The sequence below is a fragment of the Enterovibrio sp. QJM3NY_24 genome, assembly GCF_057786035.1.
In genome coordinates, this window is the sequence record NZ_CM173520.1 from 57,672 (window position 1) to 288,357 (window position 230,686).

Genomic DNA, 230,686 nt, shown 5'->3' on the forward strand with positions numbered 1-230,686 from the left:
GTAAAAGAAACTGAAGGCGCACAGTGTTGCGCAGGATTTAAAATGGCGCTTAGAGCAGCGCATGCATGTCTAAGATAATTGACGCTGATAAAAGCCCTTGTTAGTATTTTAATGAAAAATATAAAACACAGAAAATACGTTGCTAGTGTGGCCGTTTATAGACTCGGGTGGTAATAGAATGAGCTTTATTATAAAAGAAACACAATATTTAACAGACTCAATAATATTGGAAATCATGAGTCGATTAGAGTCCGAATCAGAAAGTGCCATTGCAGCGAAAGACATTCTACCCTCAATGTCACTACGTGGTGATCTTGGAATGGATTCCATGCAGGCTGTGTCATTGACACTCGACTTAGAAGATTCGCTTTCAATCTCTATCGATGATGAAGACTTAATTAAGCTTGACACTGTTGGCGATCTTTTAAACATCATTGAATCCAAGTTAAGTGAAAAAAATGGATAATCGTAGACGTGTTGTGGTGACCGGTGTTGGTGTCGTTTCATCAATAGGCAATGATTTTGACACGTTAACGGAATCTTTGAAGCTTGGTCGTAGTGGCATTCGCGCAATGGAATCTTGGTCTGAGTATGGATTAACGAGTCGCGTTGCTGGTTTGGTGCATTTAGATGAGTCCAAAATACAGTCTGCGAACATCCCTTTGAAACTCCGAAGAGCAATGCCCACCTCTACGCTGTATTGCAGCGTTGCTGCCAGTGATGCTATTTCAGCCTCTCGTTTAACGCCAGAAGAACTCGCAGACCCGCGAACAGCTTGTCTTGTTGGCAGCGGTGTGGCTGATGTGAGTGTGATACACAGAGAAGGGGCAAGGTACTACGATGGTCAGGTTCGTAGAACTGAACCCTACACTGTCCTCAAATCCATGAGCAGCACGGCGAGTGCAATACTCACTAAACTCTTTGGTATTACTGGGCGAAGCTACTCAATATCGTCTGCTTGCGCTACCGGAGCACACAATATTGGGCATTCGTACGAACTCATACGTGATGGGGTGATAGATAGAGCAATAACCGGCGGTTGTGAGGAAGTGAACGAGCTGATTGTTGCTTCTTTTCAAGCCTTGAGAATGGCGCTGTCTACTGGCTTTAATGACACGCCAGAAGGCGCATCTCGCCCTTATGATCGTGATAGAGATGGCTTTGTGATCAGTGGTGGGGCGGGGGCGCTTGTATTGGAGTCGCTCGATTCCGCCTTAGCGCGTAACGCGCCCATTTATGCTGAAATCGTGGGCTATGCAGCGAATTCAGACCCGTATGATTTAGTGCTACCTCAAGCTGATGGCGGGACATTTGTCGACTGTATTGCCAGTTCATTAGAAGACGCGGGAATGTTCTCTGCCGATATTGACGCTATTAATACGCATGGCACAGGAACAGTGGCTGGTGACGTGGCCGAGGTTAATGGTTTACGTAGAGCATTTGGAGGCAATGTTCCGAGGTTCTCGTCTACGAAGTCTATGACGGGGCATGCGATTGGCGCAGTAGGGGCCATTGAGTTAATTGCCTGCATTGCGATGCTGAAAGAAGGTTTTATCGCGCCCTCCATCAATATTGATAATATCGACCCTTTGTTTGCTGATATGCCCATCGTGCGCGAAGCCACACAGGCGGATCTGAAAACAGTCCTGTCTTTAAATTTTGGCTTTGGTGGCACGAATGCGGCCACTATCCTGCGAAAAATGGACTGACATTGCTGTGTCAGTGAGTAGGGTATATGAATAGAAACATCATTGATGGGCTGAGGGATACGCAAGGCGTGCTGGGTAAAGCGGCTATTCGCTCGATTTTACCCTATGGCGATGCATTCTTATTTGTGGATTCAGTCAGTGATTTGACCGAGTCTAACGTCGTCGCGCAATACAACATACCTGAGTCCTCTGAGTTGATTAACGCGCATTTCAAACACGTTAGCATGATGCCGGGCGTTTTGATGGGGGAAGCATTAGCGCAAGCCGGTATTGTTTTACTGCATTACCGAAGTGAGTTTGAAGAAGAGACGGATGTCATTGCGAGTACCGTGAATCAAATGCGGTTTAAGTCGCCAGCGCTACCTGGGGATACCCTAGAAGCGCATGTCAGCATAAAAGCAATCAACCGTTTAGGTGCAAGGTTAACCGGCAAGTCCTATGTAAATGGGCGCGAAGTGCTGTCTGCCACGTTTGATCTTACGTTTATAAAACGGAAAAATCTTATTGAACATATTTCTCAACATGTCACGTGTTGAGAGTATGTTGCATCAAATGTCTCCTATCTGATCGCTAATTTATTTAAGCAAACGTGAATATAAAAACGTTTAAATTATACGATTAAATGATCCGAAAATATGAATGGTGATTTAAGTGTTGTTTAGATTGGCAACGGTGGATGATTTTTTAAATATAGAATCATCGAATTTAAAGTGTTCGACGTATAAGAATCTTGCTTATCCTCTTGGTTGTTCAATGTCAGAGCTTGATGCTGCGTTGGGTGATGGTGATTTTGTTGTTTTTAATGAAAAAAAGACCAAGGTTGGCTTCGTTAGAATAAAAGCCATGTTCGAAGGCATTGCCTATCTTGATATCCACTTGTTACATGATTTTGCTGATGAACATATCCAGGCCGTGATGAGTTGGCTAGCTGAACAATACCATCTCGGTAAGTATTACGTTCAGTTACTCCCCAATGAGCAGCGAGAAATAGATTGCTTAACACGTCTAGGTTTCACTGAAGAAGCGCGACTAAGAAACCAGATTTTTGTTGAGGGCGCGTATTACGATTTATTAATGATGGGGAGTGAGGATAAACGTGTTTGATAGTGTTCGTGGAATCTATTGCGCTTTGCGCCGTCCAAATATCGAAGATATAGATACAATAGCTCGCTGGTTGGATGATCCTTACCTTAATTCGACGGTCTTTGATAGCTCTACCTATGTCAATGGTGCTAAAGAGCAAGCCATGGCGTGGCTTGAACAGAACGCGACTGTCTATGGTGCAGAAAGCCTTTTAGGATTGGTGTGTTCTGTCAAAAGCGGTAAACCAATAGGGATGGTCTGGTTCAATAACATTGACTGGAAAAGCCGTACTGCCGATCTTCGCTACTTAGTCGGCGAAGAGGCGTACCGTACCAGCGTCTTTGGGCCTGAGATAGCACTGTTAAGTCTTCAAATGGCATTTCAAGTCATGAATTTACATAAAATCTATGGCTATGTTTTATCCGGAAATGAGGATTCAATTCGTCTTGCGGAGTTTGGTGGAATAAAAGAAGGGGTACTTAAAAATTACGTTCCTGTCGGTGATGGATGGAACGACTACCATCTTTATGCCATGTTTTCAGATGACTTCCGAGATTTCTTACAAAAACACAAAGAGGGTGTTTTACGCCGTCACTTTAAAAAAGGAATTTTCCAAGAGTGAGTTTGCTCGCTCTACTGTTTATTGCAGTTATCGTTTTGTCATTTCTTTATCCGCGACTCATTGGGGATCGTCTTGCTTTCTTATTAATGCTGCCCGTGATCGCTTATACGCTCTATTTCTATATAGATTGGCAGGTTATACCTCTATTTGAAATGAGCGTGCTTGTTGTAGGTGGCATATGTGCTGGGGTCGCCTTGCTGTTCGCCGGATTGCCAATAAGTTCACCTGAGCCAAGAACATTTGTTATTAACTGTTTTCAAGGGTTTAAGCTTCTTAAGAAGAATCGAGACTATCTCTTATTTCAAGTAGGGATCACGTGTTACGAAGAGCTCATATGGCGAGTGTTTTTAATTAATACATTATTATTGGTGCTTTCACCATGGGTTGCAATCTGTTTCTCTTCGTTACTATTTTGGGTCGTTCACGAGGAAAACAGACCGTTAGGATGGCATTCGCTAGAGTTCTTTCTCTTCGCGGTATTGCTTGGCGTTGCTTACGCTGTGACTGATTCATTGCTATTTGTTTGGATTATCCATTTAACCAGAAATGTCCTTGTCCTGTCAGCGACATATTATGAAGAGCAGCAAGCGAAAGCCATGCCTTCATGAATCCCTGAGCGCATCCACTGGCTTCATTTGTGCCGCTCTCCGAGCGGGTAAATACCCCGCCACCAACCCAACCAATATCGACACGCAAAGCGCAATACTTACGCCTAGCACGCCGGGAAACAAGGGAAAGCCGGTAAAAAAATTCAATACAACACCGATGAGCATCCCAACGGCTAAACCCGCTACCCCCCCAATCAGACAAATGAGTACCGACTCGACGATAAACTGAATCATTATGTGGCTTCGATGTGCACCAATTGCCGCTCGAATACCAATTTCTCGTGTTCGCTCCGCGACAGCAGTACTCATGATACCGGCAACACCGATGGCTCCTACAATTAAAGCACTAGAGGCGGCAATAATGCCGACAATCGTCACGCCGCCAAGAATATTGTCAGTGGTTCTGATGTAAGACGCGAGGGTTCCGCTTTCATATTCAAACACGCCTTGATAACGTCTCGATAGAACACCTTTTAGCTGGGAAGCCGCCGCTTCAGCCGACTCAACCGTTGAGGCTTCAGCTTGAATGTAGTTCACGTCGTTGTTGCCATTAAGTGCCTGTACCAAAGGGTAACTGACCAAAATTCGATTGTTCACATCGCCTCCAGCAGAACCAATGCTAGCGAGTAAATCCCGACTTTTAGCGCGCAGAACACCAATAACTTGATATTCACGGCCTGATATTCGCAGTGCACGACCTAAGGGGTTAGCGATGCCCGGGAACAGGTCAGACGCAACGGTTTCGCCAATCATTGCAACAGGCCGACGATTTCGGATTTCTATTTCTCTAAGGCCTCTTCCTATACGTAACTGGTCATTGTTGATGGTTAAATAATCCCGATTAACACCACTCACTTGTGCGTTGCTGTATCGATTACCAGTTTGAACGATAGGGGCTTGTCCCCGAGGGGTAACGATAGGGCTGATGAGGCTGACAGAAGGGCAGCAATCTCCTTGAACGGCAATCAAATCATTGTTATTGATGCCCGTCCCTGTTCGTGTTCGTTTGTGTGGATCTTTGTTGCTTTGCGCGCGATATACCCAAACAGACTTGAGACCAAATGTTTCTAGTTCCTGCATGACGAATGCTTTCCCGCCCGTACTGACGGTATCCACTGTCATCACTGCGGCTATACCCACAGCAATGCCAATCATACTGAGCATTGATCTGCCCCAGTTTGCCAGCATCGCAAGTCGTGCTTCAATAAACAGATCAGGCAGAATTCGCCATCCTTTCATATCACTATCCTACCGTCTCGCATGTGTACGACTCTGTCAGCCGTTTTGGCTAAATGTGCATCGTGAGTAACCATGACAATGGTATGGCCCTCAGCATGAAGCGCCTTAAACAAATCCATAATCTGCTGCCCGGTATGGCTGTCTAAAGCACCTGTTGGCTCATCCGCAATAAGCAACTTAGGCTTGTTAACTAACGCTCGCGCAATAGCAACACGTTGTTGCTGGCCGCCTGAAAGTTGGTTGGGTAAATGCGTTGCGCGATCTGCTAGGCCTACGCGTTCAAGCGCGGCAAAAGCAAGCGCTTGACGCTGTGAGGGCGGGGTACCTTGATACACCAACGGAAGCATGACATTCGCTAACGCATCGCGGCGTGATAGCAAATTGAATGATTGAAAGATGGTTCCAATCAATGAAGAACGAAGCGTAGCAAGTCCATCAGAATTAGCGGTATGAACAGCCGTGCCGTCTAAATGGTAGGTGCCTGTATCAGCGTTGTCTAAGCAGCCAATAATGTTGAGTAGGGTGCTCTTTCCTGAACCAGAGGCACCCATTATCGTCACAAACTCCCCGCGTTCTATCTTCAGATCAACACCCCGAATGATGGGTAAGGGGGTGTCTCCGCGGAAATAGGATTTATGCAAGGATTCAATGTTGATCATGGTTTTCTATAAACCTTGCTGTGCGCCCATTCTCAAGGTATCCGCTATCAAACAACGCAACCCTTTGCCCTTCTTGAACCCCACTGAGTATTTCGACGTGTGTGTCGGTTTCTAATCCTGATTCAACAGATTGTAGGTGGATGGCACCTTGTTCAATCAGTGCAACCTCAAAAACGCCAGGTTCGCGTTCGCGCAGCGCGCTGTAAGGCAGGCTGAGGGTGTTTCCACGTTCTTCTATTACGATTTCAATATCGAGCTGTTGTCCCAATAGCAGTTTTGGGGCATCTGTGCCCAACCCCATGCGCACGGGAAACGTATTTAAGTATCGTTCTGTTGTGCGTTCGATAGCGGGACCAATCCAATGAATCTGTGTTTGCCAACCTTGGTTGGGAAAAGCATCAGATTTCACATTAACGACTTGGCCAACGTGAATCCTGCCACTGTCAACGGCATCTAAATTCGCCTCAATTTCCCATCCTTTAATGGCGACGAGTTGGAAAAGTTGTGTTCCTGCTTCAACCCATTGCCCTGATTCAGTCCATTTATCAATGATAACGGCATCAAAGGGCGCATCTAGCTTTTGCCAGTCTTGCTCAATAGCACTCATTTGGGCATCTGCTTGGGCAATAGCAACGGCTGCTTGCGCCGTTTCCATTTCAAATCTGACCTGATCTAGCGCTTCGACAGAGACGAGATTTCTATCAGATAGCTCTGATACTCGGTTGTAGCGTTGCTGCTGCTCCTTCAAACGAACAATTTCTTGCTGAACAACAGCGTTGGCGCGTTTGAGTCGAGTCATGGATGCACGGTTATCCATGGAGGCCAGCGTGTCATCTTTCTTTACCCGATCACCACGAGCAACATAGACCTGCTCGACGCGGCCATTTACTAACGCAGTCAAAGAAACGGTACGGTCATTAATAACCTCACCAGTCACTCGAATGATGTAGGCCATATCATTACGTTGCACTTGCACCCCCGATAGGTTCAGCGGTGGCTTGTCATAGAAAAAGTAGCCCGCAGTAGCAGCGAAAACCAGAACAACGATAGCGAACATGCGCTTAAAATAGCCTTTCATTGATCGTTTACCAGGCTGCTTAAGTTTCATAAGAGATGCATTCAATTATCTATCCCTAATAATTAACAAATCATGACGAGGTGGCTTATTCGATGTTTCCATATCAAAGAGAGCAGTTATTTATTTTTCGTAGATAAGTCAAACTGTCATCCAATTAAGCTTCTTTGGTGGCAGTTTCTGTGACTCGAGTAGAGTTACGTAAACTATCATTTTCAAGGTAAACGACGCGATCGACTGCATCAAATAGGCGATCATCATGGCTTACAATCACAACAATTTTTGACTGTTTTTGTGACCTAATAATATCGATGAGCAACTTTACAGCTTCACTGTCTAAGTTGTTCGTAGGCTCGTCCATGAGCAGAATAGGTGTATCCCGCAATATGGCTCGTGCCAGGCCTAATTTTTGAATTTGGCCTCCCGATAATTCTGAATGCGCATCTTTAATGACATGATCAATACCTTTATCTAGTCGATCAATCCACTTATCTAGACCGACTAGAGACAGAGCTGTCTGAATTTTGTCTTGATCAATATCCTGGCCGAAAGTAACGTTATTTCGAATGGAGTCTGAAATAATGTGGATTCGTTGTGGGACCACCGCAATACACTGAGACCGATTTGATAAGCCGTTTAGGTCAATGGTATCTAGTTTTATTTGCCCATATTGAGGTTTCAGCTCTCCACTCAGGATGGTGAGTAGCGTCGACTTGCCAGCACCGTTACCACCATTAACCAAATGCGCTCGACCTCTATCGAAAACCAAGTCTAGGCGAGTGAATAAGGGGTAGTCATGATGATAGGAAAAACTCATGCCTTCTAAACTCATTGATTCAAATACGGTGAAATGTTCTATTTTTGGGTCAGAATTATCAGCTAAACCTTGTTTAGGTGGTACCTGAGATAAATCGCATAATTCTTTTACGCGCATTAACGCTGTCAATTCATTAGGGAGGCTTGAAACAAACTCAATAATTCTAATAAGAGAGGGCACCATCAAGTTTAGCGTTGCTGTGTAGGTGATTATTAAGCCTATAGTGAGTTGCTCCTCAATGACCATGGCACCGCCAAGATACCAAATGATGACCATAGCTAGCATGGGAATCCCCATAATAATCATGCTAACTTTTGTGTCATAGAGTTGCCGGATATAACGTTTACTTTCCAATCGCTCAACGGCTTTTCGACAATGAGTAAGGAAAAAATTTTCAGCATCGTATATCTTTATTTCGGCATCAGCTTCAATGGTTTCTTGTATGACAGTGAGCTTTTTTGCGGAGGCATCAGTTTCATCTTTAGAAGAGGACCACAATACACTGTCGAACCTCATGTAAACAATGACAGCAGCAGGCAGTAGGACAAGAAGTATTGAACTTAATTGCCAGTTCAAGAAAAAAACGATCACCAGCAATACGATAGATAAGACGATGTGATGAATTGCGTCTGATAACCCATAGGGCATAATGACTTCAAACTGGTCGATATCTCTTGTAACTCGAGACAACAAATCGCCGTTACTAATTTTGAGTCGATGATTATAATTCATGCCCAGTATGCTTTTAATGACATTCTGGTTAAAGTCAATCATGATCTCTTTCCGCACCTTTAGGCGAAACCATGCGTTAACATAATTTAGTATTAGGAAGCAGCTATAGAGAATAGCAAGTAAAAAAACGGCCTTTAGAAGTAAATTAGAATCTTCACCAGGTAGAACCTGATCGATGATATAACCAGATAGGTAGGGGAGTGGGGCTTGAAATGCTGTTAACAATAAAGCCATTAGTAAAAAAGAAAACGATTGATGTTTTCTTTTTGCATAGATGAGATTATACAAATAAGAAATTCGGGTCACAGTCTGATCCGGACGTTGAGGAAAACCCGCTTTTATTGTAAAAAGTATATAGACTTAATTTTCAAATATCAGAGCTTAACGATAAAGAGGGGATGTTAAGTCATCCCCAAACTTCATGGTTAAAACACCAAAATTAAAATTTTCTATAAGGTATTTTAAATATAAGCCTATAAATAAACCAACAAATATAATCTATTGGCGTGATTTATGGTGTCCCACAGCAAGGGCCTGGCTTATTAGGCTCCTTTTTCTTCGTGGCAAGTACAGGTCCTTTTTTCGCAACAAAGTTTATTTTTTTCATTATCTTTTCCTTCTATGAATAAAGCCAATGATTGACGTGGTTAATGTGTACTGCTTATTGAATAAGCAAGTGCCATTCTATTGTTGTGGTAGTGTTTTTAAAAGTCAACCATTAACGAATATCAGGGCGAGGTATGAAAATATAATTGTTAAAATGATGAAGGTGTCTTTTGTTTAAGACCTGGAAATATTATTTTTTTTCATTATTTTCTAATTGGTTGGTTATTAATTTCTAATTGAACTCTGGTTGGTTTCTAATTGGTTTCTCATTTATTTTTATGATGTTCGGCTTATTTTTTAAGTTTGAATATTGGTTGTTCAACATGTCTGTTCTCACCCTGCCCTTGGAAGGTAAGTCTCCTTTGTTCTTGCGTTTTAGGGCAAAGTTATTAAGTCTAACTTTTCTATGAGTGGATGATGTTGTCAGCGCGCTCAGGATAAAGCGCACGATTAATGGCTTTGGAGGGGGGCGCAGTCGGGTGACGGATGAGTGTCTATTTTTTCGCTTTGAATTGACTGTTTTATCTGGGGATTGCGCTTCACGTGGTAAAATTGATTCTTATCTGCCGAACCAGTGAGATGTCGCGCAGATTTTTTCTGGGATTCAGTGCCTTTAAGGGGTCAGCATGAATGTAGACAAAGCGAAAAAACGAATCGCTAAACAGGTCAAAAAAGGCTTCAAGGGTTACCCCCAAATTTCGATACAGTACTTTGGGGAGCGTGCAGATTGCGCTTCTGAAGTTGCCGTGCAGTTCACGCTCGATGAGGGCTCAGAGGTTCAAGAAGAGCGCTTTGCGAGTAAAACCGATGCCAGAGAAAATGAAGTGATTCAATCGGCACTGGTGAAGATCATTGAGCGCGCCAACGCCAGCACTGTTGTCGAAGTAGAGGGTGTTTCATCGCTCTAGTCAGGAAACCTCAGCGAATACGTAGAAAACAGATAGGATTTGAAATGGAAAAAATTCAAATAAACGGCAGAAACATGTCGTATTTAGATGTGGGTGAAGGCCCAGTGGTAGTGTTCGGGCATAGCTATTTGTGGGACAGCGCCATGTGGCAGCCTCAAATTGAAGCGTTAAGTAAACAGTATCGCTGTATTGTGCCGGAGCTATGGGCGCACGGGCAATCTGATGCTGCACCGGACTTAACCACGTCACTGTTGGATTACGCTGATGATGTGCTTTGTCTAATGGATCAGTTAGGCATTGAGCAGTTTGCATTGGTGGGCCTGTCTGTTGGCGGTATGTGGGGAACCGAGTTGGTATTGAAAGCCCCAACTCGCGTTAATGCATTGGTGCTGATGGATACTTTTGTCGGCTACGAGCCAGAAGTCGCTAAGGCTAAATACGTGGCCATGTTTGACACCATTGAACAATTGGAAATGGTTCCGCCGCCAATGGTCGATGCTATCACGCCGTTATTTTTTGCTAGCAATGCCGAACAAGACATCCCTGAGCTTGTTGCTGAATTCAAAAAGAGGTTGTCAGCGCTTTCCGGTGAAAAAGCGAAAGCGATTGTTCACGTTGGTCGCATGGTGTTTGATCGCCGTGATACCTTTGATGATATTGAAAAGCTCACGCTGCCAACACTGGTGATGGTGGGTGCGGAAGACAAGCCTCGTCCGCCACTTGAATCTATGCTGTTGCATGATGCGATAGACGGTAGCGAGTTCATCTTAATCCCCAAAGCAGGGCACATCAGTTGCCTTGAACAGCCTGAAATTGTGAATGAAGCGTTGACACGTTTCCTTGCGAAGAATTTCGCTTAAGTTGTTAATTCGAGCTGACTGGCTTTCGCGTCTTTCAAGCGGCGATAAATGAATGCCCGTGGATTAAAAAAAGCACTGTGTGATGATTAATCAAACAGTGCTTTTTTGTGTATTTACGATTAACGCAGATTAATACTTAAACCGTCGAATCATGGTATTCAGGTTTTCCGCTTGCCCGCTTACGCCGTCCATATTGTCGTTAATTCGGGTTAAGATACGCGCGCTCTGCTGAATGCTATCGCCCACACCTTCTACGCCGTCAGATGCATCTCTGACCCTGTCAAATTGTGCTTTGATGGATATATTCACACGGTCGAAATTTGCGCATACTTCGTTGCTGGACTCGGTGATTTTATTGAGTAAATCACCGGACAGGTTCACTTGCTCTGCGCCCAGTACGATGCGTTCATCAGATTCGATAATTAGCGCTGAGATCTCTTTTGCCGCTTCTGCGCTGCGTTGTGCAAGATTACGAACTTCACCCGCGACGACGGAGAACCCTCGGCCTTGTTCGCCCGCTCTTGCGGCTTCCACGCTGGCATTGAGTGCCAACAAGTTGGTTTGGAAAGCAATGCCTTCAATGGTACTGATGATCTGCTGCATTTTGCGGCTGGAATCGATAATCGACACCATCGCGCTTTCGATTTGCTTTACCAACACTTCACTTTCTTGGGCATGCTCCAGCGCTTTTTGTGAAACCGAGACCGACACATTGGCGTGATCTAAAGCTTCATCAATGTTGCTGCGCATGGCGCGCATCAAAGTGGAAACGTCTTTCAAGCTTTTCACTTGGGTGTCAATTTGTTGGTTTAACCCAGAGACTTCTGCGGACGTTTCTTCCGATGTATTAGACACTGTTGAAGCGGTGCTCTGAATCTCTTTAAGCATGACAGCCAAGCTAGCCATTGTTTGATTGATACCCTGTTTCAGGGTTTTGTAATCGCCTTGAGCGTCGAGAGTGAAATTGTCGGTCAGGTTACCTTGTGCCAACTGCTCCAGTACTTGTCGTGTATGCGTCAATATGTGCTCGATATTCTCCGCAGACTGGTTCACTGAGGTCGCTAATTGGCGCAAATCACCAGACACATTCTTGGTGTCACATCGAGCGGAAAAATCACCGTTCGACACCTGGTTCATCACTGACACAATATTGGCAATCACGGTGCCTGTTGATGTCGAGGCACCGTTTACCGCCATTTTCATTTCATTCATCTTGCCCTGTGCGTTCAACGACACCGTTTGCCCGAAGCGTCCTTCGCTCATTGATGCCATCACATCACAGATATTGATGATGATCCCTTCAGTGTTTGCTATCGATTGGTTGATAGATTCTTTCAACGACGCCAGATCGCCCGCAGCAGGGGCAGTAATACGCGGGTTATAGTCACCCACTTCAAGTGCCGCCATCACGGTTTTAGTGTCAGCGATAAAGGCAGCGGTGGTCGCCGCAGAGCTGTTGACCTGATTTTTCAGCGTCGCTAATTGCCCTTGGGCGTCTTTCACCACGCGATTACTGAAGTCACCTTGCTCAATTTGGGACATAACGTTCCCAATGTCTTCGACGGTCGCTTCTAGTTCCCCCGCGAACTCATTGATGCTGCGCTTTAACACCAACAAATCACCCGTCATTTCGGTGTTCACTCGTTGGGTAAAGTCGCCTTGAGAAAGGCCATTCATGGTGGTGGAAATCGTTCCAACTGCGTCGTTGAGCGATGCCAGCATGGTATTAAGTGCTTCGGCAGCTTGACCCGCTTCATCTTTGCTGTGCACTTTGGCTCGGTTTGAAAAATTCCAATTTTGTCGCAATGCGAGAATGAAAGCTGACAATTCCTGAATCGGACGTGAAATGCGAAGACCAAACGTTTTCGCGGTGAACAACACCAGTGACACCATAATCACCACAACCAACAAGTAGATAATCTGCAGGGTGAAAACGGCTGCCAAGGCTTCGCTGGACTCTTGCTCCACTACCACAAGCCACTCAACATCAGGGCTAACGTTCACCTTTTGATATACCGTCAGAGTGGATTCACCGTTGTAGTTGTCACCGTGTAAAGCCGCAGGTGGTTCGGAGGTGGTGCTTGCCATTGCAGTGTCAACCGCTTCGGTATTAACGACAATGTTATCTTTAAACGACGATAGAACGGTAAGTTCTTCGTTATGAAATGTGTCTGATCGTAATCGTTTGTCTGGACCAATTACGAAGGATTCGCCCGTTTCTCCTAAGCCATAATCTTTGCCCATGACGGCGGATATTTGATCAATAGGCAATTGAACAATCAGTGCGGAAACGGCCTCTCCGTTTGTATAAATAGGCGTGGCGATAAAACTGGTTGGAGCGTCATAAGACGGACGGTATTGCTGGTAGTCGACAAAGTGGGTTTTCACCGATTGCCCCGCTGCGAGTTGCTCACGCAAGCCAGAAAAGGCATGACCTAATCCGGACTCTGCGAACGGGCCGTCAATCAGGTTCGTGGCAAAGTCGACTTCTTTGTGAGCGGAATACACAACGTTGCCAGATTCTAAATCGACTAAGAAGATGTCGTAGAAACCAAAATTTTCAACGTAATTTTGGAAATCTGCATGGAAACGACGATGAGTAAAATCATACTCTTGGTTGCCTGCTTGTGTCAGGGCTTGTTTCTGTCCAAGAGGGTTAGGGTTGTTAGTGATGTAAGCATGTTGAAGTGCGTATGCTTGTGGGCCAATGGCTTCAAATAGCGCGTCAGCATCCAAGGAAACACCGTTAATTTCTTGGAACTTGGTGTTGAATTTTTCTTGGTAATAGCGCTGAATATCAGGCAGTTGGCTCTGTTTAAACGGCGGGTGATTGTTAAATGCGTTATTAAACGCCGGGGCTGCGGAAGCCGTCATTGGGTTATCGGCGATGCTTAGAAGAACACTATTGCTGTTTTTGAAATAGCTTTCTAACGCATCTCCCTTTAAGTGGGCGATGGCTTGGAGTGAGTCACTTTTTTGCGTCTCCATGGATGACCATGAGCTATACAGACCAATGCCCGCCGTGAAAATGGTAGGAACTAGACCAATGAGGCAAAGAATCACCGTTAGTTTCTTTACCAGAGCAAAATCCTCAAACTTTCGCATCCCCGTATCAAACACAGTGCCATCCCGTTAATGAATTGAGTGTTTCGATGTTAAGAGTGTAGAAAGGAATCACGTGACTGTGTAGTCAGTTGGTCAGGGTAGGTGGATGAATTTTAAGTAACATATAGATATGGGGATTAGGTGTGACAAGGTTCACTCGCGGTGTGTTACTTTTATAAACACTAAACAAGTATCTTTATATTGCTTGGGTATAGGAAGCTTTGCGAAAAATACGCGGTTATAAACGGGCAATACTGGTACGTCGAAAGTCAATTTGTCCTCATAGTGAGTGACACATAGCAGATGATAAAGCGATAAGGGGGGAGGTTGGCGTTGGACGAAAATATCTCACAAAACGAAGAAAATGATGCGGTGCTGAATAAGCCTCTCTCGTTTGTCGTTGTGATGGTCGGTGTTGCATTTGCAGTGCTGAATCTTCAATTGGTGTTCGGTGATGGGCAAAGCAGCCGTTGGCTAATTGTGGTTTACAGCTTATTGGCATTTATCGCCATTTTTGTTGTGATGTTCTGGGTGTTTGATTCTAAGAATACGGTTGTTAATGACCAGTATGTCGCTAAAGGTAAAACCAAAATCTGTTGGCGTGAGGTCACGGCTTTTAAAGCGAACGATTTTTCAATTGTTATTACGGCGGGTGACAAAAAAGCAGTGATCAATTACTACGCATATTCCAATCCAGAGGGTTTGATGGCGCGCATCAATCATCTGTTGAACAAGCGAGGATGACGTTGCTCGGGTGCAAAACGCGACAGGAATAAAAAGACCACGCAGGAAATTCTAGCGTGGTCTTTTTTTGGCATGAAGCGCTTCAGGCTGAGCTAGCCCAACCAATAAATCCCGAGCAATACCCACGCCGCAATCGATAATGTTTCGATCACCACCATTAAGATGGGCTCGTAGCCGATGGTAAAAAGCTTCTTCACAGAGGTTTTAATGCCTAGTGCCGCAACGGCTGCGACAAGGCACCACGATGATAGCCCAGACAACGCGCTGGTTACTTGCACTGGCAGAATGTGCGCGCTGTTGATGGCGACACAAACACAAAAACCAACCACAAAAAGTGGCAGTAGAGGAATATCCGCTTTTTCACCGTCTTTATCGCGTTGATTTCGAAAATAGAGAGAAATCACCAGAATCACAGGGACAAGCAAAGCAACCCTCAGTAGTTTGGTGATGGTGGCAAATTCACCCGCTTGAGGGGAAATGGAGTATCCCGCGCCGACGACCTGCGCGACATCATGAATAGTGCCGCCAATAAAGATCCCGGCAAGCCTGTCATCAAAACCGAGTATGTTGACAAAAATGGGGTAGATCACCATGGCAATCGTGCTGAATGCCGTCACGGCTATCACGGTAAATAGTGTATTGCGCTCACTGTATTGATGCTTAGGTAAAACGGCTGAAATGGCGAGTGCCGCTGACGCGCCACAGATGGCGACCGAGCCTCCAGTTAGCACACCAAATTGAACACGGCGTCCGAGCAATTTGGCAACAAGCATCCCGATGGTGATGGTCAGTGCGATACCGCATGCGACCCACGCTAGCATTTCCCAACCTAACATCATCATTTCATCGATCGTAATGCGAAGCCCAAGTAATGCCACGCCAAATCGCAGCACTTTCTTAGCCGCAAACTCAACGCCGGGCTGGCATTTCGAATCGTTGGCCAAAAAGTGGAAAGCGATGCCCAATAAGAGGGCGAAGAGCATTTGCGGTGCACCATAGTGAGCAGAGAGAAAAGTGGCTGCAGCAGCAACGGTGACAGAAAGTAATAAGCCGGGTGCGAGTGTTCGAGAATGTTGGCTAAGCGTCGGCCAATCGGGGATCATTTTTTTTGTTTTAGGCAGCATGAAAAACATCCATATTATTGATTTAACGTTTTTATTTTTTGGCTTTTTGACTCATGCCTTCGCTCGATGTGGGCAGCTTAGGTTAAACACAAATCGTCACGGTGAAACCGTCAACGCGGGTATTTTTGTGTGTCGGCTGGAGCAAATCTTTTGTTCGCAGGCCGTTATAAATTCGAGTTAGTACGTTTGAGCAAATACCGTACCGCTTATTGATGGTTATCTGTGCGTTCAGTTCTTTAAGGGAAAGGTATACGGGTATTCTCATATCCTGAGCAGAGAAAAAAGACGCTGAGTTTCCTCAGCGTCTTTTTATCGTGCGTGATTACGCACTGCGGTAGAGCTTAGTCAGTACGAATTCGCGGTGACCGAGAGATTCCGCTGCTGTGTAACGACCATTCGCAGTACGAAGTGTCATGTCGATCAACGCGTCACCCGCTGAGTCCATGTTCAATTCGCGAGCAAGAATACCCGATACATCAACATCGATGTGCTCGCCCATGGTACGCACGGTACGTGGGTTTGCAGTGATTTTGATAACCGGAATAATTGGGTTACCAATCACGTTACCTTGTCCTGTTGGGAACAAGTGAACAGCAAAACCCGCTGCGGCTTGCAAGGTCACACACTCTGCGGCTGCAGAAGAGGTGTCCATGAAGTACAAACCTGGACCCGCTGCTGGGCGTTCAGCGGGTGTCAATACATCAACAAATTGCGTGTGTTTACCGATTTTTTGATAGTTACCAAACGCTTTCTCTTCGATGGTGGTCAAGCCGCCCAAGATATTACCTTTGGTTGGTTGGCTGTCAGACAAATCAGACGTTTTGTTTGGTTCGATAACCTCATCCATGTATGCCTGCCATGTGTTGAGGAACTTTTCACCGATTTCAGGCGAAACAGCACGCTTAGCACAGATTTCTTCTGCGCCTGTAAGCTCTGAAGTTTCACCAAAGCACAATGTTGCACCTTGTGCCGACAGCTTGTCACACAGGTTGCCCACGGTTGGGTTGGCCGCAAGGCCAGATGTGGTATCAGACTCACCACACTTCATGGAAATCCAAAGCTCGCTCACATCGCACTCTTCACGAGTGATTTCGCTTGCGGCTTGAACATACTCTTTAGCAACACGAGAAGCTGAAGCAATGGTGTTGATGTCGCCGTTTTGCTCGATAGCAAAGCCTTGAACTGGCTTACCAGAAGCCGCAATACCTTCAACAACACGTGCTGTCCATTCAGGCTCGATACCGATAACAACCACAGCAGCCACGTTCGGGTTACAACCCGTACCAATCAACGTACGGAAGTGAAGTTCTAAATCTTCACCAAATTGAAGGCGCCCGTACGGGTGAGGGATCGCCATCGTGCCTTTAATGTTGTTGGCAACGGCTTCACATGCGGCATTCGACAAATCGTCCAATGGCAAAATGATGACATGGTTACGTACACCGACACGGCCATTCTCGCGGCGATAGCCCATAAATTTATAGTTGCTCATGGCTTACCACCTCTTCGTTTTAACGTTTTGAACGTGAACATGTCCGCCTTTCGCGATGTTCGCAATTGCTTTGCCGATGTCGTTGTCATATTTCAAGATAGTGTCGCCATCTTGAATATCATTGAGCGCAACTTTGTGGCCAAGCGGGATAGCATCTAGTGCCAGTATTTCGATGGTTGCATCCGTGTCCATTACCCATCCAACAAGCGTTTGGCCAGCTTCTAAGCCCTCAACCACAATCACGCCAACTGAGTCGGTCGAATCGTGGACGAGAAAATCTGGTTTTTGCATTTTCATCTCCTTTTGAATAAACGTTTTTCTTTTCTTGGGTTACTTTTCGGGCCGCAGCACAACTTTGGCAGCGGCTATACGTCCGTTAAGTAAGTCGTCAAAAGCGTCCGCACCTTCGCTGAGCGGGCGTTCTTGAATCCAGTTCAGCGCGCCTAACGCGCCGTTATGCATGGCTTCCACTGTCGCGTGGAAATCTTGCATGGTGTAGGTGTAGCTTCCGGTGAAGATCACTTCTTGTAGCGTAAACTTACGTACATCGAGGCCTTCAATGCTGTCTTGTAACCCCACATGAACAATCACGCCGCCGGGTTCTACCGCGTCAGATGAGCCCGTGCGCGTGTGCTTGTTACCCACACAATCCACCACTAAATCAATGGCGTTACTGGCAACAAGTGGGTTAGTTAGTGGGTCAAACACGGTGCATATACCCGCACTTTTTACAGTTTCACGTCGTAATTCGTTGGTTTCCGCAAGGAAGATTTGACGACAACCTTGCGCATGAAGTGATAAGGCTGCGGCTAAACCGACGGCACCGCCGCCATAAACCAGCGCCTTGCTTTCAACCAATGGGCGAGTGACTAAATTCGCACCTTTGGTCACGGCATGCCAGCCTGTTGCGATGGGTTCTGCCAGTGACGCCGTTGTCATGGACATGCCTTCTGGGACAGGCACAAGATTGCGTTTTGGAATCGCGACGTATTCAGCGAACGCGCCTTGTCGTGGCGCCATGGAAATAATTTCACGAGCGCCACATTGGTTTTCAAATCCGGTGCGGCACGCGCTGCAATGTCCGCAACTCACTAAGGGATTGATGACCACGGCTTGGCCGTCGAGATCTCGATTTCCCGCGTTGTCAGCACCACATACAATGCCTGCGCCTTCGTGACCCAAAATCAATGGGGCAGGGCGGCGTGAATCATGACCGAGGTAAGCATGAAGATCTGAACCACAGATGCCGACGGCGTCGATGCGCACCATGACTTCACCATCTCGAAGCACGGGCATTTCTGCATCTTCGATATAGGTGAGTTCTTTCTCTCCGGTGTAAACCAGTGCTTTCATCGTTGAGTCCTTTTGGTCAAGCCAATGCTGTTTATGACTGTGTTGCTAGGGTTTTGCTTACTTGGCGGTATACCCGCCATCAAGCGAAATCATTTGCCCCGTGATGTAATCAGACGCGCGAGACGCCAAAAATACCGTTAATCCATCGAAATCTTGCAGCTCACCGTTTCGTCCGACTGCAGTCATGGCCGCATGGTGCGAGGCGAGTGAATCATCGCTAAACACCCTTTGAGTTAAGGGCGTTTCGAAAAAGCCCGGTGCAATGGCGTTGGTGGTGATCCCTTCTTGAGACCAAGCTTCTGCCATCGCGCGAGTGAGCTGTGCGACACCGCCTTTTGATGCGCCATACGGGATCGAATTGGCAAAGGCGCGGTAGGATTGCAACGATCCGATGTTGATGACTTTCCCGTGTCTTTTTTTTCGCATGCCTGACAAGCAGGCTTTGGCGAGAAAAAAGGGCACTGACAGATTGAGATTGAGTGTCGTGTCCCAAGTGTCGATTGAAATGTCATCCGCAGGCTGGCGCAGATTCACGCCTGCCGCGTTCACCAAAATGTCTGGCGAACCAAAGTGTGCCGATGCGCGTTGTACAAATTCATCGAGCAATTCGCGCTTGGTTAGGTCCACGGTTTCAATGGCAGAATCACCGCCTTCTCCGGCAATCAAGGCGGCGGTTTGCGCCAAGGTTTCTGGGTGACGGCCAGCCAGCACCACGTTGGCGCCAGCGCGTGATAAGGCATATGCCATGCGTTGCCCTATTCCAGAGCCTGCGCCTGTGACCAAAGCTACCTGACCACTTAGGTCGAATAAGTGCTGCATGGCGTTATTTGTCATCATCCCGTCCCGTCCGTTAAGGCTTCAGATCAAACTGTTCATCTGGGAAGTACTTCGCCAGACGCGCATCACCGGTTTTCGCGTGGGCTTCCATGCCTTCAAGGCGAGAAATACGCGCGGTTACCTGTGCGACATCTTTGCAAGCTTCAATCGATGAGCGTTGATAGGTGACGACCTTGATAAACTTGCCCACACTCAGACCACCTGTGTACTTGGCTGCGCCTTTGGTTGGCAGAATGTGGTTAGGGCCAGACGTTTTGTCACCAAACGCGACATTGGTTTCTTCACCAAGGAAGAGTGAACCGTAGTTACGAAGGTTTTGAAGCCACCAATCCAAATCGGCGGCATGAACTTCCAAGTGCTCAGAGGCATATTCATCACTGACTTTGACGGCTTCTTCGCGGGTGTCATAAATAATCACTTCGCCATAATCACGCCATGCGACTTCAGCGGCCTTGCTGTTCAGTTCAGGCAGCTCCGCAATAAGCTCTGGCATACGTTTCATGACAGTTTCTGCGAGCGCTTCTGAATCAGTGAGAAGCCATGCAGGCGTATTCGGCCCATGCTCTGCTTGACCCAACAGGTCGACCGCAACCAACTCTGGATCCGCATCTTTATCAGCAATAACCATCACTTCAGAAGGGCCAGCGAACATGTCGATACCGACTCGGCCATAAAGCTGACGTTTTGCTTCGGCAACAAATTGGTTACCCGGACCAACAAGAATGTCAGCGGGGTGACCGGTGAATTGACCAAAGGCCATGGCTGCGATGCCTTGTACGCCACCAAGGTTCAAAATGGTGTCAGCGCCACACAGTTTTAAGGTGTACAAAATCGCGGGGTGCATACCGCCTTCCCGACCAGGTGGTGAACACGCAATCACATGATCAACACCCGCTACTTTAGCGGTCGTCACGGACATGATGGCAGAAGCAATATGGGAGTAACGTCCACCTGGTACATAACAGCCAGCCGCTTGCATTGGGATCAATCGCTGACCTGCAAACAAACCCGGTGATAGCTCTGTTTCAAATTCGTTCATGCTAGCAAGCTGTGCTTTTGCAAAGTCACGAACACGCTCGTAGGCAAAGTGGATATCTTTTTTAAGCTGCTCAGGTACTTTTTCTGCTGCTGCATCGATCTCCGCTTGAGAGACAACGATGTCACCGTGCCAGTTATCAAATTTTTTGGTGTAAGCGATGCAGGTTTCTTCCCCACCTTGTTCAATGTCTTTCAACATGCCTGAGACAATTGCGCGAACATCGTCTTCTCCGGTTGACGCATTTTTCTCGGCTTTTTTTAGATACTTAACAGCCATGTTGATAAATTCTCCGTTAAATTTTGGGCGCAACTCTCCTGACCGGCTTTTTTTGGAAAAAGCCGGAAAGGCATTGGGTTTTAGAGTGAGTCCAGTGTTATGAGCTATTCCGAAGCGTTGAGTTAATCAAGTGCCCAGAGTGAAAGTTCAGGAATAAATGCCAGCATCAATACGACTGCCAACATAGAGATAACGTAAGGCCCCGATCGTGCTGCGATCTTCAATACCGAGGTTCCCGTCAATCCAGATACAACAAAGAGGTTCAGACCAAGTGGTGGTGTGATGAAACCAACACCCAGTGATGTCACCATCATGATGCAGAACTGGACGTCTTCCATGCCAATTTCGCGTGCCAACGGCAGCAGAATTGGGGACAGAATAAGAATGTTCGGCGTTGTTTCCATGAAGCAACCCGCCAAAATCAGTATGCCAATCATGATGAGCGTCAGCAGTACATGGCTGTCTGTCAGAGAGGTCATACTTTCAACAAATGCCTGCGGTACGTTTAGCGCAGCCAGTGTTTGTGCCAGAGGAAGGCTCAGTGCAATGATAGGCAAAATAACGCCATTCACTTTTGCAGAGCTTTCAAGCATTTTTGGAAAATCGCTAACCTTCAAGGTGCCTTGGAACAAACCAATGATAATGGTAGTGACAACCGCAATCGCCGCTGCTTCTGTTGGCGTGAATATGCCTGAGTAGATGCCGCCCAAAATAACAAACGGAACCATTAGGGCGTATCGCGCATCAATGATGACGGCAATCCAGCGCTTGAACGAAAAGCCTTGGCGTGCGTTTTCATATCCGTGTATGCGGTTCATAACAACGTTGGTTAGCATGATAGCCGCCATGACCATGAGCCCTGGCACTGCAGCCGCAAGGAACAAGGTAGATGCAGATATACCCAATACTAAACCGATAATGATGTAAGCAATGGACGGCGGAATGAGAATGCCGGTACAGGCACCTGCTGCCACCAATGCACACGCATAGGGCTTCGGATAGCCTTCTTTCACTAGGCGATCAATCGTCATTCGACCTACGGCAGCGGCACCTGCAGCATCAGAACCAGAGATACAAGCAAAGAAGCCACAGCCCAGTACCGTTGCGCTACCAAAGCCTGCTCGTGCGCCACCTACACTCGCTTCCGCGACATCGAGCAGTTTGTTAGAAAGGCCGGTACGTACCAACACGTCACCTGTCAGGATGAAAAGAGGAACGGCGATCAGTGCGAAAGCATCAATGCCGTCGAACAGGGATTCACCAAACAGTGATAAAGGCAAAACATCCGTAATATAGAGCAGGGCGATTGAGCCGAGTCCCAGTGATACCCATACAGGAACGGCGAGTGCAATCAGTACGAGCATACCGATCACTGGGCCATAAAACTCCCAGCCGAGGTCGACAAAGGTTTCTGTTTGATAGTAATTCAACATGTCATTCTCCTAATCAAACAACTTGTTGCCTTCAAACACAGGCGTGCCGTGTATGAGGCTGCGTGTATCTCGAATGATCGATTGAACGAGTCGGAACAACATCAAGGAGAACCCTAGTGGCACTGCTGCCATAAACCACGCTTGGCTAATGCCTAGTCCATGTGTGACTGAACCAAACTTAAGTGATACTTCAATAGGGTGAAGCGACCAGTAGAAGGCAAATAGCGCAACCACCATGGTTAATAAATCACCGAACAAATACATCACGGCTTTACCACGCTGTGGTAAGTAGTGGATCAAGACATCAATACGAATGTGAGCACGTTCTTTCACTGCGGCAGATGCACCTATCCATGCAAGATAGATAAAGGCATATCGAGCGACTTCTTCCCCCCAAATAGAGGAATAACTGAAGACAAACCGGCGGATGACTTCCATTGCGATCGTCATGACGATCGTGCTGTAGAAAAACAGCAGTAGCCAACGTTCCCCATTTTCATCTATGTTTTTTAGTAGAGATTTCATGGTTTTAGTCCAACGTGCGTTGTGGTGATAGAGCGAGTAGCCTCTTGAGGGGTATTCACCCAAGAGGCCAAGTTACTCAGCAGTTACACGTCGTGAACATAGAAACGGCTGTTACCGTTTGCTGCATCAAGTAGTTTGTTGAAGGTGGCTTTCGAGCCTGCAAGTTGCAGTTTGAAATCATCCCACTCTGGGCGCTGATGACCAGCTTTGTCGATCCATTGGCGCATCTCATCAGGGTCAGGTGCGTAGAATTCAACACCTGCGTCGCCAAGTTCTGCCATGGCATAAGCACGGGCCGCTGGGACTTTTGCAAGGTTTTGAATTGACGTCACTTCACTCGCAAATTCAATGCCTTCTTGAATATCTTTCGGCAAGCTATTGAACCATTCAAGGTTACAAGAGAACACTTGCGAATCTGGCACCGCGCGGTTGAACGTCACTGATGAAAGCACGTCTTTAAAGCCAAATACATTCAACGCTTCTACCGATGGGTCCAGTGCATCTGCAACGCCTTGCTTGATGGCAGACGGTGTTTCACCCCATGCCACTGGTGTTGGGTTTGCACCCAGCAGGCGATACATTTGTTGAAGGATTTTTGAACCCGGTACGCGGAATTTCACGCCTTCAAGTTGATCGGGTGTTTTGATGGGGCCTTCTAGACCTTTTCTCAGTGCAACAACGCGTGGGTCGATAACCACATACCAAAGCGGTTTAAAGCCTTTGGCTTCAACACGCGGGTGAATTTCTTCTTCCCAAGCTTTTGACGTGACAAGGTTGATGAATTTTTGGTTTTCACCACACCAGTAAGGAATATTGATTAAATCTACAGCAGGCGCAAAAGGTGCAAAATTGGAAAGGGAATGTTGCGCTGCTTGAATGGTACCGGCCTGCACTTTTTGAGCCAATGCACCACCCGCACCCAGTTGACCACCCGGTGCCAACTTCACGTAAACCTGACCTCGGGTCATGTTTTGGATGTTTTCTTTAAAATCGAGTTGCATGATCGGATAGCTGCGCGATGCGCCGATGATGTAGGCTGTCGCGATGGTCATGGTGTACTTGGCACGTTTTTGACGTTCTCTTTCTTCGTTGACCGCGGCTTGGGCGGAGGTTGAGGTTAACAACGCTCCCGATGCACCAGCAACCACAGCGGCGGTAAAGCCGACTTTTTTCGCTACTTCTAGGAAACGGCGACGCTCTGCACTTTGTGGGGAGTCATCCTTTTGGCGAACAGACATAAATCTACTTCCTTTCTGCGTTTTAATTAATTTGCCGAGCCGCTGTTTGCTTCTTTCTCGGCAGACAGCATTGCGACAACGAAGGTCAGGGATGTAAGGAGGAGGAGAAGAAACTCTCCCACATCATCGACACGAACAATGGGTGTGTTCCCTAAAGAAATTTGAGCCTTGGTGGCAAGAACGTTAAGCAAGTACAGCGAGAAGAACACTAGAGGTAAGATGTAGCGTTTCTTGATGTGAAATACAGAGCTCATGGTTCAACCTCTCAAGAGTCAGTTGGCGGCAGACGCCGTTTTATTATCTGTTTTGTATGTATAGCACTTAGCGTGTTGTGAATATATTGTTAAATGTAAGCGCTTACATTGTGAAGAGTAGTGGGCGAGTGGAACTACTGTCAAGTTTTTGACGGCAAGAAATTTATGCGAAGCTATAATCAGTTAAATTGTGGCTTTATAATCTCAATAACGAGTCAAAGAACTAACGAGTTATGGTGAAAGAGATACAGCCTTTGCGTAAGCGCTTACAAAAACGACCTTCTGATGCTCCCACTGCGGAAAATGTTGCCATTGCAGCGGGGGTCTCTACGGCGACTGTGTCACGCTATTTGGCGAATCCAGCATCTGTCAGCGAGAAGCGGGGGATACTGATTCGTTCTGCGATTGAATCCCTCGGTTATATTCCTCATGGTGCTGCTCAAGCGCTCGCATCACAGCATTCAAAAACCATGGGTGTGATTGTTCCCACATTAGATAACGCAATTTTTGCCGAGGGGATTCACGCGTTTCAACGACGCTTGCAGGAGAAAGGATATACATTATTTATCGCCAGTTCGGATTACTCAGTTGATGAAGAATTAGCGCAAGCGGAAAGGTTGATCACGCGAGGCGTTGATGGGCTAATGCTGGTGGGGGCGGAGCACCATCCGCAGTTATTTGAGATCCTAGATAAAAAGCAACTGCCTTATCTGTATACATGGTCGTTTAAGCCACAATTGGATCATCCTTGCATTGGCTTTGATAATTACCGTGCATCGGCGCGATTAACCGAGTTTTTGTTGCAACTTGGGCACACTGAATTTGCCGCGATTCCGGGCATTACGCGTTTGAATGACAGAACCAAAGACCGCCTTGCAGGATGCTTAGATACCCTGAAGAAAGCCGATATTTTCTTAGCCAAAAATCGCATTATTGAATGTAAGTATGATTTAGCGGAAAGCCGTCAGGCACTGCGGAAGCTACTGGAAAATTCACCGCGTCCCACCGCCATTGTTTGCGGTAACGATATTATCGCGATGGGGGCGTTATTAGAGTGCCAAACCTTGGGTGTACGTGTACCAGAAGATGTTTCCATTGTAGGGTTTGATGACGTAGCAATGGCGTCGCACATTCATCCTGCACTCACCACCATGCAAGTTCCCTCAAAGACAATGGGCGAGAAAGCGGCAGATTTTTTGTTGGCCAAACTGAGTAATGAGCCCGTTACAGACAAATTGGAGCTGGAAGCAAAGTTGGTGGTAAGAGAAACCACCGCCGCCGTAAAATGAGGTAGAGCCTAGCGGTCTATCAGTTAGCATTAATCAAAATAAAAAGGGCGGTATCAAACCGCCCTTAGTTGTTTTTACGTTGTGCTTTCAACACTTGGTCACATTACCAAACCCACTGTGTTTGCTCGTTGGTGATCCGCATTTGAATAGGTGTTGTACCGTCGTAGAAGAACACTTCGGCCAACATGTAGTATTGCGAATCGGCGAGCAGGTAATCCACATCACCGAATCCACTCTCTAAGGTTTTTGCGGTGATTCGGCTATTATAATCGGCAGAATATGAGCCATCTGGGTTCTCTACAAAGCCGCCATATATCGACACATAGGCTTGGCTTATCGAGTAGCTACTAATATCGACTTCTAGGCTTTGCGAAACAACGGGGTCGAAGCTGAAGCCATTCGGCACCACCATTTCTGACATCTGCGTAGCATCACTTGTTACCGTCGGCGGGATATCCACCACCTCGGGGTTTGCTCCAGTCAGAATTGCAGGTGTCGGAATACCGGAGCCGTTAGAGGTCGGGGCGTCAGAGCTTGACGTTGTTGTACTCGGGTCGCTGCTACTTCCCGTAGCAGAATCCGTAATGGTAGGGTTTCCGCTTGTTGATGCTGAGCCCCCATCACCTCCACCGCCCCCACAAGCTGTTAATAGTAAGACAAGTGAAACGGTTACAATCGAATAGATATTCATGATTATTCCTCCGGCTCGAAAACAGTGCCTAGCGTGGCTTTTTCGTCCATATACCAGTTGGTATTGTTAACACCCGACGTTTCAGCGTAACCCGCAAACTCAGGGTAGGCCGCAATCAGGTCAACGTGCTCTTGAGGCCATTTCCATGCGTCGTTGATTAGCAGCGCCCAAGGTAGGTTTGCTGACGTTTTGAAGTAACGGTTTTCCGCTGGGTTACCCGCATCAGACCACCATCCATACCAGTAGGCATCGAATTTCTCTGTAGGTGCTTGATCGGCTAAATGTATTTCTAGCCCGCGACCGGGGTTGTACCACAAACCATCGCGGACATACGGGCCAGGGGTAGCGAATATGAACGGGTCATAAGGCATGTCCATCAGACCGTAGGTATTGACGCCATCATGAGGGTAGATATCGATTTCGAACTCAAACGAGATCGCTTCTTGGCAATATTGTGCCGTTCTGTAGTAGTTACATTCTACTGGCACTTTTTGTTTGAGATCGTCCGTGATAATGAAGATGGCTTCTGTGGCATCCGACTCCATTCCATTGCTTTCTTGTACCACACCGTTGTGTTTCATGGTGGTTTTCGCATTGTCTATATCAACACGGTTTAGACCAGGAAGTCGCATGGCGAAACCGTTGTGGTAGCCCGCGCCGTAGGCAGCGAGGTATCCGCTGATGAGGATCCGTGTCGCTTGATTGTTTTCGTCCAGTGTTTCTGTGATGCGGAAACGTATCACCACATCATTCATGTCGTAATCGCCTTCTTTTGGCCAGTTGTCTTCAAAAGCCAATGTGGCGTAACCACGCTCGTTCGGGTAGTGCACTAATGTCGTGCCCGATTTCATTACGGTGACAGGGTGATCTTCTACCTCACCGGTGGTTGCACCGCCGAAATAATCGAGACCGGCTTGCTCGGAGAAACGGAAGCGACTGAAGGTGGAACCGACTGCTGCATCTGAGGGGACGGCAATACTCAGTGTATTAGTGCCAGCATTGAGAACGGAATCGCTGACAATTTGCTCTCCGGCGTCTTCAAAGTCTCCATCTTGGTTCCAATCGAGCCAAGCTGACAGATAACCCGTGGTTGAGGCTTGTACGGAGATGATCGCAGTGTTACCCGCTTCGATTGCGGTAACAAAACCCACACCATCCTCATCTTCTGAGCCTGCTTTATTGTCATCCAATGGGGAAATTAGACCATCTCCTTCGCTATCCGGAGCAACTAAGCCTAAGTAATACCCAGTACCAATTTCATGTCGAGGACCGTTTGAGGCCAGAAGGGTTTTGTAGCTGTCAGGCGCATCACCGAAATCAATGGTGGAGTCTTCATCAATCACCGGTGCATCTTCACAGCGCGCCCCATCGTTTAAACCTGACTTGGGACCGTCTGCAAATTTCACAGCGGTCACACTGCCGGAATCAATTTTTTCTTGTGTCGAGAGGTCTATGCGAAAGATATCGCCGTCTTGGTTTCTGGATATGTAATAGTAGCCATTAACATCGAAGTAGCCCGCCCCAAAGGTGCCAGTCACACCGATAGAGCCAATGTATTTGGTTGAGCCGTCATTTGTATCAATTTCATACAATTTACCGTTGCTATTGTTCACAGCGTAAAGTTCGTCGTTCCCAGGGTGGAAAGCAAAATCTGTGATACCTAAGGGTGCAGATGTTGAGATCGTTTCAGCCGTTAATGTTGCGTTAGGGTCGCTGTCTAACGGTGTTAAATCAACTCTGTAGAACCCCACGCCTGGTGCGTATGCATAATAGAAACGCTCATACACGTCGCCAATATAGAAATGATAATTGGAAGGTAGACCGCTCACTTCAATCACTTCTGTCTGAAAATCCTTATCGAGGCGAACCATTTTTTTTCGTTGTTTTTCGAAGCCATAGATGTATTTTTGTTCGAATCCGTCTCCATCTCCCATCCCATTATCAAAGCCGACTGCATTAATCCCTTTGTTACTCAGACCGACATTATTAGTGATTAATGTCGTTGAACCGGTCACGAGATTAACGCTGTAAATCTGAACAGGACTTGATTGAAATAAATAGGCTTTGCTGGGGCATGTTTCAAAGGGCGCTGCAATCACAAATGGCGAAACAGTTGTCAATAGAGCTGCTGTCAAAAGGCGAGACATGGAGATCTCCTTGAATTGGTGTCTGCCAGAGTTCTTTCAAGGAATGTGCCAGTTTTAATTGCTTGATTTTTATCAAGATATATTAAAATGAAATTTTTATGGATATTGAAATAGTCAGAATGACAATCAAAAAAAATGGACGGCGAGTATTTTTGTCAAAATGAGAAAATAAGCACATTTCGTGCGGTAAATAGCTCACCAGCATTAAGAATATCATCGTGATTTGATGGGGGCGTCGTTGATTGAGAAGCAATAAAACAGGGCAAGGTATATAACAGTGAGCGCTGCGCTTATTCTCATCAATCTGATTCAAACAAAACAGATTCTGTTTCTTAACGAGATATGATTTTCATCAGCAAGCCCCGCTATTTCAAACTACATTGAGAAGTATGTCTCGTATTTGATTCACCCTTGGGTGCGTTTGAATAAAAGGGTAAACATGAAAATTATTTTTGCAGATGACATGGCTGACATGCGAGAGAGCATCATTCAATCGCTCGAAGCTGTTGAAGGCGAATTCGGCCCTTTTGAAATTCTTGGGCAAGCGAAAGATGGACAAGAACTTATTGCTTTGGTCGAGCGGCATCCAGATGTTGATCTGGTTTTAACAGACTTGAGAATGCCAAACATGGATGGGTTGTCCGCATTGGTTTATCTCAAAGCCAATATCAAAGTGAAAAATATATTTGTTATATCAAGTGAAAATATTGTTTCAATTGGCCAGGCAGAAAAACGCAAAATCGAGGCTGATTTCAACGAGAAAATGGGCTTGCTCGACAAGATAGCGCACCGAGTGATTGATAACGAAGTCGTGGAAGGAAAAATAAACTCGATTTTGACAGGGTGCGAAAAACTGCGTCTTGACCCCATTAAAGTGGCTGAATACTACGGTGCATCGGGGTACATGAGAAAGCCGATTTCCAGACGAAAAATAGCCAGCTTATTTGAGGGAATGCTAAATCCCCAAGGTTTTGTGAATATCGGACTTGTCTAGGCTTATGTCCAAAATAACATGAAGTGCTTATGTTTTAGCAGACAATACAACCGTTGTGTAGGCGATTAAAGAACGGATGATTTGAGGTGCAATCAATGGGTAAGGTATTGGATCAGCAGACGTCATGTTTATCACAATATGCTGGCGGCGCATCGTCAGATCACAACGCTTCAACACGATTAGCCCAAAAGAATCTTGTGTTTTCACTTGCAGATGAACAATACGGCATTCCTTTGTCCTCAGTAAAAGAAGTGATTGGCTTGGTAAAAGTCACGCCTATTCCTCATGTGCCTCCCTATTTTAAAGGTCTTATTAATCTTCGTGGCCGCATCATCTCGGTGATAGATTTGAGGTCGAAGTTAGGGCTTGAAGAGAAAGCTTACGAGCCGAAAAAAACTTCCATCATTATCAGTGATGTCAACGCGTTAACCATAGGTAGCATTGTTGATGATGTGAATGAAGTGGTTGGATTTGACGAAGCGCAAATTGAGCGTGATTTGGATATCTCACACAGTATTGGTCGTGATTACATTACTGGCGTCGCCAAAGCAAAAGGGAACCTAGTGCTGCTGCTTGATATACATAAAGTACTGGACCCTGATGACCTAGAGGTCATCGGCCATCATGTTTCGTTCTCCTCCCAACAAAATAACAACGAGGGATAAACTATGTTAGAGCGTCTCTCTCTTCGCGCAAAAATCATGTTAGGTAACGCCGTTAGCCTTCTGTTTTTGGTTTTCTTGGGTGTACTGAGTTTGAGTAGCATCAAAGAGCTTAAGGAGACAGATGACTGGGTGGATCATACGCATCGTGTTATTCATCAGGCTCTTCAGATTGAAAATGCAGCTATTGATATGGAAACGGGCATGCGAGGTTACTTGCTTGCCGGTGATGAATCATTTCTTGCGCCTTACCGTGCCGGGAAGTCACGTTTCACCACACTGATCAGTGACCTTAAAGTCACTGTCAGTGATAACCCTCCACAAGTTCTTGCACTTGAAAAAGCAGAGACAACCATAGCGGATTGGCAGCGCTCAGTAACAGAAAGTGCGATTGCGCTTCGGCGTGAGATTGGCTCCACTCAAAGCATGAATGGTTTGTCGGCGGAAGTGAGCAAGGACAAAGGGAGAGCTTACCTTGATCGTTTTGGATCGCTGATCAACACATTCAAAGCTGAAGAGAGCGCTTTGCTTTCTCAGATTGACGTTGCAGTTGGGGACGTCGAGGACATTAACGGCACCAGAGAAGCATTGTCGTCGATGAAAGCCAACTTACAGGTGATGGAACAAGCCTCTCTCCTAGAAACGACGGTGTTGACGATGGCATCTGGCGTACGAGGTTACTTACTGACGGGTAATGACGCCTATCTTACGTCATATATGGCAGGCCGAAACAGCATTGATTTTCTGCTCAATGATCTGAAAGTGAGCGTCAACGATAATCCTAAACAGATGCGGACGTTGAACGACATTGCCTCCGTGATTTCAGAATGGCAAACACAAGTATCTGATAGGAATATCGAACTGCGTCGTGAAATTGGAGAAGGAAAAACGATGAACGATATCTCAAACTTGGTTGCTCAAGGGAGAGGTAAAGTGTTCTTTGATGAATTCCGACGTCAAATTGGCGCCTTCATTGATCGTGAAGAGCAGCTATTAAGTGAACGTCAGGCGACACTTGAAGAGGCGCTAGTGGCGACGAACAATTCACTGATGTTTGGTGTCATTGCCGCAATACTCATCACTATCCCGATTGCCATATGGCTTAGCCGTTCCATCATGCGTCCTTTCCAATCTATTTTTCGCGGATTGCAGTCATTCAGTTCGAAAGAGTTATCAGATCTGAACATGGCATTCAACAGTGTGGTGAAAAAAATGGCGGACAGTGCTGGGCGTTTGGCCACAGTGGCCAGCAGTATCGATAACGTGTCACAGAACTTGTCTCAAATCTCAAATCGTCAAGCAAGTTCAGTCGAAGAAACATCCGCAAGCACCGAAGAGATCTCGGGTATGGTACGCATCAATGTGCAATACGCTGAAGAGTCAAAAGATCTCTCCAAAGAAGTGGGTGAAAAAATGACGGGCTTGGATGATGCCATGCAGATGATCTCCGAATCCAATCATAAGATCGCCGAACTGGTGAAAATCATCGGTGAAATTGGCGCTAAAACCGCCATTATCGACGATATTGTATTTCAAACGAAGCTTTTGTCGTTCAACGCGTCGGTTGAAGCCGAAAGGGCAGGCGAGCATGGGCGTGGGTTTGCTGTTGTTGCACAAGAAGTCGGCAACCTTGCACAAATGAGTGGTAAAGCCGCCACAGAAATCTCCGCCATTGTGAAACAGAGTATTTGTGAGGCTGAAACGATCGCAAAGGAAAATACCTGTCGCGTTGAAAAAGGCTCTAACATCGTCGCGGAAACAAGGAGACAGTCAAACTTGGTTCTCGAAGGTGCCTCAAAGATTTTTGATGCCTCGAACGAACAGGCTCGAGGCATTCAAGAAATCAGCAATGCGGTTGAGTCGATCAACAAGGCTACGCAGCATGCTGCCTCCATCGCTGATCAAGCGTCCAGCTCCAGCTCCGAGCTTAATAAGCAAGCAGAAGATCTCCACCGAATGGTACTCAATCTGAACAGTTTCCTTCGTGGGCATGAGACAGTGATAAAGGATGAACTAGAGACCACAGTCAATGTGGAATTACGAGATAAGTACGAAGCACAATCGTTGGAGGGCATTCGCCGTCAAATCGACAATGCCGCTCATTCGTTACCTGACGCGCCAAAAGAAGCAGAAGATAGTGATAATCAAACTGCGTGGAATCGGCTTTAGATTGACGGTTAGGGGCGTGTAATATGCATTCCGAAAACCAGGGTCAAACACGGTCTTACTTTATTGAGCCACCGAGTGTTGGCAATACACAAGGGATGACACAAGCCGAGTTTGACTATTTTTCAACGTTGATCTTCCAGCACGCCGGAATAAAGCTGGAAAATGAGAAACGTAGCATGCTTGAAATGCGGCTGTATAAACGTTTGAGCGCGCTTAAATTACATACGTATAGCGATTACATGCGGGTGCTTCAAAAAGACACGAGTGGCGTAGAGCTGGTTGCCTTTACCAATGTCATTACGACAAATAAAACCGCCTTTTTTCGTGAGCAGCGACATTTCAACGTACTCCGTAATGACATTCTCAAGCACCCGCGCTCGGAACAAACATTCATTTGGTCTGCTGCCTGTTCTAGTGGTGAAGAACCTTTTTCACTGGCCATGCAGTGCGAAGCCATCAAAAATGAACGCGCTAACTTCGACTACCGTATTCTTGCTACCGACGTTGATACCCAGCGTCTTGAGGCATGTGGGCTAGGTGAATACCCAAACGAGCAGCGCGAAGACATTCCCGCCCTTTTCCAGCACCAATTCATTGAACGTTCGGCGCGTGATGCGAACACCTTTACCGTGGCTGAGCGGTTAAAGCAAAACATAAAATTTAGGCAGCATAACCTGATCCATTACCCTGAAAAGTTTGGCATTCAATTTCAATACATTTTTCTGCGCAATGTCCTGTTCTATTTCCCACGCAGCACAGGAGAAAAAGTGGTGCGTGCGTTGGTGAGCCAATTGCAGCCCGGCGGACTGTTCTTTGTCGGATTAACAGAATCATTGCAGCACATGGATGTTGGTTTGGAACTGGTTGATGTCTCTGTCTATCGGAAACCCGAGCTAGGGGGGTCTGTCGATGAATGACGTGCAAGTTCACTCGGGTGAATATCAATTTGCTCTCCGCCAATCAATGTGGCTGCAAACTGTTGTTGGTACCTGTGTCATTGTGTGTATTTGGGATGAAGAAAACCAGAGCGGGGGAATGTGTCACTACCGTTTACCTGTCGCGCCAGAGGCTATCACGATGGGAGAGCATGCCAATGATTATGGTACGTGTGCCATTCCCAACTTATTGAAAAAATTTAAACATTCATCGTCAAAACTCGAAAACTTAAGGACTTGGGTGCTCGGTGGTGGGCAGGTGCATGATGGGGCGTTTATGCAATCCCAGCAAATTGGAGAACGCAATGTCCTCGTGGCATTGGACATTCTTGCCCAATATGGATTACCTATTGTTGGCGCGTCAGTAGGGGGGAGTTCTGGTCGGCAAATACGCTTTAACCCAAAGTCCGGTGTGGTCGATTTTCGGTTTTTGGATGACACGCCTCGTGATGCCGAGAGTGCAGAGTCAGCACTTGGGAGTAGGGCACAATGGGTGTATGTCGTCTCTGCTAGCGAAACATTCATCACTTTGATTGAAAAGACGCTTGGCACTGACCCAAGTATTCATCTTCATGTTTTACCCGATTTAGAAAGCGTGAGTCGATACTTCTCCCATCAAGCGCCTCAAGCTTTGATCATTGATGCTCAGATTTTGCCCACAGCCTCGTTAGTATTCACATCATTACCCGCCGTGTTTACGCCTCTCAACTTACCCACCGTGGTTGTAGCGGACGGTGTGACGGCTTTGAATGGAACACACTATCGAACATTGGTAAGCGTGGTGGGAAATCGAATATTAGTATCGACACCGCAATGTCTTGTTAAAGTGCTAGCGTCGGCAATACACCTGAATACATTATCCACGCCGCTTAAAACACAATTGGCGGCGTTGCCTTCAACTCATCCATTAAACAATAGGAAAGGAAAGCCGACAGGGGTGGTGCTTATTGGTTCATCAACCGGAGGCGTTGATGCGCTGGACGTACTTTTAACGCAGTTCCCAGGTGACATGCCACCCATTTGCATTGCGCAACATATCCCCCAAGACTACTCAATGGCATTGGTAGAAAGATTGAACACAAGAACCCCGCTAACGGTCAAAGAGGCCGTCGATGGGGAAGTTTTGACCCAGTCTCATGTGTACTTTGCGCCAGGTAATCATCACATCAAGCTGGTGCAATTGAGTGATGGCAACGTGGTTGTCCGAGCCACGCTCGACCCGCCAATAAACAGCTTTAGACCTTCGGTGGACTACCTGTTTGACTCTGCCACCAAAATCAAAGGTTTGCATATCGTCGCAGCGTTATTAACAGGGATGGGAAGCGATGGCGCGAAAGGACTTCATCACTTGAAGCATCAAGGTGCATTTACCCTAGTACAAGATGAAAAAAGTTGCGTGGTATATGGCATGGGGCGTGTTGCGAAAGAGTTAGGTGCAGTATGTCGAACCGTACCTATTCATGAAATGGCTCAGGCGATTATTGAAGCCTACCAAGGCGCTTTCGCCTCCGAATTGTCTCACGGTAAAACGGACGAACTCACTAAGGAGTTACGTTAATGCCTCAGTCTGATTTGGACACTGTCGTGAATGCATTGCAAAAAGACTTTTCGGATGTTGCCAATATCCTGTCTCTGCCAGTGTCCACGCGTCATGTTAAGCAGGGTTTCTCGGGGTTGAGTGACAAGCTTCTATCCCTGGTCGAAGATGATCCGCGGTTCGATACGACCCAATTCCTTATTCAACAAACGGTTATATTGCTTGAATTCTTAGAGGTGGACTCGACAGAGACCAATGAAGACCTGCTGGTGTTATTGGACTCCATCATTGAAACGGCACGTTCAGAAGCCGCGCCATATTCAAAAGGCGATGACGCGTTTGACGAAGATAATGTGTTTGAAAACGATCATGGGGATGATGTACAGCAAAAAGAAAACATGGCGAATGCGCTTAACGCGTTGGCTATTTTCGCCATAGACACATTTGGTATAGACGTTACCTTGATAGAGGATGCGCCTGTTTTTGATGACGATGTATTGAGTGAGCTTGATTACCTTAGCTCTCTTATTGACTCAAATGCCGAACACACTGAGCCCCACTCAGACCGAATCCTCCATGCAAAGAAGAAGGTAAAGGAAGCCAGAGAGTTAGATGTTCAGAGCAAGTTTGAACCGACGACAAAGGTTAAATCACACCTTCTCGAACATCTAATGAGTTATTCCGAAGAATTAGTGCAGATCAGAAATACCCTCGCGGATTATGCAGAGAAACAAGAGAGCCTCGCGCTGACTGAGTTGTCAAACAAGTTGAAGACAGTGTCGGACGGCATGCTCAATGACCTATTGAAAACACAAATGCGCCCAATAGGAAATTTGCTGAGTAAATATCGCCGTATTGTGCGGGACCTTTCTAAGGAGCTTGGCAAGAAAGTAGATGTAGAGATTGTTGGTGAAAACATAGAGTTAGACAGCAACGTCATCGACGCCATCAATGAGCCTTTGACACATCTGGTTCGAAACGCTCTAGATCATGGATTTGAAACCCATGACATTCGCGCTGCATCTGGGAAATCCATGGTCGGCAGGCTACTCATTCACGCCTATAACGAGGCGGGGAAGGTCGTCATTAACATTTGTGATGATGGTAAAGGCATCGACAGAGAAAAGGTGTTGAGCAAAGCCCTCTCTAACGGATTAATCACCCAAGAAAGCCAGCATCAACTCACGGACAAAGAAATACTAGAGTTGATCTTCCATCCCGGCTTATCAACCTCGGACCAAGTCAATGCGCTCTCGGGTAGAGGGGTGGGCATGGATGCGGTTAAACGAAAAGTCGAAGACATAAAAGGCACCATAGATATTCATTCTGAGAAAGGCTTAGGCACTGAAATTGCGCTTATCTTTCCGTTAACCATGGCGACGTTAAAAGTGGCTTTGTTTGATATTGGCAACGTGACCTATGCCATCCCCTCTTCTGATATTTCGAACATTGTCGGTATCAGCAAAGAAGAAGAAAGTTTGAGTGTCCGGTTCGATAACGGCCATCCTCTTTTGTATCAAAACAACAAAGTTATTCCGCTAATTGAACCCCATGAATATTTGGGGGAATTGACAGAGAAGCATGTCTTTCGTCGCGCATATCAACAAGGCATGCGTCATAGCGTTGTGGTGTTTAACCATCGGGGTCAGCAATGGGGGCTACCCGTCGACCATGTTCGGGCGTTTTTGGACATTGTCATTAAGCCGTTAGATCGCTCAATGAATGGCAACGACGTGTTTGCGGGGGCGGCGGTACTTGGCAGTGGAGACTTGGCTTTAGTGATGAATCTGAAGAAAGTGATTCAATTTGCGCGGAGCTATCACTGATAAGATCACTGTTCCCCTTTCTTTCTTATACTTAACAATAACGTCATCAAAAACAGGTGAGTGGAATGAAACTCTTAGGCAGCTTTTTGTTAGATTTCGAACTCATTTCGGCAAAAGACTTGGCCGATGTCATGGTCGAGCAAATTCGCCAGACGCCAAACAGCTTGGATATCATCTACGAAAAGAAATTGATCACGCCGGAACAATTCCTATCCATTGTCACGCTGCAAAACGACGAACATCTCGACCTACGTTCCGCCTGTATGCGATTGGACATTTGGCGCAATGAATTCTTTGATGCCATCAACGACGAGGTATCAAAGCGGCGCTCAACATTGGGGTGCATACTCGTTGAAAAAGGCTTGGTAGAGCCCCATGTGCTACTGCCGATCCTAAAGCAATATCATGCGTATCGTGCTGAAAATAACAATGACTTTGCTTTGTTCTCTGAAAATACACTGTTAGACCTCAGCGAAAGCGAAGCAGAAGGCAGCGCCGATGAATTGCATTTTGAACCGGATTTTTCACACGTACAGGCCAGCGATCCTTCTGACTATATTGAGCTTTTCTCTGAAGAGAAAGAAATCGAACTCGAGCTGATAATTCTGGCTATTGAGGCATTGGGAAGTGATAAAAACAAAGCGGACCCTGAAGAGTTGTTAAACCAATTTTTCACTGATTACCATTCCCTGAAAGGAACAGCACGAAGCGTTGGCGCACTGCTCACCGAAAACCTTATCCATGAATCTGAAGATCTACTCACCTTTTTCAAACGTTTCCTTCATAAAATTCATCATGCCGATTTTGCTGCGTTAGCTGCGATCAATTTGAAAGTGTTGGATGTTCTCAGCAACTTGAGAAACGAGATGGCGACGTCAGGCTCTGAAGAACACTATTGGCGTACTCCGGAATTAAAAGGTAAATACCTCAAAACGCTGGGGGACATTAAGCGTCTCAATGAGGAATTGGAAAACCGAGGGTATGAAGTGAGCCTGGAAGACGTACAGGATCTTTTCTAGCGCAACGGTGTAGTGGACGAATGTCATCGTGCTATCTCTGCATTAAAGCTTAAAAAATGTATTCGTGGGACAAACAAACTAAGAAATTCAGAATGTTCAGAGTTTCAACGACTTCGTTTCGCGCAGTGTTCGTCGCTCGTTTCTTTGCGGCTAGCTCGCTGCCTTTTTCCCTTCGATAAGGCCTTTCATGATGTCGGTAACTTGTTTGAGTTTTAAGCTCTGATCTTTGTAGCTCATCGAGACTTGAGACGTTTCATTGGCAATGTGATGGTTGTTGTTCACGATACCCGCCATCGACTCCATCGCCGAATTCACCTGTACGATGCCTTTCATTTGCTGATTAAAGGCTTCGCTGAATGAATCAATTTCTTTAGAGAGCCCTTGAATTTGGTCGGAGATGCCGGAAAAGCTGACTTGAGTTTGTTCTGACAGCGCTTTGCTTTCTTTCACGCGAAGCTCTGTTTCTTTCACAATCTCTCCGACCGTGACCATGGAATCTTTCAGTAACTTGTCGATATCTTGCGAGGCTTGGCCTGACGTCAAAGCAAGCTGACCGACTTCTTGGGCGACCACCGCAAAGCCGCGTCCATGCTCGCCAGCGCGTTCGGCTTCAATGGACGCATTTAGTGAAAGAAGCTTGGTTTGGAACACGATGTCATGAATCACCTTGGTGTAATCCGATATTTTTTGAATGATGTCGTTAATTTCTTGAAGGTGCTTATTTGAATTTTCAATCAATACAACAGAGTGCGCCAATTTTTCCATGTTCTTGCTGCCTTCATTGCTAAGCGCAAGCGTGCCTTTTGAGACATCTAAGCAACCGAGAACGTTTTGATTGGTTTGTTTCACCATCTCGGTGATTTCAGAAATCGCCGACACATTGGAATCCAGTGCTGCGCGTTGCTTCTCAACACCATCAGCCAAACTTTCTGCGCCTTTTAGCACAAGTCGCGAGTTATCAAGTGCGTCGTCTGACACTAAGGTTAGATCTTGCGTTATCGCAATCAGCGGCTTAGAAAGGCGCAGCGCAACGATGTAAATGATGACGCAAAGCAGCGCGATGATGGTGAAAAAACAAATCAGAATAACTTGAAGGTTTTCTTGTAACGCCGCCGTCGAATTTTTCTCATTGTAGGTAATGTTCAGGATACCCAATGGCGTGCCGTCTTCCGCCATAATTTGACCTGAATAGTTTTTGACGGCGTGATTGACCGTTTTTTGCTTTGTCTCTGTGTATGGTATGCCACTTACGTCAACAAACTCAATGTGGTCGATATCGTCATCCTGCATTCCCACTCTCACGAAATCTTCCAACGCAGACAAGTCATAATTCAGAATGTAGGATCGGCTCGATTGCTTGAGAAAGCTTGCCAGTGCCTCGACTTTTCCTTTCTGTATTTTGGAAAGCTCATTCGATGTCATTTGATGGAAAAAGAGGGCGGCAATGATCAGGAATATCGTAATGCTGCCAATCAATGGCAATAGAATACGATAGCGCAGTGACAGCCCTGAAAAAATCTTGAACCACATAGTCATAAAATCACTTCATCGTTTGAATGGGTAGGGCTTTACCGTTTTCAATTTTTGTTAGGTAAACGTCGTCTAGACCCTGTCGGTCAGACTTGCCGAAGTTTATTTTCAGCCCGCCAAAGTCCTTATTCTTCATACCTTCCATGGCACTGATAAAGCGCTCTCGCGTTAAGTGCTGGCCCGACTGATCAAGAGCATCAACGATGACCATGGCATTCAAGTAACCTTCCAATTGCGTGTAGTAAGGGCTGTCGACGCCGTAGTTATTCATGTCGGCTTTGAAATCAGAGATAATTTTGAGCTTACTTTGATCGGGGTTTGGCAAAACTTGCGAGATATAGCTTCCATCCCCCGCAGAGCCCAGTTCAGCGATCAGTTTTTTCGTGCCAACAAAAGAGATGTTAGCGAACTTGGGATAAAAGCCTTTGTCATGGGACATCTTGATAAACGCACCACAGGCTTTGTAAGCCCCAATCATAATGACGGCATCAGGCTTCTTAGCCATGATGTTGTTTAGCCCTTTTTCAACGTCGAGTGTATTGCGTTTATATTTGCCCTCAGCGTGTATTTTTAGGCCACGTTGTCGAAGCGCTCTTTGTACGCCCGCTTTACCTGCTGCACCGTAACCATCATCTTGGATAAATACCGCGATCTTTTTATAACCGAGGTCGTTGATGAAATGATCGACCAACTTTTTGGTTTCATTGAAGTAACTGGCTCGAATATTAAAGATGTTTTTGTTGGCTGGATTACGCAAAAATTCTGCACCTGTGAAAGCGCCAACATAAGGAATTTTGGCGCGATTCACTTCTGGGACGACAGCTTTCGAGGTGGGAGTGCCGACAAAGCTAACAAGGGCAAAGACCTTGTCTGTGTAGATGAGTCTTTTGGCGTTCTTTGCGGCACGGTCGGGTTCATAGCCATCGTCGAGTGAAACGACGTTGATCTTGCGACCGTGAATACCGCCTTGCTGGTTAATCTTTTCGAAGTAGGCAAGTGTGCCCGCTTTGACGCCGCTACCTAGCCCAGAAGCCGGCCCAGAAAGGGCATTGCTCATGCCTAACGTGATTGTATTTTCTGATACGCCAATTTCGGCGGCAGCAGTTGTGGAAAACAGCCAAAGAAACACGATAGTGCAATGCAAGCCTTTCATTAGTAACGCCTCAGTTAATAACAGGGTTATCAATGAGTATAGAAAAGAATCCAGATATCTCATTATTGATTCGCACTTAGAAGCCCTAAGTGATTCCTCTTTTAAGAGTTACCCCCTTTGTTGACGTTAACCGCGCGCCATTGTCTTGGTGGTGAACAAAGGCACCAGTGCCATCCCTAAAAAACCGACTGCCAGCGCCCAAAGCTGAGCAAGGTGTCCAGACTGACTTTGTATCGTCGCGCCCATTTGGTTGAGCTGAATGGTGGCTTGAATGGCAGGGGTTGACGGTGACAGTTGTGCCAAGGTGTTTAGCCATTCGGGCAGTGCGCTTGTCGGCCACACGAAACCTGAAGTAAACAGCAGTGGCATGGAACTGAGCAATACAACCAGTGTGATCATTTCAGGGCGTTTTATGACTTTCCCCAACAAGGTTCCACAGCCGATGGTTGCCAGTAAAAATGGCAGCATCACTATCGCGAGTTGTAACGGCTGCGCAAGACGATTCACACCGTTGATGTCGAGACTTGCGCCGAGGTAGTACATGGTCATGACGCTGTATGTCGCCACCAATATGGTGGTCCGAGCGATGAAGCGTCGTCGGCTCGTTTTCGTTGCTCCACAGCCTAATAGGCCTGATGCTATCAGCAATGTTTGCTGCAAAATCAGGATAAATACGCCGGGTACTACGTAATTGCCGTAACCCATTGTTGGGTTGAAAACAGGCACCAGATTGAGTGAAAACGGAGAATTTTGCTTGGACGCTAGCGACAGTGGCACATCGCTCATCATCGCTTTGGTGGTTTTAACCTTTGCGCCCAACGTACTGCCTGCGGCTATCACGCCTTCCGCGATAGTGCCGTAAGTGAGGAAGAATGACGCATCGCCACCGACGGCGACTACCGGACTTTTTCCGAGCAATAAATCACGATAGAAGTATTCAGGCACGCTGATCACGCCTTCAATTTCGGCATTCGCAATATGGATTCCCGCCTGATTTTCGCTGCTGAGTTGTGACACCACTTTTAGCTGTGGTGTGGCATCGAGCATGCGGATAAAGACTCGGCTCTGCTGGCTTTCGTCGTGATCGACCACCGCCACGCGCAGTTCTCTCGGCAATTGGTTGGCGTAAGGCAGTGGGTACAAGAGTGAGTAAATCACAATGCCACCAAATACTGTGAAGACCACAGCAGGGTTTGAGAACAGCTTTTTCAGTTCAACAACAAACGATGTGCGCCAATTCATGATGCGATCTCCTGTTGTGTGCTGCTATTGCCGTTGACGCCGTTGTTTGCGTTTGTCATACGTTTGATTTTTAACACGACTATCGGCCAAATAATCCCAAATGCGGCGAGTGCGCAAAGCGATGGCATGGCTTGTTGTAAGGATGCGCCATAATTGAACTGTCCAATCTGTGCCGTGATGTAATGACTCACGGGCAACAAAGCGCGCCAACATTGGGCAAGAAAGGGCATGTCGCTGGCAGGGAAACTCACTCCCATAAACGCAAATGCAGGGGCGGTGAAACCGGCGACTAAACTCATGGCGCGTGTCGCATTGCGTGTACCAACGTAAAGCAGCATGCCAACGGCAAGGCCCGCCATTACCATCAAACCTTGCGCCGCAAACACGATCTGCCAACTGCCGTTCATTGGCCAACCTAGCAAGAAATGCATGGCGGTGGCGAACCCTATCCCCAATAACCAAAGTGGGATTAATAAGCCAACCACTTTTGCCGCTAACGGTATAGCAATAGAAGAGGAAAAGGCGGTTTCAAGTGTGCGATTTTTGTCGGTTAACGCCATTGATAGCATTCCACAGGCCACAATGGTGATTTGCCAAAGGGCAGGGATAATCGCTGATACTAGAAACTGGGCGTAATTCGTACCGTTATTAAACAAAGGGACAAGTTGGAAACGGATGGGCACCGATTGCGCGGCGGCTTGCACGGCGACAGTTGTGCCGTGTAGCATTTTACCTTTGGTTTCAACAGTAGCGGAAAATGTGCCTTGGCTTTGGCTGATGGCGGCGCTGACTAACTTACCAATCAAAATATATTGGCTGTTATAGAACGCGGTCACATCTGGGCTTTCACCTCGCACTGTGTCTTTTTCAAAGCCTTGCGGAATGATAACCGTGGCAAATGTTTCAGCACTGTTGAGCGCATCGGAGGCTTGTTCCACATCGCTGAAAGCTTGGGTTTCAAGGGTTGGGCTGGCGTTGTAATAGCGAACTAGCCCGCGAGACAGGCTGCTGTTATCCAAATCCACCACGCCGACAGGTAAATCTCGGCCTGTGCCGGATGAGAATATCGCCCACACCAGCACAAATAACGCCAAGGGCAAACCGCACAGCAGTGCAGTCAACCAGCGGTCAGACAGCGTAGAACGCCATTCTTGCCAGAGTAAGGAAAAGAACGAAGGGCTGTTCATCATGATCAGCCTTGCGCGTCGTTTTCAGTCACCAACACACTCATGCCTGCACGAAGGCCATCAATGGCTTTAACAGGGCGTGCTTCGACTTCGAATGTGCGCATGTCATAACCTTGCTGACTGTTGGTTGCTCGCCAAGTGGCGAAATCACCCATCGGCGCAACATGGGTCACTTCAAATGCATAGGCTTGGTCGCTAAGTGAAGGGATCGAAGCGTTAAACACCGCACCCTTTTTGAACTGGTTCAGCTTGTCTTCGCGAATGTTGAATACCGCCCATGCGTCTTGCATGTCGATCACGGTGACCACAGGGAAGCCTTGCGGTGAAAGCTCGCCCGGTTGCAGCAGGATTTGGCTCACTTCACCTTGATACCAACTGTGGATCTTGGTGTCTTTGGCATAGGCTTCGACTTCTGCAACAGCGCCTGCAGCCATGCGGACTTGTTCTTGTGCAGCACGTTTAGTTTCAGAACGTGCGCCTTCTTTTGCCATGTTATACATCTGGCGTGCGGCATTTTCGGTGTATTTCGATGCCTGCCATTGGGTAAAGGCTTCATCGCGTTTTTGTTCGGCGGTGACACCTTCACGGTAAAGTGCGTCAACGCGTTGGAAGGTTTTCTCGGCAAGCTGAGCGCCGGCTCGTGCTTTCTGCCATTGATCACGTGCGGCATTGATTTCTTGTGAGCGTGCGCCGCTTTCGGCTTGCTCTGCCATCGCGCCTGCGGCTTCTTCACCGGCTTTCGCTTGCTCTAGTTTGGCGTCGATTTCTGGACTAAACAGGGTGAATATCAAATCGCCTTTTTCGACTTGCTGGCCTTTGCGGACAAGCACTTCGTCAATGCGTCCCGCTACTTTGGATGACACTGTGTATTGTTGCGCTTCAATTTGACCTTGAAAACGTTCAGGTTGCGGTTGGTACGCCTGATAAAAACTGTATCCCACCCATCCAATCAAAGCAGCGGCTGGTACAGCCATAAATGCGGATTTCAATTTACTCATGATGGATTATCCCTGTTGTGTTGGAAGAGAGTGGGTAAGGGCGGCCGCTTGAAAATCGGGAAAGCGGTTCATTTCCCCGCTAACAGCCAGCAATCGAGAGAGCGACAAGACGTATTGGTAAGACGCTGCAAGTTGTTGTGTTTTGATATTGGCGAGATACAGCTCGGCATCAACCACATCTAGCGAGGTTGAAAGTCCTTGTACAAAGGCTTTTTCACGCAGGCGAAGGTTTTCATCTGCCAGTGAAATACTCGATGACAAGCCTTGGTATTCTTCTAGGGCTTGGTTGGCTTCACGCCATGTTTTTTCTACTAACAGCGAGAGATCTTGCTCTGCCTGAGCACGCAAGTAGTTCACTTGAAGGGCAGTGCTGTGTGCAGCTTTGAGTTTGTCTGAGCGGCCGCCGTTATCAATCAGCGGAATGCTCACGCCTACGCCAACTGCCCAATCTGGTGCCAGTTCTGCGGTGAGCGAGTCGCCTTCATACAGGTTGTAATTACCGTATAAATAAACTTGCGGGTAGTATTTGCCTTTCTCCATATCAACAAGGCCATCCGCCTGATTGCGCTTGGCGTCCAGCACTTTTAAGCCTGGGTAGCCTGCGAGGGTTTTTTGCAAGAAAGGTGACATAGCCGGCGCTTGGGTTTGCGTAAACAAGGCACTGGACGGAGAAACATCGCCTGTGCTTTTCACCAAGGTTCTTAATGCTGCTTGGGCAATTTCCAAATCACGTTCTGCTTTTTTGCGCTCGGTTTTGGCTTTGTCGTACGCAACTTCTGCTTGCAAGCGTTCAACGCGAGCAATCTGACCTTGCGCTTCGAGCTTCTTGGCATGATCGAAATGCTTCGCCAGCCCTTGTTCGACCTCTGCGCGAGTCTGCAAGACTTGTTCTGCCAACACGGTTGCGAAATACACCTTGGCCAAATCTTCAAACTTGGCCTGTTGCTCCATTTGCATCAAATACGTCGCTTCGTCGCGTTGCGCATTGGCAATGTCTTCCGCCGCGAGAATGCGACCGCCAGTGAAAATAGGCCAAATAGCGCGAATCGAGCTGGTGTAAATGTCCCGATCGGCGAGGGTCGTTGTCATCAGGTTATCAAGATTGCTGACCAAGCCACCAATACCTGGTACTGAGCCAGAAATTTGCCCCAGCGCATCCCCGCCGTTCATGTGATGGGCGAGCTGCGACGGTTTGAGTTCTACGTTTTGATCAAGACGCGTGTAGTTGCCACTGAGCGAAACGCTCGGCAGATGGTGAGCGGACGCAGCGTTGCGCATGTGCTCGGCGCGTTGCACGTTTGCGCGTTGTGCGGCAATACCATCGTTTCGTTCTTGAACTGCTTGCCATGCCTGTTCAAAAGACAGGGTCTCCGCATAAGAAAATGTGGAACACAGCATGAGAGTAACGCCGAGTGTTAGTAGACGTGAAAATGGCGTAAACGACGTTTTTCTGATCAACATAAAACTTACCGTTTGGGAAAGAGAAATACAGTTTAGAGTTTATGCTCTAATTTTTCCAGCGGTAACTGTTATTGGAAGGAAGATCAGGCGGATAAGATCGATAAATTGTATTGATTTTGCTTTTCCAACTTGTAGACTTCTCCCTCGCTCATTGTGAGCGACCATTCAAACGCCTCTTTTGGGCGACACAGAGTCACGATCGTCAGGTTACGCTGTGGGGATCTCGTGCTTTCTGCGACATTCTTCGAGCTGGACTCAACGTTGACTTCTTCGCCGACAGTGAGCATTTTCCTTGTCGTTATGCTCTCTGCTTGGGCAACATTGTTAACATGCTTTTCGCGTCTCGGATCCCTTCTATTTAAGTTCGTAAAGGGGACTCGATTTTGGCGCATGTATTTCTAGGGGTAGTCATGCCAACCAATACGTTAAGTGAGCGCACAATACGCTTTCTTATCTTGATGATTTTTCTCGCAGCAGCGATGGAAACTGACATCTATCTTCCGGCGTTTCCAGACATGATGGTGGCATTCGACACCAATGAAACTATGATTCAGCGGGTCTTAAGTTTTAACTTTCTGGGTATCTGTTTAGCGTCACTGATCTATGGGCCTCTTTCAGATGCGATCGGCCGTCGCAGCGTGCTCAACTTCGGTTATGCCTTGTTTATTCTGGGCAGCATTGGCTGTGTGTTTTCCACTGACATCAACGTATTGATTTTTTGGCGCTTCGTTCAAGGCTTCGGCAGTGCAGCATGCATGATTATTGGTGCGGCTATGGTGTTCGATTTATACAAAGCCGAAAAAGCCACAGAGATTGTGTCTGATCTTAACAGTTTGGTCGTGAGTATCATTGCGTTCGCACCAATGTTAGGTGGCTGGATTAACTATCAGTTCGGGTACACCTATAACTTTGTGTTTATTGCTGCGTTGACCATCGTCACTGGCCTGATTTGCTTTATACAATTGCCAGAATCACTGCCTGTAGAAAAACGAAAACCGCTGTCCATTAAGGGCATTGGTAGTGACTACGTGACAGTACTGAAAAACGGCGAGTTCTGGGCAAACACATTGATCACCACCGCCATATTTTCTGGCTACATGGTGTTCATTTCTAATATGCCTCTGATTTTTGTAAATCACCTGGGTATCGACAGTGCAGTGTTTCCTTTTTATCAAGTGAGCTTGTTGGTGGCGTTCGTGATTGCGAGTATCAATAACGGCCGTTTGATCAAATGGTTTGGCGTGAATAGCCTGCGTCGATATGGTTTTCTTACCATTGTATTGATGACGTTGGCCATGTTTGTGTTACCGACAAGTTGGCAGCAGCTTCCGTTGCTCGTTACCTCACTCATGGTGCTTTATTCGTTGGGAGCGGGTGTGTGTATCGGTATTTTCTTTGCTCGCTCAATGGAAGCCGTACCGAATCAAACGGGTGTGAGTGCCTCTTTAGTCACAGCGATTCGTTTAGCATTGGTAGCCTTGGTCATAGACATTAGTGGTGCGATGTTCGATGGCACGATGACGTCTGTTATCAACTTAATCAGTGGGTGCATCTTGCTGAGTGTGTTCATCTATCTTGGTGATAATCTTCGAGCTAGGCGACACAAGAAAACGGCTAGCCTCAAAGTTTGATGGTCTAGCCGTAAGATGTCCAATAGCGAACAGAGCCTGCAGATGATGCAGGCTTTTTTTTGCCGTCGCATTACGGTGAGCATATTTAGGTTGCTTGGGTGTAGTCGTGCAAGGCGAGCGTTAATCTCGGCTTTAACCCATTAATATACGCGGGGCCCATGGCATCCGCGTTATTGTCTTAGGCTTATGATCTGAACGAAGCGATTTCTTCATCGCTGAGATATCGCCACTCTCCTACATCAACATCGAGCGGCACCTCACCAATGCGGTCTCGGTGCAATGTGACTACACGGTTGCCAACCGCGGAAAACATGCGTTTAACTTGGTGAAACTTACCTTCCGTAATCGTCAGTAAGACGTCTTGCGGGCTTAGCACATCGAGTTTGGCTGGCAGAGTGGGTTTGCTCTCTCCTTGTAGCATAATGCCGTGCTTGAATCGCTCAGCTTCGTCACCGCGAATAGGGCGAGAAAGCCCCACACGATACACTTTTTCGCAATGCTGGGTTGGCGTGGTGATATTAAACGACCAATGACCATCATCAGTGATCAACACAAGCCCCGTTGTGTCCGCATCCAATCGCCCTGCGATGTGTAATTCTTCTGTATGCTCGAGGTTAGTGGCGCTGAAAAGCGACGGGTAGGCCTCATCAATATTCGAGCAAATGGTTCCTGCGGGTTTGTGCATCAAGATATAGCGAAATGGGCGAGGAATCAATAAGTGACCCTGTAACTTTACGGAGTTGTTTTCATGTACCTGTGTTGACTCGTAAGTCACGATTTCTTCGTTTACCGTTACCGCACCGTTTTGAATGTGTTGGATGGCATCTGCACGGGTTAACGCAGTGCTTTTACAAACGAATTTATCAAGGCGCATGCAGGGGACATTATTCAATGAAAGGAGACGGGGCATTATCCACCCTCCGCATGAATTAGCAATATGTGTTGGTACGCTCTGGACACAGAATTCGACAATCGGCGTGTTGGTTATTGACGACCGTTATGCATGAATAACACCTCATTCGCTGGCCTTGTTGGTGTTTAATTCTCGGCAAAAGAATTTTTTAATAAAATATCAATGATATTCAATATGATAGGAGGGGATCGTAAGATGGCGGTGACATGTGATTGGAAAGTCGAGCACATCCCATATATCATTTTTGCCTAGATTTTCTGTCAATATTAGTCCTTATATGCCGTTTGAAATTCGTCTCTTCCAACCAAGCGATTTGCCGTCGCTATATAAAATTTGTTTGTTAACTGCCGATAATGGCGAAGATGGCTCCTTGCTCTATCGCGATGACGAATTGGTTGGGCATTTCTTTTCTGCGCCTTACGCGATACTCAACCCAGATATGTGTTTTGTAGCAACCTGTAACGGGGAACCTTGCGGCTATATCGTGAGTACCGCAAATTCAAAAATGTTCTCGGCGCGTTGCGAAGATGAGTGGCTACCAGTTTTGCGCGAGCGTTATCCGCTTGATCAATACAAAGGTCACTCTGCAAGTGATTGGGTGGTGGGTAAGATCCATCAGGGACATGCACCGCGCCCTGAGTTTGATAGATATCCTGCTCATTTTCACATTAACTGTTTGCCAGAAACGCAAGGGTTTGGTTTGGGGAAAAAGTTGATGATGGCGTTGATAGAGCGTCTAACAGCTTCAAAAGTGTCAGGCGTTCATCTTGAGGTATCAACGGTGAATACAGGCGCAATCAAATTCTACGAAAAACTTGGGTTCCAAAAGATTGCGACATTTGAACATTCTTTAGGGTATGGAATGTCGCTGAATCCGTAAACGCTGAATGACATCGCGGGCTTTTAGGCTGCAGAGTATGAAATTCACGAATGTCTGAGAAACAAAAAAGGCCGATTTCTCGGCCTTTTGATTGTGTGTTTTATAAGAGATTTTGCGTTACGCAGGCTTCAATTCGTCTTGGTTTTCTTCTTCTAGACGCTTACGTTCGCGCATTAGATCATCGAAAACTAGACGTGCTTGTTGTGCAGACTCAGACGCTTGTAGCTTATGCTCTTTGGCTGCCATGGCTTCGTCTGTTAAGCGTTGGATTTCGTCCAATTGCTCTTGAGGCGCATCGCCTAGTTCCATGCCCGACTCACCTTTAGAGAGAGCCGTTGCACGGATCTCTTTCTTCAGATTCCAAATAGCATTCAGTTTTTCACGCTCTTCTTCCGCCGCAGCAACGGCTTCGTCTTTCATGCGTTCAAATTGCGCCATTGCCATGCCTTCTTTTGACCAAGGGTCAACGTCTGGGAATTCTTCAATGTTGATAACAGGGTCGATGTAACCTTCTTGGTGAGCAAGGTCGAGCGTTGCCGCTTTTACACCCGAAATCATCAGCATGACCGCGATAACCAACAAGGGTAAACCACCAACGATAGCCGCGGTTTGCAGTGTTGCTAGGCCACCCATGAACATTAGCACTGAAGGCATGAATGACAGGGTAAATGCCCAGAACAAACGGTTCCAACGCATTGGGTCTTCGGTGACGTTGTTCTGAACCACAGAGGCCAGAATGAACGAGATAGAATCAAACGTTGTTGCGGTAAAGATGATACATAGCAGGGTGAATACTGCGATCACCACCGTGCTCATCGGCAGTGTTTCAAGGATCGAGAAAATGGCGCGAGTCGGACCTTCGCTGTTCAATATACTCACAACATCGAGTTGACCAGAAAGCTGCAACGACAGCCCATAGTTACCCAAGATCATGAAGTACAACGCACAGCCGAGTGAGCCGAAGAAGATAGAGCCTGACACCATTTGCTTAATAGTACGGCCACGAGAAATACGCGCAACGAACAAGCCCATACTCGGTGCGAATACTAGCCACCATGCCCAGTAGAAAATGGTCCAATCTTGCGGGAAGTGGGTGTCTTCAAACGTGCCGTAACCGCCAAATGGTTCTGCCCATGTTGCCATGATGAAGAAGTTTGACAGCATGCGACCGATGGAATCTAAGCCAGTCTCTAGCATGAATAGCGTCGGGCCTGCGAACAGCACAAACGCCAGCAGTGCAAGCGCACCCCAGAAGTTGATGTTACTTAGAACCTTGATGCCTTCGTCCATGCCTTTGTAAGACGAGTAGGCAAACAGCGCTGTACACAGCAACAACACACCAATCTGAGAGGTGGTTGTTGAAGGAATGCCAAACAGGTAGCTGATGCCTTCGTTAATCAATGGTGCGGCAAGACCCAGCGTTGTTGCTGCGCCACCAAGTAAACCAAAGATAAACAGAATATCGATGAATTTCCCCGTTTTACCTTGGCTGCGTGCTTCACCGATGACAGGCATCAGTGCTGCAGATACTTTCAATACTGGCTGCTTACGCACATAGAAGAAGTAGGCAATTGGAATGGCAGGGATCAGATAGATTGACCATGCGATTGGGCCCCAGTGGAAAATACCGTAGGTGGCCGCCCATCTAACGGCTTCTTCACTGCCAGCTTCCAGTTGAAATAAGCCGTGTGCTTTAGTTATCTAAAGGACACGGCTATTGCTTGAAACTGTAAATGCTTAACGCGGTCGATAGCGTATTAGAACCACATCGAATTTAAGCGATTTTTTCTGCCTGCATCAGACGGTACTGCACCATGTCTTCAATGGTGAGTACGGGCATATCATGCTTCAGACCAAAAGCAATGATTTCTGGTGTTTTCGCCATGGTGCCATCTTCATTTTGTACTTCACACAGAACGCCTGCTGGCGATAAGCCGGCCATTTGCATCAGATCAATCGTGCCTTCGGTGTGACCACGTCGAGTGAGCACGCCACCGTTGCGGGCGCGAAGCGGGAATACGTGACCAGGACGTGCAAGATCAGACGGTTTTGCATCAGGGTTGGAAGCGGTCTTGATGGTGGTCACGCGATCTGCCGCAGACACACCGGTAGTCACACCGATGTTGGCTTCAATGGAAACAGTAAATGCGGTTTGGTTGGCGCTGTTGTTGTCTTCCACCATGGGTTTGAGTTCGAGTTTGTCTGCTTGTGCTTCTGGCAGGCAAAGACAAACAATGCCGCTGCACTCGCGGATCATCAGCGCCATTTGTTGTTTTGTTATGTGGTCGACCGAATAGATAATGTCACCTTCGTTTTCACGATCTTCATCATCGAGAAGCAGAACGCCTTTGCCTTGACGAAGCGCCTCAAGGGCTGCGTCAACGCGTTCAAACGGGGTGCCAAATTGAGCAAGTAACGAGGTGTGAGTCTGATTCATGGTAACTCCTAGGTTAAATACCAGAATCAGGGCATAGATGAGCAGTGGTCGCCAATAGCCGCCACATACAATCCACCTAAACATGCGCGCGTGTAAGCCGCCGTGTTACGGGTGCATTTTTATCATCCTCTTTCATCCGGACTGTAACCGTCGGCCTTGGCATCTCACCAAGTCTGCTGACCCCGAACTCAGTTCGGGCGCTCGCGGGCTCACCTTTGCTTCGCTTTGCTTTGCTCCGCTTTGCATCGGTATACCGCCGGTGGGGAATTGCGCCCCGCCCTGAGAATAATTGTTGATTGTGATGCTCCAATGATGGAGCCATTGAATACTACTGCGTTTTCAATCAAAAAGGGAAGAGCAGCGCGATTGATTGGGTAATTAATCGGCAATAGTGAAGGTTTTTCTATCGCTAGGTCATGGTTGCTAACCTTTTTGAATCTAAACGTGGTGATCCAAACAGCTTAGACATAAGTATCAATAAGTTAGCATTTACAGTGAGCATCAGTTGATACCATGGAAACCATTTTAAATATTGTGCGTGATTACGGCCTGCTGAGTTACGCCATCCTCTTCTTGTACTGTGGCTTGAAAAGCGGATCTTTGCCGCTGTTTGCTGGTATTGCCGCCCATTTTGGCGCGTTGAACGTCGCATTGGTCGCGACAGTGGTTTTCGCTGGTGGCTATCTAGGTGATGAATTGCGTTTCTACGTGGGCAGAAAATATGGCGTTGCGAAGCTCTCTTCGAACCCGAGATATCGACAATCGGTAATCACCGCCAAGCTGCTGCTTGATCGTTATGGCAAAGCCTATATCTTCCTTTATCGCTATCCCAAAGGCATGCGAACCATAGGGACCTGCCAGTGGCATTAAGTGATATGCGCTGGCCTGTTTTCACGGCATTGAATTTTGCGTCGGCAGTGACGTGGACGTTTGCTCTCGTTGGCACGGGCTATCTGTTTGGCTCAGCACTTGAACACACCGTGGGGGATAACTGGGGGCTATTCAGCGTAGGACTGCTTGCTGCGTTTTCGTTAATGACCTATCTCGCTTGGCGGCGCGTGAGTGCATTGGCGAAAGAAGCGCCAAGGGCTGAATCAACGACGTTAGCCACTCGGCTTTAGACGTAATTAAAACAGGTCACCTGACGCTGTCGTCGCAGAAATCTTGCCAATGCTACTCACGGAATTATTTTCTTCGCCCACGCTTTAAATACTCAATGACAGTGTGGCGAAAGCATGAAGAAACAACCGAAAGCGCTTAGGGCAATTGCCTTGTTGGAAGCATCAAAAGGTGCGCTGGCGATTATCGTGGGTTTGTCCCTTCATGAACTTGGCGGGCGGGAAATACAGTCTCTGTTTGAAGAGTTAGTGCAGCATCTGCATTTGAACCCTGCAAGTGAATATCCCAGTGTGATCCATCATGCGATTGCCAAAATCGACGACAAAAACATCACCATTATTGCACTGGGTTCATTGCTGTATGCCTCAGTGCGGTTCGTCGAAGCGTTCGGATTGTGGCGTGGCTATGCGTGGACAGAATGGTTCGCGCTCGCGAGTGGTGCTATCTATTTGCCGTTTGAGATCTATGGTGTGGTCACACAAGATAGGTTGTTAGATTGGCTAGCTCTGGTGATTAACCTTATCGTGATAGGTTACATGGCATTGTTAATACAGCGGCGGCGTAAAGGCAAAAGTGCCGGGCATTCGTCTTAATCCAAACCTCAGTTTCTAACGACTTTGGTTCGTTTCTGTTTTATTACCCGCTTCATCTTCTTCGCGACCATTTTCTGGCGGCATCTCCGCTTTTTGCTTTGATAAAGCGCGATGCAAAAGTTGGCTATAAAGCGGCTTGCCGCCCACCGCCTGCGCTGTCATGGTCGCGCCGAGCGATGTGATCAGCAGGGGCAAGATCAGCTCGTAATTGTGGGTGAGTTCAATCACCAACAAAATACCGGTAACAGGCGCTCTGACTGTCGCTGCAAACAACGCGCCCATGCCCGCCACCGCGAACATTCCCATCGTGATGTCGAGATCAGGGAACAGCATGATGCACAATGCGCCAAAACAGGTGCCGAACAACGTCCCCAGCGCCAGCATGGGCGCAAACACCCCACCGGGTGCGCCGGATGAAAAACACGCCAGCGTGGTAATGGCTCTCGCAAAAAACAGCATAAGTAACAGCGACAAAGAGAAAGTACCGGAGACAGCATCAGGGATAAGATTCGACCCTTCGCCTGTGAGTTTGGGAAGGAACAGAGCTAACAGGCCAAACACCGCACCCAGTGTTGCGCCAATGCCCACGAAGCGTTTTGTTTCATGGCGATGAAAGCGCTCGAAGCCGTCCATTGACATGATCACAAGACGATTAAACAACACGCCGATAAAACCAAAGACCAAGCCTAACACCAAAAATAGCGCCAGTGACGCGAGTGGCACTTCATCATGGGCAGGAAGGGGGATCATTGCGCCTTGCCCAAGAAAAAATCGGTAAGTAATGGTCGCCATGATGGCGGCAATCATGACTGCTTTGATGGAAATAAGGTTGTATTTAAACTGCGGACGCATTTCCTCAATCACAAACATGATCCCAGCCAACGGCGCATTAAAAGCGGCGGCAAGGCCAGCCGCTGCACCAGCCGCAACCAAGGTATGGCGGCTTTCATCGCTGTCAATTTTGAATATGTCTGTCAGCATTCTGCCGACACTCGCGCCCATTTGTACTGAGGGGCCTTCACGACCAAGCACCAAGCCTGCGCCAATCGCGCCAATGCCGCCAAAAAATTTCACGGGGATCACCCGCCACCAGCGTACAGGGCGAACACCATCCAGCGCACCTTCAATCTCTGGAATCCCAGAGCCTGCCGCTTCAGGTGCCACGCGTATCACGAGATAAAAGCCAAACGCAGACAGTATCGAACTACTCAGCATAATGACAAGAATGGTCGACCATGCCAGATCAGAGCGCCCATCTAGCCAATGCTCACGTTGATTGACCACCCAATCGATAGTGATATCAAAGAAAGTACACAGAAGCCCTGCAAAGATGCCAACAAACACGGAGAGAAATAAAATGGGCAGCGAGCTTTTGTGAGTGGCGAGAAAACGCCGCATGACGCCTGAAGTTGGCTTCCTTTCTGGATTGTTGTCGGTATTGTCACCAGATGGGGTGGTCATACAGCGGCTTTCCCTATGAATTACTAGATACCTAACCAGCATAGAGCAGTTATGTGGCTCACTATTCTTCGGAAATGATACAGCGAGTGATCATTGGCATCAGTCCTCGTGATCATCAATAAGTGAATACACAAGGGCTGACGTCTTTGATAGACAGTGTTCTTATTACGCAGCGAGAATCGCTTTAAGATCTTCTTCAACGGTCGAGATGGAGCGCATGTCGAACGTGTCTTGAATAATCGTAATCAAGTTGTCGGTGAGGAATGCGGGAGCGGTAGGCCCGGTGTAAATGCCTTTCACACCTAGAGCAAACAAAGTCAGTAAAATCACGATGGCTTTTTGTTCAAACCAAGACAAAACGAGGGTTAATGGTAGTTCATTAATGTCGCACTCAAATTCATTGGCAAGCGCAAGTGCAAGCTGAATGGCAGAGTAGGCATCGTTACATTGGCCGACATCAAGAAGACGAGGAATGCCGTTAATGTCACCGAACTGATTCTTGTTGAAACGGTATTTACCGCAAGCCAGTGTCAGAATGATAGAACTTTCAGGCGCTTGAGCGGTGAAGTCGGTGTAGTAGCTGCGCACAGATTTATCACCGTCACAACCACCCACTAAGAAGAAGTGGCTGATGTTGCCTTTCTTCACTTCTTCAATAACGGCAGGGGCAGCAGCCATCAACGCGTTACGACCAAAGCCAATGGTGATCATGTGTTCAATTTCGTTGTGTTTGAAGCCATCAAGTCCCAGAGTACTATCGATCACTTGGCTGAAATCATCACCTTCAATGTGCGCTACACCCGGCCAACCGACAATGCTGCGGGTAAATAGGCGATCTGCATACTGGCCGATATCTGGGTTAAGCAGGCAGTTTGATGTCATCACAATCGCACCAGGGAAGTTGGCGAACTCTTTTTGCTGGTTTTGCCATGCGCTGCCGTAGTTACCCACTAGGTGTGGATATTTGTTGAGTTCCGGATAGCTGTGAGCAGGGAGCATTTCACCATTGGTGTAAACGTTGATGCCTTTACCTTCAGTTTGTTGAAGGATTTTTTCCAGATCGTGTAGGTCGTGGCCTGATACTAGAATGCATTTGCCTTTAATCGGTTTTACATTGACTTGGGTTGGTGCTGGGTGACCAAAGGTGGTGGTTTCACCGGTATCCAACATTTCCATCACTTTGTAGTTCATCAAACCAATTTTCATTGAGCAATCGAGCAGCTCACCCAAGTCTTCAGGATCGGTTCCAAGCCACGCCATAATGTTGTGATAATCACCATACACAGCGTTGTCAGTTTGACCGAGTACCAGGGCATGCTCCATGTACGCTGCCGCACCTTTTAAGCCGTAAAGACACAGCAGACGTAAGCCGATAACGTCTTCATGCACGCTGTCTTTTCCGCGGTTTACCGCGACATGTGGAGCAAGAGCCAATATTGCTTCAGCATTCTTTGGCAGTTCAAAACTGGCGACAGGCGGTAATGCAGGCAGGCTTTTGTCTGCCATTTGGTAAGCTGCACGGGCATGTTGTTCAAGGCGTGCTTTGTATACTGACGCTTGATGCGTCAGTTCAAGAATGCGCTCAGGGTCGAAGTTAACGTTGGTAAGAGTCGAGAAGAAAGCCTTCGGTGCCCATTGGTTGATTTCGTCGTTGACGATGTCGAATTCACTTGCCAGATTCGCCCAGAAAGACACCCCTTGTAATGCGTACACCAACACATCTTGCAAGTCTGACACTTCGGCGGTTTTTCCACACATACCTTTCGCGAATGAACAGCCTTTGACAGTGGGTGTTTGAATTGTCTGCTCACATTGAATACAGAACATAGCGGGTCTCCAGTGGTGATATTGATTTATTTCAATTAATGCACTGTGATTGCATGCTTTGTGCCAACAGTTATCTATTTGATATTAAATAATATTTATTCAATTTCAATATTCATTCGATGTAAAAAAGACAACGCGTTTGTTGTCCTTTTTACATCGAGCGCGGAAATTGGAGAAGAAAACCTTTATCGATGAATGCCGAGCTTTTTCCCCATACGATAGAGGTTGCCCCTGTCCATGTGCAAAAACTCAGCGGCTTTTGACCAAACACCCCCCGTTTTTTCTAGTACATGAGAGATAAGGTCTCGTTGGTAGGCTTCAACCAACTCGCGCATATTTTGGTTTTCGGCGGGGAAATACTGTGATGTCTTTTTGACATCATCACTCGTGACGACCACATCAAAATGGATCAGATTAATCGTGTGGCATTGGTCCTGAATTGCGCGCAATGCTGCGCGCGTCAGCGTATGTTCAAGCTCACGAACATTACCTGGCCAAGGTTGCTCTTCTAGCATGGAGAGCGCTTTTGCGTGAATGTGAAGATTTGGCACATTGAATTGATGCCTGACTTTTTCGAGCAGATGACCCGCGAGCACGGGAATGTCGCCTTCGCGTTTTCTCATCGCCGGTACCGTTATTGGAAACACGTTCAAACGGTGAAATAAATCGGCGCGGAAATTCCCTGCTTCAACTTCGTCTTCAAGCTTGCGATTTGTCGCGGCCACAATGCGAACATTCACCTGCAAGTGCTTGTCACTGCCTACGCGTTGTAACTCACCTTGCTGGATCACTCGCAGTAGTTTTGCTTGTAAAACGAGCGGCAATTCGCCGACTTCGTCTAAAAACAATGTACCACCGTCGGCTAACTCAAATTTACCCGCACGATTGTTAATGGCTCCCGTAAATGCGCCTTTTACATGACCAAACAATTCACTTTCCGCCAGGCCCTCTGGCAGTGCCGCACAGTTAACGTAAATCATCGGTTTGTCGTTGCGATTTGATTGAGCATGAACGCTATGCGCAACCAGTTCTTTGCCTGTACCGGTTTCACCCGTAATAAGAACGGCATAATCTGATTTTGCGACGGTCGCGATATTCGTTCGTAGTTGGTGCATTTGCGGGCTAAAACCGACCATGTCACCTTTTAGTGAACGAGCTTGTCGGATTAGCGTTTCGGTCACGGTTTTTTGTTTGTGATTTTGCGTTTTCAACGCTTCGACTAAACCAATATTTCGCAGTGTGGCAGCAGCAAGTGCGGCGAAGGTTTCAATGGCTACGGGCTCAATGTGGTCAAAAGCACCCACCGTCAGGGAGTCCATCGTGAGTGCACCAACAAGTTGGCCATCGACATACAAGCTACAACCCATACAGTCATGGACATCAATGGTTGTGTTCTCGGTTAGCAAGACGCCATCAAAGGGGTCGGGTAGCTCGCAGTTTGCATCAAAACGTACTGGGTTCAGGCTATTTACAATGGCATCTAATCGAGGATGTGATTTTGGAAAGAAGCGACGCCCCAATACTGCGCTAGACAAGCCTTTTACAGCGACTGGCGTGAGAAAGCCTTCTTTATCAAATATAAATAATGCGCTGGCATCGTAGGGAAAAACCTGTCCCATTCCTTCTATTAACCGTTGGTATTGTTTATCACGATCAAGGTTAGAACTGAGGTTCAAGGCAATATTCAGCAGAACATGATCCATATTCGAAGTCATAATAGAAACCACAAAAAGAAGAGGCGACCGATGGTAACAGTGTGATGTCATTTAAACATCATCAAATGAAAATGATTGATGTCTGATTGATGTCTGATTGACAGCGATCAAGCGGTACTTGTTTTAATACGGAGCAGGTCGGTATGATCGAGTGCTCTCGACTGAGGTAATGACGCTTTAGCCGCGCGAAAAGGATGTAGAAATGAAAATCGAGGATGCTGGTTCAGAGGATATGGCGGCATTGTTTGCTTACTTAAACCGTCAGCTTGAAGAGAATGGAGCAGAAGGTGGGGCGTTGTTTCAGCCATTGTCTCGCGACGAATGTGTTGTGTCTGACGATTTAAAGAAGCGCTTTAGCGATGGTGTCCTGGCCGACAGGGAATCGTCAAACTGGCGTAAGGTTTGGTTGGCGAAAAACAGCAGCGGGAACATAGTCGGTCACATTGATTTACGACACTATGCTGACGAGCATTGTCGTCATCGCGTGTTGTTGGGGATGGGCGTTGATCGCGCTGCTCGTCGTCAGGGGTTAGGTGAATCACTTCTTAAAGCCGCGATCGCTTTCTGCCAGAACGACGAAAAAACCAAATGGCTGGATTTGAATGTGATTGGCTGCAACGAGAAAGCCATCACGCTATACCGTAAGCTCGGATTTGAACAACTGGGCGAGATTTCTGATTACTACCGTATTGATGACCAAAACTACTCGGAGCTGACATTTGCATTGCCAACATCTCATAAGGGCTGACGCACAAAGAAGCCGCCACCCTAATCGTCAGTCAATCAGAAAAAATACAGCGTGGTTAGCGTTAATTCAGTGACAAGTGATGGTCGGAACGAAAATGTCGAGGTTGATGTGAAATGGGGTCGATAAATTCCACCTCTTTTGCTAGCAACTGCAAGGGGGCTAAATAGTTGTCAGCGCTGAAAGGTTGCAATTCAGGGTAGTACTTGTCATTCAAAATCGGCCAGCCAAGCGTTTGCATGTGAACGCGCAGTTGATGGGTTTTACCCGTCACTGGATGCAGTTCAAACAGTGCCTTTTCGTTGGATTGCTTTAGGCATCGAATCACGGAATGGCTGTTGGCTTTTCCCTCTGTCACCTGCATGCGAAAACGCGGTTCAGACTGCTCAATTCGGTTTTTCACTTCCCATTCTTGACCAACAATGTTTTTTCCCTCTCGAAGATTGGCAATCGCTTGGTAGGTTTTGTGTATTTGCCGCGTTTCGAACAAATGATGGTAAAGATGGCTCGTCTCTGGGTTGACTGAAAACATGACTAAGCCCGCTGTCACTCGGTCTAACCGATGTAGCGCTTGCAGTTCCGATATACCGGTACTTTTTCGTAACCGATTCTGCAAACATTCATTCACGTAAATACCGCCGGGTAAAACCGCGAGAAAATGGGGTTTGTAAACCACCACAATGTGCTCATCCTGAAACAGGATCTCTTCTTTGAAGGGAACACGAGGCTCGCTTTCAACTTCTCTGTAGTAGTAGATCCGCTGTTGCGGTTGAAACAGCGATTGCGCGGAAACGCGTGTTCCATCGTGATAGTGAACCTTGCCATCAGCCATGCGCTGTTGCCAGACCTGAGCATCAATGAAGGGAAACTTGATAACGAGGTATTCCAATACGGTAGAAACACCCGGATTCGTCTGCGGTAGGCTCAGTTTTGAAGGATAGTCGGAAATGGTCATCGAATGGTCCAGTTTATGATGGCAACACCAAGGATAAGTGTGGGTTGCATTTTACAGAATAATTGTCTGTATTTTCGTTTTTTATACGTTAAATCTTGTTCTGGCGCATGAAGAATGCCCGCATTTTAAGGTATTAATCATCGCGCATTAAATATTTAGTAAATATGAGGTTTATGCGTGAAATTAACACAATATAAAAAAGCCAGCGTACTGGCGTTGAGTGCGGTTTTAATCGCTGCCTGTGGTGACGATGAAGCAAAGACAGAATCTGTTGATGAACAAAAACTGTCTAGTTTAGTTAAACAAACCAACTATTCGACTAACTTTCCACCGCTATTTAGCGATGTGATATGGGGTTCTACGCTAGATCAGCAAGGAACCGTCCGTTTTGATACCGCTGAGCAAATTCCACTTTATTATGTTTCTAAAGATGGTTCTAATCCGCCAGCCGTCATTTCGAATGCTGTGAATACGATTGAAGCGCGTTTAGGCAACATCTTTAGCGATTTTACGCTCGTGACAGAAGATTTGAGCGTTTACCGAAACAATAGCCTTGCTCACGAAAACGTCGGAAATGGCAGCTTTAACGCAAACGAATTCAAAAACAGCCATGGAATTTTAGGTGGCTTAGTTATTGCTCAGGGCACAGGGTTTTACAGTAAAGGTATTTCCGATAGCCCGCAAAATATGTGTGCGAATGCGTCAATGGCGCCCTACGATGGAAGCATGGCATTACTTATCGATCCTACATCGTATACATACGCTGGTGATACACTCCTTTGGGTAAACATGGGGAATGACCAATGTAGTTGGGATAGCGATATTGTTGTTCATGAAATGGCACACGCGATGGGTATGTACAATCACCTCGATGGTTACTTTGGATCGTGGAGTACTACAGCCATGGATATTCTCGCAACCCTTTATGGAAATCCCGCCGGTACGGCATATTCATCGTTAGTGATTAAACGATAACGCATTTGTTCGCGACGAGTTATCCCTTGCGATTCAGCAAAGGATAACTCCTTATGCACTGTTCTAACATCCTACCTATATTTACCGTCACCCAAACACTTCCTTTAATCTCCTGAACTAAATTCACTCTTGTCACTTTAATGGCTTGATGGCTAAGTTTATGTCCGTTTTTTACACTAAGCCCACATTAGAAATAATGTTTAGTGGTCGAAATAATGTTCGGTCTATAATTCTTTGTGAGCTTACTGTGTAGTGGTCAACTCATTCCGGACAGTAAATTAGGCTGATTTTCAGCTTTCGCAGGTGGAAGACCACCGTTATAACTATGCGGTCTCTTCCAGTTGTAATAGCTCATCAGGTAATGGCTGATATCTTTGGATGCCTCAGCAAAAGATGCATAGCCTGTTGCTGGTATCCATTCAGATTTTAGACTTCTAAATAGCCTTTCCATTGGAGCGTTGTCCCAGCAGTTGCCACGGCGACTCATGCTTTGTGTCATCCGATACCGCCACAGGTGTTGTCGAAACTGGCGACTGCTGTATTGGGAGCCTTGATCCGAATGGAACATCACGCCACTTGGTTTTCCTCGTTGCTCATACGCCATCGACAACGCTTTTGTCACCAATGCCGCATCAGGACTGTCAGACATGGCCCAACCGACAACCCGTCTGCGATACAGATCAATGACAACGGCAAGATAGCACCAACGATGACCCGCCCATATATAGGTAATATCGCCGCACCATACTTGATTTGGGGCGTCGACAGTGAACTGACGATCAAGCTGATTGGGAATATCAGGCCGTTCAACCGTAGCTTGCTTATAGTTATGTGAACCGGGTTGCTTGCTGATGAGTTGTGCCTCTTTCATCAATCGGCGAACCTTGAATCGTCCAATCTTATGTCCGATTTCACACATCATGCCGACCAGAGTGCGACTACCCGCAGAGCTTCTGCTCAGCGTAAACAGTCGGTTGATCTCGCTACGAAGATGCAAACGTTCAGCATCAATATCATGGCGTCGTTGGCAGTGCTCATAGTAAGTCGACGTGGCGATATCGAACACAGTACAGACCAATTCTACCGGTTCTTGCTCTCTCAATTGGTCTATCAGCGCGTACGTTCGAGTTCGTCCGACATCAAGAGAGCAGTAGCCTTTTTTAGAATAGATTTTTCTCGTTCAAGTCGATGGATCCTTGCCTCTAACTCTTGGATTTTCTGCTGCTCTGGCGTTAAGGCTTTGGAAACTGGCGTACTACCGCCGCGCTCTTGTTCAAGTTGTGTGACCCAGCGTCTGAGTCCCGTTTCACCGACGTTTAATGAGCGGCTAGCCTCAGCAATTGAATACCCTTGGTCAAGTACCAAACAGGCTGCTTCTAGTTTAAATTCAGCGGAGAATGAACGACGTTGTCTTGTCATGGAACACCTCTTTCTTTAGTGGTGACTTTACCACCTTAAATGGTGTCCGGGATCATTAAACCACTACACTGTCTTTCTTCATCTTGTTGATATTAATAAGATTGATTCTATCTGTTTATATTTGATCACAGTTATAGCTCTAACATCATTTTGACAACACGTGTATTATTTGTAAGTCTGTTTTTAATTGAACGTTCAATCAAAAAACATTTTTGCTACATTTTTAACCAATCAAGGAGGGTTCGATGCCAAAAGTAGGGATGCCCGCAATTCGCCGCCCACAGCTCGTTGAGGCAACCATGTCTGCCATCGACGATGTCGGTTTGGCTGGGGCAAGTGTCGCCCTGATCAGCCGAAAAGCAGGGGTGTCTGCGGGGATCATTAACCATTACTTTGGTGGCAAACACGGATTGCTGGAAGAAACCATGCGTTCTGTGCTCCGTGAACTCTCTAAGGGTGTTCAACAAAGGTTGAACATGACCGATCCAAACGATGCCAAAGGGCGCATTCTCGCCATTGTTGATGGCAACTTCGACCCCAATCAGGTGAGCAGTAAAGTGACCAAAACGTGGCTGGCATTCTGGTCTCATGCCATGCACGACCCCGCGCTATTTCGGCTCCAACACGTTAACGAAAGACGTCTGCTTTCACATCTTCGCGTTGAACTCAAAAAACTGATGCCCTCGGATCGCGCTGCGTTTGTTGCGCTGGGCATTGCTGCGTTGGTTGACGGCATCTGGCTTCGTGGGGCGCTCAATCCGCAAGGTATCGATTCGCTAGAAGCGGTTGCGACGATTGAAGACTACCTCGAACGCCAACTTCAAGACTTTCCATCCATATCAAAAGGCAATAATTAAATGGATATTAAACCGTTATACATTCACGGAGGCTACGTTGATGCGACCTCCGGCGAAACGTTTCAAACCCTAAATCCAGCAACGGGCGAAAAGCTGGCTGACGTGCAACAAGCGAGTCAGACCGATGTGGATGCAGCAGTCAAATCAGCTTGGGAAGGCTTTCAGGTTTGGTCGGCAATGAGTGGTGCGGAACGTCGTGCTATTTTGAACCGCGCCGTGGCTATTTTGCGTGAACGCAATGATGAGCTGGCAGCACTAGAAGTGCTGGATACCGGTAAGCCAATACAAGAAGCGCAGTACGTTGATGTGGTGACAGGCGCAGACGTGATTGAATATTACGCGGGTCTGGCGGTGTCTATTCAAGGCGAACAGCAAAGTCTTGGTGAAAATCAGTTCTTCTATACGCGCAAAGAGCCTTTGGGCGTATGTGCGGGCATTGGTGCATGGAACTATCCGATTCAAATCGCGATGTGGAAAGCGGGCCCAGCGTTGGCGGCAGGCAATGCCATGGTGTTCAAGCCCTCAGAAGAAACGCCGTTAACCACGCTGAAATTGGCCGAGATTTTCACAGAAGCAGGCATGCCAGATGGCGTATTCAATGTGGTTCAGGGCGATTACCGCGTCGGACAGATGCTCTCTCGCCACAAGGATATCGTTAAGGTCTCGTTTACGGGCGAATGCGGAACGGGCAAGAAAGTCATGGCTGATGCAGCAGGCTCGCTTAAGTCTGTCACGATGGAGCTGGGCGGCAAGTCCCCGTTGATCGTGTTTAACGATGCTGACATTGATAACGCCGTTTCAGGTGCAATGCTTGCGAACTTCTACACCCAAGGTGAAGTGTGCACAAACGGCACTCGCGTGTTTGTGCATGATGATATCTACGACACCTTCCTCGAAAAATTGGCAGCTCGCACAGACAAGCTAATTGTGGGCGACCCAACACATCCTGATACCCAAATCGGCGCGTTGATCTCCAGAGACCATTTAGGAAAAGTGCTTGGCTTTATCGAACAAGGTAAGCAAACCAGCGCACGCTTGCTGTGCGGCGGTTACCAAGTCACCGAGGGTGGGCTGGACAAAGGTAACTTTGTTGCGCCAACCATATTTGCAGACTGTACCGATGACATGCCTCACGTGAAACACGAGATTTTCGGCCCTGTGATGTCAGTGCTGCGTTTCAACGATGAGCAGGAAGTAATTGCTCGTGCTAACGATACGCAGTATGGCCTTGCCGCTGGCGTGTTTACCACCAACTTCTCTCGCGCACACCGTGTGATTGCCAAGCTGCAAGCGGGTATTTGTTGGATCAATAACTGGGGAGCATCTCCGGCTGAAATGCCTGTTGGTGGTTACAAGCAATCAGGTATTGGGCGCGAAAACGGCGTTCAAACGCTGAATCATTACACCCAGACCAAGAGCGTTTACGTCGAGTTGGGTGACGTAGATAGCCCGTACGCGTAATAGGATTTTTTTAGCATCATGGCAATTGAAACAGAATTTGACTACATCATCGTTGGCGCGGGTTCAGCGGGTTGCGTGCTGGCGGATCGCCTGACGGAATCTGGCGAGCACAAAGTATTGATCCTCGAAGCGGGCGGAACAGACCGAAGCATTTTTATTCAGATGCCGACCGCGCTTTCTTACCCAATGAACACCGAAAAATACGCATGGCAGTTTGAATCCCAAGCCGAAAGCGGATTAGACGGTCGCAAATTACATTGTCCTCGCGGCAAGGTGCTGGGCGGCAGTTCATCTATCAATGGCATGGTGTATGTACGTGGCCACGCCAGTGACTTTGACCAGTGGGAAGCCAACGGCGCGCAAGGTTGGAACTATCAATCTTGCTTGCCGTATTTCAAACGCGCTGAAACCTGGATTGGCGGCGAAGATGACTATCGCGGCGGCAATGGCCCTGTCGGTACCTGCAACGGTAACGACATGGCACTGAACCCGCTTTATCGTGCGTTCATTGATGCAGGCGAACAAGCGGGATATCCGGTCACCGAAGATTACAACGGCTATCAGCAAGAAGGCTTTGGCCCAATGCACATGACGGTGGACGGCGGCGTACGTGCGTCTACGTCGAATGCCTATTTACGTCGTGCTTTGAAACGCAGCAACCTCACGTTGATCAAAGGCGTGACGGTGAACAAAATCTTGCTGAAAGAAAAGAAAGCCGTCGGTGTTTCGTACCAAAAAAGCGGCAAACACCATGAAGTGAACGCACGCAAAGACGTGATCAGCGCGGCGGGCTCTATTGGTTCACCGCAGTTGCTTCAGCTCTCCGGTATTGGTCCGAAAGCCGTGCTGGAAAAGGCAGGGGTTGAGGTAAAGCACGATCTGCCTGGCGTGGGGGAGAACCTGCAAGACCATCTAGAGGTTTACTTCCAGTATTTCTGTAAAGAACCCATCACCCTGAACGGCAAGCTGGGTTTGATCAGCAAAGGGTTGATCGGTACGCGCTGGATTTTGTTTAGAGATGGATTGGGCGCAACCAACCACTTTGAGTCATGCGCATTTATTCGTAGCCGTGCTGGCATCAAGTGGCCGAACGTTCAATACCACTTTTTGCCAGCGGCGATCCGTTACGACGGCAAATCAGCGGTGGAAGGGCATGGTTTTCAGGTGCATGTTGGCCCGAACAAACCGGAAAGTCGTGGTTATGTGCGTATCACCAGCGCGTGTCCAGACGACAAACCTGAGATCGTTTTTAACTACATAGGCACAGAGCAAGACAAGCAGGATTGGCGTGATTGTATTCGTCTGACCCGTGAGATCTTGGCACAAGATGCGATTGCGCGTTTTGGCGATGGTGAAATTCAGCCAGGCGAAAACGTGCAAAGTGATGAAGAAATCGATGCATGGGTGAAAGCCAATGTGGAAAGTGCTTACCACCCATCATGCACCTGCAAAATGGGTGCAGAGACTGATCCAATGGCAGTACTCGATGCAGCGCTTCGCGTGCGTGGTATTGAAAATCTGCGTGTGGTGGATTCATCGGTATTCCCAACGATCACCAACGGCAACTTAAACGGGCCAACCATCATGGTGGCAGAGCGTGCCGCAGACATGATCTTGAATAACGGACTCTTGCCTTCCACCGATGTGGCGGTATGGCAAGATCCAAACTGGCAGACCCAGCAGCGTTTGGTTCCGCCAGAAAACGCATCTGAAAGTGAAACGGTTTCGGATGCACATAGGCAATAACAGTCAACCAAGAATAGAAAAACCGATCTTGTGCATCGAGTAGCTAAACCAAACTTGAGAATAAACAAGACAACGAATAAAAAACTGAAGGGCGCGGCTTACTGCAACGCCCGCAGACAAAGAAAGGAAGAGGAAAGCATCATGGATATTAAACAGACTCAACGACTGACAGCACTAAGCCTGACCGTAGCGGCAAGCTTGATTGCTGCACCAGCAATGGCAAACCAGTGTGAGAAAGTGAGTTTTTCAGATGTAGGTTGGACGGATATTACCGCCACCACCGCAGCAACGACGCTTGTACTGCAAGGTATGGGATACGAAACCGACATACAGCTGCTGTCTGTCCCTGTTACCTATACCTCGCTGGCAAATGGCGACATTGATGTGTTCCTGGGCAACTGGATGCCAACCATGGAAGGGGATATTGCCAAGTACCGCGATGCGGGCACGGTTGAAACCATCAACATGAACCTTGAAGGCGCGAAATATACCTTGGCTGTGCCAAAGTACGCCTTTGAAGCGGGCGTAAAAACCTTCGCAGATATCGCCAAGTTTGAAGATAACTTCAAAGGCCGCGTGTACGGCATTGAGCCGGGTAACGATGGCAACCGTTTAATCCAAGACATGATCGATGCGGATGCATTTGGGCTTAAAAGCTTCAATCTGGTTGAATCCAGTGAAGCAGGCATGTTGTCACAAGTGAAGCGCGCGGTTCGTCGCGACCAGTGGATTGTATTTTTAGGCTGGGCACCACACCCAATGAACAGCAACTTTGAATTGGAATACCTAGCTGGCGGTGACGATTTCTTTGGTCCTAACTTTGGCGGCGCGAACGTTTACACCAATGTACGCCAAAACTTCACCACCGAGTGTCCGAACGTTGGCAAGCTGCTGACCAATCAGAAATTCTCGTTGGCGATGGAAAACGACATCATGAACGGCATTCTTAACGACGGCGTGAAGCCTGAAATGGCTGCAAAAGAATGGCTACAAGGTAACCCAGAGGCGCTAACTGCATGGTTAGACGGTGTTAAAACGCTGGAGGGTAAAGATGCACTGCCAGCCGTTAAAGCACATCTCAATATCCAGTAAGGCATTGACTGCTGCCCGTCCGCAGTAAGTGTCGGGAGCAGAGGGTGAGGGCGCATTGATGGCGTCACTCACCCAAACCATGATGGATTTTGGAGTACACATGAACTGGATTACTGACAATAAAATACCCCTCGGCGATTACATGGAAACCGGCGTAGATTGGTTAACAGATAACGCTGCTGGCTTCTTCGATGCGCTTTCCCTGTCACTAGAATGGCTAATCCTATCCCTTGTCGATGTGATGCAATGGATGCCGCCATACGTGCCAATTCTGCTGACCGCCGGACTTGCTTGGCTTTTACACAGAAGCATCCCGCTGGTGGTGTTTGTTTGTGCCGCATTATTGCTGATTTTAAATTTAGGCTACTGGACGGAGATGATTGAAACCTTCGTGCTGGTGCTCACTGCTACCTCGTTGTCGGTATTGATTGGTGTGCCACTCGGCATTCTCGCTGCACATCGCCCGTGGCTGTATACCTTTATGCGTCCGGTTCTCGATTTAATGCAAACCATCCCAACGTTTGTTTACCTTATTCCAACGCTGGTGTTGTTTGGTCTTGGCGTTGTGCCGGGCTTGATCTCCACCATTATCTTCGCCATCGCAGCGCCAATTCGTTTGACGTATCTGGGCATTCGCAGTGTGCCAGAAGAGCTGATTGAAGCGGGCAAAGCCTTTGGTGCGACACCAAATAAACTGCTGTTCAAAGTTGAGCTGCCTGCGGCAATGCCAAACATCATGGCGGGCATTACGCAGTGCATCATGCTGTCGCTTTCCATGGTTGTTATCTCGGCGTTAGTGGGTGCTGATGGTTTGGGTAAACCGGTTATCCGTGCGTTGAATACCGTGAATATTTCTCAAGGCTTTGAAGCGGGTCTTGCCATTGTACTCGTGGCCATCATTTTGGACCGCTTATGCAAAGCGCCTGCATCACAAGGGAAAGAGGGGTAATCATGAAGGCAGTAACCATAGAAAACTTGGACGTTATTTTCGGTCAGTCGATTGATAAAAGCCTGACCTTGTTAGATGACGGAAAAACGCGCCAGCAAATACAAGAAGAAACGGGCGATGTGATTGGCGTGCATAACGCCACACTGAGCGTCGAAGAAGGGGAGATCTGTGTACTGATGGGGCTTTCAGGCTCAGGAAAGTCAAGCTTGCTTCGCGCGGTCAACGGCTTGAACCCTGTCACTCGTGGTTCGCTAAAAGTGCGCAATGGCGATGAGATGGTCGATCTCGCCGGTATTGATGACAATGCGTTGCGCCATTTGCGCTCACACCGTATTTCCATGGTGTTTCAAAAGTTCGCATTGATGCCTTGGCTATCCGTGGTTGACAACGTTGCTTTCGGTTTAGAAATGCAAGGTGTTGGCAAAGACGAACGTCGTCAACGTGCCATGGAAAAGATCGACATGGTTGGCCTAACGGAATGGCATGACAAACTGCCCCATGAGCTGTCGGGAGGCATGCAGCAACGTGTTGGTCTTGCGCGAGCGTTCACCATGGACAGTGACATTCTGTTGATGGATGAGCCCTTCTCGGCACTAGATCCGCTGATTCGAAACCAGTTGCAAGACGAGTTGTTAGAACTTCAACGTAAGCTCAACAAAACGATTTTGTTCGTGAGCCACGATTTGGATGAAGCGCTGAAATTGGGCAATAACATTGCCATTATGGAGTCAGGAAAAATTATCCAACACGGTAAGCCAGAAGACATCGTGTTACGCCCTGAAAATCAGTACGTGGAAGATTTTGTGGCGCACACTAATCCGCTCAACGTATTGCGTGGCCGTTCGTTAATGACCGCCATTGGCGATCTTGAGCGCGAAGGAAACACCTTGGTATTGAACCGACACGAACAAACCGTGTTAGAAACCGATGCAGAAGGCCAAATCACTGGTGCGAAACGTCTAGACGCCAATCTTCCAATTGTTCGATGGCAAGAAGGCGAGAGCATCACCGATCTTGCTGTGGACTCGGTTGTGATTACGTCGGCAGATACTTCTATGCGTCATGCACTGGAAATCCGCTATCACACGGGGCAGTCTGTGTTGCTCAGTGACGAAGAAAAGATCATCGGTGTGTTGTCGGACAATGATTTCTACCATGCGTTGCTTGGGAAGCATTTTTCGACTGCGGCTTAGAAAACGCGAGAAACAGTTTAATTTTAAAGCCAGCTTTGAAGCTGGCTTTTTTTGATGGGCTAGACGGTGTTGATATAGTTAGATTTTTATACCTCGCTGTGTTTCTTTATAATTTAATATTGTAAGTTAGTAATAATAAGACTAATCTAAATAGCTAATAAAAGCATGTCTAATAATAATGCTAAATTCGCACTTTTGATGCACTAATTAACTAGTGCATCGAACTAATTAATGATTAATCTTCAATAGTTGCTCCGCGTATTTCCTACTGTGTCTTACATTTTTCATGCCTTAAATGAAAAGGTATTACCCATGTTTGATATAAAATATTAGGAAATAATAATGAAAGTTATGCAGTTAGGTTTAATGCTAACAGCTGTAGCATTCTCAACCTCATCATTTGAAACACAAGCATCAGGCCTATCCCCAGGTCAGGTACTGAATAAAACCCATCGAGCTAACACCCATAACATTGTTAGAAATTTTGTTGAGACAAGGAAAGGTTATGGATACGTCACCTTCACCGGAGGGAAGGTGATCGGCAACACTAACAATGATTTCACAGTCACAGTTGGTCCTCATAATACAACGCTCGGTTCGGTATTGGGCGGGGTTGATTTGAACTTCAAGCCTGAAGATGCCGAATGTGTGCGCGGCCTACATCTTTCGTTAAGCGTGGGCTCCGATGTTCCGTTTTCACTCAGTCCAACCTGTGATGCGTTGCTTCGCACCGATATCAAACGGACGATTAGCCATACCGTTGCTAGCTTTGACGTGCCTATCCCTGCAGTGCCGATCGATCCTGCTGGTATTTTTCGTCTTGGTGTCAGTGTTGGAGCGGCATTAAAGGTCGGTGCAGATTTTGAGGCTGGTCTTGAAGTGGGCGGTTTCGACAAACCCAACAAGCCGATTAAGATAAATGGTGAGCGTCGACCTGATTTTATCTTTGCAAGCGTGAGACCATTTATTTCTGGTGATGCAACAGCCAAAGGTTATGCCAGTTTAAATCTTCTATTTAAAACTGTTGAAAAAGGCGTGAAAGGTTCGCTCACCTTAATTAATGCAGGCACGAAAGCCTATGCGGAAGCGGGGGTTACTTATAAAAAACAACCGGGTAAAAAACATCAGTACTATACCCGACTTAAATGGGATGCAAATGCACAGGGTGGTAACGGTAAAGTTGGACTTTATTGCGACGTTAAACTGTTTGGTTTTGCGAGAATATTCTATGCAGAAACAGATTTGATTAGCTGGTCGCCAATTTATGAGTTCAATCAAACAATTTACGATCAAACAGCATATTTGTAATTTGTTTTGGAGGTATGTGATGTGCCTCCTGTTATTAAATGGATAAGCAATGAACAGAAAATCACTCCTGCTCTCGCTGTTTGCCTGTGTTGTGGTCGCCACGTCATTTATTATTTTCACACCGGTTCCCAACCCCACAGCGGAAATCAGCACTCACGATGGTGACGCTGTCACTTCTGATGTTTCATCCAGTACAATAGTGAAGGCATCGGCTTCTTACGACTTTACCAATGATCCATTGAGTACGATGACGCCGTCATCCAAATCGCTCGAACTGCGAGCTTACCGCGCAGTCATTCGCTCAAAGCTTACCAGTCGGGGCGTTGTCTTGGCAGACTTCTCCAATGCATTGAGCATTGAGTTCGATACTGCGGGTGTAAAACCACATAAAGGCGTTGCCTATGATGTGAAGTTTGAATCAGAAGACCCAAAAACTGAAATCCCATCGTATCTCGGTTTTACTTTCAATTATCAAGCGGGGGAATTCAGCGATGTATCAATGCTAGGGTTGCCGCCCCAGCACCCACTGAATATCGTGACGGCCTTATTGACACAGTTTTCATACTTTGATGGCATTCATAGCCTGCAGCTTCCAGATGGCACACACACCTACCTTTATGACATTAATGGCAACCAAGTCACGCGTGAGAAAGCCACCGATTCAAGCTCCTCGGCTAGCTACGCAACCCTGTCTGAAAGAGAAACGTGGAATTTGACGTTGGATGCGTCGTCGTTTCCCTCGCAATTACACTCCAGTACTGGGAAGACAGTAGAAATGGAGGGCTCCGAGCTTCAGCTTGAACAGGAAATAACGATGACCCCCATCAAGCCAGATGCTTTGATTCTGGCGAAAGTCAGTTTTGGTGCGGGCGTGAACGCAAAATATAAAGTGGCATTTAACGATACTTCGCCAGCCATAGAAGTGAATGAAGAAAACTTCATGGAGACGCTGGTGGTGTTTGATGCGAATCCAAATTTGGACACAGCCCAAGCATTAGGACTGTTTCTGGTTAACCAAGGTTGGGGGTACGTTCGTGATTTGCTCAGTTCAGACGAGATAACTGACAGCATGCGCTCAAGCTTAATTTTTGCGTTGGAGCGATCCGGTGAACGAGAAGGCGAGTACCTGCTTGCTTCGCTGATAGAAGATGATTCACTTGGTGAAACTGATCGGCTGCGAGCGATTATGTCGATAGTAAAGATGGGCGAGATAAACAGTCAGGTAGCGTTGAGCACATTGCAAAATATGCTCGATCATTCCAACAGCTTGCTGGGACAAACCGCCATGTTGAACATTGGCATTCTTGGAAAGCAAAATCCACGCATGACAAGTGATGTTACCGCGTTTCTAACCCAACGATTGTCTAGTGAAGGGGCGGGCTACAATGAGTTGCTGGCAATCAGTAACCTTGGAAATCCAGAGATGGACAGCCGAGTACTGCCTTACTTAGACAGCCAATATGCAGATGAAAGGCAGGTTGCGGTCAAATTGCTAAGTCGAAATCCTGATATGCAGCCCACCTTGCTCAAGCAAATGCTGAACGATGAGCATCCTAGTGTGGTCAAAGCCATCACTTTGGGTATTGAAACAAACAGCCAAGACCTTCAGCTCACTGAGAGCTATCAAGCACAATTGCGTAGTCGTTTAGATGAACCAGATATTCTCGCTCCCACACGGGATTTGTTGTTCATGTTTCTCGCCAACAATGCACAACCTACAGCGTTGAATAAATCGGCCGCGCGTAAAATGCTGGAAACCCAAGGCGTGTCAGAATCGACGCTTACCTTAGCGCAGCAACTGCTGAAGCAATAAAAACCAAGCGACTGAAAACAAAAAACGCCAACTTTTTGAGTTGGCGTTTTTTTGTGTCTCAGATTGCCGCTTACTTACCGCAGCATTTCTTGTATTTCTTGCCGCTACCGCATGAACAAGCGTCATTACGGTTTGGCGTTTTTTCAAACACTGTGGTTTGTGGCTTGCAAAGCAGTGTTTCGAACTCAGTAATTTCTTCTGGTTGCTCTGCATCTACTGTAATCGTCACAAACAGCTGGTTTTCAAGCGCTTTGGCTTCCAGTTCAGCTTTACGCTCTTCAGTTTGTACCGTCAGCATCAACGGAAGGTCTTCTGAACCCGGTTTTGCTGCACGCTTGGTGTTGTAACCAAAACTTTCGTATTTTGGTTTTTTTTCAATTCTGCCTTTATAGAAAAACTTAGACATGGGATTTTCCGGGTTAGTTGAATGCGGAGTGAGGTTATACAGCAAAACGCACCCGCAATAAATATTAACGAGACATGATCCCGCAATTCATTACTGCTGAAGCCCCAAAGAGGCGAAGATTCAGGTGAAATCGCCGCCTAAAGGGACATAGACGTTACCGAATGTCTACTGGGTAGTGTTTATCGCGAGTCGACGAAAGGCGTCAGTCTTCTTGTCTTCTTCGCTGCAAACACTCAGTAAATCGTCGATGAAATGCTTCAAGGCGCGGTGCTCAATCTGCTTGATCTGCGCTTGCTGGGCTTCCGGTAGCATGTGATACATGCTTGCCGCACCAAAATCACCGAAAATGATATTGGCTTCGTCGTCGAACAAGGTGTTATGGGCGTACAAATCGCCATGACAGACCTGACTGTTATGCATGTGCTGAAAAACGTCTTCCATCTGCGCGACGATTTTTTCGATCTGTGCAATCGACAGCGTAAAACCCTGCGGGAAGGTATCTCGCGTGCATGTTTCGAAGTTTGGTGGCAGGCCAAGGTTCTTAAAGTGTGACGGGATCAAATTCATCACCAGTGCAAGAAAACCGGGCTCGCTGACCTGTGCTAACGACTGCACAAGGCTAGGATGATTGCCGACCTTTAAGCACGCATTAAGCTCGTCCTGTGGGTAACCATCACTGGTGACTTCGCCTTTAAATACTTTCACCGCAATGTCATTGGGAAAATCGCCTTGGCTTGCATTCCATACGGCTTTAGAAATCACGCCTGACGCGCCTTGACCGAGCACTTCTTGTCGCTCAAAACTGGACGATGGGACATGCGGGACAGACTCAACATTCGCATCAGATTGGCAGAACGGATTCCCTGCAAACGCAAACCACGCCAGTTTTGGCAGGCTAAGCAAGTGATCGGGGCATTCACGCAATTGGTTTGCAAAAATACGCAAAAGCTCAAGGTTTTCCAATTCACCCATTGTGTGCGGCAGCGAGGTTAACTGGTTACCGGCCAATGCCAGTTTTTGCATGCGCGGGCGTTGGCCTACGGCATCTGGCAAGGTCTCGAGTTGATTGTCAGTTAAGATCAACCAGCGCAGTTTTGGCGGCAGCGCGTTTTCGGACACATGGCGGATGTGGTTAGCTTTAAAGCCAATCATTTCTAACTCTGGGCATTCCCCCAGCACTTCGGGCAGTGCTTCAAACAGATTGTCTGATGCAAAGATGATTTTCAGCTTGGTCAGTTGCTTGATTTCAGCGGGCAGAGAAGAAAGCTGGTTTCCAGACAAATCGAGAATTTCTAAGCTGTCAGCCAGCGAAAGAATCTCTAACGGAAAAGTGGTGAGGTTGTCGGAAAGGCTTAGGCGTTTAATGCCTGCAAGTTCGCCGGAGGTTAGCTGAGAAAGAGTGTGCAAAATGAGAAATCCATGCTGATCGAAAACAAAACGGAGGGTAGTTTACAAGAAAGCCAATCAAAAAGGGTAATGACTTGTCCCGCTAGCAGCGGGGTGATGGGCGCAATGGCTCGTTAATGCCTTTTCAACAAATCGAACGACAAGCTTCACGTGAGGTTTAACGCAAGAACCGTAGGATATGACCTTTGAAAATCTTATCGAGATAGTCAGTGTTGTCTGGTTTGGTATGGCTACTGGTGAAACCGTATTCGAGCATCTTGGTGCTCAGTTTGTTTTTTCGTCCTCTGCCTGGGTCAACAATAATCACTTCGCAGTTGTCGTTGGCGTGGTTTTGAATGAAATACGCAAGCAAGTCCACATGCTGATCTTCATAGAGCAAATCGCTACCAATGATCAGATCAAATAAACCCAGTTTACTCGTATCATCCGCCCAATCGGCACGTTCATAAGTAATGTGATTGCCGTTATTCAGTTGGGTGTTTCTATCAAGAAAACCTTCGACTTCAGGGTGATGATCTGTCGCGGTAATATCTGCATCTTGCTCGTTGAGTAACAAGCTCGACAACGCAATGCCGCAACCGATTTCGAGAATTCGCTTCCCCTCGGTATCAAAACTCAACATATGGTTGGCGAGAACTAAACTCGATGGCCATACCACGCCAAAAATTGGCCAAGAAGCAGAGGAAATCCCAAGATTTTTGGCGATGTCACAAGGGTCACTAAACTGCTGCTTGTCGCGCAGAGTGCATAGATGGATATCGTTGTTGCCAATCTCGATGGTTTGATAGCGAACACGAAGAGGGGGAGTGATGATCGTCATAGTCTTTCCTGGCCGAGTAACGAGACGAAGCTCTGCCAAATATCGGTCTATAGATGACGAAACAATTGAGTTATCAGGTTAAAGCAAACAGGGGGTTACACAAGGTATTAAAGAGGTTGTCGGTGGTAATGCGAGGCACAGAGACAAAAAGAGCGCCTGAGATCAGGCGCTCTTTGTTGAATGCAGTTTACATTGTCTGCTGGCAAAACATTCGCTGTGTTGAATCAGTGCGTTTTACTTGGGCCGTTGCGAACCAAATCTTTACCAGTCTCAAAAACTTCCTGCGTGACACTGCGAGCAAGGATCAACTGGTGATTGTCGTCTAGAACCGCAACAAATGGGCGGCCATCTGAGTTATTGGTTGCAAGGGCAACGCCCGCAACGCCTTTTAATCCAAACCCGCCGCTTTCAATTGCGATAAGAAAGGTTTCCAACTCTTGAAGGTTGTCGATGATATCAAGTTCGTTATTCATTTGTTCAACACTCATTGTGCGCTTGAAGAATTTAACTGCGCAGATTATTTCACGTCATCACACGATTTGGCAATGTACAGCGCTATCGGCAAGCACTTGACTGCGTCATCAATCGCCTTCGCATGGGTGATATGTCAGAACATTTGTTGATGTTCGCTCGAAAATCTGGGGGCTGATTAATGCATTCATGTGTTGGAAGGCGACAATACCCACATTTATTTTCGAGGAATTAGGATTCATGGAAGAACTGGTTGGCGGTCGCGAAGGTGCTATCTATAAACGTGGGGATATCGTGGTACGCCCGTTGAATGCGTGGTCTTCTACCGTTCATCTCTTACTGAATCACTATCACGCGCAAGGCTTAACGGAATGCCCGACATGCTTAGGCGTAGAAGGTGACACCGAGTTGCTCAGTTACGTGAAAGGTGACGCGTACAATTACCCCTTAACGGGCGCGATTGCCAGTGAAACGGCGCTGATAACGGCGGCGAAATTGTTAAGAAAGCTGCATGATGCTTCAACATCGTTTCTCTCTGAACACCACACCGATTCATTGACATGGATGCTACCCGCGCGACAACCGCAGGAAGTGATTTGCCATGGCGACTATTCGCCTTACAACGTGGCATTGAATGGCAAAACAGTGGTTGGTGTGTTTGATTTTGACACCGTGCATCCCGCCCCGAGAGTCTGGGATATTGCCTATGCCGTGTATTGCTGGACCCGTTCAAGACCGATAAGATCGACGCATTGGGTACGCTGATAGAGCAAAGTGAACGCGCCAAGCAATTTTGCGATGCCTATGACGTGACAAAGCAAGATCGCACCGCGTTGGTGGATACCATGGTGGCGCGTTTAACTACCTTAGTGCGATTTATGCATGATGAAGCCAACGCAGGCAATGAGCAGTTCAAAACCAACATAGAAGATGGGCATCACCTGAGCTATTTGGCAGACATTGATTATTTAAAGCACAACCAAGAAACGATAACGGCGAGGTTGTTGGCGTGAGGGGTCAAGCAGAGGTCTGTGGTGTTTATGCCCCATTTTAATTCAGTATCACTCTTGAGATGCTTTACCAATCCCTATAATCAAATTACTTTTGCTAAATTAAGTGTAGTATAAGCCCTAATCCCGCGATTGAACCCCTTAAGGTTGTTGTTTTGCAACGAGGTCTTGGAATGAGGCTACATGAAATTATGGATGTAGCCGATCAGATCGTAAGTTGCTGATTAATTTCAATTGAATTACGCAAAAAGCCTAGTTAAGTCGTTCTATAACAATCTAAATGTTAGAGTGAATACAGAACATTTAGGGTGGTTATTTCTGAGAAATACTCGGATTTTTATAAAAATGATCAGGAGATTTGAATGAATGAAGGAAAGTTGTTAAAGCAGATGTATTCCTCAGATCCTCATGTAGAAATGCTAATCAAAGATACAGTTAATGCATGGCCATATGGTTACTGTGAATATGTTAAATTATCTCAGTTACAACAACGTGATGATAACTGGTTAATTGAGGTTTCCGCTCAGAATGATGAAGAAAGTACAAAGTGTCTTATTGAAGCATATATGAATTTGTCATGTGGCTTTTCACTAATATGTTGTGATTCTGAAGATATCAAATCATGGATAGGGGACTGTAATATTTTTAGAACTATCAAACTAGGAAGTGTGTCTAATAATGCTGTGAGTGACCTTCAGGGTAGATTGACTGAGCGTATTAATTTTTATGAAAAAAATGGCTTAAGTGTGTGCGGCGTATTATTAACAGTGATGGGTAGAATGATTTCTTTGGAGGATTTTACTCTTTATGCTTCAATTGTTGAAAAGTTAGGAGTGTCATCATGCTTTAACACATGTTTATTTGATGATGACAATAAAAATACTGATTTGTTGGTTCATCTAGCACTAAAGCCTAAATCTCAAGAATACTTAACTAATATAGAGGAGAAATAATTGGATGGATATGATTTTTCAACCATGGGTTGGTGAGCATTACTACACCGATAATCGATTTGGGCAAAGAATACTTATTTTAGGGGAATCACATTATGGTGATGACTCTGAAGCCACCTCTGATTTTACATCTAGAATGGTACAAGATTTGGCTAAAGATCAAAGAAGTTCTTTTTTTACAAAGGTTTCTAAAGTTCTTCTTGGCCTTAATAGCAGCGACTGGCTCGATGATAAAGAACGGGGAGACGTTTGGGGCCATGTTGCTTTCTATAATTTCATACAGGGTTTTGTAAGCACTGAGGCTAGAGTGAGGCCAACCGATGATATGTGGGAGAATTCAAAAGAACCATTTTTAAAGGTTATTAATAACCTAAAGCCACAAATAATATTGGTTTTAGGTAAAGCTCTTGGTGCCAATATACCTGAACTCGGCCCAGAGATTAAAGTTTGTGTAATACAACACCCTTCTACTGGATTCAGTTATGAAAAATGGAATCCGATCTTTGCAGAGGCTCTTGGGAAAACTCTTTAGGCTCTTACATTGCCATAGATTTTTCTTATTCAAACGAACCAAGTTGGAGCCGTTCCGCTAACTTGGTTATGTCCAAAAGCCGTCTAGGTCGATCAGCATAATCCTACGCACCCACTTCCCTAGTAAGCGGCTAATGAACCGGTGAAGTCCTACTCGATGCCACTGAGATCAACATTCCACGGCATCAGATCCGTCATATCATCGGTAAGCGAACGCGTCGGCAACGCTGTAAACAGATGCCGGAAGTAATAATACGGATTGATGTCATTGGCTCGACACGTCATCACCAGACTGTACAGATTGGCACTGGCTTTCGCTCCACCGACTGAGGTTGAGAACATCCAGTTTTTTCGGCCTGTCGTGAATGGTCGGATATCCCGCTCCGTCACATTATTGTCAATGCTGATGTGGCCATCATCAAGGAAGGTCAGCAGCTTGGACCACTGATTTTGGGCGTAGCTTATCGCTTTACCCAATGCACCTTTGGGCAACACATGCTGACTATCTAGCCACGCTTTAAAATCATTCAGAATGGGCAGACTTTCTTGCACTCTAAGCTGTTGGCGGGCTTCAGCAGACAGTCCTTTCGCTCGCTTTTCAATACCGTAAAGTTTGCCGATGAAGGTCAGGGCTTTCTCCGGTTTCCCTGCTTTCGTTGACGGTGACGCTTTTTGCGCGTCGGTAAATTTACGGCGGACATGCGCCATGCAGGCGGCTTGTGTCACGTCTTTCAGTGTGTCGTAAGCACTATAACCATCTGATAGCAGATAGCCGGTGTAATCACCGAGGAACTCACGCACACAGGTGCCCGCTCGACTCGGATGATAGTCGTAAATCACCACTGGATTGGAGGTAAACTCTCCACTGCGATAGACCCACATGTAGGATTTGGATTGTGCTTGTTTGTCTTCCTCTCTGAGCACTTGCACCGTGGTTTCATCCGCGCAGATGAGTATTTCTTGTAAGAGCTGCGCTTTCATCGTGTCGATGATGACCTGCACTTTGCTGCCAAGCTGCACACACCAGTTGGCCAAGGTGGCGCGGCTGATATCGATGCCGGAGCGGTTGAGGATATCAACCTGACGGTAAAGCGGCAGTGCATCTACGTATTTGGCGGTGACCACGGCAGCGAAGGCCTCCGCACTGCCGAGGCTTTTGGGGATCATGCTCGCTGGCTTCGGTGCGGTGATGACCTTGCTGGTCTCTGCCGTCTGCTCGCACTGACGGCAGGCATATTTGGTGCGCTCATGGCGGATCACACTGACTCGCTGTGGCAGGATTTTCAACGTTTCACTGACTTCTTTGCCGCATTCATGCAAGGGCGCATCACAACAGTCGCAATATGGGGCATTGAGGGTGTGGCTTTGCACCTCACGTTCAAGGTCGGCGGGCAACGGTTTTCGACCCGTCTTACCGCGTTCGGTGGAAGGCTTGGGCAACGCATTCTGTTGCTCGGCTTCGTTGAACGTCCCTTTGGCGACTTTTTCGCTTTGGGAGGCGAAGCGCTTGGATTTACTGAGATTGAGTTGCTCAACCAGTAATTGCACTTGGGTTTTCAGGGCAGCGACTTCCTCCTCTTTGGCCTGCAACAAGGCATCTTTGGCAAGAAGCATGGCTTTAAGTTGTTCAATATCATCGGGAAAGTCGGTCATTGGGCATCATTTTACAGCACTGAATGATGCCCAGTGTGACGTCTAAAACGGATCGTTCAAGCGCAATATGACGATCAGTATCAAGCGTCACACTTCTAGCCCACTGAGGGGGCGATGGGCTTTGTTGTTCTCCAGTGATAACCCAGATAGCAGCCAATAAAGCTGGGGCTTGCTGATGGTAATAACGCCAAGAGGATTGGGATGTGGCCACTTGAAGGTTCCTTTTTCCAATCGACGATAGTAAAGCCAAAAACCGTTGGTATCCCAAAAGAGGATTTTGAGTTTATCTCGTCCCCGATTACAGAAGATAAACCAGGCTTCGCTGAACGGATCCATTTCAAGCTGCTCGGCGACAATCAGCTACAGGCCATCGATAGACTTTCGCATGTCGGTGACACCGGAGACCAGAAAGACCTTGCCAGAGGGGGTCATTGCAAGGCATCCACCCAGTGTTTGATCTGAGCGGCACTCAGTGTTGTTGGTAACTCAGCGCGAATACCATTGGCAAAGGTAATGATCACCGACTCAGCTTGCGTATCTTCATGTTCATTGAAAATGATAGGCTGAAGTGTCTGCGTCGCGTCAGGAGAACGCAATCGCTTAGACCAATAGTAGAAGGTTTGATAACTGATGCCGCTGTCTGCACAGAATTGCTTGATGGATAGCGGGCTTTGTTTTTGTTGCTCAACAACTGCTGCCCAATGGGCGCGTTTTTGCTCTTGGTTCATAGTGCCTCCGATAAAAAAGGCACTATGTCAAAGCACGTGTATTATTGGTATGTGGGGTTTATTAACCGCTTACCTTCCCTATGGCATCCTCCTCTTCCGTTCTCATCTCTCACCAAGAACGAAAAAATCCGAGTGCCATTGCACTCGGATTTTTAACATCTGTACTCAACGGATTCACGTTACTGTTTTATGCTTTCCGTTTCAAACTGAATGGCGGCTTGTTCTTCAATGTGGCGGAAGTAGTCACGGTCTTCGGTCAGGATATGCATGATCAACCAATCGGTTAGGAATGTTTTTACTTTTTCGGGCTGGTCAATCAGGCGATTGTCGGTGATTTCATATTGGGTTTCGTAGACGTCAAAAATTTGAGTAATCAGCTTGTGGTGGTGCGCTTTATGACGCAGGATTTTCTCTTCAGGATAACCCACTTCTTCAAGCAGTTTTTCTTCGCGGCGGAAATGCGTTTCTGCATAACGAATTAATTTATTCAGCGTTTCAAAAATCACCTGATCATCATCACCCCGACGAATGTTGTCGTAAAAGCGATTGGCAATATCGAACAGCATCTTGTGCTCGTCATCAATGCTTTTCACGCCTGACTCGAAAATCTTTCCCCAAGCAATAAATTTTGTCGTCATATCATCCCCTTAACCTAATTAAACCAGTGTAAGGCAGTTCAAATTTGAGCGAAACGATAGACCTCACGAATAGTCAGTTTAATTTGTTCGTCAGTAATAAATGAGTCATCAGCAAGGATTTAGCCAATCGCTGTTTCCAACCCATTGATGCGTGACCTTCTATTGATAAGTCATGGTGAGTCACACGCGTATTCATCAAGCAGAGGTGATTTTTAACAGCGGGAATGACATAGGGAAAGAAATCCCAGAGTGATGTGAGCCGCATTCAATACGCCAATTCTACGTTACTGATTATTATGTAACTTAAGTGAAACACTCAAATACTACCGTTGCCCAATCTTAATTTGAGTAGTTGGTAGGAAACAAACATGACTGTACGTCAGCGGCTGCTGATCGCCTTTACCCTCTTTATCGCGTCAACCATTGGGCTTGGCAGTCTGGCTCTTTGGATATCATCACGTTCTGCTGATGCGTATTCGGAATATGTGAACGAGCAATTACCCGAAGTGTGGGCGCTAATGGCGTTTGAGCGCGACCATCGCACCTTACTGACGCTGTCGCAGAAAATTAAAGCGCAGCTTTTGTTCTGGAATGAAGTCACTCCTCAGTTTGACGCGTTCAAAGATAACTACGAGCAGAGTTGGCAGGCGTTGTCTCGGTATCCTTCCCTAAGTGCGTGGCGTGATGAACATGTTGAACAGAAGCAAAATCTGGATGTTTATGTAGAAAAGCTTGGTGATGCGATCGCCAATCAGAGTTTTTACGATGCTGGAAGGCTGGTGGATTTTGATATGTACTCAACCATTGACCCTATCCTTCTGGCGATTAATGAAAAACTCACTGAACGCCAAGCTCACGCGCAATATACTGCGAATGGGCTGATAGGCTTTTTGAATCAGCAGGCTAACGTCATCTATATCGGCGGTGGTGTCGCATTGCTCATGGCGATGGTGCTGATGTTATGGCTTCGGAAAACCGTGATTATTAGACTGAATAACATTTCTACTGCGCTAACGAATATTGATACTGAGTCCGATCTCTCTGTGCGCATCGACGACCATTATCATGATGAAGTCTCGGCAGTTGCGCGTGCCACCAATAATTTACTTGAGAAGTTCAACCAGTTTGTTAATCACATTCAGACTCGCACGGGAGAATTGGATCAACAGTCGGATACGCTAGGGAATCAAAGTCGCAAGGTTTCTGACATCAATGAAGATACACGCTCACAGATCACAGAGGTCGCACATTCATTAACCGTGATGGAAACGGCAACCGCGGAGATTGCCTCTGCTATGAAAGATACTCGGGAATGCATCAGTAAGTTGGCGCATGACAACGGCGAACTTCAAACGCAAATGACGGCGACTGAACAATCCATTGCTTACAGCGTCAGCACGGTGGAAAAAGTGGAGGTGACGATGGCGAGCTTGAAGCAAACCAGTGAGCAAATAGCCAGTGTGATGGATGTCATTGAAAGCATTGCTCAGCAAACTAATCTGCTGGCCCTGAATGCCGCGATTGAAGCGGCGCGAGCAGGAGAGTATGGGCGTGGTTTTGCTGTGGTTGCTGATGAGGTTCGTAGCCTTTCATTGCGTACTTCTGAATCAACCGGCGATATTCGCACTTGGATCAATGATCTGCTTGCTCGAGTGGATGCAGCCACCTCGTTGCTTAATGACTCTAAGCAAGCCAGTGAAGATAACCAAAAAGCCAGCGTTCAGTTGCAACAGTATTTGGGTGAAATGAACCGTACCTTTGATGGGTTAGAGCATCGCAGTACGGAAGTGGAGGTTGCGCTATCTTCGCAGCATAGGGAAATTGAGCAACTCACTGAGCGTCGCCGAGATCTGAAACGAGGCAGCCAATTACTCACGGCAGCCATCAGTACAACCAACGATGTCAGTGGTGAGCTAAGTACCCAATCAACGGCGTTGACTAAGCTGACAGATCAATTCCAAATTTAGCCTGGTAAAGTCTTTGGCTATATCATTAATCCCTAGGATTCGCGTGAAAGAGTCATCAACATCAAGCAAAATTGCACTTAAATTGAATGGGTTCGTGTAGTTCAATTTTGCGATGAGGTAGTGCCACCATGGCGTACAAAAACACAGAAAAAGCAAAAAACGAAGCGGTGGAGTGGGCATTAACCCATGGCATGGCGTTGAAGCAAACCCTGGATTCCGCAAGGCACCCTGCATTTACCTTAACGCCAACGGTCATTGAACAGACGCGTTTTGAACGGCTTAAGTCATCGGTCCATTTGTTGGGTAAATTGGTACATGCCGTATCGCAAGATCATGATTATTTGCATGAAGCCATCGCGCCTATCACGGCAGGCAATGTGTTTTTCAAGACTCTACTCAAAATGGCAGACGATATTCATTGCAGTGACGGGCCTCAATCATGTTTGCCTATGCTGCTGATGCGCAGTGATTTCATGGACGATGCACAGCTTGGTCCAAAACTGGTTGAATTTAATGGCATCGCGGCGGGTATGGGACCGTTCGGTCAGCGCATTCATGAATTGCACTGTTATTTGGCAAAACAATGGCCAGCACCCTATACGGAATGGTCGGGTGATGAAGTCGGACGACCCGTTAGCAATTCCGCGTTGCAAGGTTTGGCGGCAGGTATTGCTGCGGCGACATGGAAGATCAAACAGGAATTTTCAGATGCAGGGACACCAACATTTCTAATGGTGGTGCAAGAGCGCGAAGACAATGTGTATGACCAACACTTGTTGGAACACGCACTGCAAGACAAAGGTATTCGAACGGTGCGCCGTACTTTTCGTGAGTTATATGACGGGTTGTCGACCGGTGAAAACCAGCGTCTTTTGTTAGATGGTATAGGCGCAATAGACACGGTTTATCTGCGCGCGGGTTACCAATTCTCGGATTATGTGGCACACGACATTATTGATCGCGCATGCTGTGAATCACTCACGCAAACTCGCGTTATGATTGAAAAACATCGCGTGGCGGTGAATGCGACGGTGAGTCAGCAGTTGGCGACCAGCAAGCGTATACAAATGCTGCTTTCTTCCCAAAGTGCAGCGTCATTAACGCGTTTTGGTTTGAGCGAATCAGAAGCGAATGAAGTGAAGCATTTGTTGGGCGATATGATCGCGGTGGACGCGCAAAGCGCTGAATGGGTGAAACAACGCCCCTTGGATGAGTGGGTGTTGAAAAATCAGGGAGAAGGCGGGGGTCACTGTGTGTTTGGCGATGACATATATACCAAGCTAAAGGCGTTAGATCCTAATGAATACGAAGCGTGGGCGTTGATGCGCAGGCTGCATCCTCTTCCTCGTTCGCAAGCCGCGTATGTGGTGCGAAAAGGCGAGATTTACGTGATTGACGATTTGATCAGCGAAATTGGGCTGTTCACGGTTCATATTGATGGTGAGCCGGCATTGGAAAACGGCGGCTACGCAGGGTATCTCATTCGCAGCAAGTCATCTCAAGTCTCGGAAGGCGGCGTTCACAGCGGCATGGGCGCGCTGGATTCGTTGGCGTACAAGCGGTATGAGAATACCTAGCAGGCTAATTTTCAATATCCGGTGCTTTGGGGTAGGGGTATTTGACATGGCCGATACGAATCACAAACACCGTGATGGCCATGATCAGAGTTGCAGCGGCAATCGTCATGATTCGCCAATCGTCCATGTTTTTCATATCGAGAATAAGATACCGCGCCAGTGCAACAATACCGATGTAAAGGGGCATACGAACCGGCACTTTGCCGGATTCAAAGAAGCTGTGAACCATCGCCAGCACTTCGAGGTAAATAAAGAGCAGTAATAAATCTCCGACTGATACGGTTCTATTCACGATAACGAGATAGATTTCTTCGCCTATGGCGTAAATCGTCGCGATGACAATCAGTACCAATACAACATTTTCCAGACCATGTATGACTTTGGTTGTCGTCTTATGCTTAGGCATCGCAATCTCAAACTGTCCTTAGTTATAAGATCAGTCTAACGAGATAACTTGAGTGGGGTTTGTATCATTAGCAAGAGCACACTCCCTCTGTGCTGAGAGAGTGTGTAGGTGAAGAACGCGAGATCTTGAATTGTTTAGCGTTGTGCAATCAAATAATTCAATGCACCGCGAATCGCCGCGACTTGCGCATCGTTGCATTCTTGGTCGGTGACTGTTTCGCTGTCTGGGTACACTTCGGTGGTGGTGCTGTACTGGCAATCCGTAAAGCCAGTGCACAGTCCCAATGATTTTACTGGGTAGTTGATCACACCTTCTTGCTCAACAGGTGTACCAATAATCAAGCCCTTGTTGTCAGCTGGCGCAATGTGCGTCACTTTACGCACTTCATCAATGATCGCCGTTTGGAAATCGGTGTTCGGGTTTTCACTGTCTCCCACGGTATAGAATCCATCAGGCACAGTGTCTTCTTCGTAATCTTTGCCATCACGAGCGGCCAGTGCAGGACGAAATTCAGAATCGTCGGTATCCGTGGTTTCATGCAAATCAATGTGCGTGAAGACTTCAACGCCTAAGCGTTTTACCCACGCCATCACATTGGCGGCCTCTTCCGATGGGCTGTTTTCTACGAACGAACGGTTTGGATCAACTGCAATTGGGTTCCAACGGTTGATGGTTTCATAACCCCAAGGGCTGATACACGGTGCAACAACCAGGTTGAAGTGCTCGGTATAAGCCTGCGCCTCGGTATCAAGAAATTGCAACGCGCCATGCACACCGCTGGTTTCGTAACCATGCACGCCACCCGTGATCAGAACTGTTGGCTTGCTTTGGTCAAAATCACGGCTTCGAATACCAAACTGCGGGTAACGCGATTCATCAAAAGACAATGCGCCGTATTGCGTGACGTCGAAGCGGTCTTTCAACGCCTCGATTTTTGTCATCACATCTTCTTTGTAGCTGCGCTTGATGCTGGTGGTTTTGAGCCACTGCGCTTTTTCTTCATCTCCCCAAGGTTGCCCTGGTGTGCCGATAGGGAAATTGATGGATGCTGTCATGATAATTCCTCATTGAGAGATGGTGAGTTGCTTTCTAGGTTAAACGGCTTGTTGACTGACAGGGTCAGAATTCTCTGGAAAGAGAGAGTAGCACACTCTTTTGCGCATTCAATTGCCATCACATGCTGATTGATGACTATTTGGTCATTAATGGAAAGAGGTCATGGTGACATTTATTCCTGCTTATACTTCATGGGGTTAGTGCCTAGCTGATAAATAATTTCTCATCTTTAAGTCATCCTTAAGTGATTCTTAAGACTCACTGATTAGGCTCTCATTATCGCTTACAGCTAGGGAAGAAGCGGAATGGAAAAGAAGCCTATATTTACCACCTTCGAGATAGTGACAGAATCGCATGCATTGAGAGCGGACGTGGAGCACTATATTGCCGAACGTTATCGCATCGCGTTTGATGCCACTATCACTGAGTTCATGCCTTACTTCTTCTGCGCGTTAGATGAAGAAGGGAACATCTTATCGGTGTGCGGCTTTCGCACAGCAAACAACGAACGCTTGTTTCTTGAGCAGTATTTGCATCTTCCGGCTGAACAGCTTATCTCACAGCACTTTGGTGCGCGTGTTGAACGCAGCGCGCTGATTGAATTTGGTCAGCTCGCTTCATTTTCACGCGGGGTGTCGTTACAGCATTTCACCTACCTTTCCCGTTATCTGGTTGAGCAAGGATTTAGCTGGTGTATTTTCACCGCGACGGGGCCACTGCAAGCCATGATGAAACGATTTGGCTTGGCGCCCGTGTCGCTGGTAGATGCCGATTCAGCATGCATTGATAACGCTGAATCTGTGTGGGGGAGCTACTACCAAACACAACCTAAAGTGTCGGCGGGAAGCTTAGTCGCAGGGGCTAAGCAGCTTTCGCAGATTGACCTGAGAGCATCAAACACACATTTGGCTTCAAATACGGCCATGTACAAAACAGGGCTGGGGGTGTCCCATGGTTAATGTGTTAGCGCGCATCCGCCATTTTGCACAGACCACGCCGACCAAAACGGCGTTGGTCGGCCGTGACGCCATTGGTGTGATTGGTAACGTGGATTACTGCACCTTATGGCGCGACATTGAAACCTTGAGTGACACGCTTAAACAATGGAAGACCAAACGTATCGCGTTGCTTGCTGAGAACGGCATTGCCTGGGCGAAGGTTGATCTTGCTGCATTACTGGCACAGGTGACGGTTGTGCCCGTGCCGACGTTTTTCTCTCGTGAACAAGTTGCGCATCTCGTTGCGGAAGCGGATGTGGATTTGTTGGTGGGGGATTGGTCGACACTGGCTATTTCACCCCAAGGTGAACTGGCCGGATTACCCTGCTACTCGCGCCTTGCCGCCAACACATTGAGCAGCGATACGATAGCAAAGATAACGTTCACCTCGGGGTCAACCGGTTCGCCAAAAGGTGTGGCACTGAGCGCACAAACCATTGATGCGGTGACGCAATCTCTGGTTCAAGCCGTCAGCACACAAACTATGCCGTCTCGCCACCTTGTCGCGTTGCCGTTGTCCACACTGCTTGAAAATATCACGGGAATTTACGTGCCATTGTCACTGGGTGTTGAAACGGTGGTGTTAGAAGGATTCGAAGTGGGGCTTCGCGGATCAAGTGGCTTCTCACCGGATATTTTCGGCGCGGCGTTGGCACAATACCAACCAGAGAGCATGGTGGTGACGCCCATGTTGCTGTTGGCTTTGACAGAAATTGCCCCTGTGCAGCCAAGCATGACGCAGCCTTTAACATTCATCGCCGTCGGTGGCGCGAAAGTGCCGGCGTCTTTGCACCACAAAGCGCAACAGCTTGGTCTGCCCGTGTTTGAAGGTTATGGGCTATCTGAATGTGGCTCGGTGGTCAGCCTCAATACGCCATGCGCACACCGCCAAGGCAGCGTGGGGAAACCGCTGTCACATTGCCGAGTCTGTATTGCCGATGACGGTGAAATCGTGGTGCAAGGCGCGGCGATGAATGGCTATATCCATGAAGCGATAGATTGCCAAAACGATGACATTCATACCGGGGATCTTGGCTACCTCGACGAAGAGGGTTACTTGTTTGTTTCAGGCCGCAAAAAGAACGTATTGATCACCGCGTTTGGACGCAATGTCAGCCCTGAATGGATTGAAGCAGAAGCCTTGGCTTACCCACATTTGCGTCAAATGGTGGTGCTTGGCGATGGCTGTGCCGTGTTGTCTGCGGTGGTGGCAAGTCATGACCATGAACAAACGCTTAGCCAAATTGCGCAACTTAATCGCCGCCTACCGGATTATGCCGCCATCGGGCACGTTATTTTCACCCAACCTTTTCAGCATCAGGACAGTTTAATGACCGCGAATGGTCGACCGCGTCGTGATGTGTTTGCACAACAATTCTCTTGTTTTATCCCAAATAACCAATGCGTGAGCGTGGCGGATTTTTCCGTGACCAGTTGCTCCGATATTTCACTGACTTGAATACGTAGGGAAGCTATTGCCATGAACATGAATACTTCAAGCAACACGATGACAGACAACAACACACCGTTTTTTAACACACTGGAGCAGCAAACCTTGGCGGCACGAAATGCCATGTTAAGCGCACCCATTTTTGAGGCGTGTCGAGCGGGCAATGTTGACCTGACTACTTACACCGCGTTTTTGGTGCAAGCCTTTCATCACGTTAAACACACCGTGCCTTTGCTGATGGCCTGTGGCTCGCGATTGCCAGAAAGCGATGAGTGGTTGCGTCAGGCCATTGGTGAGTACATTGAAGAAGAAAAAGGCCACCACGAGTGGATTCTCAACGACTTAAACCAGTGTGGGTTTGATGCCGAATTGGCTCGCTATAACCAGGCAGAAGGTGCGGTTGGTTTACCCATTGAAATGATGGTTGCGTATCTCTACCACCAAATTGACAGACGCAATCCTATGGCCTTTTTTGGCATGGTTTGGGTGCTGGAAGGCACGAGTGTGTCCGTCGGTGGTGACATGGCTGCACTGGTGAAACACGGTTTGGGTTTGCCTGATGCGGCAATGAGCTATTTGACCTCACACAGCACATTGGATGTCGAGCATATCGGCTTTTTTGAAACGCTAATGAACCAAGTGACGAACCCTGACGATCAGGCCGCCATTATTGACGGTGCTAACCGCGTGTTTGCTCTGTATGGCCAAATGCTGTGTGAACTGCCGATTAAGCAACAAAGCCATGCTGCATAGCGTTTAGCCAATAGCGAATTGAAGAAGGGGACAAACATGAAACTGAATGGCAAACGCGTCTTGCTGACAGGCGCAACGGGTGGGATCGGGAAAGAGATCGCGACTGCGCTCGCAAAGCAAGGTTGTGAACTTATCGTGGTGGGCAGAAAAGCGAGCCAACTGGCTGAACTGGTGGCAAGCCTTGACGATTCATCGCGCCACCAATCTTTGATCGCAGACTTGGCGCGAACCGAAGGCCTTGACGCGGTATCGCAGTTTTGTGCCTCGCTTGATGTTGCGGGAAAGCCCGTCGATATCGTGATCAATAACGCGGGCTGTAACACCTTCCTGTATCTGCAAGATCGCGATGCAGCATCCGTAAAGCGAGACGTTGAATTGAACCTGATCGCGCCCATTCTACTGAGCCAAAGTGCGCTTGGTTGGATGGCACAAGACGGCGTGATCCTCAATGTGGGTTCTACGTTCGGGGCGATTGGTTTTCCCGGTTACACCAGTTATTGCGCCGCAAAAGCAGGGTTACAACGCTTTAGTGAAGCACTCAGCCGAGAGCTTAATGGCACGGGTAGGCGCGTTCAGTACTTGGCTCCCAGAGCGACCAATACCTCGTTGAATGATGCGCGTGTTACTGAGATGAACGAAAAGCTAGGAAACAAAACTGACGAAGCGGCATTTGTGGCGGCGCAAGCTGTCGCCATGCTCAAACAAGAGACATCAGTGAAATGGATCGGCTGGCCTGAAAAATTATTCGTCAGGCTCAATCAGTTGTTTCCATCTTTGGTGGGTTCTGCAATCAAAAAGCAGCATCAGACCATCACGGAATACGCGACAAAAACACGCTGCGAATAAGCAAACGGATAATTTTGAGGGAACGACGATGAACACAAGTATCAGCAAAACCATCAACACCATCTTGAAAACAACCACCAAATCATTGTTTGTTATGCTGGCAATGGCTGCGGGTTTTAACGTTGCCGCTGCAAATGCAGATGAAACGCTCAAAACAGTACAAAAACAGTGGGCAAAGTGCCAATACGACACCTTTAATAAAGAGAACAAAATCAGTTGCCTGAATTCTTTGATTGCAATGAATCAAGAAGAGTTGGACAGTGACCCATCACGTGACGATCTCAAAGTCTGGCTTGCCATCAACAAAAGCACGCTAGCCGGTGCGGAAGGCGGACTGGGTGCTTTGTCTTTGGTGAAAGAAGCTAAAGGTCTGCTTGAAGAAGTGATTTCGTCAGACTCACAAGTGCTTGAAGGGTCTGCATACACCAGTTTGGGCTCACTGTATTATCAGGTGCCGGGGTGGCCAATTGGGTTTGGGGATGACGATGAAGCCGAGCTTATGTTGCAAAAAGCCCTCGTAATTAATCCAAACGGTATCGATCCAAATTTCTTTTATGGTGACTTTCTAGCAAACAACGGCGACAAAGCACAAGCCATTGCCTTTTTGAAAAAAGCCCAAAAAGCCGCACCGAGAGAAGGGCGTGAATTGGCAGATCAAGGCCGACAACGTGAAATTGAGCGCAAGCTGAAGGAACTAGAATAACAATGCGAATTCTTTTGATTGAAGACGATCAAATGTTAGGTGAATCCATGGTGGCCTCGTTAAGCCGCCATGGATTCACCGTGGATTGGGTACAAAAAGGCGGCGGCGTAGAATTGCTGCTCAAAACGGAAAGCTTCACCGCGGTGATACTGGATTTAACCCTGCCAGATGTCGATGGCATCGACGTGCTCAAAAGACTGCGACAAGCCAAACACACCATACCTGTGATGATTCTGACAGCGCGAGATGACATAGAAGATCGCGTTGAAGGTCTAGACGGTGGTGCTGACGATTACATGGTGAAACCCTTTGCACTGGAAGAGCTGCTGGCGCGTCTGCGTGTGATGATCCGCCGTATTTCGGGTTATGTGGACACGAATATTGAACTGCACGGCGTGTCGGTGTCTCTGGCCAATAATCGTGTTGAGTTAAACGGCGAAGCGATCAAAGTCACACCCAATGAATTTAAATTACTCACAACACTCATGACCCATGCAGGCCGCGTGATGAGTAAAGACCAATTACAGCAAACCTTGCACGGCTGGGATGAAGGTGCGAGCGAAAATGCCATAGAAGTCCACATTCATAATCTGCGGAAGAAAACGGGCGGTAACTTGATAAAAAACATTCGAGGTGTGGGATACATCATTGAAAAATAAAGCGCCTATTTCGATCAAACGAAACCTGATTTCTAGCGCTGCGGTATTGAGCAGCTTGCTGGTGCTGGGTTCATGGTTTTTCATGTATACCGAAACCCGTCATGAGATAGACGAAGTCTTCGATGCTCACCTTGGTCAATCCGCAAAAACATTGGCGCTAGCCGCGATGAGTTGGGGTGACAGTCCACCGAAAAAACTGGATGAGATCTATGCCGATTGGTTTTCTTCCATCAACAAAACGGCGGTGGATGATGAAACCGCTACGCCGTATGGGCATCCGTACGAAAAAAAGGTGCTGTTCCAATATCTGTCTAACGGCAAGCTCGTTGGCAAAAGCGCCAATGCACCGGCTGTATTTTTAGGCACCTTAAACGAGGCGGGCTATAAAGATGTGACGGTTGAAGGTGAACGTTGGCGTACCTTTCAATTGCCTTTCACGCCGCCTGGTGACACGTCACCGGCATTCACGATCCTCGTCGCTGAAAAGATAGGTATTCGAGAGGAACTGACGGCGGAAGTGGCGCTTTCTATCGGGCTTCCACAAATTCTATTGATCCCCTTCCTTATTGCGTTAATTGTTTTGCTGGTTAATCGGTATTTTCGCCCGATTGAAGAACTACGAAAGCTGATTGCTTCGAAAAGCATTAATAACTTGCAGCGTATACGCGTTGAAAACCCCACGATTGAGCTTGAGCCATTGGTGAAACAGATTAACTTTTTGCTGGCGGAGTTGGAAAATGCGTGGAAGCGCGAAAGACGCTTGATCAGTACGGCGGCCCATGAATTAAAAACACCATTGGCCGTATTAAGGTTAAACGCTGAAAATGCGATTCAAAGTGTTGATGAAAAAGAGCGCAACAAAGATCTGAGCAGCATTTTGGCAGGCATTGATAGAACCGATAGGGTGATTCAACAACTCTTGGTGCTCTCTCGTGTGGAGCAGCAAAAAGACATTGTCCTGCAGCCAATGGATCTTGTGAGCATGCTTCGTGAAGAGATCGCCAACTTAGTGCCTATTTCACTCAAGTATTCACAGACAATTTCTTTGGTTGGAGCCGAAAAAGCGTCGGTTAGCGCGCACCCCGTCATGCTTTCCATTTTGTTTGCCAACTTAATAGACAACGCCATTCGCTATTCAGGGCAAGGTTCCTCGATTTCGGTAGACGTTGAGCTTCTTACTGATTCAAGCCAAGTGGCAGTGACGGTGTCGGATACGGGGATGGCGATGCCCGAAGACGTTCGCCAGCGTATTTTTGATAAGTTCTATCGCGGTCATTCTAACAAAGGGGATGGTGCAGGGCTGGGCATGTCTATTGTGAAAGACATTGCGCAGATCCACAGTGCGAATGTGCAGGTCAAAAGTGCAGGTGAAGGCGAGAGTGGCAATCAGTTTATCGTCGTGTTTAAGAGTGTTTAAGAGTGTTTAGAGGGTAAATGCTGATCGTTAGCGCCAAAAAAAGGGCCTAAATGTCTTTAGGCCCTATCAGCAGTCGTTTTCAATACTTGGAGTATTTAATTACTTGTAGAAAACTTCTACTTTGCCTTTCAGCGTCATCAGAAGCGGTTGACCACGGCGGTCCAACGCTTTTGGTGATGGGAATTTCACCCAACCTTCGCTGATGCAGTATTCTTCAACGTCAAAGCGCTCTTTGCCGTTAAAGACAATACCGATTTCGTGTTCAAAACATTCGGCTACATGATGCGGGCTACGTGGATTGCCTGCAAGGCGATCTGGCAAAGCGGGTAGCGAGTTAGTGTCGTTCATGTTCGTGACCTGTAGTCAAAAAAAGTGCGTCATTGTAGTCAAGATAACGCCCGCGCTCAAGCAGCGAAAACAGTTACGTCGTATTGTCCAAAAATGCAGCTAGCTTGATGCTTAAAATGCTTAAAATGCTTAAAATGCTTAAAATGCTTAAAATGCTTAAAATGCTTAAAATGCTTAAAATGCTTAAAATGCTTAAAATGCTTAAAATGTTTGAAATGGCGGATATTTGGCTGATTACCTTTCACATTACCGCTTACAAGCACTCACATCAAAATGCGCAACTTACGCGTTTCCACTTAAGAATTCTCAGCTAAATACTCTTCTAAGCGATCTGACAGCCATGCTGTGAGTGCACCTGTGTGCCCATCCATCGAAGTGATTTGACCATAAGGTTGTAATTGCATCGCGCTGGAATGGCGCAATACCTGCAATGTTCCGCTTCTTAAGTACTTTCTTAACAGCACTGATGGGACGTTTGACCAACCAGAACCGTCTAAAACAGCATCGCGTAAGTGCTCATAAAAGGGCAGGGCGATGTAGTGCGGCGAGATAGGGTCGAGGGCCTTTAGGCCTTCATCATCGACATACGCGAGCGTCACTTCGGTATAGCGTTCTAGATCTGCCCGCTGAACGCGTTTGAGTTTGGCGAGAGGGTGGTCTTTATGAACCACTGACATCATACGGATCTGCCCGAGTTTTTTAGAGCTGATGCGACCAAAGGCACGAGTTTCCGGCAGCAGACCAAAGGCAACATCGACCATGTTTTCATCGACCATTTCGTATAGCTCTGGCGGTGGTGCGACATATAGCGACACGCTGGAGTCAGGAAATAGCTGGTGGATTTCACGCATGGTGGCACGCCAGAACGCTTCGGGAATGGCGTCGTCTCGACCAATTCGCAGCGCGGATTCAATGCCACTTTCAAATTGACGACACTTGGCACCGATATCATGGACGGCTTGTAGCACCCGTTCGCAATCGTCGTGGATCATGCGGCCTACGTTGGTGAGTGTGACGCTGTTACCAGAGCGGGCCAACAGTTCTACTCCAAGGTTATCTTCTAATGCACTGATGGCTGCACTGACTGTGGTTCGGCTTTTTTCTAGCTCGCGAGCGGCTCCGGCAATGGAACCTGTTTCGACGGCGGTGAGGAACATTTCTATTTGGCTACTTCGCATTTTATGTCCATGTCGGCGCATGTAATCGGCAAATTGATTTTAACTCTAAATAAAAAGAAGAAAACCCCAGCGACCAAAAAGTTGTCGCTCAGTAACTCATTGGTTGCCAAAAATGGCTGTATTGTGGTTATCAAAGCGCTATTGGAAGGCGCTGCAGTCAAATTTTTTGTCACTTGTGGGGATTTATGTCGTGTGAATATGCGAAAGAACGTAACTTACTGAAATTTTCTAGTTTTGCTTGTTTTTGCTTTGCTGCATTGGGTGTTGGGATCGGTCTTTGGGCTGGATCTATGGCGATAGTCTTTGATGGTGCTTACTCTTTGGTCAGCTTGTTTCTGTCATTGATGGCACTTGGCGCAACGGTTTACATTAGCAATGGCACAGCAAAAAACGGAAAATCAGGTCAGTGTGTTTCTGCGCAGAAAGCCGCGGTTATTGAATCATTGGTGGTTTTGATTAAAGGTCTCGCCGTATCAGTGGTCTGTGTGGTGTCGTTTGCATCTGCCTTTGAAGCAATGTTTAACGGCGGCCGTGAAGTAAACGCAGGTTTTGCGCTGATTTTTGGTGTGGTGAATCTTGTTGGTTGTATGTTGTGTTACCAATTCGTCAAGAAAAATGCGGGTAAGCAGCCGTCGACAATTTTGAAAGCTGAAGCCAGTCAGTGGTTGATGGACACTGTTATTAGTGCAGCAGTGTTGGTTGGCTTCATCGTCGCAGCAGGTTTGATGGAAGCGGGTATGAGTGAGTATGCAATTTACGCTGACCCAATCATGGTCATTTTGGCTTCTGTCTATTTTGCTACCGTACCTGTGAAAATGGTGGGTGATTCAACGAAACGTTTGTGGAGCATCTATCAGCAACAAGATAGCGTTTCTGGTCATCGTGTATTGGCTTGAAAGCACCGCAATTAATCGACTGACATTTCAGGAAAGGGACAGCTCGACGAGCTGTCCCTTTTTTTGTCTGATGTATTCACCTGTGCTCTCTCACATCCCCGAGCATTTGCAGTTAAAACGGAAAAATTAGTGCTTATTTGTTGATAGCCGCTCTGCAAGTAGTTCAATCCAATGTTTAACCGGCACATCGCTGCCTGATGATAGGTGAAGTTGGCAGCCAATGTTCGCGGTCACGATAACCTCGGGGCTGTCACCTTGCAGTGCTTCGAGTTTTCGTTTCAACAGCGTTTGACTCAGTTCAGGTTGTAACAACGAATACGCCCCCGCAGACCCGCAACATAAGTGCTCTTCTTGAGTTTTCGTTTGGATCACGCCCAGTTGCGACAGTGTTTTGTATAAATTGTCTTTGCGGTCGATACCGTGTTGTAGTGAACATGGGCAATGCACTGCAGCGCGTTGATCACTTTTCTTGAGTGGTAAACGGCTCAAATCTTCTTGCGCCAAGATGTCGCTTAGATCTTTGGCAATGGCAGCCACCGCATTCGCTTTATCTAGATACGCCGCTTCATCGCTTAATAGCTCTGGGTATTCTTTAATGGAAATCCCACAGCCAGACGCGGAAATGACAATGGCCTCTGCGCCATTTTCAATGTGTGGCCACCATACATTGATATTTCGTTTGGCTTGTTCGATGGCACGTTGGTGTTCCGCAAGATGAAGGTTCATCGCGCCACAACAGGTTTCTTTGTTGATGGTGATAAGCTCAATGCCAAGGTGGCTCAATACGGCTCTTGCCGCGGCCAATGTGTTTGGGGTGAGCGCCTGTTGCACACAGCCTTTAAAACCAATCATGGTTCGGTGCGCTTTTGTTGTTGAAACTGGCTTGGGTAAATGTAATGCGGAGACGCTGGCATAGCGCTTGTGAGTCTGCGCCATGGGTAGCTTTTTCTGCAAGGCCTTGGGTAAAAGAAGTCTAAAGGTTCGAGCAAGTGTCATGCTCATACTAACCAATAGAGAATGTGGGAAAACGCGGGTAAGGATGAATAGATACAGTTTTTCTTTTGCTGTTCTCGGGACTTTCTTTTCAAGTTGCTGTCGGCCGATATCAAGAAGTTGGCCGTATTTTACGCCGGATGGGCAGGTGGTCTCACAGCTTCTGCATGTTAGGCAGCGATCGAGATGCCGCTGTGTGTTTTCGGTGACTTCGCCCCCTTCAAGCATCTGCTTTATCAAATAAATGCGACCGCGTGGTCCGTCTCTTTCATCACTGAGTTCTTGATAGGTAGGACAGGTAGCATTGCAGAACCCGCAGTGTACACAGCGTCGCAGTATGTCTTGGGCTTTTTGTCCTTCTTTTGATTTTAGAAACGTCCTGTCGAGGTTCGTTTTCATCGTGAATTCTCTCCAAGCCAAGAATACATGCGACCTGGATTGAATAGGCTTTGCGGGTCAAAAGCGGCTTTGAGTGCTTGATGCAGTCGTTGATGCGTCGGTGATAACGGATGAAAGCAGGGCTGTTGTCTGTTTTCATTGCTATAGCAAGCAACGTGTCCGCCGTGTGCCTCTGCGAGCGGGACTAATGCATCGAGTGTTGCGTCTGTTTTTACCCAACGAATATTACCCGCCCAATTGATCAAACTGTGTTCATATTGCACCAAATGCGGTGTGGCGGGATTAATCGAAAACCGATAGAGCTTGCCACTGTTGCTAAAAAACGGATGACGAAAATTACGAATTGATCGCCAGAATAGCGATTGATGTTGCTGTGTTTCACCGCCGATTTCTTGCGCGGTGCTTCGCACTGTTTGTTCTGAACCAGCAAGACGAAGATACAAACAGCCTTCCACCCATGCAGCGCCAGAAAGCGGGTAACCTTTGGCGACAAGGCTTCGCATTTTTGTGATGGCTTGCTGAGCATCCATGTGTAATTGCAAGGTTTCTACCTGCTCGGGTTTTGGCATGACGCGAAGACTGACTTCCGTAACAATACCCAATGCACCCATGGCGCCAGCTTGAAGGCGTGACAGATCGTAACCCGCCACATTCTTCATGACCTGACCGCCAAATCGAAGATGTTCGCCAAGGCCGTTGATCAGTTTTACGCCAAGAATGGCATCGCGCAGTGACCCATGAAAAGGGCGAGAAGCGCCATTGATGTTACAGGCGAGTGAGCCGCCTAACGTTGCCTTTCCTTCAAATGCAGGCGGCTCGCCAACCAGCATTTGGTTGTATTCAGCGAGTACAGATTGCAACTCGGCGATGCGGGTGCCGGATCGTGCGGTGATCACCAGTTCAGTCGGGTGATAAGCAATGATGCCATTATGGTTGGTCAATGAAACGGGCTGGCCGACCGCTTCACGACCGATGAAGTGTTTTGTATTGCCACCAATCAGATTGAGAGGCGTGTTGCTGGCTGTTGCATCCAAGACTTGTTCAATGAGGGAGTGGGTGACATGAACCATTGGGGGCGCCTCCCTTTTCTTGCTTAGATTGGCTGCGCTTCATTATCGTGTGTTCTTGGCAATGCTTGGGCGTAGGAATGCCTTTTCCGGGATTTAGCAGGCTGTCAGGGTCAAACGCGGCTTTCACGCGCAGAAACTGAGCGAGTTCGGCATCGTTAAATTGCTCATACATTTGATCGATCTTTTCCATCCCGACACCGTGTTCTCCGGTTATGCATCCTCCGGCTTCGACGCAAATTCGCAAAATCTCTGCACCAAAGGCCTCAGTTTTTTCTAGCTCGCCCGGTACGTTTGCATCAAACAGGATCAAGGGATGAAGATTCCCGTCGCCGGCGTGAAACACGTTCGCGATGCGTAAATCATAGTGTTGGGATAAACGGTGAATTTCGGTTAAAACAGGCGCTAATTGACGGCGCGGAATGGTGCCATCCATGCAGTAATAATCGGGAGAAAGTCTCCCTACAGCGGGAAAGGCGGATTTCCTGCCTTTCCACATAAGTGCACGTTCAGCGTCGCTGTTGGAAACCTTTAATGAAGTCGCGCCGGCTTTGTCTAAGATGGACTGTGTAACAGTCAACTGGTGGTTCACATCGTCAGCATTACCATCAAGCTCACACAGTAAAAGAGCGTGTGCATCTTTCGGATAACCGGCATGAGCAAAATCTTCTGCGGCTTGAATGGCATAGCTGTCCATCATTTCTAAACCAGCAGGAATAATGCCTTGGGAAATGATGTCGTTGACGGCGTTGGCGGCATTCTCGACGTTGTCGAACCCTGCGACGATCACTCGTGCCAGCTCGGGGATGGGTAAGAGTCGGACGGTGATTTCTGTCACCACACCTAACATACCTTCAGAACCTGTCATCAAAGCAAGAAAATCAAACCCTGCAATGTCTGCGCTTTTGTCGCCAACGGACAAACGCGCTCCCTGTGCTGTCACAACAACCAAGGAGATAATGTTGTGTACGGTAAGGCCATATTTGAGGCAGTGCACGCCACCTGCATTTTCTGCGACATTACCGCCAATCGAGCAAGCGATTTGTGAGGAAGGATCGGGCGCGTAGTAAAAACCATAATCGGAAGCAAATTCTGATATCGCCAAGTTACGAACACCGGGTTGGACAACCGCGAGGCCACTTTTTATGTCGATATTAAGGATGCTGTTTAGCCTAGCAAGAGAGAGCACAATGCCGCCTTCGATCGGAAGCGCACCGGCGGAAAGGCCTGTTCCGGCACCGCGCGCCACAACGGTGATCTGGTATTGGCTACAAAGCGCCATGATGGCCATGACTTCTTCCGTTGAAGCCGGAAGCACCACGCAGGTGGGTAGAGAACAATATACAGACAACCCATCACACTCATACGGGTGGAGTGTTTCCTTATCCACAATGATGTGTTCACTGCCGACGATGCGCTCAAGCGCGTCGAAAATTGCTGCTTCCATGCATGTCTCCCGTTGTGTATGTATTCGGATGTTAAAACGTTAGTCGATCCTGTTACCTTGGCGCGGACAATCCCTACACTGCTCGGTAAAAGTGTGGAGCATGTAGCTTATTCACCGCAACGCAATACAGAATTGCTGTCAGCGAACCAACCTATTATGGGTGATAGCGTTGTGTATGATTCCTCGGTATCGTTCAGGCTTAACACGTTAATTCATATTGGATTTCCACGGTGAAGCGCTGTATGGTTTCTGTTCGCTAACGGAGGGATTATGGATAGCCTAAAACTGAAACTGCCACCTTTGCTTCAAGTCATTATTGTGATGTTACTAATGAAAATCATCGCTTCGGCGACTCCCGCCATTAGCTTTTTACTGCCTGTTTCTAAGCCCTTATTTGTATTGCTGGTCGTGTTAGGTGGGGTATTTGCTGTATCCGGTGTTGTTGCATTTCGTCAGCATCAAACCACGGTAAATCCAACGCTGAAAACGGAATCTACTTCATTGGTGCAATCGGGCGTTTATCGTATTACACGTAACCCAATGTATGTGGGTTTCTTGCTTTTGCTCGTGGCGAGTGCTTTCTATTTTGCTAACCCGTACACCTTACTAGGTTGCGTACTGTTCGTGCTTTATATGAACAAGTTTCAGATTGAGCCGGAAGAAGACTATCTGGCAAGCCAATTTCCTGATGAATACCCTGCTTATAAAGAGAAAGTTCGCCGCTGGCTTTGAAGCATTTTCACTTCATTTGGTTGCGCTAAAGTGAGATCTATATGTTTCATTTAGCGAGTAGTGCGAAGAAAAAGACAACATGCGTATTTATGTTCGATAAACTCAAGGTATCTCAGATGGAAACCAACAACTAATTCAAATGCTTGCCATACCTGTTCCTTTCGTTGTGTCACTGCTGCTTGTGATTGCCGCCATGCTTTTGTATTTAAAGCTGGGGCAATCCGGTATGAAATCGATCCTGTTCGCGCTTCTTTGTGCCATTTGTACGTCGGTAGTTGGACTACGTTGGACGTTTGACCTCCAAATGCTGAGATTTATTCAGCCTATTTTGGCATCGATTCTGCCAGTTGCTGCGTGGTATTGTTTTGCGAGAGCGCATCATACAAAGCCGCCTTCTCGTTGGCATTGGTGTTGGCCTTTTGTCATAGCGGCTTGTTCGTTTAATTATCAAATTTGGCCGCAAGCAACTGATATCGTGTTAATTGCTTTATATGTGGGTTACGGCGGTGCATTGATACGTTCTTCTTTCACAATGCCGGAAGAGGTGCGCTTATCAAATGTCGAAAGAGTCATCATGGCGGAACGAACAGCAGGGGCAATGCTGCTTTTCTCTGCTTTTATTGATAGCGCGTTGTCGTTTGATTTCGTGGTCTATAACGGCGACCACGCGGCATTCATTATTTCACTGTCATACCTTGTTTTGATCCCTATGGTGGTTATCGCAGTGGCGATTGTTGGTTTCAGTACGCTGCAAAACCACACAGAGACGACGAGCGAATCAACACGGATTTTGGTCAGTGACGCCGATAGACAAACGCCTGAATCACCCACACAGAGCAAAACTCAAATGTCTGATCAAGATGCTACCGATATCATGAACAAGCTTGATGTGTTGATGATAGAAAAGGCATCATTTCGAGATCCCGACATCACGTTAAGTCGTTTATCCCGGCAGCTTGGGATACCAGCCAAACAGGTTTCTATCGCAGTGAATCAAATTCGTGGTGAGAATATTTCTAAAGTTATCAATGCTTATCGCATTGAACATGCGAAGGTTTTGTTATCAACAACAGAAGACAGCATTACGGATATCTATCTTGTCTCTGGATTTCAGACTAAATCGAATTTTAATCGAGAGTTTCTTCGCGTGACGGGTCAAACGCCAAGTGCCTTTAGAGCCTTATCGGAATCGCCGTCTTAGTTATCGCTCACGGCTGGGGGTGACTGCCGAGTTAAAAAACTGCGTAATATCCGTGAATATTTGGTCGTGTAGCGTATTTCTGTCTGTACCAACTCCGTCCTTACATACCACACCATCACCGGGCCGTTCCTCTTCTAATATTTGGTTTGCTCCGGGTTTACACAACTGCATAAAACTGAAATGGGTCGCTTGCTCAAAAACTTTATAATGGCGGTTGAGTAAGGGAATGTGTTCGGCAAGGTAGCCAGACTCCAATGCTTGCGGCAAATCACCGATATCAATACCCGCTGCCAGAATAAGTACCGGTGTATTGATGGTATTTAGACTCGCTGTCGAGAAACTGCGGGCAAGGCCGAGGTCAAGAATAACAACGTGTTTGAACCTATCATCGGAAAAGTCGCTGGATGTTGGCTCGGCCATTTGTGAAGACTGTAATCCAAGCTCCGTTGCCAGCCCACAAGTCCGTGGGTTGGGAAATAAAAGACACTGTTTTTGGAAGGTGTCTCGGTCGAATTTCGCGCCCACTAACTGCGCAACACTCCAGCCCCCTAATGAGTGTCCAACAGCCGATATGTTGTTGGCATCAATGACACGATTCCAGCGCTCATCGCCTAACAAAAAGTCCAACACTCGTGTTAAATCGCGAGGACGTTGCCACCATTGTTCAGCTTGATGGGGAGAAATATCAAAAGTGGTGGTGCCGGGGTGATCAGGGGCTGCGACGATGTAACCCTTTTTGACCAGATCGTTTGCCAGCCAGTTGAGATTCCGCCAACTGCCACGGTATCCGTGTGACAACAAGACGACGGGATGTTGGGCCTGATTCACTATTGCATTCTTCACAACAGGGGTGCCTTGAAATGCAATGTTGTCTGCGACCAATGCGGCTGGAGAGGTGTCAATTGTTGGATACCAAAGCGTGACATTTAACGGGCGATGGGGATCATCTTCAAGTTGAAATTGAGTGAATCCGACGGTATTTGCTAACGCATTGAAAGAAAGAAAGAGCAGTAGCAGAGAGGCAATAGGGTTCATGTTGTCATTCCTTGTCAGAAGGTTGTATCGAATACGGTTTCGAATAATATTCCCTCAAACCCAGTATTGATGCGCCTTAAAACCGGATCGAGGACGACCTAAAACCGATTCGAGTACCTATTACGCGCAATTTTCACCTTTCCTTTTCTTTCTTCACTAAAGTATTCCAATCCTGAGATTTAATGATACTGTATATAAAAACAGTTAAGCTAGGTGTCTTCGATGCTCACATCTCTTTCGATTGCTAACTATCGATCTATCATGTCTCTTACTCTTCCCCTTGGGGCGTTGAACCTGATTACAGGACCTAACGGCAGTGGTAAATCGAACCTTTATAAAGCGCTTCGTTTACTGGCCAAAACGGCCTCTGGTGGCGTGATCAATTCACTGGCGGAAGAAGGTGGTTTGCACTCAACCTATTGGGCGGGGCCAGAAACGATCTCTGACGCGATGAGGCGCGGTGATGTTGAGGTTCAAGGCACTAAGCGAAACAATCTGATGAGGCTTAAGCTGGGATTTGCCAGTGACACCTTTGGTTATGCGATCTCGTTGGGGCTTCCTGCACCGCAGCAATCTGCATTTGCGTTTGACCCTGAAATTAAACACGAATGCATTTTTAACGGTGACTATTATCGACCGGCAAGTTCGTTGGTTGAGCGTAAAGGGGGCGTCGTTAAGATCCGTCAAGGCAGGCAGTGGGAAGTGATTTCTCAACACATTCCTAATTACGACAGTCTGTTTGATTCTCATGCCGACCCGGCGTCGGCAGCGGAAGTTTTCCATGTTCGAGAAATGATTCGAAGCTGGCGTTTTTATGATCATTTCCGTACTGACAGCGATGCCCCTGCACGAAAACCACAGCTCGGCACACGGACGCCTGTGTTACATCACGATGGTCGAGACTTGGCAGCTGCGCTACAAACTATTATCGAAATTGGTGACAATGAAGCGTTAGATCACGCCATAGAAGACGCCTTTCCCGGTTGTAAGCTGCGTGTTGTCACCAAAGACGATGGCCGTTTCTCGTTGGAGTTTTTCCAAAAGGGTTTATTGCGACCATTAACGGGCGCAGAGCTTTCTGATGGAACGTTGCGATTTGTGTTGTGGATAGCGGCACTGCTTACGCCAAGGCCGCCTGCGTTGATGGTACTGAATGAGCCGGAAACCAGTTTGCATCCTGATCTATTGCCCGCTTTGGCGCGTTTGATTGGTCATGCTTCACAGCACTCCCAGATTTGGGTGATCTCTCATGCAAATCGACTTATCAATGCACTGAATGAACATCCCGATTGCCATTCCATCGCGCTGGAAAAAGTGTTGGGCCAAACGGAAGTGCAAGGCCAAGGAATGCTAGATGGACCGAATTGGAATTGGCCTGAATAGATCAGAATATCGAGTGGGATTGGCAAAAGTGACAAAAAATCGTGATAAATGTCTCTTTAAAATTGTCAGCTAACTCCTTTCGTTTCAAAGGAAAAGATCAGGTGTCAAAATTAATGCCCAAAAACGTATGCAATTCTGTATGTGGAAGTGAAAATTTGTGCCTATAATTATTCCGCTGAGACGATTTTAGGATGAGCGTGCTGTAAACATGTTTGCATATTAAGTGTGATGTGTTCATCGCTACACGATGAAAAGGAAAACCACCATGCGGGTTCCATTTATTATCAAACTTTTGTTTCCAATTTTGCTGCTGATGGGCTTGATGATCAGCCCTGTGCTTTATGCTTTTTAGCTAGCGTGGATTCGATTAGGAAAAACAGCCACCTTTTTAGGTGGCTGTTTTTTTATGGGTGTTGAATATTTCGGGGTTATACCATTTGGCTTTCGAGTGAATTTTCTTTGTCTAGTGGATACACGGAGACCGCGAATTTAAAGGCCGCAGGGACAAAATAAAACGAAAGTAGCGTTGTGAGTAGAGTACCGCCTGCGATGGCAATTGCAAAGGGAGGCCAAAATCCACCGCCAGCTAAAATTAACGGTAAGAAGCCACCAATCGTGGTTATCGTGGTAGAAGTAATGTGGCGTCCACAACTGCTGACTGCTTCAACAATAGCATCTCTGTTTCCCGCTACCGCAGCAGGGCTGGCTTTGAGTTCAGCCAATATGACGATGGCGGCATTGATAGCAAGCCCCACCAAACCCAGTAAACCAATGATCACGGTAAAACCAAACGGGTAACCAAAAATCCAGACAGACAGTAAGCCCAGCCCGGCGGCTTGTGCACCGACTAAGAAGATGATCCCGCCCAACCTGAATGAGTTAAAAGACACCACCACAACCGCAATCAACAACGTAATGACTATGGTCAGGTTTGCCATTAGTTGGTTAACAGACTCATTTCGCTCAGCCGATTCTCCTCCAAACTCAATTCGATAACTCGGGGGCAACTGAATGTTGGCTTCGGCGAGTTTTTGGTTGAACGCATTGAGTGCGGTTTGAGGCAGCACGCCTGCAGTAAGGTAGCCTTCAATGACATTAACACGTTCACCGTCACGACGCGGAATGGCGCCTCGGCTTGGCTCTACATTCAAATCGGCGATGGCGGTAAGAGGAAGATCTATTGGTCCTTCATTGCCAGCTAGCGGCAATCTGATCCGGCTTAATTGGGAAAGGCTGGTGCGTGATTCGTCATCCACTCTGACTCTCACAGGAATTGATTCTGTTTCTTCAATCACGCTGCCTTGCACAATACCGGACATAGAGGCGTTAAGCAGCGTGGCAACCTCGCTGAGGGACATACCTGTCAGTTGGCTTGCTTCTTCATTCACATTGATGGTGATTTTTGGCACGCCGGGCTGCAAGGTTTCGCGAGTGTTGATCACATCAGGTGTTTGCGCCATCAGTAGACGTATTTCTTCGCCAATTTCACGCAATGTGTTGAGGTTTGGCCCGTATACACGAACTTCAAGTGGTGCATTAAACGGAGGGCCTTGTTCAAGCTTTCTAACCAAAATTTGGGCGTGAGGCAGGGCACGAGAGAGCTCACTTTGCAGCTGAGGGATCATTTCGTTTGCGGCACTAAAATTTTTGGCTTTTACCATGGCTTGAGCGAAATTTGGTGCGCCACGTTGTCTACCCATCATGTTGTAGTAGAACGATGGGTAGTTGCTACCTACCACCCAGCCAATACTCTCCACATCGTCATTGTTTGTCATGATGCTGTCGATTTCTTGCGTGGTTTCCAAAGTGGCCGTCATGCTGGCTTGCGGTGCTAGGTAAACCTGAATTTCAAACATGTCTCGGTCTGAAGGTGGGAAGAATTGCTCGGTGAGTTGACCTGCTGCCCAAAATCCTGTCATGGGCACGATGAACACTAAAGGAATAGTGATCAGTGGGAAACGAATAGCGCTATGTATAGACGTTCTAAACAGTGCGCTTAGCCAAGGGAGTGTAATGCCAGCGTGATACCAACGCGTGCTGGATTCGCCTGCAGGCAACCATCTTGCAGCAAAGGCAGACACGAGCAGTTGGGATACCAGGTAAGAGCCAATCAAAGAGAAACTCACGGTGATGGCGATAGCACCAACAAATTCACCAGCCGGCCCTGGCATTAGGAAGATCGGGGCGAAAGCCAAAATGGTGGTGAGGGTCGATCCCAGAAGAGGTAACCAAAGGTGGTGAATCGCGCGCATGGCGGATTCTAGTCGTTTCACGCCTTGCTGGCGGTAGTGCTGAATGGTATCGACCATTACGATGGCATTATCCACCATAATACCTAGCGATACGATCAAGCCCGTGACGGACATTTGGTTTATCGGTAGGCCAGTGAAACTCATCAGCGCGAGCGTAAATGCTGAAGCAATGGGAAGCGATAGTGCAACCAACAATGCGGAACGAAAACCCAAAGTAATAAACAGAACAATGAGCACTAGCCCAAAACCAAGGAGCAGGCTTTCGACTAAATCAGACAAGCGAGTTTCGGTATAACGTGCCTGCTTGAAAATAGGTTCAAGCGAAATATTGGCGGGTAGTTCGGTGCGAAAAGCATCTAGCATGGTCTCTGCTGATGCCGTCCAACGGTCTACACGAATATCACTTTGCATGCGAGCTGATACAAGTACCGCGGGTTTCCCATCAATAATCGCTATTTGGGCAGGCGGAGATGCAGCGGCTCTTTCTATCGTGGCAATATCTTCAAGCCTAACCAGAAAACCATTGCTATCTATGGCAACGGGAACGCGTTTGACTCGGTCTATAGAATTGAGTGCTCCTGCGACTTCGAGCTGAAAACGTGCGTCTTTACTGTGAAGTTCACCAGCAGCATTTTTTGCGTCTGCACCAGAAATTGCGTTGGATAGCGACAGGGCGGATTGACCTAATGCGCTTGACGCGGCGACATCCAATGTGACTAGAATTTCCTCATCGGGCAGGCCATGGATATCGACAAAGTCCGTATCAGAAAGGTTTCGCCATCGCTTGGCGAGTTCACTGGCATAGCGACCCATGATCAAGGCGTCAGGTTCACTGCCACCTTGCCATTGAAGCGCGACGATGTAGGTAAAGGCGTTGGAATGGTCATTGTCAAAATTAGGTGCCAAGGCACCTTGAGGAAGCTGTGGCGTTGCATCGCCTAACTTATCGCGAATCTTCGACCAAACCGGTTCTGCGTTGATTATTTCATCATTTAGCTCAACGGTGATCACTGAAATACCGGGTTTAGATTGTGATTCGATGAGGTTAATGTCATCTAAACCTCGAAGAGAACGTTCGATCTCTTCGGTGACGAGGGCTTCAACCCGCTCTGCACTCGCGCCGGGGTAAACAGTGGTGATCGTCGCCCATCGGTTGACCAAGGCCGGATCTTCAGCTCGGGGTAATGTCGACAGTGCCGATAGCCCTGAGACCAAAACTAGCACAGTAAACAACACCAATAGTCGTGTATTTTTGAGCAGCTTTTCCATGATGCTTACTCCGTCAATACTTGGACTTGTTGGCCAGCAATGACGCGGTGTAATCCTTCGATTACGACGAGTTCACCGTCGTCAATTGCCCCCGAAACGTACGCATTTTTGTCGTCAGCATGAAGCACCTGCACAGAGCGGCGTGCTATCTCATGACTGCCACTCTCGTTCGGAACCGCAGCGTACACATTCCACATGCCGCGAAGTCCATCTGTAACGCCTGCGAGCGGCATCCAAAACCCTTCATCAGGAGAAAGGTAATTGTATTGTAGGTAAGCCAGTTCGCCGTTTATGGCTGACGTTTCTTCAGGCAACAGAAAGCGCAATGTGATGGTACGCGATCGCATATCAATGTCTGCGCCAGGGTTAAGTAACTTGGCAGGATATTGCTGGCTACCCACGCGAATAGTTGGATCTGTCATCTGATTGATATCGGCCAACGCTTTAACGGGGATGCCGATTTGTGCTTCTTTTTGTGAATCCGCCAACAAGGTTAATGTGGGTGCACCCATGCTGACTACATCACCATTGGACACGAATCGATGGCTAATTTTTCCGCTGTAGGGCGCGTAGATAGTCGACTTGTCTTTGCGTAACGCACTGGATGCAAGTGACGCATCAAGCTGACGAATATTGGCCAAGAGGGCGTCACGTTGGCTGGTAAGGGAATCGATTTCTGAATCCGCGCTGAAGCCTTTTTTCTTAAGTTGACGTTGGCGTTGCAGATTGTTTTTGATCAGGTCGAGTTGTGCGTCCAGTTGTTCAAGCTGCGCAGAAAGTTGCTGAGATTCTGTATCAAGTAACAGGGTATCGAGCACGATAAGTGGATCGCCTGCTTGGACCGTGTCACCCACATCGACCATGAGCGCATTCACTTTTCCGCCGAGTTCAAAACCGAGATTGGCGCTTTGCCCAGCTTGAACGGTTCCCACGAATTCTCGGTTAATGGTGTATCCGGGAGTCATTGCCACTGAAAGCGTCGTCACTGATGGAACGCTCTCTGGCGGCGTTTCTTCCTGAGCTTGTGTTTCTTTATTGCACGCCGTCAGTAGCGACAGGGATGCAACAAGAACAATCGTCGACGCATATCTAGGCATGGCAAAATACTCATAATCCGTTTAGTATTTAGACTAGACTGTCTAGTCCATGTTGGTTAAAAATAAATCAATCAAACTGGACTGTCTAGTTTGATTGCTTTATTTATCTCCTGTCGTTTCATTTAAGGAACATTAATGACAACGCATCTTAATCAGCGAAAAGAGCAAAAGAGAAAGCAAATCTTAAAAGCGGCAATCGAGCTCTTTTCAAAGCAGGGCTATGGCATTTCAATGGATGCGATTGCAGAGCATGCGAAAGTCAGTAAGCAAACGGTCTACGCGCACTTTTCCAGTAAAGATCACCTGTTTGAAACCTGTATTATCGACAAGTGCATGACGTCTGGGCTGAATTGGGATCTGAAAAGCGATAAACGTCCTGCCCATGAAGTGTTATGCGAATATGGTTGGCTTTTTCAGAGCATGCTATTGGGTGAAGAGGCGAGGCATACATTCCAGAACACTATCCGTCAGTCTGATACACACCCTGAGATTGCCAAAATTTTCCTTGAGCAGGGGCCGAAACGTAATATTGCGTTGCTCAGTGATTATTTAGCCACGTTGGTGCAAAACGGTGACCTGCCTTGTTGCGAAGACACAGAAGCCGCGTCGATGCAGCTTTTGCTGATGCTGCATGACCGTTCCGTTTACTGGGGCTTTTTTGGTTTTGACGCAGGTGAAGATGAAACAACGCGTCGCACTTATATCAACAAGTGTGTGGAGGTGTTCCTCCGTGGATATGGGTATCCCTCCCATCTGCTTTGAGGATCAAACCACCAAATCGTAATGGTGATTTGAACAGGAGCAGCTAATTATCAATCGCTTTTATCCGCTTACCATCAAAGACTTGTATTCGTCGAACGCAAACTGATCGGTCATTCCACTGATGTAATCTTGCAGTAGTCGACAGCGTAGATAGAATTCCCACAGCGCTGTGCTCTCAGCCGTCATCTCTTCTTTCAATGCCAAACTGTATGCTGCAACATGTTTACCAGAAAGCTTATTAAACAACCTGCGTTCTACCGGAAAATAGCGTCCATCACCGTCGACAATTTTCTTAAAATCGTCTAATGGCAAGTCTAGCAACGGACGATATTGATCGAGCAAGCCGCCAATAATTTTATAACCCTGTAGCTCTAGTGTTTCCACTTCAGGGTCATTAAATACGTGATTGATCGCGACCTGCTTGAAGGTTTGCGTGATGGCATGAAATTGGCTGTTGTCTTCAATCAAAGCACGGTTAAATTCGCCTGTGAAAACAGTGCCAATGTGGTCGGTAAATTGCTTTGCGGCATGATTCACTAAAGGGTGAACCATCACAACGCGCAGTTTGATGAAGAACTTATGAGTTTTGCTGATTTCGTCCACTTGAGCGTCGTTGTATACCCAATCTAAAAGCTCGTCGAAGGTTTGGTTGTTTTTGATCGGGCGATTCTGTGGTTCGAGCGTTTGATAGGTGCTTTTAAGGTGTCCGGTTAACGCTTCGAGCGACAGAATGCGTTTTTCTACTGCATCTTCTAAGTCAGCCATGCAGTAAGAAATGTCATCGGCGGCTTCCATGATATAGCTAAGCGGATGACGACAGTATTTTTCCATGTCGAGTTCGCGCATCATGTCTTCTACGTAGCGCGATTCCGTCGCGTAGTAACCGACCTTCTTGGTGAGATAGCTTTTGCACGCTGGCACGTCTTGTTTTGTTTCCGTCGCGGGGCGCGTGTATTTCAACACGGCGGCGGCTTGGCTGTAAGTTAGGTTAAAACGGTGAAGGGAGTGAACCAACCTAATCGCTTGCGCATTGCCGTCGAAATGGCAAAGCTCATGGATAATGGGTTCAATCAATGCGATGGGCAGCTTCGTCATTAAGCCCGACATGGGTTTAAGCTCGGTCAAGTTTTGAGTAAACCAGCGGTTGATGGCATCTTCGCCGCAGTGCCCAAACGGTGGGTTTCCCATGTCATGCATCAAGCAGGCAATTTCCACCAAGGATTCAATGGCTCGTTCAAGGTCTGATAAACCATATTGCTGTTTTTGGCTTTCATCCAGTTGGTCGTAGATGGTATGCACGATAAAGCGGCCAACCTGCTGGACTTCCATGGAATGCGTCAGACGGCTTCGTACCGCGGAATTGCGCTCGAGTGGGAATACTTGTGTTTTTTGCTGTAATCGTCGAATGGGTGCAGAGTTAATAATGCGTCCACGATCGCTTTCAAACGCCCTTTGTAGGTTGCTCCCATAGGGGTGAGGGCGAGCGAAGCTGATTTTCTTGCTGAAATCAATCGTAGACATTTAGGCTTCCTTGGCACTAAGCAACGTTATTTCATCACCTTAGCGCTGGAAGATAATAATGTACATAGTGACGGTAACAGAGTGGAGGTTCGAGACTCTGTTGGCGACCACAATGGTTTCGTGTAGACAGACTGTCGATGACTTATGGCTAGAAAATTCGTGAAATAACCGCGATACCGGCAACAAGTCCAAAGGTAAAAATGGTTAGGCCTAACACATACTGGTGTTTTCGATTTGGTACTGACATCCTGAAATTCCCTGTGATTCAAGTCGAGCATTGTGTCACTTGAAATATGATATACGGAATAGCACAGCAATTTGGATGCCAGATTTATAGCATCAATAAATCAATGAGTTATACCCGCGAGGATTGGATGCTGATTTTTGCGTGGTAAATTCCACCAAAAATTGGCAAGTTCTGTAAATTGTCTATAAAAGCAAAACCCAAAAAAGAGAGAAGAGTGATGAGTATGATTTCTGGGATGCACCATGTGGCGCTGATTGTTAGTGACATTACGCGTTCAAAGTATTTCTACGTTGATGTGCTCGGGTTTAGGTTGGAAGCAGAAAACTATCGCGCCGAAAGAGATTCTTGGAAGGTGGATGTCGCATTGCCCGATGGTCGGCAGTTAGAACTGTTTTCGTTTCCACAAAGCCCAGAGAGACCGTCATACCCAGAAGCGCAAGGTCTTCGCCATTTGGCGTTTCAGTGCGAAGACATAGACTTTACTGTTCAACACCTTCAGCAAAATAATATTGAATGCGAACCGATCCGCATTGACCCATATACGCAAGCGCGTTTCACGTTTTTTAGCGATCCAGATGGCTTGCCATTGGAACTCTATGAGTTATCAATTCGATGAATTCCGGTCTTGTCTCGAATTTGGGGCGGAAATGTAAAGCCTCCCACTGATAATATGCCACTAGTTAATATGCAACTGATGGATTTGCGGATGAAGGAAGTACGCCGCTGGCGACGATTTAGGTGTAACCCACGTGTGAAAGGGCAGCTGCTATGGGCGCATAAGTTCTTGCCGCGCGTGAGTATAGTGATAACCGATATTTCTGAAAAAGGCATCGGGTTTGTCTCTGAATGGAAACTAGAAGAGGTCCCTGTGAGTTACGGGTAAACTCTATGCCGACCTTTTTCGTTGTCATCAAACACAAAGGGGCGATCACTCGTCAAGGGCGTAAAGTGTATCGTTATGGTATCTCGTTGCGCCGAAAGCTTCATTCCGTCCAGTTGGCACAATTTCGTGAATCGCGGAAAGCGGCGTGATGTTAGCCTTGGGTTATCTGCTTTGCTCTCACCTGACGATCTATCCATTTATTCACTTAGCGATAGACTTTTCCGCCGACTCGCACGGTTTCGGGGACGGTTTTAATTTTTGTTCCTCTTAAATACAGATTTCCACCCACGCGTAAATCGGGTGGTAGTGCGGTGATGCCTGTATTGGCGAGATAAAGATTTCCTTCAACATTGAGCTTTCGTGGTAACGCTTTAATAGGCGTATCAACCAAGCTCAAATCGCCTTTGACGTTCAAACCTCTGGGCAGCGACGTGACCTTTGTGCCAGTCAAATTCATGTATCCACCCACATCGACTTTTGGCACGCGTGTGAGTTTGGAATGTGATGCGTTCAAGTAACCCGCAACCTTCAGTTCCTTGGGCAAACGGATAATATCGCTGCCTTGGATATCGAGAAAACCTTTCACATCCAAAGGATCGGGCAGTTCTGTGATTTTGGCGTTCTTCACTCTTACATTGCCATACCCATCAATATAGCCATGAAGTTTAATGGTATCGACGAACTGTGTGCCTTTCTTGTTAAATGCCAAAGCGGTGCTTGGGCTAAGCATGATCAGAATGGTGAGAAAGACGTTTATCGCGAGTTTCAACGGCACGTATCCTAAAATGTTCTAGCGATTATTGATGGTATTCTATTCATATAGTGCTGAATAGACATAAAAACCCCTAATTGTCCCAAGAGTTGCTAAATAAAAAATTTGGATTTACTTAACGTTGTTGAACTCTGCTTCTAATGCTTGCAATAAACGTTTTCCCGCTTCGCCTGCGTTCTCAATATACTGTTTCCTAATGGGATCAGAGGCTTTCTTGAATGCGGCTTTTTCGCGTTTAGTGAGCGTGACCATGGTCATGCTGGGCTTGGATTCTTTGATGGTCTTCAGCTGTGCTTTGTTCAGCTTGGTTTGTTGCTCGAATATATAGGGCGAGAGCTCTTCTATTGTTTCGCTGAGAATGCGTTTATGCGCGGAGGACAGGGTTAAGTACCACGCTTGATTGGAGAGTACGGAGGTGGTGAATTTTTGTTGTCCGGACCAAATAAGGTATTCGGTGACTTCGTAGAACTTCATTTCTTCAATTGAAAATATTGGATTGCTTTGTCCATCGATAATGCGGGCTTGTAGTGAGCCGTACACTTGCGAATAAGGAAGAGGTAACGCTTGTGCGCCAAACAGTTTGAAGGTTTCTATCACCAATGACGAGTTCATCACTCGCATTTTAAATTGGTTAAAATCCCGTGGCTTTCGAATGAGTTTATTGGTGGACCACACCATGTCACCTTCGAGATAGATCGTCATTAATCGCAGGTCTTGGTCAATCAATGCATTGCCCAAAATCTCATAAAGCGTGGGGTTAGAGGAAAGCACTCGTTGATTGAGTTCGTCGTCGGCAGAGAAAAGGTAAGGAATCGTGAACACTTGCATTTCTGGCACTTGGGCTCCGATGATACCCATCGAAGCATGGGTCAGTTGCAAGGTACCAATGGCAGTGAGTGCTGTAAGGTCTTCTGATTCGCCGAGCATACCGTAGGAATATATATCAACAACAACCTCGCCTTGAGATTTGTCTTCGACTTTTTTCTTGAACGCTTGCGCATAGATATCCTGCACCGAGCCTTCAATTTCTTCGAGACCAAAGCGCCACACTGCTGGTGGTTCAGTCGCCGCTAATGAATGGGTGAGCATCGTCATCCAAACTAAACAAATCGCAATGCCCTGCAAAAATACCCTTATTATCTTCATTATTCTGCGTCCTTTTGCAGTCGTCTCAAGGTGATGAAATCTTTCCCTATTAAGTTGATAACGCAAAAAGCGCATTGCCATCAGTGTATTCAATGAGACTTTGCGGCAATAAAACAGTGATGATGTCTGATTTTTGCTTGAGGGAAACCGAAACGTTGCTTGCTGGTTTTGATGCAGTGTAGCAATTGTGAACAAAAAATACGCATGGCGCTTGGAGTGTAGTGGGCTAATTAACCATGATGGTTATGGGATATTTCATGACAAGAATAAAGTGAGAGTCCTCTGTATTTCACACCAATCGGATTCAGTAAACGGTCATAAACTTGCGCGGAGAAAATCGTCAACATCAAGGGAGAGATTGCAGTAAGTAGTTATTCTACTAGCAAAATCTCTGACTCAGCGATTGACGATTTTAACCAGCAAGAATGACTGAATACTTATTTTGATTGGGATTGTTATCGGATAAGGAAATTCATCATGCACAAACCAATAATTTACTCTGCAATTGCCTTGAGTATTGCTACCGCGCTTCCTGCATGGGCGGTAGATTGTACTGCTTTGCCTACGTGGGAAACCTCCGCGGTTTATAACGGCGGTAACCAAGTCGCTTTTCAAGGTGAAGCGTTTAAAGCCAAATGGTGGACATCTGGGAAGAACCCTGCGGAGAATTCCGGTCCATGGCAAGAATGGGAGCCACTCGGACAATGCGTATCAGGCGGAAATGTGCCCCCTGTTGTCTCCGTTACGTCACCTCTTAACAATACCCAGTTTACTGACGGCGATACGCTTTCTCTTTCTGCCTCCGCATCGGACAGTGATGGCTCGGTTAGCGATGTCGAATTTTTCGCCAATGGCTCAAGCCTTGGTGTCGTTAATGCTACGCCATATACCTTGAGCTGGACGGCGACAGAAGGACAATACACCATTAGCGCAGTGGTGACGGATAACGAAGGTGCGTCCAGTGAGCAGAGTGTTTCAGTCACTGTTGTTCCGCCAGATTTCGGATTCCCGCCAAGTGCACAGTTAACGAATCCAACCAGCACATCACAAATCAAAGTGGGTGATAATGTGCCGCTGCAAGTACTTGCCTCTGATGCTGACGGACCAATTGCACGTGTTGATTTCTATGTCGATAACCAGTTGGTCGGTACTGATAACACGGAACCATTTGAAGTTAGCTGGCCTGCAACAGAAGGCAGCCATACCTTTAATGCTAAAGCGACGGATCAAGATGATCTTTCTGCTTGGACGGGTGAAGTTAGCGTCAGTGTGGCGGGTGAAAGTGTTGGTGGTGGTTGTGCTGGCGTGCCGACTTATAAAGCTGGTACACGTTACGGGGCTGGTGACATCGTACAAAACGGTAACTACAAATATCAATGTGATGTGGGCGGTTGGTGCTCATCGAGTGCGGTCTGGGCATACGAACCGAAAAACGGTGAGTATTGGACCGATGCTTGGACAGAGCTGGGTATCTGTGCCATTGGCCCCACTGTCACATTTACCACGCCTTCGGACAACGCTACGTTGCTAGCTGGGGAGCCGATAGTCATTGCTGTTGATGCAACGGATGCAGATGGCAGCGTAGATGGCGTAGAGTTTTTTGCAGCGGGACAAAGTCTTGGTGTCGATGCCACTGCGCCTTACCGTGTTAATTGGTTGGCGCAAGGCATGGGTGAAATCAGCCTAAGTGCGGTTGCGACCGATAACGAAGGCAACACCGGAAATGCAGGTGTGCTGGTTAATGTGAGTGACCAACCGCTGGTGGCGAGTCTCACGTCACCGTCTGCTGGCACGACCGTCGGTCTGGGCAAAACCGTCGCACTGACGGCAGAAGCCAGTGCATTGAACGGCAGCGTATCAAAGGTTGATTTCATCGTTGATGGTTTGATTGTTGCTTCTGATTCGAATGCGCCATACAGCGCTAATTGGACTCCGGGCGCAGCTGGAAGCTTTACGGTCTCTGCACTAGCAACTGACAGTAACGGTTTAACGGCGGCAACTTCGGGTGTTACTGTGAAAGTGTTCGAACAGTCAGCGGTCAAACACAAATTGATTGGTTACTGGCACAACTTTGTGAACGGCGCAGGTTGCCCATTGAAGCTTAGTGAAATGCCTGAAGCGTGGGATATCATTGATATTGCCTTTGCAGAAAACGATCGCAACAGTGATGGTACGGTTCACTTCAACCTTTATAACGGTGATATTCGCAGCAGTTGTGCGCCGCTTGACCCACAGGTGTTCAAGCAAGAAATGGCCGCATTGCAAGCTAAGGGCAAAGTGTTTGTTCTGTCTTTGGGGGGTGCTGAAGGCACGATCACACTGAACAATGATACTGATGAAGCTGCGTTTGTTTCTAGCCTGACAGAAATCATCAAAGAATGGGGTTTCGACGGCTTAGATATCGACCTTGAAAGCGGGTCTAATTTGCTTCACGGTTCGCAAATTCAGGCGCGCTTACCTCGTGCCTTGAAGCAGATTGAAGTGAACATGGGCGGTGATATGTATCTTACCATGGCACCAGAACATCCTTATGTTCAAGGTGGTATGGTTGCATACACAGGGATCTGGGGCGCGTATATTCCACTAATTGATGAGTTGCGTGACACGCTCGATTTACTGCATGTCCAGCTTTATAACAATGGTGGCATGCCAAACCCTTACCTTGCGGGTGCAGCGCCAGAAGGCTCGGTAGACATGATGGTTGCCCAATCAAAAATGCTGATCGAAGGGTTTGAGCTCGCAAATGGCACTATGTTTGCACCGCTTAGAGACGATCAAGTTGCGATTGGTTTGCCGTCTGGGCCAAGCTCTGCCAACTCAGGTCAAGCACCGACACGTAACATTCTTGATGCGCTCGATTGTGTCACCAAGAGCACAAGTTGTGGCACTGTGGTTCCAGCATTTAACTACCCGAATTTTGGTGGTGTGATGACATGGTCAATCAACTGGGACCAGCACGATGGTTACAATTTTTCAGGCCCAGTGGGTGATAAATTGAAAGCCATGAATGCAGGGCAGTGATAATTAGCTTATCGCTTGGGTGTAGTGGTTTAATGATCCCGGACACCATTTAAGGTGGTAAAGTCACCACTAAAGAAAGAGGTGTTCCATGACAAGACAACGTCGTTCATTCTCCGCTGAATTTAAACTAGAAGCAGCCTGTTTGGTACTTGACCAAGGGTATTCAATTGCTGAGGCTAGCCGCTCATTAAACGTCGGTGAAACGGGACTCAGACGCTGGGTCACACAACTTGAACAAGAGCGCGGCGGTAGTACGCCAGTTTCCAAAGCCTTAACGCCAGAGCAGCAGAAAATCCAAGAGTTAGAGGCAAGGATCCATCGACTTGAACGAGAAAAATCTATTCTAAAAAAGGCTACTGCTCTCTTGATGTCGGACGAACTCGAACGTACGCGCTGATAGACCAATTGAGAGAGCAAGAACCGGTAGAATTGGTCTGTACTGTGTTCGATATCGCCACGTCGACTTACTATGAGCACTGCCAACGACGCCATGATATTGATGCTGAACGTTTGCATCTTCGTAGCGAGATCAACCGACTGTTTACGCTGAGCAGAAGCTCTGCGGGTAGTCGCACTCTGGTCGGCATGATGTGTGAAATCGGACATAAGATTGGACGATTCAAGGTTCGCCGATTGATGAAAGAGGCACAACTCATCAGCAAGCAACCCGGTTCACATAACTATAAGCAAGCTACGGTTGAACGGCCTGATATTCCCAATCAGCTTGATCGTCAGTTCACTGTCGACGCCCCAAATCAAGTATGGTGCGGCGATATTACCTATATATGGGCGGGTCATCGTTGGTGCTATCTTGCCGTTGTCATTGATCTGTATCGCAGACGGGTTGTCGGTTGGGCCATGTCTGACAGTCCTGATGCGGCATTGGTGACAAAAGCGTTGTCGATGGCGTATGAGCAACGAGGAAAACCAAGTGGCGTGATGTTCCATTCGGATCAAGGCTCCCAATACAGCAGTCGCCAGTTTCGACAACACCTGTGGCGGTATCGGATGACACAAAGCATGAGTCGCCGTGGCAACTGCTGGGACAACGCTCCAATGGAAAGGCTATTTAGAAGTCTAAAATCTGAATGGATACCAGCAACAGGCTATGCATCTTTTGCTGAGGCATCCAAAGATATCAGCCATTACCTGATGAGCTATTACAACTGGAAGAGACCGCATAGTTATAACGGTGGTCTTCCACCTGCGAAAGCTGAAAATCAGCCTAATTTACTGTCCGGAATGAGTTGACCACTACAGGCTTCATGACAACGTTTGATAATCTAAGCGGTATGTAATCAAGCAAGTAGGTAGTAAATACAAAATCGGCAGCCAGTCTGCCGATTTTTAATTCCTGTCTTAACTGTCGGCCTGTCTCGTAAGCATGACTTCATCTATTAGCTTTCGTTTATATACTTCGTTCAGGCTTTTTATGGCGTGGATAAATTGATGACTCATCATGTTGGCGGCAAAACCCTAAAAGGACTCTCCTTTTTGTTTTCTCAGTTACCCAAATCAGAGAAATGGCTGCATATGCTAACCATGACCTGGGTATTGTTTCAGTTAGGTACGTCCTTTGGCATGCACGTTCATGAGGATACCACAGAAGTGCAGCTCACTTGGATAGACAAATCGCATATGTATGGCGGGTTAGGGCTGTTGGTGGTGGCAACGTTATTTTTCATTATTGTTCTGAATCGCCGTTCGATGGCTGATTTATATCCTTGGGTGAGCGGGGATTTCAAGTCCCTCAAGGAAGATATTGGCTTGTTGTTTAAATGGCACTTGCCTGAGCCTCGGGCTGGCGGATTGGCCGCAACAGTAGAGGGGCTGGGGTTGCTAGCCTTGCTGTTGGCTGTATTTACCGGAACGCTGTGGTTTGGGTTTTTTACTTTTGGCAGTGCTATCGCTCCCGATTTTCTCTCTATTCATAAAACCGCTGTTGGGGCAATTGAAGCTTATATATACGGTCATGGCCTCTTTGCTCTGTTGCATTTACTGACATGGTGGCGAAGCAAATGATGTATTCCTTTTTTACCTGCAGCCAATAAGCGATATGCAAATTAGTGTCTATAATTCTGTCATATATCAAATTGTGTCAGGTAAATATGAGAGGCATCCAAGATGGAAACATGGAAAGAAAAAGAAGTTGCCGAATTTGCTGTTGCTGTGATGTCTAAACGGTCGGTAACGGGGGTAGGCGCTGAGTACGAAAAATCAGGTAGCGGTAACGACTGGCAAGGTTGTATTCGACTTGAGTTTGATGGATTTAGTGATGCTCGCATCCTGAATCTGGATCATATCTGGAAAGACATGATTGAAAATGAAAAAACGATTTTTTCTGGTGAGGTATTGGCGTGCGAAACCGTTTCGAGCAGTGGCGAATCTGTTTTGCTAAATACGCCTTATGAAGTTGAAATTAGAGTGAGCTATTAACGCTGTTTTCTTGCCTGTTTAGCAGCATGCTCAACGTTTTCTTTCTTGGGTATGCTGCAATTAACCTTCTCTTCACTGACTATTCTTCCTTATATTCCTCCTCTATCCCCTCGTGATTTGACTACTTTTTCCCCGAAATATTCAATGGTAATTGTTAAAAAATTTGACGAATAGCCCCTACAGTTATGAATAGGAATCAGTACACTGACCTAACTCTCACTTTGCATGTACGGGTGACATATTGTCGCGATGCTGCGGTAAATGACTCGCCATTAGAGCGTTGGGCTGAACTCGGCGAACTATATCCATTGTGTGCATTCTCTATTCAAATCACAGCTATATTGTCCAAGCACTGGCGGTATATCCAAACAACCTACAAACTCGCCTTTCGGGAGTCACGTTGAATCTTGCATGTTGAGGTTGTTGAGGTAGAGATCATTGTTTGAACTGGGCTAGCCCCGCTATTTTGTCTGCTAGGGAAAGAAAGATGCTCAGATTGACGTTATTGGGAACGGGCGCAGCGGGTGGCGTACCGTTGTATGGTTGTGAATGTATTGCGTGCGAAAGGGCGAGATCTCAAGCTGCGTTTGAAAGAAAACCTTGCTCAGCGATGCTTGAGTGGGGAAGGGGCGGTGCACAAGAGAGACTGCTGATTGATGCAGGCTTGATGGACCTGCATTCACGTTTTGCGGCTGGCACGTATTATGGATTTCTGTTGACGCACTTTCATGTCGATCATGTTCAGGGTTTGTTTCATCTTCGTTGGGGCAATACGTCACCTATTCCGGTTTGGTGTCCTGATGACCCGCAAGGCTGCGCAGATCTGCTCAAGCATCCAGGTTGCTTGAGTTTTAAACCCACGTTGGATAATGGGGAATCTTTTAATATAAACAGGCTCAAGATCACCCCGCTCGCGATGAAGCACTCGCGTCCCACAATGGGCTTTCTGTTTGAGTATGGGATCATGAGTTTTGCCTACCTGACTGATACGGATGGTCTTTCTGCACAAACCTTAGATTTCCTTCTAGAGCGGCAGCCAATAGACGCTATCGTGCTTGATTGCAGTTTCCCGCCTAACAGTGAAGCTGGCAATCATGGAAATTTAGACACTGCTCGCCTGATCCAAGAAAAGCTTAAGCCCAAGGAATTGATCATCACGCATATTGGTCACGATCTCGATCGGTGGTTGATGAAAAATGGCGTGCCGAGTTGGGTGGAGATTGGACGTGATGGGATGGAGATTTGAAGGCAGAGAAAAGAGCCTGAAGGAAAATATACGCGCTTGGTATTTAGGCTAAACGCGTATATCCGAACTTACTGCTGCAATCTAAATAGCAACAGAGCGGTAGAACAACCGTTCGTAGCGTTTACCATCAACCAGTCTAATCAGACGTGAAATTGTTCCAACGATCACCAAGACAAAAATGAGCCTTCCCCAGAAAATGGTGTTGAAATCCGCGCCGATCACCAGCATGAGAATGGTATCTTCTATCAAGCTATGAAGCAGTCCCAACAAGGTAATGGCAGTGAAAACATCACGAGGCGGAATATGGCCTTTTCTTGCTTCATTGACTAATAAACCACCACCATAAGACAGACCCAACGTAATGCCAATTAACGTCAGGTTAGTGGCTTCTTGGCTAATACCAAGTAATCGTAAAAACGGGCTGAGTGCTTTGGCAATTAAGCGTTCGATACCGAGCACTTTCAACAGGTTTAACATCAGAATAAGGGCAAGAATAATAACGAATACTATGCCAAGATTTTGCACTTGATTAAGCGCCCAGTCGGTGAGGGGGATGTCGCCAGAGACTGAAGTTTGCCAGATGATTTGTGCGGGATCTTGCAATGAATCTGTTGTGCTGTAAATCAGTAGTAATATCCATGCAAAGAGCAAAGCACCGCCGACGCGGCTGACAATGGCCCACCACACTGAGACGCCAGACTTTTTCGCTAAGCTCACTTCAATCGGCATGGAGTGTGCTAGCAAAATCATACAGCTTAGAATTGACGCTTGAGCCACTGTCATGGGTACGTCAAGGTTGACCAATATGACCAAAGAAGAATAGATGTTAATGAACATCGCGGTGGCCCAAACCAACCCCATTTCACTGGGAAGACCAACCAACTGCATGAGCGGCGCGATGAAATCTGAAAACCACTCAACGCCGCCCATTTCTTCGAAAATCTTTACAAAAATAATGGTCGGGATCATGACCTTGTACAGAGTGGTCGCCACGTTCACGCTGTCTTTAAATGTACGGCTTAGAAATTCCTTTATTCCGCTCATATTTTTCCTGATCTCTACAAATAGCTACAGTGCTTTTTCGGCTATCCTAACTTGTTTTTTTTGTTTGGTAATTCTAAAACTTGCGATTCATCACGATGATCGAAAAAGAACGTTACGCTGTATTGGTTCATACACTGACAATAAAATGAAAAAATCATGAATTTCAACACAACAGAACTCGGCGCGATGGATGACCGTTATCGCGCTAAATTTATAAACAGTCTTTCCGGTTTTAAGAGCGCTAATTTGATCGGGACTACAGATGCCAAGGGCAATCACAATCTTTCGATTATTAGTTCTGTTTTCCACATCGGCGCCAATCCCCCGCTAGTGGGCATGATCTGTCGGCCCCACACAGTCACTCGTGACACGTTGGAAAACATTCAAGCCTCGGGTGTGTATACCATTAACCAAGTATGTGTCGATGTATGGAAGCAGGGGCATCAGACTTCTGCACGTTATCCCGCTGACGTATCTGAATTCGAGGAATCGGGATTAACGCCAGAGTGGGTAGATGGAATTGCTGCGCCTTATGTTGCAGAAAGCCGCGTGAAATTTGCCTTAGAAGTCCGTGAAACCCAAACGCTGGCCATCAATGGAACGGTGTTGATCATTGGTGAAATCGTGCAAGTCATTGTCGACGAAGAAGCGATTTCAGAGGATGGTTATATTGACATTGAAGCGTTGGAAACGGTGGCGATATCAGGGTTAGACAGCTATCACGTCACCAACCGTCTTGCCCGACTTCGCTATGCAAAACCGGGCAAGAATGTGGAAGAGATCTAGGCTTTTAATGCTCTATAGTATATCAGTTATCGATATCTCTAGTTCAAACAGCGCCACCTTCTGGTACAACAATGGGTAAATCCATGCAGCCATAATCCAATCCTAATTGGCTCAATAAACATGTGAGTTGTCCACGATGATGAGTTTGGTGGTTGAAGAGGTGTTGGCAGTATTCGCCCACTAACTTAGTGAGGCTCTTTCCTTCAGTGTTTGTGTAAGTAAACGGTGTAGAAGTGACATCTTCAGTCAGGTGTTCAACCATCGACAGAATGATGACGTCCAGTTTTGCTCTAAGTGGCATAAATTCATCAAGGCTTGACGCGAAAGTATCGTTGATGGCACGAGAAATGGGCATGCTATCTAATGATGACTCATCCAAGCCAGCAACGTGATTGGCTGCTAGGCGCTGAAGCATGATGAGGTCGCCAAACATAATGTGATTCCAGTGATCAAGCACACTCGGGAAAAAGGCGTGGGCATCTTGATTCAACTGCTCGTCGCTGAGTTGGCGGCAAACACCTAAAAGGTTCGCATTGATGCGCTGATTGTATCGCGCCATCATTCTAAAATTCGATTGTAAGTCCATATCATGCTCCCTGCAGGCTGTTTTTGAGTCTTGTTGCACTCTTAATCTACGCTGTTTTCTTACAACGGATCGCCATTTTTATTGATTGCATGAAGTGTTAGACCATCTGGACCGTTACTCGTAGCGATCCATGGTGAGAGGCATTCTCTGTCTTCCACACAAGGGTCGGTGAGCGATTCGACAAACGCTATAAGCAGGAGGACTTCTTTATCGCTTAATGAGATACGCGGCAGTTTGGACTGGCCTTCACTGCGTAACGTTTGCAGTTGCTTCAACGCGGGGCGTGTATTTGTCAGTAACATTGAGGCCTGAATATCTTGGTCCAGTTCGCTGTAATCGAATTGAGTAATAGCCTGCTGCGGATTGGCGTGATGCAAAATAACCTGTTTAAGTGAAGAATAAGCGCCAGCATGACCCCAAGGCGAAGTTTCTGTCACATTGAGGAGTGATGGTGTCCGAAATGCATAGCGGTCATTTTCTGCGCTAGTCACATACCATCGGCCTTGATCCTTTGTGCTGTCTTCTTTACCTCGGCCAATTTGAGGCATTGCGATAACGTGGAAATCCTCATCAGTAAAATTGTCCCCTGAGTGGCAATTCACACATCCAGCACCACCTTGTTGAGGCTCATTAAAAAACAGCAGCGCACCTTTTTTTGCATTTTTTGATAGTGCGGCCATATCGCCCTGCACATATTGCTTCCAAGGAGTGTTGGTAAACACCATTGAGCGCTCATATTCGCCCAGCGCCAGTGCGATATTGCCGTAGGTGATCAAGCTTTCGGCGTCGGCATTTGGTTGGTTGAACACGTCGCGAAATTCGTTTAACCATCGATTCTCGTCTAACTCGTGTTCGAATCCCGATGCGCCCTGTAAGCGGTTGGCGAGATGATTCCGCACATCAGCATTGGTTCCATCAGATTCAAACTCAAACCCGCGCATTTCTTCTTTTGAGGTTACAGGAAAACGTGTTTGGGCAACGGTCAGGTTGATACCAGCATTTGGGTCTGCCATGCCCAAAGAAACGTCTGGCGTAGCAATCCCTCCTATGGCGCCATTTTGCCCTGGAGCAGGAAATAGGCTCTCGATTCGGCCGTCGTGAAAAATTGAACGATCCCAAAGACCCATATTGAAAACAGTAGGCGAGTTGCGAGGCACTGTTGGACCGCCGTCATAGTGATCTGAAGAGCTGCTGTGACGTCTACCTGGGCCAAGAACGTCTGGCTCTTCAGCACCTACACCAATGGGAAGAGCGAGCCCATCAGCTCCTCCTAATGTCGGATAGTGGCATGACACGCAGGCCGTATCTTTATCCCCACCAAGCGCTTTGCTAAAAAAGAGTGCTTTTCCGAGTTGTGGTAACGGTTCTGAAATATGGGGAAGCGTTCGTCCCTCCGCGGGGTCACCGGTAAGATTATGCTTGGCGATTTCTTTGCTCAATTGGTAATTGAGCCAAAAATCTTCGTTACAGCCTGACAGCGAAATCAGGATGAGAAATATCACGGATGTTTTCCAAACAAAATTAACCATTGTGTGTTTTGCCTATGAGTAGTCGCTTTTTAAAGAGATCAACATTGAGAATGCTAGCATCAGAGTAATTTGCAATTTGTCTTGATATTTAGGCAGTCTCACGCATGGGAAACATATCATTTTTGCATCGAGATCTATTTGAGATTCCAAGTATAATTGGATCAGCCGCACAGTTATCCAAGTTAACATTGAGTGTATATTTGATGGGCTTAAGGCATTGCATCTTGACCAAAAAATGGCCACAGGTGAGCTGGCACAACTCTGACCAGAAAAACTAAGATTGATAAATCGAACGTTCGTGCTATTAATGAAATAACGCAGGACAGAAGTTACTCATGAGCAAAAAGAGTCAGACCAGAGAGCAGATATTATCTATTGCATTTGAAATGGCGAGTCAGGAAGGGTTGGAAAGCCTAACCATTGGCGAGCTAGCAAAACGCGTGGGTATGTCGAAAAGTGGATTGTTTGCGCACTTTAATTCACGCAGTAACCTACAAGCAGCCGTTGTGGCTTATGCCGGAGAGCGATTCGCAGAGCGAGTGATCGCACCCTGTAGAGAAGCCTCGCATGTGTCCATAGAAGCAAAAATTCGCCACATGCTGGATAACTGGCTGACATGGAACAGTTCGTTTCAGGGGAGTTGTATGTTTCTTGATGCGTGGCGTGAAAGCCACACGGACGATGATCCTATGCAGAAAGTGCTGGAGGCGACCATCAAGAAATGGCTTCACTACCTTCACATTCAGTTTGAACGAGGCATAGAACTGGGTGAGTTTCATGACGATATGGATTGCTGGCAAACAGTGTATGAGTTGTATGGGCTATACCTGAGTAGCCATTTGTTTAGGACCTTGGGTCTGGAAAGTAACGGGGCACAAAAATTTTGGACGGGCATTGATGAATTGTTCGCTCGCACACGTAAACTCACGAATTAATTTAATTTTCATCAATGAGTAAAGCAGTCTTTAAGTCGGTCTGTTTTTTTATTTCAACATAAAAGCACGACCGTACTAAAAATAAAGGGATGTGAAATGAGCAGCAAAATCTACTTCGGTAAAAATAAGCGATTTAGTTTCCGTCGCAGTGCGTTGAGTATCGCTTCTCGGCTTCATCATCGCATTGCCCCAAAGCATGCGTTGAAAACGGCTCGACGGATTTTCCTGACGCCAGCGAAAGGAAAAGAGAATAACGCGGCACCGACAAGTATGGTCATCAAAGCGGTTGATACGTCGGAAGGGAAAATGATGACTTACCAGTTGGGGAGTGGCCCTGTTTGGCTGTTGACTCATGGTTGGTCAGGGTCAGCAAACCAATTTTTTCCGTTAATGGAACACATTGCTCAGGCGGGTTATACGGCGCTGGCTTACGACCATCCTGGCCACGGTAAAAGTGAAGGAAAAGAGGGTAGTATCCCCGCGTTTCTTAACGCGCTAGACGGCATATTGACACATCAAGATGAGATTGAAGGTGTTATCGCGCACTCTATGGGCGGCGCGACCTTGCTTGAAAGTGACCATGTTTGCCTTCATGGCAAGCCCATCATTCTTGTTGCTCCTGTGCTGAAATATTGGGAAAACTTATTTGGTACCGTTGAAGCCTCGGGTTATTCAATGAAGCTGTTTCACGCAGTCGTTGAAGATGTGGGTAAGCGCTATAACAAGACGATTGAGAGTATCGATCCATTTGAAAAACTCGCCCAACGCCAATCTCCAATCACTATCGTTCACGACAGAGGGGACAAGTTCGCTCCGTTTTCGGTGTCAGAATTGGCGACGGAATTTTCGCATGTGTCGCTAGTGGCAACGGAAGGGTTAGGCCATGGGCGTGTGTTGAAAAGTGATCCATTAAAAGAAGCGTTTTTGCGCATCGCTGATAAAGCATAAAGGGCTATTGTGTTATGCTTTGGCTCGCTCTCATCTGTCTTTCTGTTTATTCGTCGATAAGGTAATCCTTTGAAAAAAATTGCTGTTTTTGTTGATGTGCAAAATGTGTATTACACAACCCGACAAGCATATGGTCGCCAGTTTAACTATCGTTTGTTGTGGAAAAACCTCGCTCACATGGGGGAAGTTGTCTCAGCAACGGCGTACGCCATTAACCGTGACGATGACCAGCAAATTAAGTTTCAAGATGCTCTGCGTCACATTGGCTTTGAGGTCAAACTTAAGCCGTTTATTCAGCGTAGTGATGGAAGCAGCAAAGGTGACTGGGATGTTGGGATTGCTATTGATGTGATGGAAGCTGCACCCAAAGTCGACATGGTGGTGTTGTTGTCTGGCGATGGTGACTTTGATGTTTTGATGGACAGAGTACGGGAAGGGTATGGTAAAGAGGCGGTGGTGTTTGGTGTACCGACTCTAACTGCCAATTCACTGGTAAACAGCGTTGACCGTTTTATTCCTATCGAAGACGATATGTTGCTGTAACTATTTCTAAAGATCGCGCTTGAGCAAGACGAGCTCTGGCGCGGGTTCTATACCAGATTCAAGCACAAAGCCTAATCGTCCTAACAGCGCCAAACTGCGAACATTGTGAGGGTGCGTAATGGCGACAATCTTTGAGAGCTTGAGGGTGTTTGTTGCCAATTCAATCATTGATTGCGCCGCTTCTGTCGCATAGCCTTTCCCTTCGTACTCAGGGAAGAATCCATACCCCAAGTCGATGTCATCTAATGAATCTCTTTTGATCAAGCCACAGATACCGATCGGTAGACCGCTTTTTTTTCTTCGACGGCAAACAACCCCATATGGGCATGCGTATACATAGGCATGAGTGATGCACGAAGATACACGGCTGCATCTATAACGCTTCCAATGTTCTTATCACCCACAAAACTTAGAAACCCTTCGGTATTGTAAAGGCGATGAATAAACGGTGCGTCTTTATCGTTTAGACGGCGCAGCGTTAAACGTTTGGTTTCGAGTATGAATTTTGATGATGGCATAACCGATTCATATTTAAAAAAGCGACTAAGGAATAGCAATTGAAATAGAACATCCTTGAAAAAACATACAAAGAAACGAGCCCTGCTTAGGGCTCTTGACAAGTTTCAGGCTAAAAAAGTTACTTACCTGCGATGTTCAATCGCGCAAAACGAATCAGTGGCGCAAAAAAACAACCGTCATAGTTTGGCATCACGGTGCTACCTACGGCTTCGACTTCTTTGATCATGGTGTAGAAGTTACCGGCCACGGTGATGCCACGAACCGGTTTCAGACGCTTACCATCTCGGCATAGGAAGCCGCTTGCTCCAAAGGAGAACTCACCGCTGATAGAATCTGCACCTGAATGGACACCTTGCAGTTCAACCAGCTCGAGATATTCACCCGCGGTGACTTCAGCTTCGCTGCTCGTGCCTGCTGAAATGACATCGTGACGTGATGACACACCCAGGGTACCTTTTGCGGAACGGCCTGCGTTAGCAGTGTGTGCAACGCCGAAATGTGCGGAAGTGGCTGAATTGTGCAATAAGCCAACCAATGTCCCATTTTCAATCAGCGGTGTGTCGGCAGTTGCGAAACCTTCGCCATCAAACGCTTTGATGGAAAAGCCCCCTGGCATGTATGCGACATCTTTGAATGTCAGCAAAGGACTCATCACTTGCTCGCCAACTTTATCTCGCCATGGGTTAGTGCCTCGTTTGGCGGACTCGCCTGAGAAACAGCTACCAAATGCGCCGAGTACATCGTTCAGGGAGTCTTGCTCGAAAATGACCGAGTATTGACCTGTTGCGATGGGCTCACCTTCCAGCAAGGCGTCTGCCATTTCATAGGCATCGTTGATGATTTTGTCAGGCGATAATCCATCAAAAGTACGCGCGATAGATGCCGCTACATGCATAGCTTGTTTGTCATTGTGATCGATCAAGGCAGCGGTATAGCAACTGAATGTGCGTTCTTGATGCGAGCAGCGCGTACCGAGTGTATTGCCAAGCAATACGGTGGCGCTGTTTTCGCTGTAACCGTTATAAGGGGCAGATTTCGCCAATGGTTTTTCACGAATACGGCTTTCTAACGACAACGCCAGCTCAATTTTTTGCTCGGGTGTGGCACTGTCTTGTTGGAATATTTCCGGGTACTCAGTACGCAAGATTAACCCTTCAGAACGAATTTTCTGGTACGGGTCTTTCTTGGTAAAGCAGGCATTGGTGAGTGCTTGATTCACCATCTGCGACAAATTTTCAGGCTCTAAGGACTCTGAATAACTAATGGCAATGTGTTCGTCTTTGATGACGCGAACACCAATCACCTGACTGGCTGTTACCTTGTACTCAGACAACTCACCCTGATCGGATTTTAAGCTAAAGCTTTCGCTGCTGGATGCAATAACATCCGCCTGTGCGCCCTGTTTTTTCGCCAGCTCTAAAACGTGCTCGACGGCCTGTTCTAACGTATTAGTCTCACTCATTAGCTACCGCCTCCCACTAAAATATTGTCTACTTTCAATGCAGGTTGACCTACAGTCGTTGGCACTGAACCACTGACTGAACCACACATGCCTGCTGCCAGCTCAAAGTCTTTGCCGACCATGCTGATCTCTTTCAGCACTTTTGGTCCGGTGCTGATCAGAGTGGCAGATTTAAGCGGCGTGGTGACTTTGCCGTTTTCAATCAGATAGGCTTCTTGAACGGCGAAGTTGAACTCGCCCGTGCCAGGTTGCACTGAACCACCGCCCATTTTCTTGGCGTAAATACCGCGTTCAATGCCGCCAATCATATCTTCAAGCTCGTCATTACCTGCCTCAATGTAGGTATTACGCATACGTGAAGTTGGCGCGTATTTGTAAGATTCACGACGACCAGAGCCTGTGCGGGCGAAGCCGGTTTTCAGGCTACCCATATGATCGACCATAAAGCTGGTGAGCTTACCGTCTGTGATCAATTGCGTGTGCTGGGTTTCCATGCCTTCATCATCGATGTTGATTGAACCCCATTCGTTTTTCATCAAGCCATCATCAACGGCATTCACGACAGGATTGGCAATTATTTCGCCCATTTTGTCGTGGAAGACGGAGGCTTTTTTCGCCACTGAGGTAGTTTCGAGCAAGTGACCACATGCCTCATGGAAAATCACACCGCCAAAACCATTACCGATAACAACGGGCATTTCACCGGAAGGACACGCCACCGCACCGAGTTTAATCAGCGCTTGCTTGGCTGCCATTTCGCCTAATGCTTCAGGATTAACTTGGCCATTAAACTCCCAGCCAGAGAGCATGCCAGGCGCTTCATAACCGGTAGATTGCTCGTTACCATGTGTTGCGACAACAGAAGACGCAATACGCGTGTAGTGGCGAGTATCTTGAATGTGTAAACCCGTCGAGTTGAAGATTTCGATTTGCTGCTCGCGCTGCATGATACGACTGATTACTTGGGAGATTTTATCGCTTTCTGCACGCGCTTTTTCATCGACACGCTTGAGGAATGCAATTTTCTCTTCAACGTGGTTGTTAGCAGAGAAGGGCATTGTCACGGGGTGACGGTCACTATTGACGGTCAGGTTTAATGCGCCAGCATTCACGATTTGGTCGCGTTTGTCTTTCGCGCATAGTAAAGAGGTAACTTGTTTGAGTTTTTCTTCATCTTGACTGTTGGTGTAGCCGTAAAGAACTTTGTGACCAAAGAACAGTCGAATACCGATCCCGAAATCAATGCCGGAGTTAACTTTATCAACATTACCGGACAGCACTTCTACACTACCCGAATGGTGTCGCTCAATGAACAATTCCGCAAAATCAGCGCCTAGAAATAGGGCATGATCAATCACTGCTTTGGCAGTGTTCGTATTTAGCATTTCTTCCTCCTGAAAAAAGAGTCAGCTTCTTATACCTTCAGAGTATCAGTTAGGTTCAAACGCACCAATCATCTTTCCCTTTTAGTGATATAGGAATAATCAATTAGTTAGCGTTTGTTTAAATATCAACCAGTAATCACAAACGCGAAAGCGAAAACTTGAATTTAATCCTCAATGAGTCAAGAAAAGCGCTTTGCTCTGTTAGCTGTCTTGATACACTTCCTGCTATGAGCGTCACGCTGTGCAAAATTGGATTTAAAAATGACTGTAAAACTGACGAAAAAAGTTCCGACAAACATCATCACAGGATTTCTTGGCGTGGGTAAAACCACCGCCATACTCTCTTTGCTTAAACAAAAGCCGGAAAATGAAAACTGGGCCGTGCTAGTGAATGAGTTTGGTGAAGTGGGGGTTGATGGTGCGTTTCTCAGCGAACAGGGCGCATTGGTAAAAGAAGTGCCGGGTGGTTGCATGTGCTGTGTGGCAGGGCTTCCGATGGCGATTGGTATCAATGCACTTCTGGCACAGAACCCTGATCGTCTTCTGATTGAGCCGACGGGACTGGGACACCCGAAAGACATTATCGGCAAGCTGTTGTCGGAACACTACGCCAATTATATTGAGCTCAATGCCACCATTACGTTGGTCGATCCCCGCAATTTCGCGGATGCACGTTACACTGAGAATCAGAACTTTCGCGATCAATTGGCCTTGGCTGATGTTGTTGTTGCGAACAAAACCGATTTATCTTCTGTGGATGACATCGCCGCGTTTGATGATTATGTCGCAAGCTCAGAGATCCCTAAGCAGGCATCAGGTTATGTAGAACAAGGGCAATTGAACCCCGATTGGCTTATGTTACTGCGCATTGACCGTGAGGCGCAGTTTGCTCATCATCATTCTCATGACGACGATGAGATGCCTGCATTCGAATTGGCGCCAGGTGAAAAATTTCGTCGCAAAGAGAACAAAGGCCAGGGGTATGTAAGCTGTGGTTGGGTATTCGAACCCAATACATTGTTCCCGTTCGACTCGCTTTATGGTCTCTTTGCCAATCTTAATGCGGAGCGCGTGAAAGCTGTGATGAACACCGACGATGGCATGTTTGCGTTTAACGTCGTTAACCAAATCGTGTCAGTCAGTCCGATCAGTTTAACGGGCGTGGAATCAAGGGCTGAGGTCATTGATAAAAAACCTTTGCCATGGGATGAGCTGGAAGAGATTCTTTTATCATTCGTGATGAAGTGACCTTATGCCCCGAGCAACTAGCCTGAGATGCCCGATGTGTTGTCGGGCTTCTCGATCCTTAAGGAGTGCAGATATTGTCACCAGAAGTATATGCAAAATTTGAACGCTATCCACCACACGTCAAAGATCAATTGATGCGTATTCGTTCACTGATCTTTGCGGTTGCCAAAACGCTTGATAAAAGTGTGGATGAAGGCCTCAAGTGGAGGGAGCCTAGCTATACGGTAAACGGCGGCACAGCGGTTAGGATTGATTGGAAGCCTCAGTCTTCGACGTCTCTGTTTCTCTTTGTGAACTGCAAAACTAAGTTGGTTGATACTTTCCGTGAAGTTCTGCCCGATGCGTTTGAATATCAAGGGAACCGCGCGTTAAAGTTTGATCTTAATGCAGACATACCCGAAGAAGCACTGCGACTTTGTATCAGTGTGGCTTTTACCTACCAGAAGCGAAAAACCCTACCTTTGTTAGATTTGTAATGTCATATTTTGCAACATACTTATTCATGCCTTAATTACTGTGCAATGATGCGTAAAAATCCGTCATAAATTTTGCTGTTCCCCATAAAAAATGAACAATAGCCAAACTAAAAATTATAACTGAGTGCAAATTGGGAGTAGACACATCGTTTCCAGTTGCAGCTCTGGCGGTTGTCTGGGAACACGCATGCTTACACGCTTAATCTATGCCTACGGAAGTACACTTTACATTCAAATATGGGAGGAACGTCTTCGAGTTTTAAACGCAAAGACAGGAAAGGTCTTTGACGAGCAGCCTCTAATTGCTTGGAAACCAACGGGTCCCGTGCAAAAACGTATCGTGGCGATAGGTAACGCCGCGCAAGCGCTAAAATATGATATTGATATAACAGTAAGTAACCCGTTTTCGCATCCGAGAAGCTTGATTGCAGATTACACTGCCGGTGAAACAATCATTCATCATGCAATTTCACAGGTGACTCCTCGTTCTTTTTTTTCTCCTAAAATTCAGGTGATCTTACATCCAATGGAAAAGATAGAAGGAGGCTTGACGGATATTGAGAAGAAAGCCCTACGCGATATGGCCTACGAAGCGGGCGCAAAAAATGCGTATGTTTACTGGGGGGATACTTTGCCTTCTCAGCACCTGCTAAACGCAGGGCTGAAAGAAAGCCATCTAGCCAATATTGAGCCGTAGCGTTAAACGTGGGTTATGCGGGAAGCATGTTATTTCTGGCTAATCCACGTTTTACATTGGTGCAGAGTTTTCCGAAGCGTCGAATCTCATCAAATTGCGGCGTCACGCCGCGAGACATTTCAGACTCCCAATAAGAAAGTTCGGAATCCACCAACTCCAACAGCTTTTTAGGGCAGCCGATACAGCTGTTATCGGGTCCGCAGACAAAAGTTTCGGGTTCGTAAAGTGGCAGTTCCATCTTCACTTGTTGGATAATGTTTTTCATTGCGTCCATGCGAGTCGGTTTCTTGTTCATCATAGAGACTCGCTCATTGCGGGAGCAGGATTTTATTCCTCTGCAATAAGCTTGTCGAGCTTTAGGTTTGAGACACGTAATTCCCTTGCTGATTAGATATCTTTGGTGCAAGTTAGAAGAAATAACCCGCAAAGGAATGACACATGCCTACAGTCACCTCACCTTATACTGGCCAATGTCTTTGTGGCCAAATCCGCTACGAAGTCGATCATATCGAGCCGAATATGGGTCACTGCCATTGCTCCATGTGCCGTAAATTTCACGGTGCCGCGTTCGCCACTTTTGGCGAGGCAAAAGCGGAAAGTTTCCGTTTCGTTGCGGGTCGCGATCTTTTGAAAGCTTATGTTGCGGATAACGGAACGAAACGCACATTTTGTTCTCATTGCGGTTCAAGCCTGCTATTTGAACCTGCCAACAGTGACGGCAGCTTGGTTGAGTTCACGCTTGGCACGTTAGATAGCGAGATACCCATTAAGCCTGACGCACATATTTTCACTAAATACGGCGCGCAGTGGCATGATATTACTGATGATTTACCGACATTTTCTGAGGGTAGGGAATTGGATAGCTCGCAGTAAGTGTTTTATAACGTACCGTCAGCATTGGGAAAAAGCCGAAGACAGCTATTAGACGGCTTTTTCCATCACGTAATTGGTGAAGACTTGGCCCTGCTTTTCAATCTGTTGAACTTTAACGACGTGAAAGCCCATACGTTTATAAAAAGGTTTGGCGGTGATACTGACGTGGGAAAAGTAACGGGAAAGTTCTGAATTTTTCTTGCCCTCCCTGAACAGGGTTTTCATCAACGTTTTTCCCACACTCTTACTTTGGAAGTCTGCATCAACAAAAAAATGGTCAATGTAGCCGTCTGACCGCAGGCCAGCATAGCCTGCTATCTTGTCATTGATGATGGCGACAAAAGGCTGTATTCGTTGCATGCGATCACACCAAGCAGCCTCATTGCACTCATCGGGTGCCCAAACTGCGACTTGCTCTGGCGTGTAATCACGGATGTTTATTTGCCTGATGGTCTTGTAAAAAAGCTGCCACAACATCATTTCTTCGCCAGCACGCATCTTACGAACAGTGATCATGGTTTTGTTGATCTTAGTTTTTGGACTTTGAAGTAAGTGAAGCTGAGTACAATGAATATCGCAATAAACACGGCGGAGTCTATAGCGACCTTGGTGATGCTAAATGGTTGAGTGAATACATCGTATGCAAATCCAAACTGCTTCAGTAAAAGATCGGACAAGCTACTCGAGGCAACGGCGAAGATAATAAGCCATACAGTGGGCAATCTCGGGGCGTTCATTGTGGTCTTCTTTGTTGTGTATCTTATCTAAACAATACAATAAGCTGCATAAAAAAGGGCAGCGTAAGCTGCCCTGAGTGATGGTGTTTGTGAGCTTACGCATAACTCGCGGTAAGTATTTGCCAGTTACGTTTCTGTTCAATGAAATCCCCTTTGAGGATTTGCAGCTGCTGAACCAAAATGGCTTTCTCATATTTTTTCAGAAGATTCTGTTTTCTCATGTCGATCAAGCGTTTCTTAGCTTCATAGTATTCGCTCATGCGAACGACCAACGCATCATATTCTTGCTCAATCGCTTGTAAGCGCTGTGAAGCATTCGGCGTCACGCTTAAGCGTGCTTGAATATTCTTAAGCAGCATAGTGGCGCGCGCTTTCTCGATACGATCTTGTGGTGTAATACGAAGCTTCGTGGTTAAATTTTAGCCAGCTACTCGCTTTGATTAACCATTTGGTTGGGTCGAACTGCCACCAATAAATACCGTTGCGATAATCGTTTTCAAAGATATGGTGGAAATTATGGTAACCCTCACCGAAAGTGAAAAATGCCAAAACACCATTGTCACGCGCGGTATTTTTTGCGGTGTAAGGTTGCTTACCCCAGATGTGCGCCAGAGAATTAATAAAGAAGGTGGTGTGGTGACTGGCGACAACGCGCACAAAACCAATCAGGATGATTGCACCCCAAATATCGCCATGAAGTACACCAAAAAGGATTGGGATACCGAAGTTTGTCGCCAGCAGTAAAGGAAGATAATACTTGTGCTGCCACATAACGACCTTGTCTTTTTGTAGGTCACGACAGTTGCTGTAATCCGAATAGCGGTGCTTTTGATATTCACGAAGCATCCAGCCGATGTGTGAATACCAGAATCCACGTTTTGCCGAATAAGGGTCAGTGTCGTTATCATCCACATGGCGATGGTGAACGCGGTGATCTGATGACCAATGAAGAATGCTATTTTGAAGCGCAAGTGCGCCGCCCAATGCAAAGATGCCCTTAAGGATAGGATGCGCTTGGTAGGTTTTATGTGACCAAAGACGGTGGTAGCCCGCGGTGATAGACATACCCGCGAACGTAAACATGGCAACAAACATAGCGATTTGTGCTAGATCGAAGCCGTAGAAATAAGCCCAGAGTGGCGTGCCAATGACCGCGACGGAAAAAGTGACCGTAAAGACCATAACATTGAGCCATATAACGGGAGGTTTTTGTGCTTGATTCGATTCCATTTTAAATACCGCAAAATTCCAGCGTACACATGTAAGCTAGAATAGGGCGAGCTTGTTAAAGGGTCAAGATGGTCATTAACAGTTTGTCGCAATTTTGTCGATTTAACCGCCTTTATTCTTTTGAAAGTAAAAAAAGAGTGAAACGTATTGAATACATTTCATCCTCCCATTGACGAAGTTGCTGGACGAACTAACGCAATACGATATTGCCGCGTTGATAATGCAGGCCGTTTTCTATGTCGTCACTGATCAGAAATGCACCGTCAAGATCAACCATAATGGCGGTGGCGGCAACGGGCAGTGCCGCTCGCATGGCAATCGAACTTCCTAGCATACAACCGACCATGATTTGCAGCCCCGCTGTGCGTGCCGCTTGTTCCAATTCGAATGCTGCCGTTAACCCGCCGGTTTTATCAAGTTTGATGTTCACCATTTGGTATTTGTCGACCAAAGCGATGACATCGTCGGCGGTGTGACAGCTTTCGTCTGCACAAAGCGGAATTGGGCTCGCAATGTTTCTCAAACCTTCATCGTTGTCAGCGGGGAGCGGCTGCTCCACCATGGCAATGTTGAGCGATGTGATTTGATTGAGAGTGGTGGCAATATCCAGTGATCCCCAAGCCTCGTTTGCATCAACAACCAATGTGGTATCTGGTGCGACGGCGCGAACGGCGGCCAAGCGCTCATACACCAAATCAGCATCCAATTTTACCTTAATCAGTGTTGCGCCTTGTTCGACATAACCCTTGGCTTCGTCAGCCATATCTTGTGGCGAACCAATTGAAACTGTCATGGCGGTTTGGATGGTTTTTGGCAAAGAGAAATTGTCGGGGAAATTGTCTGTTTCTAGGTCCCATAGTGCGCAATCCAACCCGTTTCGCGCCGCACCGGGTGGTAAAAACGACTTCAGTGAGGTGCGGTCAAATAGCGTGTTGTTGACCGACTCAATTTCAGCGAGCACGCTGTCAAAACTCTCCCCGTAGCGGCCTGTTGGTGAGCATTCTCCCACCCCCACTTTTCCGTTCTTTTCGATGCTCACTTGTATGACCTCGGCGGTCGTTCGGCTGCCTCGAGAAATCGTAAATGGACGCTTCAAGGTGTAAGTGACTATATTGGCTGAAATCTTCATCGCGTTACTCCTCAAATACGTGAATTAGATTATCGACAATATTGTCTACACCAAAACGCACGGGATCGGTGGCGGGTAATCCGTATTGGTTAGAGAGGGAGTCTAAATAACGCTTAGCTTCGTCTTCGCTCAGTGCTGAAGTATTAATCGCCAAACCCACAAAACGAGGATTCGGATTAGTGAGCTTTGCTAATCGAACGGCGAGCTCCATGATGTCGGCAATGTTTGGAATAGGCATGTGTGGCAAATGACGAATAGTGTCGCGATTCGCCTCATGACACAGAACAAGTGCATCAGGTTGTGCGCCATGGAGTAGCCCCATTGTGACACCGGAAAATGCCGGATTAAGCAGTGAACCTTGACCTTCGACTAGCTGCCATTGGTTTGGCTCACAGTCAGGTGATAACGCCTCCGTCGCGCCTGCGATAAAATCTGAAACGACTGCATCAACGGCAATTCCGTTTCCTTCAATCAAAATACCGGTTTGGCCAGTGGCGCAGAAGGTGGCGGATAGTCCGCGTGCTTTCATGGTTTTTTCTAGCGCGAGCGTGGTGAACATTTTGCCGACAGAACAGTCCGTGCCCACCGTCAATAGGCGCTTACCTGAACGCTTGATGCCAGTGCCTACTGGGAGCGTTTCGTTCGAATGGCGAAGGTCAAACAAAGCGGTACCTGATTTTTCTGCCGCTTCGGCAATGGCAGGGGTATCAGCCAACCTCTGGTGTAATCCGGAAGCCACATTCATGCCTGCATTTAGCGCTTCTACAATATACGGAACAAAATGGGGTGCGAGTACGCCACCCGCATTAGCCATACCCAAGACTAAGGTTTTTGCCCCATCCTTCGCCGCAGTTTGAATGTCGATGTCAGGTAAGTTCAGTGACGGAACATCGTCGTTCAAACGCAACTGTCCCATGCATTTTTCGGGACGCCAGTAGTGAATGCCTCGTGCGGTTTTAATGGCGAGTGGGTCTTTGCTTTCGCCCAACATGAGCAGGTAGGGGAATGGAATGTTCATAGATCTCCTTGTCATATTTGACGATTAGAATGTTTCATTTTCGCTTTATCTTCACTATAGAAGCCAACGCGGACGGTGATAAATGCCGTTTATGTTTCGCTGATGCCAAACCGTTATCAAAATGCGATAAAACTGTGATGAGTGTAGGGTTAAGTGCCGGAATTAAGTTTCAGATACCGATATACTCGTGCTTTCTAACTTGCTGAGTATTTCCTCAAATGAGGTTGAAAGTTTCGGATGAACATTGAAAGTAAATGGTTGGAAGACTTTCTCGCCTTGGCGGAAACCCGCAATTTTTCGGGTGCCGCTGGTCTTCGAAATATCACCCAGCCTGCGTTTAGTCGGCGTATCCGAATGTTAGAGCAATCTGTTGGTGCTGAGCTTGTTGATCGAAGCCAAACGCCCGTCGCGCTAACCGCCAGTGGGCGCATATTTCGTGTGACCGCTCGCACATTGGTCAATCAAATGGTTGAAGGGATCAGCCATATCTCTGCCCTGAATTACTCTGATGGCAGCGTCGTTCGTATTGCCTCAGCTCACTCGTTGGCGCTGAATCTTACGCAATCCATTCAAGCGCAATTTTCGGATGAATCTCGTCCCATGCTGAGTGTGGATGCCATGAATGTCGACGAAGCAGTCGATGCATTGCGAGAAGGTGAATGTGATGTGCTGTTAGCCTTCGACAATGAACATCTTAAGTTAGCGCCCTATGAGCACATCAAAGTCGGTACAGCGGATCTATTGCCCGTTTGCGCGGCGGATAATAAGGGGCAGCCAATTTATCATTTCGAACACGACAATGTTCCTTGGCTTGCTTTTACACCCACCTCATACATGGGGCGTCAGACAGAAACTGTTCGCCATGAAGTGAGTTTGAAACCTGTCTTTTTGTCGTCCATGGTGGATATGCTCAAGCTTCAAGCCTTGAATGGATTGGGTGTGGCGTGGCTGCCTGATTTTGCGATAAGAACAGAGCTGTCCCAGGGGCGTTTGGTGGTGATGAAAAACAAAGCGTTGAACCGACGGGTTTCTTATTATGCTTATCGCTACCAATCTCGGCTTCATCCTTCAGGTGAAAAAATCTGGGCGGCATTGAAAAAAATAGCAACCGATAACTCGTTCAACTAGATAAGGAAATCGGTTGAAGGGATGAGAATCGCGATTTATGTGATCGCTGACCTGCTATATTTCTTGAACGCGCTGCCGATAAAAGAATAAATGGCTCCCGCCTACTGCGTCGGTGAGGAGTTCAAGGCTATTGTTTGTTGACGCTGGGGGTGTCATGCCGTTTAAAGAACCTATCCCGAATTTCGTCAAAGCCATGGGGCATCGCGTTGTCAGCTACATTCTGAATATTTCAGAAGCGGAAGCTAGGCATGCCCTACAGCATCAAGGAAAACTCTCTGCAAAGCAGGAAGACACAGTCACTTCTTATGTGCAGCTTTGTCGTCAAATGCGTGCTGTCGCCGTATCGCAGGGGGACATCGAACAGTCATTTTTCCATCGGCTTCCCCATGTGTTGCAAAATGGGCAACACATCTTTTCTGTATGGCGTCGGCAAAATGGCGGTGTCACGCCGTCTTTTAACAACAGTGATCCGCTAGCGCGAAGTTTAGCGACCGTCGCCGCGGAGCTTTATCCCTTGTTTCTGGTTAAAGCCGGTGCGCGTCCGCATTTGTTTTATCGTGCTTCTGGCTATTTGAGCGCCGCAATTTCCCATCTGCCAGGCAATAAAACCCTATATCGTCATTTCATTGAAGACCGCTCATTTGAGCGGGTGTTTGAAGTGATCGGCAATGAGCCGAGTGAAACCTTTGGTCACTACGTGGATTCGAAAGGAAAACGAGGGGTGATCACGTTGTCATCGTTGCCTGCCGCGCTTTTGATCAATAGCTACGATCTGATGCGCGTTCGTGGGCCTGTCAGTGCCGAAATGTTCGTCAATACCGTCCTAGAAATGCTAGAAATCGCACGCAGCGTAGCAGATGGTGAAGTCGCGCAGATCCCTCTGTTTGTTGGATTTCGCAATGCGGCATTGGTTGATTTCGATGAACTCGAAACCAAATGGGGCACCTTGCGCCGTTACACTCCGTCCATTGCTGAATATGTCTTGCAACTGCCTAGTCAAATGGCAAAACGCAAAGACAGTGGTTTCATGCTCGAATCGGGCTATGCCTATGCCATCAACAGTGGTGACTTGCTGGATGACGACGATTGGCCGAGCGAGGTGTTGCAAGCAGAAAGCGATAAGGTTTCCACTGAACTCAATATCACGCTTTGCATGGCCATGTGCTTTTTGAGTGATTCACCGCCCTTTGTGGCGCCGGAATGGGCATGGCATATCGATCCATTCTCTCTGGAAGGCGCAAAGGGTGCAGTTGATACCGTCAAAGAGGCGGATGAACCCGTGAGTATTACTAATGGTGTTTTGGACGAGCTAGAGAACTGGAGTTTGCTGCTTGAAGACACCGATTCAACAGGTATTCGCCTTGCGTTTACGCGATTGTTCAGCGCTGCACGTCAACCTGATCGTCTTGATGGGTTATTGGATTCAATATTGGCACTTCGCAACATCTTTGGTGCAGGGAAAGACGCCGATGATGTTCCTCAAGCGGTAGGCGAATTGATCAGCGGCAATGCTAACGAAGCCATGGAGTTGGCAGAAAGCCTGTCTGATGATTGGAACAATATCTTAAGTGGCGAAGCTTGGTGGGATAGCGAAGAAATTCGTGAGAAGACCATGTCGTGTATTTCACTGTGTTTGACCAGCCTGCACCATCTGTATCTTAAATGGCCGACTATGGTTAGCGATCCCGATCGCCTTCAACGCATTATTGCGACGAACGGCAAACCGATTGCCTGTTAGTTCAGGTTCGTGAAGGTTATACATCACACATTTTGATCACATAACGGGCTGCTTTTTCAAGGGCCTGTGTTCTAATACTCTGCAATGTGTTTTGGGAATCATAAGAAATAGCAGGAGCTAGCGTGGGCGCAAAAATCAATCAAATTAATGTTTACCCAGTTAAATCAGCAGGTGGGCTTTCCTTATCGAATGCATGGGTTGAAAGTATCGGTTTGAGCTTCGACCGTCGTTTCATGGTCGCTGACAGTACGGGCAAATTTGTTACTGGGCGGACTGACCCTAAAATGACGGAAGTGTCTGTGTCGCTTCAGGCGAATGGCATTACGTTGAACCACCCTACGCTGTCACCTTTGGTACTTAAATACGCTCAATTCTCGCTTCAAGAAATTCACACCAACGTTTGGAAAGATGAATTCTGCGCCTATTCAACGACGTCGACGGCCAATGCATGGTTTAGTCATTTGTTGGGAGGCCATAAACAACTTTTGTTTACGGGTGAAGAGTCTTCACCGCGTTTTGCATCGAAAGCGCAAACCAAGGTTAGCTTTGCCGACGGTTTCCCGTTATTGGTGATTTCACAAGCGTCACTTGATGCCCTTAATGCACGAACACCTGATATGCACACCATGGATCAGTTTCGCACCAATTTGGTCGCAACAGGATGTGACGCTTTTGAAGAAGACACATGGGCCAAGGTGCGCATTGGCTCGGTGGTATTCCGGGTTGATTGTCCATGCAGCCGTTGCGTCTTCACTACGTTAGATTTAGATACAGGGCGTTTCCGTGTGAATGGGGAACCTATCAACACCTTAAGCCAATTTCGCACTGATAAAAGCGGCAATGTGAATTTCGGCATGAATCTGATTGCGCTAAATGAAGGTGAAATCAAAGCGGGTGATCAGATAGAAGTGTTGGAGTATCGCGACGCTGAAGTTTACGAAGATAAGACAACGCCGAAACTCACTTTGCAATGTAAAGACATCGAGCATGTTGCGCAGGATTTTAAAACCTTCTGGTTCGACAGTACAGAAGGCCAGTTGCCCGCTTACAAAGCCGGTCAGCATCTTCCTATTGAGTTGGATATTGATGGCAAGCGCGTACAGCGTCGCTACACGTTGTCGTCATCACCGACACGGCCAGAGCGCTTGGCGATTTCTGTTAAGCGTGTCGAGGGTGGTGAGGTTTCAAACTGGCTGCACGATAACGTAAAGACAGGCGCAGTGATCAAGGCGCAAACGCCTGACGGTCAGTTCCATCTTAGCGATGATGCAGCAAAGCGTCGCTCTTTGTTATTGCTATCGGGTGGCAGTGGCGTGACGCCTATGATGTCCATGCTGCGAACGCTGTTCGATCATAACGACATTGATGATGTGATCTTCTTCCACCAGTGTCGCTCCGAAGCCGATATACCATTTTCGGATGAACTTGATGCCATGGCAGCCAAGCACAAAGGCTTGAAAGTCATGACACTGCTTAGTCGCCCTTCTGACAGTTGGAAGGGACTCTCTGGACGATTGAGCCAAGAACATTTAGCACTGATCCCTGCGCTGATAGGACGCGAAGTATTTGTGTGTGGCCCGCAAGGGTTTATGGATTCTGCAATGACATTGCTCAGTTTACTGGGTGTGCCAGAATCACAGCGTTATCAGGAATTCTTCACCCCTCCGACAGTTGGCGATGATTTACCTGCCATGGAAGTCTCAATCACTATCGAAGGCGAATACATTCGTGGCGACAATCAACGACCTATTCTGGTTCAGGCCGAAGAAGTTGGCGTTCAAGTGGACTATAGTTGTCGCGCAGGTGTGTGTGGCTGTTGCAAGATGCGTTTAGTGGAAGGAGAGGTTTCTCAACCCGATATGCCCGCTCTATTTCCGGGAGAAAAAGAGGATGGCTTGGTCTTAGCGTGTTGCTGTGTACCTAAAGGTGATGTGGTATTGAGTAAACTCTAGCCAACCAGCCGTAAATTAACGCTTTTTTTCTTTCAGCTAACATTAAAAGCTGCCTCATGAGGTATCATGGCGCAGCTTTTTTTGGGGCTTATTTTGGGAATAGATTATGACAAGCGCGAATAAAAAAGGCGCACTACTTTTTGCTGGCGGTTTAGTGTTGGGCGGCCTTGTTGCTGGTAATCACTGGTCTTCAATCAGTAATGTGGCACAAGAACTACTTGAGGGCGTAAACACGCAATTAACGCAATCTCAAAGCGAGTTGATTCAAGCACAACAAACCATTGTTCAGCTAGAAGAAGCGATGGTCGCGCGCACATCAGATGCTGCAACGACCGAGGGTCTGATTGAACAGAAAGATGTGGAAATTGATCAACTAAAAGCGCAGCTTGTGCAATTGACGCACCAGGCAAAACAGATGGACGAAATGAAAGCGACACTTGATATCAAGGTTGCTGATCAAGTTGATTCCATCAGTAAGCTAAGGGCAAGGCTTCAAAACACCGATGTGCTTTACGCGGAGCGCTATAGATTGGCGCAAGCGGTGAGTGATTTAAACGAAAGGATCTTTAAAGCCAGCCACAAAGCGGAATCCAGCCAGCAAGCCTGTGAAGAATTTAAAAAGGGCAACTCTTGGAATTGGGTGTCAGAAAAAGATTGTGACAACTTCAATACCTATAACCAGAAAGCCGAAGAATTAATGGCCGAATTTGAAGATCAAAGCGCAAGCCTTGATAAGGTGAATCGAGAGCTATCTGCGTTCGGAAATCTGCCAGTCCCGCAAGATCAATTAGCGATACCGCAAGAACCAAAAACTACTCCCAAAGAAAACATCGCACAAGAACAAAGCCAGCAATAATAGGGTTAGATAAGACTTCACGATATTGCACTGCGATACGTGGAGCTTTTGACTGTTACGGACAGTGTGATTGAGTGATTTTTTGTCTTGAGGCGAAAAAACAACCAAGTGACGCTATGCTTATTGAAGTAATGTCATAAACCTAAGACAAAGCCTTTACAATTGCGTTATATTTCGCGGCTTTGCCTTCTTCGATGCGCTCAGCATCAACAATAATCGGACGGTAGGGGTAGACACGTTGACAACCCGAGTATTGATCACCGATGACTCAGCATTGGCGCGAAAACAACTCGCACGCTCGATGCCAGCATTCATCAATGCTGACGTAACGTTTGCTGAAAACGGACAAGTCGCCATTGACCAGCTAACAGCGAATACTTTTGATGTGATGTTTCTTGATCTAACTATGCCTGTTTTGGATGGTTATGAAACATTGGAAGCCATGCGAAACAGCAATATTACCGTGCCCGTTTTTGTGGTGTCTGGTGATATTCAGCCTAAGGCACAGGAGCGTGTGTTATCGCTGGGAGCGCAAGCATTCGTTCAAAAGCCAGTAAGCCCAGCGCAACTAAACGAGCTGCTCGCGCCGTATAAATCAGAAACTGCGCCTGAAGCCGTCGCCGCTGAAAAACCTGTCGAAGACTTGAAAATTGGCCGCCGTGAAATGTATATGGAGGTAGTCAATGTCGCGATGGGGCGCGCAGCAGACTCGCTAGCGCGTTACTTTGATGTGTTCGTTCACATGCCTTTACCTCACGTTAACGTGTTTGAGGTGAGTGAGCTTGTGATGACCATCAGACACCTTGCAGCCAACGATAATATGTCAGGCATTTGCCAAGGGTTTAGTGGTGAGGGTATCGCGGGTGAAGCCTTGATGCTCATTTCCGATTCTTCGATGAAAGATCTGCTCGCCATCCTTGATTATCCTGATGATGGCAGCGTAGATAATGACCTAGAAGTTTTGGTGGATGTCAGTAATGTGCTTATTAGCGCGTTCTTATCCGGCATTGGTGAGCAAGCAGGCCTTGTTTTTGCCCAAAGCTACCCTGCAATTATTGGCCAGCATCTTGCGGTGGACAAGTTGGTCGAAGGGATGCACGGCACATGGAAACGCACGGTAACGATTGAAGTAAGCTATGCCATCGATGATACAAACATTAAATGCGATCTACTCTTGTTGCTGGTGGATGAATCGTTGCCATTGCTTGATGCTAAACTCGCCTATCTAATGGATGATGAGGAGTAACCATGATTGACTCACCAGAATTTGAACAATTCAACTGGATGGTCGATATGGTGCAAAATATCGACATGGGGTTGATTGTTGTGGACCGAGACTTCACCATTCATATGTGGAATGGTTTCATGGTCCATCACACAGGAAAGTACCCAAACAAAGTGCAGGGTAAATCCCTGTTTGATGTGTTTCCTGAAATTTCAGAAAGCTGGTTTCGTGCCAAGTGCCGACCCGTTTTTGAATTGAAATGCCGAAGCTTTGTGGTGTGGAAACAGAGACCGTATCTTTTTCACTGTCGTAATGTTCGCCCCCTTACAGGGCAAACTAACTTTATGTTCCAAAATGTGACGCTTAATCCCATTGTGAATTTACGTGGCGAAGCACAACACATGTTTATTTCTGTAGCGGATGTGACGGGCGAAGCATTAACTTACTCGTAGCGGCACAACGTAGAATTTCCAAATAATTCCTGCACAGACAAAGACAAAAACATCGTTGACTCAAATCAGATTGAAAGCATAGAAAAAGCCAGCGTTTGTAGACGCTGGTTTTTTGTTATCGAGACTATTGAGTCTATCCGGTCATTCGCGACTAGATGTTGGGCTTGCCACAATTGGGCGCGCGAAGAGACGACGTAGGCAGGCGACTGATTGCTGCATTCAAATCGTCAATGCGTGTATCGTGAGATGGGTGAGTTGACATAATTTCTGGCGGTGCGCCTTCAGAGGCAGCAGCCATGTTTTTCCACAGTTCGACACTTTCTTTTGGGTCAAAGCCTGCATCATTCATTAACTGAACACCAATGAGATCAGATTCTGATTCATGAGCGCGGCTAAAGGGCAATAAAACGCCCACATTTACACCAAGCCCGAGACCCGCCATGATCATGTCTGAGTTTGCGGTGCCGGTTGCGCCAAGCGCAATATTGGTAATTTGTAATGCGCCGTTTGCAGCGACAGAGCTTGAGACACGTTCGCTGCCGTGGTTCGCCATGACGTGACCAATCTCGTGGCCGACGACAGAAGCTAGCTGGTCTTGTGTTTTAGCGACTTTCAACAAACCGGTATAAACCCCGATCTTCCCGCCGGGCAAGGCGAATGCATTGATTTGGTCGCTGTCGAATACCACGACTTCCCACTTTTCAAAATCAGGCTGAGGCGGTGTCACTTTGAGCAATGCGTCAGTGACACATTGCACATATTGATTGGTTTTCTTGTCAGTGCTGATCTTTTCTTGTTCTTTAAGCTCAGAAAATGATTGGTTACCCAATGTCGCCATTTCCGAACCAGACACCAAAATGAACTGGCTTCTACCCGTCGGAGAGGTGGTGCAGCCAACCAACACACTGAGTAGCGCGGCGGCGAGCGTTGTATTTACTGTATTTAGCTTCATAACTATATCCTTATCGCGGCGCGAGATCCCTGAATAACTCCGATGCGCGATATTGTAGCTTGACTGGATGATGAGGCAAGAATCTCATTCAATTAACCGTTCGGACTACGGCTTAACGCTGAAAAGTCACGAATACAACACCTTGACCACTGAAATCATGGCTCTCCGCGGAATTCACGAGGATAATAGTCATCAACTCTACTCCATACATCAGACATACAGGAGCACTTATGTCCATCTGGAAGAAGCCTGTTTCCCTCGAAGGACTCAATGCCACCTCGGCGAATACACTCGTTGAGCATCTTGGCATCCAATACACGGCGTTTGATGACAATAGCCTGACAGGTACGATGCCCGTCGATGCGCGCACGCATCAACCTTTGGGCATGCTTCACGGCGGTGCTTCTGTGGTGCTAGCGGAAACGTTGGGTTCACTGGCAGCAAACATGTGCGTGGAAGAAAATAAGTACTGCGTCGGTCTAGATATTAACGCCAACCATATTCGTGCAATGCGAACAGGTAGCGTGATGGGGAAGGCTTCCCCGATTCATTTGGGAGCAACGACACAAGTGTGGCAGATAGAAATTACAGATGAGCGTGGGCGATTGGTGTGTACCAGTCGATTGACCATGGCAGTTTTACAGCACAAGGGGAAGTGATTCATGGTTATTACGATTCCCGGTGGTCGTGTTGTGGCGACCATGCACGAAGTCATGGTGAAGTTGGAAGAAAATCGCCTTACACTTCAAACGCAAACAGATGACATTAGTTTACTTGGTGCCCCCTGTATGTTGATCGCCAATGGCGGCACGGTTAACTGGAGCATTTCATTAGGCTCCGAAGAAAACCTTAATGCAGTCAGTGAAGCCACGGGCGTTGCCATTAAGCGTTAGCTATCTGGTTGCTAACGAGAACCAAACATTCAACGACGAATAGGGGAGTGCGGTGAATAGATCAGGGATGGATATCAAGGGATTTTTACTGGCATTGATTTTGGCGTTTACGTCGACAACCTCCCTCGCAGGCGAAGCCGACGTGGTAAATGCTACGGTAACCAAAACGGGTGTAAGTCCTTCTGGTATTGGGAATAGTTATCGTATTTCTGCCACGGTACGTCATGCTGATGAAGGCTGGGATCATTATGCGAATGCATGGCGTGTCATGACAACAGACGGCGAGGTGTTGGGTGTCAGAGAATTACTCCATCCACATGAAACCGAACAGCCTTTTACTCGAAGCTTATCAGGCATAACCGTGCCTGAAGGTGTCACAGAGGTGATTGTTGAAGCCCGCGACAGTGTGCATGGCTGGGGTGGGGAAACCTACGTGCTTCCATTGAAGTGAATGACTGAACAATCGCTACAAAAAAGAGCCGCTACCTAAGTAAGAAGCGGCTCTTTTCAATGCGGTTTCTCCTCAATGTTCAATCTCAATACACAAAGAAGTTAAATCACTTAGAAATCAGCCGTAATTTCATAACCGGTGAACTTACGAATGTTAATCACGCCTGTATCAAAGAGAAGGTACTGCCCCTTAATGCCTTTCAATACGCCGGTCACCACAGGTTCTTTATCAAAATTGAGCGATGTGATCTTAGTGGGGTGTTCCGTTACCGGAAAGCTGATTTCAACAATATCGTGTTGAATTGGCTCAACAGCATCAAACCCATATTGCAGACGTAAGCTGAAAATTTTAGCGTCGATTTTAGGCAGTATACGTCGCGCTTCTTCTTTCAAGTCGATATCAGCATTGTCGCCTTTGAGCATAGTTCGCCAATTGGTTTTATCAGCAAGAAACTCTGCAATGGCGATTTCCACGAGGCCAGAGAGATGACGACTCTTTACTTTTAGGATAGGAAGCGCTTGCGTCGCGCCTTGATCAATCCAGCGAGTTGGAATTTGGCTAGCGCGGGTAATGCCGACTTTCAGGCCTGATGTATTGGACAAGTAAACCACATGATCGGTCATGCAGAATTTCTCGCCCCACTCAGGTTCGCGACAAGTCCCTTCGGCGAAATGACAAGTTTCGGGTTTTAAAATACACATGTCACAACGGGCCAATTTACGTGTGCACGGGAAACAGTGTCCCTGGCTAAAACTCTTTTTAGTTTTATTACCGCAAGCATCGCAATAGATATTGCCCGTATAAGTGAGCGTCAGCGATTTGCCGATCAAGTCATTTAATGCGATGTCGTTTTCGCCGACAGGCAAGGAATATTGTACGCTGCTATCCAGCGTACTTTTCATTTTGCTTAAAGTACCAGTAGTCATTGTCTATTTTACGTTGTCCATTTCGTGCCTGAAGTGTAACAGAACTTCAACGCGAAACTAGATGCGGCCAAGGTTCTCACCGTTAAATGGTGTGATGCATGAAAAAGCGCAAACTCAAACGTAAAATGGCACTGGTTAAAGATGCCGATGTTATCGCATCACCAATCCATCATTAAGATCGTTATAAAGCGATATGGTGACCATCACCAAATTGAGGTCAATATCTTCATTAATATCATCAATGACAAACAAGTCAGCATCAGATTCTGACGTGTTGTTTTGTGCCAAGGTGAGGATATCTTGTTGGATGTCGCCATAAATGGTCATTTCTTCGACTTTTTCATAGCTGCCAAAATCGAGAAGTGCAGCAGGTGCAAGCTCTGGCTTGGCAGAAGCATGAAAAGAGAACAAGAGTATGGATACAAGAAAAGAGGTCGTTAGGAAGCGCATACGAAAAGTCCGTCTTTATAATATGAGGCGCAGGATGTCACAGTGGTTTCGCCATTTTGTCAGTACAGGGTCAGAGGATGATGATTCTGCAGTAAAAAGCGAGGGTTTTGGGGTTTAGAAGGCAATTTCTTGCAATAAGTCACAATTCTACAATTACAGGGCAATGGTCCGAAAGGCGATATGTCGAAACGGCGTGGTAGGAGTATTGATATTGCTTGGCCTCAATGGGCGAGTTGATGTCGATGGCTCCCGGACTGGCAACAATGTGATCGATGAGTTTATTGTAAACAACATGCTCCCATCGCTTGGTGCGATAGTTGAACTTTCTTGCTTTGCATTTCGCAGGCGTATTCGCGGTTAACTTGACGAGCAGACTGGTGCTCGTTTCTTCGAGTAATGTCTGCCAAGCCCATTCATATGGGTTGTTCATGTAATGATTAAAGTCACCCGCAATGACAAACTCTTGTCCGAGTTTTGTTCGTGTATTAATCCAAACGGCCAGCGCTTCAATTTGGCGTCGTAGTTTTTTACAACTGTTGTTTCGACGTACAGGCGTGTTAAAGCATCCTGATTTTAGGTGTATTGAAAGTAAATGCAGCGAGGGCTGGTTCTCCCTGAGTACTTCAATATATGTACCATAACGAAGATCACCACCGGAAAGAAAAGTGGGTAAGCCCAAAGGTTGGTAATCTTTGTGATCAATGACGTTGATACCTTTCTTAACGGCCCAGCCGGTAAACTGATGACTACCTCGGCTTTTTTTATAACGTAGGGAACGATCAGAAAAATAAAAATCGTATTGAAGCGGGTCGACAACTTTGGCTAAAGGCTCAGGACCGTCGACTTCTTGAAACGCAATGAGATCGGCATTAATCACGGAAGAAATAGTTTGCATCATTAGGTAATCGTCAGCGTCACGCTTACTTTGAATCATGTCGCCTTTATCTGATAGCCATTCCATATTCCACGTCGCTAATGTGAGGCTCGCGTAGGCAGGAACAGGATTAACGGCCACTATGAAGAGACATAGGAGGCTGAGTTGAGCGCTAATTTTACTCAAGCGGTTTACCCACAATGAAAGGGTGTGACGCGAAGACATATCCAGATGTGAATTCTCATATTATTTCATTTACCGTGACCGTGAATGCTAGTCACCTTAGCTAAAAATGCCAGTGAAGATTGTGTGATGGGGCTGAGAGCCAGTCCAAAATATTGCTCGTCTGTGGATAGTAGAGCATACAGTATGCAATGTTTTTGGTAGGTGGTATTTTTGCGTTGCCTGTTGCACTTTTTTACAGCCTTTTTTCATTTATTGACGTTTATTCCCATTAATCGAATAGATAAAAATCGCATCCCCTCGTGCCATGATCTAAATCAAGGTATCGATCGTCCCTCAAAGGTCTAATGCACCACATGTTGTAGCCAAAGCTAAATTTCTGCCCATATTTGGTATTTGTTGACGCCGTTCACAATTGTGTGTAAGCCATCTGCTTCCTCAATGGAACGATTCAAGGTTTACGTCAACGTGCTGTCCTAGCGCGCATTTATAGGTGTTGGCTTGCTGCATTTCCATATGAAAAAATCACGCCGTGATGTGTGTGATGCCACTATTTATCCTTGAAATTAAGGGTGATTCCTTGAGGAGCTATTTGTGAAACCTGTTGTCATCAAACGCGATGGATGCCGCGTACCTTTTCAGCGCCAACGTATCGAAGATGCGGTGATTCGCGCGGCGCAAGCAGTAGAAGACATGGATCGAGCTTATGCAGCAGCAGTAGCAGATGGTGTTCTCGCACAAGTCATGCGTCATGACGAGGTGGATATTCACCAAATCCAAGACGCTGTCGAAAATCACCTGATGGCAGGACCTTATAAGGCTGTTGCCCGAGCATATATCGAATACCGTCATGACCGCGACAGTGCACGTGAGAAGAAGAGTCGCCTGAGCCATGAAATCCGTGGTCTGGTTGAACAGACGAACTCAGACATTCTCAACGAAAATGCAAACAAAGACAGCAAGGTCATTCCAACACAGCGCGATTTGCTTGCGGGGATTGTTGCAAAACACTATGCCAAGCAATACATGCTGCCTAAAGAAGTTGTTCGAGCGCATGACCAAGGTGATATCCATTATCACGATTTGGACTATGCTCCGTTCTTCCCGATGTTCAACTGCATGTTGGTTGACCTAGAAAATATGCTTACCCATGGTTTTAAAATGGGTAACGCGGAAATTGACACGCCAAAATCAATTCAAACGGCAACGGCGGTAACTGCCCAAATTATTGCGCAAGTGGCCTCCCATATTTATGGTGGCACCACGATCAACCGCATTGATGAAGTGTTGGCACCTTACGTTGAAATTAGTTACGAAAAGCACCTAATGGTCGCTCGTGAGTGGAACATCTCCGATGCGGAAGGCTATGCCACTGCGCGTACAGAAAAAGAGTGTTATGACGCATTCCAATCGCTGGAATATGAAGTTAATACACTGCATACCGCTAATGGCCAAACTCCGTTCGTGACCTTTGGTTTTGGTTTAGGTGATTCGTGGTCTGCGCGTTTGATCCAGCAATCGATTTTGCGTAATCGCATTGAAGGGTTGGGAAAAAACCGCAAAACCGCAGTATTCCCTAAGCTGGTATTCAGTGTGAAAGCGGGCTTAAACCTGAAAAATGGCGAGCCTAATTACGACATTAAACAACTGGCACTGGAATGTGCATCGAAACGCATGTATCCCGATATTCTTAACTACGACCGTGTAGTGGAAGTCACGGGTTCGTTTAAAACCCCAATGGGTTGTCGTAGCTTCTTATCAGCTTACGAAGAAAATGGTGAGTTGATCCATGAAGGTCGAAACAACATTGGTGTCGTGAGTATTAACTTGCCGCGTATCGCTATTCGCGCGAACGGCAATGAAAAAATATTCTATTCGTTACTTGATGACGTATTACGCGTTGCGCGTGAAGGTCTAGATTCGCGCATTGACCGTCTACGCGGCGTGAAAGCGCGTGTCGCACCTATCCTCTATATGGAAGGCGCATGTGGCGTTCGTTTGAACCCAGATGACGATGTGAGTGAAATCTTTAAGAACGGCCGCGCGTCGATTTCGCTGGGTTACATCGGTATCCATGAGACTATCAATGCGCTGTACGGTACAGAAGAGCATGTTTATGATTCTGAAACCCTGCGTGAAAAAGCACTCGATGTTGTTAAGTATCTGAAAGCGGCTACAGATAGCTGGAAAGAAGAAACAGGTTATGCTTTCAGTCTATATAGCACGCCAAGCGAAAATTTGTGCAGTCGATTCTGCAAGATTGACGCTAAGGAATTCGGTGTGGTGAAAGGTGTAACTGATAAAGGTTACTACACCAATAGCTTCCATCTTGATGTTGAAAAGAGCGTTAACCCTTACGACAAAATTGATTTCGAAATGCCGTATCCGGATGTCGCAAATGGTGGTTTCATTTGTTATGGCGAATACCCGAACATTCAGCACAACATCGAAGCACTTGAGAATGTGTGGGATTACAGTTATGAACGCGTGCCATACTACGGCACCAATACGCCAATCGATGAATGTTACGAGTGTGGATTCACGGGCGAATTTGATTGCTCAAGTAAAGGCTTTGTATGTCCTAGCTGTGGCAACCATGATTCAACCAAAGTCTCGGTAACACGTCGTGTCTGCGGATATCTTGGTAGCCCTGATGCGCGTCCATTCAACGACGGTAAGCAGGAAGAAGTGCAACGTCGTGTCAAACACATGTAAGGTATTGCGATGAATTTCCATCAGTATTATCCGGTTGATGTGGTGAACGGTGAAGGGACGCGCTGCACCTTATTTATTGCAGGATGCGAGCACCAATGTCGCGGCTGTTATAACCAAAGCACATGGTCGCTAGATTCTGGGCAAGTGTTTGATAAGTTGATGGAAGACTGCATTATTGCCGATCTTAATGACACGCGTATCAAACGTCGAGGGCTGTCTTTGAGCGGCGGTGACCCACTTCATCCTGCGAATGTGTCTGCCGTGTTGACGTTGGTTAAACGTGTGCGTAATGAATGTATTGGAAAAGACATTTGGCTTTGGTCAGGCTACGAATTAGCACAACTCACCGACGCACAGAAAGCCGTTGTTTCGCTGATCGATGTGCTGATTGACGGTAAGTTTGAAAAAGATCTTGCCGATCCATCACTGCCTTGGCGTGGAAGCAGTAACCAGGTTATACACCGCTTGAGCTTGTGTTAGTTGTTTGTTTAGCTTTTTTAAGCCTTAGCCCCCGCATTATCTTCTTTGTAACGAACATTGAAAAAAACGCCGCGAAAACGGCGTTTTTTTATTGTTCCGTGGTAGAAAAAATCGCAGACAAAAACAATGGAAACAAAAACTTATTCCTATACCTGTTGTCTATTTTCTGCGTATCATTCAATCCATACCAACGAAACAAAGGGACGTCGCATTGAAATTGAAAATTGCTGCCTTATTGCTATGTACTGCGTTACTTCCTCATAGCCCAGCTTTTGCTGATACAACGCCGGCTGTTTATGAGCATGCCACCGATGGAAAAATGCTCATGGGTGAAAAAGAGTGGGTGAAAGTGGAGGACGTTGATGTTGTCGCGATTGCACGTGTTGATACCGGAGCGACGACTTCCTCTATTAGTGCTGTGGACATTCAATCTTTCGAACGCGACGGCAAGAAGTGGGTGACGTTTCGTCTCGCCCATGATGGAAAGCAAAGTAACGTGATCGAACGACCTGTTGTCCGCACCGTAAAAATCATTCAATCAAGTTCAGACGGTTTTGAACGCCGCTATGTGGTTGAGCTTCTGATTACAATTGGTGACATGACGGAGAATACAGAATTTACACTGCGAGACCGAAAACACCTCAACTTTCCTGTGCTTTTAGGGCGAACCTATCTGAGTGATATCGCGTTGGTGGATGTCAGTCGAAAATACATCCAACCAAAACCGGAAATTGGCGTAAAGCAATAATTCCAATAGCACAATCAAGCATCACGCTTTTTTACTTGCACAGCGCGAGTCTTTGAGTAATGTATTGCTTGTAATTATTGCCGTTAAATAAGGACGTTATTTCATGTTAGATCTGCTTTCTCCGGCGCAACAAGATCCGATTCTGTCGCTTTCCATCGCCTTTCGTGCAGACGCGCGCGCGGACAAAATGGACTTAGGCATTGGTGTTTACAAAGACAGTCAGGCCGATACGCCTATTATGCAGGCCGTGAAAACGGCACAGCAGCAACTGGCAGATTCTCAAACCACAAAAAGCTACGTTGGTTTAGCGGGCAATGAAGCGTTCAATCAAGCGATGACGGATCTCCTTCTTAAGGGAACCGATGGCTACTCCCGTTGCGCGACAGTGCAAACACCGGGCGCGAGCGGTGCACTTCGTATGCTGGGGGATTTGATGTATCTCGCCAAGCCGATTACCACTGTTTGGATCACTGACCCAAGTTATGTGAACCATAAGCCTGTGATGGAAGCTGCGGGCTTGCACGTCAACTTTTATCCATATTTTGATTCGGTTACCAAACAAGTTAACCCTGAAGCCATGCTTGCTGCATTGAGCAAAGCAGGCCCTGATGATGTCGTGCTTTTGCACGGTTGCTGTCATAACCCGACGGGGGCGGACATCCGCACCGAGCATTGGCAAGCCATTAATGAGTTAGCCCAGAAAAATGGTTTTACGCCGTTTGTTGATATCGCTTACCAAGGCTTTGGTGACGGTTTAGAAGAAGATGCGTATGGCTTGCGACTTCTGGCGGATTCGGTCGAAGAAATGTTGATCGCAACATCGTGCTCGAAAAACTTTGGTTTGTACCGTGAACGCACTGGCGCTGCCATTGTGATTGGTAAGAACAAACAGGAAGCGACCAATGCTAAAGGTCGAATTTTGCAGTTAGCACGTTCAACGTACACCATGCCACCTGATCACGGAGCCGCGATTGTGGAAACCATTCTATCTGATGATGGTTTGACTAAGCAGTGGCGAGCAGAATTGGACGGTATGCGTAACCGTATTATCTCGCTTCGTGAAGGGTTGAGTGCCGCGCTTTCTGCACGTACTGGCGATAGCCATTTTGACTTTATCAAAGCGCACAAAGGCATGTTCTCCATGCTGGCGTATTCACCTGAGCAAATGGTGAAGCTGCGTGAAGAGTTTGGTATCTATGCAGTGGGTGACAGCCGTATCAATGTGGCAGGTCTTACTGAGTCACGCATTGATTACTTAGCTGATGCGCTGATCGCTGTATCGAAATAAGCCTATCTTGATACTATTTTCTATAGCGTTAGCTTTGCGCTGGCTCTATTCTCATTTCTACGAACAAATTAGATAAATTATCATGAAAATTCATCGTATTAACCCGACTAACCGTTGGTCTGACGTCACTGTGTTTAATGGCATTGCACACTTTGTAGAAGTGCCTGAAAGTGATTTAAGCGCAGATATTAAAGGCCAGACCGCACAAATCCTGGCGCAAGCTGAAGAGATGCTGGCCACTGTGGGCAGTGACAAAACGCGCATTCTTTCGGTGACAATCTACGTGACTGATTTTGCAAACTTAGCTGCCTTGAATGAAGTTTGGGATGCATGGTTTGATGCTGGGACAGCGCCAAGTCGTGCATGTGTAAAAGCAGAGCTTGCTGACCCAGAGTATTTGGTTGAAATGGCATTTGTTGCTGCAGCGGGTGAAGAATTTCAGTCGTAATTGATAGACGAATAAACCAAGTCTCTAAAGAGGCGCGCTAAAAGATGGACAAGGGCAGCTTCGATGGCTGCCCTTTTTATTATGAATGATCATCAAGGATCACTTTTTCGCCATGTATTACATCGCTTGGCGGAAAATCTCGCAAATCTCTTCGTGCGTTCCTTGTTTCGGGTTGGTAAAGCCACAAGCATCTTTTAAAGCATTCTCTGCCAATACTGGGAAGTCGTCCGCTTTTACCCCAAGCACTTCCAAGCCTTCCGGAATACCCACATCTTTAGAAAGGACTTGTATCGCTTCAAGAGCAGCTTGTGCTCCTTGTTCCGGTGTCAGCGCTTCAACGTCCACACCCATAGCTTTGGCGACATCACGAAGACGGCTCGCAGAAACTTGGGCGTTATAGCGCTGTACGTGTGGCAACAGAATGGCATTACACACGCCGTGGGGTAAGTCGTAAAAACCGCCCAATTGGTGCGCCATGGCATGAACATAGCCAAGAGACGCATTATTAAATGCCATGCCAGCCATAAACTGCGCATACGCCATTTGCTCGCGTGCTTCGATGTTTTGCCCGTCTTTAACTACCGTACGCAGATTCGCTTGGATAAGCTCAATGGCTTTGATAGCAACCGCGTCAGTGATGGGGGATGCGGCGATGGATACATACGCTTCGATGGCGTGGGTCAGTGCATCCATGCCTGTTGCTGCGGTCAGTGATGCGGGTTTGGCCAGCATTAACTCAGGGTCGTTTACCGAAATTAACGGCGTCGTGTTTTTATCTACAATCGCCATCTTAATATGGCGCTCTTCGTCGGTAATGATACAGAAACGTGTCATTTCTGACGCAGTACCTGCTGTGGTATTAATGGCGATGAGTGGTAGTTGTGCTTTAGCCGATTGGTCAACGCCTTCGTAGTCACCAATTTTACCGCCGTTTGCGGCAACCAATGCGATACCTTTCGCACAATCGTGTGGCGAGCCACCGCCTAGCGAAATAACAAAATCGCAGTTCTTCTCTTCAAGTATCGCTAAACCCGCTTCAACATTACTGGTTGTTGGGTTTGGTTGAGTGCCATCGAAAACTGCCGTTTTCACACCGCGATCAGACAGCAAGTTGACGACGTTTTCTACTACGCCAATTTCATTCAGTACTTTGTCGGTGACAATGAGACCATGTTTGAAACCATGAGATTGAATCGCATCTGCAGCGTCGGTTAGGCAACCTGCGCCCATAAAATTAACAGTAGGGATGTAAAATGCGCTTTTCATTATTATTCTCCGTGGAGATCACGTTATTGGTAGGTTGGTAAGTTAGACGAGTATTTTTCTCATCTTTTTTGTGTCTAGTTTTTTTAGCATTCCTTTAGGGTGCGGTACTTTGATTTACATCAATTTCAAGCGAAAGCTTTTGAGAGTGATGTCATTAATTTGAGTTGGATCGTTCTTATCGATACATTAAATTTTTGAAATAAAAAGGTTTTGTAATAATTGGTTTAGCAGGGATATGTCATTCGTTGAAACGCATGTAGGGCTTTCTTGTTCGACGTGTTGCAGGGCGCTCATTAATAAATATGTCTCTTTTCGAGTACAAAAAAGATTCATTTGAATAGACATAAGCATGAAGCATACCTAGGATATCTTTTGTCCAAATTAACTCAGTCGCATATAGGAAAGGCATGCTCTGGCATAAAGTCCAAGATCAACTCGAACTCCATACGATCAGTATCATCGTCGGTCCAAACCGAACCGATAAAACAAAGTTTCTTTGCGAACAATATGAGGGGCTTCCATTTCATATCGATGTATCAAAAGCGATGGTGGCCTATTGCGGAGGTGATACTCGAATTACGGAGCAGGAATGGGTGAAAATTATTGAGCGTGATTGCGCATTCATCACGGTTGATGATGCGCATCTTTTACAACCTTTGGATCTTAAAAAGCTAATAGAGATTGCTGTCGAAACCAAAAAGCGACTGTATATGTCTTGCAATGAAACGATAGGGCCTTACCTTCCTGTATTTCTCTCTCATGCTCAAAATTATCAGTTGTCCGTCGTCAAGCTGGAGAGACTGACAGACAAAGATGTTTGCGCCTGGACCTTGGCCGGAATCTAAAGGGAAGTAATCAGCAGATAATACCTAGTTACGCTATTCCAGTTTCCTGCAAAGGCATGTTGAATTACTATCCGGTCACAACAATCGGCGTTTTGAGGTTCAATGTGAAAAAATCTATTACTGCAATCGTGCTTCTTATGGCGTTGTCTGGTTGTGAAGATGCAACAAAGATAATTGATCAGGCACAAGAAGCTGCAAACCAAGCCGTGGATGGCCTTCAAGAAAACGTTGAGTCAGTAGATTTGAGCCAGTTGAATTTGGATCAATTTGGCGATGCTGCAGGTTCTGCACAAGCCTTGGCTGCCTCGATTCAAGAAGCGGCTAATGCTGACCTTGCTGACCCGACTGCCTTGGTTGAAGTCAGAGAACAGATTGCGAATGCGTATAGCTGTTTAGTTGACGCCACATCTGAAAGCACAGCAGAAAAGCTGTTGAATAGCGTCTTGTCGTCAATTGGTAGTGAAGATGCCTTGTCAGTGATTGATAACGGCATTGAAAAAGCAAAAGCGGCACAAGAGTGTGTGATGTAAATACCTTATTGTGAAGCAAATATTTTGCGAAAAGAAAAGGCTGACGCAATGTGTCAGCCTTTTTGCTTTCTACGATTTGCCCGCGAAAGTGTGGGCTTATGGAAGACAAGCAAGCATTGAATTAGTCGTCGAATTGTTCGTCAATAAAGGATTGCGACGGGATGAAATAATTCGCACCTGTTTTTGCCTCTACAAAATCCAGTAAGCGATCATAGTCACCATTGTCATCCGCATAGATCATCTGAGTGAGCGACGTTTCGATAATGGACGGCGTTTTGGCAAATCCAATGAACATAGTGCCATGCTCCATTGCGTTACCATAAGGGCGATTTTGACGGTACATTTTCACTTCTTCGCCATCAATTTCCACTTTGCTTTTCGCATTGTGTGCCCAAGCTGGCTTATCGTCATCGCTGAGTTCAATGTCATCCATCTTGGTACGCCCAATGACGTTTTCTTGATGTTCTGTTGCTTGCTCGTCCCATAATGATTGGCGGTCAATATAGCGTTGAACAACGAGGTAGCTCCCGCCGCGATAGGCATCGGTTTCGTCGCTAATCAGCACAGACTCCACTCTTTCATCTTCAATGGGGTTTTCCGTGCCATCGACAAAATCAATCATGTCGCGATTATCGAGGTATTTGTAGCCTTGAATGTCTTCAATCAAGGTGGCGATATCAGAAAGTGCTTTGGCTGCGTATTTGGCAATTTGAAAATTGAGGTCTTTGCGATCTGACTTAACCATCAGGAAAATATCACCTGCCGTACTAGGAAAATGTCTTGGTCCATTTTTCATTTCGGGGAACACGTGTAATTCTTCTGGCATGGCAAGATCAGGAAATAGAAAGGGCCAAGCGTTGGCAGAAAATCCCATTGTCATAGAAACGCCAGCACTGGGATCTTTTTGGCGAATGGATTTCTCGATCCCTGGTAACTGTGCCAATGCGTCACCAATTTCATCGAGATTGAGCCATTGGTCTTTTAGCGAAAAGGTTAAGAATTCTGCATGGGTTGTCGGGTTCGTGAGCACCCCTATTTGCGCCATTGAAGCAAGCTCGTTCATACATCGTCCTTTTGTCTGATATTGGAGCTATACACGAGTCACCTAAAGATGCTTGTTCAGCGAAAGTTTGTTAGTCGCATCGCTGCATCCTGAGAGTACACAGGTAGAAACATTTAAAATCAGAATAGAACAGCTTGATGTATCCAAGTGGGGTAGGAATGAGACGGGCATGATGAAAATGGGCGGCGAGTGAAAGCAAAACAATTCGCCCCCGAAAGATCGAGGGCGATGATTGGCAGCCTATGTGTCGACGCTTGCGTCGAACTAGCGCTTGTTTTTGAGGTAACGCTTACGACGGTCTTCTTTTGTCTTCGCTTTTTGTTCCGCTTTCAACGTTGCAGCTTCTTCAACTTCTATCAATTCTTTGTCGATCATATCTGGGTGTTCAAGGGTAATTAAACCCAAGGTACCGTTGCGAAGATCGTTGATGAGAATTTCAGAGGCTTTGTGAATATCAATGCGACCACCTGCGCGCAAACAACCACGCTTCTCTCCGATGGCTTCCATCAACTCAATCTCAGTCTCAGGCAATTCTTCAATGTTATAGCGTTTCTTCAATAACTCAGGGTATGCCTGCGCAAGGTACTCAACGGTATAGAACGCCACTTCGTCGTATTCCATGGCGGTGTCTTTTACTGCGCCTGTTGCAGCCAAACGGAAACCACTGTGTGGGTTTTCTACTTTTGGCCACAAAATCCCTGGGGTATCTGAAAGTACAACGCCGTTTTGTAGATTAATACGTTGCTGTTGTCGTGTCACTGCTGGTTGGTTGCCCGTCTTCGCGACCACACGACCTGCCAAGGTATTGATGATGGTAGATTTTCCAACATTAGGAATACCCATGATCATGGTGCGAATGTTTTTACCCATGTCTTCACGGTGCGGTGCCAATTTCCGGCACAGTTCCATGATCTTGTTAACTTCGTTAATGCTTTCAGTGGTAATAGCAATGGCTTTGACGCCTTGTTCTTTTTCTAGATGCTCAAGCCATATTGCCGTCATTTCTGGGTCAGCCAGATCGCGCTTGTTCAATACTTTGATCACGGGCTTATCTTTGCGGATACGCCGAATAAGCGGGTTTTCACTGCTGAAAGGAATACGCGCGTCGAGAACTTCGATAATCACGTCGATTTTAGGAACGACTTCTTCAATTTCTTTACGGGCTTTGTGCATGTGGCCAGGAAACCACTGAATAGAGTTGTTAATCATAGGAATGATTGCCTTTATAAATCGTGTATATCGCCCGAAAGAGGTCGCAAGTAACCGATAAATGCAGTGAGGGCGCTAATAATGGCGGGATTTTAACACTTTAATGGTAACAACGGAAAAGTAAGTGTGGATCACAAAGGTAATGGATTAGAGATCATTCAAATTGGGCCGCGTTTTAGCGGGTTGGCGAAGCGGCGTGATGATTTACCTGAATGATAGGCGCTAGCTCTAAAGGATTTGCTTCGAAGAATTCGGATAATCTCTGCGGCATTCCGAGATAAAAACCTTGAAAATAGTCAACGTCGAGTGCCTGCATGGCACCGTATTCGCCTTCATTTTCGATCCCTTCCACTAATACTTCGGCATTCACTTCTTTGGCGAGAGCGATGGCGCGTATCATCGGCTCGATATTACCTTGCATGTAATCTTGTAAAAGAGAGCGGTCGATTTTCAATATGCTGGGGCAAAGAAGACGAACTCGCTCTTCTTTTGACCCTTTGACGCCGTAATCGTCAATAGCGATACCAAATCCGTTATTAGTTGATTGTGTTGTTGCTGCTGACAAGGCATTCATGTCGTCGTGAAGATGTTCAACCACTTCAAGTACAACATGGTGGCGAGGAATCCCTAACTCTGAAAGACGCTTAACCATGAGGTTTTGGTTAGAAAACTTTGAAATGGCTGAAACCGCAGAAGATGGCAGCATATTGAGGAAAATGGCATGTTGGCCAGCATAGCGGGAGAAGTTTCTAAGATGAATGACTCGTGCCAACCTATCGGTGCTGATTTGATGATAAAACTCAGGATGACCTTGCTCGATGTGTCTGAATAAATGGGCAGGGCAAACAGGCTCATCAGTGAGTGTTTTTGCACGAATAAGCGCTTCAAAACCTAACACTGAAGTATCGGCTCGGAAGATTGGTTGGTAGACGCTTCTTAGCACCAAATCATTGAACAGGCCAATGAGTTCGCCGTTTTCATCGGTTCTCAAGCATTGTTCAAATCCATCTCTGGTACTCAAATTGTTAACCACAACCTACCCTCTCCTCTTACTACTTAGTCGGAGCTCAATATATCCAAGAAAACGCATGTTACGTCAAAGAAAGAGTAGAGAGAATAAATGGTTGCTTAACGCGACAAATTTATGTGATCTCTGCCAATGAAGTGTATCAATAGTGGTACGGAGTGTTCACTTTGACGACTACGCAAGATGCAAACAAGATTTAGCGAACATCCAACGTAAAAGCGCAGCGTAAATATAATTTTACGTTCTTCCATACTGTAACGGTGTGCGTCAGATGTCAGTTTTATAAGCCAGAGACTATCGTTCTATGATGAGGTAAGCAAAGGAGGTGAGGCGATGAAATCTTGTCACTATGAATCGAAGCCTTTAAATGCGCTTGGAAAAATTACATGGAGCGCAGAAGAAAACGCGCTTTGGCATCAATTGGTAGAGCGTCAGCTGGCATGCATTGAGGGAAAAGCCTGTCAGGAATACTTCGACGGTTTATCAATGTTGAATCTGTCAATTGAACATGTTCCGCAGATCTCTGATATCAATCAAGTGTTAAAAAAGACGACAGAGTGGCAGTTAGAGCCCGTGCCAGCATTGATTGATTTTGACCACTTTTTTACGTTACTGGCCTCAAAACGATTTCCAGTGGCGACGTTTTTGCGCTCAGTTGCCGATTTCGATTACCTTCAAGAGCCTGACTATTTCCACGAGGTTTTTGGCCATTGCGCGATGTTAACCAATAAGGCGTTTGCCACTTTTACACATCTATATGGCAAGCTTGGCGTTAACGCATCGAAGGCAGAGCGCATATATTTGGCCAGGTTGTATTGGTTTACCGTAGAATTTGGATTGATAGAGTCTTCCGGTCAGCGTGCTCTTTATGGGGGGGGTATTTTGTCATCTCCTGCTGAAACGGAATATGCCTATGGCAGTGATGTCCCGATACGCAAGAAACTGGATATCATTGATGTGATGCGTACCCCATATCGTATAGACATTCTACAACCCGTCTATTTCCATTTAGAAACGTTAGATGAGCTTTATGAGCTAGAGAATGTAGATTTGATGGCTTGTGTGCGCCGTGCAATGTCATTGGGGCTGCATCCACCGTCTTACCCATCAAAAATCGCTTAAAACATGTGAGAGAAACGGAGAGTAAAAACAATGACGGACTTATCCGAACTGAAATGCGAAGCTTGCCATGCAGACGCATCGAAAGTGACTGAGAGCGAAACGGAAAACTTAATGGTTAATATTCCAGAATGGACGGTGGTAAACGTCGAGGGTATTGATCAGCTACAAAGGTCGTTTGAGTTTCGAACTTTCAAGCAAGCATGGGCTTTTTCGAACAAGGTTGCTGAGCTAGCGGAAGATGAAGGCCACCATCCATCGATTTTACTAGAGTGGGGGCGCTGCACCGTCACGTGGTGGACGCACAAAATTAACGGCCTGCATCAGAATGACTTTATCTGTGCGGTGAAAACCGATCAGCTTTTGGATTAGCACAAACGTGATGCAGTGGTTTGATAGAACCAAAACTTAACAGAAAAAGGAGGGGAAACCTCCTTTTTCTTGCCTGTCTGAGTTCGCTCAGTTGGCGCTTCAAACGCCCATTGTCTGCCAACCTTACACTAAATACTGCACCTATTACCTCGACGCTGCATCTCTGCTTTCCGCATTGGCATTTCATCAATCACATTGACTAATTCATTGATATTCACGCTCTGCTGCCAGCGGAATTTTTCCGAGCCGTCTTTTCCGATCAGCACAGCGACGTGCTGGTCAGTCTCTATCGCATATTTTCGTCGTAACTTGTGTATCTCTTGAGATGAAAAGAGCCCGCGGGAGTCTGACATCTCCTGCATGTTGAAGATTAATGGGTGAAGATCTCTGTCGTCTAATTGGCAGCTGTGTACCAACATCAGGCGTTCAAAAGCTTCTACTTTTTCATCAAAACTGGGTGTGAAGAAAATCAGGGTACGATGAGGCTCAATCAATCCGTAGAAAGGGTAAGAGACGACTTGTGAAGAAAAGACGAGCACAGCGGCTAACCCAAAATGACTCAACGTGCGCATCATGATGCCCTACCAATCATAACTAACCACCTAATCATTACGAAAGTCTAGCCTGAACGGATTCATTTCGCCGTATTAACCCTACGATGCACGGTATAAGTGCATGTCCTAAGTGGTGCAGTGTTTTGATTCATCTGCACCAAAACAAAGCGAGTGCAAATTTTAATCTTAAGTTTAAGGGGGCAATGTTCGGTTAAATATCACGCTGTTTTTCATTGCCTTACAATATTTATGCGAGGTAAATCCTATTGTTGGCAAGCCTTTTGCTGTTGAGTTCCACAGGTACTCATTAAGGAGCGGTTGCAATGAAAGGAAGTAAGGTTGCATTAAATTGGGTAAGTGCGATTGCACTCGGTGGGTTGTCCCTTCAGGCAGTCGCAGCGGAAGACACCATTAAAGTGGGCGTGCTTCACTCGTTATCAGGGACGATGGCGATCAGTGAGACGACGTTGAAAGACACCGTCCTCATGATGATTGACGAGCAAAACAAGAAAGGCGGTTTATTGGGCAAGAAACTAGAGGCGGTTGTCGTTGACCCTGCATCTAATTGGCCGCTGTTTGCTGAAAAAGCGCGAGAGTTAATTGAAAAAGAAGACGTCGATGTCGTATTTGGGTGCTGGACGTCAGTGTCTCGTAAATCCGTACTGCCTGTGTTTGAAGAGCTAAACAGCCTGCTGTTTTATCCTGTTCAGTATGAGGGTGAAGAGTCCTCGAAAAATGTGTTCTACACTGGCGCTGCACCAAACCAACAAGCAATTCCCGCCGTGGATTATCTTAAAGATGATCTCGGTGTGAAACGCTGGGTTTTAGCGGGCACTGACTACGTTTACCCTCGCACCACTAACAAAATTCTTGAAGCCTATCTTCTCAACAATGGTGTCGCTCAAGAGGACATCTTGATCAACTACACGCCATTCGGCCATTCCGATTGGCAGTCCATCGTTTCTGATATCAAGAAATTCGGTGCTCAAGGCAAGAAAACGGCCGTGGTTTCTACCATTAACGGCGATGCGAACGTGCCTTTCTACAAAGAACTGTCCGCACAGGGTGTGCAAGCAGAAGACATCCCGGTGGTGGCGTTCTCTGTTGGTGAAGAAGAGCTTTCCGGTATGGACACCTCTGCTTTGGTGGGTCACCTCGCTGCATGGAACTACTTCATGAGTGTTGAGACCGATGCCAATGATGCGTTCGTCGAGAAATGGCATGCCTACATCAAAGATGACAAGCGCGTGACTAATGACCCGATGGAGGCGACCTACCTAGGTTTCAATATGTGGGCAAAAGCGGTTGAGAAAGCAGGCACGACTGACTCTGACGCAGTGCAAGAAGCCATTATTGGTGTGACGGTTCCTAACCTAACGGGCGGTTATGCCACCATGATGCCTAACCATCACATCACCAAACCGGTGCTGATTGGCGAGATCCAAGACGATGGTCAGTTTGTGACGGTATGGGAAACACCAGACGTTGTGGCTGGCGATGCATGGTCTGATTTTCTGACAGGATCGAAAGATCTGTTCGCCAGCTGGCTAAAGCCGATGTCTTGCGGAAGCTTCAATGTAACCACCGGGCAGTGTTCAGGTGTGACTGAATAACACGGCTCATAGACCAATAATCGCGGGTGGATACGGACATCGCCCGCTTAATCGTTACTCCTTGTATTTGCCTGCCTTGCGGAGCCGTCTCCAACAAAACGTCCGCACTGGCAGGACTTTTTTCAAAGGAATGCCTTTATGTTAAAACAGACTGCACGATGGAATGACGTCTGTAAATTTTTGAGTTGGCTGATACTGGCTTTCGCACTTCCGTTTGGCGCTCTCGCACAAACTTCTTCATTACCAGAATCAGAGCAATCGGCTTCGACAGCATCTTCAGAACAGGCCTCTGAAGAAACATTCTGGCTAACCCAAATCGCGCCATTAATCACCAGTAAATCGTTTTCTGATAAAGAATTGGCGGTGCAGCGTCTTGCCGCTTCCGATCATCCGGAGAAAACGAAGATTTTAACGGGCTTGCTTGATAAGCAAGTCGTTTACGACAAAAAAGACACGTCCGTTTGGTTTATTGAAAATCTCCCTTTGGGAAAAGGCAGTGAAGTTATCAACCTCAGTTCTGGTGTGTCTACGGTGGTAGAAAAGAAACGCCAATACCGCACCGTGACACTCAATAACAACATGCGTACTCAAATCAAAACATCACTCGCGACGGCGGCACTGACCAGTGACGATCTTGAGGAAAAAAGGGCAGGTGCGAAGCGAATGATAGGGCAAGTGGACAGTGAGCTTGCATCGGTTATTTCAGATTTGATTACTACTGAAAGTGACGCTGTCACAAAAAAGTATTTACACACAGCGCTGTCAATTACTCTGCTAGATGGACAAGCATCGACGGGAGAAGTGCTCATCGCCATAGAGCAGTTGCAAGCCTCTGGGTTGGCGGAAGCCTTTGAAGCGTTGAAATCAACGAATACACAAACCACTGGGGAAACACCCGATGAGATCCAACAAGCCTTAGATCGCGCCATCTCTAGCTTTGAAGAAACGCAGCGCGTGGTCAATATTGCGCAAACGCTATATTTCGGTTTGAGCCTTGGCTCGGTGTTAGTGCTTGCGGGGATTGGCCTTGCCATCACTTTTGGTGTGATGGGCGTGATCAATATGGCGCATGGCGAGTTAATCATGATAGGTGCTTATACCACCTATGTGATGCAGTTGCTGCTGCCTGATTTCAGTGGAGTGGCCTTGATTCTGTCGATTCCCGCTGCGTTTATCGTTTCCGGCCTTGTCGGTGTTGCGATTGAACGTTCGGTTATCCGACATCTTTACGGTCGCCCTCTCGAAACACTGCTGGCAACCTTTGGTATCAGCCTGATCTTGCAACAGGCTGTTCGTTCTATTTTCTCTCCTTTAAACCGTTCAGTCAGCACACCAGAATTTATGAGCGGCATGATTGAAATCACCCCCATGCTGCAACTGACCGCCAGCCGAATGTACATCATCATTTTCTGCTTGATGGTGTTCTTTGCGCTGCTGTTTATTCTCAAACGTACCTCGCTTGGGCTGCAAGTTCGCGCCGTTTCCCAAAATCGACCGATGGCACGTGCCATGGGAGTGCGCTCGGAATGGGTCGATATGGCCACATTTGGGCTTGGTTCTGGTGTTGCAGGCGTCGCTGGGGTCGCGTTATCTCAGCTCACCAACGTCGGGCCCAACATGGGGCAAGCCTACATTATTGATTCATTCATGGTGGTGGTTTTCGGCGGCGTTGGAAACCTGTGGGGCACGTTGGCTGCAGGTCTCAGCCTTGGCGTGTTTAACAAAATTCTGGAGCCATGGGCGGGCGCGGTACTCGCCAAGATATTGGTTCTGGTGTTCATCATACTTTTCATTCAAAAGCGCCCGAAAGGATTATTCCCTCAGCGCGGCCGCATGGCGGAGGACTAATCAGTGATGGAAAAGCAATTATTCGATAGATCGACTGTCATCCTCATGGTGCTGCTGACGTTAACCGTCATTCTTGTGCCAGTGATGAACCTTTGGGTGCCTGAAAGTAGCCCGCTTCATTTGGAAACTTACACGGTGTCGTTGCTGGGCAAGTATCTGAGTTTCGCCATTCTCGCTTTGGCTGTGGATCTAGTATGGGGCTATTTGGGTATTTTGAGCTTGGGTCATGCTGCGTTTTTTGCGCTGGGTGGCTATGCCATGGGCATGTACCTGATGCGCCAAATTGGTGATCGCGGTGTCTACGGCAACCCAGAATTACCTGACTTCATGGTGTTTCTTAACTGGCAGGAACTGCCGTGGTTCTGGCAGGGGTTTGACCAATTTTGGTTTGCCTGTTTGATGGCCGTTGTCGTTCCCGGTGTATTGGCCTTTGTGTTTGGTTGGCTGGCGTTTCGTTCCCGCGTTTCTGGGGTTTACCTTTCGATCATGACGCAAGCCATGACTTTTGCGCTAATGCTGGCTTTCTTTAGAAATGAAATGGGGTTCGGTGGGAACAATGGCCTGACCGATTTCAAAGATATTCTTGGCTTTAGCCTGCAAAGCGATACCACCCGAATCAGTTTGTTCGTGGTGACGGTCATCGCGCTGATGCTCTGCTTCATGTTGTGTCGCGCTATTGTAGTGAGTCGTTTGGGCGCACTGACTATTGCTATTCGTGACGCAGAATCTCGTACCCGTTTCGTGGGCTATGCGGTAGAGAAAAGCAAACTTTGGTTGTTTGTTTTATCAGCCGCCATCGCGGGTGTGGCTGGCGCGCTTTACGTACCGCAAGTCGGCATTATTAACCCCGGTGAATTTGCACCGCTCAACTCAATTGAAGTCGTCGTTTGGGTCGCATTGGGCGGCAGGGCCACGTTATATGGCGCCATTATCGGCGCGATTCTCGTCAACTATGCCAAAAGCTGGTTCACGGTGGAATTTCCCGAAGTTTGGCTGTTTGCACTCGGTGCGCTGTTTGTTCTTGCCACGCTTTATCTGCCTAAGGGCGTCAGTGGCATATTGCGTAGACAAGAGGTGAATTCATGATGTCTAGAACGCTTTGGAGTGAAGCCATTAACCACCCAAAAGAGCAATTACCAGACGTGCGCGGTAGCCATGAATTTATCAATGATCTGACGCGCCGTGATCAGGTGTTTAGTTTTTTGAAACCGTCGTTCAATCCCAAGGTGGATGTGAAAAACAACATGCTGCTGTATGTCGAAGGTGTGTCGGTGTCATTCGACGGATTCAAGGCAATCAACGATTTGAATCTTTATATCAAAGAGGGCGAACTGCGCTGTGTGATTGGGCCTAATGGTGCCGGTAAAACCACCATGATGGACATTATCACAGGGAAAACCAAACCCGACAAAGGTGAGGTGTGGTTGGGGCAGCAACTTAACCTACTCAAGATGGACGAAGCCCAGATCGCGAATGCAGGCATTGGAAGAAAGTTTCAAAAACCGACCGTGTTTGAGGCGCTTACCGTATGGGAAAACCTGGAACTAGCAATGGCGGGTGATAAAGGCACTTGGCATCTTTTTCGCGCAGTGCTTTCGAGTGATCAGAAATGCGACATCATGCAGGTGCTGGAGCTTATAGGCTTAGACACGCACTACAAAATGCAAGCAGGCAAGTTGTCTCACGGGCAAAAGCAATGGCTAGAAATCGGCATGTTATTGATGCAAAAGCCGCGATTGCTGCTGGTGGATGAACCTGTGGCGGGCATGACGCACCAAGAGATGGACAGAACCGCTGAGTTACTGCTGTCACTGGCGGGTAGTCATTCGATCATGGTGGTTGAGCATGACATGGATTTTGTGCGAAGCATTGCCTCTACGGTGACAGTGCTTCACCAAGGGCACGTGCTGGCAGAAGGTAAGATGAAAGACATTCAAGATGACCCGCGGGTGCGCGAAGTGTATCTGGGCCAATAGTGTCTGTTTGGGGAAAAAGATTATGCCTGCACAGGGCAATAGTTGGCTGTGTGCCGCGAGAACAAAAAGAAAGGTAACGTCATGCTGAGTGTGAATGGATTGAATCAGCGATACGGTGAAAGCCAAACGCTTTGGGACTTGTCTCTAAATGCGCCAAAAGGGAAGTGCACTGTGGTGATGGGGCGCAATGGTGTGGGGAAAACCACCTTGCTAGAAAGCATCATGGGATTGCTAACGGTCGATAATGGCGACATTTTGCTGGAAGGCGAGAATCTAGTGGGTCATCGCGCGGAAACGCGTCCGCGATTAGGCGTGGGCTATGTGCCCCAAGGGCGACAAATATTTCCGCGACTCACTGTTGAGGAAAACTTAGAAATTGGCTTACCGATACGCCCGAAAAACGACAGGAAAATCCCTGCGTTTATTTATGAATTGTTTCCTGTTCTTGCGGAAATGAAAAAGCGTTTTGGCGGTGATTTGTCGGGTGGACAACAACAGCAACTCGCGATTGCTCGCGCACTGGTGATTGACCCCAAACTCCTCTTACTGGATGAGCCTACGGAAGGTATTCAACCCAACATTGTTCAGGAGATTGGCGACATCATTGTCAACCTTAACCAAGAGATGGGACTCACGGTCATTCTGGTTGAGCAAAAGCTCCCGTTTGCCCGCAGAGTCGGCGACAGGTTCTGTCTGCTCGATCGCGGTCGAGATGTCGCCAGTGGTGAAATGAACGATCTGTCAGATGATCTGATCCGTCAGTACTTGACGGTGTAAAGGAGAGCAAATGGCGCAGACCGTGATTGATTGGCCTGTTGATCCTGTGAATCGTGATATGGCTTCCCGTTGCTGGGAAGCTGAGCTTCGTCTAGGTTTTGTCACTCGAGGTGATAAAACGGTTCTCAAAGATCGCACCCATAAAGGCCCTTTGGCTGTACAGAGATCTTTGTATCCTGAAGGCGGGGTCTGTCATACACATCTGTTACACCCACCGGGTGGGGTGGTGGGAGGTGATTCATTGGATGTCACCGTCGGTCTTGCTAATGACGCGCAAGCACTAATAACTACGCCAGGCGCAACGCGATTCTATCGTTCGGATGGACGAGTGGGTTCGTTAAAGCAAACCCTGACTGTCGATCAACATGCTCGCCTTGAATGGCTTCCCCTTGAAAATATCGCGTTTCCTAACGCCCGAGTTTTCACCCGCACCCACATTTCTCTCACTGCGCAATCTCAGTTCATTGGCTGGGATGTGTGGACGCTCGGTCAGCCGGCTACTCACACACCGTTTGAAAATGGCGTCATTGATGGCATGACCACCGTCACGGTGGATGATCGTCTGATCCTCTGCGAACGCTTGCGAGTTACCCCTGAACAATCACGCTTCCCCGCCGCGGGTCTTCGAACTCTTCCTGTTTGCGGCACGCTTATCGCTCATGGTGATGCAGAAATCTTAGCGGCATTGCTCAAACAGTGGTGGGGCGAGCATAAACAGCAAGGGATAACGAGAGCCGAGCTTTCGCAAGTGGCAGAAATTGAACTCGGTATTACTCAGATAGATGGCGTATTGATCGTTCGTGCGTTGGGACAAAAAACCGATGCGCTTTTTCAGATCTTTGCCTTGTGCTGGCAGCAGATTCGTCAGCACTGGACCGGCGAGATGCCAGATATTCCGCGTATTTGGCGGACATAGAGCCTTTGCTGGCATAAGAGCGTTGGCGGGAATAAGAACGCAGGCTTTCAAAGCAGCAACAAGGTCGTGACCTGATACACATTCGACATATTCAAGGTCGTGACCTGATACACATTCGACATATTCAAGGTCGTGACCTGATACACATTCGACATATTTAGGAGTGAGCACCATGGAGTTGACACCCAGAGAGAAGGACAAGCTGTTGCTGTTCACGGCTGCGCTCGTGGCAGAGCGACGTAAAGACCGTGGCTTGAAGCTGAATTACCCCGAATCAGTCGCGCTGATCAGCGCCGCGATAATGGAAGGAGCACGTGACGGAAGAACCGTGGCGGAATTGATGGATTTTGGCCGCACGATTTTGACCGTTGACGATGTCATGGAAGGCGTCCCCAGCATGATTCATGACGTGCAAGTCGAAGCGACCTTTCCTGACGGTACCAAATTGGTCACCGTCCATGATCCGATTGTGTGAGGGCAGCGACATGTCTCAAGCAGGTAATTCTTCCAGTACTACATCCTCAATAACGTCGGCTTTTACACCGGGCGAAATTCGAGCGAAAGACGGTGACATTGAGATCAATGCCGGAAAAACGTTGGTCTCAATAGATGTCGCTAACATTGGTGATCGCCCCATTCAGGTAGGGTCCCACTATCACTTTTTCGAAGTGAATGACGCCTTAACGTTCGACCGAACGGCGGCACGTGGTTTTCGACTCAACATCCCATCTGGCACAGCTGTCCGCTTTGAGCCAGGGCAAAGCCGAACAGTAGAGCTGGTGGCTTATTCAGGAAACCGCACTGTTTATGGGTTTCAGGGCAAAGTCATGGGGCCGTTAGATGGCGCTGTAAACACGAATAAGGACGACTGACATGGCACGAATTTCACGTAGGGCGTATGCCGAAATGTTTGGGCCAACCACCGGCGATTGCGTGCGGTTGGCGGATACCGATCTTTGGCTCGAAGTGGAAAAAGACTTCACTGTGTATGGCGATGAAGTGAAATTTGGCGGCGGTAAAACGATTCGCGATGGCATGGGGCAAAGTCAGTCTCCGAGCTATGAAACACCGGATCTCGTGATCACCAATGTCGTCGTGCTTGATTACTGGGGCATTGTCAAAGCCGATGTCGCTGTAAAAGGCGGTCGCATTGCGGGTATCGGTAAAGCCGGTAATCCCGACATTCAGGACAATGTCGACATCATCATTGGTCCCGGAACAGAAGTGATCGCAGGTGAAGGCCAGATCTTAACCGCTGGGGGTGTTGATTCGCACATCCATTACATCTGCCCACAGCAGATAGATGAAGCGCTGACCTCCGGTGTGACAACCATGATTGGCGGCGGCACCGGCCCAGCAACGGGCACGAATGCGACAACGTGTACACCCGGGCCTTGGAACATCCACCGTATGCTTGAGTCATTGGATGCCTTTCCGATGAACTTTGGCATATTGGGCAAGGGTAACGCGAGTTTACCTGACGCGTTAGAAGAGCAAATCGCGGCTGGCGCATGTGGGTTGAAACTCCATGAAGATTGGGGCTCAACACCTGCCGCTATCGATAACTGTTTAAATGTTGCCGATCGTACTGACGTTCAAGTCGCTATTCACACAGATACGCTCAACGAGTGTGGTTTTGTGGAAGCAACCTTGGGTGCGATTGGCGATAGGGTGATACACACTTATCACACGGAAGGCGCGGGTGGCGGTCATGCGCCAGATATCATGAAAGCAGCAGGGCTGCCAAATGTGCTTCCTTCATCGACCAACCCGACACGCCCTTATACCGTCAACACGGTAGACGAACACTTAGACATGCTGATGGTGTGTCACCACTTGTCGCCGTCCATCGCTGAAGACATTGCCTTTGCGGAATCTCGCATACGCCGTGAAACCATTGCCGCCGAAGACATGCTCCATGACATGGGCGCGTTTTCGATGATCTCGTCAGATTCTCAAGCCATGGGGCGAGTCGGTGAAGTGATTATCCGAACTTGGCAGACCGCGCACAAAATGAAAGTGCAGTTTGGCGCATTAGGCTCAGACCCTAGCCACAGCGACAATTTTCGTATTAAACGCTACGTGGCGAAATATACGATCAATCCCGCTGTTACCCATGGTATGGCACACGAAATTGGCTCAATCGAAGTGGGTAAATTAGCCGACTTAGTACTGTGGAAACCCGCGTTCTTTGGCGTTAAACCCGCACTGGTGATCAAAGGTGGCTTGATTGTTACCGCGCCGATGGGTGACCCCAATGGATCAATTCCTACGCCACAACCTGTGCACTATCGTCCGATGTTTGGCGCTTACGGTGCGGGGCCAGCTCAAAGCTCGCTGTTGTTCATGTCACAGATGGGCGTCGATAACGGAGTCGCCGACATGTTGCAGTTGAAAAGTGGTGTTAGTGCGGTGAAAAATTGCAGAAACATCAGCAAAAGCGACATGAAGTTGAATGATTGGCAGCCAAATATCGAGGTGGATCCTCAAACCTATGAAGTGCGTGCCGATGGCCAATTATTGGTGTGTCAGCCTGCCGATGTGCTGCCAATGGCACAACGCTATTTTCTGTTCTGAGCCGTTTTTCGGCTTTTAACAAGCTGTTTATTTAAGGGAAAAGGGATGATCGAATTCACACAAGTTATCAATGTTCCTGCGGATGCTGAAAGCCTGCCTACTGTGCATCTCGGCATTGATGCTCGCATCAAGAGTCGAATCAAAATCACGCTAGATAATGGTCACGAAGCGGGATTGTTTTTGCCGAGAGGCATCACGCTTCGTGACGGTGATGTATTGGTTTCTACTGACGGTACGAAAGTACGAATCGTGGCAGCCGACGAAAAGGTGTCAACGGCGCATGCAGACAACGCACATTTGCTGGCACGTTTGAGTTATCACCTTGGTAATCGCCATGTGCCTTTGCAGGTGGGTGATGGCTGGGTGCGCTATCAACATGATCATGTATTAGACGAAATGGTGGGATTGCTCGGCGGGAAAGTGCTTGTCGAAATGGCAGCGTTTGAACCTGAGGCTGGCGCTTATGGCGGCCAATCTTCAGGCCATCACCATCATCACTAAGTGAAAAAAACACGACGTTTAGCCATGCGAATAACAATGAAACAGTGGAGTAAGAACATGGAAAAGAGCACCTTATCTGCCGCCTTATTCGCGGTCTTGATTGCATCAATGGCGATGCCAGTCAATGCGCATCCACATAAAGAATCAGCCAGTGGCGATACCATCGTCAATACGGTCATGCATGATCATGCGGGTGGCGTGGATACATTGAAGACATGTGTTGGAAAAGAGGATGAAAAAGAGACATCAGCTGATGACTGCAAAGTATCGCCTGTTTCAACTCATTAGTCCGTCCCTGCCCGTTGGTGCGTTCAGCTACTCACAGGGGCTGGAATGGGCCATTGAATGTGGCTGGGTTGCTGATGAGCAGGCATTGTCTGATTGGCTACAAAGTCTGGCGTATGACAGCTTGCAACAACTGGAACTGCCTATCTTGCGACGTTTGTATAAGGCGTTTGTGGCATCAGATAAAGATGCTATTGAGCATTGGTGTAATTGGCTTTATGCCAGTCGCGAAACGTTGGAGTTGCGTCAAGAAGAGATCCAACGCGGACGGACTATGGGAAAATTGCTGATCAGGCTCGAGTTGATCAGTGAAAAGCATGAGTTAGTGCCGTCGATCACTAAAAGCCAATTGGCGGGCTTTGCGTATGCAGGGGTGAAATGGGGCATCGATGAAGACAGCCTTTGTCATGGCTACGCATGGAGTTGGCTCGAAAATACCGTTGTGGCAGGGGTGAAAATGATCCCGCTGGGGCAAACATCCGGCCAAAAAGTGTTGATGGCATTAACACCGAGTTTAGAACGTGCGGTAGATGAATCAAAAACAATCAGTGATGACAACGTGGGCAGTTTTGCGATTGCGCAGGCGATAGCTTCAAGTTGTCACGAAACTCAGTATTCACGGCTTTTCCGCTCATAAGGAGATGAACAATGAACGATAAACAGCCATTGCGTGTTGGTGTAGGTGGTCCAGTAGGCTCAGGCAAAACGGCGTTGCTTGAGGTACTTTGTAAAGTCATGCGTGATGATTATTCGTTAGCGGTGGTGACCAATGACATCTATACCCGTGAAGATCAGCGTATTCTGACAGAAGCGAAAGCGCTCGAAGCTGACAGGATAGTGGGCGTGGAAACAGGAGGCTGCCCGCATACTGCCATTCGTGAAGATGCGTCGATGAATCTTGAAGCGGTGGAATCATTAGCGAAGTTACACAAAAACTTGGATTTGGTGTTCATTGAGAGCGGCGGTGACAACCTGAGTGCCACATTCAGCCCAGAGCTTGCTGATCTGACCATTTATGTGATTGATGTGGCTGAAGGCGAAAAAATCCCACGTAAAGGTGGGCCGGGCATTACGCGATCTGACCTGTTGGTGATCAATAAGATTGACCTAGCACCTTATGTTGGCGCGGATCTGGATGTGATGGATTCAGATACAAGGCGGATGCGACCCAATAAGCCCTATGTATTCACAAACCTCAAAAAGCAAATAGGGCTTCCTGAAATTATTCATTTTCTGGAAACGGAAGGGATGTTAAACAAAGCGGGTTAATCCCGCTTTTTTCTTATTTATCTTTTTCAGTGCCAAGCCAAGCCAAGCCAAGCCAAGCCAAGCCAAGCCAAGCCAAGCCAAGCCAAGCCTATCGACCAAATCCATAATGGCGAATGTAGCCAAAGCTTACCCAACTCACCAGCAGCGTGGCAACGGTCAATTCAATCAACCCCAAGCGTTCTAACCACGACCAATGCGGGAAATCTGTTCCTAGCCACAGAGTGAGTCGTTCCATAGCAACGGCACTAATGACAGAAGGAAAGGTTAGTGCTGCCAGCGTGGGCTGAAAGGGCTCTCTTAACAAGTCGAAGTAACATAGGTAGACAAACAATGTCATCATGATGCCGACGCCAGCAAGCGCACCCGCCAGAACAGGGTCAGGGTTAGGAAGATTAACCAAATAGGCCGTCAATGCGAGATTGACGGGTGCAGCCATGATCGCTAACACGGGGCGAGAGTTTCTCGGTAGACTGTCTAAAAACACAAGTCGATACAACACAAACGGCAGCATACTGAAGTAGGCACCAATGCAGATGTGCGCAAGCAGAGTTGATTCGTCACCAAAGCCCAATTTTGGTCCAGCTAATGTACTGCTGATCAACCCTACCGGATATAAAAACCAGCTTGGATAAATATTCGATTTCTCAAACGATTTGAACTGGTAGAAGAAGAAATAGCACATCATAAAAAGGTGCATTGCCATCGCGGGATACCAAACGAAGACAGCAGCTTTTACGCTCATCTCGCTCAGAAAATCAGCCATGAGCAGCAACGACATGGTCATTGGCGCCATTAGGCTGCCATACAGAGGATCACGAAGGTCTTGAAAGAATCGTTTTGGTTCAAGCGCGTATTTCAGCCAAACAGGGCCAATCAGTAAAATACCGATGATAGAAAGCAGCGGTCGAGAGATGGAGCCTGTAAGGGGGTGGTATAGCGACCAAGCAACGCCCAATCCAAAGTATGCCATCGCCAATGATGCTTGAGCGGTAGGAATAAATCGAAATGGTGAATGAAAAACTGTCAATCTGGCATCCATGGAGTTTTGATAGCGCGGGTGAATAGAAAGCTATTATACGCGGTCATGGTGCGCTTGCGATGGCGCATTAATATTTCTTTTTGATTTTAAATAGCTATGCGAAAACTTAGCCATTTTTCATAACGACACATTATGCCAAACCCGCATGTAACATGGGCTGTAAAGCATAATGCTTGCCGATAATGAGTGATCAACCCGACAAAAAACTGTTTTCTGAAACCGGATCACATTCATGAAAATGTGACGTGGCGCGTTTGGCAAGTTTTCTTATACTCAAATTGCACCCAAACATGACTGACGAATGAGGATGAGCTCCAAGCTCGGCGATGCCAGAAAGCAACAGACTGGCGCTGATACTGGGTTGCACAACAATTTGGAATGTTACACTGCGTAGGAATACGCATCGTAAGTGAAAGTAGACCTTACTGTCCGATAGAACCCATGCAATGAAAAGCACGAGGTAGGAAGCTCAGCGTAGTGAGCATAGTAAGGCAAGTTTTGTTAGGTACCATCACACAGTATTAGATTTTAAACTTTTTAGAGCTAATCAAAAAGCCACCTTAGTAGGTGGCTTTTTCTATTGGTAAATTCTATTTGTAAATTGATGACTGCTTACTTGATCCGATAGGCATTAGAAAGTGATGGACGAACGCCCTGTAGACGCGTCATTTTTTGGCTTGTCTTCTGCAGGCTTGTCCGAATTCACTGTCTTGGCGCTAGCACTCAGTGACGACTTGGCACTTTTGCTCAATTTACTCGCCGCTTTCTTATCCACTTTCTCGGGTTTAGCCTTTTTAGCTTGCGCATTTTTCGCTGGCTTTTGTGCTTTAGCTTTTGGTTGAGCCTGCGGTTTCTTCTCTACTGCGGCAGGCTTTGGTTTTCTTGGTTCTACTGGTGTTGGCGGCTCGTCGCACAGTAACACGTAAAACTCTTCGTTAAACTCAATCACATCACCGTCATGGATCTTACGGCGCTTGCGCGTTTCGACTTCACCATTGACGACAACATAGCCCTCAACGATAGCCATCTTTGCTTCGCCACCACCGCTAACGGCGTTGGCGATCTTCAATACTTTGTAGAGTTCTACTGGGTGTGCTGACACTTCGATGCCAATGGCCTCGACTTCAATCTCTTCTTGAGACATGTTTGTTACTCTTTTACAGGTAGATGTGCGGAGTGTAGCTGAACTCGGTCAAAGATAGCAGCGAGAAATGGCGGTTTGAGGTGTTTGGCTATGAAAGCGTTAATGGGCAACAGGCTTTCAACTGAACTGTGATGACGCCAGTATGCTTGGGGCGAGATTCACTTGAAACTTGCAATCTAATGTAATACAAATACATTTATCGTGACGGTGTATGGAATTTTTCCAATTATTCGCTGTCATATCTTTAGCTGCATTATGCATATCTGAGTATACACACCACTCTAAAAGTAGTGCTCCTCTAAAAAAGCGAGGGGATACGTCATTCATTGACACTATGCATACATGAAGTGTTTTTTATATCTATCAGGAAATTACCAGTGTGCGCTGTCTAAGCAGCGTGGGTGTTGTTCACTTGTTTAAGACCTGAACTAATAATAAGAGGTGTTTATTATGACTAATAAAGCCAGACGCCTGTGGTTCTATCATCAAAATAAACCGCAAAATACGCGCCCTTTGAAAATGCGTTAATTGCAGCAGTACCAGAAACGTCACTTGGCGTTTCTGGTTTAATACTGCATCTCCATCTCCATCTCCATCTCCATCTCCATCTCCATCTACATCTTCATTTTATTTTTCCTACTCCCCATCAAACGACCTTTAAAACTGATTCATTCATTCGCCCTTGATTCAAGTCGCCACTTTTTCAATAATTTTTGGGGCAACTGTCAGAAAATCATACTTAAAATCAGTTTGTCACTCGGCTTGTGGCTACACTTTGATTACTGCTCACTCATCGAAATTTTGTGAACCATGAAACTGGATAAATTTGGCTTCACCACGATGATATTGCCAACATGGATGTCGGGAGAGAAAGAATGAATGTGTTGTCTTGGGATAATATTTCCAAGTTGACTGGACAGACAGTTCAGTTAATTGACGGTGCAGAAAACGAATATGACGTATTGGTTGAATCAGTACGTGAAGAAAGCGGAAATGGCACTGAAATAGATGGGCGTTTAGTCGAACATTTTACCATGGTGCTTGTCGGCCCAGCTGATACTGAATTTCCACAAGGGAACTACCTCATCTCTCACTCTTCAATGGGTCAGCAAATTCTCTATATGCTGGTGGCTGGGGATAACAGATATACGATCGTCATCAATACTGAGGCGTAGCACGAATTTTGTATTGCTTTGGTGGCTTTGCCAGCAAATGAATTCTCTCTGAACCAGCATCTTGAGTTTGCTCGGGTATGTCGCTTAAATAGTTGTTATGATAGTGCCTTTCTGTCGCGTACACGTAGGGCTCGTATGCAACGCTGCTTCCTGTTAATACTGACCGCATTCTCTTTGTTTGCAGGCTCTGTCGCCGCAAGCGATAGGGTTTTGGTGTATGCGGCTTCTTCGATGACCACAGCATTGAATCTCATCGCCCAAGAGTATGAGCGCGAAACGCAAAACAAAATCACAATTTCTTATGCATCTTCCTCAGCCTTGGCGCGTCAGTTAGCGTACGGTGCGCCCGCAGATATTTATATTTCAGCCAATGAAAAATGGATGGATTATGCGATTTCTGAAGCGGTTATTGATCCCGTTTCTGTGTCGCCTTGGGTAGAAAATGCCTTGGTGCTGATTGCGAATCCCGACGACGCTGAGACTATCAGTTTGACGCCTGATGCTTTACTAAAAGCTATTGGCAGCAGTCGTATTGCTATTTCTGATCCGAGTCATGTGCCTGCGGGTATTTATGCCAAAGAAGCGCTTCAATCACTTGGCATTTGGAATTCGCTGAAAAACAAAATGGCGTTTTCAAACAGTGTCCGAGCCACTTTAGCATTGGTCGAGCGCGGTGAAGCGCCACTGGGCATTGTGTATCGATCTGATGCCATAGCGTCGCCTTCGGTAAGTGTTGTGGCAGATATTCCTAATAACACTCATACGCCAATCGTTTTCCCTAAAGCGTTAACTATCGACGCGACGCTCGCTGCGCAGCCTTTCTTTGACTACTTAGATTCCAATCAAGCGAGAATCGTTTTGCGTGATAACGGATTCATCGTGATCAACACACCACTAGAGCACCAATAAGACATGTTTTTAACCCCCGTTGAATGGGAAGCACTGTCCCTCAGTTTGAAAATTTCCTTGGTCGCTGTGGCTGTGAGTTTGCCGCTAGGTATTGCCGTGGCATGGATTCTCGCCAGAAAGCAGTTTGTTGGGAAATCGTTATTAGATGGATTTATTCATCTTCCTCTTGTGTTACCTCCTGTCGTTATTGGTTATTTGCTTTTGGTTGTTATGGGGCGGCGTGGCGTGGTTGGACAGTGGCTGTATGACACGTTCGGTGTGACGTTCTCGTTTAGCTGGAAAGGCGCAGCTTTGGCGTCTGCTGTTGTTGCGTTCCCTTTATTGGTAAGAGCGATTCGACTGTCGTTAGAATTGGTCGATCAACGGCTTGAAGAGGCCGCACGAACACTGGGAGCGTCACGATGGCGCGTTTTCTACTCCGTGACCTTGCCTCTGATTGCGCCGGGGATTTTATCTGGATTTGTATTGGCGTTTGCGCGAAGCCTGGGTGAATTTGGGGCAACCATTACGTTCGTTTCCAATATCCCGGGGGAGACACAAACCATACCACTAGCCATGTTTGCCTTTCTCGAAACACCGGGTGCAGAGCAAAGTGTGGCGAGATTATGTGCGATCTCCATTGTGATCGCGCTGCTGTCTTTGTTTGGGTCTGAATGGTTAAGCCGAAGAATGAAGCGAAGGATGGGCATTAAATGATCGCCTTAGATGTGTCACTCCAAAGAGAAGATTTTTCGCTGTCATTGATTGCATCCATTCCATCTACTGGGATCACCGCGGTTTTCGGACGATCGGGTGCAGGCAAAACGTCGTTGATTAACGCAATAAGCGGTTTAGTTACGCCAGATTCAGGCAGTATTCGCATTGGAAGCAAAGTACTGTTTGACAGCACCGCTGGTGTCAACTTGCGGCCAGAGCAACGACGCATCGGTTATGTGTTTCAAGATGCCCGGCTATTCCCTCATATGTCTGTGGCGAAAAACCTCAATTATGGAAGCAAAGTATCCAATAGCGACAAATTTAACGAGGTTGTTTCCTTGCTAGATATTGGCGCGTTACTTTCTCGTTATCCTAATGACTTATCCGGGGGAGAAAAACAGCGTGTTGCCATTGGTCGCGCACTATTGTCAGACCCGGAAATTCTTATCATGGACGAGCCAACGGCCTCATTGGATAAGCCCCGCCGACAAGAACTTATCTCCTATCTATTGCGTTTGGCTCAGACACTACATGTCCCTGTCATATATGTTAGCCATAGTTTGGATGAAATATTACAGCTTGCTGACCATATGTTGCTGTTGGAAAAAGGTGAGGTTATTGCCAATGGTTCGCTACATGATGTTTGGGGGTCACTACCCATGCGCCCGTGGTTGGCAGCGAAAGAACAGAGTGCACTGGTTACAGCGACGGTTGTTGGCTCTCATCCTGTTTATGCGATGACACAGTTAGATCTAGAAGGGCAGCCGCTGTGGGTGACAAAAGTCGACGAGAATGCTGGCGCGTCGGTTAGGTTACGTATTTTCGCTAACGATATCTCTATTGCAAAAACACGCCCTAATGACACCAGCATTCGCAATGTGATCCCGTCGGTTATTCAGTCAATTGAGAGCGCTACCTCTTTATCATCAGAGAGCGGCTATTGTCAGTTGGTGTTGCGAGTCGGTAACGAAACATTGCTTGCAAACATTACTCAGTGGGCATTGGATGAACTTGGCTTATTGGAAGGTCAGGAAGTTTATGCACAGTTAAAAGGGGTGAGCATCGCCCGTGGCGACTTAGCCCACGATCATCGCAATAACTAACAATTTACTTGCGCACTTTGATTCAATTTTCAGTAGAATCTGCCGATTCCGTACAGTGTGTGCTATGTGCCGCAAAACGGAGGGGTAAGACATCGTAAAAAAACGTAATCACGTGCGAATTGGATACCCTCAAAGGGTAACGGTTTGAGATGAGCAAGTAGGAGAAATAAATGTTTGCATGGCTAACCGGCTTGTTTAAGAAAGAAACGATCAAGTCGACTGAGTGGGTAAAGAAGCTCATGCAAGCGAACCGTTCGGGTAGTTACAGCAAGTACAAAGAATACTACGACAAGCATGTCTTTCGAATTCATAATTCTTATCACAAAGATTTCTTAAGATTCGAGCGATTCGCTACCCAAAGCTACAAGAAAAATGATCAGCGTGCATTTATGGCGATTAAAACCGCGATGTACGCACAAAAACTGGGTCAAGTTAAAGTAGCGGCGTGTTTGACTGCATCGGTAATTAATTTAAATAAGACGCTGGTGGAAACTAGACAGGTTCAGTTGCATCCAAGATTGCAACGGGCAGCGTTGGCACTGCACAAACAGATTGTTGAATCACATTCAAAATCAAAGAAGCGAAAAATGGAAAAAGCCTGAATATTCAGGCTTTTCTTTACTGTACACCATAAGACTGTGTAATGAACACCTTTCTAAATCACACTCTTATTTGGTGCTCTCAGAAAGCAATCGGTCAATGGTCGTTGTGACTTGAATGCTCCCATCTTCCATTTTTCTAAGATGATCAACCATCGAATGAAAATCACCACGTTGACCTGCATCCAGTGCCAGTCGGCCGGATTCATGCACTTGTTTATGTGGTGAGTCAATAGCAATGAAAGAGGGAAGCGATTTGAAGTTTTTCTCACCTTCACCTTGAAAATACCATTTCCCTAAGCGGCATTCTGTATGGCGGTTCACTTGTTGAGAATAGTCACTGTTGCTGATAAATTTGTAGACTGAGTTTTTCCATACGGCATGGTCCAGTTTTACTGTATTGAGGAAGGAAGATACCGCCGCGTTATGGATAACGCGCTGCATACTTTTCGATTTATCGATGACTTGATAAACGACGGTTTCAATCTGCGCGGAAGAAGTTGCAACATCTTCTGCGCCATGTTGGCTTTCTTCGACCAATGATTGGATGTCACGGTTTTGAGTGATCACCTTTTTCACTAGCGCTTCGATCTGGCTACTTGCTTCTCCAGCTTTTCCTGCCAGTTGTCTTACTTCATCCGCGACGACAGCAAAACCACGGCCTGCAGAACCTGCGCGCGCAGCTTCAATGGCGGCATTAAGCGCGAGTAGGTTGGTTTGTTCCGAGATCTCTTTTACGGCTGAAACAAATCGATTAATGGACGTGGTTGTTTCAGTAAGCTCTGCTACCGCGGATTGGTTACGCTGTGCTTCTTGAGTGATTCGATTTGCTCGTGTAGAAAGATTGGATATCGCTGAAAGAGTTTGAACGAAGATATCATCAAGAGCGGCCAACTCGTTTTTTTCAGCAACCAGCGTATCGGCACTGCTGAGAAGACCTTCTCGAATGGTTTCCAACATTTGGCCGCCTTGCTGTTGGCATTGACTGGTTTTCAAGAGGTCGTTGATATGAACTTCTAGTGTTGAAACTTGTGCATTTTTTTCTTCGAGTTGTTGTTCCAACGCGGTTAGCTTTTCTTGATAATTGGCCTCAAGCTGATCGATCTTCGCGGTAAGTGCCATTTCACGCTCTTTGTTATTCCAAAAAGCCATTTTTATTTCCTTTGAGTAAAAGTGTGCGTATCAATGATGTCGCAATTGTATTGCCGTTTGTGCGTCAAAACACGATAAATCATTGAATTATCCTACTTTGAATAGTAGATGACTTCGTTGGTTACTGCTTAGTGAAATTGGTTGATTTGTGACAGAAAAGTGTTGATTCTAATCGAGGTTAGAGTATTGATATTGTCCGATGGATGCTGGCTAATTGTAGTCATGATTGTTGTAACGTTGTTATAAGGTGATGGATTTTGGATTATCTCGTCAAGCTCTACCAAAACCCCTTTTTGGAGAAGTGAAGCGGATACAGCTTATTCTCGCAATAACAGTCTTTTTATCGCCGTTGAAAACAACAAAATACCGGGCTTTAGTTGCTTTGATGGCACAGTAAAAGGATTCTTCGGGCCTCTGGGCTTGAGTGAAGATGCGAGAACAAAAGGAGTGGGTAAAAAGTTACTGCACACAACGCTCGTTGCGATGAAAGATTCTGGCTACGGGTATGCGGTGATCCCCACCACAAGCGAGGACTATTACCGTAAATACTTAGATCTCATTGAAATCAGCGGCTATGAAAAAAATTTTCACCATGACATGCTGGTGGATTAGTCTTTTAAAACAGTGTTTTATAATTATTTTTTGTGTTTTCACTGGTCTTTGGTGTAACAAGAATTCATTAGTGCACGAATAAAGTGATGGAGATCACTCACTTGTGCTGGTAGAGTTCCATCCCTCACGCCCACAGTGAGAGCAGCATGACTTTTAAATCTCTAATTTCTAGCGATAAACTTGTTTCAACATTGACCATCGGTTTCTTTTCAGCATTTCTATTGGCCGCGACAATGGATATCTCGCGCTTCTCGGAAATCATCAATACACTTTTTGCAAAATCCGCGCATTTTTTCGGACCGTTTTGGCAGTGGCTAATGGTCGGGAATTTCCTTTTGGCACTTTTCATCGCGATTTCTCCTGCAGGTCGTATGACATTGGGCAATAAGACTCAACCTGATATCAGTACCTTCCGCTGGTTGTCGATGATCATGTGTACCTTGCTCGCGGGTGGCGGCGTTTTCTGGTCGGCGGCTGAGCCTGTATACCACTTCATCTCTGCACCACCGGCATTTTCCGAGTTAAGTTCAACCACGGATGGAGCGGTGTCTAGCGCGTTAGGGCAAAGCTTTTTCCATTGGGGTTTTCTTGCTTGGGCAGTGTTAGGGACGTTGTCGACCATCATTTTAATGCACGCTCACCACAAGAAGGGCTTGAAACTTCGTCCACGTGCGTTGCTTTATCCCCTATTTGGCAAGAAGCTGGAAAACCATTGGTTTGGTGCGGTTGTAGATACTTTCTCGATTGTTGGTGTTGCAGCCGGCACCATTGGTCCCATTGGGTTTCTGGCTAGTCAATTAGGCTATAGCATTGAATCCTTGTTTGGCGTGGCAAATACGCTAACGCTTCAAATTGGCATTCTGTTTGCCGTCGTTGCTGTGTATTCCATTTCGGCCTTCACGGGTATGGATAAAGGGTTGCAGTGGCTATCCAAAATGAATGTCATCGGTGCTGTCGCGCTTTTGGTCGCGGTACTCATACTCGGCCCAACGACGTTCATTTTTGAACAATTCGGCTCGGCGTTCGGCAGTTATATTGTGAATTTCCCAGCTTTGAGTTTGGGCGACCACAGTGCGGGTTGGATGACAGGATGGACTTGGTTCTTCTGGGGTTGGTTTATCGGCTTTGCGCCGATGATGGCAATTTTCATCGCTAAAATTTCTGATGGCCGAAGTATTCGTAATTTGGTGTTTGCGGTGGCTATCTGTGCGCCGATTGCGACAAACTTTTGGTTTAGTGCACTAGGCGGTACAGGTATTTTCTTTGAGCTGTCTCAGCCGGGTAGTATTTCTGGTCCCCTTGCCGAGGCAGGCTTACCTGCAGTGCTTATCGCTATGCTACAGCAGTTACCACTTCAGGCGATTTTAGTGCCAGCGTTCTTAGTTTTGACGACCACATTCGTGGCGACAACGGGTGATTCTATGGCGTATTCTATTGCTGTAGTGACGTCAAAAGATGCGACGCCTTCTAAATATCATCGTTTGTTTTGGGCGATGACATTGGGTGTTGTTGCGGCGGTATTGCTGTTGGCTGGTGAAGGTGGCTTGGGTGCTCTTCAGTCGTTCATCGTGATCACGGCGGTTCCTGTTTCTTTGCTGGTTGCTTCGACATTGATTTGTGCACCGATCACCATTCGTCAGATGATGATTCAACGCAAGCAGGAAAACTCGAGCAATTTAGTTTCAGCCACGCCTTGTTCTTAATAGAGGCAGGCAACGCAGAGTAGGCCGTTACGTGAAAAAAGCCATCCGTATAGGATGGCTTTTTGCTATCTAACAATCTCATTATCTCTGCATTAAATCACCAATATGACGACATGTTGTTGAGATAGTGAACGTAGTTATCGAGATCTTCTTGCGTGTCGATATCGATGTTGCACTGGTCTAGCACCAGCTTGTCAATTAAGTGTGCTTTATCCATTAGTAATGCTTTGGCACCGTGATCACCTTGTAGTGCTTTTAGCTCGCTAAACACATTGGCGCTAATAATGGCTGGAACGCCTATTGTGTCTGGATATTGGCAGCAAGCGGCATCGGAGTTGTGGCGTTCATAGACCTGACAAAGTAGCGCTATGTTGTCGCCCGTAATCGCGGGTTGATCGGCAAGAAGAAATAAAATGGCTTCATAATCATCGCCAAGCGTATTCGTTACGCTGGCAATCACATCACCCATCCCGCTTTGCCAGTTTTCGATAAAGAGAAGACGTGCATTCCAAGCGTTGTCTTGGGCAGCTTGAGCAAGCTCGTTATGCCAATAACCCGTGGCAACGAAAACGTCAGGCGTGGCAGTTTTTGCTGCTTCAATAGCAGATTCAATTAATGGTCGATCGTTGATCAGGGCGAGTGCTTTACAGCTGCCAAACCGCGAAGATCGACCCGCGGCAAGCACTACGGCGGCGATTTTTTTCATTCTGATAGGGCACCACTGAACGACATAGCGTTCGCATTATTAAGCGTTGCAATACATTCTGAAAGCATAGAGATTGCGATACCTTCTGGCAATGCTGCACCGAGTTGCAAACCGGCAGGGGCGTGTAATTTGCAGGGGAATTGTGACAAAGATAACTTTGCAATGGCCAGGACTTCGTCTTTGCGATGAACGGGGCCGAGTAATGCAAGGTAGCGAATGGACGACGTTTTTAGTGCTGAGAGGACAGAGGCATCGAGTGAAACGCTATGTGTCATCACTATGGCGGCATCAACACCGTACTGTTGACAATATGTATCGAGTAAATCGGCGGATGATCGCAAAATCTCATCCACATTTCCGAAGTATTCACGCCGCGCGTTGGCGGGTCGAGGATCCCAAACTGTCACTTTCCATCCAAGCTGATGGGCAAGGTTCACGAGAGGTATTGCGTCAAACCCTCCGCCTGCGACCATCAAATGTACGGGTGGCTGAACATAGGTTTTAAGCCATCTTTGTTTGCCTTCTTGCACCTTGCTTGCAATTGTTTCTTTATCACTGCGAATGTGGTGAGCAGCGACGGAAGGAACGAACTGGGCGTCAATTTCATCATCGTTCGTCGGAATTCTCTGAAAATAATGACCTGATTTTCTCGCGAAGAGATGTTGATACAAGGTGCCTAGCGCAAGGTAATCGTTATTGGCTGAAATTGGGTGCAACATGATATGCACCGTTCCTCCGCACCCAATGCCGAGTTGAAAAGAGAGGTCATCTTCATCCTGGCTGTCATAAACCATTGCCATGGGGCGACCCGTCGCCATCACTTTCTTGGCATGACGCTGAATGTCAGATTCCAAACATCCGCCACTTAACATGCCCAGCTGTTGTCCAAAACTGTTGAACAACATCATGGCGCCAGCTTTGCGGTAGCAGGGGCCTTCGGTTTTGAAGACAGTGCCGAGCACCCACTCGGCATTGTCTTTTTCGGGATACCACTGACTCAACAAATGAAGAAGATGGTTGGACATGTTTATGCTTCCGTACTTTGTTGATGGTAATCGGTAATTATTCGTTTACTACTGTTCAAGCTACTACGACCTACGACAGTTTCATCGGCAAGTCATAAAGACGTTTCCCCGTAGCAGCAAACACAGCATTGGCAACAGCCGGCGCAATGGGCGGTGTACCCGGTTCACCCACACCCGTAGGGGCTTCTACAGATGGCACAATATGCACTTCAATTTCTGGCATTTGTGTTTCTCTGAGAACCAAGTAGTCGTGGAAATTGGATTGCACCACAGCACCGTCTTGTAAGGTGATTTCGCTCATGAGCGCAGGTGACAAGCCAAAGCCAATACCTCCCTGCATTTGTGCTGTGATGATGTCAGGATTAACAGCCACGCCACAATCAACAGCGCATACCACACGGTCTACCTGAATCTGTCCATTCTTGACGGTCACTTCTACCACCTGAGCCACGTAACTGTTGAACGACTCGTGGACTGCAACGCCGCGTCCTCGACCTTCAGGTAGTGGTGTTCCCCAACCCGCTTTTTCAGCGGCGAGTTTGAGCACTCCAAGATGTCTAGGGTGATTTTTGAGTAGTGCCGCTCTGAATTCGACGGGATCTTTGCCTGCTTTATAAGCGAGTTCGTCAAAGAAAGTCTCTGTGGAAAAGGCGTTGTGGGTATGCCCAACGGATCGCCACCACAAGACTGGAACCGGTGAAGTGACCGTATGAAGCTGAACTGAAAAATTGGGTATGGCATAAGGAAGTGTTGATGAACCTTCCACTGATGACGCATCAACACCACCATTTACCATAAATTGTTCAAAGGGTGTGCCTGCAGCAATCGACTGTCCGACAATTCGTTGCTCCCACGCTTCAATGTTTCCATCTGCATCAAGTGACCCACGAATTTTGTGTACATACATAGGGCGGTAGTAGCCCGCTCTCATGTCGTCTTCGCGAGTCCAAACTAGCTTAATAGGCACATTGGGTAGCTTCTTGGCTATGTGTGCGGCTTCGACAACATAATCTGACTTCGGGTTGCCTCGACGACCAAAACTACCACCAGCAAAGAGTGTATTAATGCTGACATTTTGCGGTTTTAGCCCCAACACGGTTGCCACCGAAACTTGGTCAATGGTTTGAAGTTGTGCGCCGTACCATAGCTCCGCTTTGTCGCTATCTGCAAGGATCACACAGTTCATTGGTTCCATCGGTGCATGGGCGAGGTAAGGGAAATAATACGTGGCTTCAACCACGGTCTTGGCTTTAGACAGGACCTCCGACGCATCACCATCGTTGCGTGCGGACAGGCCGGGCTTATTCGCCAATGCTGCATATTCTGTCTTCATTTCTGCTGTGTTTTTCTTGAATGCCGATCTGTCCCATTCGATTGTTAGCTTGTTGCGGCCAACTTTTGCACTCCAGAAATCCTTGGCAATCACAGCAATGCCGGTGGGAATTTGTACTACATCGACTACGCCTGGTGATTGCTTGGCGGCTGTTGAATCAAACGACACGACTTTTGCATCGAACGCTGGAGGGTGTGCCACCAGAGCAGTAAGCATACCTTCAAGCTGGACGTCTTGGGTATAAACCGCTGTGCCGTTGCTTTTTCCTTTGTCTTTTCGAGGCGTGCCTGTTTTACCGATAAGGGTAAATTGCTCGGGGGACTTTAATGTTATTTGCTCATCTGTCGGTACATTCTGTAACGCAGCGAGCTCTGCCATTTGACCAAAGGTGGCTGATTTCCCCGTGATTTGATGGGAAATGACACCTTGGTTGACGACGATCTCATCGACGGGAGCTTCCCATACTTTCGCTGCCGCATTCACCAACATGGATCGCGCTTTCGCGCCCGCATATCTCATCTGCATAAAGGAGTTGGCAATAGCAGTACTGCCGCCTGTTCCTTGAACTGGCCCAAATAACAGGTTGTTGTATTCCTTTGCATTGGCAGGTGCAGCTTCTGTGGTGACTTTTGCCCAATCTGCATCGAGTTCGTCCGCTACAATGGTGGCTAAACCTGTTGTCACGCCTTGCCCCATATCGAGATGTTTGATGACAATGGTGACGGTGTCATCTGCACCAATGCGAACAAAGGCGTTAGGTGAGAAAGGCGCTCCTGCCGTTTCTGACGCTTTTGCAGCGATACTCGGTAAATGAATGCCCAGTGTGAGTCCTGCACCTGCCGTTGTAAGCAGTTTGATAAAGCCGCGGCGGCTGGTGCCTTCTTCGTGACCGCTTTCTGTCTTAAGAGGGTCATATCCTTTAAGGTAATCTCTCATGTTATGCGACCTCATTTAGCGCGGTAGCCGCATCTTTAATTGCTTGGCGGATACGCACATAGGTTGCACAGCGGCAGATGTTTCCGGACATGGCAGCGTCGATGTCTGCATCTGACGGAGAGGCGTTGTTGGCAAGAAGTGCGCTAGCAGCCATGATTTGCCCTGACTGGCAGTATCCACATTGAGGCACTTCCAACTTTTCCCACGCGGCTTGAATAAGATCCGCAGCCTTTGATTCAATACCTTCGATGGTCGTGATTTGTTGACCAACAACGGCTGAAATAGGGGTAACACATGAACGTATTGGTTGGCCTGCCATATGCACAGTGCAAGCGCCACATTGCGCTAATCCACAGCCAAACTTTGTACCCGTGAGTTTTAGATTATCGCGAATAGCCCAAAGCAATGGTGTATCGGCGGGAACATCGAGATTGTAATCTTGTCCGTTGATATTGACGGAAACGGCCATGGTTATCTCCTTCCTAGGGTCGGCAGCGTTGTTCTTTTTCCTTTGAGAGGAACGGGGAAGTCTATTTATCGTTTTTCACTATGGCTGCCGTTTGTTCTTTTTGTTATCGAGATGTTCCAAAGTTCTTGCCTAAAACTACGAGTTATCGCATTGGTTTCACATTAGATGCATGTTAAGTGTCATAATTGTCCGGCTATACCCAAACAACCTCAAAGGTGATCTCAACCCTACAACGTGAGGTTGTTTGGGTATATCAGGAGTAGAAGTACTTATGGAATTCACGTCTTCACTTGCTAGACAAGTCGTTGCAAAGATGGGTAGCGAAGGCTGTCACCTCACGGCTATTGATGGGCTGAAACTGTATTCGTGTTCGTCAAATATCCCGTTGATCCCGCTTGTCCTCCAGCCAACGATTTGTTTTGTGTTACAAGGACAGAAGCGTGTAACGACAGGAAAGTCATCGTATATTTACGACACACACACTTACCTCATCAATTCAGTGACGCGACCAGTTGAAGCCAGCCTATCGGAAGTAAGCAAAGATAAGCCTTATGTAGGACTAAGCTTGGCGATTGACCAGCATTTGGTCGGACAGTTAATGATGGAAATGGCGCCCTGGCAGCGTGACTCAACCAATGAACAACAAATGGCACTGACGCAATCAACAAGGTTAACGGCATCAATTGCTGACCTAATTAGTCGTTTGGTGGACACACTGGATAACCCCATGGATCAGCAGATTTTGGCAGATTCATTGCGTCGAGAACTGTATTACCAGGTGTTGAAAGGCCCATGCGGCGGTTTACTGCGAAACAGCGTGAGTAATCATGCTGGGGCCAATCGCATCGCCCCAGTAGTACATTATCTTGAACAGAATTTTGAGCGTAATCTTGATATTGAAGAAATAGCGAGTGTCGCGGGTATGAGCTCGTCGACACTGCATGAACATTTCAGAAAAGTGACGTCAGTGTCACCGATTCAGTATGTGAAATCATTAAGGCTGCACAAAGCGCGGTCAATGCTCTCATCCGGATTTCAAGTCGCGGAAGTGTGTTATGGGGTGGGGTATAGCAGCCCTTCTCAGTTCAGCCGAGAATTTAAACGCTATTTTGGGTTCACACCGAGTGAATCGCGATCGTCCGTCAGCACGTTAAGCTGACTCCCAAAAATACGGCGGCGTTGACCTACTTCGCCGATACTATCTCGCTAAATTCGCACTGTGGCTTATTTGGTGATTCCGTTGTGGACAGATGTTTTATCGACTAAAACTCGAACCTGACATTAAAATAAAATTGTTCTTTATAAAGACCATTCGCGCGATAGCTCGCACCGATTGATAGCGCATCGGTTGAGTGGAAACGTCCGCCTATTTCAACAATACTGCGTGTGTCATCAGAATCAAAGGCGACCTGACCGACAACCGCATTTGCCTCAATTTGTGGCAGTATCCATGCTCTCAAGCCCACGTTTACGCCATACGCAAGCTCGCCGAAATCGTGTTTATCATCTTGCGGGAATTTCACTGAATAGATGCGAGCGTCGCCATGAACATCGACAAAACCGTTGATTGGCGCATGAAAGCCAGCACCGCCCGAAGCGATCCAGTCCCCTTCAAATTGACTACTTCCGTTCACCACAAAGTGCGCGCCGTCCATAAAGGCTACTGTGCCCGTTGCAGCTAACCCTGATGGGTTTCCGGTAAAACCAATTTCTAGATTGGTGTAGTTAAAGTTAGTCGCCATTGTTGATGCAGATAATAGGCTCATCAGCATCACAACCCATTGTAGGGTTTTTATTTTTTTGAATATTTTCACAGCATTCCCTGCCTTGTTTACAATTTTTACACTTTTGAGAGTGTATGAGTTGCTGGTCTAAAACTTTAGTGATGATTCAAATAACTTTGACCATCATTGCAAACAATTTCTTAGCAACGGATTGCGTTGGCATTTTTCTGCAAACAGTGTGATATCTTTGCATTCCTCGTCGGCGATATTGATGTGCCGAAAAACTATTAGGTCTTTTCATGCTTCCAACTTCTAAAGCGCTCATGGTGCAAGGCACAACATCCGATGCTGGGAAAAGTGTTCTTGTCGCCGGACTAGGTCGTGTACTTTTACGCCGTGGTATTGCTGTTGCACCTTTTAAACCACAAAACATGGCGCTCAACAGTGCAGTCACCTCCGATGGCGGCGAAATTGGCCGCGCTCAGGCCTTTCAAGCATTAGCTTGTGGTGTAGAGCCCACGGTGCACATGAATCCGATACTGCTAAAGCCTAACTCCGATTGTGGCGCACAAATTATTGTGCAAGGCAAAGCGGGTGAATCTATGAACGCGATTGGCTTTAAATCTTATAAGCAATTCGCCATGAAGCCTGTGATGGAATCTTTTTCTATTCTTCAACAGCAATTTGAATGTGTGCTGATTGAAGGAGCAGGTAGCCCAGCCGAAGTAAACCTTCGGGAGAATGACATCGCGAATATGGGGTTTGCTGAAGAAGCAGATGTGCCGGTGATTATTGTTGCTGATATCGACAGAGGCGGCGTGTTCGCGCACTTGGTTGGAACATTGGACTGTCTCTCCCAATCTGAGCGAGATCGTGTGAATGGTTTTGTTATCAACCGATTCCGCGGAGACATTTCTTTACTTGAACCAGGGCTTGATTGGTTAGAAGAGAAAACGGGCAAACCCGTGATTGGCGTCGTGCCTTATCTTCAGGGTTTGATGCTTGATGCAGAAGATGCCATTGATGTCACTCAGGTTACTTTGGACACAGATAAAACCCTTAACGTTGTGGTGCCTGTAGTACCCCGCATCAGTAACCACACAGATTTCGATGCACTTCGGATTCATCCTCAAGTGAATTTGCAATTTGCTGCGCCGGGTAAGCCTTTACCTGCGGGGGACCTCATCATTCTTCCAGGAAGTAAAAGTGTCATTTCTGATTTGGCATCATTGCGCGAATACGGCTGGGATGAACAAATTACCAAGCACCTGCGATATGGCGGTAAAGTGATGGGGATTTGCGGCGGATATCAAATGCTTGGCAAGATGCTTGAAGATCCCCATGGTATTGAAGGAACAATTTTACGCGCTGAAGGACTCGGCTATCTAAACACTCACACCATTATTGAGCGTGAAAAAGTACTGACGCGTTGCAAAGGACAATTACGTCTCTGTGGTAAAACAGCCCCCGTTTTTGGATATGAAATTCATATGGGCATCACAGACTCCGCTGGGGAACACTTGATCTCATCAGAAAATGGTCTCGACGGGTTGATTAATCAAGATAATAACGTGCTTGGTACCTACTGGCATGGGCTGTTTGATTCGCCAGAAGCCTGCTCATTGCTTCTGGAATGGGCAGGGTTAGGCGATGCGAAACGGGTTAGCCTAGAAGACGAAAGAGAGAGGAGTCTCAATGTGTTAGCGGATGCGTTGGAAACATCACTCGATCTTGAAAAGCTGTGGCCGACTCGCTAATCGTCATGACTAAGTAAGCAATCAAAACTTCCTTTAGCACATATATTTCCTCAGTCAATATTGTCAGTGCATAAAAAAATCAATATATCTGTAAAATTAGGTTTGCACTCTGTGTGGAATGGCGATAAGTTAACAATCAATATGTAGGGAAACACATTGCTTAACCTCTTTGTAGGAGCAATGGTTAGTGAGCAGCAAGGTGAAATAATGAGCATTTATAAAACAGACGACGTACGAATTAGCAACATTAAAGAACTCCTGCCACCTGTGGCAATTCTGGAGAAGTATTCAGCCACTGAAAAAGCGTCTGAAACGGTATTTAATGCTCGTCAAGCTATCCACAATATTCTGAATGACAACGATGATCGTCTTTTGGTTATCATCGGACCTTGTTCAATTCACGACACAGAAGCTGCCGTTGAATATGCGAAGAAGCTAAAAGCGCTTCGTGACCAACATGCAGACAAACTTGAAGTCGTGATGCGTGTATATTTCGAAAAACCACGTACGACTGTTGGCTGGAAGGGGTTGATCAACGACCCGTACATGGATAACAGCTTCCAGCTCAATGACGGTTTACGAATTGGTCGTAAATTGCTGCTTGATATTACCGATATGGGATTGCCAACGGCAGGCGAGTTCCTTGATATGATCACGCCACAGTACATGGGCGATTTGATCAGTTGGGGTGCAATTGGCGCGCGTACTACAGAATCTCAAGTACACCGCGAGCTATCGTCAGGTTTGTCTTGTCCTGTTGGTTTTAAAAACGGTACTGATGGCAACATAAAAATTGCAACGGATGCGATTCGTTCCGCGGAATCTCCGCACCATTTCTTGTCAGTGACCAAATATGGTCATTCAGCGATTGTTGAAACGGCCGGCAATGATGATTGCCATATTATTCTTCGTGGTGGTAAAGAGCCAAACTATTCAGCAGAGCACGTTGCAGCGATAACCGAGCAGCTGGATGCAGCAAAACTTCGTAACAAATTGATGATTGATTTCAGTCATGCAAACAGCAGCAAAGACTTCAAACGCCAAGTTGTTGTCGCTGACGATGTTGCAAACCAAGTGGCTGGCGGAAACGATGCTATCTTTGGTGTGATGATTGAAAGCCACCTTGTTGAAGGTCGCCAAGATCTTGTTGAAGGAAAAGCGCCTGTGTACGGTCAGAGCATTACCGATGCATGTATTGGCTGGCCTGATACAGAGCAAGTGCTTCAGCGTCTGGCTGATGCAGTTCAAGAGCGTCGAGCAAGCAAAAGCTAACGTCTAGAAATTCCTTGATAAATGAACATCAAAGCCAGTGGGGTCCCACTGGCTTTTTTCTTTTCTGCCACCCCAGCAGTTTGTTTGAAAACAGGCGTTATTTTAGAAAGCGCTTTCGTTGCATAAATGTGAACGGAAGGTCTTATCGAGATGCATTGGTGAAAATAAATAAGTCGTTGAATAAAAATATAATCTGAAATCTTCATATGCGTAGGCGTACATTATTTTTTGTGTCTCCTAATCGATACATCGTTACATTCATCCGCAAATATTTGTATGTCACATCACTTATAGGAAATATACCAAATTCACCCATCTATTCAGATGATAATCTCGCCAATAGTCTATTTCTAATAATAATCACAATGGAAGCTTCTGTTGGTGACATATAGAACCAAAGAAAGCGCTTTCAAAATGATATTTAATAGGCATGTGTTCTTGATGGGTGATTTGATGTATCTCGCAACACTTGGTTAGTATTGCAATACCAAATTCACAATCGGTTAACAAGTAGAGCGATGTCACAGATAGAAGCGACAGAAAATCAAATCATGAAAGCGAAAATCGACGTTCCGATGACACAGAAAGGGGCGTACGGTGCAGGCACACTCACGCTTAACCTTTTACCTGGAGCGTTAGGCGTCTTCTCTTTCTTTCTTATCACTGCTTTTGGTATTGACCCATTTCTAGCGGGTTTATTGGGTGGACTGCCAAGGCTTTTTGATGCATTAACCGATCCCATCATGGGGTTCATCACAGACAACACCAAATCACGTTGGGGTAGAAGAAGGCCTTACATTGTTGTTGGCGCCATTCTAAGTGGCGTGTTTTTTGCCTTACTTTGGCAACTCGATCCTGAAGCATCTCAAGCGTATAACTTTTGGTATTTCCTCATTTTCTCGATGATCTTCACTATCGGTAACACCATGTTTGCGACGCCTTTCGTTGCCCTTGGTTACGAAATGACCTCGGACTACAACGAACGTACTCGCTTGATGGCATTCGCTCAAACGATGGGTCAGGTTGCATGGATGATCGTACCGTGGTTCTGGGTAATGATTGCGGATAAAGATTTGTTCCCAACACAGGCTGAAGGGGTACGTGAACTTTCTCTGTATGTTGCAGGTGCATGTATCGTTTTGGGTATTTTGCCGGGTCTATTCTGTAAAGGTCTTGATGACAGCAAACTTGAGAACCGTGCTGAGATTTCATTCGCAACATTGTGGACGAACTTGAAAGCAGTCTTTTCTGGCATTCGAACAGTCTTCAAAAACGGCCCTTTTGTTAAGCTGTGTGGCGCGACTTTCTTAGTCTTCAATGGCTTCCAATTGGTGGCTTCATTTAGCTTCTTTATCATTGTTTTCCATATGTTTGGTGGCGACTACGGCGCGACAGGTAGCTGGCCAGCATGGTTTGCAACGGTTAGTGCTATGACAACGGCATTTTTGGTTATTCCAATTATTAGCTGGATGGCAAGCAAGTATGGAAAGCGCAATGCTTTCATCATTTCAACGATGATTTCAATTGTAGGCTACAGCCTGAAATGGTGGAGCTTTGATCCTTCAAACCCTTGGTTGATCTTCATGCCGATCCCGTTGATGTCGTTTGGTATTGGTGGTTTGTTTACTCTGATGATGAGTATGACTGCTGATGTTTGCGATATGGATGAACTGTCAAATGGTATGCCACGCCGTGAAGGTACCTTCGGTGCAATCTATTGGCTGATGGTCAAGTTAGGCCAAGCACTGGCGCTAATCTTGGGTGGCTTGGTGATTAAATTGGTCGGCTTTGACCCCGGTGCCGCGAGTCAGTCGGCTGAAACGCTGATTCAATTACGTCTTGCTGATATTATTATCCCGGCTTCGACAGCAGCACTCGCGATTATAGTGATGTGGAAATATGATCTGTCGGAAGATAAAGCACGTGCAATTAAAGCGAAACTCGTTGAGCTACGCGGTGAATTGTAAGTGCTAGATCTCATCTAGATTTAACGTATAACCACGTGAAAGGGATGAACATATGTTCATCCCTTTTTTGTTGCTATCTGTTTACTTTAACAACCAGAAAGGAGGGATGGATTTTATTTGAGTCCATTCATATCGCGAATAATCTGCTCAAAAATCTTACTTGAAATATCGATTAGCGTGTCGGGGAAATCATAGCGAGGATCATGAAGAGGCGGGTGGTCGGCTCCGCTGCCAATGCCAAAAAATGCTGATGGCCATGTTTTAGCGTATTCAGAAAAATCTTCGGACCATCGCATTGGCTGCTCAAGCCCAATGAAATCAAATCCTAAGTCTTTACATGCTTGTTTCAACAGCATGTTAGCTTCGCTGTGATTGATGGTGGCACTGAATGAATCAATCCATTCAATGTTTAATGCGAGATCATCTCTTTTTGCATAATACTCTGCTCGCTCTTTCACCTGTGCACAGAGTGTCGAAAAGCATTTGTTGCTGTCACTTCTCAATGTCGCCATTAATTCGCCAGATTCAGGTGTCGTTCCAAATGCTGCTTGTCCCAAATTGATATGCACAATGGTCGACATAGCAAACCCTTGAGTTATCTCCGTGGGCAAGGTTTCGATGTCTAGCATCATTTGTCTGATGGCTCGGGAAGGATTGGCCGCAGTTTCTGGGTAGGCTGCATGTGCAGTCGTGCCTTTGAACGTGATGGAAACACCGATCGAGGCACAAGAGAAAGTGTTATCTCGGCAGAGTATCTGCCCCAGTGGGTAGCCAGGGATATTGTGATAACCAAATGCGTAATCAATGTTACCTTTTGCCCATGCATTATCATTAAGCATGGCAAGTGCGCCGAGCCCGTTTTCTTCAGAAGGCTGAAATATAAGGGTGATGGAACCACGCTGAAGGCGCTGAGAAGACAGTCGATGTGCTAGTGCCATTAAGCTGGCTGAGTGACCGTCGTGTCCGCAGGCATGCATGGCGCCATAGCGCCTCGATCCATGTTCGTGTTTTGCGAGTTCGTTAATTGGAAGCGCATCTGTATCTGCACGAAACAAAAGACGTGACCGTCCAAACTCGTTTCAATTTGAACGACAACACCATGCCCCCCAATGCCTTCTATTGGCTCAAAACCAAAAGATCGTAATTTTTCAGCAAGGATTGTCTGTGTTTTTTTTTCAAAACCAGATAGTTCTGGGATCTGATGCAATTGATGACGAAACAGAATTGGGTTGAACATTTCACCGCCAAATTCGCAGAAATAAGCTCAACACTCTACGCGCTCAGATTGGTCGATTTTGTGATCAAAATCTACTTTATTAGGGTTGCAGATCAGAGTTGTTTTTAACTGATTTTGAGTCTAATGAGGGAGAAAAGAAATCGGGCAGATTTGAAATCTGCCCGATTAGTAGGGGGAGTTTGTTTGGAGAGATTCGTGAGTAAATTACTTTCGAATACCTTCGACATGCAACTCTAAATCTACATAGCTAGATGCACCCATGACCGCGATATCATAGTCTTTCAACGCAAGGCGGGTAGTCCCTTCAAAGCCAGCACGATATCCACCCCAAGGGTCTTCACCTGCACCAATGAAATTTGCCTGAATAGCAATTGGATTGGTTTTACCATGCAATGTCAGGTCGCCATTAAGGGTGAGTGTACCATCTGCATTTTCTTCAACAGATGTACTTTTAAAGGTGGCTGTTGAGAACTTAGATGCATTAATGAAGTCTCCACTGCGCAAGTGCTTGTCGCGTTCGGCGTGGTTGGAATCCAGACTCGTTGTATCAATGTTCACAACGATGACCGAATCAGTAACATTCGCGGGATCGTAAGAAAACTCTCCACCAAAATCGTTGAAACGACCTTTAATAAAGCTGTAGCCCAGATGTGGAACTTTGAAGTTGATTGACGCGTGAGCGCCATTGGTGTCGATGACATAGTCATCTGCCAACGTAGCCGCTGAGAATAGTGTTGTCGCTCCGAGCGCTAAAGCAAGTAGGTTTTTTTTCATCACGATTTGCCTCCAATCATTTTCCGTAACGTATTATCTTTATCGATAAAGTGGTGCTTAAGTGCGGCGGCGGCATGCAATACAGCCAATCCGATTAGCCCAAAAGCGGCATAGTAGTGAACGGTTCCTGCAATGTCAGATTGGTCAGGGAATAACTCACCCAACGCAGGAACTGCAAACCAGTCGAAAACTTCGATGGGACGACCATCTGACGTGGAAATTAAATAGCCCGACGTGAAAATAACAATCAATAGGAGATAAATGACGTTGTGCGCTGCGTGTGCTGCAATTCTTTCAAATCGTTTACCCTCTATCTCTGGCGTACTTTTGACAAAACGCCAAACCAGACGAAAAAGGGTTAATGCTGCGACACAAAGGCCGACTGATTTGTGCCAATGAGGGGCCGTTTTATACCAGCTGCTGTAATAGGTAAGGTCAACCATCCACAATCCGGCGGCAAACAGTCCAATGATAAGCAAAGCACTGAGCCAGTGGATTAGGCGCTGGGTAAGACCATACTGAGCGGGTTTTTCCATTTCAGAAACGTGTCCAATTGATTAGTGTTAATGAGAATTATAATCAATATTGCTTTAAGGTTAAGCACCAGCAACTGAACAACTTGTTCGAAAAAATAGAAGGAACCTTAAATTTTATGCATTCCGTATCATTCTTCTTGCTGCCAACTCAGGCTTAGAGAGACAGAATCGGCAAACCTAAGTGCATGAGGTTTATCGATGGTTACGCGTGCAAACGTGACCCAATGGTGACCTTTAGCGATATCGAGAACACTTGAAACTAATTTTTCGAGCAACAGGAAACGGCCATTTTCGACATGGTCGATGATGGTTTTCGTGATCACCTTATAATTTAACGCTTCGTCAACGACATCGCTTGAGCATGCTTTGTCGCCGGGGTAGTGAATCTCAATGTTCAGCACAACATCCTGTTTCTTTTCTTGCTCATCAGGATTAAAGCCAATGTATGTGCGTAGGCGAAGATTGGTAATAGTGATAATCGCATTTTGCATAGCTATCATTCCGTCTTGTTATTTTAGTGCTGGACACCGTCAAGATTGACGCTTTGGCCCGTCATATAGTTACTGTTCAATATAAATTCAACCGCATTCACTATCTCTGCTTCACCTGGAGCAAGGTTCATCAAAGATTTAGACAGTGCTTTTCGCTTGTAATTGTCGTCGTCACTATCGTTAAACATAATGAGTGCGGGAGCAATGCTATTCACCTTAACTTGTGGCGCAAGTTTCTGTGCGAAAGATAGGGTGAGGTTTTCCAGTGCCGCTTTACTCGCTGCATACGCGATATGTTTCGCGCTGCCTTTCTTCACGACATAATCAGTAAAGTGAATGATGTCACTGTCCGCATTCTCATCAGTACGCATAAACGGTGCGAGTGCTTGATTGAGCAAGTAGGGCGCTTTGACGTGTACTTGCATCATCTGATCTAACAAGGCGGCATAATCGTCAGTATGCTTTTCTGCGTTCCAATCCGAGGCGTTGTGTATGAGTGCACGAAGGGTAAGGTTACGCTCTGCCAATGTTCTCGCAAATTGATGAATGCCAGCATCGGTTGAAAAATCAGCGTGAATGCATTCCACCCCCATCTTACGTAGGGTGGCGATGCCCGACCTTTCAGTACGATAGGAAACAATCACCGAATTTCCGCCTTCGACAAAATGTTTAGCAAGCGCAAACCCGATCCTTTGCGCAGCGCCAGTGATCACAATGGTGTTTTGAGTCATATATAGCTATTCCAATGCTCGTACAATTTTCAGTACCGAACGCAATACGTTTAAATAATTGAAAAGATCACGATAATTGATGAATCAGTGTGTTAGGTGATATTAGCAGAACAATTTAGAGGAATAAGGATGAAGAAGACGGTATTGGTGGCTGGCTCACATGGAAGTATTGGTTTGGCATTAACCAAGAGGCTGCTTCAAAACGACTATCGCGTTATTACGGCAAGCCGATCAGATCTTCCTAGTGATGACAGGGTCAGCGCACATTTGTGTGTCGACATGACACAATCGGATAATGTGCAAAAGATTCGAGATTGGCTTTCCCCTTATTCGTCTGATCTTAAGGGTATTATTCAATGCGCAGGAATACTGCACGATGACAACCATTCTCCTGAAAAGCACCTAGGGCAAGTGTCAGCAGAGTGGTTAGAAAAGTCGATGTCGGTGAATGTTTTGCCACATTTATATTTAGCGCAGGCAGTGTCCCCGTTGATTAACTCGCACTCAGAACTTACATGGGTATCGCTTAGTGCCAAAGTTGCTAGCATTGAAGACAATCAGTTAGGTGGTTGGTACAGCTACCGCATGTCAAAAGCCGCGCTGAATATGTTTATCAAAACGCTTTCTATTGAATGGGGGAGGCGCTCAAAGCGTTGCTCTGTGATTGCGATGCACCCAGGAACGACACCAAGCGCACTCTCAGAGCCTTTTACCAAGAACTGGCCCCAAGATAAGTTATATTCGCCGTCGTTGACGGCAAGCCGGATACTGGCCCAATTCGAACATGTTAACGCTGAGGACTCAGGGCGGTTATATCATCACGATGGGACGGTGATTCCTTGGTAGAGTGAATCGTTGAAAGCTTATTCAGCAAAATAGCTACGGATCTGCCAAATGCGTGCTGACCAGTATGGGTTGTCTAACGTTGAGATGCTGACACCTTTCGACGAAGAGGCATGCATGAACTGCTTATCACCGATATATATTCCAACATGATAGCGGCGAGCGCCCGTTTTGAAGAAGATTAAGTCGCCATAGGTTGCAGAGTGCAACGTTGTTTTGTTGCCTTTCGTCACTTGTTGCCTAGTAGTACGCGGCAGCGGGTGTTGAAAAACGGCTTGATAAGCTTGCTGCGTAAATGCTGAACAGTCGATTCCCTTCTTAGATACTCCGCCCCAACGATAGGGTGTACCTTGCCATTCTTCGAAGTATTGAACTAATGCCGCACTCAGAGGTTCACCCAGTTTAATATATGGCGCTAATGAATTTGGTCTGTCTGTTTTGTAGTGCGCATTAGTGGAATCGTAGGGTGTAGCCGTCGGTGTTGATTCACAACCCGTGAGCACAAAGCTGACGAGCGAAATGGCTTTTAATGTGATGATGGCACGCATTAGTAGAATAAACACCTGCAATAAGCGAATATCTCCAGTCTAAATGCGAGCAACTTGCGGCGCAATATTATGCCTCTCACAGTGCTGCCTTATTCTCACTAATTAGTCAGACAGATATCCAGTGAGAGAAGCCGCTATGCTGCACTTTGATTGCGGCGCATATACCATTCAGTAATGTAATCAGCCAGAGCAAGAACCGCGGGTTCACTTGCCCCTGGTTTTAGACTTAGTCCACTGGCAATCGATGTTTCTACCGAATTACTGTTCAACCATTCCAGCAAATCCATATCTTCCGTGACCGAGCAAGCGGCAATCAATGAAACCGCCATGCCTGATTCAATGGCTGCGTTTAGGTCATGGAAATCCGCCGCGGAAAGTACCACCTGATAAGGGATACTCGCGCGATCGAGAATATCCATGGCAAGCCGTCCCCATCGGCACTCGACTTCGATGGCTAGCGGGAGTGGTCGGTCTTTGCAGTAGGTAATGTGCTTGGCTTTGGCCCAAACCAGCTTTTCGGTAAAGAGTTGTGTGGCAGGGTAGCTTTGGTCGTGAATATTAATCAATGCGAGATCTAAACGCCCATCCAGTACTTGTTTGAGCAATCGTTGGCTGCTGTTACTTTGAACTGAAAGCTGAAGGTTAGGGTAGCGCTCAGAAAACCCCGTGAGTATCCGACGAAAAACAAGGTTGACGTAGTCGTCACAGACACCCAATTTAACAATGCCGTTCATTTCCGGGCTATGAAAATGGGCCATCGCCTCATCATTCAATACCAGCATTTGGCGCGCATAGCTCACCAACGTCATACCGTGAGACGTAAGTACATGGCGACGTCCTTGTTTTTGAAACAATGCAACGCCTGACACTTCCTCAAGTTTTTTCATTTGCATGCTAACTGCAGATTGCGTGCGGTGAACGCTGTTTGCTGCTGCGGCAAAGTTCCCGCAGTCAACGATCGCGACGAGTGTTCTCAACTGGTCGATATCAAAGTTGGTCATACATCAATTCCTTTGAAGTTTTGTGTGAAAACTATTGGCTTTTCTTAACAATTAAATTGTTTAAATATTGAACTGTCAAGTGGGTTAGTGAAAGAGACACAGATAAAAGGGGAAACGTCATGAGAAGCAAAGCAAGCAGAACGGTAAATTCTCGGCACGGCATCGACATTGATCAAATGCCAAGCAAGCTTCATGGCGGTTTCATCGCAACCCTCGTCCACAAGTGTTGGGGTTTATGGCGTCGTTATCAGTTACGCAGTGAACTTGAACGAAAACTGGAAGATCAACACTTTCTTAACGACGTGGGTTTAACACGCGCTGACGTAGCAAAAGAAATTGAGTTATTAAGGCGTCAGAAGTAAAGAACGAGTCCTTTGGCAATATGCTTTGCATATCCAACCGCATCTTTTTATGAAGTTGCGGTTTTTTTTTGGCTGTTGACTGGGGAAGTATTGAATCATATTTGTATCATGAATAAGACGGGTTCGACGTCTTCGGTTGGTTAATATACCTGTCATCTAGCTGTGTTCTCATTCAGTTCGGTATTGGGGTGATAAATTTACAGGCATGCAGGGTATAAAAAGTTAGGCGAAGAGTTGGTTAATTTCAATTGGGCAGTCTACGCTTAAAGTAACTCAATGAGTATTAAGATGATTTCTTATACTGATGTGTGTGGTGATGTTTACAATAACTTTACATCATGCTTTGTTTTATGCGAGCATTATCACTATATTGAGTCGACGGTTTGATGTGATGTCATGCTGTTGAAGATTGTAAACATGTTGATTCTTTTGGTTGTGCGAAAACTCTTACATCGTTCAACCAAACATCAGCGTGATGTAGCAAAGTACTGTTTCAAATATATACATTGAATAACAATAAGGTTTGCAACGAGCAAACTGGTTTGGACAACAAACAGTCATAAGGATTTGGTTTGGCCGCCGACAACCTAATGATTGGTCCATTTTTGGCGTTACTGCATAGCTGGACTTTACTTTGCTTACGCACTGAAAAGTCAAAAGGTAACCTGACCCGGCTCCATGGACCGGGTTTTTTATTGCCAAAATTTCGCTAACTGACCATCAACAGATCAAAAAAAAGCCAGACGATGTCTGGCTTCTTCGAAGACTAAAGGTGCGATAGGTTATTCGCCCTTTGTAGCAACCGCATCTTCTGCTTCAAGCTTCTCTGCAACAACAGCAAACTCTCTCGTTGGCTTCCCGACAATAGAGCGGGTAGCCTCTTTGATGTCAGTAATATTCACTTCAATCTGGTCGCCCAGTTGGAATTCTTTATTACCGTCAACGGAGATGGTTCCCATATCAGCATTGCATTCAACGCGTTTCTTGTTCTCACAAATCAATGAACCAGGAATAAAGGTCATTGCGCCATTTTCAAGAAGACGAACACGCATGCCGGCACGGTTGATATCGAAAATTTCAGCCAAGAAAGCTTTCTTTTCTTTTACGCTGTCTTTAAGCAAGCGCACATACAACCAGTCAGAAACGTCACGCTCGGCCATGCGATGATGCTTGCGGTGCAGCGCCAGCTCATCGCCTATCAGCTCGTCAGGCGTTTGTGCCGCGGTTTCGCCACGCACGATCGCTTTAAGTAGGCGATGGTTAACCATATCGCCATACTTACGGATTGGAGATGTCCACGTTGCGTAAACATCCAGACCCATTGCAAAATGCGGGGCGGGTGCCGTACCCACTTCGCTATATGCTTGATATTTACGAATACGATTGTCCAAGAAGGTGGTCTCTTGGGTGTTCAACCAGCGACGCAATGCACTGAAACCTTCAACGGTTGCTAGTGTGTCTGCGTTTACGTCACCACCATGTTGGTTGATCATCTCAACGGCATCCGCCATTTTCTCAGTAGAAAAACCAGCGTGAGTGTTAAACACACCAAAGCCAAAATGCTCACGCAAAGCACGACCTGCACAAATATTCGCGGTGATCATTGCTTCTTCAACCATGCGGTTGGCAATACGACGTGGGTCAACGTGTATGGCGATAACGTCATTGTCTTCGCTTAACTCAAAACGATAGTCTGGACGGTCAGGGAAGGTCACTGCGTTGGTTTCACGCCAATTCACACGCGCCTTTGCAAGGCGGTGGAGCGCATTTACTTGCTCTGCAATGACATCTGATGGTTGCCAGTTTTCGCTGTGACCGTTCTCAATCCAATCAGACACGTTGTCATACGCTAAACGAGCTTGCGATTTGATGGTGGCTGAAAAGAAAGTGGCGTCTTCGGCAATCGTGCCATCGGCTTGAACGGTTACACGGCAACAAAGTGCAGGGCGAATTTCTTCTTCACGCAAGGAGCAAAGGTCGTCGCTCAACTCGCGAGGCAACATTGGAATGTTACGACCAGGCAGATAGATAGTGAAACCGCGCTCGCGGGCTTGTTTATCAAGTTCTGTGCTTTCGGCAACATATGCTGTTGGGTCAGCAATAGCGATGGTCAGCGTATAGGTACCATCTTCGTTCGCTACCGTGTGCAACGCATCGTCCATATCTTTGGTTGAGGCGTTGTCAATAGTGATAAATGGCACTTGGGTCAGATCTTCGCGGATGAGCGATTCGTCGAGCATTTCCCAATTTGTCTGAGGTGCGGGTTCTTGGTTCGGCAGATCATGCTTTGCCAATGTTACCCACCAAGGTGCACCCTTGTCGTTTGCGTCAGTGATTTTTTCACTGATTTCACAAAAGAAGCCGTTTTCACCTTTTAAAGGGTGGCGGATAAGTTTCGCCACAACCCAGTCACCGTCAGATAACGCATCATGACTTAGCCCTTTACACGTCTTAGCACGTATAGCGTCTTTTAGCTGGGGACTGTCAGGGACGACATTTAGATTATTGCGGATCATTTTTACTCGACCGATGAATCGAGTAATGGATTGCTCCAATAATTCATCGGGTTCCGCTATTTCTTTCTCTTTTTCGGTGCGGATCAGCGCGACAACCTTGTCACCATGCATCACTTTCTTCATGTATACAGGTGGAATGAAGTAGCTGGTTTTATTATCAACTTCAAGAAAACCGAAGCCTTTTTCTGTGGCTTTGATCGTGCCTTCTTTTTTCGGAATGGTTTCTTTAATTTGCTGTTTTAGTTGTGCTAGTAGCGGATTGTCTTGAAACATTAGCCTGATCTCAGAGTGTGAACCGCAACACTATACGTATTCAAGACATTAAAACCAAGACGTGTGTCCTAACAACTTGCTCAATAACACAGGCTAAAACTTCGTGGCGCATCTCAAAGTTGATGTAACAGCAATGCGAAATTTGATTCGGATGACAGAATGGGTTCAGTCGATGTTGTGTGAGTGGGTGTGCACATGGAAAGTGCTGAATTAGAGCGTCAGATTGAAAAAACAGGGACGAATGACACCCTTGAATCCTGGTGTAAGTGTGTCTTTGAGCAACTAAGAAAACAAAACGGCATCAAGAACATCGCGTTGTTTGTTTGGGGAAATGACGTGCTTCGGCTTGCTGCCAGTCAAACGCAGCATGTGTTTAGTTTTTACGCCAATTTTAAGCCCGTTGAAGAATACAGCGGCTATTTCATTGACTGGCCACTTCTCGCCAAAAAATATCACGACGAATTTTCATTTGTATCTGAATTACCCTTTCATGGCGGATGGCAAAAAAATCATGTCATGTGGGAGCACGCTGTTATTCCCCTGACCAAAAGTGACTGTTTACTGGGTTTTGTTCTGGTTGAGATTGATATACCAAACGAAATCAGAACGCTGCGTCGAGAAGCGTTCAATTGGCTTCGCCAAGATGCTGCCTTTCAGTTGAAATGCAAGGTCCTCAAACACCAACTCACGCAGATGCAACTCTCTAAAAAGCAAAACGAGTTGAACCTAGCCTTAAACAATCGCACCTTATCTTCTCAGCTCACCTACTTAAAAAGCCTTCACGAAATATCGCTTCGATTCACCAAAGCAACGACGACACATTCTCTGTGTCGAATCGCGATTGAGCTGGGACGAGATCGACTCCAAATCGATCGAATGGGCATTTTTCTTTGTGATATGGAAACGTTGAAAATGTGGGGGACATGGGGAACTGATCCCCATGGCAATGTGGTTGACCGATCTGATTTTTGTCAGGAGATGCCCAACAGTCTGTTTATTGAAGAAGCGTTTACTCGGAAAAACGAATTGATTGTGAAAGAAAACGTGCCTCTTTATTTCGGATTAGAGGAAGTCGGGATTGGTTGGAACATCATGATGGCGATGTGGGACCGGGACGAGTGTATAGGTTGGCTCGCGGCTGATAATTTGATTTATCGTTCAGTATTGGACGAACCAAAGAAAGAAGCGATTAAATTACTTGCGGCGTCGGTGTGTCAGAAAATTATTAAATTGCGCGAAACAGAGTCAGCCAATGCGAGATTCTCTGAGCTTCAGATTGTGCACAAGGATCAAGCAAAAGAGTTGGCACAATTAAGACGGGAATTGTCAGGAACCAAACAACAGGGACTATGGGCAAATATCACAGATTTCCGTACTGGTTTACCGAATGAAAAACACTTGGCGCTGAGTTTATCCGGTTTTGTCTCACAGGTTCGAAAGCAAAAAGCATCCCTTGCTGTCATATCCATTGCGATAGATTTTTTCCGCGCGTATGAGAAAAAGTATGGCGTGGACTCGACTGATCGAATGTTGCGGTTAATTACAGCATCGATCGAAGACAATTTGGAGGAGCTGGAATCTTGCCATTTGGTGACAACGTCACCGGGTGAATTTGTTGTTTTAGTGCAATATGATGATGAAGTTGAGATACGCGAGTTGGCTGAAAAGATTGTCAATTCAGTTTGTCATCTCAATATTAGAAGCAAAACATCAACAATTTACCAACGCATTACGTTGAGTGCTGGTGTTCATCTGTGTGGTGTTTCGTTGTTTACCAAGCAAAGTACGTTGCTTAAAAAAGCGGAAAAACAACGCATGATGGCGAAGAAATTGGGGCGAAATCGTGTCTGTGTCGACTAAAAAGTGATGCGTGCTATGCGACCTGATGCCTAAATTAACGACAATTTGCTAGTGAATTAGGCTATTGCAGTCAAAAAGTCGACAGTCGAGGAAAAAATTGTGAACTTGTTCAATTTTTTCTGGCTTTTTTTGGTTTATTAGCGCAGAATTCTGACCCTTATTTGTCGAGGCCCGTAGCGTTAGTTACTGTTGCAGAGAGTAGGAAGTCATTGTCGTAAACAATAATGACCCTGCATCAGTAAAATATAACAGTACGAAACCGCTAGCAGGGGCCCCGTTACTTTAGTCTATATATTGGGATCCCAATGCAAGATACCGTTACTGAATTTCGTCAGCTAGATCTGTCTGAAAACCTTCTTTCCGCTTTAGATTCAATTGGCTTCGTATCACCAACGCCAATCCAAGCGGCTTCGATTCCTCTTCTATTGACTGGTGCTGATGCACTGGGCAAGGCGCAAACCGGTACAGGTAAAACTGCCGCGTTTTCACTGCCAGTTCTTAACAAAATCGATCTGAACCAGCACAAGCCACAAGCTATTGTTATGGCGCCTACTCGTGAGCTCGCTATTCAGGTTGCAGCTGAAGTTAAATTGCTGGGTAAAAACATTGCTGGCCTGAAAGTGCTAGAGATCTACGGTGGTGCTTCTATCGTTGATCAAATGCGTGCTCTACGTTCAGGTGCTCACATTGTTGTTGGTACTCCTGGCCGTGTTAAAGACCTTATCAACCGTGAACGTCTGCAACTAGACGAAGTGAAAACTTTCGTTCTAGATGAAGCTGATGAAATGTTGAAAATGGGCTTTGTTGACGACGTGACTTGGATCATGGAACAAGCGCCAGAAACTGCACAACGTGTGTTGTTCTCTGCAACCATGCCACCGATCGTAAAAGAAATCGTTGACCGTTTCCTTCGCGATCCAGCTCGTATTGACGTTGCTGGTAGCAACCGTACTGTTGAGAAAGTAGAACAGCAATACTGGGTAGTGAAAGGCGTAGAAAAAGACGAAGCAATGTCTCGTCTTCTTGAAACCGAAGAAACTGACGCATCTATCGTATTCGTACGCACTCGTCAGGATACCGAGCGTCTGGCTGATTGGTTGCAAGCACGTGGCTTTAAAGCTGCTGCATTGCACGGTGATATTCCTCAGTCTCTACGTGAGCGCACTGTTGATCACATCAAACGTGGTGTTATCGATATTCTTGTTGCGACTGATGTTGTTGCTCGTGGTCTTGATGTTCCACGTATCACTCACGTATTCAACTACGACATCCCATTTGATGTTGAGTCGTATATTCACCGTATTGGCCGTACTGGCCGTGCTGGTCGTGCAGGTAAAGCGATTCTGTTGGTTCGCACCAACCAAATCCGCATGCTGCGCACCATTGAGCGTGTCACTTCTACTCGCATGGAAGAAATTCAACTTCCAATGCGCGACAAGGTTGCAGAAGCACGTCTTGCTGCACTTGCTGCTGACCTGCTTGAGCAGAAAGAGCAAGAAAGCTTAGAAGCATTTGTCGGTCTAATCGAGAAGCTTCAAGAGCAAATCGAAGTAGATACTGCAACGCTAGCTGCAATGTTGCTTCAGCGTCAACAAGGTAAGCGTCCGTTGTTCTACACCGGTCCTGACCCAATGCTTTCTGCTATCGAGCGCGAAAACAAACGTCGTGAATCACGTCGTGATGAGCGCCCTCGTGACGGCAGCCGTCCAGAGCGTGGTGCTGATCGCGGTGAGCGTCGTAGCTACAATGCTGCAGATTGGGATACTTACCAACTGCAAGTTGGCCGTGACCAAGGCGTTCAGGTTAAAGATATCGTTGGCGCTATCGCAAACGAACTTGGCCTAGAGAAGCAATTCATTGGTTCTATCAAGTTGGCAACTGGCCATACTTACGTTCAATTGCCGAAGAAAATGCCTAATGAAATTATGGCGCAACTTAAGCAACTGCGTATTCGCCAGAAAGCAACTGACGCACAACTGGTAGAAGGTCATGTGAACATGGAGCCGCCACGTCGTCGTACTGGTGGTGACCGCAATGGTGGCGCTAACGCTGGTGGCGGTGCACGTCGTTTTGATGAGCGCGGACCTCGCGGTGGCAACGGTGGCAAACCTTCTGGTGAGCGTCGTTTCAATCGTGACCGTGGTGGTAACGGTCGTCCAGCTGCAGCTCGCACTGACCGTCGTCCAGCAGACGCATAATCTGTTGTAAATGACATTCAAAAGCCGACGAAAGTCGGCTTTTTTGTGCCTGTTATATTTTAGGATATCAGAGACTCAATAATAAATGAGTTCCAAATATTGGGACGTTGTCTCCATCAATGTGGGACTATATTATTGATACAGCAAGCCTAAACTGGGTATGACCAGTGTTTCCCTGTTTGAGGATTGTCTTATGCTGAACATGCAGTTTGATAGACGGGTGATTATCAATGCCAATGATCTCGCTTGGCAGCCTTCACCTATGAATGGCGTACTTCGTAAACCTTTGGCACGTGAAGAGGAAGAACGAGGGCACGCAACAAGTATCGTAAAGTATGCGCCTAAGAGTGTATTCAAACATCACGAACACCCACTTGGAGAAGAAATTCTTGTCCTAGACGGCGTGTTTTCTGATGAATTTGGCGATTATCCTGCTGGAACGTATATCCGCAACCCTGCCGGAACCTCTCACACGCCATTTAGTCATGTTGGCTGCACACTCCTCGTTAAGCTTCATCAGTTTTCTGCTAATGATCACCATCAGATACGAATAGACACCCGTGATGAAAAACATTGGATTGATGGACAAGGCCGTTTAAGAATGCTGCTGCTTCATGAATTTAATGGTGAACAAGTCGCAATGATCCGGTGGCCTGCTGGTCAGCATTTTTTCTCTATCTCTCATTTTTGTGGAGAAGAAATCTTGGTGCTTAGTGGTGAGTATCGAGATGAATATGGAAAGTACCCAGCTGGGACTTGGCTTCGCAATCCGCATATGTTCGAATACAACCCATTTGCCGAAGAAGATACCTTGTTGTGGGTGAAAGTTGGCCACCTTCCTTATCCTGGTGGGTAACGCAACCTGCTAAGCTTGAAAGCGCTTTCTTACCGTGTGGCTTAATACTGATACAGATGTCTTCTCACTATACCGCTAGTATATTGCTTGAGTGTTTAGCTCGATAGTTCGAGCGCTTTCTTGATTGTGCCTCAGTAACGCTAGGATATGATGGATTCGGATGTTTCAGACTCAAAATCAATCACAGATGCTGTACTTCGATATCGCACCTGTCCCGATGCTCATTCTCAATGAGCTAGGTGAAATAGTTCATAGCAATCGCGAGTGTCAAAACATATTGCGGTTCGAGCAAACGAGCAGTCATATTGATGATTGTCTTTCTGCGGGCGTTTGGTTGGACATTCAACGCCACTTCTCAACGCCACCTGTTTTTACGTCACCTGAGCCTTTCAGCAAGGTCATCAAGTTCACGTGTTCCAATGCCTCCTATTCTTTGAACGTAAGCGTTGCCGATACCTCTTCTGGTGTGACATACGTTGCCGCACTTACCTTGCATTCAAAAGAAGTTGCTCCAGGCGGCGTTGCCATGGACAGACTCCCGTTCGGTATGGCAGTAGTAGACTCTGATGGTCATTTTCTTGATATGAATCAAGCGTTTTATCAGCTGTTGGGCTACCGAGAAGAAGAACTCAAAACGAAAAAAGACTTTGAGCTTACCTATGTGTCAGATGCCAATAGCGAAAAACCACTGAGACATAATTTGATAGGGCGTGGTGGACAGCAGTATCACGTAGACAAGAGATATATACATAAACATGGCCACCAACTTTGGGTGAGAACTTTTGTCTCTGCGGTATCTGATGATGTGTCGGGTGATATGAGATTTATCATCTCCGTTTTTGATATTCATGAAGAAAAACAGCTTCAAGATGTTATCGCGACGTCTGAAAGACGGTTTCGTGTGATTGCAGAAAATGTCAGTTCCGTTGTTTGGATATCCGGCGCCGATCCGATGCGACTTTTCTACGTGAACAAATGCTATGACAACGTATGGGAAGAATCAGCCGAGTCGCTTTACGGTGATCCTCGCGCATTTCTTAAAAAGATCCACCCTGCAGAGAGAGAGCTAGCATCGGTCACCAGATTCTCATCGTCTACGGATTCATGGAATGTGAACTATCGATTGCTGTTTCCTGACGGGCGCATTAAACACATTCGTGATAGCGGTCATTGCGTCTTTGATGGCAATAGTGAGCTTATTTACCGCGTGGGTACACTGACAGACATTACGTCAGAAATTGTTCAACGGGACAACGTGGTGACAATGGCGCAACAATTACGTCAATTGGTTGAGTACGACTCTTTGACAGGGATTAAGTCTCGCCACGCCATCATGAATGATATTCGAGAAACCTATCAGCAATTTTCAATGACGGGTGACCCTTCAATGCTTGTGTATATTGACGCAGATGGGTTCAAAGGCATTAATGATTCATTTGGTCATGAGGTAGGCGATCAAGTGTTGGTAAAGATCGCAGAGCATCTGACCAGCAACATTCGTGATTCTGATGTGGCTGGACGGATAGGTGGTGATGAATTCGTTGTCCTTTTACGCCATACCGCCCAATCTGAAGTGCCTCAGATACTGGAAAGACTCTGTCGGGATATCAACTCGGAGGGACTACCAATTAACATTGCTGTGACCCTAAGTTTGGGTGAAAAAGAACTATGTTCAAACATTTTATCAGCAGAACAATGGCTTAGTGAAGCAGATCAAACGATGTACCATAATAAGCGAGAGAAGAAGAAAGCGCGTAGCCAGCATCTAAGCACGTTGTGACAAGTAAAGTACTAGCACTTTAAGCTGATACAGTTCAGTTGTTGTTAAAATGAGACATATCTCTGTATTGCTTCGGCGTATTCTCTTAGTTGAATAACAGGGGGATTGTTTATGCAGAGCGTTGTTGAAGTATTTGGTACAGCACTAGCCAGCTATTACAACGGCAATAAATCAGGGAAACTTATTGTGAGGGAAAATAATGGAACGTCTGTGATACCGACGTCCGATTTTTTCCGCCGCCCTGAGGACGTTGCCACAGATAGAATTGCACTCTCGTATTGTCGACGAAGTGTCTTAAACATCGGCGCAAACGGTGGAGAGCATTCGCTGTTTCTTGTCGCTAAGGGTATCAAAGTTATCTCCGTCGACAGCTCTCCAATAGCGTGTGCCATCATGCATCAGCGTGGGGTTCCGTCAGTGATATGTGGTCACTTGTTTGATCAACACCCCATGTTTGACCGCACTTTTACGTGGTTAGCATTACGCGGCGTGATTGGGCAACTGGGTAATATTAGGAACTTTTTCCACTTCCTTGATTTGGCTCATCGCAATCTTTACCCAGGAGGGCGTTTGATTCTCAGTTCTGAAAACCTGAAATATGAAGGTTATCGAACGCGCCACTTAACTTTTGAATTTGACGGTCGAGTCAGTGAAGAAGTGCCATGGTTTGATGTGGGAATGTCGACGCTGAGACGTGTTGCTGAAAGTAAGAACTTTAATTGTCGTGTTGTCTATTGTGATGACAGTAACAAGTATGTGGCATTGCTGACTAAGAAATAGAAATGTGACAGCGTCACGTTTTATCGCTTATCCAAAAATGCAAAAGTTACCGAAAGCGTGATAGGAGAATGGGGCTGATCACAGCCCCATTATTCTTGAATATTTCTCTACACAGTTTACAAAATGCGCACGCTCATCTTCGTTGTTCAACGCCTGTGCTTGCTGCGTAAACGTACTTCTTTCGGCCAATGCATTTTTTACCTGCCAAACGGCATAAGACGCTTGTTTGTCCAATTCTATTTTTTGTTTTTCATCCGCTGGAAGCAGGGCAAGGTTGTAGCTCATGGTAAATCTCATCATCTGATTAACGGCGTTACCATAGCGAAGAGTGAGAAGAGAGACAAGTGCTTACGCAGCCCTTACGGTTAACTGACACAGTAAATGGTATTTTCCCTAATATTGCCTTATCAAATGGGTAGGTAGCAGAGGGAAACAATGGAATTTACCTATCACGACAGACAAACACTTTATGATGCTTGGATGTCGTACAAAGCAAAATTACGCATTACGCAAATTGATATGGCGAAGCGATTGGGTGTCAGTCAACTCGAGTTATCTAAAGCTTTGCGTGGTGACGTTCCAATGGAACAGAGTTTCGTCTTTCGACTCTGCAAAGAGATCGGCTTGGACCCTCATCAGGCACTGCCCAGCTTGAGAAATAGCAATGCGAATACGCCAGTGGGGAGTGTTACCGTGAGAACATCGCTGACGGTAGATGGGAAAGTGACCAAGGTTGAATACTCAGACAACCAAGTGTTTATCGAATACCTCAAAGAAATGTAAGAAAAGCCATCCCGAGGATGGCTTTTTTGTGTTGTGGGTGAATGGTTCACTATCTTGTTGATTGTTATTTAAGCTGACTCGCTGAAAGATTTGACCAATGCGATAACAACATACCCTTCGGCAAATAGATCTGCTGCCTGTTGATTAACCCAACGCGGCTGATGCTTCAATAAACGCTGGGCGCTGGCTGAGTTTTTGTTGCCAAGTGACAAGAGAAGGCAGTGACTCGTCGATATGAATTCCCAGGTTCTTAATAAAACCGCACATGACATAAGCGGTGATATCCGCTACAGAGAACCTCTCTCCAGCAAGATAAGGCGTTTCCGCTAAGCGTTTTTCGAGCACAGGTAAGAACTCGATAACCCGCTGTTTGGATTCGACTCCCCAAGCTTCGACGCAGCGTTCTCTGTCGTCGTAGATACTCGTGATGTTGCGAAACGCTTGAAAGGCCGAGAATAGCCCTTGAAATTCAGCAATACGGTTCCACATTTCGACCTGACCAATAGAAAGCGGACAATCGCCAAACAGGGCGTGATCTGTTGGAAATTCAGCGTCTAAATAGCGGCAGATTGCAATGGATTCACAGAGTGTTGAGCCGTCATCGAGTTCGAGAACGGGGATCCTCCCATTTACACTGATTTCTTTGAACGCATCGGTGATGTTTTCTCCACCACGAATGTCCACATCCACTCTTGGAATCACAATACCTTTTTCAGCCATGAATAAGCTAACGCGTTGTGCACTAGGTGCAGGACCTTCTCATATAATTTCATAACCACTCCATGTAACTGGCTGACATTAAGTTTATGCCATAGGAAGCCAAACCGTGACGATAACGCCATCACCACTTGGGCTATTGGCGATGGCAAGCTCACCTTCGTGAAATTCTGCCACTAAGCGCGCGATGTAAAGCCCTAATCCTAAGTGCGGCTTGTCGGATTTTTGCTTTTCATCCCGAACAGAGACCATAGAAGCGAGCAATTGATTTCCCATATTTTCTGGTAATTTAGGGCCAAGGTTTGAAACCGTGATCCGTGCCTGCTGTTCATCTGGTATCAGCTGAACATCAATAGCCGAGCTAGGTGTATGAAATTCAACAGCATTGGCGATCAATTTATCGAGAAGTTGCGCCACATATTCCGGTACGCCGACCATGTCATAACATCCTTCGCTTATCTTTAGTGAAAATGCTTGCGTGGGGTAAGCATATTCATAACCTTGAACGCAGCCAGCGACCACTTTGTCGAGAGGGAACTGGGCCTTTTCTGAATGCTCAAAGCTTTGCTCAAGCCTTGTTGCTTCAGTCATGCTCGACAAAATGGTAGCAAGCCGAGCAACGCCTTCTTGAGCGCGATCTATGTAACGGCTTTGGTCTGAATCCGTGGTAACAAATGCAAGGTTTTCCAACGATGAACGAACTACGGCGACAGGCGTTCTCAATTCATGAGAGAGGCTTGAGGACATCTTTTCTAAGTAACTGTTGTAGTCGGAGAGGCGGGTCACCATTGTCGACATCGTCCGCGACAGATCGCCGATTTCGTCTTTGCTTTCAGCGGGTTCTAATTGATGGCGCACACGCCCCTGCGGATCAATGGCACTTTCAGCATCATCGCGCAGTTTTCTGACACGCTTTGATATGTGAGACCCGAAAAGCAATAAGACAACAACGCCGGTACAAATCACGGCGAGTAACACGTTGAATAATTGTTCAAGTGCCTTGTTTCTCAGTGTCGTGATGCCATTGGTTGTTTCCTCGACAACGACTGCACCAACAATATTGCCATTGACCTTGATGGGGTAAGCGGCGGACAAAATCATAGCCCCTTGTTCTTGTGTGATACGCCAATTGGCATAAGGTCGACCAATTAGGGCTTGCTGCACTTCTACACCACGGAAGACGGCAGCATGTTGCATTGCGTCGATAATATTTTCGGGTGGGCGCTCTAGCAACTGATAGTAGATGGGGTTAAGAATCTCAGTTTGAATCCAACCCATGATGCCGGATGGTGGGTCTTGATATTTGATGGTGGTTTCCCACACACCATTGGCGGATTGCAAATCGCCCGCTTTGGCAAGCACCCGCCCGTGTTTATCAACGACCCAAACACGGGATTTACCGTCATTAATGCTCTGCAATGCGCGCTCAAGGCTAGGCGAAGGCACTAAGAGAGTCCCTAGGGTTTCGGCGCTACGAGAATTTGAGGTGGCGAATATAGTTTCCACGTCACGATTAAATGGGTCGTTGACATTGTAGTAAGTGATACCAAGCTTTTCGCCCACCAACCAATCAGGTATGGCGAGTTCGATCACATAGCCTTGGTCGGTTTCTTGCCACCAGCCTCGAATGACCTCAGAGGGAAAGGTATGTTCGGCATCTGTTATCGTCGTTTCAATCAAGGAAACGTCTGCAGATCCGCTTTGACTGGCTGAAATAGCATAACGTTTCAGTTCGCCATTTGGGGTCGTTAACGTCAATACAAGATGGTCATTACGGTCGATGCGTTGAGAATTGTCGCGCTTTAATACTGGGGATGAGTCGACGACATCGATCAGCGCAAAGATCTCGTCACCATCGCTTGCCAGAATGAGATCGAAATGAAGATCGTCAGGCTCATAAGGCGAACGGCTGAAGATAACGTTACCATCGCCATAATGTGTTCGATGTACTTTATAACGGTCCCAGTCGAGGGTTGATCCATCAAGATCGATAGGCGTTTGCAGCGCGATAGCGTACAAATCTTTGCCTTTTTCCAATCGGGGTTTGGTTGTTAGCTGTCTTTCAAAAAGCGAAGGTTGCTGGTTGAGTGACATAGAGAAAGCACGCGCCGAACCCATCAGGGTTTGTTCTTGGCCTTGACGCAACACATTTTCCAATTCCCACACATAGTTGTAGCCAATGAAGGGTAATAAAAGAAGCAAACCTGAGAGTAAGACAACTTTGGTGCGAATTCCCGCCACCCAGCGCCAGACAGGTTCTAAATAGCGTTTCATTTGCTGCTATCCCAGCGATAACCCATGCCATAAACCGTGTCGATATAGTCAAATTCGGCATCGATAGCGATGAACTTCTTCCTGATACGTTTGATGTGGGATGTGATGGTACTGTCATCGACTACCACATGCGCTTCTTGCATCAAATCTTGACGGCTGCGCACATGACCTGGACGTTTGGTCATGGCATGAACCAGCCAAAATTCGGTGACGGTCAAGTCCACGGTATGGTCTTCCCATTTGACCTGCATGCGATTGAGGTCGAGCGTCAATTTGCCGCGTTCCAATAAAGATTCTGTGTCTGTGGCAGCCAGGCTTAACAGTTCACTGCGGCGGAATAGAGCAGCGATTCGTGCCATCAAGTGAGGCAGGCTGATGTCTTTGGTTAAGTAGTCGTCAGCACCCATGCGTAGGCCAACGACGGTATCAATGTCACTGTCTCGCGCCGTCAGAAAAATCACGGGTAAGGTGGCTGACATTGCTCGAACAGTTTGGCATAGCTGAAATCCGCCATCAATTTCGTCAGCAAGACCAATATCAATGATGACCAGATCGGGTAAACGTTGCTTGAAACCCTCTTCGGCATCTTGGCGATTGGCATAGGCGGAGATGGCATAACCTTGTTTTCTCAACACGTCAGCGTAGTTTTCACGGATAGCGGGTTCGTCTTCTACGATGGCAATACGTTTCATTTTTACTCAGATAATCAACCACAAGATGATTTGACTATACCCGAAAATAAAAGCGGTAAAAGGCCAGAAAAGCGATTCAGTGCAAAAGCTATATTTTTGCCACATTTGCTCGCCACATTGCCATTTTTGCTCCCAAGCAATGCCATTTTAACTTGTTTTAATGACCTCATCGAAACAACAAACGGGTTCATACCCAATCCCTATTAGGATGAGGAAAGCATAATGAAAAAATTGAATAAGACACTGGCAGCGATTTCTCTTGTTATCCCAATGACCGTTTCTACCGCTTATGCGGGAGAGCAACAGGTTAATACTGAGCGTGACACCACGGTCGAAATGATTGGGTTTGGTGGTGGTGCGGCGTTTGGCGCTGTGATTGGTGGGCCAGTAGGTGCGGTAGCCGGAGCACTATTAGGTGGCTTGATTGGTCAGATTGCTAGCTCTGATAAGCAAAATGCCGTGCAAGAGCAAATCATTGCTGAGATTCAAGATGAAAACGTACAGTTAACGACATACCGCGATATGTATGCGCAAAACGAACTAGAACTTGCCAACCTAAAAGCGACAATGCAACAGACAGATATCAACCTTGATCTGGCCATGGACATTCAATTTCGGACGAATTCTGCCGACATTGAGCCGCATTTCAAACAACAACTCAATGAAGTGGCAGCATTGATGCGCCATACCCCCGAGGTCAGCTGGGATTTGGAAGGGCATGCCGATGTCCGCGGAAATCAAGATTACAATTTGCAGCTTTCACAGCAACGATCGCAAGCTGTGTTTGATTACTTGATTGAACGAGGCGTTGCACCGGAGCAATTGGTACAAACTGCTTATGGCAATCAACTCGCTATTGAAACGGAAGGGGATCGTGACGGCTATTTCTTTGATCGTCGTGTGAGCTTGCGTTCAGTGTCGGGCGGTCAAGCAACGGCAAACAATTAAAGGGAGCGGTTATGATTATTCGTCCCGCTACGTTAGAAGACGCGGAGCGCATTAATGCGCTCTGCCATTCACTTGGCTATGCCGCTGAGCTTAGTCAAACAGAAGTGCAACTAGAACGCATCATGAAGCAAGAAAGAGATGCGTTATTTGTCGCAGAGGTATGCGATTTGGTGGTTGGTTTTATCACCCTACATACAGTAGATGTCGTCCATGATGATATGCCATGGGGAAGAATTTCCGCCATCGTGGTGGATGACAACTTCCGTGATATGAGCATCGGAAAACAACTGCTCGATCACGCGGAGCAATACCTCAAGCATCGGCGCTGCATGCGCATTGAAGTCACCAGCAATATCAGCAGAGAAGAAGCACATGGTTTTTATCTGCATCTTGGTTATCGTATAACACCGCTGCGCTTTATTAAGCTATTGGCTCATCGTGTTCTGGTGGCTGCATCTTGAGGTTGCTTGGGTATATTCGCCGCCATTGCTTGTTCGTGGTTTAGCAACCAAGCTTTGGCGTCGAGCCCTCCCGCATATCCTGTGAGTTTGCCGCTTTTACCAATGACGCGATGACAAGGAACAATGATAGCGATAGGGTTTTGGTCATTGGCTGCCCCCACGGCTCGAGAAGCTGATGGTTTACCAATGTCAGCCGCGAGATCCCCATAGCAACGCGTTTCACCTGCCGGAATGGTTTGCAACGCAGCCCAGACTTGCTGTTGAAACGCTGTGCCCAATAAGTCCAACGGTACAGAGAACTGAACGGATTCCCCCGAAAAATAGCAGTCTAATTGTGCAATCACGTCATTGAAGGGCGAGCGTGTCGTTATCTCTTGCTCGGAAGACGGAATGTCGTACTTATAAGTAGGTAAAGACAAAGATGTCAGTCCCTTTTCTGACGCGGTGAGCGTGATAGCTCCCAGTGGTGAATCGTAGAGGTGACGATACTGTTTCATGATATGTCCTTATTTTTTCCGATGGCACCTTGAGGCTGATTTAATGCTGTGCTGTGCTCTGCTGTTCGTGGATCTGACTTAGAGAAAGGTAACTGCGCCAAGGTGCTGCATGATTGGAGCTTGACGGTATGTTGTTAGCGTCATCGAGTAAGTCTGCAATATCGGGTAACCCAGCGCCGCGAAGACAGGCATAGTTATACTGCATGGTGCTCAGCGGATGGGTTCTGATATCCCTCACGTTTCGATCATCTGTGTCGGTATCGACAGAAGTGTGTGCCGTTTGCTGGGAGAGGCAAAAGGCTGCCCATGCTGACAACGGCTGTTTATTTGCATCAGGTAGTGGCAATAACTCAACATGCGACAACCATGTATTGGCGCTGGGAAAGTACGCGACATGGGTATTCGCATCATGGATCAATACGTGTTCAATCGATGAGATATGCTCTGCTGCACCAAGCACAGATTCGCCAAACATTGCGCGTACACCGGCCTCGAAGGTATCCCATGTACCTGGAATTCGCGTGCCATTCGATGCTGATTGATTGGTAGCATCAGCCATTGTTTGAGCAATCGCGTCGGGGTTAGCATCGAGATCCAAGAGTTTGCGAATTCGATTGAGTACTGAATACAAATGTTTCGGTTCGGATAATTGGAGAGCGACTCGAAATCTGTTTTTATCCGGTTCCCATGTGGCGGTAAATTGACCTCTCTGATTTCCGTTTATAAAGGTTCTTCCATAGCCACTTTCGCTTAGCCATTCGACGTTGGGGATCAGTCTCGCTGCTACAAACGAATGAAACTGCTTCCAATCATACGGCGGTCTGTAACTGAGCGTGACGGAAAGCGATTCGGAAGGCGACGTTTTCTTACCGCGCACTTGCGTGGGAGATAGCGCGAGCTGCATATGAAAACAATCATTAAAGCGTCGGACACTGTTAAAGCCGGCTGCGAATGCAATATCTGCGATGGGCAATGTCGTTTCATGAAGCAGCTTCTTCGCGAATAATATTTGCTGATAAAGCGCATATTGTTTAGGTGAGCAACCTAAAGACTCGCTGAACAGTTTTCGAACATAGCGATCGGTCACCCCCAATCTTTCAGCCAAATCCGGAATGCTATTTTCTTGTAAGAAGCCATCTTGGATAAGCCCAAGCGCCCGTTTCAGCGTGGTTTCTTTGCCTAACCATGCGGGCGAACCCGGTGCACTATCCGGTCGGCATCGTAAGCAAGGGCGAAATCCCTGAGAGGCAGCTTCATGGGCGGTTGAGAAGTAACGAACATTCTCTTCTTTTGGGGGCGGCGCAGGGCAAATAGATCGGCAGTAAATGCCTGTGGTAAGCACTGCCGTGTAAAACAGGCCATCAAAACGCGCATCTCGCGAAAGGCGTGCTTGTTGAAAGTATGTGATGTTGGTGTTCATGGCGTTCTACAAAGTTAATCTATCTGACGTCACTTTAGCATTTGTCAGTAATAGGGGTCGCCAGAATCGGAACTGAATAGTGAAAGGTGTATGGATGAGGAAAGAGAAAAAGCAGAAAGGAGTGAAGAGATTAAGTGGAAAGGGAAAAGAAACAGGCCACCTAAGCAGCCTGATATCGTCGTTACTTGTTCAAGTAAGCACACGCCGTTGTAAACGCGTGCTCTTGGAACTGTTTCAGCCCCACTTCTTTTAAAGAAACCATCACTGGGTTGCTTTTTATTGATTCTTTCATGGCTGAAGACGTGAAAATCTCACAGTCCATGTCTTGAATAAGCTGAAGCGCTGCTTCTAACTTGAAGCCAATCGCGCTACCCGCAAACTTGCCTCTCATCGGGCGTTCGCGGATAACAATCTTGTCTACTTTGTAGTCAGTCATCAGCTGCGCGAATTGCTTTTGGAAGTGACGGATTTGTTCAGCGCTTGCCCCATCGGTGATGGTAAATTTACGTGCACGACAATCAGGTACGTCGAACAATCCCTCTTTTAGTTCTAACAGACAGATGTTCGCCTCATTGCTTTTAAAATCGACAGCACAAATTCGCATTTTTCTTATTCCACGAGTTAATGAACCAAGCATTATAGGCAATAGTGAGGCACGGGTCATGAAGAAAGATAGGAACTCTCGCTGATTGCTGTCGTTTAGGGTAAAAAAAGTACGATTTGGGCGGCGGAAGGATGTGTTATCACGTGAATCAGCGGAAATCGCTGAAGCTGGTTTTGAGTTTTGCTTCTGTCAGGCCACGCACAATCTTCAGATCGGGACGTTTTTTCAGGTCAATGTATTCGACTTCACGAAAAGCATCGGTGCGCGCAGAGTAGAAAAGCTTCACGGTTGGTGTCATGAGATCCTCAGGATTTTCCTTGCAGACCAAACCGACGCGACCATTACTTAGTTCGACGACAGATCCGACAGGGTAGAAACCAATGCAGCGGATAAACTTTTTGAGCAAATCTGCATCAAGGTGAAACGGCGTGAGACCGATCATTATTTTAAAAGCTTCGGAGGGCGACAGTGCGGGTTTATAACACCGTTCAGCGGTGAGTGCGTCGTAAATGTCGACAATGCATGACATACGGCCAATGAGTGGCAGCGCATCGCCTTTAAGGCCATTTGGGTAACCGTTACCGTCGATTTTCTCATGGTGCATGATGCTAACATCTTTGCTGATTGATGGTAGATCGGCCATGTTCTCAAGCACTGGCTGAGACAGTGTCTGATGCTCTTTCATATGCACAAACTCGTCATCAGTCAGTTTTCCCGGTTTATTGAGAACTTCGTCTCGCACCAATATTTTGCCAATATCGTGAACGAGTCCTCCAACCGCGAGGTCTTCAAGTGTCGAGCGGTCCAACTCTAAAAAGCGTCCGAAGTTAACCAAATGGAAAGCAACATTCATCGAATGTTCAAGCAGGTAGGCACTTTTCTCTCGAATACCACTGATCCAAAGGACGGCTTCGCGACGTTCGAAAATATTTTCTACGATGTTGGCACTGATTTCTTTTACGGGTTCGATATCGACTGGCTTGTTTTCATAGATATCACTAAGGAGTTTACTCAGTTGCTTCTTGGATCTATCGACAAGATCTTTTGCTGCGGAGTATTCGTCGTTACCTTTAATCGAGGAATGCTTGCCAACATTCGTTTCTTTGTAGCGTATATCTTCATCAGATGTAATTTGATCCGCATCGATATAGACAAACATCACACCTTTGGTGCGTAAATTGTCGATGGTCTCTTGTCTTCTGATAAAGCCGGGCTTTTTCATTTTGGTACGTGCTGTCTGAGATTCGATCTGCTCGACATACATTCCAATCTCAACGTTATCAATGTCAACTTTTTGAAGCATTGATGTAGGCTCCGTATCAATGTGTTACTAGCAATTAAATGATGATTAGATGGAAGTTCAGTGTTTACCACTCTAAAGCGAACAATGTATTTACTGATGACTATAACTATATACAAAATACGAGATTTTGGCGTAATTAAGAGATAAAACAGTCAGCAATGGTGCGCAATAGCGGTATGACATTCTGAATAATGGTGTTTTATTAGTCTAATACACAATCGGTAGGCTAATGATAATAAGCAACTTTCAATCTAAACTCTGCAGTATTAGTCCTTCTAACACGATAATGACGCAAACACGAAATTTAAGGTTGTATGTATTCTAAGTGAACTTTTTATAAAGCAAAGTACGGTAAAATTGATGCTGCAAAATAATGCGAACCTCTTCACGTTTTGTGTTTGCTTCAAGCTGAAGGTCTCGCTAGAGTGCGCGTTTGATTTGGCGCAGTTGTCGCCTGTTGTTGAATTTATGGGCTAATGAATGCGAACGCTCCAAACCACGACTCATCCTGATGTACTTCCGTTAGAAGATAAATCTGTGTTCCACCGACTTGCCTCAAGAGCGATTGTTGTGCGTGGCGACAACATTTTGCTGCTCTTTACTGAGCGATACCATGACTACTCTTTACCTGGCGGTGGGGTGGACCCTGATGAGAATGACGTTGATGGTCTGATCCGCGAATTAAAAGAAGAAACGGGGGCACAGAACATCCGCAACATCCGTGCATTTGGTGCTTATGAAGAATTCAGGCCATGGCACAAGGGAGATTATGACGTCGTGCATATGGTGTCTAAGTGCTTTTGGTGTGATATCGACGAAGAACTCGGAGAGGTGTCACTCGAAGATTATGAAGTTAAGAATGGCATGCGCCCTGTTTGGGTTAACATTCGTGAAGCGATTGCACATAACAAAGAGACGATGGCTAAAAGTGATAAGCAGGGACTTTCTGTTGTTCGAGAAACCTTTTTACTAGAACTGATTGCCAATGCAATTGAGTAATGAAAGCGCATAAAGGCTGGTAGCCCAGCCTTTTGCTTCGTACTAATAGCGATAGAAAAGCGTAAAGCTACCATAGCCGTGTTGGTCAAGGCTTGAGGTTTTGAATTGCTTGCTATAAGCCGTCACAGAAGCCACCGCTCCCCATTGTTGCGAATACCAAGACAAACCGCCTGAGATGGCAGCCTGATTCCGCTCAATGGTCAAATCATCATTTTCTGGTGGCTTGTCACCTTCTATGGTGATGTCGCTAAAGCGATAGCGAGCCTCAACCGTCGTAAAGAAAAAGAATCCATAGTTACTGTGACTGAGCATGCCGATGTCGACAGCGTTCTGTGCAATAACAGACGTTGAGCCAAATGTATTCCCAAGATCCAGTCCAATGCGATAGGTGCCGCCTAGCGCAACTTCATTTTGAAAGTTACCACCCTGAGCACGCCCAAACACACTAAATTCTCCAATATGGCTGCGAGAAATCAACTGGTGCGCTTCGAAGCCTACCTGATAGACAAACTCATTTTCAATTTGGTAGTCCCAGCCTTTTGGGTCGGTCGAACCGACGATTTGGTGCACGAATGATTGTGCGGAGTCCGCTGCAGAGCGAGGCCCGACGGTACCGAGCATCAAACTGCCTTTATAAGCGTTGACGTCGGTTTGGTGATAAGCACGACCTTGCGCGTATAGCAAACCTGCGTAGGGGCGTTCATTCGGTTGCGGCGTTTCGAATTCAATGTTTGTTGGCGTCCACATCTGGGATGCAATTTCAACACTGTACCCTATGGTTGCAGGATCTGAAGACCAACGAAGTCCAAGGCCACTGGTGTAGTCTCTGTCGGTACCGAGCGCGCCATCATTATCAAAAGTTAAAGAAACTGAGGCCGCTTGAAGAGAAAAGCTAAGCAATGGCGAAACAAGAATCGCAGCACCAATAATTCTGCGTGATAACATAAAATCCTTATTATCGAATTAGCGACGGTATTAACGTCGATACTGCGACGTATGATAGTTAGAACTCATATGCTATATCATTCAACGTGTTCTGACGATGGCGGTTTCAAAGGAGAGTGATTTGCTACAGATAAATGATGTACTCATTAGTGCTGAATGGTTGCGAAGTAACCTAGGTGCGCCGAATCTAAGAGTGATAGATGCCAGTACTTTTATGCCGGGCAGCCCAAGGAATGGAAAACAGGAATGGGCGACCAAGCGTATTCCCGGCGCGGTGTACTTCGATTTCGATAAAGAAATCGTAGATAAATCATCACCCGTACCCCACACCTTGCCGTCTCCAGAGTACTTTCAGGAATGCGTTAGCAAGCTCGGCATTGACAATACTGATACGCTGGTGGTTTATGACAGTGTCGGCATCTTCTCTGCGCCACGTGTCTGGTGGATGTTTAGAATCATGGGGCACCAGTCAGTTGCCGTGCTTGATGGTGGCCTTCCTGCTTGGGAATCCATTGGCGGGCCATTAGATACACAAACACCGACTGAGCCAGAATTCAGCACTTACAAAGCCAGCTTTCAGCCCGAGCGAGTCATTGATAAATCAGCGTTGCTAGCGGGTATTGAATCGTCATTGCTCAATGTCATTGATGTTCGACCAAGCGACCGATTTAACGGGAGCGAGCCTGAGCCTAGGCCTGGTGTGCGCAGCGGTCATATGCCTAACGCAAAGAATTTGCCATTTGGTCAATTACTTGAAAACGGAAAATTTAAAGACAAAGCGCAGCTTCAAGAGAGTTTGAAGTCGGTGCTCTCGACCGACCTACCCAACGTATCATCATGTGGTTCGGGCGTGACGGCTTGTATTCTCACGTTGGCGAGCGAGTTCGCGTTGAATGTGCCTGTGATGGTTTATGACGGCTCTTGGACCGAGTGGGGCAGCGATATCTCGCTTCCGGTTGTTTCTGATAGCGACTAAGTTTGTTATTAGCGGTTTTAAAAATCTTTTTAAGCCTCCCATTGGGAGGTTTTTTTGTTTGGCTGAACAATTGAAATGGCGATAAATGTGGCTATTTCTTGAGCAGCAAAACTGAGAACTTAGTTTTTAGGGTGGATTAGATCAAAGATGAAGTGATATACAGTTTGTAAGCAAGTATTAATGGTTACAAGATGTTAACAATGTGTTATGACTGTTTCATGTTGTTGATTAATCGATATGGAGCAGCAACTTGACGAATCAAATCGCGATGACAACAAACAATGTTTTACTCCCTGAGCGAATTCAAAAGCTTGTTCAAGCGCTCTCGAGTGGCGTTTATGAACGAGAGAACACCATTCGTCTATGCTTGCTCGCTGCGCTGAGTGGTGAAAGTGTCTTTTTGCTAGGCCCGCCGGGGATAGCAAAAAGCTACATCGCTAAAAGACTGATTGAAGCGTTTGATGACAGTACGTTTTTTGAGTACTTGATGACGCGTTTTTCTACCCCTGAAGAAGTTTTTGGGCCTCTTTCAATTCAAGAGCTGAAAGACAATGGAAAATATGTTCGCTTAACCGAAGGATATTTGCCAGCTGCTGATGTCGTGTTTCTTGATGAAATCTGGAAAGCCGGTCCCGCTATCTTGAACACCTTACTGACCGTGGTAAACGAAAGAGTATTTAGAAATGGTAGCGAAGTGCTCCCTGTGCCCATGCGTTTGCTCGTCACTGCATCGAACGAGCTGCCAGACCCTGATAGTGGACTTGATGCGTTATACGATCGCATGCTGGTCCGTATTTTCGTCAATCGAATTCAAGAGAAAAGTAATTTCAAGCGGCTTCTGACCGGTGACACGGGCGAGACTCGCATCAAGATTGGTTCAGATATTTCCATCAAAGCGCATGAATACATGCAATGGCAGCGTCAGATCGATCAAGTCTCACTTTCGGATAGTGTCTTTGAGAAAATTTATGCACTGAAAATGTTGTTGGAACGAGAAGCGCAAGATCCGAGTCATTCCTTTCCCTCAGAAGAGCTTTATATTTCTGATCGACGTTGGAAAAAGGCGGTACGTTTGCTTAAAGCGAGTGCCTTTTTCAATGGTCGCAGCGACGTGAATCCCGTCGACTTGCTCCTCTTGCAAGAATGCTTATGGCATAGCCCTGAATCTCGTATTGTGGTCGGCAACGTCATGCGTCAGTTCGCCGAACAGATGTGTTTTAACCAACAAGAATCGTTGGCGATTGCGATTGAAGCCAGTGAAGATGTGAAAGCATTGTCCGAGGAAATCATTGAAACCATTGGACATGATGTCGACACAGAACTTTCGATGCGTAAAGAGAAGCATAAAGTAGACCTTAGTCATGCACGACGCTATTCCGTCAACATGGCAAACGATTTGATCAAACTGGTGATGCTAGATACTAATCCGTCTGTTTCTGAAAAAGAAAAAGGTGACAGTCGTTGGGTCTATGTAGACGCCACAGAGTTTGAGAAGAAGATTAAGAATGGTGCTTGTGACGTTTATGGGTACGTAAATAAAAACCCTAATCTCTGTGTGCTAAAATTTGATGTAGATGGTGAGCATAGCTTGATGATTAAAGACATCGCGAATCGTCCAGTCCCTGTTGCGATTGCGGGTGTGGACGATAACGATCAAGAAGCATTTGCACAGTGGCAGGTCAAAAACGAAGCCGCAATCAAGAAAATTGAAGAAGCAAAACACCTGATCCGTATTGCACGAGTTCAGCTCAATGCCGCCTTGCCTCATCATTTTTCAAACTCTGAGCTTGTGGAGCTTCTAGCAAACAGCATTACCGATGCAGAAGAGTCTTTGCAGCGTCAGACGACAAAATTCGAGAAGAGCGCATTTAGAGTGAGAATGCTTAGTGAATTCTTCGCTTAAGGAGGCATCATGATCAGTCCAGAAAGTTTGCAGCTAGGGATGATGCTAGCCGAAACAGGTATGTTGGAACATGCAGTCTCAGAGGTGATGGCAAAGCCGCAACTTCTCTTGATGACAGAAGCTAATCCTTCAGCAAAATCTGCGGTTCGTCGACACATTCGCAAGTGGCGACATTCGGTTAAGCGTCGATTGAGTAACGACTGTATTACTGAAGAACTCAAGCTGGAAATTACGTTATACCAAGAAGCCGTTCAGCTTACGCAGATTGAATTTAGCCAAAACGCGAAAGGCATGATCAAACAACTTGAGGGGAAATCTGAATTTTACCTCTCCGCGCGTCGCATGCTGGAAAAGAATATCTCCCAAGAAACGCCGATGTTCCAATCGTATTTTTGCAACAAATGGTATGAGCATTTAGCGTCATCGATCAAAAATGCACAGCAAAAAGAGCTCGAAGCGCACATCGATAAGTTATTGAATGAGCTCTATCAGCGAATTGAAACCTACAAAACGTTAGAAAATGTCGAAGAACGCGGGACACTAGAAAAAGTCGGTCGTCTTTGGGACTTAGCTTCGTCAAAAATGACGCAATCGGATGTTGAATTACTAAAGCATTTTGTGGCTTTCTTGAAAGACAATAAGGACTTACAAGAGATCGCCCAAAAGTTGGGGCGTATGGCTAACGATGTGGATGATCCTTCTCTGCATCGGTCTCCAGCTGAAGAGTTGAAAATGGTGGAAGAGCCTGCGGATAATGTCGCTGACGACATTGTGGGTATACACCAAAGTGACAACCTTGAAAAAATGATCCCTAACGAAATGATCTATTTGGCGGAACCCGCTCTTGAAGTGCTGTTCTACAAACATTTTGCAGACAAACGACTACTGACCTATCGCATGCAAGGCATGCAACGATCACTTCGCAAGATCAAAGCGTTTAAGCCAGAGAGCAAACAGATAGAGGTTGAGAAAGGGCCGTTTTTGATTTGTGTCGATGCGTCAGGCTCAATGAGCGGCTTTCCAGAACAATGTGCAAAAGCCATGGCTTACTCTTTAATGCAAATCGCAGTGAAGGAAGATCGTGATTGCACCGTGATGATCTTCTCGACTGATCATATTTGCTATGAATTGACCGGAGAAGGGGGCTTGAAAGAGGCGCTCAATTTTCTTTCTTACCGTTTTCATGGTGGAACCGATCTCGCACCTGTGCTGACTCATTCCATCGATTTAATGGGCACGGACAAATACCGCAATGCCGATCTGGTTGTTATCTCGGATTTTATAGCACCCGAGCAGCCCAGAGAAGTGCAAGAGCAAGTGAGCGCACTTAAGCTGCAGCACAATCGCTTTCATGCGGTGAACTTGTCAAAATACGGCAACCCAAAACTGATGAGCATGTTTGATCATGTCTGGGATTATCATCCTTCACTGATGGGACGTTTGTTGAAGCGCTTCTAAGTTTGAGTACAAAATATAATCGATAAAGCCCCATGATCAGCACATGGGCTTTTTAATGCACTCTCTTCCTTGCTCTTGACGATTTTCCCTGCGCAAATTAACCGCTTACTCAATCCGATTGGTATTACTGCTTATCTGACAGAGCCAATTTCAGACCAAGTGCCGCAAAGCTACCCGTAAAGACGCGTTGCAGAAGGGTAGAGACGCGTTTTGAATGGATAATAATATCCCTAACACTTACCGCCAGTGCGCCGTAGAGGATGAATACAAAAAAGGTCATGGCCATAAAAATGCTACCCAAAAGTAGCATGTAGACGGTTGGGTCTACGACATTTGGTGGAACAAATTGTGGCAAGAATGCCATGAAAAACACCGTTAGTTTTGGGTTGAGAATGTTCATCAAGCAGCCTTTTATGGCAATGTTGTACATGCTTTTCTTTTCGGATTTTTCATCTATCGCGAGTGCACCACTTGCGCGCCACATAGAGATCGCCAAATACAATAAGTAGGCAACACCCGCATATTTCACGATCTGAAAAGCCAATGCGCTAGTGTGAAGAATGATCGCAAGGCCAGTGATACTCGCTATGAGTGATGGGATAATACCAAATGTGCATCCTACAGAGGCCCAGATGCTTGCCCGTAAGCCCAAGAGTAGACCAGTAGAGACGGTATATAACACACCGGTACCAGGTATTAGGACAACGACTAAAGATGTTAGAAGAAATTCGAGACTGACCATCATCATGCCTTTGTTCATCTTGTTTAATTCAGACTATCGTCTTTGCATGCCCGAAGACATACCCGAAGACATGTCCTTAGTCGCGTATTAACGCCATTATCAAAAATGCGTCATTGAGAACGCGTAAAACGAAAAAAAGCGGCCTAAGCCGCTTTCGTGTTCGTTGGTTCAAAAAACAAGTCGTTGTTAGCTAAGAAGCAAACTGTCATCAGCCAGTTCTTCACCACGCACTTTACTGAACATTTCCAGTAGATCGGGGACACCCATGTTAGCGCGTTTGTCCCCAGCAACATCCAGGACAATTTCACCCTGGTGAAGCATGACAGTGCGATCGCCACAGGCAAGAGCATCTTTCATTGAGTGAGTAACCATTAAGGCCGTCAAACCGAACTCGGTGATGACTTTCTTGGTTAAGTCGATGACAAATGCAGCCATGCGTGGATCGAGCGCAGCGGTGTGCTCATCAAGCAGCAACAGCTTACTGTCAGACAGTGTTGCCATGACGAGGCTAACCGCTTGGCGTTGACCGCCAGAGAGCAGGCCGATGCTATCGCTAAGACGATCTTCCAAACCTAATCCGAGAATAGAAATTCGATCTCTAAAGATCTCACGTCGATTCTTTGTCAGTGCTTTATGCCAGCCTCTGTAAGAGCCCCGTTTAAATGCCAGTGCGAGATTTTCTTCGATCGTTAATGAGGCGCACGTACCCGCCAATGGATCTTGAAAAACACGCGCCGCTAAACTGGCGCGCTGGTGGACTTGTTGCTTGGTTACATCGATGCCATCAATGATGACTTGACCACCAACCATCGGTGTTTCACCGCTGACAGCGCCAAGTAACGTCGATTTACCTGCACCATTTGAACCAATAATGGTGAGAAACTGATTTTTAGGAACGGTGAGTGACACGCTACGAAGCGCACGATTTTCCAGCACAGTGCCAGGATTAAAAGTGACTTGAATGTCTTTCAGTTCAATCATTTCGCCACCCCAGCATCTTTCATTTTCTTGTTCTTTTGGTATTGTTCGCGCGCTTTTGGCGCAATCAATGCCAGTGCGACCAACAACGCGGTCACCAGATTAAGATCAGACGCTTTCAAACCAAACATGCCAGAGCTTAATGCGAATGCCACGGCAAGACGGTAGAGCACTGAACCTA

217 protein-coding genes, 5 pseudogenes and 1 riboswitch (1 of these 223 running past the window's edge) are annotated in these 230,686 nt (G+C 46.8%); of the genes and pseudogenes, 119 read left to right on the forward strand and 103 right to left on the reverse strand.

Annotation, left to right across the window (positions count from 1 at the left end):
- The first annotated feature begins 235 nt into the window (after positions 1-235).
- The 6 genes from AC3CIC_RS16580 (at position 236) to AC3CIC_RS16605 (ending at position 4,022) form a co-directional block, all read left to right on the forward strand.
- Positions 236-466 (forward strand): acyl carrier protein, encoded by a 231-nt coding sequence (locus AC3CIC_RS16580; protein ID WP_016961564.1) that lies wholly within the window; start codon positions 236-238, stop codon positions 464-466.
- A complete protein-coding gene (locus AC3CIC_RS16585) occupies positions 459-1,709 on the forward strand; it encodes a beta-ketoacyl-[acyl-carrier-protein] synthase family protein (protein ID WP_488516399.1) in 1,251 nt (416 codons plus the stop codon). The genes AC3CIC_RS16580 and AC3CIC_RS16585 overlap by 8 nt, the downstream gene beginning before the upstream one ends.
- Positions 1,710-1,735: 26 nt before the next feature.
- On the forward strand, positions 1,736-2,245 hold the full coding sequence (locus AC3CIC_RS16590) for a 3-hydroxyacyl-ACP dehydratase FabZ family protein (protein WP_488516400.1): 510 nt from the start codon (positions 1,736-1,738) through the stop codon (positions 2,243-2,245).
- A 115-nt stretch (positions 2,246-2,360) separates the two neighbouring features.
- On the forward strand, positions 2,361-2,813 hold the full coding sequence (locus AC3CIC_RS16595) for a GNAT family N-acetyltransferase (RefSeq protein ID WP_488516401.1): 453 nt from the start codon (positions 2,361-2,363) through the stop codon (positions 2,811-2,813).
- On the forward strand, positions 2,806-3,414 hold the full coding sequence (locus AC3CIC_RS16600; RefSeq protein ID WP_016961568.1) for a GNAT family N-acetyltransferase: 609 nt from the start codon (positions 2,806-2,808) through the stop codon (positions 3,412-3,414). The genes AC3CIC_RS16595 and AC3CIC_RS16600 overlap by 8 nt, the downstream gene beginning before the upstream one ends.
- Positions 3,411-4,022 carry a CPBP family intramembrane glutamic endopeptidase gene (locus tag AC3CIC_RS16605; RefSeq protein WP_488516402.1) on the forward strand — a complete coding sequence of 204 codons (612 nt, stop codon included), beginning with the start codon at positions 3,411-3,413 and terminating at the stop codon, positions 4,020-4,022. Before AC3CIC_RS16600 ends, AC3CIC_RS16605 begins: the two co-directional genes overlap by 4 nt.
- On the opposite strand, the gene AC3CIC_RS16610 is transcribed toward AC3CIC_RS16605, so the two are convergent.
- From AC3CIC_RS16610 to AC3CIC_RS16625, 4 genes are all read right to left on the reverse strand, one after another.
- Complete coding sequence (locus AC3CIC_RS16610) at positions 4,017-5,261, reverse strand: ABC transporter permease (protein WP_488516403.1); 1,245 nt, start codon at positions 5,259-5,261, stop codon at positions 4,017-4,019. The two genes, AC3CIC_RS16605 and AC3CIC_RS16610, sit on opposite strands and share 6 nt — an antisense overlap.
- Positions 5,258-5,920, reverse strand: coding sequence for an ABC transporter ATP-binding protein (locus AC3CIC_RS16615; protein ID WP_488516404.1), 663 nt, complete (start codon positions 5,918-5,920; stop codon positions 5,258-5,260). Before AC3CIC_RS16615 ends, AC3CIC_RS16610 begins: the two co-directional genes overlap by 4 nt.
- Positions 5,907-7,028 carry an efflux RND transporter periplasmic adaptor subunit gene (locus AC3CIC_RS16620; RefSeq protein ID WP_488516405.1) on the reverse strand — a complete coding sequence of 374 codons (1,122 nt, stop codon included), beginning with the start codon at positions 7,026-7,028 and terminating at the stop codon, positions 5,907-5,909. The genes AC3CIC_RS16615 and AC3CIC_RS16620 overlap by 14 nt, the downstream gene beginning before the upstream one ends.
- A 124-nt stretch (positions 7,029-7,152) precedes the next feature.
- Positions 7,153-8,850, reverse strand: coding sequence for an ABC transporter ATP-binding protein (locus AC3CIC_RS16625; RefSeq protein ID WP_488516406.1), 1,698 nt, complete (start codon positions 8,848-8,850; stop codon positions 7,153-7,155).
- A 926-nt stretch (positions 8,851-9,776) separates the two neighbouring features.
- On the opposite strand from AC3CIC_RS16625, the gene AC3CIC_RS16630 reads away from it, so the two are divergent.
- Both AC3CIC_RS16630 and AC3CIC_RS16635 read left to right on the forward strand, forming a co-directional pair.
- Positions 9,777-10,058, forward strand: a complete 282-nt coding sequence (locus AC3CIC_RS16630) for a hypothetical protein (protein WP_488516407.1) — start codon at positions 9,777-9,779, stop codon at positions 10,056-10,058.
- 44 nt (positions 10,059-10,102) lie between these two features.
- Complete coding sequence (locus AC3CIC_RS16635; protein ID WP_488516408.1) at positions 10,103-10,918, forward strand: alpha/beta fold hydrolase; 816 nt, start codon at positions 10,103-10,105, stop codon at positions 10,916-10,918.
- Between the two features lie 129 nt (positions 10,919-11,047).
- Here the strand turns inward: AC3CIC_RS16635 and AC3CIC_RS16640 are convergent, their stop codons facing one another.
- Positions 11,048-14,023 carry a methyl-accepting chemotaxis protein gene (locus tag AC3CIC_RS16640; protein ID WP_488516409.1) on the reverse strand — a complete coding sequence of 992 codons (2,976 nt, stop codon included), beginning with the start codon at positions 14,021-14,023 and terminating at the stop codon, positions 11,048-11,050.
- Between the two features lie 333 nt (positions 14,024-14,356).
- Between AC3CIC_RS16640 and AC3CIC_RS16645 the strand changes: the two genes are divergently transcribed.
- Positions 14,357-14,767, forward strand: coding sequence for a hypothetical protein (locus tag AC3CIC_RS16645; RefSeq protein ID WP_488516410.1), 411 nt, complete (start codon positions 14,357-14,359; stop codon positions 14,765-14,767).
- A gap of 92 nt (positions 14,768-14,859) precedes the next feature.
- On the opposite strand, the gene AC3CIC_RS16650 is transcribed toward AC3CIC_RS16645, so the two are convergent.
- The 10 genes from AC3CIC_RS16650 to AC3CIC_RS16695 all read right to left on the reverse strand — a co-directional run bounded on the left by AC3CIC_RS16650 (position 14,860) and on the right by AC3CIC_RS16695 (position 24,338).
- Positions 14,860-15,891, reverse strand: a complete 1,032-nt coding sequence (locus tag AC3CIC_RS16650; RefSeq protein WP_017003357.1) for a YeiH family protein — start codon at positions 15,889-15,891, stop codon at positions 14,860-14,862.
- A 322-nt stretch (positions 15,892-16,213) separates the two neighbouring features.
- Positions 16,214-17,383, reverse strand: a complete 1,170-nt coding sequence (locus AC3CIC_RS16655) for a UxaA family hydrolase (protein WP_016961582.1) — start codon at positions 17,381-17,383, stop codon at positions 16,214-16,216.
- Between the two features lie 3 nt (positions 17,384-17,386).
- Positions 17,387-17,674 (reverse strand): UxaA family hydrolase, encoded by a 288-nt coding sequence (locus tag AC3CIC_RS16660; RefSeq protein WP_016961583.1) that lies wholly within the window; start codon positions 17,672-17,674, stop codon positions 17,387-17,389.
- 39 nt (positions 17,675-17,713) lie between these two features.
- Entirely contained in the window at positions 17,714-18,736 is a 1,023-nt protein-coding gene (locus tag AC3CIC_RS16665; protein WP_488516411.1) for an alcohol dehydrogenase catalytic domain-containing protein, read from the reverse strand.
- Positions 18,737-18,793: 57 nt separating this feature from the next.
- Positions 18,794-19,573, reverse strand: a complete 780-nt coding sequence (locus AC3CIC_RS16670; RefSeq protein ID WP_488516412.1) for an SDR family NAD(P)-dependent oxidoreductase — start codon at positions 19,571-19,573, stop codon at positions 18,794-18,796.
- A 13-nt stretch (positions 19,574-19,586) separates the two neighbouring features.
- Complete coding sequence (hisD, locus tag AC3CIC_RS16675; RefSeq protein WP_017006526.1) at positions 19,587-20,888, reverse strand: histidinol dehydrogenase; 1,302 nt, start codon at positions 20,886-20,888, stop codon at positions 19,587-19,589.
- Positions 20,889-21,010: 122 nt separating this feature from the next.
- The gene (locus tag AC3CIC_RS16680; protein ID WP_016961587.1) at positions 21,011-22,321 is read right to left on the reverse strand and encodes a TRAP transporter large permease; all 1,311 of its coding nucleotides are present in this window, start codon (positions 22,319-22,321) and stop codon (positions 21,011-21,013) included.
- Between the two features lie 9 nt (positions 22,322-22,330).
- Positions 22,331-22,846, reverse strand: coding sequence for a TRAP transporter small permease (locus tag AC3CIC_RS16685; RefSeq protein WP_488516413.1), 516 nt, complete (start codon positions 22,844-22,846; stop codon positions 22,331-22,333).
- 83 nt (positions 22,847-22,929) lie between these two features.
- Positions 22,930-24,084 (reverse strand): TRAP transporter substrate-binding protein, encoded by a 1,155-nt coding sequence (locus AC3CIC_RS16690; protein ID WP_488516414.1) that lies wholly within the window; start codon positions 24,082-24,084, stop codon positions 22,930-22,932.
- 26 nt (positions 24,085-24,110) lie between these two features.
- Complete coding sequence (locus AC3CIC_RS16695) at positions 24,111-24,338, reverse strand: hypothetical protein (RefSeq protein ID WP_017003360.1); 228 nt, start codon at positions 24,336-24,338, stop codon at positions 24,111-24,113.
- Between the two features lie 233 nt (positions 24,339-24,571).
- On the opposite strand from AC3CIC_RS16695, the gene AC3CIC_RS16700 reads away from it, so the two are divergent.
- Positions 24,572-25,627, forward strand: coding sequence for a LacI family DNA-binding transcriptional regulator (locus AC3CIC_RS16700; protein WP_017003361.1), 1,056 nt, complete (start codon positions 24,572-24,574; stop codon positions 25,625-25,627).
- 103 nt (positions 25,628-25,730) lie between these two features.
- Here the strand turns inward: AC3CIC_RS16700 and AC3CIC_RS16705 are convergent, their stop codons facing one another.
- Both AC3CIC_RS16705 and AC3CIC_RS16710 read right to left on the reverse strand, forming a co-directional pair.
- Entirely contained in the window at positions 25,731-26,318 is a 588-nt protein-coding gene (locus AC3CIC_RS16705; RefSeq protein ID WP_488516415.1) for a hypothetical protein, read from the reverse strand.
- 2 nt (positions 26,319-26,320) lie between these two features.
- Positions 26,321-28,465, reverse strand: coding sequence for an LruC domain-containing protein (locus AC3CIC_RS16710; protein ID WP_488516416.1), 2,145 nt, complete (start codon positions 28,463-28,465; stop codon positions 26,321-26,323).
- Between the two features lie 415 nt (positions 28,466-28,880).
- Here AC3CIC_RS16710 and AC3CIC_RS16715 point away from each other — a divergent pair, with 415 nt between their 5' ends.
- From AC3CIC_RS16715 to AC3CIC_RS16745, 7 genes are all read left to right on the forward strand, one after another.
- Positions 28,881-29,459: a response regulator transcription factor gene (locus tag AC3CIC_RS16715; protein WP_488516417.1), complete on the forward strand. Its 579-nt coding sequence runs from the start codon at positions 28,881-28,883 to the stop codon at positions 29,457-29,459.
- 95 nt (positions 29,460-29,554) lie between these two features.
- Positions 29,555-30,124 carry a chemotaxis protein CheW gene (locus AC3CIC_RS16720; RefSeq protein WP_488516418.1) on the forward strand — a complete coding sequence of 190 codons (570 nt, stop codon included), beginning with the start codon at positions 29,555-29,557 and terminating at the stop codon, positions 30,122-30,124.
- Between the two features lie 3 nt (positions 30,125-30,127).
- Positions 30,128-32,290 carry a CHASE3 domain-containing protein gene (locus tag AC3CIC_RS16725; protein ID WP_488516419.1) on the forward strand — a complete coding sequence of 721 codons (2,163 nt, stop codon included), beginning with the start codon at positions 30,128-30,130 and terminating at the stop codon, positions 32,288-32,290.
- Positions 32,291-32,313: 23 nt separating this feature from the next.
- Positions 32,314-33,207 carry a CheR family methyltransferase gene (locus AC3CIC_RS16730; protein ID WP_488516420.1) on the forward strand — a complete coding sequence of 298 codons (894 nt, stop codon included), beginning with the start codon at positions 32,314-32,316 and terminating at the stop codon, positions 33,205-33,207.
- Positions 33,200-34,783 carry a chemotaxis protein CheB gene (locus AC3CIC_RS16735; protein ID WP_488516421.1) on the forward strand — a complete coding sequence of 528 codons (1,584 nt, stop codon included), beginning with the start codon at positions 33,200-33,202 and terminating at the stop codon, positions 34,781-34,783. Before AC3CIC_RS16730 ends, AC3CIC_RS16735 begins: the two co-directional genes overlap by 8 nt.
- Positions 34,783-36,588 (forward strand): chemotaxis protein CheA, encoded by a 1,806-nt coding sequence (locus tag AC3CIC_RS16740; RefSeq protein WP_488516422.1) that lies wholly within the window; start codon positions 34,783-34,785, stop codon positions 36,586-36,588. The genes AC3CIC_RS16735 and AC3CIC_RS16740 overlap by 1 nt, the downstream gene beginning before the upstream one ends.
- Positions 36,589-36,653: 65 nt before the next feature.
- On the forward strand, positions 36,654-37,607 hold the full coding sequence (locus AC3CIC_RS16745; RefSeq protein ID WP_488516423.1) for an Hpt domain-containing protein: 954 nt from the start codon (positions 36,654-36,656) through the stop codon (positions 37,605-37,607).
- A 150-nt stretch (positions 37,608-37,757) separates the two neighbouring features.
- Here the strand turns inward: AC3CIC_RS16745 and AC3CIC_RS16750 are convergent, their stop codons facing one another.
- From AC3CIC_RS16750 to AC3CIC_RS16775, 6 genes are all read right to left on the reverse strand, one after another.
- Positions 37,758-39,143 carry a methyl-accepting chemotaxis protein gene (locus AC3CIC_RS16750; RefSeq protein ID WP_488516424.1) on the reverse strand — a complete coding sequence of 462 codons (1,386 nt, stop codon included), beginning with the start codon at positions 39,141-39,143 and terminating at the stop codon, positions 37,758-37,760.
- A 4-nt stretch (positions 39,144-39,147) separates the two neighbouring features.
- Positions 39,148-40,290 carry an ABC transporter substrate-binding protein gene (locus tag AC3CIC_RS16755; protein ID WP_488516425.1) on the reverse strand — a complete coding sequence of 381 codons (1,143 nt, stop codon included), beginning with the start codon at positions 40,288-40,290 and terminating at the stop codon, positions 39,148-39,150.
- 126 nt (positions 40,291-40,416) lie between these two features.
- A complete protein-coding gene (locus tag AC3CIC_RS16760; RefSeq protein WP_488516426.1) occupies positions 40,417-41,532 on the reverse strand; it encodes an ABC transporter permease in 1,116 nt (371 codons plus the stop codon).
- On the reverse strand, positions 41,529-42,719 hold the full coding sequence (locus AC3CIC_RS16765) for an ABC transporter permease (RefSeq protein WP_488516872.1): 1,191 nt from the start codon (positions 42,717-42,719) through the stop codon (positions 41,529-41,531). Before AC3CIC_RS16765 ends, AC3CIC_RS16760 begins: the two co-directional genes overlap by 4 nt.
- Before the next feature lie 5 nt (positions 42,720-42,724).
- Positions 42,725-43,717: an HlyD family secretion protein gene (locus tag AC3CIC_RS16770; RefSeq protein WP_017003368.1), complete on the reverse strand. Its 993-nt coding sequence runs from the start codon at positions 43,715-43,717 to the stop codon at positions 42,725-42,727.
- 6 nt (positions 43,718-43,723) lie between these two features.
- Entirely contained in the window at positions 43,724-45,178 is a 1,455-nt protein-coding gene (locus tag AC3CIC_RS16775) for a TolC family protein (RefSeq protein ID WP_488516427.1), read from the reverse strand.
- Between the two features lie 410 nt (positions 45,179-45,588).
- On the opposite strand from AC3CIC_RS16775, the gene AC3CIC_RS16780 reads away from it, so the two are divergent.
- Positions 45,589-46,809, forward strand: coding sequence for a multidrug effflux MFS transporter (locus tag AC3CIC_RS16780; protein ID WP_488516428.1), 1,221 nt, complete (start codon positions 45,589-45,591; stop codon positions 46,807-46,809).
- Positions 46,810-46,993: 184 nt separating this feature from the next.
- On the opposite strand, the gene AC3CIC_RS16785 is transcribed toward AC3CIC_RS16780, so the two are convergent.
- Positions 46,994-47,683, reverse strand: coding sequence for a pseudouridine synthase (locus AC3CIC_RS16785; RefSeq protein ID WP_488516873.1), 690 nt, complete (start codon positions 47,681-47,683; stop codon positions 46,994-46,996).
- 376 nt (positions 47,684-48,059) lie between these two features.
- Here AC3CIC_RS16785 and AC3CIC_RS16790 point away from each other — a divergent pair, with 376 nt between their 5' ends.
- Positions 48,060-48,602, forward strand: a complete 543-nt coding sequence (locus AC3CIC_RS16790; protein WP_241823965.1) for a GNAT family N-acetyltransferase — start codon at positions 48,060-48,062, stop codon at positions 48,600-48,602.
- Positions 48,603-48,719: 117 nt separating this feature from the next.
- On the opposite strand, the pseudogene AC3CIC_RS16795 reads toward AC3CIC_RS16790, so the two are convergent.
- Both AC3CIC_RS16795 and ribB read right to left on the reverse strand, forming a co-directional pair.
- Positions 48,720-50,282, reverse strand: a pseudogene (locus AC3CIC_RS16795) (BCCT family transporter); the annotation flags it as partial.
- A gap of 94 nt (positions 50,283-50,376) precedes the next feature.
- Positions 50,377-51,039 (reverse strand): 3,4-dihydroxy-2-butanone-4-phosphate synthase, encoded by a 663-nt coding sequence (gene ribB, locus AC3CIC_RS16800; RefSeq protein ID WP_488516429.1) that lies wholly within the window; start codon positions 51,037-51,039, stop codon positions 50,377-50,379.
- 120 nt (positions 51,040-51,159) lie between these two features.
- Positions 51,160-51,330, reverse strand: a riboswitch (FMN riboswitch).
- Between the two features lie 222 nt (positions 51,331-51,552).
- On the opposite strand from ribB, the gene AC3CIC_RS16805 reads away from it, so the two are divergent.
- From AC3CIC_RS16805 to AC3CIC_RS16815, 3 genes are all read left to right on the forward strand, one after another.
- Positions 51,553-51,909 (forward strand): DedA family protein, encoded by a 357-nt coding sequence (locus AC3CIC_RS16805; RefSeq protein WP_488516430.1) that lies wholly within the window; start codon positions 51,553-51,555, stop codon positions 51,907-51,909.
- On the forward strand, positions 51,900-52,160 hold the full coding sequence (locus AC3CIC_RS16810) for a hypothetical protein (protein ID WP_488516431.1): 261 nt from the start codon (positions 51,900-51,902) through the stop codon (positions 52,158-52,160). The genes AC3CIC_RS16805 and AC3CIC_RS16810 overlap by 10 nt, the downstream gene beginning before the upstream one ends.
- A gap of 114 nt (positions 52,161-52,274) precedes the next feature.
- The gene (locus AC3CIC_RS16815; RefSeq protein ID WP_488516432.1) at positions 52,275-52,751 is read left to right on the forward strand and encodes a DUF2127 domain-containing protein; all 477 of its coding nucleotides are present in this window, start codon (positions 52,275-52,277) and stop codon (positions 52,749-52,751) included.
- 15 nt (positions 52,752-52,766) lie between these two features.
- On the opposite strand, the gene clcA is transcribed toward AC3CIC_RS16815, so the two are convergent.
- From clcA to norR, 3 genes are all read right to left on the reverse strand, one after another.
- The gene (clcA, locus tag AC3CIC_RS16820) at positions 52,767-54,212 is read right to left on the reverse strand and encodes a H(+)/Cl(-) exchange transporter ClcA (protein ID WP_488516433.1); all 1,446 of its coding nucleotides are present in this window, start codon (positions 54,210-54,212) and stop codon (positions 52,767-52,769) included.
- Positions 54,213-54,377: 165 nt separating this feature from the next.
- Positions 54,378-56,039 carry a hydroxylamine reductase gene (gene hcp, locus AC3CIC_RS16825; protein WP_488516434.1) on the reverse strand — a complete coding sequence of 554 codons (1,662 nt, stop codon included), beginning with the start codon at positions 56,037-56,039 and terminating at the stop codon, positions 54,378-54,380.
- Positions 56,040-56,224: 185 nt separating this feature from the next.
- On the reverse strand, positions 56,225-57,754 hold the full coding sequence (gene norR / locus AC3CIC_RS16830; RefSeq protein WP_488516435.1) for a nitric oxide reductase transcriptional regulator NorR: 1,530 nt from the start codon (positions 57,752-57,754) through the stop codon (positions 56,225-56,227).
- Between the two features lie 202 nt (positions 57,755-57,956).
- Here norR and AC3CIC_RS16835 point away from each other — a divergent pair, with 202 nt between their 5' ends.
- Positions 57,957-58,502, forward strand: a complete 546-nt coding sequence (locus AC3CIC_RS16835) for a GNAT family N-acetyltransferase (RefSeq protein ID WP_488516436.1) — start codon at positions 57,957-57,959, stop codon at positions 58,500-58,502.
- Between the two features lie 61 nt (positions 58,503-58,563).
- Here AC3CIC_RS16835 and AC3CIC_RS16840 read toward each other — a convergent pair whose 3' ends face one another.
- Positions 58,564-59,454, reverse strand: coding sequence for a pseudouridine synthase (locus AC3CIC_RS16840; protein WP_488516437.1), 891 nt, complete (start codon positions 59,452-59,454; stop codon positions 58,564-58,566).
- Positions 59,455-59,631: 177 nt separating this feature from the next.
- Between AC3CIC_RS16840 and AC3CIC_RS16845 the strand changes: the two genes are divergently transcribed.
- Entirely contained in the window at positions 59,632-60,429 is a 798-nt protein-coding gene (locus tag AC3CIC_RS16845) for a hypothetical protein (protein WP_488516438.1), read from the forward strand.
- Between the two features lie 256 nt (positions 60,430-60,685).
- Here AC3CIC_RS16845 and AC3CIC_RS16850 read toward each other — a convergent pair.
- A protein-coding gene (locus AC3CIC_RS16850; RefSeq protein ID WP_488514316.1) for an IS3 family transposase occupies positions 60,686-61,848 on the reverse strand; the annotation gives its coding sequence in 2 pieces (ribosomal slippage) (positions 60,686-61,593 and positions 61,593-61,848; 1,164 coding nt in all).
- A gap of 245 nt (positions 61,849-62,093) precedes the next feature.
- On the opposite strand from AC3CIC_RS16850, the gene betI reads away from it, so the two are divergent.
- From betI to AC3CIC_RS16890, 8 genes are all read left to right on the forward strand, one after another.
- Entirely contained in the window at positions 62,094-62,705 is a 612-nt protein-coding gene (gene betI / locus AC3CIC_RS16855; RefSeq protein ID WP_488516439.1) for a transcriptional regulator BetI, read from the forward strand.
- Positions 62,706-64,166: a betaine-aldehyde dehydrogenase gene (gene betB / locus AC3CIC_RS16860; RefSeq protein WP_488516440.1), complete on the forward strand. Its 1,461-nt coding sequence runs from the start codon at positions 62,706-62,708 to the stop codon at positions 64,164-64,166.
- 18 nt (positions 64,167-64,184) lie between these two features.
- Positions 64,185-65,912, forward strand: a complete 1,728-nt coding sequence (gene betA / locus AC3CIC_RS16865; protein WP_488516441.1) for a choline dehydrogenase — start codon at positions 64,185-64,187, stop codon at positions 65,910-65,912.
- A 141-nt stretch (positions 65,913-66,053) separates the two neighbouring features.
- Positions 66,054-67,004, forward strand: coding sequence for a choline ABC transporter substrate-binding protein (locus tag AC3CIC_RS16870; RefSeq protein WP_488516442.1), 951 nt, complete (start codon positions 66,054-66,056; stop codon positions 67,002-67,004).
- 100 nt (positions 67,005-67,104) lie between these two features.
- Positions 67,105-67,953, forward strand: a complete 849-nt coding sequence (choW, locus tag AC3CIC_RS16875; protein WP_394209509.1) for a choline ABC transporter permease subunit — start codon at positions 67,105-67,107, stop codon at positions 67,951-67,953.
- A gap of 2 nt (positions 67,954-67,955) precedes the next feature.
- Positions 67,956-69,146: a choline ABC transporter ATP-binding protein gene (gene choV, locus AC3CIC_RS16880; RefSeq protein ID WP_016958522.1), complete on the forward strand. Its 1,191-nt coding sequence runs from the start codon at positions 67,956-67,958 to the stop codon at positions 69,144-69,146.
- 342 nt (positions 69,147-69,488) lie between these two features.
- Positions 69,489-70,454, forward strand: a complete 966-nt coding sequence (locus tag AC3CIC_RS16885) for a hypothetical protein (protein ID WP_488516443.1) — start codon at positions 69,489-69,491, stop codon at positions 70,452-70,454.
- Positions 70,455-70,503: 49 nt separating this feature from the next.
- Positions 70,504-72,267 carry a HEAT repeat domain-containing protein gene (locus AC3CIC_RS16890; RefSeq protein WP_488516444.1) on the forward strand — a complete coding sequence of 588 codons (1,764 nt, stop codon included), beginning with the start codon at positions 70,504-70,506 and terminating at the stop codon, positions 72,265-72,267.
- A gap of 70 nt (positions 72,268-72,337) precedes the next feature.
- On the opposite strand, the gene AC3CIC_RS16895 is transcribed toward AC3CIC_RS16890, so the two are convergent.
- From AC3CIC_RS16895 to AC3CIC_RS16910, 4 genes are all read right to left on the reverse strand, one after another.
- A complete protein-coding gene (locus AC3CIC_RS16895; RefSeq protein WP_017003386.1) occupies positions 72,338-72,673 on the reverse strand; it encodes a PBPRA1643 family SWIM/SEC-C metal-binding motif protein in 336 nt (111 codons plus the stop codon).
- 165 nt (positions 72,674-72,838) lie between these two features.
- The gene (locus AC3CIC_RS16900) at positions 72,839-74,080 is read right to left on the reverse strand and encodes a leucine-rich repeat-containing protein kinase family protein (protein ID WP_488516445.1); all 1,242 of its coding nucleotides are present in this window, start codon (positions 74,078-74,080) and stop codon (positions 72,839-72,841) included.
- 157 nt (positions 74,081-74,237) lie between these two features.
- The gene (locus tag AC3CIC_RS16905; RefSeq protein WP_017005492.1) at positions 74,238-74,900 is read right to left on the reverse strand and encodes a class I SAM-dependent methyltransferase; all 663 of its coding nucleotides are present in this window, start codon (positions 74,898-74,900) and stop codon (positions 74,238-74,240) included.
- A 224-nt stretch (positions 74,901-75,124) separates the two neighbouring features.
- Positions 75,125-75,373, reverse strand: a complete 249-nt coding sequence (locus AC3CIC_RS16910; RefSeq protein ID WP_016958528.1) for a hypothetical protein — start codon at positions 75,371-75,373, stop codon at positions 75,125-75,127.
- Positions 75,374-75,611: 238 nt separating this feature from the next.
- Between AC3CIC_RS16910 and AC3CIC_RS16915 the strand changes: the two are divergent.
- From AC3CIC_RS16915 to AC3CIC_RS16925, 3 genes and pseudogenes are all read left to right on the forward strand, one after another.
- Positions 75,612-76,384: pseudogene (locus tag AC3CIC_RS16915) on the forward strand (phosphotransferase).
- A 359-nt stretch (positions 76,385-76,743) separates the two neighbouring features.
- Positions 76,744-77,334 carry a hypothetical protein gene (locus tag AC3CIC_RS16920; RefSeq protein WP_488516446.1) on the forward strand — a complete coding sequence of 197 codons (591 nt, stop codon included), beginning with the start codon at positions 76,744-76,746 and terminating at the stop codon, positions 77,332-77,334.
- Positions 77,335-77,338: 4 nt separating this feature from the next.
- Positions 77,339-77,866: a hypothetical protein gene (locus tag AC3CIC_RS16925; RefSeq protein ID WP_488516447.1), complete on the forward strand. Its 528-nt coding sequence runs from the start codon at positions 77,339-77,341 to the stop codon at positions 77,864-77,866.
- Between the two features lie 149 nt (positions 77,867-78,015).
- On the opposite strand, the gene tnpC is transcribed toward AC3CIC_RS16925, so the two are convergent.
- The 4 genes from tnpC to AC3CIC_RS16945 form a co-directional block, all read right to left on the reverse strand.
- Entirely contained in the window at positions 78,016-79,518 is a 1,503-nt protein-coding gene (gene tnpC, locus AC3CIC_RS16930) for an IS66 family transposase (RefSeq protein ID WP_488514319.1), read from the reverse strand.
- 87 nt (positions 79,519-79,605) lie between these two features.
- Entirely contained in the window at positions 79,606-79,878 is a 273-nt protein-coding gene (gene tnpB / locus AC3CIC_RS16935; protein ID WP_488516829.1) for an IS66 family insertion sequence element accessory protein TnpB, read from the reverse strand.
- A gap of 68 nt (positions 79,879-79,946) precedes the next feature.
- Positions 79,947-80,246, reverse strand: a complete 300-nt coding sequence (gene tnpA / locus AC3CIC_RS16940; protein ID WP_407330990.1) for an IS66 family insertion sequence element accessory protein TnpA — start codon at positions 80,244-80,246, stop codon at positions 79,947-79,949.
- A 179-nt stretch (positions 80,247-80,425) separates the two neighbouring features.
- Complete coding sequence (locus tag AC3CIC_RS16945; RefSeq protein WP_488516448.1) at positions 80,426-80,884, reverse strand: bacteriohemerythrin; 459 nt, start codon at positions 80,882-80,884, stop codon at positions 80,426-80,428.
- Between the two features lie 368 nt (positions 80,885-81,252).
- On the opposite strand from AC3CIC_RS16945, the gene AC3CIC_RS16950 reads away from it, so the two are divergent.
- Positions 81,253-82,851, forward strand: a complete 1,599-nt coding sequence (locus AC3CIC_RS16950) for a methyl-accepting chemotaxis protein (protein WP_017006273.1) — start codon at positions 81,253-81,255, stop codon at positions 82,849-82,851.
- A 128-nt stretch (positions 82,852-82,979) separates the two neighbouring features.
- A complete protein-coding gene (locus AC3CIC_RS16955; protein WP_488516449.1) occupies positions 82,980-84,428 on the forward strand; it encodes a glutathione synthase in 1,449 nt (482 codons plus the stop codon).
- Positions 84,429-84,432: 4 nt separating this feature from the next.
- Here AC3CIC_RS16955 and AC3CIC_RS16960 read toward each other — a convergent pair whose 3' ends face one another.
- Both AC3CIC_RS16960 and AC3CIC_RS16965 read right to left on the reverse strand, forming a co-directional pair.
- Positions 84,433-84,834, reverse strand: a complete 402-nt coding sequence (locus AC3CIC_RS16960; protein WP_016958534.1) for a phosphate-starvation-inducible protein PsiE — start codon at positions 84,832-84,834, stop codon at positions 84,433-84,435.
- A gap of 134 nt (positions 84,835-84,968) precedes the next feature.
- Positions 84,969-85,889, reverse strand: coding sequence for a M14 family metallopeptidase (locus tag AC3CIC_RS16965; protein WP_488516450.1), 921 nt, complete (start codon positions 85,887-85,889; stop codon positions 84,969-84,971).
- A 306-nt stretch (positions 85,890-86,195) separates the two neighbouring features.
- On the opposite strand from AC3CIC_RS16965, the gene AC3CIC_RS16970 reads away from it, so the two are divergent.
- From AC3CIC_RS16970 to AC3CIC_RS17000, 7 genes are read left to right on the forward strand one after another with little or no spacing between them, the layout of a single operon-like run.
- Positions 86,196-86,849: a thermostable hemolysin gene (locus AC3CIC_RS16970; protein ID WP_488516451.1), complete on the forward strand. Its 654-nt coding sequence runs from the start codon at positions 86,196-86,198 to the stop codon at positions 86,847-86,849.
- The gene (locus AC3CIC_RS16975) at positions 86,842-88,347 is read left to right on the forward strand and encodes an AMP-binding protein (protein WP_488516452.1); all 1,506 of its coding nucleotides are present in this window, start codon (positions 86,842-86,844) and stop codon (positions 88,345-88,347) included. Before AC3CIC_RS16970 ends, AC3CIC_RS16975 begins: the two co-directional genes overlap by 8 nt.
- A gap of 21 nt (positions 88,348-88,368) precedes the next feature.
- Positions 88,369-89,091: an iron-containing redox enzyme family protein gene (locus tag AC3CIC_RS16980; RefSeq protein WP_371732615.1), complete on the forward strand. Its 723-nt coding sequence runs from the start codon at positions 88,369-88,371 to the stop codon at positions 89,089-89,091.
- A 36-nt stretch (positions 89,092-89,127) separates the two neighbouring features.
- Entirely contained in the window at positions 89,128-89,937 is an 810-nt protein-coding gene (locus AC3CIC_RS16985; protein ID WP_488516453.1) for an SDR family oxidoreductase, read from the forward strand.
- Between the two features lie 28 nt (positions 89,938-89,965).
- A complete protein-coding gene (locus tag AC3CIC_RS16990) occupies positions 89,966-90,640 on the forward strand; it encodes a tetratricopeptide repeat protein (protein ID WP_488516454.1) in 675 nt (224 codons plus the stop codon).
- A 2-nt stretch (positions 90,641-90,642) separates the two neighbouring features.
- Positions 90,643-91,299, forward strand: coding sequence for a response regulator (locus AC3CIC_RS16995; protein WP_488516455.1), 657 nt, complete (start codon positions 90,643-90,645; stop codon positions 91,297-91,299).
- A complete protein-coding gene (locus AC3CIC_RS17000; RefSeq protein ID WP_488516456.1) occupies positions 91,289-92,716 on the forward strand; it encodes a sensor histidine kinase in 1,428 nt (475 codons plus the stop codon). Before AC3CIC_RS16995 ends, AC3CIC_RS17000 begins: the two co-directional genes overlap by 11 nt.
- A gap of 99 nt (positions 92,717-92,815) precedes the next feature.
- On the opposite strand, the gene AC3CIC_RS17005 is transcribed toward AC3CIC_RS17000, so the two are convergent.
- On the reverse strand, positions 92,816-93,064 hold the full coding sequence (locus tag AC3CIC_RS17005) for a DUF3297 family protein (RefSeq protein ID WP_017003401.1): 249 nt from the start codon (positions 93,062-93,064) through the stop codon (positions 92,816-92,818).
- Positions 93,065-93,360: 296 nt separating this feature from the next.
- Positions 93,361-94,242 carry a LysR family transcriptional regulator gene (locus AC3CIC_RS17010; protein ID WP_488516457.1) on the reverse strand — a complete coding sequence of 294 codons (882 nt, stop codon included), beginning with the start codon at positions 94,240-94,242 and terminating at the stop codon, positions 93,361-93,363.
- A gap of 185 nt (positions 94,243-94,427) precedes the next feature.
- Between AC3CIC_RS17010 and AC3CIC_RS17015 the strand changes: the two genes are divergently transcribed.
- The gene (locus AC3CIC_RS17015; protein ID WP_029486187.1) at positions 94,428-95,138 is read left to right on the forward strand and encodes a cation efflux transmembrane domain-containing protein; all 711 of its coding nucleotides are present in this window, start codon (positions 94,428-94,430) and stop codon (positions 95,136-95,138) included.
- 126 nt (positions 95,139-95,264) lie between these two features.
- On the opposite strand, the gene glcF is transcribed toward AC3CIC_RS17015, so the two are convergent.
- From glcF to AC3CIC_RS17030, 3 genes are read right to left on the reverse strand one after another with little or no spacing between them, the layout of a single operon-like run.
- Positions 95,265-96,530, reverse strand: a complete 1,266-nt coding sequence (glcF, locus tag AC3CIC_RS17020; RefSeq protein WP_488516458.1) for a glycolate oxidase subunit GlcF — start codon at positions 96,528-96,530, stop codon at positions 95,265-95,267.
- Positions 96,527-97,600 (reverse strand): glycolate oxidase subunit GlcE, encoded by a 1,074-nt coding sequence (glcE, locus tag AC3CIC_RS17025; RefSeq protein WP_488516459.1) that lies wholly within the window; start codon positions 97,598-97,600, stop codon positions 96,527-96,529. The genes glcF and glcE overlap by 4 nt, the downstream gene beginning before the upstream one ends.
- Positions 97,572-99,044 carry an FAD-linked oxidase C-terminal domain-containing protein gene (locus tag AC3CIC_RS17030; RefSeq protein ID WP_488516460.1) on the reverse strand — a complete coding sequence of 491 codons (1,473 nt, stop codon included), beginning with the start codon at positions 99,042-99,044 and terminating at the stop codon, positions 97,572-97,574. The genes glcE and AC3CIC_RS17030 overlap by 29 nt, the downstream gene beginning before the upstream one ends.
- A 270-nt stretch (positions 99,045-99,314) precedes the next feature.
- Here AC3CIC_RS17030 and AC3CIC_RS17035 point away from each other — a divergent pair, with 270 nt between their 5' ends.
- Both AC3CIC_RS17035 and AC3CIC_RS17040 read left to right on the forward strand, forming a co-directional pair.
- The gene (locus tag AC3CIC_RS17035; RefSeq protein ID WP_488516461.1) at positions 99,315-99,776 is read left to right on the forward strand and encodes a methyltransferase family protein; all 462 of its coding nucleotides are present in this window, start codon (positions 99,315-99,317) and stop codon (positions 99,774-99,776) included.
- 139 nt (positions 99,777-99,915) lie between these two features.
- Entirely contained in the window at positions 99,916-100,977 is a 1,062-nt protein-coding gene (locus tag AC3CIC_RS17040) for a helix-turn-helix domain-containing protein (protein WP_488516462.1), read from the forward strand.
- On the opposite strand, the gene AC3CIC_RS17045 is transcribed toward AC3CIC_RS17040, so the two are convergent.
- The gene (locus AC3CIC_RS17045) at positions 100,978-102,012 is read right to left on the reverse strand and encodes an alpha/beta hydrolase family protein (protein WP_488516463.1); all 1,035 of its coding nucleotides are present in this window, start codon (positions 102,010-102,012) and stop codon (positions 100,978-100,980) included.
- 222 nt (positions 102,013-102,234) lie between these two features.
- On the opposite strand from AC3CIC_RS17045, the gene AC3CIC_RS17050 reads away from it, so the two are divergent.
- Entirely contained in the window at positions 102,235-103,395 is a 1,161-nt protein-coding gene (locus AC3CIC_RS17050; protein WP_488516464.1) for an AAA family ATPase, read from the forward strand.
- Between the two features lie 428 nt (positions 103,396-103,823).
- Here AC3CIC_RS17050 and AC3CIC_RS17055 read toward each other — a convergent pair whose 3' ends face one another.
- Complete coding sequence (locus tag AC3CIC_RS17055; RefSeq protein WP_488516465.1) at positions 103,824-106,916, reverse strand: efflux RND transporter permease subunit; 3,093 nt, start codon at positions 106,914-106,916, stop codon at positions 103,824-103,826.
- Positions 106,917-106,921: 5 nt separating this feature from the next.
- Positions 106,922-108,013 (reverse strand): efflux RND transporter periplasmic adaptor subunit, encoded by a 1,092-nt coding sequence (locus AC3CIC_RS17060; protein ID WP_016958548.1) that lies wholly within the window; start codon positions 108,011-108,013, stop codon positions 106,922-106,924.
- 135 nt (positions 108,014-108,148) lie between these two features.
- On the opposite strand from AC3CIC_RS17060, the gene AC3CIC_RS17065 reads away from it, so the two are divergent.
- Positions 108,149-108,775: a TetR/AcrR family transcriptional regulator gene (locus tag AC3CIC_RS17065; RefSeq protein ID WP_488516466.1), complete on the forward strand. Its 627-nt coding sequence runs from the start codon at positions 108,149-108,151 to the stop codon at positions 108,773-108,775.
- A gap of 60 nt (positions 108,776-108,835) precedes the next feature.
- On the opposite strand, the gene dgt is transcribed toward AC3CIC_RS17065, so the two are convergent.
- On the reverse strand, positions 108,836-110,296 hold the full coding sequence (gene dgt / locus AC3CIC_RS17070; protein ID WP_488516467.1) for a dGTPase: 1,461 nt from the start codon (positions 110,294-110,296) through the stop codon (positions 108,836-108,838).
- 470 nt (positions 110,297-110,766) lie between these two features.
- Here dgt and gloA2 point away from each other — a divergent pair, with 470 nt between their 5' ends.
- A complete protein-coding gene (gloA2, locus tag AC3CIC_RS17075; RefSeq protein ID WP_488516830.1) occupies positions 110,767-111,159 on the forward strand; it encodes an SMU1112c/YaeR family gloxylase I-like metalloprotein in 393 nt (130 codons plus the stop codon).
- 472 nt (positions 111,160-111,631) lie between these two features.
- Here the strand turns inward: gloA2 and AC3CIC_RS17080 are convergent, their stop codons facing one another.
- Together AC3CIC_RS17080 and dctP are read right to left on the reverse strand one after the other, a co-directional pair.
- On the reverse strand, positions 111,632-112,195 hold the full coding sequence (locus AC3CIC_RS17080; protein WP_488516468.1) for a hypothetical protein: 564 nt from the start codon (positions 112,193-112,195) through the stop codon (positions 111,632-111,634).
- 114 nt (positions 112,196-112,309) lie between these two features.
- On the reverse strand, positions 112,310-113,344 hold the full coding sequence (gene dctP / locus AC3CIC_RS17085) for a TRAP transporter substrate-binding protein DctP (protein ID WP_488516469.1): 1,035 nt from the start codon (positions 113,342-113,344) through the stop codon (positions 112,310-112,312).
- Positions 113,345-113,821: 477 nt separating this feature from the next.
- On the opposite strand from dctP, the gene AC3CIC_RS17090 reads away from it, so the two are divergent.
- The 5 genes from AC3CIC_RS17090 to phnP all read left to right on the forward strand — a co-directional run bounded on the left by AC3CIC_RS17090 (position 113,822) and on the right by phnP (position 120,047).
- Positions 113,822-116,365 carry an Ig-like domain-containing protein gene (locus AC3CIC_RS17090; protein ID WP_488516470.1) on the forward strand — a complete coding sequence of 848 codons (2,544 nt, stop codon included), beginning with the start codon at positions 113,822-113,824 and terminating at the stop codon, positions 116,363-116,365.
- 88 nt (positions 116,366-116,453) lie between these two features.
- A protein-coding gene (locus AC3CIC_RS17095) for an IS3 family transposase (protein WP_488514316.1) occupies positions 116,454-117,616 on the forward strand; the annotation gives its coding sequence in 2 pieces (ribosomal slippage) (positions 116,454-116,709 and positions 116,709-117,616; 1,164 coding nt in all).
- A 198-nt stretch (positions 117,617-117,814) separates the two neighbouring features.
- Positions 117,815-118,387 carry a cytochrome b/b6 domain-containing protein gene (locus AC3CIC_RS17100; RefSeq protein WP_488516831.1) on the forward strand — a complete coding sequence of 191 codons (573 nt, stop codon included), beginning with the start codon at positions 117,815-117,817 and terminating at the stop codon, positions 118,385-118,387.
- Between the two features lie 102 nt (positions 118,388-118,489).
- Positions 118,490-118,801 carry a hypothetical protein gene (locus tag AC3CIC_RS17105; RefSeq protein ID WP_394209546.1) on the forward strand — a complete coding sequence of 104 codons (312 nt, stop codon included), beginning with the start codon at positions 118,490-118,492 and terminating at the stop codon, positions 118,799-118,801.
- Positions 118,802-119,288: 487 nt separating this feature from the next.
- Entirely contained in the window at positions 119,289-120,047 is a 759-nt protein-coding gene (phnP, locus tag AC3CIC_RS17110) for a phosphonate metabolism protein PhnP (protein ID WP_394209547.1), read from the forward strand.
- Positions 120,048-120,128: 81 nt separating this feature from the next.
- Here phnP and AC3CIC_RS17115 read toward each other — a convergent pair whose 3' ends face one another.
- Positions 120,129-121,091 (reverse strand): hypothetical protein, encoded by a 963-nt coding sequence (locus AC3CIC_RS17115; RefSeq protein WP_488516471.1) that lies wholly within the window; start codon positions 121,089-121,091, stop codon positions 120,129-120,131.
- A 156-nt stretch (positions 121,092-121,247) separates the two neighbouring features.
- On the opposite strand from AC3CIC_RS17115, the gene AC3CIC_RS17120 reads away from it, so the two are divergent.
- Positions 121,248-121,877, forward strand: coding sequence for a flavin reductase family protein (locus AC3CIC_RS17120; protein ID WP_488516472.1), 630 nt, complete (start codon positions 121,248-121,250; stop codon positions 121,875-121,877).
- A 43-nt stretch (positions 121,878-121,920) separates the two neighbouring features.
- Here AC3CIC_RS17120 and AC3CIC_RS17125 read toward each other — a convergent pair whose 3' ends face one another.
- Both AC3CIC_RS17125 and AC3CIC_RS17130 read right to left on the reverse strand, forming a co-directional pair.
- A complete protein-coding gene (locus AC3CIC_RS17125; RefSeq protein WP_488516473.1) occupies positions 121,921-122,463 on the reverse strand; it encodes a DinB family protein in 543 nt (180 codons plus the stop codon).
- 59 nt (positions 122,464-122,522) lie between these two features.
- Positions 122,523-123,965 (reverse strand): cytochrome-c peroxidase, encoded by a 1,443-nt coding sequence (locus AC3CIC_RS17130; protein WP_488516474.1) that lies wholly within the window; start codon positions 123,963-123,965, stop codon positions 122,523-122,525.
- A gap of 362 nt (positions 123,966-124,327) precedes the next feature.
- Here AC3CIC_RS17130 and AC3CIC_RS17135 point away from each other — a divergent pair, with 362 nt between their 5' ends.
- The 3 genes from AC3CIC_RS17135 to AC3CIC_RS17145 all read left to right on the forward strand — a co-directional run bounded on the left by AC3CIC_RS17135 (position 124,328) and on the right by AC3CIC_RS17145 (position 126,418).
- Positions 124,328-124,927: a TetR/AcrR family transcriptional regulator gene (locus tag AC3CIC_RS17135; protein WP_017006181.1), complete on the forward strand. Its 600-nt coding sequence runs from the start codon at positions 124,328-124,330 to the stop codon at positions 124,925-124,927.
- Between the two features lie 96 nt (positions 124,928-125,023).
- A complete protein-coding gene (locus tag AC3CIC_RS17140) occupies positions 125,024-125,875 on the forward strand; it encodes an alpha/beta hydrolase (protein WP_488516475.1) in 852 nt (283 codons plus the stop codon).
- Between the two features lie 69 nt (positions 125,876-125,944).
- Positions 125,945-126,418, forward strand: a complete 474-nt coding sequence (locus tag AC3CIC_RS17145) for an NYN domain-containing protein (protein ID WP_016958565.1) — start codon at positions 125,945-125,947, stop codon at positions 126,416-126,418.
- 6 nt (positions 126,419-126,424) lie between these two features.
- On the opposite strand, the gene AC3CIC_RS17150 is transcribed toward AC3CIC_RS17145, so the two are convergent.
- From AC3CIC_RS17150 to AC3CIC_RS17165, 4 genes are all read right to left on the reverse strand, one after another.
- Positions 126,425-126,682 carry a GNAT family N-acetyltransferase gene (locus AC3CIC_RS17150; protein ID WP_488516476.1) on the reverse strand — a complete coding sequence of 86 codons (258 nt, stop codon included), beginning with the start codon at positions 126,680-126,682 and terminating at the stop codon, positions 126,425-126,427.
- Positions 126,679-126,936 carry a GNAT family N-acetyltransferase gene (locus AC3CIC_RS17155; RefSeq protein WP_488516477.1) on the reverse strand — a complete coding sequence of 86 codons (258 nt, stop codon included), beginning with the start codon at positions 126,934-126,936 and terminating at the stop codon, positions 126,679-126,681. The genes AC3CIC_RS17150 and AC3CIC_RS17155 overlap by 4 nt, the downstream gene beginning before the upstream one ends.
- Positions 126,937-127,055: 119 nt before the next feature.
- Positions 127,056-128,399: a TldD/PmbA family protein gene (locus AC3CIC_RS17160; RefSeq protein WP_488516478.1), complete on the reverse strand. Its 1,344-nt coding sequence runs from the start codon at positions 128,397-128,399 to the stop codon at positions 127,056-127,058.
- On the reverse strand, positions 128,399-129,784 hold the full coding sequence (locus AC3CIC_RS17165) for a TldD/PmbA family protein (protein ID WP_488516479.1): 1,386 nt from the start codon (positions 129,782-129,784) through the stop codon (positions 128,399-128,401). The genes AC3CIC_RS17160 and AC3CIC_RS17165 overlap by 1 nt, the downstream gene beginning before the upstream one ends.
- A gap of 261 nt (positions 129,785-130,045) precedes the next feature.
- On the opposite strand from AC3CIC_RS17165, the gene AC3CIC_RS17170 reads away from it, so the two are divergent.
- From AC3CIC_RS17170 to AC3CIC_RS17180, 3 genes are all read left to right on the forward strand, one after another.
- Entirely contained in the window at positions 130,046-131,032 is a 987-nt protein-coding gene (locus AC3CIC_RS17170; protein ID WP_488516480.1) for a CobW family GTP-binding protein, read from the forward strand.
- Between the two features lie 65 nt (positions 131,033-131,097).
- Complete coding sequence (locus tag AC3CIC_RS17175) at positions 131,098-131,508, forward strand: DUF1801 domain-containing protein (RefSeq protein ID WP_488516481.1); 411 nt, start codon at positions 131,098-131,100, stop codon at positions 131,506-131,508.
- Between the two features lie 187 nt (positions 131,509-131,695).
- Entirely contained in the window at positions 131,696-132,205 is a 510-nt protein-coding gene (locus AC3CIC_RS17180) for a rod shape-determining protein (RefSeq protein ID WP_488516482.1), read from the forward strand.
- Positions 132,206-132,218: 13 nt separating this feature from the next.
- On the opposite strand, the gene AC3CIC_RS17185 is transcribed toward AC3CIC_RS17180, so the two are convergent.
- Complete coding sequence (locus AC3CIC_RS17185; RefSeq protein WP_026023870.1) at positions 132,219-132,500, reverse strand: hypothetical protein; 282 nt, start codon at positions 132,498-132,500, stop codon at positions 132,219-132,221.
- A gap of 143 nt (positions 132,501-132,643) precedes the next feature.
- Here AC3CIC_RS17185 and AC3CIC_RS17190 point away from each other — a divergent pair, with 143 nt between their 5' ends.
- Positions 132,644-133,078: a GFA family protein gene (locus AC3CIC_RS17190; RefSeq protein WP_488516483.1), complete on the forward strand. Its 435-nt coding sequence runs from the start codon at positions 132,644-132,646 to the stop codon at positions 133,076-133,078.
- A gap of 48 nt (positions 133,079-133,126) precedes the next feature.
- On the opposite strand, the gene AC3CIC_RS17195 is transcribed toward AC3CIC_RS17190, so the two are convergent.
- From AC3CIC_RS17195 to dgcN, 4 genes and pseudogenes are all read right to left on the reverse strand, one after another.
- The gene (locus AC3CIC_RS17195; RefSeq protein ID WP_488516484.1) at positions 133,127-133,594 is read right to left on the reverse strand and encodes a GNAT family N-acetyltransferase; all 468 of its coding nucleotides are present in this window, start codon (positions 133,592-133,594) and stop codon (positions 133,127-133,129) included.
- Positions 133,595-133,910: 316 nt separating this feature from the next.
- Positions 133,911-135,045: pseudogene (locus tag AC3CIC_RS17200) on the reverse strand (acyl-CoA desaturase).
- A 190-nt stretch (positions 135,046-135,235) separates the two neighbouring features.
- The gene (ycjG, locus tag AC3CIC_RS17205; RefSeq protein WP_488516485.1) at positions 135,236-136,174 is read right to left on the reverse strand and encodes an L-Ala-D/L-Glu epimerase; all 939 of its coding nucleotides are present in this window, start codon (positions 136,172-136,174) and stop codon (positions 135,236-135,238) included.
- A 4-nt stretch (positions 136,175-136,178) separates the two neighbouring features.
- A complete protein-coding gene (gene dgcN, locus AC3CIC_RS17210) occupies positions 136,179-137,192 on the reverse strand; it encodes an N-acetyltransferase DgcN (protein WP_016958578.1) in 1,014 nt (337 codons plus the stop codon).
- Positions 137,193-137,429: 237 nt separating this feature from the next.
- Between dgcN and AC3CIC_RS17215 the strand changes: the two genes are divergently transcribed.
- The 6 genes from AC3CIC_RS17215 to AC3CIC_RS17240 all read left to right on the forward strand — a co-directional run bounded on the left by AC3CIC_RS17215 (position 137,430) and on the right by AC3CIC_RS17240 (position 144,543).
- Positions 137,430-138,320, forward strand: coding sequence for a LysR substrate-binding domain-containing protein (locus tag AC3CIC_RS17215; RefSeq protein ID WP_017003423.1), 891 nt, complete (start codon positions 137,430-137,432; stop codon positions 138,318-138,320).
- A 154-nt stretch (positions 138,321-138,474) separates the two neighbouring features.
- Positions 138,475-140,058, forward strand: coding sequence for a hypothetical protein (locus tag AC3CIC_RS17220; protein ID WP_488516486.1), 1,584 nt, complete (start codon positions 138,475-138,477; stop codon positions 140,056-140,058).
- A 122-nt stretch (positions 140,059-140,180) separates the two neighbouring features.
- Complete coding sequence (locus tag AC3CIC_RS17225) at positions 140,181-142,010, forward strand: MOSC N-terminal beta barrel domain-containing protein (RefSeq protein ID WP_488516487.1); 1,830 nt, start codon at positions 140,181-140,183, stop codon at positions 142,008-142,010.
- Positions 142,011-142,116: 106 nt separating this feature from the next.
- Positions 142,117-142,866: a hypothetical protein gene (locus tag AC3CIC_RS17230; RefSeq protein WP_488516488.1), complete on the forward strand. Its 750-nt coding sequence runs from the start codon at positions 142,117-142,119 to the stop codon at positions 142,864-142,866.
- Between the two features lie 238 nt (positions 142,867-143,104).
- Positions 143,105-144,112 (forward strand): response regulator, encoded by a 1,008-nt coding sequence (locus AC3CIC_RS17235; protein ID WP_488516489.1) that lies wholly within the window; start codon positions 143,105-143,107, stop codon positions 144,110-144,112.
- 2 nt (positions 144,113-144,114) lie between these two features.
- Positions 144,115-144,543, forward strand: a complete 429-nt coding sequence (locus AC3CIC_RS17240; RefSeq protein WP_016958584.1) for a PAS domain-containing protein — start codon at positions 144,115-144,117, stop codon at positions 144,541-144,543.
- 151 nt (positions 144,544-144,694) lie between these two features.
- Here AC3CIC_RS17240 and AC3CIC_RS17245 read toward each other — a convergent pair whose 3' ends face one another.
- Positions 144,695-145,495, reverse strand: a complete 801-nt coding sequence (locus AC3CIC_RS17245) for a M48 family metallopeptidase (protein WP_016958585.1) — start codon at positions 145,493-145,495, stop codon at positions 144,695-144,697.
- Positions 145,496-145,725: 230 nt separating this feature from the next.
- On the opposite strand from AC3CIC_RS17245, the gene AC3CIC_RS17250 reads away from it, so the two are divergent.
- The 3 genes from AC3CIC_RS17250 to AC3CIC_RS17260 are packed head-to-tail and all read left to right on the forward strand — an operon-like array spanning position 145,726 to position 146,839.
- Entirely contained in the window at positions 145,726-146,154 is a 429-nt protein-coding gene (locus AC3CIC_RS17250) for a hotdog fold thioesterase (protein ID WP_488516490.1), read from the forward strand.
- A 3-nt stretch (positions 146,155-146,157) separates the two neighbouring features.
- Complete coding sequence (locus AC3CIC_RS17255; protein ID WP_016958587.1) at positions 146,158-146,388, forward strand: DUF3389 family protein; 231 nt, start codon at positions 146,158-146,160, stop codon at positions 146,386-146,388.
- 52 nt (positions 146,389-146,440) lie between these two features.
- Positions 146,441-146,839 (forward strand): hypothetical protein, encoded by a 399-nt coding sequence (locus AC3CIC_RS17260; protein ID WP_488516491.1) that lies wholly within the window; start codon positions 146,441-146,443, stop codon positions 146,837-146,839.
- Positions 146,840-146,949: 110 nt separating this feature from the next.
- On the opposite strand, the gene AC3CIC_RS17265 is transcribed toward AC3CIC_RS17260, so the two are convergent.
- The 3 genes from AC3CIC_RS17265 to AC3CIC_RS17275 form a co-directional block, all read right to left on the reverse strand.
- A complete protein-coding gene (locus AC3CIC_RS17265) occupies positions 146,950-147,765 on the reverse strand; it encodes a DUF2797 domain-containing protein (RefSeq protein WP_488516492.1) in 816 nt (271 codons plus the stop codon).
- Between the two features lie 150 nt (positions 147,766-147,915).
- Positions 147,916-148,215, reverse strand: a complete 300-nt coding sequence (locus AC3CIC_RS17270; RefSeq protein ID WP_016958590.1) for a hypothetical protein — start codon at positions 148,213-148,215, stop codon at positions 147,916-147,918.
- Positions 148,216-148,354: 139 nt separating this feature from the next.
- Positions 148,355-149,176: an endonuclease/exonuclease/phosphatase family protein gene (locus AC3CIC_RS17275; RefSeq protein WP_488516493.1), complete on the reverse strand. Its 822-nt coding sequence runs from the start codon at positions 149,174-149,176 to the stop codon at positions 148,355-148,357.
- 690 nt (positions 149,177-149,866) lie between these two features.
- Between AC3CIC_RS17275 and nrdD the strand changes: the two genes are divergently transcribed.
- The 5 genes from nrdD to AC3CIC_RS17300 all read left to right on the forward strand — a co-directional run bounded on the left by nrdD (position 149,867) and on the right by AC3CIC_RS17300 (position 154,951).
- Complete coding sequence (gene nrdD, locus AC3CIC_RS17280) at positions 149,867-151,987, forward strand: anaerobic ribonucleoside-triphosphate reductase (protein WP_394209574.1); 2,121 nt, start codon at positions 149,867-149,869, stop codon at positions 151,985-151,987.
- Positions 151,988-151,996: 9 nt separating this feature from the next.
- Positions 151,997-152,467 (forward strand): anaerobic ribonucleoside-triphosphate reductase-activating protein, encoded by a 471-nt coding sequence (gene nrdG / locus AC3CIC_RS17285; RefSeq protein ID WP_488516494.1) that lies wholly within the window; start codon positions 151,997-151,999, stop codon positions 152,465-152,467.
- 211 nt (positions 152,468-152,678) lie between these two features.
- Positions 152,679-153,215, forward strand: coding sequence for an ATP-dependent zinc protease family protein (locus AC3CIC_RS17290; protein ID WP_016958594.1), 537 nt, complete (start codon positions 152,679-152,681; stop codon positions 153,213-153,215).
- A 103-nt stretch (positions 153,216-153,318) separates the two neighbouring features.
- On the forward strand, positions 153,319-154,503 hold the full coding sequence (locus AC3CIC_RS17295; RefSeq protein ID WP_488516495.1) for an amino acid aminotransferase: 1,185 nt from the start codon (positions 153,319-153,321) through the stop codon (positions 154,501-154,503).
- An 82-nt stretch (positions 154,504-154,585) separates the two neighbouring features.
- On the forward strand, positions 154,586-154,951 hold the full coding sequence (locus tag AC3CIC_RS17300) for a RidA family protein (RefSeq protein WP_017003431.1): 366 nt from the start codon (positions 154,586-154,588) through the stop codon (positions 154,949-154,951).
- 117 nt (positions 154,952-155,068) lie between these two features.
- On the opposite strand, the gene yiaY is transcribed toward AC3CIC_RS17300, so the two are convergent.
- Positions 155,069-156,217 carry an L-threonine dehydrogenase gene (gene yiaY / locus AC3CIC_RS17305; protein WP_488516496.1) on the reverse strand — a complete coding sequence of 383 codons (1,149 nt, stop codon included), beginning with the start codon at positions 156,215-156,217 and terminating at the stop codon, positions 155,069-155,071.
- A gap of 407 nt (positions 156,218-156,624) precedes the next feature.
- Between yiaY and AC3CIC_RS17310 the strand changes: the two genes are divergently transcribed.
- Positions 156,625-157,062, forward strand: coding sequence for a hypothetical protein (locus tag AC3CIC_RS17310; RefSeq protein ID WP_488516497.1), 438 nt, complete (start codon positions 156,625-156,627; stop codon positions 157,060-157,062).
- A gap of 104 nt (positions 157,063-157,166) precedes the next feature.
- Positions 157,167-157,592, forward strand: a complete 426-nt coding sequence (locus tag AC3CIC_RS17315; RefSeq protein WP_488516498.1) for a hypothetical protein — start codon at positions 157,167-157,169, stop codon at positions 157,590-157,592.
- Positions 157,593-157,713: 121 nt separating this feature from the next.
- On the opposite strand, the gene AC3CIC_RS17320 is transcribed toward AC3CIC_RS17315, so the two are convergent.
- The 3 genes from AC3CIC_RS17320 to AC3CIC_RS17330 all read right to left on the reverse strand — a co-directional run bounded on the left by AC3CIC_RS17320 (position 157,714) and on the right by AC3CIC_RS17330 (position 160,897).
- Positions 157,714-158,655 (reverse strand): Dyp-type peroxidase, encoded by a 942-nt coding sequence (locus AC3CIC_RS17320; RefSeq protein ID WP_488516499.1) that lies wholly within the window; start codon positions 158,653-158,655, stop codon positions 157,714-157,716.
- Between the two features lie 264 nt (positions 158,656-158,919).
- Positions 158,920-159,864 (reverse strand): ribosome biogenesis GTPase YlqF, encoded by a 945-nt coding sequence (ylqF, locus tag AC3CIC_RS17325; protein ID WP_016958602.1) that lies wholly within the window; start codon positions 159,862-159,864, stop codon positions 158,920-158,922.
- A gap of 175 nt (positions 159,865-160,039) precedes the next feature.
- Positions 160,040-160,897, reverse strand: coding sequence for an EAL domain-containing protein (locus AC3CIC_RS17330; protein WP_488516500.1), 858 nt, complete (start codon positions 160,895-160,897; stop codon positions 160,040-160,042).
- A 327-nt stretch (positions 160,898-161,224) separates the two neighbouring features.
- On the opposite strand from AC3CIC_RS17330, the gene phhA reads away from it, so the two are divergent.
- Entirely contained in the window at positions 161,225-162,013 is a 789-nt protein-coding gene (gene phhA, locus AC3CIC_RS17335) for a phenylalanine 4-monooxygenase (protein ID WP_016958604.1), read from the forward strand.
- Between the two features lie 30 nt (positions 162,014-162,043).
- Positions 162,044-162,382 (forward strand): 4a-hydroxytetrahydrobiopterin dehydratase, encoded by a 339-nt coding sequence (locus AC3CIC_RS17340; RefSeq protein WP_017003436.1) that lies wholly within the window; start codon positions 162,044-162,046, stop codon positions 162,380-162,382.
- 128 nt (positions 162,383-162,510) lie between these two features.
- Here the strand turns inward: AC3CIC_RS17340 and AC3CIC_RS17345 are convergent, their stop codons facing one another.
- Positions 162,511-162,957, reverse strand: a complete 447-nt coding sequence (locus AC3CIC_RS17345; protein ID WP_241823322.1) for a DUF4174 domain-containing protein — start codon at positions 162,955-162,957, stop codon at positions 162,511-162,513.
- A gap of 302 nt (positions 162,958-163,259) precedes the next feature.
- Between AC3CIC_RS17345 and urtA the strand changes: the two genes are divergently transcribed.
- From urtA to ureG, 13 genes are all read left to right on the forward strand, one after another.
- Complete coding sequence (gene urtA, locus AC3CIC_RS17350; protein ID WP_488516501.1) at positions 163,260-164,549, forward strand: urea ABC transporter substrate-binding protein; 1,290 nt, start codon at positions 163,260-163,262, stop codon at positions 164,547-164,549.
- A 138-nt stretch (positions 164,550-164,687) separates the two neighbouring features.
- Positions 164,688-166,397, forward strand: coding sequence for an urea ABC transporter permease subunit UrtB (gene urtB / locus AC3CIC_RS17355; protein ID WP_488516502.1), 1,710 nt, complete (start codon positions 164,688-164,690; stop codon positions 166,395-166,397).
- 6 nt (positions 166,398-166,403) lie between these two features.
- Positions 166,404-167,483: an urea ABC transporter permease subunit UrtC gene (gene urtC, locus AC3CIC_RS17360; protein WP_026023871.1), complete on the forward strand. Its 1,080-nt coding sequence runs from the start codon at positions 166,404-166,406 to the stop codon at positions 167,481-167,483.
- Complete coding sequence (urtD, locus tag AC3CIC_RS17365) at positions 167,480-168,373, forward strand: urea ABC transporter ATP-binding protein UrtD (protein ID WP_488516503.1); 894 nt, start codon at positions 167,480-167,482, stop codon at positions 168,371-168,373. Before urtC ends, urtD begins: the two co-directional genes overlap by 4 nt.
- 81 nt (positions 168,374-168,454) lie before the next feature.
- On the forward strand, positions 168,455-169,150 hold the full coding sequence (urtE, locus tag AC3CIC_RS17370; RefSeq protein WP_488516504.1) for an urea ABC transporter ATP-binding subunit UrtE: 696 nt from the start codon (positions 168,455-168,457) through the stop codon (positions 169,148-169,150).
- A 10-nt stretch (positions 169,151-169,160) separates the two neighbouring features.
- Positions 169,161-170,066 (forward strand): urease accessory protein UreD, encoded by a 906-nt coding sequence (locus tag AC3CIC_RS17375; protein WP_488516505.1) that lies wholly within the window; start codon positions 169,161-169,163, stop codon positions 170,064-170,066.
- 172 nt (positions 170,067-170,238) lie between these two features.
- Positions 170,239-170,541 (forward strand): urease subunit gamma, encoded by a 303-nt coding sequence (ureA, locus tag AC3CIC_RS17380; RefSeq protein ID WP_016958614.1) that lies wholly within the window; start codon positions 170,239-170,241, stop codon positions 170,539-170,541.
- Positions 170,542-170,551: 10 nt separating this feature from the next.
- Positions 170,552-170,938 (forward strand): urease subunit beta, encoded by a 387-nt coding sequence (locus AC3CIC_RS17385; RefSeq protein ID WP_488516506.1) that lies wholly within the window; start codon positions 170,552-170,554, stop codon positions 170,936-170,938.
- Between the two features lies 1 nt (position 170,939).
- Positions 170,940-172,643 carry an urease subunit alpha gene (gene ureC / locus AC3CIC_RS17390; RefSeq protein WP_488516507.1) on the forward strand — a complete coding sequence of 568 codons (1,704 nt, stop codon included), beginning with the start codon at positions 170,940-170,942 and terminating at the stop codon, positions 172,641-172,643.
- Positions 172,644-172,688: 45 nt separating this feature from the next.
- Positions 172,689-173,144, forward strand: a complete 456-nt coding sequence (gene ureE / locus AC3CIC_RS17395; protein ID WP_488516508.1) for an urease accessory protein UreE — start codon at positions 172,689-172,691, stop codon at positions 173,142-173,144.
- A 57-nt stretch (positions 173,145-173,201) separates the two neighbouring features.
- Positions 173,202-173,432 carry a hypothetical protein gene (locus tag AC3CIC_RS17400; protein WP_488516509.1) on the forward strand — a complete coding sequence of 77 codons (231 nt, stop codon included), beginning with the start codon at positions 173,202-173,204 and terminating at the stop codon, positions 173,430-173,432.
- Complete coding sequence (locus AC3CIC_RS17405) at positions 173,398-174,066, forward strand: urease accessory protein UreF (RefSeq protein ID WP_488516510.1); 669 nt, start codon at positions 173,398-173,400, stop codon at positions 174,064-174,066. Before AC3CIC_RS17400 ends, AC3CIC_RS17405 begins: the two co-directional genes overlap by 35 nt.
- An 11-nt stretch (positions 174,067-174,077) precedes the next feature.
- Positions 174,078-174,698: an urease accessory protein UreG gene (gene ureG / locus AC3CIC_RS17410; protein ID WP_488516511.1), complete on the forward strand. Its 621-nt coding sequence runs from the start codon at positions 174,078-174,080 to the stop codon at positions 174,696-174,698.
- 88 nt (positions 174,699-174,786) lie between these two features.
- Here ureG and AC3CIC_RS17415 read toward each other — a convergent pair whose 3' ends face one another.
- Positions 174,787-175,737 (reverse strand): TDT family transporter, encoded by a 951-nt coding sequence (locus AC3CIC_RS17415; RefSeq protein WP_488516512.1) that lies wholly within the window; start codon positions 175,735-175,737, stop codon positions 174,787-174,789.
- Between the two features lie 631 nt (positions 175,738-176,368).
- Complete coding sequence (locus AC3CIC_RS17420; RefSeq protein ID WP_488516513.1) at positions 176,369-176,881, reverse strand: RNA-binding S4 domain-containing protein; 513 nt, start codon at positions 176,879-176,881, stop codon at positions 176,369-176,371.
- An 875-nt stretch (positions 176,882-177,756) separates the two neighbouring features.
- On the opposite strand from AC3CIC_RS17420, the gene AC3CIC_RS17425 reads away from it, so the two are divergent.
- From AC3CIC_RS17425 to AC3CIC_RS17445, 5 genes are all read left to right on the forward strand, one after another.
- Positions 177,757-178,056: a DUF6916 family protein gene (locus tag AC3CIC_RS17425; protein ID WP_017003451.1), complete on the forward strand. Its 300-nt coding sequence runs from the start codon at positions 177,757-177,759 to the stop codon at positions 178,054-178,056.
- A 135-nt stretch (positions 178,057-178,191) separates the two neighbouring features.
- The gene (gene modA / locus AC3CIC_RS17430) at positions 178,192-178,965 is read left to right on the forward strand and encodes a molybdate ABC transporter substrate-binding protein (protein ID WP_488516514.1); all 774 of its coding nucleotides are present in this window, start codon (positions 178,192-178,194) and stop codon (positions 178,963-178,965) included.
- 3 nt (positions 178,966-178,968) lie between these two features.
- Entirely contained in the window at positions 178,969-179,661 is a 693-nt protein-coding gene (gene modB, locus AC3CIC_RS17435) for a molybdate ABC transporter permease subunit (RefSeq protein ID WP_488516515.1), read from the forward strand.
- Positions 179,658-180,764: a molybdenum ABC transporter ATP-binding protein ModC gene (modC, locus tag AC3CIC_RS17440; protein WP_488516516.1), complete on the forward strand. Its 1,107-nt coding sequence runs from the start codon at positions 179,658-179,660 to the stop codon at positions 180,762-180,764. The genes modB and modC overlap by 4 nt, the downstream gene beginning before the upstream one ends.
- Before the next feature lie 170 nt (positions 180,765-180,934).
- A complete protein-coding gene (locus AC3CIC_RS17445) occupies positions 180,935-181,366 on the forward strand; it encodes a hypothetical protein (RefSeq protein ID WP_016958627.1) in 432 nt (143 codons plus the stop codon).
- 66 nt (positions 181,367-181,432) lie between these two features.
- Here the strand turns inward: AC3CIC_RS17445 and AC3CIC_RS17450 are convergent, their stop codons facing one another.
- Positions 181,433-181,807, reverse strand: a complete 375-nt coding sequence (locus AC3CIC_RS17450; protein WP_488516832.1) for a CZB domain-containing protein — start codon at positions 181,805-181,807, stop codon at positions 181,433-181,435.
- A gap of 24 nt (positions 181,808-181,831) precedes the next feature.
- Positions 181,832-182,515, reverse strand: a pseudogene (locus AC3CIC_RS17455) (methyl-accepting chemotaxis protein); the annotation flags it as partial.
- A 264-nt stretch (positions 182,516-182,779) separates the two neighbouring features.
- On the opposite strand from AC3CIC_RS17455, the gene AC3CIC_RS17460 reads away from it, so the two are divergent.
- Together AC3CIC_RS17460 and AC3CIC_RS17465 are read left to right on the forward strand one after the other, a co-directional pair.
- Complete coding sequence (locus AC3CIC_RS17460) at positions 182,780-183,127, forward strand: GNAT family N-acetyltransferase (protein WP_488516833.1); 348 nt, start codon at positions 182,780-182,782, stop codon at positions 183,125-183,127.
- A 146-nt stretch (positions 183,128-183,273) separates the two neighbouring features.
- Positions 183,274-184,830, forward strand: coding sequence for a BCCT family transporter (locus tag AC3CIC_RS17465; protein ID WP_488516517.1), 1,557 nt, complete (start codon positions 183,274-183,276; stop codon positions 184,828-184,830).
- 97 nt (positions 184,831-184,927) lie between these two features.
- Here the strand turns inward: AC3CIC_RS17465 and AC3CIC_RS17470 are convergent, their stop codons facing one another.
- From AC3CIC_RS17470 to AC3CIC_RS17485, 4 genes are all read right to left on the reverse strand, one after another.
- A complete protein-coding gene (locus tag AC3CIC_RS17470) occupies positions 184,928-185,536 on the reverse strand; it encodes a nucleotidyltransferase family protein (RefSeq protein WP_016958631.1) in 609 nt (202 codons plus the stop codon).
- Positions 185,533-186,561: an XdhC family protein gene (locus AC3CIC_RS17475; protein ID WP_488516518.1), complete on the reverse strand. Its 1,029-nt coding sequence runs from the start codon at positions 186,559-186,561 to the stop codon at positions 185,533-185,535. The genes AC3CIC_RS17470 and AC3CIC_RS17475 overlap by 4 nt, the downstream gene beginning before the upstream one ends.
- Positions 186,562-186,631: 70 nt before the next feature.
- Positions 186,632-188,830 carry a xanthine dehydrogenase family protein molybdopterin-binding subunit gene (locus tag AC3CIC_RS17480; protein ID WP_488516519.1) on the reverse strand — a complete coding sequence of 733 codons (2,199 nt, stop codon included), beginning with the start codon at positions 188,828-188,830 and terminating at the stop codon, positions 186,632-186,634.
- A gap of 1 nt (position 188,831) precedes the next feature.
- Positions 188,832-189,299 carry a (2Fe-2S)-binding protein gene (locus tag AC3CIC_RS17485; RefSeq protein WP_017006301.1) on the reverse strand — a complete coding sequence of 156 codons (468 nt, stop codon included), beginning with the start codon at positions 189,297-189,299 and terminating at the stop codon, positions 188,832-188,834.
- 271 nt (positions 189,300-189,570) lie between these two features.
- On the opposite strand from AC3CIC_RS17485, the gene AC3CIC_RS17490 reads away from it, so the two are divergent.
- Positions 189,571-190,458: an AraC family transcriptional regulator gene (locus tag AC3CIC_RS17490; protein WP_016958635.1), complete on the forward strand. Its 888-nt coding sequence runs from the start codon at positions 189,571-189,573 to the stop codon at positions 190,456-190,458.
- Positions 190,459-190,561: 103 nt separating this feature from the next.
- On the opposite strand, the gene AC3CIC_RS17495 is transcribed toward AC3CIC_RS17490, so the two are convergent.
- Positions 190,562-191,113, reverse strand: coding sequence for a hypothetical protein (locus tag AC3CIC_RS17495; protein ID WP_488516520.1), 552 nt, complete (start codon positions 191,111-191,113; stop codon positions 190,562-190,564).
- A gap of 209 nt (positions 191,114-191,322) precedes the next feature.
- Between AC3CIC_RS17495 and AC3CIC_RS17500 the strand changes: the two genes are divergently transcribed.
- The 3 genes from AC3CIC_RS17500 to AC3CIC_RS17510 all read left to right on the forward strand — a co-directional run bounded on the left by AC3CIC_RS17500 (position 191,323) and on the right by AC3CIC_RS17510 (position 196,019).
- The gene (locus AC3CIC_RS17500; protein ID WP_488516521.1) at positions 191,323-192,780 is read left to right on the forward strand and encodes a cobyric acid synthase; all 1,458 of its coding nucleotides are present in this window, start codon (positions 191,323-191,325) and stop codon (positions 192,778-192,780) included.
- A 213-nt stretch (positions 192,781-192,993) separates the two neighbouring features.
- A complete protein-coding gene (gene aroG / locus AC3CIC_RS17505) occupies positions 192,994-194,052 on the forward strand; it encodes a 3-deoxy-7-phosphoheptulonate synthase AroG (RefSeq protein WP_026023874.1) in 1,059 nt (352 codons plus the stop codon).
- 518 nt (positions 194,053-194,570) lie between these two features.
- On the forward strand, positions 194,571-196,019 hold the full coding sequence (locus tag AC3CIC_RS17510; RefSeq protein WP_016958640.1) for an MFS transporter: 1,449 nt from the start codon (positions 194,571-194,573) through the stop codon (positions 196,017-196,019).
- 113 nt (positions 196,020-196,132) lie between these two features.
- Here AC3CIC_RS17510 and AC3CIC_RS17515 read toward each other — a convergent pair whose 3' ends face one another.
- From AC3CIC_RS17515 to folM, 6 genes are all read right to left on the reverse strand, one after another.
- Complete coding sequence (locus AC3CIC_RS17515; RefSeq protein ID WP_488516522.1) at positions 196,133-197,074, reverse strand: amidohydrolase; 942 nt, start codon at positions 197,072-197,074, stop codon at positions 196,133-196,135.
- Positions 196,957-197,256, reverse strand: coding sequence for a hypothetical protein (locus AC3CIC_RS17520; protein WP_488516874.1), 300 nt, complete (start codon positions 197,254-197,256; stop codon positions 196,957-196,959). The genes AC3CIC_RS17515 and AC3CIC_RS17520 overlap by 118 nt, the downstream gene beginning before the upstream one ends.
- A 204-nt stretch (positions 197,257-197,460) precedes the next feature.
- The gene (locus tag AC3CIC_RS17525; protein ID WP_488516523.1) at positions 197,461-198,030 is read right to left on the reverse strand and encodes a YceI family protein; all 570 of its coding nucleotides are present in this window, start codon (positions 198,028-198,030) and stop codon (positions 197,461-197,463) included.
- The gene (locus AC3CIC_RS17530; protein ID WP_488516524.1) at positions 198,030-198,566 is read right to left on the reverse strand and encodes a cytochrome b; all 537 of its coding nucleotides are present in this window, start codon (positions 198,564-198,566) and stop codon (positions 198,030-198,032) included. The genes AC3CIC_RS17525 and AC3CIC_RS17530 overlap by 1 nt, the downstream gene beginning before the upstream one ends.
- A gap of 128 nt (positions 198,567-198,694) precedes the next feature.
- Positions 198,695-199,057, reverse strand: a complete 363-nt coding sequence (folX, locus tag AC3CIC_RS17535) for a dihydroneopterin triphosphate 2'-epimerase (RefSeq protein ID WP_016958644.1) — start codon at positions 199,055-199,057, stop codon at positions 198,695-198,697.
- A 23-nt stretch (positions 199,058-199,080) separates the two neighbouring features.
- The gene (gene folM / locus AC3CIC_RS17540) at positions 199,081-199,788 is read right to left on the reverse strand and encodes a dihydromonapterin reductase (RefSeq protein WP_488516525.1); all 708 of its coding nucleotides are present in this window, start codon (positions 199,786-199,788) and stop codon (positions 199,081-199,083) included.
- 129 nt (positions 199,789-199,917) lie between these two features.
- On the opposite strand from folM, the gene AC3CIC_RS17545 reads away from it, so the two are divergent.
- The gene (locus tag AC3CIC_RS17545; RefSeq protein ID WP_488516526.1) at positions 199,918-200,634 is read left to right on the forward strand and encodes an SDR family NAD(P)-dependent oxidoreductase; all 717 of its coding nucleotides are present in this window, start codon (positions 199,918-199,920) and stop codon (positions 200,632-200,634) included.
- A 17-nt stretch (positions 200,635-200,651) separates the two neighbouring features.
- On the opposite strand, the gene AC3CIC_RS17550 is transcribed toward AC3CIC_RS17545, so the two are convergent.
- Together AC3CIC_RS17550 and AC3CIC_RS17555 are read right to left on the reverse strand one after the other, a co-directional pair.
- A complete protein-coding gene (locus AC3CIC_RS17550; RefSeq protein WP_016958647.1) occupies positions 200,652-201,179 on the reverse strand; it encodes a C40 family peptidase in 528 nt (175 codons plus the stop codon).
- A gap of 134 nt (positions 201,180-201,313) precedes the next feature.
- Positions 201,314-202,180, reverse strand: coding sequence for a LysR substrate-binding domain-containing protein (locus AC3CIC_RS17555; RefSeq protein ID WP_488516527.1), 867 nt, complete (start codon positions 202,178-202,180; stop codon positions 201,314-201,316).
- A 119-nt stretch (positions 202,181-202,299) separates the two neighbouring features.
- On the opposite strand from AC3CIC_RS17555, the gene AC3CIC_RS17560 reads away from it, so the two are divergent.
- On the forward strand, positions 202,300-202,542 hold the full coding sequence (locus AC3CIC_RS17560; protein ID WP_016958649.1) for a DUF1127 domain-containing protein: 243 nt from the start codon (positions 202,300-202,302) through the stop codon (positions 202,540-202,542).
- A 782-nt stretch (positions 202,543-203,324) separates the two neighbouring features.
- On the opposite strand, the gene AC3CIC_RS17565 is transcribed toward AC3CIC_RS17560, so the two are convergent.
- Positions 203,325-205,331: an exoribonuclease II gene (locus tag AC3CIC_RS17565; protein ID WP_488516528.1), complete on the reverse strand. Its 2,007-nt coding sequence runs from the start codon at positions 205,329-205,331 to the stop codon at positions 203,325-203,327.
- Between the two features lie 195 nt (positions 205,332-205,526).
- Between AC3CIC_RS17565 and AC3CIC_RS17570 the strand changes: the two genes are divergently transcribed.
- The 5 genes from AC3CIC_RS17570 to AC3CIC_RS17590 all read left to right on the forward strand — a co-directional run bounded on the left by AC3CIC_RS17570 (position 205,527) and on the right by AC3CIC_RS17590 (position 212,805).
- Positions 205,527-207,191: a GGDEF domain-containing protein gene (locus AC3CIC_RS17570; protein WP_488516529.1), complete on the forward strand. Its 1,665-nt coding sequence runs from the start codon at positions 205,527-205,529 to the stop codon at positions 207,189-207,191.
- Positions 207,192-207,496: 305 nt separating this feature from the next.
- A complete protein-coding gene (locus AC3CIC_RS17575; protein ID WP_016958652.1) occupies positions 207,497-209,389 on the forward strand; it encodes a DEAD/DEAH box helicase in 1,893 nt (630 codons plus the stop codon).
- A gap of 193 nt (positions 209,390-209,582) precedes the next feature.
- Complete coding sequence (locus AC3CIC_RS17580) at positions 209,583-210,245, forward strand: cupin domain-containing protein (protein ID WP_488516530.1); 663 nt, start codon at positions 209,583-209,585, stop codon at positions 210,243-210,245.
- Positions 210,246-210,405: 160 nt separating this feature from the next.
- Positions 210,406-212,025 carry a sensor domain-containing diguanylate cyclase gene (locus AC3CIC_RS17585; RefSeq protein WP_488516531.1) on the forward strand — a complete coding sequence of 540 codons (1,620 nt, stop codon included), beginning with the start codon at positions 210,406-210,408 and terminating at the stop codon, positions 212,023-212,025.
- 111 nt (positions 212,026-212,136) lie between these two features.
- Positions 212,137-212,805 (forward strand): class I SAM-dependent methyltransferase, encoded by a 669-nt coding sequence (locus tag AC3CIC_RS17590; protein ID WP_016958655.1) that lies wholly within the window; start codon positions 212,137-212,139, stop codon positions 212,803-212,805.
- Positions 212,806-212,883: 78 nt separating this feature from the next.
- On the opposite strand, the gene AC3CIC_RS17595 is transcribed toward AC3CIC_RS17590, so the two are convergent.
- Positions 212,884-213,090 (reverse strand): DUF3283 family protein, encoded by a 207-nt coding sequence (locus AC3CIC_RS17595; RefSeq protein ID WP_488516532.1) that lies wholly within the window; start codon positions 213,088-213,090, stop codon positions 212,884-212,886.
- Positions 213,091-213,240: 150 nt separating this feature from the next.
- Between AC3CIC_RS17595 and AC3CIC_RS17600 the strand changes: the two genes are divergently transcribed.
- Entirely contained in the window at positions 213,241-213,588 is a 348-nt protein-coding gene (locus AC3CIC_RS17600; RefSeq protein ID WP_016958657.1) for a helix-turn-helix domain-containing protein, read from the forward strand.
- A 144-nt stretch (positions 213,589-213,732) separates the two neighbouring features.
- Here AC3CIC_RS17600 and AC3CIC_RS17605 read toward each other — a convergent pair.
- The 3 genes and pseudogenes from AC3CIC_RS17605 to pdsR form a co-directional block, all read right to left on the reverse strand.
- A pseudogene (locus AC3CIC_RS17605) lies at positions 213,733-214,361 on the reverse strand (glutathione S-transferase).
- A 31-nt stretch (positions 214,362-214,392) separates the two neighbouring features.
- Positions 214,393-216,579 (reverse strand): proteobacterial dedicated sortase system histidine kinase, encoded by a 2,187-nt coding sequence (gene pdsS / locus AC3CIC_RS17610; protein WP_488516533.1) that lies wholly within the window; start codon positions 216,577-216,579, stop codon positions 214,393-214,395.
- Positions 216,576-217,271 carry a proteobacterial dedicated sortase system response regulator gene (gene pdsR / locus AC3CIC_RS17615; RefSeq protein ID WP_488516534.1) on the reverse strand — a complete coding sequence of 232 codons (696 nt, stop codon included), beginning with the start codon at positions 217,269-217,271 and terminating at the stop codon, positions 216,576-216,578. The genes pdsS and pdsR overlap by 4 nt, the downstream gene beginning before the upstream one ends.
- Before the next feature lie 222 nt (positions 217,272-217,493).
- Here pdsR and pdsO point away from each other — a divergent pair, with 222 nt between their 5' ends.
- Together pdsO and AC3CIC_RS17625 are read left to right on the forward strand one after the other, a co-directional pair.
- Positions 217,494-218,219: a sortase-associated OmpA-like protein PdsO gene (gene pdsO, locus AC3CIC_RS17620; RefSeq protein WP_488516535.1), complete on the forward strand. Its 726-nt coding sequence runs from the start codon at positions 217,494-217,496 to the stop codon at positions 218,217-218,219.
- An 11-nt stretch (positions 218,220-218,230) separates the two neighbouring features.
- A complete protein-coding gene (locus tag AC3CIC_RS17625) occupies positions 218,231-218,680 on the forward strand; it encodes a GNAT family N-acetyltransferase (protein ID WP_016958663.1) in 450 nt (149 codons plus the stop codon).
- Here AC3CIC_RS17625 and AC3CIC_RS17630 read toward each other — a convergent pair.
- From AC3CIC_RS17630 to AC3CIC_RS17645, 4 genes are all read right to left on the reverse strand, one after another.
- Positions 218,653-219,177, reverse strand: coding sequence for a methylated-DNA--[protein]-cysteine S-methyltransferase (locus tag AC3CIC_RS17630; protein ID WP_488516536.1), 525 nt, complete (start codon positions 219,175-219,177; stop codon positions 218,653-218,655). The genes AC3CIC_RS17625 and AC3CIC_RS17630 overlap by 28 nt on opposite strands.
- A gap of 40 nt (positions 219,178-219,217) precedes the next feature.
- Entirely contained in the window at positions 219,218-220,597 is a 1,380-nt protein-coding gene (locus AC3CIC_RS17635) for a bifunctional transcriptional activator/DNA repair enzyme AdaA (protein ID WP_488516537.1), read from the reverse strand.
- A gap of 181 nt (positions 220,598-220,778) precedes the next feature.
- Positions 220,779-221,201, reverse strand: coding sequence for a DUF3010 family protein (locus tag AC3CIC_RS17640; RefSeq protein WP_016958666.1), 423 nt, complete (start codon positions 221,199-221,201; stop codon positions 220,779-220,781).
- Positions 221,202-221,349: 148 nt separating this feature from the next.
- Complete coding sequence (locus AC3CIC_RS17645) at positions 221,350-222,504, reverse strand: cyclic di-GMP phosphodiesterase (protein ID WP_488516538.1); 1,155 nt, start codon at positions 222,502-222,504, stop codon at positions 221,350-221,352.
- 480 nt (positions 222,505-222,984) lie between these two features.
- Between AC3CIC_RS17645 and AC3CIC_RS17650 the strand changes: the two genes are divergently transcribed.
- Entirely contained in the window at positions 222,985-223,503 is a 519-nt protein-coding gene (locus tag AC3CIC_RS17650; protein ID WP_016958669.1) for an NUDIX hydrolase, read from the forward strand.
- Between the two features lie 42 nt (positions 223,504-223,545).
- Here AC3CIC_RS17650 and AC3CIC_RS17655 read toward each other — a convergent pair whose 3' ends face one another.
- Positions 223,546-224,448, reverse strand: a complete 903-nt coding sequence (locus AC3CIC_RS17655; RefSeq protein ID WP_488516539.1) for a lipid A deacylase LpxR family protein — start codon at positions 224,446-224,448, stop codon at positions 223,546-223,548.
- 97 nt (positions 224,449-224,545) lie between these two features.
- Between AC3CIC_RS17655 and AC3CIC_RS17660 the strand changes: the two genes are divergently transcribed.
- From AC3CIC_RS17660 to viaA, 3 genes are all read left to right on the forward strand, one after another.
- Positions 224,546-225,424, forward strand: coding sequence for a sulfurtransferase (locus AC3CIC_RS17660; RefSeq protein ID WP_488516540.1), 879 nt, complete (start codon positions 224,546-224,548; stop codon positions 225,422-225,424).
- A gap of 268 nt (positions 225,425-225,692) precedes the next feature.
- Positions 225,693-227,327, forward strand: coding sequence for an AAA family ATPase (locus tag AC3CIC_RS17665; RefSeq protein WP_488516834.1), 1,635 nt, complete (start codon positions 225,693-225,695; stop codon positions 227,325-227,327).
- Between the two features lie 9 nt (positions 227,328-227,336).
- Positions 227,337-228,785 (forward strand): ATPase RavA stimulator ViaA, encoded by a 1,449-nt coding sequence (gene viaA / locus AC3CIC_RS17670; RefSeq protein ID WP_488516541.1) that lies wholly within the window; start codon positions 227,337-227,339, stop codon positions 228,783-228,785.
- 124 nt (positions 228,786-228,909) lie between these two features.
- Here the strand turns inward: viaA and AC3CIC_RS17675 are convergent, their stop codons facing one another.
- From AC3CIC_RS17675 to AC3CIC_RS17685, 3 genes are all read right to left on the reverse strand, one after another.
- Entirely contained in the window at positions 228,910-229,533 is a 624-nt protein-coding gene (locus AC3CIC_RS17675; protein WP_488516542.1) for a LysE family translocator, read from the reverse strand.
- Between the two features lie 180 nt (positions 229,534-229,713).
- The gene (locus AC3CIC_RS17680; RefSeq protein WP_016958675.1) at positions 229,714-230,508 is read right to left on the reverse strand and encodes an ABC transporter ATP-binding protein; all 795 of its coding nucleotides are present in this window, start codon (positions 230,506-230,508) and stop codon (positions 229,714-229,716) included.
- Positions 230,505-230,686, reverse strand: partial view of an ABC transporter permease gene (locus tag AC3CIC_RS17685; RefSeq protein ID WP_488516543.1) — the 3' end only. The gene runs 730 nt beyond the window's last position; 182 of the gene's 912 nt are visible here — the last part of the coding sequence; its start codon lies beyond the right edge, outside the window — the gene reads right to left on this strand; its stop codon occupies positions 230,505-230,507. The genes AC3CIC_RS17680 and AC3CIC_RS17685 overlap by 4 nt, the downstream gene beginning before the upstream one ends.

Coding starts and splice junctions, on each gene's coding strand:
- AC3CIC_RS17185 (WP_026023870.1), bottom strand. CDS start 132,500: ATGAACAAGAAACCGACTCGCATGGACGCAATGAAAAACATTATCCAA.
- AC3CIC_RS17270 (WP_016958590.1), bottom strand. CDS start 148,215: ATGCGCTTCCTAACGACCTCTTTTCTTGTATCCATACTCTTGTTCTCT.
- AC3CIC_RS16995 (WP_488516455.1), top strand. CDS start 90,643: ATGCGAATTCTTTTGATTGAAGACGATCAAATGTTAGGTGAATCCATG.
- AC3CIC_RS17160 (WP_488516478.1), bottom strand. CDS start 128,399: ATGAGTGAGACTAATACGTTAGAACAGGCCGTCGAGCACGTTTTAGAG.
- AC3CIC_RS16725 (WP_488516419.1), top strand. CDS start 30,128: ATGTTAGAGCGTCTCTCTCTTCGCGCAAAAATCATGTTAGGTAACGCC.
- AC3CIC_RS17040 (WP_488516462.1), top strand. CDS start 99,916: ATGCTTGCCATACCTGTTCCTTTCGTTGTGTCACTGCTGCTTGTGATT.
- AC3CIC_RS17010 (WP_488516457.1), bottom strand. CDS start 94,242: ATGCGAAGTAGCCAAATAGAAATGTTCCTCACCGCCGTCGAAACAGGT.
- AC3CIC_RS17650 (WP_016958669.1), top strand. CDS start 222,985: ATGCGAACGCTCCAAACCACGACTCATCCTGATGTACTTCCGTTAGAA.
- pdsR (WP_488516534.1), bottom strand. CDS start 217,271: ATGAAACGTATTGCCATCGTAGAAGACGAACCCGCTATCCGTGAAAAC.
- dgcN (WP_016958578.1), bottom strand. CDS start 137,192: ATGAACATTCCATTCCCCTACCTGCTCATGTTGGGCGAAAGCAAAGAC.
- AC3CIC_RS16720 (WP_488516418.1), top strand. CDS start 29,555: ATGGGTAAGGTATTGGATCAGCAGACGTCATGTTTATCACAATATGCT.
- AC3CIC_RS16620 (WP_488516405.1), bottom strand. CDS start 7,028: ATGAAACTTAAGCAGCCTGGTAAACGATCAATGAAAGGCTATTTTAAG.
- AC3CIC_RS17660 (WP_488516540.1), top strand. CDS start 224,546: ATGGCGGTTTCAAAGGAGAGTGATTTGCTACAGATAAATGATGTACTC.
- AC3CIC_RS16705 (WP_488516415.1), bottom strand. CDS start 26,318: ATGAATATCTATTCGATTGTAACCGTTTCACTTGTCTTACTATTAACA.
- ureE (WP_488516508.1), top strand. CDS start 172,689: ATGATCGAATTCACACAAGTTATCAATGTTCCTGCGGATGCTGAAAGC.
- AC3CIC_RS17665 (WP_488516834.1), top strand. CDS start 225,693: ATGACAACAAACAATGTTTTACTCCCTGAGCGAATTCAAAAGCTTGTT.
- AC3CIC_RS16920 (WP_488516446.1), top strand. CDS start 76,744: ATGAATGAAGGAAAGTTGTTAAAGCAGATGTATTCCTCAGATCCTCAT.
- AC3CIC_RS16745 (WP_488516423.1), top strand. CDS start 36,654: ATGAAACTCTTAGGCAGCTTTTTGTTAGATTTCGAACTCATTTCGGCA.
- AC3CIC_RS17115 (WP_488516471.1), bottom strand. CDS start 121,091: ATGAGCGGAATAAAGGAATTTCTAAGCCGTACATTTAAAGACAGCGTG.
- ylqF (WP_016958602.1), bottom strand. CDS start 159,864: ATGATTAACAACTCTATTCAGTGGTTTCCTGGCCACATGCACAAAGCC.
- AC3CIC_RS17265 (WP_488516492.1), bottom strand. CDS start 147,765: ATGACTACTGGTACTTTAAGCAAAATGAAAAGTACGCTGGATAGCAGC.
- AC3CIC_RS16950 (WP_017006273.1), top strand. CDS start 81,253: ATGACTGTACGTCAGCGGCTGCTGATCGCCTTTACCCTCTTTATCGCG.
- AC3CIC_RS17165 (WP_488516479.1), bottom strand. CDS start 129,784: ATGCTAAATACGAACACTGCCAAAGCAGTGATTGATCATGCCCTATTT.
- AC3CIC_RS17510 (WP_016958640.1), top strand. CDS start 194,571: ATGTCACAGATAGAAGCGACAGAAAATCAAATCATGAAAGCGAAAATC.
- AC3CIC_RS16660 (WP_016961583.1), bottom strand. CDS start 17,674: ATGCAAAAACCAGATTTTCTCGTCCACGATTCGACCGACTCAGTTGGC.
- AC3CIC_RS16750 (WP_488516424.1), bottom strand. CDS start 39,143: ATGACTATGTGGTTCAAGATTTTTTCAGGGCTGTCACTGCGCTATCGT.
- AC3CIC_RS16945 (WP_488516448.1), bottom strand. CDS start 80,884: ATGACGACAAAATTTATTGCTTGGGGAAAGATTTTCGAGTCAGGCGTG.
- AC3CIC_RS17590 (WP_016958655.1), top strand. CDS start 212,137: ATGCAGAGCGTTGTTGAAGTATTTGGTACAGCACTAGCCAGCTATTAC.
- AC3CIC_RS16590 (WP_488516400.1), top strand. CDS start 1,736: ATGAATAGAAACATCATTGATGGGCTGAGGGATACGCAAGGCGTGCTG.
- phhA (WP_016958604.1), top strand. CDS start 161,225: ATGAAATCTTGTCACTATGAATCGAAGCCTTTAAATGCGCTTGGAAAA.
- AC3CIC_RS16870 (WP_488516442.1), top strand. CDS start 66,054: ATGGATATTAAACAGACTCAACGACTGACAGCACTAAGCCTGACCGTA.
- AC3CIC_RS16975 (WP_488516452.1), top strand. CDS start 86,842: ATGGTTAATGTGTTAGCGCGCATCCGCCATTTTGCACAGACCACGCCG.
- AC3CIC_RS17090 (WP_488516470.1), top strand. CDS start 113,822: ATGCACAAACCAATAATTTACTCTGCAATTGCCTTGAGTATTGCTACC.
- AC3CIC_RS17520 (WP_488516874.1), bottom strand. CDS start 197,256: ATGTTCAACCCAATTCTGTTTCGTCATCAATTGCATCAGATCCCAGAA.
- AC3CIC_RS17190 (WP_488516483.1), top strand. CDS start 132,644: ATGCCTACAGTCACCTCACCTTATACTGGCCAATGTCTTTGTGGCCAA.
- AC3CIC_RS17375 (WP_488516505.1), top strand. CDS start 169,161: ATGGCGCAGACCGTGATTGATTGGCCTGTTGATCCTGTGAATCGTGAT.
- AC3CIC_RS17100 (WP_488516831.1), top strand. CDS start 117,815: ATGACTCATCATGTTGGCGGCAAAACCCTAAAAGGACTCTCCTTTTTG.
- AC3CIC_RS17230 (WP_488516488.1), top strand. CDS start 142,117: ATGACAAGCGCGAATAAAAAAGGCGCACTACTTTTTGCTGGCGGTTTA.
- AC3CIC_RS17655 (WP_488516539.1), bottom strand. CDS start 224,448: ATGTTATCACGCAGAATTATTGGTGCTGCGATTCTTGTTTCGCCATTG.
- AC3CIC_RS16780 (WP_488516428.1), top strand. CDS start 45,589: ATGCCAACCAATACGTTAAGTGAGCGCACAATACGCTTTCTTATCTTG.
- AC3CIC_RS17485 (WP_017006301.1), bottom strand. CDS start 189,299: ATGGCCGTTTCCGTCAATATCAACGGACAAGATTACAATCTCGATGTT.
- AC3CIC_RS17575 (WP_016958652.1), top strand. CDS start 207,497: ATGCAAGATACCGTTACTGAATTTCGTCAGCTAGATCTGTCTGAAAAC.
- glcF (WP_488516458.1), bottom strand. CDS start 96,530: ATGAAAACGAACCTCGACAGGACGTTTCTAAAATCAAAAGAAGGACAA.
- betA (WP_488516441.1), top strand. CDS start 64,185: ATGGCAATTGAAACAGAATTTGACTACATCATCGTTGGCGCGGGTTCA.
- AC3CIC_RS17060 (WP_016958548.1), bottom strand. CDS start 108,013: ATGCCTAGATATGCGTCGACGATTGTTCTTGTTGCATCCCTGTCGCTA.
- AC3CIC_RS17250 (WP_488516490.1), top strand. CDS start 145,726: ATGTCCATCTGGAAGAAGCCTGTTTCCCTCGAAGGACTCAATGCCACC.
- AC3CIC_RS17300 (WP_017003431.1), top strand. CDS start 154,586: ATGAAAATTCATCGTATTAACCCGACTAACCGTTGGTCTGACGTCACT.
- AC3CIC_RS16685 (WP_488516413.1), bottom strand. CDS start 22,846: ATGAAATCTCTACTAAAAAACATAGATGAAAATGGGGAACGTTGGCTA.
- AC3CIC_RS17320 (WP_488516499.1), bottom strand. CDS start 158,655: ATGAACGAGCTTGCTTCAATGGCGCAAATAGGGGTGCTCACGAACCCG.
- AC3CIC_RS16585 (WP_488516399.1), top strand. CDS start 459: ATGGATAATCGTAGACGTGTTGTGGTGACCGGTGTTGGTGTCGTTTCA.
- AC3CIC_RS17595 (WP_488516532.1), bottom strand. CDS start 213,090: ATGAGCTACAACCTTGCCCTGCTTCCAGCGGATGAAAAACAAAAAATA.
- AC3CIC_RS17055 (WP_488516465.1), bottom strand. CDS start 106,916: ATGGAAAAGCTGCTCAAAAATACACGACTATTGGTGTTGTTTACTGTG.
- AC3CIC_RS17105 (WP_394209546.1), top strand. CDS start 118,490: ATGGAAACATGGAAAGAAAAAGAAGTTGCCGAATTTGCTGTTGCTGTG.
- AC3CIC_RS17245 (WP_016958585.1), bottom strand. CDS start 145,495: ATGAAGCTAAATACAGTAAATACAACGCTCGCCGCCGCGCTACTCAGT.
- AC3CIC_RS16760 (WP_488516426.1), bottom strand. CDS start 41,532: ATGAATTGGCGCACATCGTTTGTTGTTGAACTGAAAAAGCTGTTCTCA.
- AC3CIC_RS16905 (WP_017005492.1), bottom strand. CDS start 74,900: ATGACGATCATCACTCCCCCTCTTCGTGTTCGCTATCAAACCATCGAG.
- urtE (WP_488516504.1), top strand. CDS start 168,455: ATGCTGAGTGTGAATGGATTGAATCAGCGATACGGTGAAAGCCAAACG.
- modC (WP_488516516.1), top strand. CDS start 179,658: ATGATCGCCTTAGATGTGTCACTCCAAAGAGAAGATTTTTCGCTGTCA.
- ureA (WP_016958614.1), top strand. CDS start 170,239: ATGGAGTTGACACCCAGAGAGAAGGACAAGCTGTTGCTGTTCACGGCT.
- tnpA (WP_407330990.1), bottom strand. CDS start 80,246: ATGAACCAAGAGCAAAAACGCGCCCATTGGGCAGCAGTTGTTGAGCAA.
- AC3CIC_RS17030 (WP_488516460.1), bottom strand. CDS start 99,044: ATGGAAGCAGCAATTTTCGACGCGCTTGAGCGCATCGTCGGCAGTGAA.
- AC3CIC_RS17035 (WP_488516461.1), top strand. CDS start 99,315: ATGGATAGCCTAAAACTGAAACTGCCACCTTTGCTTCAAGTCATTATT.
- AC3CIC_RS17625 (WP_016958663.1), top strand. CDS start 218,231: ATGATTATTCGTCCCGCTACGTTAGAAGACGCGGAGCGCATTAATGCG.
- AC3CIC_RS16925 (WP_488516447.1), top strand. CDS start 77,339: ATGGATATGATTTTTCAACCATGGGTTGGTGAGCATTACTACACCGAT.
- AC3CIC_RS17045 (WP_488516463.1), bottom strand. CDS start 102,012: ATGAACCCTATTGCCTCTCTGCTACTGCTCTTTCTTTCTTTCAATGCG.
- norR (WP_488516435.1), bottom strand. CDS start 57,754: ATGACTTCGAATATGGATCATGTTCTGCTGAATATTGCCTTGAACCTC.
- AC3CIC_RS16785 (WP_488516873.1), bottom strand. CDS start 47,683: ATGCGCCTTGATAAATTCGTTTGTAAAAGCACTGCGTTAACCCGTGCA.
- AC3CIC_RS17240 (WP_016958584.1), top strand. CDS start 144,115: ATGATTGACTCACCAGAATTTGAACAATTCAACTGGATGGTCGATATG.
- AC3CIC_RS16690 (WP_488516414.1), bottom strand. CDS start 24,084: ATGTCTGTTCGCCAAAAGGATGACTCCCCACAAAGTGCAGAGCGTCGC.
- choV (WP_016958522.1), top strand. CDS start 67,956: ATGAAGGCAGTAACCATAGAAAACTTGGACGTTATTTTCGGTCAGTCG.
- modA (WP_488516514.1), top strand. CDS start 178,192: ATGCAACGCTGCTTCCTGTTAATACTGACCGCATTCTCTTTGTTTGCA.
- AC3CIC_RS16970 (WP_488516451.1), top strand. CDS start 86,196: ATGGAAAAGAAGCCTATATTTACCACCTTCGAGATAGTGACAGAATCG.
- urtD (WP_488516503.1), top strand. CDS start 167,480: ATGATGTCTAGAACGCTTTGGAGTGAAGCCATTAACCACCCAAAAGAG.
- AC3CIC_RS16985 (WP_488516453.1), top strand. CDS start 89,128: ATGAAACTGAATGGCAAACGCGTCTTGCTGACAGGCGCAACGGGTGGG.
- AC3CIC_RS16655 (WP_016961582.1), bottom strand. CDS start 17,383: ATGAGCAACTATAAATTTATGGGCTATCGCCGCGAGAATGGCCGTGTC.
- AC3CIC_RS16910 (WP_016958528.1), bottom strand. CDS start 75,373: ATGAATAACGAACTTGATATCATCGACAACCTTCAAGAGTTGGAAACC.
- AC3CIC_RS17640 (WP_016958666.1), bottom strand. CDS start 221,201: ATGCGAATTTGTGCTGTCGATTTTAAAAGCAATGAGGCGAACATCTGT.
- AC3CIC_RS17125 (WP_488516473.1), bottom strand. CDS start 122,463: ATGGACTTACAATCGAATTTTAGAATGATGGCGCGATACAATCAGCGC.
- AC3CIC_RS17490 (WP_016958635.1), top strand. CDS start 189,571: ATGGAATTCACGTCTTCACTTGCTAGACAAGTCGTTGCAAAGATGGGT.
- AC3CIC_RS17155 (WP_488516477.1), bottom strand. CDS start 126,936: ATGCCATCATCAAAATTCATACTCGAAACCAAACGTTTAACGCTGCGC.
- AC3CIC_RS17050 (WP_488516464.1), top strand. CDS start 102,235: ATGCTCACATCTCTTTCGATTGCTAACTATCGATCTATCATGTCTCTT.
- AC3CIC_RS16680 (WP_016961587.1), bottom strand. CDS start 22,321: ATGTTGAATTACTATCAAACAGAAACCTTTGTCGACCTCGGCTGGGAG.
- AC3CIC_RS17645 (WP_488516538.1), bottom strand. CDS start 222,504: ATGCTTCAAAAAGTTGACATTGATAACGTTGAGATTGGAATGTATGTC.
- AC3CIC_RS16610 (WP_488516403.1), bottom strand. CDS start 5,261: ATGAAAGGATGGCGAATTCTGCCTGATCTGTTTATTGAAGCACGACTT.
- AC3CIC_RS17180 (WP_488516482.1), top strand. CDS start 131,696: ATGCTTACACGCTTAATCTATGCCTACGGAAGTACACTTTACATTCAA.
- AC3CIC_RS17345 (WP_241823322.1), bottom strand. CDS start 162,957: ATGATGCGCACGTTGAGTCATTTTGGGTTAGCCGCTGTGCTCGTCTTT.
- AC3CIC_RS16890 (WP_488516444.1), top strand. CDS start 70,504: ATGAACAGAAAATCACTCCTGCTCTCGCTGTTTGCCTGTGTTGTGGTC.
- AC3CIC_RS17425 (WP_017003451.1), top strand. CDS start 177,757: ATGAATGTGTTGTCTTGGGATAATATTTCCAAGTTGACTGGACAGACA.
- dgt (WP_488516467.1), bottom strand. CDS start 110,296: ATGTCTACGATTGATTTCAGCAAGAAAATCAGCTTCGCTCGCCCTCAC.
- AC3CIC_RS16835 (WP_488516436.1), top strand. CDS start 57,957: ATGAAAATCGAGGATGCTGGTTCAGAGGATATGGCGGCATTGTTTGCT.
- AC3CIC_RS16815 (WP_488516432.1), top strand. CDS start 52,275: ATGAAGAAACAACCGAAAGCGCTTAGGGCAATTGCCTTGTTGGAAGCA.
- urtC (WP_026023871.1), top strand. CDS start 166,404: ATGGAAAAGCAATTATTCGATAGATCGACTGTCATCCTCATGGTGCTG.
- AC3CIC_RS17415 (WP_488516512.1), bottom strand. CDS start 175,737: ATGGATGCCAGATTGACAGTTTTTCATTCACCATTTCGATTTATTCCT.
- AC3CIC_RS17445 (WP_016958627.1), top strand. CDS start 180,935: ATGTTTGCATGGCTAACCGGCTTGTTTAAGAAAGAAACGATCAAGTCG.
- AC3CIC_RS17560 (WP_016958649.1), top strand. CDS start 202,300: ATGAGAAGCAAAGCAAGCAGAACGGTAAATTCTCGGCACGGCATCGAC.
- AC3CIC_RS16730 (WP_488516420.1), top strand. CDS start 32,314: ATGCATTCCGAAAACCAGGGTCAAACACGGTCTTACTTTATTGAGCCA.
- choW (WP_394209509.1), top strand. CDS start 67,105: ATGAACTGGATTACTGACAATAAAATACCCCTCGGCGATTACATGGAA.
- ycjG (WP_488516485.1), bottom strand. CDS start 136,174: ATGAAGATTTCAGCCAATATAGTCACTTACACCTTGAAGCGTCCATTT.
- AC3CIC_RS17525 (WP_488516523.1), bottom strand. CDS start 198,030: ATGAAAAAAAACCTACTTGCTTTAGCGCTCGGAGCGACAACACTATTC.
- AC3CIC_RS17340 (WP_017003436.1), top strand. CDS start 162,044: ATGACGGACTTATCCGAACTGAAATGCGAAGCTTGCCATGCAGACGCA.
- AC3CIC_RS17195 (WP_488516484.1), bottom strand. CDS start 133,594: ATGATCACTGTTCGTAAGATGCGTGCTGGCGAAGAAATGATGTTGTGG.
- betB (WP_488516440.1), top strand. CDS start 62,706: ATGGATATTAAACCGTTATACATTCACGGAGGCTACGTTGATGCGACC.
- AC3CIC_RS17630 (WP_488516536.1), bottom strand. CDS start 219,177: ATGAAACAGTATCGTCACCTCTACGATTCACCACTGGGAGCTATCACG.
- AC3CIC_RS17465 (WP_488516517.1), top strand. CDS start 183,274: ATGACTTTTAAATCTCTAATTTCTAGCGATAAACTTGTTTCAACATTG.
- AC3CIC_RS16765 (WP_488516872.1), bottom strand. CDS start 42,719: ATGAACAGCCCTTCGTTCTTTTCCTTACTCTGGCAAGAATGGCGTTCT.
- AC3CIC_RS17565 (WP_488516528.1), bottom strand. CDS start 205,331: ATGTTTCAAGACAATCCGCTACTAGCACAACTAAAACAGCAAATTAAA.
- AC3CIC_RS17405 (WP_488516510.1), top strand. CDS start 173,398: ATGACTGCAAAGTATCGCCTGTTTCAACTCATTAGTCCGTCCCTGCCC.
- AC3CIC_RS16885 (WP_488516443.1), top strand. CDS start 69,489: ATGAAAGTTATGCAGTTAGGTTTAATGCTAACAGCTGTAGCATTCTCA.
- AC3CIC_RS16710 (WP_488516416.1), bottom strand. CDS start 28,465: ATGTCTCGCCTTTTGACAGCAGCTCTATTGACAACTGTTTCGCCATTT.
- AC3CIC_RS17135 (WP_017006181.1), top strand. CDS start 124,328: ATGAGCAAAAAGAGTCAGACCAGAGAGCAGATATTATCTATTGCATTT.
- AC3CIC_RS17140 (WP_488516475.1), top strand. CDS start 125,024: ATGAGCAGCAAAATCTACTTCGGTAAAAATAAGCGATTTAGTTTCCGT.
- AC3CIC_RS17220 (WP_488516486.1), top strand. CDS start 138,475: ATGCCGTTTAAAGAACCTATCCCGAATTTCGTCAAAGCCATGGGGCAT.
- AC3CIC_RS17530 (WP_488516524.1), bottom strand. CDS start 198,566: ATGGAAAAACCCGCTCAGTATGGTCTTACCCAGCGCCTAATCCACTGG.
- tnpC (WP_488514319.1), bottom strand. CDS start 79,518: ATGACCGACTTTCCCGATGATATTGAACAACTTAAAGCCATGCTTCTT.
- AC3CIC_RS16665 (WP_488516411.1), bottom strand. CDS start 18,736: ATGAAAGCACTGGTTTACACCGGAGAGAAAGAACTCACCTATATCGAA.
- AC3CIC_RS16650 (WP_017003357.1), bottom strand. CDS start 15,891: ATGCTGCCTAAAACAAAAAAAATGATCCCCGATTGGCCGACGCTTAGC.
- AC3CIC_RS16580 (WP_016961564.1), top strand. CDS start 236: ATGAGTCGATTAGAGTCCGAATCAGAAAGTGCCATTGCAGCGAAAGAC.
- AC3CIC_RS17065 (WP_488516466.1), top strand. CDS start 108,149: ATGACAACGCATCTTAATCAGCGAAAAGAGCAAAAGAGAAAGCAAATC.
- AC3CIC_RS16635 (WP_488516408.1), top strand. CDS start 10,103: ATGGAAAAAATTCAAATAAACGGCAGAAACATGTCGTATTTAGATGTG.
- pdsO (WP_488516535.1), top strand. CDS start 217,494: ATGAAAAAATTGAATAAGACACTGGCAGCGATTTCTCTTGTTATCCCA.
- AC3CIC_RS16965 (WP_488516450.1), bottom strand. CDS start 85,889: ATGACAGCATCCATCAATTTCCCTATCGGCACACCAGGGCAACCTTGG.
- betI (WP_488516439.1), top strand. CDS start 62,094: ATGCCAAAAGTAGGGATGCCCGCAATTCGCCGCCCACAGCTCGTTGAG.
- folX (WP_016958644.1), bottom strand. CDS start 199,057: ATGCAAAATGCGATTATCACTATTACCAATCTTCGCCTACGCACATAC.
- AC3CIC_RS16615 (WP_488516404.1), bottom strand. CDS start 5,920: ATGATCAACATTGAATCCTTGCATAAATCCTATTTCCGCGGAGACACC.
- AC3CIC_RS17015 (WP_029486187.1), top strand. CDS start 94,428: ATGTCGTGTGAATATGCGAAAGAACGTAACTTACTGAAATTTTCTAGT.
- AC3CIC_RS16670 (WP_488516412.1), bottom strand. CDS start 19,573: ATGATGACAAATAACGCCATGCAGCACTTATTCGACCTAAGTGGTCAG.
- AC3CIC_RS17470 (WP_016958631.1), bottom strand. CDS start 185,536: ATGAAAAAAATCGCCGCCGTAGTGCTTGCCGCGGGTCGATCTTCGCGG.
- AC3CIC_RS17005 (WP_017003401.1), bottom strand. CDS start 93,064: ATGAACGACACTAACTCGCTACCCGCTTTGCCAGATCGCCTTGCAGGC.
- phnP (WP_394209547.1), top strand. CDS start 119,289: ATGCTCAGATTGACGTTATTGGGAACGGGCGCAGCGGGTGGCGTACCG.
- AC3CIC_RS17275 (WP_488516493.1), bottom strand. CDS start 149,176: ATGGAATGGCTATCAGATAAAGGCGACATGATTCAAAGTAAGCGTGAC.
- AC3CIC_RS17600 (WP_016958657.1), top strand. CDS start 213,241: ATGGAATTTACCTATCACGACAGACAAACACTTTATGATGCTTGGATG.
- urtB (WP_488516502.1), top strand. CDS start 164,688: ATGTTAAAACAGACTGCACGATGGAATGACGTCTGTAAATTTTTGAGT.
- AC3CIC_RS16840 (WP_488516437.1), bottom strand. CDS start 59,454: ATGACCATTTCCGACTATCCTTCAAAACTGAGCCTACCGCAGACGAAT.
- AC3CIC_RS16755 (WP_488516425.1), bottom strand. CDS start 40,290: ATGAAAGGCTTGCATTGCACTATCGTGTTTCTTTGGCTGTTTTCCACA.
- AC3CIC_RS17545 (WP_488516526.1), top strand. CDS start 199,918: ATGAAGAAGACGGTATTGGTGGCTGGCTCACATGGAAGTATTGGTTTG.
- AC3CIC_RS17550 (WP_016958647.1), bottom strand. CDS start 201,179: ATGCGTGCCATCATCACATTAAAAGCCATTTCGCTCGTCAGCTTTGTG.
- AC3CIC_RS17420 (WP_488516513.1), bottom strand. CDS start 176,881: ATGTCTCAAGAAGAGATTGAAGTCGAGGCCATTGGCATCGAAGTGTCA.
- AC3CIC_RS17570 (WP_488516529.1), top strand. CDS start 205,527: ATGGAAAGTGCTGAATTAGAGCGTCAGATTGAAAAAACAGGGACGAAT.
- AC3CIC_RS16630 (WP_488516407.1), top strand. CDS start 9,777: ATGAATGTAGACAAAGCGAAAAAACGAATCGCTAAACAGGTCAAAAAA.
- AC3CIC_RS17480 (WP_488516519.1), bottom strand. CDS start 188,830: ATGAGAGATTACCTTAAAGGATATGACCCTCTTAAGACAGAAAGCGGT.
- AC3CIC_RS16770 (WP_017003368.1), bottom strand. CDS start 43,717: ATGAGTAAATTGAAATCCGCATTTATGGCTGTACCAGCCGCTGCTTTG.
- ureC (WP_488516507.1), top strand. CDS start 170,940: ATGGCACGAATTTCACGTAGGGCGTATGCCGAAATGTTTGGGCCAACC.
- AC3CIC_RS17475 (WP_488516518.1), bottom strand. CDS start 186,561: ATGTCCAACCATCTTCTTCATTTGTTGAGTCAGTGGTATCCCGAAAAA.
- AC3CIC_RS17120 (WP_488516472.1), top strand. CDS start 121,248: ATGAATTTCAACACAACAGAACTCGGCGCGATGGATGACCGTTATCGC.
- viaA (WP_488516541.1), top strand. CDS start 227,337: ATGATCAGTCCAGAAAGTTTGCAGCTAGGGATGATGCTAGCCGAAACA.
- AC3CIC_RS17635 (WP_488516537.1), bottom strand. CDS start 220,597: ATGAACACCAACATCACATACTTTCAACAAGCACGCCTTTCGCGAGAT.
- modB (WP_488516515.1), top strand. CDS start 178,969: ATGTTTTTAACCCCCGTTGAATGGGAAGCACTGTCCCTCAGTTTGAAA.
- AC3CIC_RS17400 (WP_488516509.1), top strand. CDS start 173,202: ATGGAAAAGAGCACCTTATCTGCCGCCTTATTCGCGGTCTTGATTGCA.
- urtA (WP_488516501.1), top strand. CDS start 163,260: ATGAAAGGAAGTAAGGTTGCATTAAATTGGGTAAGTGCGATTGCACTC.
- AC3CIC_RS17675 (WP_488516542.1), bottom strand. CDS start 229,533: ATGATGATGGTCAGTCTCGAATTTCTTCTAACATCTTTAGTCGTTGTC.
- AC3CIC_RS17680 (WP_016958675.1), bottom strand. CDS start 230,508: ATGATTGAACTGAAAGACATTCAAGTCACTTTTAATCCTGGCACTGTG.
- AC3CIC_RS16990 (WP_488516454.1), top strand. CDS start 89,966: ATGAACACAAGTATCAGCAAAACCATCAACACCATCTTGAAAACAACC.
- glcE (WP_488516459.1), bottom strand. CDS start 97,600: ATGGTTCATGTCACCCACTCCCTCATTGAACAAGTCTTGGATGCAACA.
- AC3CIC_RS16735 (WP_488516421.1), top strand. CDS start 33,200: ATGAATGACGTGCAAGTTCACTCGGGTGAATATCAATTTGCTCTCCGC.
- AC3CIC_RS16640 (WP_488516409.1), bottom strand. CDS start 14,023: ATGCGAAAGTTTGAGGATTTTGCTCTGGTAAAGAAACTAACGGTGATT.
- AC3CIC_RS16775 (WP_488516427.1), bottom strand. CDS start 45,178: ATGTTGATCAGAAAAACGTCGTTTACGCCATTTTCACGTCTACTAACA.
- AC3CIC_RS16700 (WP_017003361.1), top strand. CDS start 24,572: ATGGTGAAAGAGATACAGCCTTTGCGTAAGCGCTTACAAAAACGACCT.
- clcA (WP_488516433.1), bottom strand. CDS start 54,212: ATGACCACCCCATCTGGTGACAATACCGACAACAATCCAGAAAGGAAG.
- ribB (WP_488516429.1), bottom strand. CDS start 51,039: ATGAATCAGACTCACACCTCGTTACTTGCTCAATTTGGCACCCCGTTT.
- AC3CIC_RS17255 (WP_016958587.1), top strand. CDS start 146,158: ATGGTTATTACGATTCCCGGTGGTCGTGTTGTGGCGACCATGCACGAA.
- AC3CIC_RS16740 (WP_488516422.1), top strand. CDS start 34,783: ATGCCTCAGTCTGATTTGGACACTGTCGTGAATGCATTGCAAAAAGAC.
- hcp (WP_488516434.1), bottom strand. CDS start 56,039: ATGTTCTGTATTCAATGTGAGCAGACAATTCAAACACCCACTGTCAAA.
- folM (WP_488516525.1), bottom strand. CDS start 199,788: ATGACTCAAAACACCATTGTGATCACTGGCGCTGCGCAAAGGATCGGG.
- AC3CIC_RS16955 (WP_488516449.1), top strand. CDS start 82,980: ATGGCGTACAAAAACACAGAAAAAGCAAAAAACGAAGCGGTGGAGTGG.
- AC3CIC_RS17385 (WP_488516506.1), top strand. CDS start 170,552: ATGTCTCAAGCAGGTAATTCTTCCAGTACTACATCCTCAATAACGTCG.
- AC3CIC_RS16805 (WP_488516430.1), top strand. CDS start 51,553: ATGGAAACCATTTTAAATATTGTGCGTGATTACGGCCTGCTGAGTTAC.
- AC3CIC_RS17215 (WP_017003423.1), top strand. CDS start 137,430: ATGAACATTGAAAGTAAATGGTTGGAAGACTTTCTCGCCTTGGCGGAA.
- nrdG (WP_488516494.1), top strand. CDS start 151,997: ATGAATTTCCATCAGTATTATCCGGTTGATGTGGTGAACGGTGAAGGG.
- dctP (WP_488516469.1), bottom strand. CDS start 113,344: ATGAAGATAATAAGGGTATTTTTGCAGGGCATTGCGATTTGTTTAGTT.
- AC3CIC_RS16895 (WP_017003386.1), bottom strand. CDS start 72,673: ATGTCTAAGTTTTTCTATAAAGGCAGAATTGAAAAAAAACCAAAATAC.
- AC3CIC_RS17310 (WP_488516497.1), top strand. CDS start 156,625: ATGCTCTGGCATAAAGTCCAAGATCAACTCGAACTCCATACGATCAGT.
- AC3CIC_RS17170 (WP_488516480.1), top strand. CDS start 130,046: ATGACTGTAAAACTGACGAAAAAAGTTCCGACAAACATCATCACAGGA.
- AC3CIC_RS16960 (WP_016958534.1), bottom strand. CDS start 84,834: ATGCCTAAGCATAAGACGACAACCAAAGTCATACATGGTCTGGAAAAT.
- pdsS (WP_488516533.1), bottom strand. CDS start 216,579: ATGAAACGCTATTTAGAACCTGTCTGGCGCTGGGTGGCGGGAATTCGC.
- yiaY (WP_488516496.1), bottom strand. CDS start 156,217: ATGAAAAGCGCATTTTACATCCCTACTGTTAATTTTATGGGCGCAGGT.
- AC3CIC_RS17585 (WP_488516531.1), top strand. CDS start 210,406: ATGTTTCAGACTCAAAATCAATCACAGATGCTGTACTTCGATATCGCA.
- AC3CIC_RS17580 (WP_488516530.1), top strand. CDS start 209,583: ATGCTGAACATGCAGTTTGATAGACGGGTGATTATCAATGCCAATGAT.
- AC3CIC_RS17555 (WP_488516527.1), bottom strand. CDS start 202,180: ATGACCAACTTTGATATCGACCAGTTGAGAACACTCGTCGCGATCGTT.
- gloA2 (WP_488516830.1), top strand. CDS start 110,767: ATGATTTCTGGGATGCACCATGTGGCGCTGATTGTTAGTGACATTACG.
- hisD (WP_017006526.1), bottom strand. CDS start 20,888: ATGGCTGTTAAGTATCTAAAAAAAGCCGAGAAAAATGCGTCAACCGGA.
- AC3CIC_RS16980 (WP_371732615.1), top strand. CDS start 88,369: ATGAACATGAATACTTCAAGCAACACGATGACAGACAACAACACACCG.
- AC3CIC_RS16695 (WP_017003360.1), bottom strand. CDS start 24,338: ATGAGCTCTGTATTTCACATCAAGAAACGCTACATCTTACCTCTAGTG.
- AC3CIC_RS17450 (WP_488516832.1), bottom strand. CDS start 181,807: ATGCAGCGCGTTATCCATAACGCGGCGGTATCTTCCTTCCTCAATACA.
- AC3CIC_RS17295 (WP_488516495.1), top strand. CDS start 153,319: ATGTTAGATCTGCTTTCTCCGGCGCAACAAGATCCGATTCTGTCGCTT.
- AC3CIC_RS17500 (WP_488516521.1), top strand. CDS start 191,323: ATGCTTCCAACTTCTAAAGCGCTCATGGTGCAAGGCACAACATCCGAT.
- ureG (WP_488516511.1), top strand. CDS start 174,078: ATGAACGATAAACAGCCATTGCGTGTTGGTGTAGGTGGTCCAGTAGGC.